The sequence below is a fragment of the Stenotrophomonas maltophilia genome (genome assembly GCF_001676385.1).
Taxonomy (GTDB): domain Bacteria; phylum Pseudomonadota; class Gammaproteobacteria; order Xanthomonadales; family Xanthomonadaceae; genus Stenotrophomonas; species Stenotrophomonas maltophilia_J.
On record NZ_LYVJ01000003.1, the window covers coordinates 1 to 226,431 of the forward strand.

Here is a 226,431-nt window from a genome sequence, read left to right on the forward strand (position 1 = left end):
GCCGCCACCGCCTACAATATCGGCCCCGCTCCGCTGCTGATCCCGCCCCCATGACTGCTGATCTGTTGCCCGTCCGCCGGGCCCTCCTCTCCGTTTCCGACAAGACCGGCCTGGTCGAGCTGGCCACTGCGCTGGCGGCACGCGGCGTGGAGCTGCTGTCCACCGGCGGCACCGCCAGGGCGATCCGCGATGCGGGCCTGGCCGTGAAGGACGTGGCCGAGGTCACCGGCTTCCCGGAAATGATGGATGGCCGGGTCAAGACCCTGCACCCGATGGTGCACGGCGGCCTGCTGGGCCGCTCGGGCGTCGATGATGCGGTGATGGCCGAGCACGGCATCGGCGCCATCGACCTGCTGGTGCTGAACCTGTATCCGTTCGAATCGGTCACCGCCAAGGCCGACTGCACCCTGGCCGACGCGGTCGAGAACATCGATATCGGCGGCCCGGCGATGCTGCGGTCGGCGGCCAAGAACTTCGCCCGCGTGGCGGTGGCCACCGATCCGTCGCAGTACGCCGAACTGCTGGCTTCGCTGGACGCCAACGGCGGCCAGCTGTCGGCCGCCACCCGCTTCGCGTTCTCGGTGGCCGCGTTCAACCGCGTCGCCCAGTACGACGCCGCGATCAGCAACTACCTGTCGGCGGTCACCGCCACCGACACGGCCGTGCCAGTCCGTGCCGAGTACCCGGCGCAGATGAATTCCACCTTCGTGAAGGTGATGGACCTGCGCTACGGCGAGAACCCGCACCAGAGCGGCGCGTTCTACCGCGACCTGTACCCGGTGCCGGGCACCCTGGCCACGTTCCAGCAGCTGCAGGGCAAGGAACTGAGCTACAACAATCTGGCCGACGCCGATGCCGCGTGGGAATGCGTCCGCCAGTTCGATGCGCCGGCCTGCGTCATCGTCAAGCATGCCAACCCGTGCGGCGTGGCCGTGGGTGCCGGCAACGGCGATGCCTACGAGCTGGCCTACGCCACCGACCCGACCAGCGCCTTCGGCGGCATCATCGCCTTCAACAAACCGCTGGACGCCGCCACCGCCAAGGTGATCCTGGACCGCCAGTTCGTGGAAGTGCTGATCGCCCCCGACTACGAGCCAGCCGCGCTGGAATACGCGCAGAAGAAGGCCAACGTACGCGTGCTGCGCATCCCGCACGGTGCTGGCCTGAACAACTTCGACAGCAAGCGCGTCGGCTCGGGCCTGCTGCTGCAGTCCTCGGACAACCGCGGCATGACCCGCGACGGACTGAAGGTGGTCAGCAAGCTGGCGCCGACCGACAAGCAGTTCACCGACCTGCTGTTCGCCTGGAAGGTCGCCAAGTTCGTGAAGTCCAACGCGATCGTCTATGCCAGGGACAACCGCACCATCGGCGTGGGCGCCGGCCAGATGAGCCGCGTGTACTCGGCGCGCATCGCCGGCATCAAGGCCGCCGATGCCAACCTGGTGGTGGAAGGTTCGGTGATGGCTTCCGATGCGTTCTTCCCGTTCCGCGACGGCATCGATGCCGCCGCTGCCGCTGGCATCAAGGCGGTCATCCAGCCGGGCGGTTCGATGCGCGATGCCGAAGTGATCGCCGCCGCCGACGAACATGGCCTGGCCATGGTATTCACCGGCGTGCGCCACTTCCGCCACTGATCCGCATCACCAAGCCGGGCCCTGCCCGGCTTTTCTTTTCCGTACCCGAGAACCCTGTCCCATGAAGATCCTCGTCATCGGCTCCGGCGGCCGCGAACACGCCCTGGCATGGAAGCTGGCCCAGTCCTCCCGTGTCACCGAAGTGATCGTCGCGCCCGGCAACGCCGGCACCGCCAGCGAAGACAAGTGCCGCAACGTGGCGGTGAAGGTGACCGATATCGACGGCCTGCTGGCGCTGGCCCAGGCTGAAGGCGTGGCGCTGACCGTGGTCGGCCCGGAAGTGCCGCTGGTGGCCGGCGTGGTCGACCGCTTCCGCGCCGCCGGCCTGCGTATCTTCGGGCCGACCGCTGCCGCCGCGCAGCTGGAAGGCAGCAAGGCCTACGCCAAGGACTTCCTGGCCCGCCACAACATCCCCACTGCGTACTACGCCGTGCACAGCGACGTGGACGCCGCGCTGGCCTACATCCGCGACAAGGGCGCACCGATCGTGGTCAAGGCCGATGGCCTTGCCGCCGGCAAGGGCGTGATCGTGGCAATGACCCTGGCCGAAGCCGAGGACGCCGTGCGTGACATGCTCTCGGGCAACGCCTTCGGCGATGCCGGCGCGCGCGTGGTGATCGAGGAGTTCCTCGACGGCGAGGAAGCCAGCTTCATTTCGATGGTGGATGGCGTGCATGCGCTGCCGATGGCCACCTCGCAGGACCACAAGCGCGTCGGCGACGGCGACACCGGCCCGAACACGGGTGGCATGGGCGCGTACTCGCCGGCCCCGGTGGTCACCCCGGAAGTACACGCCCGCGTGATGCGTGAGGTGGTGAACCCGACCGTGCAGGGCATGATCGCCGACGGCATCCCGTTCACCGGCTTCCTCTACGCCGGCCTGATGATCGATGCCAGCGGCGCACCGAAGGTGATCGAGTTCAACGTGCGCTTCGGCGATCCGGAAACCCAGCCGGTGATGCTGCGCCTGCAGTCGGACCTGGTCGAGCTGGTGGAAGCGGCCATTGATGGCCGCCTGGACCAGGTGGAAGCGCAATGGGACCCGCGCCCGTCGCTGGGCGTGGTGATGGCCGCCAGGCCGTACCCGGAAGCGCCGATCACCGGTGACGTGATTTCCGGCCTGGACGATGTGCCGGCCAGTGCCAAGGTATTCCACGCCGGCACGGCATTGGATGCGCAGGACCAGGTGGTCAGTGCAGGCGGTCGCGTGCTGTGCGTGGCGGCGCTGGGCGACAGCGTGCGCGATGCGCAGGCCAATGCCTATGCCGGCGTAGCCAAGGTCAACTGGGCGAACGAGTTCCACCGCAACGACATCGGCTGGCGCGCGATCGCGCGCGAGGGGTGAGGCACGCCCCGCTTCCATGCATGGCGTGGATTGAATACCACGGTAAAGCAAAGGCCCGGCATTGCCGGGCCTTTGCTTTACAGGACAGCTTCGAGGCCCTTCCGGTCGATCAGGTTAAGCAACTTCAGTGACGGTCCGCTGGGCTTCTTTTCGCCCTGCTCCCAGCTGCGTACGGTGGAAACGCTGGTATTGAGAACTCCCGCAAAGACCGACTGACTGAGCTGCAATGACGTACGCAGGGCACGTATCTGGGCACTGCTGTACTCAGGGACCGGCTCAAGGCAAAGCGCTTCGTAGCTGCTCAATCGACGTTTATCGATGAAGCCGTGTGCGTGCAGACTCACAGCGGCATCATGCACCGCTTCAAGAAGCGCACTTTTCGCGCGCCGTCGCTCAGGGGTCTTCGTCATGGCCGATCTCCTGTAGATCCCCGTACTCCACGGCACGATTCAACTGCGCCGTACTCATTTTCAGGAACTCCGATGCGTACAACTGCAGCGCATCGCGTTCCGCATTCGTGATCGCAGCACGCTCATTCTTCTCGTAGCCGAAAAGGAAGAACCAATGCCCGCCTCGCTGTGTGGCAACGATGATTCGAACGCTCCCACGCTTTCCTCGCCGCGGCAAGGCAACGCGCTTCTTGAAGATTCCGCCGCCAAGATCAGCATCCACCAGACCCGCCTCCATTTCACGTACCGACCGGTACAGCGCAGCGTCGGACAGGGTGGTCCTGCGCATGCTGCGATTGAAACTGCGTGTGCGGAAGACCCGTGGCATGATCATACCGTGCCACTGAGTGGTACGGAGTGAACATCAGCATCCAGCACATGATCCGGTCGGCGCAATCACCGTCCTGGCGTCAGAATAGAGCCACGCCATGCGCAGCCAGGCCCCACAAACGAAAAAGGCCCGGCACTGCTGCCGAGCCTTTCACAATTGCGACGCCATCCCGCCTTACGCGGTGAACAGCGCCTTCATCTTCTTCAGCGCGTTCGCCTCGACCTGGCGGATGCGCTCGGCCGACACGCCGTACTCGTCAGCCAGTTCCTGCAGGGTCACCTTGCTGTCCGCATCCAGCCAGCGGCGGCGGATGATGTCGCGCGAACGGGCGTCCAGCTCGGCCAGGCCTTCGCGCAGCAGCTGCATCTGGTTGTCCTCGCTGTCCGCGCGTTCGTAGGCCATCGACGGGTCTTCATCGTCTGCCACCAGGAATGCGGCCGGCGAAGGCGGCGCGTGCTCGTTGTCCTCATCGGCCGGCGCATCGAAACCGATATCGCGGCCGGACAGGCGCGACTCCATTTCCATGACCTCGCGCTCGGACACGTTCAGGTCCTTGGCCACCGCGCTGACTTCGGCCGCGTTCATCCAGCCCAGGCGCGTCTTCGACTTGCGCAGGTTGAAGAACAGCTTGCGCTGCGCCTTGGTGGTGGCGACCTTCACGATGCGCCAGTTCTTCAGGATGAACTCGTGCATCTCGGCACGGATCCAGTGCACCGCGAAGGAAACCAGGCGCACGCCCATGTCCGGGTCGAAGCGCTTGACCGCCTTCATCAGGCCGATGTTGCCTTCCTGGATCAGGTCGCCCAGCGCGAGGCCGTAGCCGTTGTAGCCACGGGCCACGTGCACCACGAAACGCAGGTGCGAATGCACCAGCTCGCGTGCCGCGTCCAGATCGTTGTTGTCGCGGAAGCGACGGGCCAGGTCCTGTTCGTCATCGACCGACAGCACCGGGATCTGGTGCACGGCACCGATGTAGGCATCCAGCGAACCGAGCGCACTGGGAATCGGGAGATTGTTTGCCACAAGGGCAGTAGAGGTGTTCTGGCTCATGGGGCTCATCTTAGCAGTCCGGGATTTGGACTGCTAAAGGAAGAAAAAGTTCCAGCGTCCCATTGATGCAACACTGGTCCCAAACAGAAGCCTACCCTAGCGCGATTTGATGACAGGGGCGAGCACGCATTTCGGGATTCACAATCCCTTGAAATTCAACCAATTACCCGCCGAATGCGGCCCAATTCCGGTCAAGCGGAGCTGAACGGGCCGTTCCGACGGCCCATTCAGGCCCTGGGATGTTGTCCGGCGTTCAGTCCGGGTCACCTGCCGTCGATCAGAGTGCCGAACGCGGCGGCAGGGACCAGTCGATCGGGGCCTGGCCGCGACGCTGCAGGTACTCATTGGCCATCGAGAAATGCCGGCAGCCGAGGAAGCCCCGATGGGCCGACAGCGGCGACGGGTGCGGTGCCTTCAGCACGCGGTGGCGGCGGGTATCGATCACCTTGCCCTTCTGCTGCGCATAGGCGCCCCAGAGCATGAACACCAGGCCTTCGCGTTCGCGGTTGAGCACATCCACCACGTGGTCGGTGAAACCTTCCCAGCCACGGCCCTGATGGGCGCCGGCCCTGCCCTCTTCCACCGTCAGCACGGCATTGAGCAGCAGCACACCGCGCTGCGCCCACGGGATCAGGCAGCCGTGGTCCGGACGCGGGATACCGAGATCGCTCTCGATCTCCTTGTAGATGTTCAGCAGGGAGGGAGGCACCGGCACGCCCGGCGGCACCGAGAAGCTCAGCCCATGGGCCTGGCCGCGGCCGTGGTACGGGTCCTGGCCGAGGATCACCACCTTCACCTGCTCGAAGGGCGTGGCATCGAACGCAGCGAAGATCTGCGGGCCGGGCGGGAACACCGCCACACCACTGGCCTTGCGCTGGCGCAGGAAGCTGGACAACTCGCGCATCTGCGGTTGCAACAGGTAGTCGCCGACCTGTTGCTTCCAGCTGGGTTCCAGCTGGATCGTCGGGGCTTCCACTACTTCATCAATCATCGCACCACTTCATCGCATCAGGGGTCCATCGTTCAACCGGGCCAGGCGCAGCTGGAACAGCACCTTGGTGACCAGCAGCCGCTCTTCGATCGGCTTGAGCACCAGGTCATTGGCGCCGGACTGCAGCAGCCCGGTCTGGTTGTGCGGGTTGCCGTCGCCGGTCATCACCAGCACCGGCAGGCGGCGCTTGCCGTAGCCGAAGTCCACGCGCACCCGCTGCACCACGTCGCGGCCGCTGAGTTCGCCCTTCAGGGTGACGTCGGTCAGCACCAGGTCGATGCGGTGCCGGCTGCGGCCCAGCGACTCGGCGGTGAGCAGGGTGAACGCCTCTTCGGCGCTGACCACGTGCAGCACGTTCAACTGCTGGCGTTCCAGCATGCGCTTGGTGGCCTCGGCCACCACGCGGCTGTCCTCGATGTAAAGGATGGTCGCGCCGGGAATGGTCTGCGGCTGCACGTAGCCGCGGATGAAGGTCGCCAGCGCCTCATGGCCCAGCGCCTTGTCGAAGTAGTCAGTGACGTACTCGGTGAAGCGGCGCTGCTCCAAGTGCTGCTGGGCATCGCCGGAGACCACGATCACCGGCACATAGGCCTGGCCGGCCGCTTCGCGCACCATCCGCGCCAGCGCCAGGCCGTCGCCATCACGCAGGGTCAGCGAGGTCGTCACCAGGTCCACCGGGCCCTGTGCCAGCGCCTGCTGCGCGTCTTCGATGCTGTCGCAGCCGATCACCTCCACGCCCGGCAGGTCGCGCTGCAGGACGTCGGCGATCAGCTTGCGCACCAGCTTCGAGCCATCGACCACCATCACCCGCGTGGCGGGCCCCTCAAGGTGTTTCAGCGCTTGCGGTTGCATGCCGGTCTCAGGTGTCGGTCGGGCGGGTCTGGCGGAGGAAGTGGCCGGTCACCAGCCAGGCGCCGAGCCAGCCCAGCAGCAGCGTGCCAAGCAGGACCAGGCCGCCATGCAGCAGGTCCAGGCCGTGCAGCACGAACGGGCTGCCATAGCTGCGCGAGAGTTCGGCCAGCGGTGCGCGCAGGGCAGCACCGGCGGCGCCGATCAGGGCCAGCGCCACCGCGCCGGCGCCCAGGCCATACCACGCGCCGAGGTACAGGAACGGGCGGCGGATGAAGCCATCGCTGGCACCGAGCAGCTGCAGCACGCCGATCTCCTCGCGGCGGGCCTGGATGTCCAGGCGCACGGTGTTGCCAACCACCAGCGCGGCACCCGCACCGAGCAGCACCGACAGTACCTGCACCAGGCGCGCGCCGAAGGCCAGCCAGGCATCCAGGCGCTGCCGCCACAGCGCATCATGCTGCACCAGGTCGGCTTCCGGCAGGCTCTCCAGCGCGCGCGCCAGGCGCGCGTCGTCCTTGCCCTGGCCCGGCGTGATCACCAGCAGCGAGGGCAGCGGGTTGTCGTTGAGGGCGTCGATCGCCTCGCCGAGGCCGGCATCGCGCAGCTCCTGCAGGCCCTGCTCGGGCGTCTGCACCTTCACTTCAGCGACGTCGTCGCGGTCACGCAGCTGGCCGGCCAGGCGCAGCGCACCGGGGCCATCAACCGTGCCCTTCAGGAACACGTTGATGTCGCGTGACTGCTGCACGCTGCCGGCGAACTGCTTGAGGTTGTCCAGCGCGATCGACAGGCCCAGTGGCAGTGCCAGCGCCAGCGCCATGACCATCACCGTCAGCAGGGTCGCCCACGGCTTGCGGCAGGCGCGGCCGAGGCTGAACACCACGCTGTGCACGTGGTGCTGGAACCAGACGCCCATCCGCGACGGCGCGGCGGCTTCGCTGTTTTCGTTCTTCGCCATGGTCACTCCGCCAGGTCCTGCGGCGAGATGTCATCCACCAGCCTGCCGTGGTCGAGGATCAGCACGCGCTTGCGCATGCGGCGCAGCAGCGGCAGGTCGTGGCTGACCACCAGCACGCTGGTGCCGCGCGAGGGCAGTTCGGCGAACAGGGCCATGATCTCCGCCGCCAGGGTCGGGTCGAGGTTGCCGGTCGGTTCATCGGCCACCAGCAGCTTGGGCTCGCCGACGATGGCGCGGGCGATGCCGACGCGCTGCTGTTCGCCGGCCGACAGCTGCGAGGGTAATGCCCTCTCGCGGTGGCCCAGGCCCATCCGCTCCAGCACCGAGCGCACGCGCTTGCCGATATCGCCACGGCGGGTGCCGCGCAGGATCAGCGGCAGTGCCACGTTTTCGGCGATGGAGCGGTCCATCAGCAGGCGGTGGTCCTGGTAGACCGCACCGACCGCGCGGCGATGACGGGGTACATCGCCGCCGCGCACTTTCAGCAGGTTGCGCTCGTCGAACACCACCGCGCCGCGGCTGGGCCGCTCGTCCAGATGGATCAATTTGAGCAGGGTGCTCTTGCCGGCACCGGAATGACCGGTGACGAACAGCATCTCGCCCGGTGCGACCTCGAAGCTGACATCGATCAGCGCCTCGTGGCCACCGGCGTACTGTTTGCTGACATTGTCGAAACGCAGGACACTCATGCCCCGATTATGCAGGACCGGCGCGGCGTCGTGGAGACGGTGGGTGCCGACCGTTGGCCGGCACGCCCTTAAAGCCACCCGACCAACGGTCGGGTGCTACCCGCTGATCGGCAGCGCCGATCAGCTGCCCGACAGCATCCGGCGGATCTTGCGGCCGATGCGGGTCAGGAACGAATCACCGCTGTCGGCGGCGGTGCGCACCGGCTTGGCCACCACCTGCACCGGAGTCACCGGGCTGGCGCCGTTGCCGGAATGGGCCTGCACGCCCTCGGCGCCCTCGACCGGGCGGCCATGGCGGCGGCGGCGACGCTTGCGCGGCTTGCGCTCGCCGTCGACCACGCCTTCCGGCGTGCCTTCGGCACGGGGCGGGCGCGGCGGGCGCGGGGTCTGGGCGGCGGCGCCATCGGCACCGGCGACCGGCGCGGCAGCGCCCTGCTCGCCCTCCACGCGCGGCTTGCGCGGGCCACGCGGACGGCGTTCGCCGCTGCGCTCACCGTCGCGGCCACTGCGGCCACCACCACTGCCGGAGCGGCCACCACTGCGGCCCCCGCCGCGACGCTCTTCCTCGGCGGCACGGGCTTCGCGCGCTTCACGGAAGATCTGGCCGACGCTCTCGTTTTCTTCGCCCTCTTCGCCAGCGGCCGGGGCCGGACGTTCCGGGCGCGGCAGCGCGGTCAGCAGTTCCTTGGTGACCGGCTCGGACGGAATCTTCTGCTCGATGTAGGCCTCGATGTCCGGCAGGCTCATCGCGTAGCGTTCGCAGGCAAAGCTGATCGCATCGCCTTCCTCGCCCAGGCGGGCAGTACGGCCGATGCGGTGCACGTAGTCTTCGGCGTCGAACGGCAGGTCGTAGTTGTAGACGTACTTGATGCCATCGATGTGCAGGCCACGCGCGGCAACGTCGGTGGCCACCAGGATTTCCAGCTGGCCCTTCTGGAAGCGGTTGAGCAGGCTCTCGCGCTTCTTCTGCGGGACGTCGCCGGACAGCACCCCGACGCGGTAACCGGCCTTTTCCAGCGCGCGGGCGACGCGCTCGACGAACACCTTGGTATTGACGAACACCATGGTGCGGGCGCCTTCGCTGCGCGACAACAGGCCCAGCAGCAGCGGGATCTTCTCTTCGTCGGCCGGGAAGTACAGCTTCTGGCGCACGCGTGCTGCGGTCACGGTCTCGGCTTCGACCACCAGCTTCTGCGGTTCGTTCATGTGCTCGTAGGCCAGCTCCAGCACGCGGTGGCTGAGCGTGGCGCTGAACAGCAGGGTCTGCCGGGTGGTGCGTTCCGGCATGCGGCGCAGCAGGAAGCGGATGTCCTTGATGAAGCCGAGGTCGAACATGCGGTCGGCTTCATCCAGCACGCAGATCTCGCAGGCGTGCAGCGAGACGACCTTGTGCTGCTTCACGTAGTCGATCAGGCGGCCCGGGGTGGCGATGATCACGTCCACGCCCTGCTGCAGGATCTCGCGCTGCTTGTCGTAGTCGACGCCGCCGTAGACCAGCGCGAAGCGCAGGCCCAGGTCGGAACCGAACTTCACCGCATCCTTGTGGATCTGGATCGCCAGCTCGCGGGTCGGGGCGAGGATCAGCGCGCGCGGATCTTCCGGCTTGCGGTCGGCCAGGGCCGGCTTGCTCAGCAGGCGGTTCACGACAGCGACCAGGAATGCCAGGGTCTTGCCGGTGCCGGTCTGGGCCTGGCCGGCAACATCACCGCCGGCCAGCGCGACCGGCAGGGTCAGCGCCTGGATCGGGGTGCAGCGGGTGAATCCGGCTCCTTCCAGGCCGGCCTGCAGGGCCGGATGCAGCTCGAAGGAGGAAAAGGTCAAATCGGTCAGCGGTTTGTCGCTCATGAGTCCGTCTTGGTATGGCCACCGGCGCATGGGGCGGGCGGCACTGCATCGTCTAGGGGCACCGTCGCAAACTGCGGCCCCTGCGGCGGGTTGGCAGACTGGGACCCTTCGGTCCGCGCCGCACAATGCCCCAGTTTACCGCACTCGGGCGGGCAAACTGGAATGCCCCGTCTCAGACACCCAGGAGACGACCCGCCTTCACCCAGCCACACCGGACTTGAACGCCAGGGCAAAGCGCACTGGTTGTCGCCCACTGCCAGCCCCATCTCCTGGAAGACAGTGAAATCCGACACATACCAGGCTTCGAAGCGATCACGATACGCTGGGTTCCAGTCGGCGCCTGTCCCTGCCCCGCGATAGGGGTACACTGCCGGCCGTGAGCGTCCAGGCATCCCGCCGAACGCACCGCGGCAATGCGCCGCGAGGCAACGACGAGGGTCGCGCCACCGGGCATGGCCCAGTTCACCCACCTCCGGCATGGCCGGGTGCAATCCAAGACGAGAAACCAAGATGAGCGACAAGGTTGTACACGTCGGCGATGCCGACTTTGATAGCGCAGTGCTGAATTCCAAGGAGCCGGTGCTGGTCGATTTCTGGGCCGAGTGGTGTGGCCCGTGCAAGATGATCGCCCCGGCGCTGGACGAGCTGGCCGATGCGTACCAGGGCCGCGCCAAGATCGCCAAGGTCAACGTTGACCATAATCGCGCACTGGCTGCCAAGTACCACGTGCGTTCGATTCCGTACCTGGTCGTGTTCAAGGACGGCGAGAAGGTCGGCGAGCAGATCGGTGCGGTGGGCAAGGCCCAGCTGGCCGGCCTGCTGGACAAGGCCCTGGCCTGATCCCTCGATTCTCCGGCAGCCGCTGAGGGCGGCTGCCGGCGGGCGTACCGCGCCCATGATGAATGCCGTTCCCGGCGACCCTTGCATGGCGCCGCAGGCCGATGATAGTGTCGGCATATCCGGCCGCGTTCGCGTGCCGCACCCTCTGGACGCAGTTCCTTCCAGACCCATTCCCAACGTTCGCCGCCCCAGCCGGGCGCTCGCACCTTCAAGCGAGGAATAACGCTCTTGTCCGATAACACTTCCGAAACCGGCAGCGCCGATGCGCCCGCCGAAAAGCGTGTGCGCAAGCCCCGCGTGAGCAAGGCCGCCGCTCCGGCAGCCGCCGAAACCAGCGCCGCTCCGGCGCAGCCGACCCTGCCGCTGGCCGCCGCGCCCGAGGCGCCGGCGCCGGCAACCGCGCCTGCGCCGAGCGCGCCGGCCGCCGAGGCCCCCGCCAGCAGCAGCGGTGGCGAAGGTGGCGAAGGCCGCGAATCCGGCCAGGCACAGCAGCCTCACCGCCAGGGCGGCGGCCAGAACCAGGGCCAGAACCCCTACAACCAGAACGGCCAGCAGGGCCAGGGCCAGGGCAACCGCCGCGACCGCTTCCGCAACCGCCGTGACCGGGATCGTGATCGCAACAACCGCTTCCGCGACGATGGCATGCCCAACGATGGCGGCGAGCAGCAGCCGTTCGTGCCGCGCCCGCATGCCAACGTCCCCGAAGGCTTCCCGGTCTATTCGCTGAGCGATCTCAAGCGCATGCCGGCGCAGAAGCTGCTGGAAATCGCCGAGCAGCTGCAGATCTCCGAGGGCGTGGCCCGCGCCCGCAAGCAGGACGTGATCTTCGCCCTGCTGAAGGTACTGACCCGCCATGGTGACGGCGTCGCCGCCGACGGCGTGCTGGAAATCCTGCCGGACGGCTTCGGTTTCCTGCGCGCGGCCGAAGCCAGCTACCTGGCCGGCCCGGATGACACCTACATTTCGCCCAGCCAGATCCGCCGCTTCAACCTGCGCACCGGCGACCACATCTCCGGCCGCATCCGCTTCCCGAAGGACGGCGAGCGCTACTTCGCGCTGAACATCGTCGACACCATCAACGGCGAGCCGATCGAAGCGTCGAAGAACAAGGTGCTGTTCGAGAACCTGACCGCGCTGTTCCCGCGCCGCCGCTTCACCCTGGAGCGTGGCAACGGTTCGTCGGAAGACATCACCGGCCGCATCCTCGACCTGATGGCACCGCAGGGCAAGGGCCAGCGTTCGCTCATCGTGTCGCAGCCCAAGGCCGGCAAGACCATGATGATGCAGCAGGTCGCCACCGCCATCACCACCAATCATCCGGACGTGCACCTGATCGTGCTGCTGATCGACGAGCGCCCGGAAGAAGTGACCGAAATGCAGCGCACCGTGCGCGGCGAGGTCATCAGCTCGACCTTCGACGAGCCGGCCGCACGCCACGTGCAGGTGGCCGAAATGGTCATCGAGCGCGCCAAGCGCCTGGTCGAGCACAAGAAGGACGTGGTGATCCTGCTCGACTCGATTACCCGCCTGGCCCGCGCCTACAACAACGTGGTGCCGAGCTCGGGCAAGGTGCTGACCGGCGGCGTCGATGCCAACGCCCTGCACCGCCCGAAGCGCTTCTTCGGTGCCGCGCGCAACGTGGAGGAAGGCGGCAGCCTGACCATCATCGCCACCGCGCTGGTCGATACCGGCTCGAAGATGGACGAGGTGATCTACGAAGAATTCAAGGGCACCGGCAACAGCGAAGTGCACCTGAGCCGCCGCATTGCTGAAAAGCGCGTGTTCCCGGCCATCGACATCAACCGTTCCGGCACCCGCCGCGAAGACCTGCTGATCGAGCCGGAATTGCTGCAGAAGATCTGGATCCTGCGCAAGCTGCTGCATCCGATGGATGAAATGGCCGCGATGGAATTCCTGCTGGACAAGATGAAGAACACCAAGTCCAACGACGAGTTCTTCGGCTCGATGAAGCGGTAAGCCCTGGCACCGCATCGAAGGAAACCTGCCGCCCGCTGCGGCAGGTTTTTTTTTGCCTGCGGGGCGACCGGCTTCACTTTGCCGCTGTCGACTTTTGGCGATAATTCGCCCGACACCCTGCCCGGCCCCCGCGGGCCTGGCCATCGATTCCCGCTGTCGCCCCTTCCGGAGAACCGGTCGGGTCCAGCCTGCTGCCGGATCCGTCGACGCATGCGAACGCTGTCCCCCCGCCTCAACCTGGGCAAACTGATTCTCGCCCTGGCCCTGCTGAGCGCCATCATCGCCTTGGCCAACACCCTGCTGGCGAGTTATCGGGTGCAGCGTGACCAGCTGGTCGGCAATACCCTGGAGGCCAACCGCGTCTACGCCAGCAAGCTTGCCGAGACCACCCAGAATTTCCTGCTGGCCGCGCAGCAGGAGCTGGCCTACGCAGCCACCCGGCTGGGCCAGGGCGACCTTGACCCGGAACAGGCGCAGGACGAAGCCAGCCGCCTGCAACTGCAGACCAACAGCTTCAACTCCTCGCTGGTGGTGGATGCCGACGGCCTGGTGATCGCAACCTCACCGCAGACCCTGCAGCTGCAGGGCGAGATCCTCAACAGCACGGGCAACAATGCGGCCCTTGCGGCGCGCCAGCCGATGATCAGCGACCCCTACCAGTCAACGACCGGCAAGCTGCTGGTGTCGTTGTCCCACCCGATCTTCGATCGCCAGGGCCACTACCGCGGTTATGTCAGCGGCACCCTGTACCTGCGCCAGCGCAGTGCGCTGCATACGCTGCTGGGCAAGCACTACTACCGCGATGGTTCCTACCTGTACGTGGTTGATCGCCATGGCCGCCTGCTGTACCACGCCAACAGCCAGCGGGTGGGTGACTACGTCGTCGGCAACCCCGCCGTGAAAGCCGTGGTGCGCGGTGAGAGCGGCGCGCAACAGGTGCGCAACAATCTTGGCGTGTTGATGCTGTCCGGCTATGCGCCGGTACCAGCGACCGGCTGGGGCATCGTCGCCCAGCGCCCGACCGAGGCGACCCTGCAGCCACTGTCGCGACTGATGACCGCGGTGATCTGGAACGCGATCCCGATCGGCCTGCTGTCGCTGCTGGCCACATGGTGGTTCGCCCGCCGCATTTCGCTGCCGTTGTGGCAGCTCGCACGCAACGTGCAGGGAGGCGAGGACACCGGCAACGCGATCAACCACGTCAGCGGCATCCGCGCCTGGTATTTCGAGGTCGCCCAGCTCAAGCAGGCCGTGCTGCACAGCTTCAATGCACTGCAGGACCGCATCGGCACGCTCAACCGCGCCACCCGCACCGATCCGCTGACCGGCCTGCTCAACCGCCGAGGGCTGCAGCAGGCGCTGGACACCCTGCAGGTGCAGGGCATCCCGTTCGCGATCCTGGCGCTGGACATCGATCGGTTCAAATCGATCAACGATGGCCACGGCCATGACACCGGCGATGCCGCCATCGTCCACATCGCCGACCAGATGCGCCGTTACTCGCGCGACAGCGACATCCTCTGCCGCGCAGGCGGTGAGGAGTTCCTGTTGCTGCTGCCCGGCATCGGCGCTGATGCGGCACGCCAGGCCGGCGAACGCCTGCGCCAGCACATCGCCGATCATCCGTTCGAACCGGTCGGCACGATCACCGTATCCGTGGGCGTGGCCCACTTCCCGAGTTTCCACGTCGATGCCGAGCAGGCGCTGCGACTGGCCGACAAGGCCCTGTACATGGCCAAGGAACAGGGCCGCAACCGGGTAGTGGTCTACCCCTACGCCGACTGACGCGGAACCGGGCCACCCGGCCCCACGCCTGGAACACGCGTGGAATCAGCCCTGCTCCAGCGGGGTCAGCAGGCGCAGGCCACGCTTGGCACCGTCCACCATGTAGATGCCGCCCTCGGGCAGCAGGTCGCTGCCGGTCTGCGCGGCGTCATCGGAAACCCACGGCGCTCGCTGCTTCGGCCCCGGGATGAATGCCCGCCAGCGCCCATTGCGCTCGAACGCGGCATTGCGGTCGTCCGAGAGCGCATAGCTCACCGGCACGCGCACCGACCAGAATTCCTTGGCAACGTCCTCGCCGCTGGTCGGGGGATTGAAGGTCCACGTGCGGGCGCTCTTGATGCTGGCCTTGGCCAGCACATCGCGCAGCTTGGCCATGGTCCGCTCCGGCCCGGCCACGGTCATGTTCACCTGCTCGGCGATGGCATCGGCCACCGTGCCGTCACGGGCGACCTTGATGACCAGCATCACATCCCCCTGGCCCCCGATCCTGAACGCCTCATCCGGATAACGCGGCGGCTTCAGGTCCTTTGCAGTGACCGAATCGGTGGCCTTCGGGTCGTACTCGCTGAAATCCACGCTGCTCATGCTGACTTCGTAGTCGCCGTTGCCCGTGGACTTGCCACGCAGGCGCACCCGCAGCGGTGCCTGTACGGCAACGGCCTTGCCGTCGGCCCGTGTCGGCTCGAAGCGCCAAGGACGAATGGTGCGCTCAACAAAGTCGGCAACACCCGGGCTGATGTCCCCCTTCTGATCGAGCACCATGGCGCTGACCGTGCCCTCTGCGGTGACCTCGATCTTCCCGGTCAGGGTCATGCTCAATTCGGTGGTGGCACGCACTGCGCGCGTCGTCTGTGCGCTGGCCTCGCCCACAAACAGCGGAGCGCCGCTCGACACGGCCAGAACAAGGGCGAGAAACAGGGGGGAACGCATCATTGCCGGATCCTTGGTGATGGAGGACGAGCCTATCCCAGTCTCCACGCCGATGACAGTCCGTGTCAGGCCAACCGATGGATGCCCGCGTAGGGTGGGGTGTCCGGATAGTCGCCACGGGCGAAGCGTTCCTGCAGGCCCTGCCACCATGCCGGATCGAACAGATGCCGGAAGTGCTCGCGGACCGCGGCCAACTCACCGGCCGGCAGGCCCATGAACGGGCCGAAGCGCTCGGGAAACACATCGCGCGGCCCCACGTGGAACCACGGCTCATCAGCCATCGCTTCCTCCGGCGTACGTGGCTGTGGCCAGGCGCGGAAAACGCAGTCGCTGACCAGGCACAGCTCGTCATAGTCGTAGAACACGGCCCGACCGTGGCGCGACACGCCGAAGTTCTTCGGCAGCATGTCGCCTGGGAAGATGTTGTTGCGTGCCATGTCGGTGATCGCCTGGGCATAGTCCAATACCGCCGCACGCACCGCGTCCGCACCCTGCTCACGCAGGTACAGATTCAAGGGGCGGAAGCGGCGCTGCACATAGCACAATGCGACTTCCACCTCGTCACCATCGATGCGCACGCTCCGCCCGCACTGCTGCAGCAGCTCGTCCAGCAGCGCCGGCGCGAAACGATCACGCGGGAAGCGCAGGTAGCGGTAGGGCTGCGCGTCAAGCAGGCGACCGACACGGTCGAGGTTGAACACCAGCGCGTACTTTTCTTCCACCTGTTGCCGCGACATCGCCTTCGGCCAGGCAAAGCGGTCGCGGATCAGCTTGAATACCAGCGGGTAGCTGGGCAGGGTGAACACCGCCATGACCATGCCAGGCGTGCCTTCGGCCTGCACCAGCCGCTCCTGCGGGTGCTCGTTGAAGTGGCGGAAGAAGGTGCGGTAGCGCTCGGTCTTGCCCTGCTTGGCACGGCCAAGCACGGTGTAGATCTCGTCGATCGGCTTGCCCGGCAACAGGCTGCGCAGGAACACCACTGCGTCCCCTACCGTAGCCAGGTCGGCCTGGAAGTAACTGCGCGAAACCCCGAACAGGTGGGCAACATCGCGGCGCCGGGTCAGCACCGCATCGGCCCGCAGGCCGCGCTCGTCGTTGACCAGTGCGATCACGCAGGGCGAGAAGCGATGCTCGCCGAACACACGCCCCACCAGATAGGCACGACGCTCGCGGTAGAACACGGTGTCCAGCAGTTCGATGCTGCGCACCGGTGTATCGCCCCAATGCGCAAGGTCATCCTGCAGGCGCACTGCGATGGCCGCTGCGCAACGCAGCTGGTGCGCATAGGGAATGCCGAAGCGGTAATCGGCCAGGACCCGCTGCAGCGCCTCGACCGGCCGCGTCGGCGAGACCGCATAGGTGTGACGCGCCACGGGATGGGTGATCGCATCGGACGGCTCGACATCGAAGGCGATGAACTCCAGCGCCGGGTCCGCGCCGCGGGTGGCGAACAACCGTCGCGACAACGTGTTGTAGAAGGTCTTGTACAGCTCGGCGTCGATCAGCCCCTGCAGCAGTGCACTGTAGTGGACATGCACCTGCAGCCACAGCGCGCGCTCACCGATGGCTTCGCCGGCCAGGCGACGCAGTGCGTCCACCTGCTCGGCGATGCAAAGATCGTACAGGGCGATGCGCTCGACCGCGTCCTGGCGGGCACCGCCCCAGTCACGCTGCTCGAAGCGCTGCCGCGCACGCGCGGTGATCGCCGCGAAGCGGGCATGGTAATGCTCGAAGCCATCGCGGATGGCGCCCGCGATCCGCGGCGCCAATCCCGCAGCAATGTGAGGCTCGGACATGCACCGCTCACCGGAAGGGACCGGCTCCACCATACGCTGGCGTGGGGCGGCTTGTGTAGGGCCGGACCCCGCTGGGCCGCTTCCGGACTGCTGTACAGCCGAGGCCACGCTCGGCTGTACAGGCAGGAACAGCCGAGCATGGCTCAGCTCTACAACGCCTCGGCGGCTCAGATTGCCAGTTCGGCCTCCACGTCCTGCACCTTGCGTCGGGCCAGTGCCAGGTTGGACCGGCTACGATCCAGCACGAGGTAGAAGAACAGGCCCTTCTTCCTGGCAACCGGGCGCATGATGTGATACGCCTTGCCCAGCGAGATGAGGATGTCCTCGATGCTGTCGTTGAGGTTCAACGAAGCTGCGGTCTTCATCTTGGCGCGGATGACTTCGGTGTTGCCGGCGGCAGCCACTTCCATGTCCACCCCGGTACCGGCCTCGCCCAGCAACATGCCGCTTTCGTAGTCGACCAGCGCCACTGCCTGCGCGCCGTCGATATCCATCAGCGCGTTCAACGATTCATTCAATCCAGCCACGTCGCACCCCTTGTCGGTGTTGGTTCGAGCCCCTCGTTCCCCTGCGGCCGGGCTCACGATCCGCCGAGTTCGGCCAGGATCGCCTGGCCACATTCCCTGCTCTGCCACAGCACTTGGCCCATTACGCTGCGCGGGTCGCACGCCGCCATCAACAGCAGCGGTGCGCGCCCGTCGGCGTGGATGGCCAGCATCAGCACCTTGCCACCCATTGCTTCGAGCATCAGTGTCTGCAGATCCCCCAGTACCAGTTCGCGCCCGACCGCCGCTGCCAGGGCCAGCATCGCGCTGGTCATCGCCGCCAGCCGTTCACCGCGCCCTTCGGCGCCGGCACTGACCAGGGCGAAGCCATCAACGCTGGCCAGCACCACGGTACGTACGCCCTCAACCCGCTGCCGCAGGTCCTGCAGCAGCGGCTGCAGCCGTTCGCGCTGGCCTGCGTCGGGCAAGGCCGCCACCTGCCCATCAGCCATGCGCGGCCACCAGCGCGTGCGCTTCCATCTCACCCATCAGCACATCCATCAGCATCAGTCCCTGTTCGCGATCGCGTGCGTCCACCGCCAGCAACGGCAACGGTTGCTCGTCAAGGCAGGCACGCGCAGCCCAGCCATCCAGCACTGCATGCGGTACCTGGTCGAAATGGGTCACGGCCACCACCAGTGCCAGTGCCCGTGCATACGGCCGCAATACCCGCAGATAGGCCTCCAGGTCAGCGGCCACGTCAGCACGACGCGCATCCAGCAGCAGCACCACGCCGCGCGCGCCCTGCAGCAGGATCGGCCACAGGAAATCAAAGCGCTGCTGGCCAGGCGTTCCGTACAGCCGCAGGCGCTCACCATTGGGAAGGTCGATATCGGCATAGTCCAGCGCCACCGTGGTCGATGCCTTGTCGGCTCCGACGCGGTCACTGTTGGCAACATCGGTATCAATCACAACACCCGCTGCGATGCTGCGCACCAGGGTCGACTTGCCACTGCCCATTCCGCCCAGCACCACCACCTTGTGCTCACGCATTGCGTTCGCTCCCGCGCAGGTGGCGCCACAGCCGGGCCAGCAGGCCGCTGTCGTTGCCGGCGGTGCGCACGGTCAGCGCGGGCGCGGCCGGCGCTCCCTGCAGCTGCGCGTAGCCGCACAGATAGGCCGCGTGGATGAAATCGCGCACAGCCGCAGTGGGCAGATCAAGCAGCTCGGCACACTCCCCCACGGTACAGGCGCGCTTGAGCAACAGCGAACACAGGCGGAAGCCATCATGGTCGTGGCCCAGCACACGGAAATCGGGCCAGCGCAGCAGCTTCACCGAGGCGGTGCGCAGGCGCTCGTCCAGCGCCTGCCAATGACGGCTGTGCTGCGCCCATTGCCACAACAATGGCCGCAGCGGCTGCCGTGGCCGATCACCGGCCAGTGCCAGCAGCCGCGCAGGTGTCAGTGCATCCAGCTGCAGGCGATCGAACGCATCGGCCAACCGTTCCACCAGCCCCGTCGCCGGCTCCTGCATCAGGACCGCCTGGTCGTGTTCCAGGTCCATCAGCAGCAGGGGCTCGCCCGCATCACTGAGCAGGGCCTGCCCCTGGCGCAACGGCAGGCGTTCGCGCAGCAGGCGGGTAATTGCATGCGCGCCATCAGCCAGCCGGACCGGCGTGGCCGCCTGTACGACCGGAGGCTCGGGCGGCCGCTGCATGCCACGCAGCGCGCGACCGATGGCACCGTCATCCAGCACGGCCTGATGGTCATCACCGTCGCGCAGCTGGCCGCCGATGTCCTCGATCCAGCACCGCAGCCGCGGGCGTTGCTGGCGCATGCGCTGGGCCGCATTGCGCAGCGCCGGCGTATCGCGGATGACCAGAAGGTCGCAGTCGTCCAGGTTCTGGCTGCGCCGGATGTGGCCGTCCGGCAGTGCCGACACCAGCCGCAGCCGTTGCAGCAGTGCCTGCTCGCCCTGGATATCGGTTCCCACCACCAGCACACGCGCCATCCGTGCTCCCGTGCGGCCACCTCCCCGGTGACCTCCTGTCGCCAAGGCTAGGCCATCGTGAACAACGGCCGTCGTGATCGACTGCTCAGATTGATGGCTGTCGAAGATCTGCCCAGAGCGTTTCTGCGACAGCCATCGCGGGCAAGTTTCATGCCCCGTTGACGGCGTTCCGACGGCCGACGGATGTCACGGTTTCATCGCTCGGGGTCAGATCCCTCCTGCAGGGCAAAAGGGATCTGACCCCCAGAGCCAAAAAAGAAACCCGCGCCGGAGCGCGGGTTTCCGTGTCACAGCAGACCGAACGGTGATAATCAGCCGCGCAGCTGTTCCAGCGCGGCATTGAGGGTCGCGCTCGGGCGCATCGCCTTGCTGGCCTTGGCCAGGTCCGGACGATAGTAGCCGCCGATGTCCACAGCCTTGCCCTGCACCGCGATCAGTTCGTCGACGATCTTCTGCTCGTTGTCGGCCAGCGCCTTGGCCAGCGGTGCGAAGCGTGCCTTCAGGGCAGCGTCCTCGTCCTGCGCAGCCAGGGCCTGCGCCCAGTACAGCGCGATGTAGAAGTGGCTGCCACGGTTGTCGATGCCCCCCAGCTTGCGCGACGGCGACTTGTCGTTGTCGAGGAACTGGCCGTTGGCTTCGTCCAGCGCCTTGGCCAGCACACGGGCGGCGGCGTTGTCGTAGCGATTGCCCAGGTGCTCCAGCGACGCGGCAAGGGCGAGGAACTCACCCAGCGAATCCCAGCGCAGGTAGTCTTCTTCCACGAACTGCTGCACGTGCTTCGGGGCCGAACCACCGGCGCCGGTCTCGAACAGGCCGCCACCGGCCATCAGCGGCACGATCGACAGCATCTTGGCACTGGTGCCCAGTTCCATGATCGGGAACAGGTCGGTCAGGTAGTCGCGCAGCACGTTGCCGGTCACCGAGATGGTGTCCTCGCCCTTGCGGATGCGGCCCAGCGAGAACGCGGTGGCTTCCACCGGCGGCAGGATGCGGATGTCCAGGCCGGCGGTGTCGTGGTCCTTCAGGTACTGCTCGACCTTGGCAATGACCTGCGCGTCGTGGGCACGCGCGGCATCCAGCCAGAACACGGCCGGGGTATTGCTCAGGCGGGCGCGTTCGACGGCCAGCTTGACCCAGTCCTGGATCGGCGCGTCCTTGGTCTGGCACATGCGCCAGATGTCACCGGCTTCCACGGGGTGCTCGAACACCACGTTGCCAGCGTCATCGGTGACCTTGACCACGCCATCGGCGCCGATCTGGAACGTCTTGTCGTGCGAGCCGTACTCCTCGGCCTTCTGCGCCATCAGGCCGACGTTCGGCACCGAGCCCATCGTGGCCGGGTCGAAGGCACCATGCGCCTTGCAGTCGTCGATGACGGCCTGGTACACGCCGGCGTAGCAGCGATCCGGGATGACGGCCTTGGTGTCCTGCAGCTTGCCTTCGGCATTCCACATCTTGCCGGAATCGCGGATCATCGCCGGCATCGAGGCGTCAACGATCACGTCGCTGGGCACGTGCAGGTTGGTGATGCCCTTGTCGGAGTTGACCATGGCCAGGCCCGGGCGCTGCGCGTACTCGGCAGCCAGGTCGGCTTCGATGGCGGCGCGGGTGGCATCCGGCAGCGACGGCAGGCGCGCGACAAGGTCACCGATGCCGTTGTTGGCATCGAAACCGGCCTGCTTGATGGCATCGGCATGCTTGGCCAACACGTCCTTGTAGAACTCCTCGACGACGACGCCGAACATGATCGGGTCGGAGACCTTCATCATGGTCGCCTTCAGGTGCAGCGAGAACAGCACGCCCTGGACCTTGGCATCGGCGATCTGCTCGCCGATGAACGCGGCCAGTGCCTTGCGGCTCATCACTGCGGCGTCGACGATCTCGCCGGCCTTGACCGCGGTCTTTTCCTTCAGCACGACGGTGCTGCCGTCGTTGCCGTGCAGGATGATCTTCAGCGAACCGGCGTTGGCCAGGGTGGCCGACTTCTCGCTACCGTAGAAATCACCGGCGTCCATGTGCGCGACGTGCGACTTCGAATCCGACGCCCAGGCGCCCATGCGGTGCGGATGCTTGCGCGCGTAGTTCTTCACCGACAGCGGTGCGCGGCGGTCGGAGTTGCCTTCGCGCAGCACCGGGTTCACCGCGCTGCCCTTGACCTTGTCATAGCGCGCCTTGTAGTCGCGCTGCTGGTCGTCAGCCGGGCTTTCCGGGTAATCCGGCAGCGGATAGCCCTGGTCCTGCAGTTCCTTGATGGCGGCCTTCAGCTGCGGCACCGAAGCGGAAATGTTCGGCAGCTTGATGATGTTGGCATCCGGGGTGGTCGCCAGCTGGCCCAGCTCGGCCAGGTCATCGCTGACCTTCTGCGCGTCGCTGAGCAGTTCCGGGAATTGCGACAGGATGCGGCCGGACAGCGAGATGTCACGGGTTTCCACCACGATGCCAGCAGTGGCGGTGAAGGCATCGACGATCGGCAGCAGCGACTGGGTGGCCAGGAACGGGGCTTCGTCGGTCAGCGTGTAGAGGATCTTGGACATGGGGGACTTGGACTCTGTAGCAGTGCTCAGGGGAAGGCCGGCGCAAGCGCCGGGCCACGTGCAACCGTGCCGCGCGCAGGGTCGGACCCCGCGCTTTCCCCCGTCGCCGTCAGGGTGGGCGCGCGGCGGGGAAACCCCCGCATTGTCGCGTTTTCAGCCGCGCGGGGCAAAGCCATCCCATACGCGGCGGTACTGCAACGGTGTGTCCCCGCAGGGCGCAGGTCGCCGCCAGGAAGCCGCGCTCATGCGCCCTTAACCCTGGTTCCGCGTATATTCCGCGCGGAATGGACGAAACAGGATCGTCGTCATGTTGACACCCCGGCTGCCGTCAGCCGCAACGTTGTTCTTGGCCATGCTTGCATCAGGAGGATGCGCGATGTCTGACTCCGCCCACGCGGTTCCCGAAGCTTCCAGGACCCTGAAGATCGCTCCCCAGACACCGACCGGGAGGGTTTTCGAATGCGCCCGGAAACGCTTGGCGCAGCTCGGCGAGGAGGAGGCGCTCTGGGATCACAAGGTGACCCGGGAGGACATGCAGCACGGGGTGCTGGAAACGGGCAACTTCCCCGAAAACAACGTCAGCGGCTTCCGCCTGCACCTGCAGCACGACCCCGAATCCGGCTCGGTTTCGCTGCGCCTCCGGGGCGCTGGCGCCTACTTTGTCGACCAGGGGGTCGAGGCCGGCCTGAAGACGTTCGAAGAAGGCTTCACGCAGTGCCTGGCGACCCCCTGAGGGAACTTCGGGCACGGCGCAGGCCGTGGCAGGCCCGCGTAGACATCATCTAAGGAGAGGATGCATGCCAGACGGATATTCGATTGAAGCCCGGTCGCTGTCAGTGGCCGGTGTCGGCAGCCACGATTTCTGGGTCCTGCGCGATCCGCAGGGCAAGGCGCTGGCCGAATTGCATGGCCTGGCCACCGACCGCGAGACCCAGCGTGCCGTGCCGATCGGCACTGACGAGAAGAAGCACTCCCTGCGCGTGTGGCACTTTGCGCACGATAAGGAGTTCGCGGCCGAACACGGCATCAGGCCCACGGCCGAAAGTTACATCCAGGACGGGCAGCAGCACAGGACCGCGCTGACCGGAAGCAAGGAAGAAATACTCGGGCGCTGGAATGCGGCGGTGGCCGCCCAGGGCCAGCTCAACCAGTTGGACCTGGATTATCCGAACTATGGCTTCAAGGTGTTCGGGGAAACGGTGAACAGCAATTCCACGTATCGCACTCTCGGCGAAATCATGGGCGTGCCGGTCCGGGACTTCGGCGGAGTGCTCGAGCCAGGCATCGACAACCGCATGACGACGCCGGAGCAGATCGAGAAGCTGCGTGATCCGAAGTATCCGGTACTGTCCTCGAACACCGGGGACGTGCACCCGGCCCGGGGCGGCGTCGACGCCCTGCTTGCGGGCGCGCGCGACGGTGGTGGCGACAACTTGTCCACGGCAATGCGCGACCTGCTGGCCTCGCCGCAGGGGCAGGACTTCGCCGCCCGTGCGCAGCTCTCGGCCCAGCAGGCTGCCGAAACCGCGCGCCAGGCACCCGCCACCGCGCCGGACGCCCCCGCACGCGGCTGACAAAAAAGACGCAGCCTTGCGGCTGCGTCCATCGTGAGCCCTGCCGGGAGAGAGTCGGCAGGGCTTACTTGACCTCGAACTCCTGCGGCGTTCCAGCCGCCTTGCCATCGACGGTGACTTCGGCGCGGTATTTGCCGGCCGGCCAGCCCTTTGCATTCTTGAACGTGACGTTGGTGGTCTCCGCACCACTGGTATTCAGCGTAGCGCTCTGTTCGCCGGCCACCTGGCCATCCTGGAAGGTCAGTTTTGCGCCGACATTGGCATTGTTGGCGGCGCCGTCGGTCTTGACCGAGACGATGATGTCGTCCTTCGGAGCGAACAGGGCCGTCGGCGCGACGGACTTGTCAGCGGCGGCGGTCTTGCCCACGGTGACCGCGGAGACGCTGACCGCAGCGGTCTCGGTCATCGGCGGCGGTGCACCGGTCATCGGTGCCGGCGCCGCCGGTTCGGCCGGGGTGGTCGCGGCCGGAGCGGCATTGTTGTCAGTGGACTCTTCCTTCTTCTTGCAACCGACCAGGGCAACACTGCCCAGCAGGGCGGCGATGAGGGCGGTCTGGAGCGGGGTGGTCTTGATCATTCGGGGTTCCTCCCAGGGATTGTCGGACGGCGTGCGAGCGCCGGCTCACTTCGGCGGCAGTTTCAGGGTCTGGCCCGGAAAGATCTTGTCCGGGTCATCGAGTACATCGCGGTTGGCTTCGAAGATCTTCTTCCATGCATTGGCATCGCCCAGATGCTGCTTGGCGATCTTCGACAGCGAGTCCCCTTTCTGCACGGTGTAGGTGCCGCCGCCCACAACGTCGGCGGTACTGTCCACCGAAGCACTGACGCCGGAGAAGTCCGCCTTGGGCACCTGCTGGGCGGTACTGTCGACGCTGCTGCTGACGCCGGAGAAATCGGCCTTCTTCTCGGTACTCATCCACAACTCCCGTCTGCATGACTACGTGGCTCGCACGTTGACACGGCAGTTGTTAAATGGGGATGGTGCAGATGTGAAGCCGCCCCCGGGGGCGGCTGAACAATCGCGGGTACCCGGTAGTGCCGGCCGTTGGCCGGCTTGTCCTGAACGTGGGTTCCACGCAGGTGCCGGCCAGCGGCTGGCGCTACCTGATGTAATCGCCCGCGGCGCTTACTGGCGCAGTTCGCGGTAGGTCGCGGCCGGGGCGGCGATGCCCGGACTGGCACGCCAGGGGTTGATGTCCAGGCCCCCCCGGCGGGTGTAGCGGGCCTCTACTTCCAGCCACTGCGGCTGGCAGCGCGCGGACACCTCGCTGAAGATCCGCTCAACGCACTGCTCGTGGAACTCGGCATGCTCGCGGTAGCTGACCAGATAGCGCAGCAGGCCAGCACGATCGATCTTCGGCCCGCAGTAACGCAGGCTGATCGTGGCCCAGTCCGGCTGGCCGGTCACCGGGCAGTTGGACTTCAACAGTGCGGACACCAGCGTTTCCTCCACCACCTCACCTACATCGGCGGCGAGGAAGCCCGCCTGCGGCGGACCGTAGCAGTCGATCTCCACGTCCAGCCCATCGATGGATTCGCCCAGCGGCACCTCGCGCAGGCCCGGCAGGCCGAACTCGACCTGGACCGGCGCGCCGGCGCAGGCCGAAAGGTCGGCGACGATACGCGCACGCAGTGCCTCGGCGCTGTCGATGCGGGTGCTGTTGAGGGAATTGAGATACAGCTTGAACGACTTCGATTCGATCAGGCGCGGCGAGGTGCAGGGCACCTGCACGGTGGCCACGGCCACCTGCGGCTTGCCGCGCGGGTCGAGCCAGCTCAGTTCGAAGGCATGCCAGCGGTCGTGGCCGACGAACGGCAGCGCGGCGTCATCGAGGCCGATCTCGGCGCGGGCGCCGCTGCGGGGGATGGGAAACAGCAGGCCGGGATCGTACTGCGACGGGTAACTGACCTCGCGACCGAGGCTGGAATCCTGTGGGGTGTTCATGGGCTTCATTGTATCGCGGGCGGGGCGGGCCTTCGGCCGGGCCGGCCAACGGCGAAGCCCCTCCGCGGTGGTTCAGGCACGATCTCGGGGTCGGCCGGGAGGGTGGGTTGGCTAGGGGCCGCTGCAAGTACGTCCATGTAAGCTCGGTCGCCGCATCCATGCGGCTCACGCCCCCAGCCAACCCACCCTCCCGGCCACGGACAGTTTCCTGCACCACCACGGGAAAGATCAGAAAAATCAAGATCAAAAGCCGATCCTTCAGACGTCCATGACGTCTGCCGTGTCGACCAAGGTCGACACCTACCAACAGGCGCGTGAACCTGTCGGAGGTGGGGCGGTGTGGGCCTGCAGGACCGTTGGCGCCATGGATGGCGCCATCGAGCCCCCATGGACGGGTTTACGGCGTGTCCTGCAGGCCCACACCGCCCCGCCCAACCAACAGAAATTCAGCTCCCTTTTTGCCGTTGACGTTGCCGTTGATTCAAGCGGGTACAGGGCTGCAAGCCCTGCCGGAAACCCTCACCCCGCAGGCGTGCCGGCACCGTGCAGGTAATCCAGGCTCACCTGCAGCAGCGCCCTCAACCCGACATCCAGCGCCTTCTCATCCAGCAGGAACTTCGGCGAATGGTTGGCCGGCGCCGTCGCCGGGTCGATGCCCACGCTGGTGGAACCGACGAAGAAGAACATGCCCGGCACTTCCTTCGCGTACAGCGAGAAGTCCTCCGCGCCCATCTGCAGCGGCGGCTCGTATACGTTGTCCTTGCCCACTACCGCCTGCAGGCTCGGCAGCATCTTCGCGGTCAGCGCCGGGTCGTTCACCGTGGCCGGGTTGCCTTCCGACTCGTAGATGTCGGTCACCGCCTTCGCGCCATGCGCAGCCGCGGTGTGCTCGGCCACGTTGCGCAGGTCGGCGAAGATCTGCTGGCGCATGCCTTCGTCGAAGGTTCGGATGGTACCCACCATTTCCACTTCATCGGGAATGATGTTGTAGCGGATGCCACCGTTGATCGCGCCGAAGGTCAGCACTGCCGGCTGCTTGGACAGGTTGGCGCGGCGGCTGACGATGGTCTGCGCGGTACCCACCAGGTCGGCGGTGGCGACGATCGGATCAACACCGTTCCAGGGCGCCGAACCATGCGTCTGGCGGCCGATCACCTTGATGCCGAAACGGTCCGAGGCGGCCATCAACGGGCCGCCCCGCACGGCGATCTGCCCCGCCTGCACGCTGGAGAACACGTGCAGGCCGAACACTGCCTCGGGCTTGAAGCCGGCAAACAACCCCTCCTTCAGCATCAGCGCGGCCCCACCCTCTTCCGGTGGCGGTGCACCCTCCTCGGCCGGCTGGAAGATCAGCATCACCTGGCCCGGCAGGTCCTTCTTCATCGACACCAGCGCTTCGGCCACGCCCAGCAGGGTCGCGGTATGCGCGTCGTGGCCGCAGGCATGCATCACGCCCACGGTCTGCCCGCGGTACTGGTCGGTGGCCTTGGAGGCGAACGGCAGGCCGGTCTGCTCGGTCACCGGCAACGCGTCCATGTCCGCGCGCAGCGCGATCTTCGGACCGGGCCTGCCACCCTCGATGATCGCCACCACGCCGTGGTGGGCGATGCCCGTCTTCGGCTTCAGGCCCATCGCGCGCAGGTGCTTGGCGACTTCGGCCGAGGTCCGTGACTCGCGATTGGACAGTTCCGGGTGCTGGTGGAAGTCACGGCGCCATTCGATCACCCTGGCCTGCAATCGCTGGGCGGCGGCGCTCACTTCCGGGCGCTGCCCGTCCTGGGCGTGGGCAAGGGCCGGCAGGGCCAGCAGCAGGGCGGACAGCAGCAGCGAACGACGCATCATGGTCTCCACAACAAGGGGCTCCAGCTGAATGTAGGGCAACACTGCCGCCACGGGAACCTCTCCGCCTGGGTCGGGTCTTAGCGCCCGTCCCATCCGTCATGCAGGAAACGTGATGTGGCACAGGTATGCTTTGCGCATTGCCCCCGGCCCTGCCCGGTCCAGTCCTCTTGGAGTCCCTCGTAATGTCACGTGTTTGGAAGATCGTGCTGCTGGTCGTGGCGGTGCTGGTGCTGGCTGTGGTCGGCCTGCGCGTCGCCGGTGGAGGCAAGGACAAGGCTGGAAAACCCGCGGCGGGCGCGCGCCAGGGCGGCGAAGACCCGGATGCCGGTCCGGTGCCGGTGACCGTGGTCGATGCCATGCGCCAGGACGTGCCGGTCTATGCCAGCGCGCTGGGTACGGTGACCGCGATGAACACCGTCACCGTCAGTCCGCAGGTCGGCGGCCAGCTGATGAGCCTGAACTTCCGCGAGGGCCAGGAGGTCAAGAAGGGCGATGTGCTGGCGGTGATCGACCCGCGCACCGCGCAGGCGAGCTATGACCAGGCCGCAGCGGCCAAGCGCCAGAACGAAGCCCTGCTGGCTACCGCACGCGCCAACTACCAGCGCTCGAACGCACCGGAATATCGCCAGTACGTCGCCAAGACCGACCTGGATACACAACGAAACCAAGTGGCACAGTATGAAAGCGCGGTGGCGGCAAACGAAGCCAGCATGCGCTCGGCGCAGGTGCAGCTGCAGTACACAAAGGTCACTGCGCCGATTTCCGGCATCGCGGGCATCCGCGCGGTCGATGCCGGCAACGTGGCCAACGCCGGCACGGCACTGGTCACGCTGACCCAGATCCATCCGATCCACGTGCTGTTCAACCTGCCCGAGCGCCAGCTTGGCGACGTGCGCCAGGCGCAGGCCGCGGGCACGGTGCCGGTGGCTGCATTGGACCGCGCCGATTCGCACGTGCTGGCCGGCGACGGCAAGCTCGACGTGATCGACAACCTGATCAGTGCCGACAGCGGCACGTTCAAGGCACGCGCCGTGTTCGACAACACCGGCAACGGCCTGTGGCCCGGCCAGTTCGTCAACGTGCGCATGCAACTGCGCACGATCGCCGGCGGCGTGGTCATTCCCACCCAGGCCGTGCTGCGAGGCCCGGATGGTGAGTACGTCTACGTCGTGCAGGGCGACAGCACGGTGAAGATGCAGGCCGTGCGCAGCGGCGTGGAAGTGGGTGACAGCCAGGTGCAGATCGCCGAAGGCCTGAAGGGCGGCGAGCGGGTAGTCAGCGAAGGCCAGTTCCGCCTGAAGCCGGGCAGCAAGGTCACCGCGCTGAAGCCGGGCGAGACACCGGCCGCACCGACCGAGGCCGAACTGAAGGCGGCCGAGCAGAAGAACGCGGGCGGCGGTGGCCGTCGCGGTGGTGGCCCGCGCTGAGCGCAGGCTGCCGATTTCCCTCGCGCCGGCGAACCTGCCGGCGCCGACATTGAAGTGCCAGCAAGGATCAGTCCGTGGGCTTTTCGACGATCTTCATCCGCCGCCCGATCGCCACCTCGCTGTTGATGGCGGGCCTGTTGCTGCTCGGCATCCTCGGTTATCGCAAGCTGCCGGTGTCGGCGCTGCCTGAAATCGATGCACCCAGCCTGGTGGTCACCACCCAGTACCCGGGGGCCAACGCCACCACCATGGCCTCGCTGGTCACCACGCCACTGGAGCGCCAGTTCGGGCAGATCTCCGGGCTGGAGCTGATGACCTCCGACTCGTCGGCGGGGTTGTCGACGATCATCCTGCAGTTCTCGATGGACCGCGACATCGACATCGCCGCTCAGGACGTGCAGGCGGCGATCCGCCAGGCCACCCTGCCCTCGTCGCTGCCCTACCAGCCGGTCTACAACCGGGTGAATCCGGCCGACGCGGCCATCGTCACCCTGAAGCTGACCTCGGACACGCGCCCACTGCGGGAGGTCAACAACTATGCCGACTCGATCCTGGCCCAGCGCCTGTCGCAGGTGCAGGGCGTCGGCCTGGTCTCGATCGCAGGCAATGTGCGCCCGGCCGTGCGCATCCAGGTCAATCCGGCGCAGCTGTCGAACATGGGCCTGACCCTGGAAGAGCTGCGCAGCGCGCTGACCCAGGCCAACGTCAACGCGCCGAAGGGTTCGTTGAACGGCAAGACGCAGTCCTACAGCATCGGCACCAACGACCAGCTGGCCAGCGCCGCCGAGTACCGCGACACCATCATCAGCTACAACAATGGCCGCCCGGTGCGGTTGTCGGACGTGGCCGAGGTGGTTGATGGCGTGGAGAACGACCAGCTGGCGGCCTGGGCCGATGGCAAGCCGGCGGTGCTGCTGGAGGTGCGCCGCCAGCCCGGTGCCAACATCGTGCAGACGGTCGAGCGCATCCGCGCGATCCTGCCGCAGCTGCAGGGCGTGCTGCCGGCCGACGTGCACCTGGAAGTCTTCAACGACCGCACCGAGACCATCCGTGCGTCGGTGCATGAAGTGCAGTTCACCCTGATCCTCACCATCGGCCTGGTGGTGGCGGTGATCTTCGTGTTCCTGCGCCGGCTGTGGGCCACCATCATTCCCTCGGTGGCGGTGCCGCTGTCGCTGGCCGGCACCTTCGCGGTGATGGCGTTCGCCGGCATGTCGCTGGACAACCTTTCGCTGATGGCGCTGGTGGTCGCCACCGGCTTCGTGGTCGACGATGCGATCGTGATGATCGAGAACATCGTGCGCTACATCGAGCAGGGCAAGAGCGGCAAGGAAGCGGCCGAGATCGGTGCGCGCCAGATCGGCTTCACGGTGCTCTCACTGACCGTCTCGCTGGTGGCGGTGTTCCTGCCGCTGCTGCTGATGCCCGGCGTCACCGGCCGCCTGTTCCACGAGTTCGCCTGGGTACTGAGCATCGCCGTGGTGCTGTCGATGCTGATCTCGCTGACGCTGACCCCGATGATGTGCGCCTACCTGCTCAAGCCCGATGCCCTGCCCGAAGGCGAGGACGCGCATGAGCGCGCAGCGGCCGCCGGCAGGCAGAACCTGTGGACCCGCACCGTCGGCCTGTACGAACACAGCCTGGACTGGGTGCTGGGCCATCAGCGCCTGACCCTGGCCGTGGCCGGCGGCGCACTGGTGCTGACCGTGCTGCTGTACATCCTGATTCCCAAGGGCCTGCTGCCGGAACAGGACACCGGCCTGATCACCGGCGTGGTGCAGGCCGACCAGAACATCGCCTTCCCGCAGATGGAACAGCGGACCATGCAGGTCGCCGAAGCGCTGCGCCAGGATCCGGACGTGACCGGCGTGTCGGCCTTCATCGGTGCCGGCAGCATGAACCCCACGCTCAACCAGGGCCAGCTGTCGATCGTGTTGAAGGAACGCAGCCAGCGTGACGGGCTGGACGAGATCCTGCCGCGCCTGCAGAAGGCGGTGGCCGGCATTCCAGGCGTTGCGTTGTACCTGAAGCCGGTGCAGGACGTGACCCTGGATACCCGCGTGGCCGCCACCGAGTACCAGTACTCGCTGTCAGACGTGGATTCGGCGACGGTGGCGACCCAGGCCACGCGCCTGACCGAGGCACTGCGCAAGCGCCCGGAGCTGGCCGACGTCGACAACAACCTGTCCAACCAGGGCCGCGCGCTTGAACTGAACATCGACCGTGACAAGGCCAGCGTGCTGGGCGTGCCGATGCAGACCATCGATGACACGCTCTACGATGCATTCGGCCAGCGCCAGATCTCGACCATCTTCACCGAACTCAACCAGTACCGGGTGGTGCTGGAAGTGGCACCGGAATTCCGTACCAGCACTGCATTGATGGAACAGCTGGCGGTGGCGTCCAATGGCGCCGGCGCACTGACCGGCACCAACGCCACCAGCTTCGGCCAGGTCACCTCGTCGAACTCCTCGACCGCCACCGGCATCGGCGCGCAGAACACCGGCATCACCGTCGGCGCCGGCAACATCATCCCGCTGTCGGCACTGGCCGAAGGCAAGGTCAGCAGCGCGCCGCTGGTGGTCAGCCACCAGCAGCAGCTGCCGGCGGTGACGGTCTCGTTCAACGTGGCGCCGGGCTATTCGCTGTCCGAAGCCGTGCGCGCGATCCAGGAGACCAAGGACAGCCTGGACATGCCCGCCCACCTGCATGCCGAGTTCATCGGCAAGGCCGCCGAGTTCACCGGCAGCCAGACCGATGTGGTGTGGCTGCTGCTGGCCTCGCTGGTGGTGATCTACATCGTGCTGGGCGTGCTGTACGAGAGCTACATCCATCCGATCACGATCATCTCCACGCTGCCGCCGGCCGGTGTCGGCGCGCTGCTGGCGCTGATGCTGTGCGGGCTGAGCCTGTCGGTGGATGGCATCGTCGGCATCGTGCTGCTGATCGGCATCGTCAAGAAGAACGGCATCATGATGGTGGACTTCGCGATCGAGGCACGCCGCGCGGGTGCCAACGCGCACGAAGCGATCCGCCGCGCCTGCCTGCTGCGCTTCCGACCGATCATGATGACCACCGCCGCGGCCATGCTCGGCGCGCTGCCGCTGGCACTGGGCACCGGCATCGGCTCGGAACTGCGCCGCCCGCTGGGCATCGCCATCGTCGGTGGCCTGCTGCTGTCGCAGCTGGTGACGCTGTACACCACGCCGGTGATCTACCTGTACATGGAACGTTTCTCGGAGTGGCTGGCGCGCCGCCGCGAGCAGCGTGCGCTGCGCGATGGTTCGCTGCAGGAGCCGCAGGCATGATCCACGCCCCGCTGCCGTGGGCGGCCGCACGATGAACCTGTCCGGTCCCTTCATCCGCCGTCCGATCGGCACCGCCCTGCTGGCCATCGGCCTGTTCATGGTCGGCCTGATCTGCTACCTGCGCCTGGGCGTGTCGGCGCTGCCGAACATCGAGATCCCGGTGATCTTCGTGCACGCCAGCCAGTCCGGCGCGGATGCGGCGACCATGGCCTCCACGGTCACCGCGCCGCTGGAGCGCCACCTCGGCCAGCTGCCGGGCATCGACCGCATGCGTTCATCGAGCTCGGAAGGCAGCTCGCTGGTGTTCATGATCTTCCAGAGCGGCCGCGACATCGATTCGGCCGCACTGGACGTACAGACCGCGATCAACTCGGCGCAGGCTGACCTGCCCTCGGGCATGGGTTCGCCGATGTACCAGAAGGCAAACCCGAACGATGACCCGGTGATCGCCATCGCGCTGACCTCGCAGACGCAATCGGCAGACGAGCTGTACAACGTCGCCGATTCGCTGCTGGCACAACGCATCCGCCAGATCAGCGGCGTCGCTTCGGTCGATATCGCCGGTGCCTCGACGCCTGCGGTGCGCGTCGATGTCAACCTGCGCCTGATGAACGCCTTGGGCCTGACCGCCGATGACCTGCGCAATGCCGTGCGCGCGGCCAATGTCACCTCGCCCACCGGCTTCCTCAGCGACGGCAACACCACCACCGCGATCATCGCCAACGACTCGGTGGCACGCGCGGCCGACTTCGCCGACCTGGTAGTCAAGACCCAGGGCGATGGCCGGGTGATCCGCCTCAAGGACATCGCCAACGTCTACGATGGCCAGCAGGACGCCTACCAGGCCGCCTGGTTCGATCACAAGCCGGCGGTGGTGATGTACGTGTTCACTCGGGCCGGCGCCAACATCGTCGAGACGGTGGACCGGGTCAAGGCGCAGATCCCGGCCCTGCGCGACTACCTGCAGCCGGGCACCACGCTGACGCCCTACTTCGACCGCACTCCGACCATCCGCTCGTCGCTGCATGAAGTGCAGATCACGCTGCTGATCAGCCTGGCGATGGTGGTGCTGACCATGGCGCTGTTCCTGCGGCGGCTGGCGCCCACCCTGATCGCAGCCGTCACCGTGCCGCTGTCGCTGGCCGGTGCGGCGCTGGTGATGTACGTGATGGGCTTCACCCTGAACAACCTGAGCCTGCTGGCACTGGTGATCGCGATCGGCTTCGTGGTCGACGACGCGATCGTGGTGATCGAGAACATCATGCGCCACCTCGATGAGGGCATGCCGCGCATGCAGGCGGCACTGGCCGGTGCACGCGAGATCGGCTTCACGATCGTCTCGATCACCGCCTCGCTGGTGGCGGTATTCATTCCGCTGCTGTTCGCCAGCGGCATGATGGGCGCGTTCTTCCGCGAGTTCACCGTCACCCTGGTGGCGGCCATCGTGGTTTCGATGATCGTTTCGCTGACGCTGACCCCGGCGCTGTGCAGCCGCTTCCTCAGCGCCCACGACCACAAGGCGCCGCCGTCGCGCTTCGGCCGCTGGCTGGATGCCGGCCACGCGCGCATGCTGCGCCTTTACACCGTGTTCCTCGACTTCTCGCTGCGGCATGCGCTGCTGCTGTCGCTGACCCCACTGATCCTGATCGGCGTCACCATCTTCCTGTTCGGCGCAGTGAAGAAGGGCGCGTTCCCGCCACAGGACACCGGCCTGATCTGGGGCCGCGCCAATTCCAGCGCCACCGTCTCCTTCGAGGACATGGTGGCCCGCCAGCGCCGCATCACTGACATGCTGATGGCCGACCCGGCGGTGAAGACCGTGGGCGTGCGCCTGGGCAGCGGCCGCCAAGGGTCGAGTGCGCAGTTCAACATCGAACTGAAATCGCGCAAGGAAGGCCGCCGCGAAACCACCGCGCACGCGCTGGCCCGATTGAGCGCCAAGGCCGACCGCTACCCCGACCTGCAGCTGCGCCTGCGTGCGATCCAGGACCTGCCCAGCAACGATGGCGGCGGCGCCAGCCAGGGCGCGCAGTACCGCATCTCGCTGCAGGGCAACGACCTGGCCGCGTTGCAGGAATGGCTGCCCAGGCTGCAGGCGGAACTGAAGAAGAACCCGAAGCTGCGCGATGTCGGAACCGATGTCGACAATGCCGGCCTGCGCCAGAACATCCAGATCGACCGCGCCAAGGCTGCGCGCCTGGGTGTGTCGGTGGGTGCCATCGACGGTGCACTGTACGGTGCGTTCGGCCAGCGCCAGATCTCGACCATCTACTCCGACATCAACCAGTACAGCGTGGTGGTCAACGCGCTGCCCTCGCAGACGGCGACGCCAGCGGCACTGGATGAGGTGTACGTGCGCGCGCGCAACGGCGACATGGTGCCGATCACGGCGGTGGCCACCCAGGTACCGGGGCTGGCACCGTCGCAGATCACCCATGAGAACCAGTACACGACGATGGACCTGAGCTACAACCTGGCTCCGAACGTGAGCATGGGCGAAGCCAAGGCGATCATCGACGCCACCGTGGCCGGCATGCGCATGCCCGGTGACATCCGCCTGGCCGACGACGCGGGCTTCGGCTTCAACTCCGATCCCAGCGACATGCTGGTCCTGGTGTTCGCCGCGATCCTGACCGTGTACCTGGTACTGGGCATGCTCTACGAGAGCCTGATCCATCCGGTCACCATCCTGTCCACGCTGCCGGCGGCAGGCGTGGGTGCGTTGCTGGCGCTGTTCGGCACCAGCACCGAGCTGTCGGTGATCTCGATGATCGCGCTCGTGCTGTTGATCGGCATCGTCAAGAAGAACGCGATCATGATGATCGACTTCGCGCTGGTGGCACAGCGCGAGCACGGCCTGGCACCACGCGAGGCTGCGCGCGAGGCCAGCATCGTTCGATTCCGCCCGATCATGATGACCACGATGGTGGCGATCCTGGCCGCCGTGCCACTGGCGATCGGACTGGGCGAGGGTTCCGAACTGCGCCGCCCGCTGGGCATCGCGATGATCGGCGGCCTGTTGTTCTCGCAGAGCCTGACCCTGCTCAGCACGCCGGCGCTGTATGTGATCTTCTCCTGCCTGGCCGAACGTTGGCGCGCACGCCGCGCACGCAAGCGCGAAGCCAAGCTGCTCAAGCGCGCGCAGCGAGCCTAGCTTCGGTAGAGCCGGCCGCTGGCCGGCTTCCTCGTGCAGCGAATCTCCCGGCCAGCGGCCGGCACTACCGTGGGTACGGTTGGTGGGTGCGGACGGCTGGTCCGCACGCCTGCGGGTTTGACGCACCGCAACGAAAAGAGAACAATTCTCATCCAGCCATGGTCCTGCGCCCTGTAGCGGCGCCCCGCTGCCGGTTCCCGGCACGCCTGCGTGATCCCAGCCACTGCCCTTCCCTCACCCGTGGGCGGATGGCCTGTGGCCGTCCGTCGAGGACCATCATCGATGCTGCCTTCCCGTCTTCCCCGCCTGGCCCTGCTGGCCTCCGCCCTGTCCTCCGCCTGCGCTGCCCATGCCGAAGCGCCGGCCGTCAGCCGTAACCCCACCGATCTGGATGCGGTGAAGGTCACCGCCGAACGCGCCCATACCGACGCCGGCGCACTGGGCGACCGCGCCGCGCGCGACACTCCGTTCGCGATCACCGCCGTGGGCCGCGAGCAGATCGAACAACGCCAGGTGGTGTCACTGGGCGAGGCCTTCCTGCTCGATCCCTCGGTCAGCACCCAGGTCAGCGCCTATGCCAGTGGCTGGAGTTCGCCGATCCGCAATCGCGGTATCGAACTGAATTTCGACAGCTATCGCGTCAATGGCCTGCAGGTGTCTTCCTGGGGTACCGAATGGCCGCTGGAAGTGATGGAACAGGTCGATCTACTGAAAGGTCCGGGCGGATTCCTGTACGGCTTCGGTGCCCCCGGCGGCATCGTCAACTACATCACCAAGAAGCCCACCGACACGCCCACCTTCTCCACCCAGCTGGGCTGGCGCGAACGGGGCATCGTCAGCGGCGGCATCGACGTTGGCGGCCGCTTCGGCAACGAGCAGATGTTCGGCTACCGCTTCAACGCCTTCCAGGAGAAGGGCGAGACCTTCAATGGTGGCCGCGTTGACCGCAAGGTCGGTGCCCTGTCGCTGGATGCCCGGTTCGGTGACGCCCTGACCTGGACTGTGGACGGCGTGTTCCAGTCCCGCGATCTCAGCGGCGAAGCACCGCAGTACTACTTCCGTGGCCTGACATCGCTGCCGCGACCGATTGCCGGGGATACCGACAACGGCGTACCCGGCACCTACTACGACACCCGATCCAGCCTTCTGTCGACGGCGCTGAACTGGCAGATCAACAGCGACTGGAAAGCCAGCCTGAGTTACGGCGTCACCACCTCCTGGAACGACGTCAACAAGATCTTCGCCTACATCGATGCACCCAACGGCGACTACGACGTCAACGTTTACGAACTGGGGGGCAAGAACGAGTGGAAGCTGGCCCAGGCGATGCTGCAGGGCAGCTTCCGCACCGGCCGCCTGCGCCATCAAGTGGTGGCGGGCACCAGCCATCAGACCGGGCTGGGCTGGGACCGTCCCTACGAGTGGAACCTGATCGGCCGCGCCAACCTGTACCGGCACCACGCCATCCGCCACGACGCCGTCGGTTCACGGGTGATGACCCGAGGCGACGAGACCGTGCAGCAGGCGCTGTTCGCAAGCGATACCGTCGATCTCGGCAGCGGCTGGTCGGTACTGGCGGGTTGGCGCTACAACGACTACGAGACCAAGGGCCGCTACCACACCTACCCGGTCACACCGACCTATGCCGTGATGTTCAAGCCCAGCGAGGCGGTCACGCTGTATGCCAGCTACATCGAATCGCTGGAAGCGGGCAGCCGCGTGGGCAACGGCTACGTCAACGCGGGCGACGTGCTCGACCCGACCATCAGCAAGCAGTACGAGATCGGCGCGAAGGTCGAGGCGGCACGCTGGAATGCGAACCTGGCGGCGTTCCGGCTCGAGCGTGGCGCCAACATCGATGAACTCACCCCGGCCGGCAAGCGCCTGGTCCAGGACGGTATCACCCTGTACGAAGGCATCGAGGCCAGCGCTGACCTGCACCTGACCGATGCATTCGTGCTGGGCGGCGGCGTGGCCTGGCTCGACCCGACCTATGACAGGCTGTCCGCCGCCAGCGCATCGCAGGAAGGCAACCGCACTGCGGGCGCGGCACGCTGGAGCGGCGTGCTCCACGCCAACTATCAGCTGCCATGGGTGGATGGGCTGGAGACCTATGCCGTGCTGCGCCATTACGGCGACGTCTGGTACGACGCTGCCAACACCCTGAAGCTGCCCGGCTACACCTTGGTCAACGCGGGGGTGGGCTATCGGCTGCTGGCCTCCGGCCACCCGGTCATCCTGCGCGCCAGCGTCGAGAACCTGGCCAACCGCCGATACTGGTCGAATGCAGGCGTCGGCCTGCCGCGCACGCTCGCCCTGAGCGTGCGGTTCGACATGTAGCGCCCGGCAAACCGTAGTGTCGCCCGGCACTACGGGGTATTCCCGCGCGGGCTGTCCCCTTCACCCCGCACCCGCAATAATGGTGGGAGATCCCCCCACCGAGCCTGCATGACCGTCCGCGAATCCCGCCTCAGCCGCCTGTGGGCCCACGAAAAGGCCAGTTACGGCCTGCGGGTGTTGATCGCGCTGGCCACGGCCGTTGCCGTGTGCTGGCAGCTGGAGGCCCTCACCGCGTTGCCGGGTGTGTTCCTGGGCATCATCGCCAGCGCCATTGCCGAGACCGACGACAACTGGTGGGGCCGGGCCAAGGCGGTGCTGCTGTCGCTGTTGTGCTTCTGCATCGCTGCGGCCTCGGTGATCTGGCTGTTCCCGTGGCCATGGGTCTTCATCGCCGCCCTGTCGTTGTCCACCTTCGGCCTGACCCTGCTCGGTGCGCTCGGCGAGCGCTATGCCTCCATTGCCCAGGCCACGGTGACCCTGGCGATCTACACCATGATCGGGCTTGAGCAGCATGGCGCCAGCGACCTGCACAGCGCCCTGGAAGCGGTCAGCCACCTGCTGGCTGGAGCGGCCTGGTACGGCGTTCTGTCGATCCTGTGGGCCGCGCTGTTCGCCAACCGGCCGGTGCGCGAACGCGTAGCGCGGCTGTACCAGGAGCTGGGCCGTTACCTGCAGTTGAAGGCAGCGCTGTTCGAACCGGTTCGCGAGGCCGACCTGCAACGCCGCCAGCTCGACCTGGCCGAGCAGAACCGGCGCGTGGTCGGTGCGTTGAACGAAGCCAAGACTGCGATCCTGGCCCGCTTCGGCCGCTCCGGACGCCCCGGCGTGAACTCCGGCCTGTACCTGCGGCTGTACTACATGGCGCAGGATTTCCATGAGCGCGCCAGCTCCTCGCATTATCCCTACGGCGCGCTGGTCGATGCGTTCTTCCACAGCGACGTGCTGTACCGCTGCCAGCGCCTGCTCGACCTGCAGGGCCAGGCCTGTGCACGGCTGGGTGAAGCAATCCGCCTGCGCCGTCCCTTCGTGTATGGCGAAAGCAACCAGCAGGCCGGGCTCGACCTGGCCGACGCGCTCGCCTACCTGCGCGACCAGCAGCGGCCGCACTGGCAGCGCCTGCTCGGCTCGCTGGACCTGCTGGTGCACAACCTGCGCAGCATCGAGCGCCGCCTGCTGGACGCCGAACGCTCCGAGGCCAGCCTCGACAACGTCGATACCCGCCTGCGCGACAGCAATCCGCACACGCTGCGCGAGATGGGCGTCCGCCTGCGCCAGCAGCTCACGCCCGGCTCGGTGCTGTTCCGGCATGGCCTGCGCATGGCACTGGCACTGATCGCCGGCTTCGCCGCAGTCCGCCTGTTCCATGCGCAGAACGGCTCGTGGGTGCTGCTGACCATCGTGTTCGTGTGCCGCCCCAACTTCGGCGCCACCCGCCAGCGCCTGGCCCAACGCATCGTCGGCACCGTCGCCGGCCTGGTGCTGACCTGGGCGCTGCTGCAGCTGTTCCCGCAGTTGCACGTACAGCTGCTGATCGCGTTGCTGTCGGCGCTGCTGTTCTTTTTCACCCGCACCGACCGTTACCTGGTGGCGTCGGCGGCGATCACGGTAATGGCGCTGACCTGCTTCAACCTGATCGGCGATGGCTTCGTGCTGATCGTGCCGCGCATGGTCGACACGCTGCTGGGTTGTGCGATCGCCGCTGCGGCTGCGTTCCTGATCCTGCCCGACTGGCAGGGCCGCCAGCTGCATCTGGTGCTGGCGCGCGTGCTGGAGACCGCCGCGCGCTACCTGGATTCCGTGCTGGGCCAGTACCGCACCGGCATGCGCGACGACCTGGCCTACCGCATCGCCCGCCGCGACATGCACAATGCCGACGCCGCGCTGTCGACCGCGCTTTCCAACATGCTGCGCGAGCCCGGCCACGTGCGTCGCAACCTGGATGCCGGCTTCCATTTCCTGGCGCTGTCCAACACCCTGCTCGGCCATCTCTCGGCGCTGGGTGCGCATCGCGACCAGGTGGACAGCTTTGCCACCGATCCCCTGGCGCTCGCTGCCGGCGAACGCGTCCGCAAGGCGCTTCAGCAACTGGCTACGGCGCTGGCGGCGCGGCAGCGGGTAACCGAAGATGACAATGATGCCGACCGTGCGGTCGCGGCCGAGCTCGAGCAGATCGACGAGCCGATGCCGCCCAAGCTGCAATTGATCCGTACGCAGATGGCACTGGTACTGCGGATGCTGCCGAAGGTGCGGGCAGCGGCCAACGAAGCGGTGCTGGGTCTGGCCTGACCTCGGCAATGCCGGCGGCGCAACATCGTGTTGCATCCAGCGCGGCATTCCGATCACGCAAGCGCGCGGATACTGGATCCCCCTCCTGCTCCGGATTCCCCCATGAAGATCGAACTCGGCGGGCGCACCGCGCTGGTCACCGCCTCCACTGCCGGCATCGGACTGGCCATCGCACGGGGCCTGGCGGTCGCCGGTGCGCGCGTCATCCTCAACGGCCGCAGCAGCGACAGCATCGAGCGGGCACGCCAACGCGTGCTCGCCGCGGTACCGGGCGCCGACGTGCTCGGCGTCGCCGCCGACCTTTCCGATGCGGCCGGCATCGACACGCTGCTGGCTGGGCTGCCCAGGATCGACATCCTGGTCAACAACGCCGGCATCTTCGGCCCCGAAGACTTCTTCAAGACCGACGACGCGACCTGGGAACGCTACTGGCAGACCAACGTGATGTCCGGCGTGCGGCTGTCGCGGGCGCTGCTGCCTGCGATGGTGGATGCAGGCTGGGGCCGCGTGTTGTTCATCTCTTCCGAATCGGCACGCAACATTCCGGCCGACATGATCCATTACGGGGTCAGCAAGACCGCGCAGCTGGCGCTGTCGCGCGGCCTGGCCAAGCGCGTGGCCGGCAGTGGTGTCACCGTCAACGCGGTGCTTCCAGGGCCAACGCTCTCCGACGGTTTTGCTGCGATGTTCGAAGATGAACGCCAGCGCAGCGGCAAGCCGCTGGAGCAGATCGGCCGCGAGTTCGTGCTGGAGCATCGGCCGTCCTCGGTGATCCAGCGTACTGCCACGGTCGAGGAAGTGGCCAACATGGTGGTCTACCTGGCCTCGCCGCAGGCCTCGGCCACCTCCGGTGCCGCACTGCGGGTGGATGGCGGCGTGGTCGACGATATCGTCTGAGGCCCCCTGCAGTGTGCGGACCAACGGTCCGCACCCACGGCGATGGGGCTTCGGTAGATCCAGGCCATGCGTGGATGCACCCCACCGCAGTCCCGACGGATGGGCAGGAATGCTAGGCTGCGCCGGTCAAGGAGGCTCCATGTCCGGTCATAACCAGTTCGTCCTGCTGCGCCAGCGCCGTTTCCTGCCGTTCTTCGTCGTCCAGGCGCTGGGTGCGTTCAATGACAACGTGTACCGGCAGGCCATCATCAGCATGTTGTTGTTCATGGCCGTGCCGGAGGACGAGCTGGGACTGTACGCCACGCTGGCGCCGGCCATCTTCATCCTCCCGTACTTCCTGTTCTCGGCACTGGCCGGGCAGATCGCCGACAAGCTGGAGAAATCACGGCTGATCGTGATCACCACCACCATGGAGATCGTGATCATGTCGCTGGCGGCCACCGGTTTCCTCTTCCAGAGCCTGCCGGTGCTGCTGGTCGCACTGTTCTGTACCGGCATGCAGTCGACCCTGTTCGGCCCGGTGAAGTATTCGGTGCTGCCGTCGGTCCTCAAGCCCGAGGAACTGACCGGCGGCAATGGCCTGGTCGAGATGGGCACGTCGATGTCGATCCTGTCCGGCATGATCGTCGGCGGCCTGGTGTTCACCGTCGCCGGCAGCCACGGCACGGTGGTGGCCGCGTGCGCGGTCATTGCCCTGGCCATCTGCGGCAACATCGCCGCGCGGCTGATTCCCAGGGTCGATGCCGGTGACCCGAACCTGAAGATCAACTGGAACCCGCTGCCGGAATCACTGGCAGTGCTGCGCATGGCCCGCCAGCAGAAGGCGGTGCGCAATTCGATCCTGGGCGTGTCCTGGTTCTGGTTCTTCGGCACCGTGCTGACCTCGCAGCTGCCGGCCTACGCGGTGGCCAACCTCGGCGGCGAGCCCACCCTGTATATCTTCGCCCTGGCCTTGTTCTCGGTCGGCACCGGCATCGGCTCGCTGCTGTGCGAAAAGCTGTCTGCGCGCACGGTCGAGATCGGCCTCGTGCCACTGGGAGCGTTCGGCATGACCGCATTCCTGCTCGACCTGTACTTCGCCCGCAGCGGCGAGGCGGTAGCACACGGGCTGGACATCGGCCGGTTCCTCCAGCACCCCGGCAGCCCGCGCATCGTCATCGACCTGGTCGGCATCGGCCTGTTCACGGGCATCTTCGTGGTGCCGCTGTTTGCCTTGATCCAGAGCCGCACCCCCAAGGCGCAGATGTCGCGCGTGTTCGCCGCACTGAACATCCAGAACTCCGGATTCATTGTCGCTGCCGCCTTGATCAGCCTGGCAGCGCAGCGCCTTCTCGATCTGACCATTCCCCAACTGTTCCTGGCGCTGGCCATCGCCAACGCGCTGGTGGCGATCTACATCTTCACGATCGTCCCCGAATTCCTGATGCGCTTCCTCAGCTGGCTGATGGTGCGGACCCTGTACCGGTTGCGCCCGCACGGCATCGAGGCGAATGTGCCCGACGAGGGCGCTGCGCTGCTGGTCTGCAACCACGTCAGCTACATGGACGCCCTGATCCTGTCGGCGACGATCCCGCGCCCGGTGCGCTTCGTCATGTACTACAGGATCTTCAACATCCCGGTGATGCGCTGGATCTTCCGTACCGCCAAGGCGATCCCGATTGCCGGTGCACGCGAAGACCCGGCGCTGATGCAGCGCGCGTTCGACGAGATCGACGCTGCGCTGGCCGAGGGTGAGCTGGTGTGCATCTTCCCCGAGGGTGCGCTGACCCGCGACGGGCAGATGGCGCCGTTCAAGTCCGGCGTCGATAAGATCCTCGAACGACGGCCGGTGCCAGTGGTGCCGATGGCGCTGCGCGGCATGTGGTCGAGCATGTGGAGCCGGCGCGACAGCCGCCTCGGCCGCATGCGCGTACCGCGCCGCTTCCGCGCCACCGTGGAGGTGGTGGCCGCACCGGCGGTGGATGGCCGCACCACCCGCGCCCCGGTGCTGGAGGCCCAGGTGCGGGCCCTGCGTGGCGATCACGCCTGATCGGCCGCGCGGCCGCCGGTAACCCTTCCAGGCAACAGCCCCATTCCCCCTGCAGGCACGGCCTCTGTTTCCTTACAGGGGCCCGTCAAAAGCGCCCGGTCAATGGCCATACACGCCAGTATCTGACTGTAACCGCATACATGCAGCGCGGGTTGAGGTAGATTACGCACCCACAGGGGGGAGGTCCGGCCAATGCACCATGGCCGGCCACCGAGGAATGGAGTCTCGCTTTGAATCAACCACCACCGCTCAGCCGTCCGGTCTACATCCCCAACCATCTGGTCTGGGCGATCCTGACGACGCTGTTCTGCTGCCTGCCGCTGGGCGTGGTGTCGATCGTGTATGCCTCCCAGGTCGATGGCCGCCGCGCGGCGGGCGACCTGCCGGGGGCCTACAGCGCGTCGCGCAAGGCGGGCTGGTGGGCAGTGGCTTCGGCCGTGGCCCTCCCGGTCCTGTTGCTGTTGTGGTTCGGGCTGTTCGGCGGCTTGGCCGTACTGGGCGCTCTTTCCGAAACGTAATTCACCACTACCACCCATCAAGGAGCTTGAACCCATGAACACCGCTACTCCGCAGGTCCCGAACAATCTGGTCTGGGCGATCCTGAGCACCCTGTTCTGCTGCCTGCCGGCCGGCATCGTGTCGATCGTCTACGCCGCCCAGGTCAACGGCAAGCTGGCGGCTGGCGACATCGCCGGCGCGCAGGAATCCTCGGCGAAGGCCAAGAAGTGGGCCATCTGGTCGGCGATCGCGGCCGTCGTGGTCGGCGTGCTGTACGGCATCCTGATTGTCGCCGTGGGCGGCATGGGCGCCATGAGCGGCGGCAGCAGCTACTGATGCCCCTGGACGGATCCGGCGCCCGCGCCGGATCCGTTGCTGCATGTCCGCGCTTCCCGCCCGCTCCCGATTCGCCCGCTGGGCGCCGCTGCTGGCCTCTGCCGGCCTCGCCGCCGGTGCTGCGGCGGTGTTGCGCAACGTCAATCCGTATGCCGCCGGCAATCCCTTGCCGGGCTGTCCGCTGTACGCGCTGACCGGCCTGTACTGCCCGGGCTGCGGCAGCACGCGCTGCCTGTACTCCCTGGTCCATTTCGACCTGCCCGGCGCGATGGGGATGAACCCGTTGCTGGTCATCAGCCTGCCATTCCTGCTGCTGATGCTGCTGAACGTCGCCGGCATCCGTCCACGTGTGCTCGATCCGCTGATGCGGATACTGGCCAATCCCACGTTCTGGCTCTGGGTGCTTCCCGGCTATGCGCTGCTGCGCAACCTGCCGTGGGCGCCATTCACCGCGCTGGCACCGATCTAGGTTTCCAGCCGACGGCGCAGCCCCTCGTGGTGGGCGGCGTTTGAAGGCAGAAGCCTTGGGGTTGGCCGGGCGGGATGGGTTTGCGGGGGACGCCGTGAATCCGTCCGTGGAGGCTTGGCCGCGGCATCCATGCCGCGGACACCCCCGCAAACCCATCCCGCCCGGCCACGGACAGTTTCCGTGTGCGTCCACCACGGAAAAGAAAAAGAAGATCAAAAGCGGAAGCGGATCGCTTCGCTTCGCTCGCTCGGAGCCGAGCATGGCTCGGCTCTACAGAACATCCGTCATCGGGAATCCGTCGGGGGTGGGGCGGCGTGGGGCTGCAGGACCGTTGGCGCCATGGATGGCGCCATCGAGCCCCCAGGGACGGGTTTACGGCGTGTCCTGCAGCCCCACACCGCCCCGCCCAACCCTCAGCAACCCAGAGCCGCTTTGGCTTTGGCTTTGGCGTTCTCTTTGGCTTTGGCCTTTGCAGGTGCAGGGCTGCAAGCCCTGCAAAACAACTACGTCACCCAGCCTGCAATCACCAGCAGGGCGAGGACCGCCAGCCACAACAGCAGCATCCGCCACACCAGGCTCATCGCATCGCGCAGATCCGGCAGCCGCTGCCACACCGGCAGCAGCCCCGCCTCGGTGTAATCGTGCGCATCCTCGCGCAGTTCAGCGTTGACGCTGGCCCGCGCCACCGCCCCCAGGAACCCGATGCCATCGGCAAGGCGCTCGCCATGGGCCTGCCGCCAAGCCTTCCACGCCGTATCGAAGTTGCCGACCAATGCCATCGAGAACGCCATCAGCTGCGCGACCGGCCATTCGATCCAGCCCAGCAGTCGCTGCGCCAGCGCCAGCGGTTCCACCGGCACGCGCGCGCGCATCGGGCTTTCCGCCATCAGCGCCAACAGCCGGTAGCCCAGCGCACCTGCCGGGCCCAGCAGCAGGAACCAGAACAGCACCGCGAACCAGCGCCGGAGCGCATTGAGCGCGGTCGCTTCGACCAGCGATGGCACGTCCTCGCGCAGGCTGCCGCCGGCCGACTGCAGGTTGCGCACGGCCGCCTGCCGCGTCGCTGCATCATCGGCATCGATGATTGCTTCGATATCGCGGTCGAGGTCACGCGGCCCCCAGCACCAGGCCAGCACGGCCACGCCCAGCAACAGCGACGGCAGTCCGAACAGCACCCCGCGCAGCAGCCATGCCAGCAGTGCCATCAGCACCAGCGGCGGCAGCAGCGCCAGAACGACACCGGCCGGCCCCTGCCAAGCCTTGCCGCCACGCGCATCCAGCCAGCCCAGCCAGCGCCGGAAGCCCTCGAAACGGCGCAGCGATGCGGCAGCGGCCGGGGCCACATGGCCCAGAGCCAGTGCCACGAGCACGGCGGCCAGGGTGGTGAACATGGCGGGTCTCCCTACGAAACAGAACGCTCGGCGCCGCTACCTTACCGGTCATGGCGGTGTCCCAAGCGGTGAAACGGACTGTAACCCGAGGCGTGTTCAGGTGGTGGCAATACAGGGAAACCCCCATCCGGCGGGCGCCTGGGCTCAACCCGCCTGCTGGCGATACCAGTGTTCGATCAGGCCGCGCGAAATCGAGATCGGCGGCGACAGCCGGATACCCTGGCCATCGTCCTCCAGATCACGCGCCAATGCCGCGCCCACCTCTTCAGCACTGAACCAGCGCGCATCTTCCAGCTCGCCGTCCACGGTCGGCAGGTCGTCCTCGGCCTGGGCGCGGAAGCCTACCATCAGCGCACCGGGGAACGGCCACGGCTGTGAACCAAGGTATTGGCAGGCGGTGACCCGCACCTTGCTCTCCTCGTGCACTTCGCGTGCCACGGTCTGCTCGAAGGTCTCGCCGGGTTCGACGAAACCCGCCAGCACCGAGTAGCGCCGTGGCGCCCAGTTCGACTGGCGGCCGAGCAGCAGCCGGCCCTGGTTCTCCACCGCCACGATCACGGCCGGGTCGACCCGCGGATAGTGCTCAGTGGAGCACTGCGTGCAGCGGCCGACGAAGCCACCGCGGGCAAACGCCACGGTACTGCCACACACACCGCAGAAGCGGGTGCGCGAGTGCCAGTAGGACATCCCGCGGGCGTAACTGAAGGCGGTCGCGTCGGCCACCGGCCACAGCAGGGCGGCCTGGCGCAGGTCGAGGCGGCGTGGTGCAGTGACGGTGACGTTGGTGGCTTCGACCGAGAACCAGGCCTGTTCGCCTCGCAGGCCGAGGAAGATCGCGGCACCGGGGCCGCCCCCGATGTCGGCGCCGGTCAGCGCGAGCGGCTGGTCGTCATCGCCGGTGAAGGCGCTGCCATCCTGGTCGAGGACGAGAACGCGCGCATCCGGCCACAGACGCGCCAGTGCATCGGCATCTGCGCGCAGGGCATCGGCGCGCTCCAGCGGTTCGCCGACGAAGGCGAAACCGGAAAGCGGCGAAGGAGTCTTGAGCATCCGGCAAGCGTGCCGCCAATCGATGCGGGTGGCAAGCCACAGACTTTGCAGCAACCCGCTGTGAGTGTGGAGCTCGCACCACGCACCTTGTGGCGCGGGGGCAGGCCCCGCGCCGGGTTACATGCTGAAGCTGCTGCCGCAGCCGCAGGTGGTCTTCGCGTTCGGGTTGCGGATCACGAACTGGGCGCCGGTCAGGCTCTCGGTGTAATCCACTTCGGCGCCCATCAGGTACTGCAGGCTCAGTGGATCGACCAGCAGGGTCACGCCGCTGGTCTGTACCGCCAGATCATCCTCGGCCCGGTTCTCGTCGAACTCGAATCCGTACTGGAAACCCGAGCAGCCACCACCTTCGATATACACGCGCAGGGCCAGGTCGGGGTTGCCCTCTTCCTGGATCAGGGATTTGACCTTGGCGGCCGCCGACTCGGTGAAGTTCAGCGGGCGCTCCAGCGATTGGTAATCGGGCGCGGCGGCCGGAGTGGCGCCGGGCAGGGAGACTAGCGTGCTCATGGCGTCAGCATGGGGCCGCCGACGATGGCTTTCAAGCCATCGCCTCAGCCAGCTTGCGGCGCGTAGCGGTATCGTCCTTGCCGGCCGGGGCTTCTTGGCCGTCCGGGGCCGGCAGTGCCGCAACCGGGGCGCTGGCGTGGATCAGGCGGCCGTTCAACTGCGCGCCCGCATTCATCTCTACCACCTGGTAATGCACGTTGCCGTTGACCCGCGCGCTCGGGGTCAGCTCGACCTTCTCGGTGGCGTGCACATCGCCGTCCAGGCGGCCGCTGATGACCACCACCTGGGCGCGGATCTCGCCCTCGATGACGCCATGCTCGGCGACCGTCAGGGTCGCGGCGCTGGCGCCTTCGGTCGCGATCACCTTGCCGTGGATACGGCCTTCCACGTACAACCCCCCACTGAATTCCACGTCACCATGGATCACCACCTGATTGCCGATCAGGGCATCTACCACCAGTTGGCTCTCGCGGTTGGATCTGCTGCTTCCGAACATCTGCCTACTCCCCGTTGCTGGCCGGCGCACCGGCCTGTTTCCAGTCGAATACCTGGGTGGTGCCCCCCGCACCACTCCCCAATGTCACCCGCACGCGTTGCGGGGTGAAGTCAGCCGGCAGCATCACGCTGCCGGTGAGCTGCTGGAAGTACCGGAACGAGTAGTCCTGTCCCGGCACCTTGCTGCGCTGGTGCAGATCATCCCAGCTGATCGTGGCCAGCTTGCCGTCCTTCACGCCTTCCACGGTGAAACGCATCTGCCCCTGGCTGATGGCCCCGCGGTTGAGATTCTGGGTCAGCACGGCGGTGTACTGCCAGGTCCCGGCCGCTTCCGGGCTGAACTCGATCGAATGCGTATTCAAGCCCTTGCGCTGGCTGGTCGAACCGACCAGTCGCTCATAGAAGGCGACGTCGGCACGCAAGCCGGCGATTTCTTCGTCGCGTTCGGCCAGCGACGACTGTACTTCGGTGTTGGCGGCGCGGCTGATGCGATCGGAAGCTTCCAGCGTGGCCTGCTTCTGGCGCAGTTCGGTCACCTGCGCCTGCAGTACCTCGGCACGCTTCTCGGCAGCCTGCAGGCGCTGGCCCTGCGCATCGCGCGGCGTGGCCATCCAGCAGCCGCCCAGCGCCGCCAGCACCAGGCTGAGCAGCCAGATGCCGCCGATCACCAGCAGGCGGCGACGGTCGGTCGGCGGTTGCGGCGCGCCGGGCAGGCGGACCTGCACGCGCATGGGAGGACGGTTGTTCATGGGTGGTTTCCGGGGCATCGCGGGACGATGCCGGTACGGCCCCTGTGGCAAGCGACGGACTAGTGTATGCCAGGACGAGGGGTTTCCTGCGCCGTGGCTGGCCAGCGCCGGTGGCGTTCAGGCACGCCATCGCCGATAGTGTGGCCCCCTGCACAGTTCCGTCGCCGGAGCCCCGCCATGACCGAAGCCCACCTGTTCGTGATCGGCATCCTGCTGGCCTGGCTGGCCGGCATCCGTGTCTACCTCACCGTGTTCGGCGTCGGCCTGGCCGGCCTGCTCGGCTGGGTCGACCTGCCACCCGCACTGCAGGCCACGGAATCGTGGTGGGTGCTGGGCACCTCGGCGGCACTGGCGGTGACAGAGTTCTTCGCCGACAAGATTCCCGGCGTCGACTCGGCCTGGGACCTGGTGCAGACGCTGGCGCGCGTGCCTGCCGGTGCCTTCCTCGCCGCCGCCACGCTGTCGCCCGATGGCCAGCTGGGTACCGGCGCTCTCGCCGCCGGCGCCGGCGTCGCGCTGGCCAGCCATGGCCTGAAGGCGGGCACCCGTGCCCTGCTCAATACCTCGCCGGAACCCGCTAGCAACTGGATCGCTTCGGTCGCCGAAGACACCGTCGTGGTGGGTGGGCTGGCCCTGGCCCTGGCGCACCCGTGGATCGCACTGGGAGTGGTGCTGGCCTGCAGCCTGGCCGGCGCACTGCTGGTCTGGCTGGTCTGGCGCACCTTGTGGAAAGGCGTGCGCTGGCTGGCACGCGGTGCATCGGCGGCACCGCCGGGAGAGGCCGGCAGCGGTTGACCGCCGGGCTTGTCGCATAATGGACGCGAACACCAGGAGCACCGATGGCCGCATTCGAATCCCCCGCGGGCGCCCGCCCGGGACGCGCTGAAACCCCTCCGGCCGATCACTGGCAACGCTGGGCCCGTGACACGGCAGGTCCCGCCGTGATCCCATCCGCGGCGGCAAGCGGCGCGGCGCCGCCGCCCAACGGCGCACCGCCGCCGCTGCCCGGCCCGGTCGCTCTGGACGAAGCAGGCAACAACGAACAGGCCCCATCGCCGTCCGATTCGCCCTACCGTGTCCTGATCGTCGAGGATGATCGCGCCCAGGCCCTGTTCGCGCAGAGCGTGCTGCATGGCGCCGGCATGCAGGCGATCGTGCACGGCGACGCCGATGGCGCGCTGCAGGCGATCAGGGAACATCGTCCCGACCTGATCCTGATGGACCTGCACCTTCCCGGCCTGGACGGCATGCGCCTGACTGCGCTGATCCGCCAGCAGCCCGGCCTGCAGCTGCTGCCGATCGTGTTCCTCAGCGGCGACCCGGACCCGGAACGGCAGTTCGAAGTGCTCGACAGCGGGGCCGATGACTACCTCAGCAAGCCGATCCGCCCGCGCCACCTGATCGCGGCCGTGGCCAACCGGATCCGCCGTGCGCGTGCACAGGCCGCGACCCTGCCTGGCGCACCCGGCACTCCGGCCACCAGCAATCCGGAAACCGGCCTGCCCACGCGCCAGCACGTCCTGCAGCAGCTCGACACCGCACTTGCGCATCACGATCACGGCGGCGTGTTCTTCATCGAAGTCGCCAGCGCGCTGGGCCTGCGCGAACGTTATGGCTATGCCGCCTTCGAACGCCTGATGGTGCAGGCCGGGCAGCGTCTCGCCGAAGCCGGCCATCCGCACCTGCTGGCGCGCCTGAACGACAACAGCTTCCTGCTGCTGGCCCGCAATGCCGATGAAGACGGCCTGGAGGGTGTTGCCACGAGCCTGCGCGAGCAGCTGTCAGCGCGCGCCTTCGTGATCCGCGACGACGAATCCGTGCATCTGCGTGGCGTGGTCGGCTACGCGCCACTGTCGCCGGGCTTCGACGATGCCGGCAGCGCGCTGGAGGCGGTGGAGCGGACCACCCTGCAGGCGCGCCTGCTGAGTGCCGGCGTCGCCGGCCACGTGCACCGCCAGGCGGTCACCGGGCAGGAACACCTGGCCCTGCTGGAAGGGCAACTGGCGCTGGCCTACCAGCCGATCGTTGCCGTTACCGGCAGCAGTTCCGCGCAGTACCAGCTTCTGCTGCGCCTGCGCCAGAGCGATGGCACGGTCCTGTCGGCCGGCCAGGTCATCCCGGCGGCGGAAGCCGCAGGACGCATCGCCGACCTCGACCAGCAGGTGATGGACCATGCCCTGGGCCTGCTGGACCTGTACCGGCACGCGACCCCGCCCCTGAGCCTGTTCGTCTCGCAATCACTGCGCACCCTGCAGCGCGATGCCTTCGCCGACTGGCTGCTGGAATCGCTGCAGCAGCGCGACCTGCCCGGCAGTGCATTGGTGATCGATGTGCGGCTGCCGGATGCCTTGATCCACACGGTGCTGCTGCAGCAGTTCTGCCAGCGCATGGCCGGTGCCGGGGTTCGCTTCTGCCTGAGCCAGTTCGAGCCCAGTGGCGAATCCGATGCACTGCTGACCCAGCTGCCCTTGTCATTCGTGCGCATGGCCGCGCGTTTCTCCAGCACGCATTCCAGCCCGGCCACGCGCGAGGACCTGCGGAAAGTGATCGCACAGGCACACGCTGCGGGACTGCAGATCATCGGCCAGCAGATCGAGGATCCACAGGCAGCGGCAGCGATGTGGGTCGGTGGCGTCGACTATATCCAGGGAAACATGGTGCAGTCGGCCGGCAGCGACCTGAACTTCGACTTCCACAACGCGGTGCTCTGACATGCCACTGTGGGGCGCGCTGCTGGTGGCGCTTGCGGCAGCCGCCATCGCACTGCTGCCGATGGGCATTCGCCTGCGCGCCCGTGGCCGTGCGCTGGACGTGCTGCGGGACGAACGCAACAGGTTGGCCAGCGAGCGCGACCAGCTGCGCCTTACCAATGAACGCCAGGGCCAGCTCGAGCAGCAGTTGCTGCAGGCCAAGCAGGCCGCCGAGGCGGCCGCACTGGCCAAGGGCGAGTTCCTGGCCACGATGAGCCATGAGATCCGCACCCCGCTGAACGGCATCCTGCCGATGCTGGAGCTGATCGCGCGCGGCCCCCTGGGCGAGGACCAGCGGCAGATGCTGGCCACCGCCTCGGCCAGCTCGCAGCAGCTGCTGCGCATTGTCGACGACATCCTCGACTACTCGCGGCTGGAAGCACAGGCACTGGAGCTGGAGATCACCAGCTTCAACCTGCGCGAGCTGCTCGACGGCGTGGTGCAACTGATGCAGCGCGCCGCCGACTCCAAGGGCCTGACGCTGAGCCTGCAGCTGGACCCTGCGGTGCGCCTGCCGGTACGGGGTGATCCGGTGCGCCTGCGCCAGGTGCTGAGCAACCTGCTGGCCAACGCCATCAAGTTCACCGCCCGCGGCCAGGTACAGCTGCGCGTGCAGCGGCTGGGCGAAGGCGCGGCGCAGCATCAACTGCGCTTCGAGATCATCGACACCGGCATCGGCATCGACGAAGCGCTGCAGGCACGCCTGTTCCAGTCCTTCAGCCAGGCCGACGCTTCGACCACGCGGATCTATGGCGGGACCGGCCTGGGCCTGGCCATCTGCAAGCGCATCATCGATCTGATGCAGGGCCGTATCGGTGTCCAGTCCACGCCCGGCCACGGTGCCACCTTCTGGTTCGAGATTCCGCTGTTGAAGGTCCCTGGCGATCTGCCGGCAATGGCGCGCTCACCGGCCCCTCTGCTGCTGTTCAGTGCCGATGGCGCCCTGCACGCACGCGTCGGGCGCATCGCCGACCACCACGGCCTGCAGGTGCAGGCGCTGGAGCAGCTGGATGCGGTGGTCGAGCGCCTCCGCGCTGCGCCCCGCCCGGGACAGCCTGCGCCGGCGTGGCTGCTGGTCGATGCCCGTGCACGCCGCGGCGGCGAAGCCACACTGCAGCGCGTGCTGGCCGGACGGGGCGAGGACGACGCGCTGCAGGTGCTGTGGCTGCAGGACGACGCAGGTCCTCCGCGGCCGCACCAGCACGCGTTGCCGGCCCACTTCGATGATGCGGCACTGCACGCACTGCTGGCCGCACCGGTAACGCAGGCGCGCCCTGCCGCGCTGCTCGCCGACGCCGGAGACGGCCAACAGGCGGCTGCGCTGCCGCCGCTGAACCTGCGCGTGCTGCTGGTGGAGGACAACACCGTCAACCGGATGGTCGCCGATCACCTGTTGCGGGCGTTCAAGTGCGACGTACGCAACGCGGCCGATGGCGAACAGGCGCTGCTGGCCCTGCGCGAGGGCGGCCTGGACGTCGTGCTGATGGATTGCCAGATGCCGGTGCTGGACGGCTATGCAGCCACGCGCCAGTGGCGCGCGGAGGAAGCGGAAAGCGGGCGCGCGCGGCTGCCGGTCATCGCGATGACCGCCAATGCCATGGCCGGCGACCGCGAGCGCTGCCTGCAGGCCGGCATGGACGACTACCTGTCCAAGCCGATCACGCGCGCCACCCTTCATGCACTGCTGCAGCGCTGGGGTGGCAGGAACGCTGCATCACCTGGACAACCTTCTGTAGAGCCGGGCCATGCCCGGCTGACGGCCAATTCCGGTCGCGCTGCATCGGCCGAGCATGGCTCGGCTCTACAGAACCCGGAAAAGCAGGTGGCGCTACCGCCGCAACCGGTGCTCGACCGCGATGTGCTGGACGAACTGCACGCAGTGATCGGCGACACCGCCCTCCAGATCGTGGCGGTGTTCCTGGACGATGCTCCGGCAATGGTGCAGGAGTTGCAGCAGGCCGCGCAGAACGGCGATGAACCACGCATGCAGGCCGTTGCGCACAGCCTGAAGTCCTCAAGTGCGAACGTCGGCGCGTTGTCGCTCTCGGCGGTCGCGCGGCGCATCGAGCACGAAGCACGCAACGGCAGCCTGCAGCGCCCTGCGGTGGCCGTGGCACTGCTGGTTGCCGAATTCGCCCGCGCGCGCGTGGCACTGACCGGCTACCTGGCACAGCATCGCGCCGGCCTGGCCGGCTGACTTACTCTTCGAGCTTGCTCAGCAGGTACTTCGGCTCGCCAATGCGCTCGATGAGGTCAAGCTGGGTTTCCAGCCAGTCGATGTGTTCCTCCTCCGAATCGAGGATCTTCACGAACAACTGGCGGCTGACATAGTCCCCCACCGAATCGGCATAGGCCACGGCCTCGCGCAGCGTGACCACGCCCTCGCGCTCGAGCGACAGGTCGCACTGCAGGATTTCGGTCGGGTTTTCGCCGATGCGGAGCTTGCCCAGTGCCTGGAAGTTGGGCAGGCCCTCGAGGAACAGGATACGGTCGGCAAGCATGTCGGCATGCTTCATCTCGTCGATCGATTCCTTGTACTCGTGCTCGGCCAGTTCCTTGATGCCCCAGTTCTTCAGCATCTTGGCGTGCAGGAAGTACTGGTTGATCGCGGTGAGCTCGTTGTAGAGGACCTTGTTGAGGAATTCGATGACCCGGGTATCGCCCTTCATGGGATGCTCCTGCACGCTGAAAACGCAGGCACTTTAACGCCTCGCGCGCGTCGGTGAAGGAACGCGAATCGTGCGCATTGGCCTGCGCGGGCGCGGGTGAAGGAAACGAAAACGCGGCGTCACTGCACCGCGAAAGGCGGTCAGGCGACCTGCGCCAGTCCGAGCACCGGCAAGGGCAGGTCGTGGGTGGCACGTGCCTTGGCCAGCAGTTCGCCGGCCATGTCCAGGCAGGAACCGCAGGTGGCGCCGCAACCGGTACGCATGGTCAGTTCGGCCACCGAGCTGACCCCTTGGCTGGCGGCTTCGCGGATCTGGTGGTCGGTGACTCCGTTGCAGATGCAGACGTACACAGGCGCAAACCGGGCTGGCAGGCCAGGAGTGGCCTGGCCGCTATTCCAATGGAAACGAGAATGGTTGTCAATCATTGACCTGAATCATTCTCGATACCGTTCAGCCCGGTCAGCTGCCCGGGCCGTCGCCCTGCGCCTTTTTGGGCCAATAGCCCCGGGTCCGCGGGCGCTTGCGGGGGCGGTCATGGCCGGCGGTATGGCCCGGCATCCAGGCCTCGGCGGCGCTCTTGGGCATGGCGGTGACGCCCTGCCCGGCCACTCCGCGCGCCAGCGGCGCCAGGTGTCGCAGGGCACGTGCGTAGACGCCGCGCTTGAACATCACCACGTGTTCCACCGGATACCAGAAATCCACCCACCGCCAATGATCGAACTCGGGCGAGTCGGTGTGATCCAGGCGTACATGGGATTCATCGCCGGTCAGCCGCAGCAGGAACCAGACCTGCTTCTGACCGATGCAGACCTGCCGTTCATTGCGGCGGATGGCCCGTGCCGGCAGCTTGTAGCGCAGCCAGCCGGGGGTTGCCCCGAGCACTTCCACATGCTCGGGCAGCAGGCCGGTCTCTTCCTGCAGTTCACGATACATGGCCTCGACAGGCGTCTCGTCGGTGTTCATGCCACCCTGCGGGAACTGCCAGCCGTCCCGGCGCACGCGTCGTGCCCAGAACACCTGGCCATCCTGCCGCATCAGCACGATGCCGACGTTCGGTCGATAGCCGTCCGGATCGATCACGATGCGGACTCCTAAAAAATCTACTGGCTGGGACTATCCCACGCCGCCTGTCGACCCACAAGCACGGCACAAAAGTGTTGACAGGGGCGGTACACATCCGCAGAATAGCGGGCTCACCAAGGCTATGTAGCTCAGCCGGTTAGAGCACAGCACTCATAATGCTGGGGTCGGTGGTTCGAGTCCACCCATAGCCACCACATTGGAAATCAAGTTGTTTTTCAGCGTGAAGAGTGAGAAAATAGCGTCACCTACATTGCCCCGTCGCCAAGCGGTAAGGCACCTGACTCTGACTCAGGCATTCGGTGGTTCGAATCCATCCGGGGCAGCCAAATTAAAAGCAAAAGGCCAGATCGAAAGATCTGGCCTTTTGCTTTTAATTTGGTCGCGCATTCCACCTTATCCCCGCGCCTGTCGGCGCACCCCCTTGAACATCAAGGGGGCTCTCCTCCAGAGAGAGAGGCCCGGGGTCGGATCCTTTTCCAAAGGAAAGGGCTCTGACCCCACCCCTTCCGAGATGCGAAACCATGGGTAGTGCCGGCCGCTGGCCCGCAACCTCGAAACGCATGTCCCCGAAACGACAAAAGCCCGGCCGAAGCCGGGCTTTTGCTTTTCCAACCAGCGGGCCCCCGAGGGGACCCAGCCAGGCGCGGTGAATCAGCGCTTGGAGAACTGGGTGGCGCGGCGAGCCTTGTGCAGGCCAACCTTCTTGCGCTCGACTTCACGGGCGTCACGGGTCATGAAGCCGGCCTTGCGCAGCTCGGACTTCAGGCCTTCGTCGTACTCGACCAGGGCGCGGGCGATGCCCAGGCGGATCGCACCGGCCTGGCCGGTGGTGCCGCCGCCGGTGGCGGTGACCAGGATGTCGAAGCTTTCGGTGTTCTTGGTCAGCTCGAGCGGCTGGCGCACGATCATGCGCGCGGTCTCACGACCGAAGAACTCGTCCAGCGGACGGCCATTGACGGTGATGTTGCCCGAACCCTTGCGCAGGAACACGCGAGCGGTGGAGGACTTGCGGCGGCCAGTGCCGTAGTTTTGAGTGATAGCCATGATTAGATATCCAGAACCTGCGGCTGCTGTGCGGCGTGCGGATGCTCAGTGCCGGCGTAGACCTTGAGCTTGCGGTACATCTGGCGACCCAGCGGGCCCTTCGGCAGCATGCCCTTGACCGCGATCTCGATCACGCGCTCCGGGTGGCGCTCCAGCGCCTGGGCCAGGGATTCGGTCTTCAGGTTGCCGATGTAGCCGGTGAAACGGTGGTACATCTTGTCCTGCAGCTTCTTGCCGGTGACGGCAATCTTTTCTGCATTGATGACGACCAGGTAGTCGCCGGTATCAACGTGCGGGGTGTAGACCGGCTTGTGCTTGCCACGCAGACGGCGGGCCAGCTCGGTGGCGAGACGGCCCAGGGTCTTGCCCTCGGCGTCGACGAGGTACCAGTCGCGCTGGACGGTCTCGTTCTTGGCAGTGAAAGTGCTCATGAAGAACTCTAGGTTAGGTCGGGCTCATTGCGGCGAAGGGCTCGCCGGAACTCTGCCACGCGTTGTGAAAGGTAAAGCGCAAGAGGCGGGATTGTACGCAGGCCTGGCCGCCTTTGCAAGCCTGCCCGTCTCCGGGTTGGCACGGGGACGGGGCCGGGCGAGAATCGGGGGGTCCTTTGCTCCACCGCATGCCGCCATGACCGTGCTCCGCCAGATCACCCCGCTGGACCACCTGCTGACAGAGGCGCAACGCGCCCTGGACACGGTGTTCGGCAATCCGCCCGCGGCCCGTCCCTACCCCGCCGCAGGCACCGACGAGCCAGGCATGGACCGCACGGAGCGACGGCACGCGGCCGGGCTGATGCGGATCAACCATGTGGGCGAGGTCTGCGCGCAGGGACTGTACTTCGGTCAGGCCGCCGTGGCCCGTGACCCAGCCACGCGCGAGCACCTGCTGGAGGCGGCACAGGAGGAAACCGACCACCTGGCCTGGTGCGCGACGCGCCTGGGCGAACTGGACAGCCGCCCGAGCCTGTTCAACCCGCTGTGGTACGCCGGCAGCTATACCATCGGTACGCTGGCCGGGCTGCGCGGTGACGGCTGGAACCTCGGCTTCGTGGTCGAGACCGAGCGCCAGGTGGAGGCCCACCTGGACGAGCATCTGGTCGACCTGCCCGCCGGCGACCTGCGCAGCCGCGCGGTCATCCAGGTGATGAAGGAAGACGAGGCCCGCCATGCGGACCATGCCGAGCAGGCCGGTGCCCGCCGCCTGCCGTTCCCGATACCCGGCGCGATGGCGCTGGCCTCCAGGGTAATGAAGACCATCGCCTACCGCATTTGAAGCGGTCGCCCGCACCAACGGTACGGGCCTACCAGGAGGTGCGGGGGGGGGCCGACGGTGGGGCCCGACCGTTGGTCGGGCCATCAATCAGTTCGGCGAGACCAGCTTCAGGCCGATCACACCGGCCACGATCAGGCCCACGCAGGCCAGGCGGGCCGGCGAAGCGCTGTCGTTGAACAGGTAGATGCCCAGCACCGCTACGCCCATGGCGCCGATGCCGGTCCAGATCGCATAGGCCGTGCCGACCGGAATGCTCTTCATCGCCTGGCTCATGAGGTACAGGCTGATCAGGGCAGACACCACCGTGGCGACGGTGGGCAGGGGTTTGCTGAAGCCTTCGGAGTACTTCATTCCGAGGGCGAAGCCGATCTCGAACAGGCCGGCCAGCAGCAGGTAGATCCAGGGCATGGGTGGGGGCTCCTTACCTTTCTTGAAAAACGAAACAGCCCGGTGTTTTCACACCGGGCCGTGGGTCGGTACATCACCGTGGAACCGTATCGCGCTGGCGACGCAGGTTCCACAGGGCGGGTCGTCCCGCCTGGGTGGCGATGCCTGCGGGCACCGCGCACGGGGCTTACTCGGACAGGTTGCGGCCGTGGAACAGCTCTTCGATCTCGCGCTTGAGCAGCGCTTCGATCTTCATGCGTTCCTTGAACGACAGGTTCTTGGCCTTTTCCTCGAACAGGTACTGGTCCAGGTCGAAGTCCTTCAGGTGCATCTTCGTATGGAAGATGTTCTCCTGGTAGACGTTGACGTCGAACATCTCGTAACGCGACTTGATGTTCTTGGCCAGGAAGTTCTGGATCGAGTTGATCTTGTGGTCGATGAAGTGCTTCTTGCCCTTCACATCGCGGGTGAAGCCACGGACACGGTAGTCCATGATCACGATGTCCGACTCAAGGCTTTCGATCAGGTAATTCAGGGCCTTCAGCGGGGAAATGACGCCACAGGTCGCCACGTCGATGTCCGCGCGGAACGTCGCGATACCTTCCTGCGGATGGGTTTCCGGGTAGGTGTGGACGGTGATGTGGCTCTTGTCCATGTGCGCGACCACGGCGTCGGAGATCAGCTCCTTGCCGGCCAGCTTCTTGTCGATCACCGGCTCTTCGGAGATCAGGATGGTCACCGAGGCACCCTGCGGATCGTAGTCCTGGCGGGCCACGTTCAGGATGTTGGCGCCGATGATCTCGGCGACATCGGTCAAGATCTGAGTCAGCCTGTCGGCGTTGTACTCTTCATCGATGTATTCAATGTAACGCTGACGCTCCTCTTCGGTGCGCGCGTAACACACGTCATAGATGTTGAAGCTCAGCGCCTTGGTGAGGTTGTTGAAACCCTGCAGCCTCAGGCGAGGCAACGGCTTGACCACGGCGGTCGATTCCTGTGTAAGAAGGGAAAGGGGGAATTATGGGGCAAACTGCCCCCGGGGGGAACGTGAAGACGCAAGAGTTCTGGCACACTGTTTGCCCTTAACAATTGCGCTGGTTAAGCTCCGCCATCCACCCCGTGAATCCGTTCATGCGCAGAGGGAGCGCTCCTATCGTGTCAACCGTGCGCCTAGCTAGCAGTCCACTGGCCTTGGATATCGCCACAATCGATCGTTTCCTGGCGCACAGCCACCGGCGGCGATATCCCACCCGTACCGACGTCTTCCGACCCGGTGACCCGGCGGGAACCCTGTATTACGTCATCAGCGGCTCGGTTTCCATCATGGCCGAGGAAGATGATGATCGCGAGCTCGTGCTGGGCTACTTCGGTGCCGGCGAATTCGTCGGCGAGATGGGCCTGTTCGTTGAATCGGACCGCCGCGAAGTGATCCTGCGGACCCGTACCGCCTGCGAGCTGGCGGAGATCAGCTACGAGCGGCTGCACCAGCTGTTCCTCGGCCCGCTGTCGGCCGATGCCCCGCGCCTGCTGTATGCGCTGGGCCAGCAGATCTCCAAGCGCCTGCTCGATACCAGCCGCAAGGCCAGCCGCCTGGCGTTCCTGGATGTCACCGACCGGATCGTGCGCACCCTGCACGACCTGGCACAGGAGCCGGAAGCGATGAGCCATCCGCAGGGCAGCCAGTTGCGCGTCTCGCGCCAGGAGCTGGCCCGCCTGGTCGGCTGCTCGCGCGAGATGGCCGGCCGCGTGCTGAAGAAGCTGCAGACCGATGGCCTGCTGCACGCACGCGGCAAGACCGTGGTGCTGTACGGCACCCGTTGATTGCGAGGCAACCCAACGCTGCGGCCATCCTGATAGAGCCGAGCCCACGCTCGGCTGCGGTACGCCGAAGGCAGCCGAGCATGGGCTCGGCTCTACACGGCCCCTGCGCGGCCTGCTGGGCTAGGCTCGTCGCATGGAGCTGAGCAGCGAATTCTGGTGGTTCATTCTCATCGGCCTCGGCGCGCAGCTGGTCGACGGCGCGCTGGGCATGGCGTTCGGGCTGGTGTCTTCGTCGGTGATGCTGAGCATGGGCCTGCCACCGGCGCAGGTGAGCGCCAGCATTCACACCGCCGAAGTGTTCACCACTGGCGCCTCGGGCGTGTCGCACCTTGCAGCCGGAAATGTCGATAGGCGCCTGTTCCTGCGCCTGGCCCTGCCGGGTGCGCTCGGTGGCGCGCTGGGGGCGTACGTGCTCACCCAGGTTCCTGGCGAGATCATCCGGCCGCTGATCTATCTGTACCTGCTGGTGCTGGCCGTGGTCATCCTGGCCCGCGCGGCAGGCCGCTGGATGCCGCGGGGCGAAATCCGCCGGGTTCCGATGCTGGGCTTGTTCGCCGGGCTGCTCGACGCCAGTGGCGGCGGCGGCTGGGGCCCGATCGCCACCTCCACCCTGCTTGCCCGCGGTGGCCAGGCGCGCACCACCATCGGCACGGTCAGTGCCGCCGAGTTCGTGGTCACGCTCACGGTGTCGGCCACTTTCCTGCTGTCGACGGGCATGCAGCACCTGCAGATCGTGGCCGGCCTGCTGGTCGGCGGCATGATGGCGGCCCCGGTGGCCGCGATCCTGGTCAAGCGGGTGAAGGAGCGCTGGGTGCTGGTGGCCGTTGGCGTGCTGGTGCTGGGCATCAGCCTGTTCCAGATCGGGCATGCGGTGTACGGTCACCTGGGGCGCTGAGCGTTTGCCGGCCAGCGGCCGGCAGGTCCGTCATCGTGCGATGGGGTCAGAGCCCCTACGGGGATCTGACCCCGGGCTACGCCTTGTCGCCGCCCCGGTCCACGCAGCCCCAGTTGAGGATGCGGGTGCCGGCCGGCAGCACGCGGCGGAAGAACGCCACCCGGGCCGGCTTCGGGTTCACCACCACCGGCACCTTGGCGGCCAGCAGCAGCGGCAGGTCGGCGCTGCTGTCGGAGTACGCGATATCGATGTCGCCATAGCCACGCTCGCGCAGCATGCGCATCTTCTCTTCGTTGTGGCAGTGGCGTGTCGGGCCAACGCCGCCCAGCCGCGGGCCGACCTCGGTGCCGATCACCGGTACATCCTGGTGGGCGACGAAGGCCAGGATCGCGCGTGCCAGCTCCGGCGGTGCGCCGGTCGCGACCACCACGCGATCTCCCTTGGCGCGGTGCGCGGCGAACACTTCCAGCGCCTGCGGCAGCAGCTTTGCGCGCATCTGCGCCTCGTTGCGCAGCACGTAGGCGTCGATCACCTTGTTGAAATCACGTGCACGGTGCAGGCCGAAGCTGCCGATCCACACGTAGATCGAAATGCCCGCGCGCCGGGTCGGCAGCAGCGCCACCATCGGCCCGGCAATCGGCGTGACCAGCGCCGCCGCCAGCATGCGCAGCGGGTTGCGCTTGATCAGCGAGGCGAACAGGTGGGTGCCCGAATCACCGTCGTAGAGGGTGTGGTCGAAGTCGAAGACCACCAGCGGCGCGTCATCGCGCGGCGTCGGATAGTGCGTTGTCATGCCGCGAAGAATAGCTGACGCAGGCCCTCGCCCGGTTCTTCCACGCGCATGAAGGCCTCGCCGACCAGGAACGCGTGGATGCCGGCATCGCGCATCAGCGCCACGTCCTGCGGGCCGAGGATGCCGCTCTCGGTGACCAGCAGGCGGTCACGCGGCACCGCGGTCCGCATGTCCAGCGTGGTCTGCAGCGACACCTCGAAGGTGCGCAGGTTGCGGTTGTTGATGCCGATCATCGGTGCCGGCACCTGCAGCGCGCGCTCCAGTTCATCGATGTCGTGCACTTCCACCAGCACGTCCATGCCCAGCGACAGCGCCAGTTCGGACAGCGTGGCCAGCTGGGTGTCGTCCAGCGCGGCGACGATCAGCAGGATGCAGTCGGCCCCGAGCACGCGCGCCTCGTACACCTGGTAGGCGTCGATCACGAAGTCCTTGCGCAGTACCGGCAGCGTGCAGGCCTCGCGCGCCTGCTGCAGGTAGGCATCTGCGCCCTGGAAGAAGTCCACGTCGGTCAGCACCGACAGGCAGCTGGCCCCCCCGAATTCATAACTGACGGCGATGTCGGCCGGGCGGAAGTCCGGGCGGATCACGCCCTTGGACGGGCTGGCCTTCTTCACCTCGGCAATGACCGCCGGGTCCCCGTTGGCCACTGCCGCCTGCAACGCGCGCACGAAGCCACGCACCGGCGGGGCGCTGGCCACGGCGGCCTGCAGCTCTGCGAGCGGGCGCTGGGCGCGACGCTGGGCCACTTCTTCGGCCTTCCGGGCCAGGATCGTCTGCAGGATGTCGCTCATCGTCTTCGGTTCGGTGCGGGGGGCGGTGAGGACGGCCATTATCGGCCATCGACGGGGTCAGGCTGAACGGCGCGCTCAGGCAACCAGCACGCGGGTGGCTTCAACATACTGCTGCAGGCGCTGGCGGGCGCTGCCACTGGCGATGGCGGCACGGGCGCGGGCCAGGCCATCGCCGATGTCGCTGGCCACGCCGGCCACGTACAGGGCGGCGCCGGCATTCAACGCGACGATATCCAGCGCCGGGCCAGGCTCGCTGTCCAGTACCGCGCGCAGCATCGCGATGGACTGCTCCGGGCCGTCCACGCGCAGGTTGCGGCTGGCCGACATGGCGATGCCGAAGTCTTCCGGATGGATCTCGTACTCGCGCACCCTGCCATCGCGCAGTTCGCCCACCAGGGTGCCAGCGCCCAGCGAGATCTCGTCCATGTTGTCGCGGCCCCAGACCACCATGGCACGTTCGGTGCCCAGCTCGCGCAGCACGCGCGCCTGGATGCCCACCAGGTCGGGATGGAAGACGCCCATCAGCACCGACGGTGCGCTGGCCGGGTTGGTCAGCGGGCCGAGGATGTTGAAGATGGTGCGCACGCCCATCTCGCGCCGCACCGGTGCGACGACCTTCATCGATGGGTGATGGATCGGCGCGAACATGAAGCCGATACCGGTCCGTTCGATGGCCTGCGCTACCTGCTCCGGCTGCAGCTCGATCACCGCGCCCAGCGCTTCCAGTGCATCGGCGCTGCCCGACTTCGACGACACGCTGCGATTGCCATGCTTGGCCACGCGCGCGCCTGCGGCGGCGGCCACGAACATCGCGCAGGTGGAGATATTGAACGTGTGCGAACCATCACCACCGGTGCCGACGATATCGACCAGGTTCGTGGTGTCGGCCACCGGCACTGGCCGGGCGAATTCACGCATCACGGTGGCCGCCGCGGCGATCTCGTCCACGGTCTCCTTCTTCACGCGCAGGCCGGTGAGGATGGCCGCAGTCATCATCGGCGAGACATCGCCGCGCATGATCTGCCGCATCAGGTCGACCATTTCGTCGAAGAAGATCTCGCGGTGCTCGATGGTGCGATGCAAGGCTTCCTGGGGGGAGAAGCTCATGGGAATGCTCCTTGGATCAGGCTGCGGGGCGCTGCAGGAAATTGCGCAGCAGGGCGTGCCCGTGTTCGGTGAGGATGGATTCGGGATGGAACTGCACGCCTTCCACCGGGAACCGGCGGTGGCGCAGGCCCATGATCTCTTCGATCGAACCGTCGTCGTTCTCGGTCCAGGCGGTCACTTCCAGGCAGTCCGGCAGGCTGCTCTTGTCCACCACCAGCGAGTGGTAGCGCGTGGCCTGGTAGCGGTCGGGCAGGCCGGCGAACACGCCCTTGCCTTCATGGCGGATCGGCGACGTCTTGCCATGCATGATGTTGCCGGCGCGGATGACCGTGCCGCCGTAGACCTGGCCGATGCTCTGGTGGCCCAGGCACACGCCGAGGATCGGCGTGGTCGGGCCCAGGCGCTCGATCAGCGCCAGCGACACGCCCGCTTCGTTGGGCGTGCACGGGCCAGGCGAGATGACAATGCGTTCAGGCTTCTGCGCAGCGATCTCGTCCACGCTCATCGCGTCGTTGCGCACCACCTTCACCTCGGCGCCCAGCGTCTGCAGGTACTGCACGAGGTTGTAGGTGAAGCTGTCGTAGTTGTCGATCATCCACAACATGGTCAGGTTCCGTCGCTTATCAGGAAAATGGCGTACACGTTTTCGGTGTAGGTGATGGGGGCGGCTTCGATGGATTCGCCTGCCAGCCGCGAACCCGTGCCATCGAGCGTGGCAGGCGCCTGCGGAGCAGGGGGACTGGGCGGTACGACCTCATCGTCGCCGCCGGGCCATCGCCCGGCCTGCACCCCATAGGCGAAGCTCGGTGCCACATCGGAAATGCTGTAAAGGCCGGTGATCCGCGTGCCATAGGCCTTGGCCAGGCCCTGCGCGGACTGGCGGGTCTGGGCCGCCGCCTCGCCCTTGAGCTCGCGGCGCAGCGCCACTTCGCCCGAGTAGGCCGGGGCCAGGCTGTTGACCTGCACGTTCTCGTTGGCCTTCAGTGCACCCAGCAGGTCCTGCATGGCCTTTGCGCTGGCGAAGCTGGCGCGCAGCTGGCGCGATACACGGGTACCAACGAAGACCTGCCGGTTCTGCTCATAGCGCGTCGCCGGGCCGATCCGCAGGTTGTCCGCGCGCACGCTACCGTCGACCGCTTTGTGCTGCTTGAACAGCGCCAGCACGCGGGCGACGTTGTCCTGTACGCGGCGGCGCGCGGCGTCGGCATCCATGTCGGTCTCTTCGATGTTCAACTGCAGGCCGAACCGATCGGGCATCACCGTGCGGGTGCCCTGCCCCTTCACCAGCAGGTGCGGCTGCGAGGGGAGGGTGTTGGCCTGCGCCCACGCGGACGGGGCCATCGTGGCCAGCAGCGACGACCACAGCAATGCGCTCAGCAGCTTCATGCGGTACTCCTTGTCTTGGATGGGAACAGCGGAAGGTGCCGCGGCGCGGGCCACGGCACGGGAAACTTCACAGGCCCTTGGCGGCCTGGGCAACGGCGCGGAACAGCGCGCGGCCCTTGTTCATCGTCTCGTCCCATTCCTTGCCCGGGTCCGAGTCGTAGACGATGCCGGCGCCGGCCTGCACGTACAGGCGGCCATCCTTGATCACCGCGGTGCGGATCGCGATCGCGGTATCGGCATCGCCGTGCCAGCCGATGTAGCCGATGCTGCCGGCGTAGACGTTGCGCTTGATCGGTTCCAGTTCGCGGATCACTTCCAGCGCGCGGATCTTCGGTGCGCCACTGACGGTGCCGGCCGGGAAGGTCGCACGCAGCACGTCGGCATAGCTGAGTCCCGGCTGCAGCTGCCCGGTCACTTCGCTGACGATGTGCATCACGTGGCTGTAGCGTTCGATCACGAACTGCTCGCCCACTTCCACGGTGCCGGCCCTGGACACGCGGCCGGCGTCGTTGCGGCCGAGGTCGATCAGCATCAGGTGCTCGGCGCGTTCCTTCGGATCAGCCAGCAGTTCGGCTTCCAGCGCCAGGTCCTGCTCGACGGTGGCGCCGCGGGGGCGGGTACCAGCGATCGGTCGCACAGTGACTTCACCGTCCTGAAGGCGCACGAGGATTTCCGGCGAGGAACCGACCACCTGCAGGTCGCCGACATCCAGGAAGTACATGTACGGCGATGGATTCAGTGCACGCAGCGCGCGGTATACGTCCACCGGGCGCGCCTTGAACGGCACGCTCAGGCGCTGGCTGAGCACCACCTGGAAAATGTCACCGGCGCGGATGTATTCCTTGCTGCGCTGGACCGCATCGACGAAGCCTTCGCGGGTGAAACCGGAAACGAAATCGGATTCGTCCAGTACGTCGCTGTTGAGTGGCGCGGGATAGCCGGCACCGGGCGCGCGCAGCTTGGCGGTCAGTGCATCCAGGCGCGCCTGCGCCTGTTCGAAAGCGCCCCCGGTACGCGGGTCGGCGTGCACGATCAGGTACAGGCGGCCCTTGAGGTTGTCGAATACCGCCAGCTCATCGGAGTGCAGCAGCAGGATGTCCGGCGTGCCCAGCTCATCGCGGCCGGCCGGCGGCGCCAGGCGCGGTTCGATGTAACCGATGCACTCGAAACCGAACCAGCCGACCAGGCCACCGGTGAAGCCGGGCAGGCCGTCCAGCTTGGGCACCGAGTGGGCGCTGCGCAGCGCCTCGACTTCGGCGAACGGGTCGGCCACCTCGCGGGTTTCCACCACCTGGCCGTCTTCGCGCACGGTCAGCGTGTGGCCGTGGAAGGCGTACACGCGGCGCGCCGGCAGGCCGATGATCGAGTAGCGACCAAAGCGCTCGCCGCCTTCGACGGATTCAAACAGGTAGGTGTTGGGGCCGTCGGCGAGCTTCAGATAGACCGAGAGCGGCGTGTCCAGGTCGGACAGCACTTCACGGACGACGGGAATATGGGTGTGGCCTTCAGCGGCCTGCTGCTGAAACTGGGCGTGCGAGTTCAAGACGACTTTCCTTCCGGGACACAGCGTGATGGGGGCGGACGACGGCAACGGGCCACCATCGCCACCAACGGCGTGCGGAAGAAAGGGTATGCGGGGTCGTCAGGCTGGACACCCCTTGACTGTATCGCAGCTGAGGCGGGAGGGGAACCCTGGAAAACTGAACCACGGCACGGCCGGGGCCAGCCACGGGAACCGACGACGCGGACCGGTAGAGTCGACTGTTAGTCGACTTGCGCGCGTAGCGCGGGGTTTTACGCCGTCGGAACGAAAAGCAGTCGACTAACAGTCGACTCTACCTCCCCTTCCCAGCCAGCAACGGGCAGCCAGCCGGAAGATGCATCCGTACCCTGCCCGGCACGCATTCGATGCGGAAGCGGCGCGCCTGCACCGGCTCGCCATCCAGGTTGAGGATCAACGGATGCTCCGATTCGATCTGCAGCCACGGCAGTCGCGCGCGCGTGGCCAGCTGCTCCAGGGCGGCCTGGGTACCGGCCTTCAGCATCTGGCCGAGGGTCGCAGTGACTTCCCCCTCCAGCTCGGGAAGCACGGTCACGTCCAGCCGCCCATCATCGATCAGCGCCTGCGGGCACAACTGCTGGCCACCGCCGGCTTGGCGGCCGTTTCCGACACCCAGCGCAATGAAGCCGCCTTCCCATGTGAAATCCGGACCGGACAGCCGCGCGGTGATCGCTTCAATGCGACCAAGCTTGGCGATACCGGTGATTACGTAGGCCAGCCCGCCCAGCATCTTCTTCAAGCCGGCATCGGTCTCCACCGTCACCTGCGTACCGAAGCCACCGCTGGCCAGATTGGCGCACCACCACGGCGTGCCATCGGCGTCCACGCGCAGCAGATCGATGGCGCGCGGCGGCGCCTGCCCGATCAGTGCGAAGGCCTCCTTCGGTTCGGCCGGGATGCCGGCCGAGGTGGCAAAGTCGTTGGCCGTGCCCAAGGGGACCAGCGCCAGCGACGGCAGCGCCTCTGCCGGTTCCTCGCGGTGGGCCAGTGTTTCAGCCACCGCGCTGAGCGTGCCGTCGCCGCCCGCCGCGACAATCACGTCCACGCCATGATCGATCGCCTCGGCCACGTAGCGTTCGGCGTCGCCGTCTTCCCAGGTCACCCGCACGTCCAGCTGCATGCCCTGCCCGCGCCAGTGGCCGACAGCGTCGCGCAGTTCATCGTTGCCAGCGGATTTGCCGTTGAGGATCAGGCGCCAGCGCGGTGCGGTCATGGGCGGCTTCCGATGGGAGGCCCAACAGGCTAGCAACACACCGTTCGCCCATGGTGAATGTCACATGCCTGTCATTCAGACCCGTGAGAATGGGAGTCCATAGCAGGGACGACGGATGGAGGCAGGATCAGCCTCCCACGCATGCAGCGAAGCCACGCCCGTGATGGGCGTGGCTTTTTTTTGCCCGGCCGTAGATCCACGCCGTGCGTGGATGCACGTCATCTCACCCGTTGGCGAAATCGTGCAGCGCCTGGCCCTGCAGCCGGTACACCGTCCACTCGTCCTGCGGCTTCGCACCGGCAGCGGTGTAGAACTCGATGGCCGGTGTATTCCAGTCCAGCACCGACCACTCGAAGCGGCCGCAGCCTTCGGCCACGGCCTGCCGGGCGATGTATTTCAGCAACGCCTTGCCGGCCCCCATGCCGCGCCTTTCCTGGCTGACATACAGGTCTTCCAGGTAGATGCCCTTGCGGCCCAGCCAGGTCGAGTAGTTGTAGAAATACACGGCGTAACCGATGGCCTCGCCACCGGCTTCGCAGATCAGTGCACGTGCAGTGGCATCGGGCCCGAACAGGCTTTCGGCGATGCCGATCTCGTCGGTCTGCACCGAATGCTCGGCCTTCTCGTAGACGGCCAGCTCGCGGATGAAATGCAGGATCAGGCCTGCATCGTCCACGGTGGCCGGGCGGATGTTCAACACGGCCATCGTACTCATGGCTCAGCCTCGTGCCGCAGCGACGTTCGCGCGCATCTGCGCGATCACGTCCTGGTAGCGGGTCGTGGCATTGAAGATGGCCGAGCCGGCCACGAAGGTATCGGCGCCGGCGGCCGCGATTTCGCCGATGTTGTCGGCCTTCACGCCGCCGTCGATCTCCAGGCGGATGTCCTTGCCGCTGGCGTCGATCATCTTGCGCACCACCTTCAGCTTGTCCAGCGCCGAGGGGATGAAGGCCTGGCCGCCGAAGCCCGGGTTGACCGACATCAGCAGCACCAGGTCCAGGTCATCCAGCACCCAGTCGAGGATGTCCACCGGCGTGGCCGGATTGAGCACGATGCCCGGCTTGCAGCCCAGCGAGCGGATCAGCTGGATGGTGCGGTGCACGTGGCGGCTCGCTTCCGGGTGGAAGCTGATGTAGGTGGCACCGGCCTCGGCGAAGTCCGGAATGATGCGGTCCACCGGCTCGACCATCAGGTGCACGTCGATCGGCGCGGTCACGCCGTGCTTGCGCAGGGCCTGGCAGACCATCGGGCCGATGGTCAGGTTCGGCACGTAGTGGTTGTCCATCACGTCGAAATGGACCCAGTCGGCGCCGGCGGCGAGGACGTTGTCGACTTCCTCGCCGAGGCGGGCGAAGTTGGCGGACAGGATGGAAGGGGCGATGAGGCAGTGGGACATGGCCGGGCCTTGCAACGAGGGGAAAGGGGGGTCAGCGCTTGCGCAGGGTCTTGATGCGGTCGTAGGCGGCATTGATCCGCCGCGACTTCTGCTCGGCCTGCTGCTGCAGCTCGGGGGCGGCGCCGCCAAGCCGGTCGGGGTGGTACTGGGAGATCAGCCTGCGGTAGGCGCGCTCGATTTCCGCATCGGTAGCCTCGGAGGTCAGCCCCAGCTCCCGGTACGGATTCTCCTTGTTCAGGCGGAACCAGTCCGCGTCGAAGGCATGGCCGAGCAGCAGGCCGACCACCGCGCCGAACAGCGGATTGGGCCGGAACAGCAGGGCGCCGGCGATGAATCCGAGCAGTTTTCCGTACCAGCGCATGGCGCTCCGGGGTCGGCGGACGAAATGGATGCTCATTTTACGTCACAGCCGGCCCGGACCGCTTTACACTAGGCCGCCCGCTGACCAGTTGCGGGCCCGCCGGGTCCCCTGGGCAGCCGTCTCGACGAAGCCCCAGGAGTGCCCGTGCCAACCACGCTGTTGCAATCCGATCTCCCCGGCCTGCCCTTGCGCCACCGCGGCAAGGTGCGTGATGTGTTCGATATCCCGCGCGAGCGGCTGCCGGCCGGAACCCCTCCGGGCGAGTACCTGCTGATGGTCGCCACCGACCGCCTGTCGGCGTTCGACGTGGTCCTGCCCGATCCGATCCCCGGCAAGGGCGAGATGCTCTGCCAGGTCTCCAACTTCTGGTTCGCCAAGACCGCGCACCTGATGCCCAACCACCTGACCGGCATCGACGTGGCCAGCGTACTGCCCGAAGGCGTGGACTCGGCCCTGTACGCCAGGCGCGCGGTGGTCACCCGCAAGCTGAAGCCGGTGCCGGTGGAGGCGATCGCCCGCGGCTACCTGATCGGCAGCGGCTGGAAGGACTACCAGCGCACCGGCAAGGTCAGCGGCATCGACCTGCCCGATGGCCTGCGCCAGGCCGAGCAGCTGCCCGAGCCGATCTTCACCCCCTCGACCAAGGCCGCCGTCGGCGATCACGACGAGAACATCGACTTCGACGCGATGGTGAAGCAGGTCGGTGCCGAACTGGCCGAGCGCGTGCGTGACGCCACCCTGCGCATCTACAAGTTTGCCGCCGATTACGCCCGCGAACGCGGCATCATCCTGGCCGATACCAAGTTCGAGTTTGGAACCGACGCCGATGGCCGCCTGTACATCATGGACGAGATGCTGACGCCCGACTCCTCGCGCTACTGGCCGGCCGACGAATACGAAGTGGGCACCAGCCCGCCGAGCTACGACAAGCAGTTCGTGCGCGATTACCTGGAAACGCTGGACTGGGGCAAGACCGCTCCGGGCCCGAACATTCCGGCAGACATCATCGAGCGCACCCGCGCCAAGTACGCCGAGGCGCTGCAGCGCCTGGCGGGGATCAGCGTCGACTGATGTGCCCGCGCCCCGGCCGGAAAGGCCGGGGCGCGTTCGGTAGTGCCGGCCGCTGGCCGGCAACCTCGCGAACTCGGCTATGCTCTGGATGGCCGGCCAGCGGCCGGCACTACCGTTGTCCGAGGAAGCGACGCAGCATGCAGACCACCACCCAGCTTGCGCGGCCGATCGACCGCTATTTCGCCAGCTACTCCGACGACCACCGCAATGCCATCAACCAGCGCATCCACGTGGTGGCGGTGCCGGCGATCCTGTGGTCGGTGGTGGCCCTGCTGTGGTGCATTCCACCGCTGATCACCTGGTTCCAGTACGGCATCTGGTCGGCATTGGCGATGTTCAGTGCCTGGTGCTTCTACAACAAGCTGTCGCGCCCGCTCGGCATCGGCATGCTCATCCAGTTCTTCGTGTTCGGCTGCCTGTGCCGCCTGCTGGAGGCCGAGATCGGCCTGCACGCCCTGCGCTGGCTGGCAGCGGGGGTGTTCGTGGTCGCCTGGATCGCGCAGTTCATCGGCCACAAGTTCGAGGGCCGAAAGCCCAGCTTCCTGACCGACCTGACCTACCTGCTGATCGGCCCGGCCTGGGTGATGGCCAAGCTCTACCGCCAGCTCGATTGGCGCTACTGACCTGCCCTCGGCCGCCGCCGGCGGTCATTTCCTGAACGAGCGAATTCCGTCACCCACAGTCCACGACGGCCCTGCCAGCCTGCGCCGGTGATTCACTCCCCCGCGCCAAGCGACTGGCGACAGTCCCTGTGCGACAGGGCCTCCGGTCTGCCTTCGCGGGTTCAGAGCGGTCGCGGCGCCAGGCCAGATTGCCGCCGCGGACAGGGGTGCCGCAACGCAGAAAAAATGAATCAGTAGACGTTACCTGCAGTTGATCGCTGTTCGATGGGTTTCGGCGACATTTGGCCGCCTGTTATCCTCCCTGACCTGCTCGTGAATCATGGATTCCCTGCGTGCTCCCCAGCCTGCCCCTGCTGCTGGCCCTGCCGTTCCTGATGGCAGCGGCCGTTGCGGCCTTCCCCCGTAGCTCGCGCTCGACGGCTGCCTGGCTGGCGGCGCTGGCGCCGTTGGGCGGGTTGGCTTGCCTCGGCTGGCTGACCCCGGCGGTGCTCGAGGGCCAGGTGGTGCGCACGCTGGTGCCGTGGCTGCCGCAGATCGGCCTGGACTTCGCTCTGCGCCTGGACGGGCTGGCCTGGATGTTCGCCGGGCTGGTGCTGGGCATCGGCGCGCTGGTGGTGCTGTATGCGCGCTACTACCTGAGCCAGCAGGACAACGCGCACCGCTTCTACTGCTACCTGCTGCTGTTCATGGGCGCCATGCTCGGCATGGTGTTGTCGGGCAACCTGCTGTTGCTGATGATCTTCTGGGAAATGACCAGCATCAGCTCCTTCCTGCTGATCGGCTTCTGGTCGCATCGCCAGGATGCCCGCGAGGGCGCACGCATGGCGCTGGTGATCACCGGCGGCGGCGGCCTGGCCCTGCTCGGTGGCGTGCTGCTGATCGGCCGCATCGTCGGAAGTTTCGACCTGGACGTGGTGCTGGCTGCCGGCGCGCAGATCCGCGCCAGCGCCCTGTACCCGTACGCGCTGTTGCTGGTGCTGGCCGGCATCTTCACCAAGAGCGCGCAGTTCCCGTTCCACTTCTGGCTGCCGCACGCGATGGCGGCACCGACACCGGTCTCGGCCTACCTGCATTCGGCCACCATGGTGAAGGCCGGCGTGTTCCTGCTGGCGCGCCTGCATCCGGCGCTGGCCGGCAGCGACCTGTTCTTCTACACAGTCAGCGGCATCGGCGCGCTGACCCTGCTGATCGGTGCCTGGAATGCGATCTTCCAGCACGACCTGAAAGGCCTGCTGGCGTACTCGACGATCTCGCATCTGGGCCTGATCACGCTGCTGTTCGGCCTGTCCACGCCGATGGCGGTGGTGGCCGGCGTGTTCCACATCCTCAACCACGCCACCTTCAAGGCCTCGCTGTTCATGGCCGCCGGCATCATCGACCACGAGACCGGCACCCGTGACATGCGCAGGCTGGGCGGCCTGAGAAAGCTGATGCCGTTCACCAGCGCTCTGGCGATCATCGCCTCGCTGGCGATGGCCGGCATTCCGCTGCTCAACGGCTTCCTGTCCAAGGAAATGCTGTTCGCTGAAGCGATCACGGCCGGGGGCCCGGGAATCATGCGCACGGCGGTGTCGATTGCTGCGCTGCTGGCTGGCGTATTCGGCGTGGCGTACAGCCTGCGCTTCGTCCACGACACCTTCTTCGGCCCTGGCCCGCAAGGCCTGGATCGCGTACCGCACGAGCCGCCGCGCTGGATGAAGGTGCCGGTGGAACTGCTGGTGGTGATCTGCGTGGCGGTGGGCGTGGCGCCGGCACTGACGGTGGCACCGGTGCTGCATGCTGCCGCCGCCTCGATCCTCGGCACGGCCATGCCCGAATACAGCCTGGCCGTATGGCACGGCTTCAACCTGCCGCTGGCGATGAGCGCGGCTGGCGTGGTCGGCGGCGTGGCCCTGTACCTCGGCCTGCGCAAGCTGATCAACCTGCACGCCGTGACCAATGTCAGCACCGGCCGCAACGTGTTCCACGCGCAGCTGGATGCGGTGTCCGCGCTGGCGATGCGCCTGACCAACGGCATCGCCAACGGCAGCCTGCAGCGCATGCTGCTGGGCCTGGTGCTGGTGGCGATCGTGGTCGCCGCCGCGCCGTTCGTGGCCAATCCGGCGTCGCCGAACTGGACGAAACCACAGCCGATTCCGTTGCTGGGCTGGGCGCTGTGGCTGGTGATGATGGCCTGTGCGGTGGCTACCCTGCGCATCTACAAGCAGCGGTTGCTGGCGGTGCTGCTGGTCGGCGGGGTCGGCCTGATGGTAGCGCTGACCTTCGTGTTCCTGTCCGCGCCCGACCTGGCCCTGACCCAGCTGCTGGTGGAAATGGTGACTCTGGTGCTGATGCTGCTGGGCATGAACTACCTGCCCGCCCAGTCCGGGCCGGAGCGGCCGCGCTGGCGCAAGCGACGCGATGCGGTGGTTGCGATCATCGCCGGTGCCGGCCTCGGTGCATTGGCCTACACCGCGATGACCCTGCCGCCGAATACCATGGCGGGCGAACTGCTGGGCCGCGCGTTGCCCGAGGCGTACGGCCAGAACGTGGTCAATGTGATCCTGGTCGACTTCCGCGGCTTCGATACCTTCGGCGAGATCACCGTGTTCGGCATCGCCGCGCTGGTGGTGCACGCCCTGCTGCGGCGCACGCGGATGGCCCCGGAACAGATCATGCCGGGGCCGCCAATCAAGCTGCCGGTACCGGCCGACCTGGCGCAGATCATGTTCCCGCTGACCCTTACTGTGTCGATCTTCCTGTTCCTGCGCGGTCACAATGCGCCCGGCGGCGGCTTCATCGCCGGCCTGGTGCTGGCTGTACCACTGCTGATCCAGTACGTGATCCAGGGCACTGCCTCGGTCGAATCGCGCTTCGGCTTCGACTACATCCGCTGCATCGGCATGGGCCTGCTCATCGCACTGCTCAGCGGCAGCGCCTCGATGCTGTTCGGCGTGCCGTTCCTGACCAGCGGCCACCTCGACCTGCACCTGCCGCTGATCGGCGACGTGCCGCTGGCCAGCGCGATCGGCTTTGACATCGGCGTGTACCTGGTGGTGTTCGGCGGCGCCATGCTGATGCTGTCGATGATGGGCACGGTGAAGCCATCGCGCACCCGCACCGCCCGCAAGGGAGAGATCGACCTGCAACGCCGTTCGGCACGCACCGGGGAGATGCACTGATGGAACTGGCCCTGGCCACCGCGATCGGCGTGCTGACCGCCATCGGCATCTACCTGCTGCTGCGCGCGCGCAGCTTCGATGTGATCCTTGGCATGACCTTCCTGTCCTATGCCACCAACCTGTTGATCTTCGCCGGCGGCCGGGTGGTGCTGGGCAAGGCGCCGGTGCTGCAGGAAGGCGTGGACAGCCACCTTGGCAACTACACCGACCCGCTGCCGCAGGCGCTGGTGCTGACCGCAATCGTGATCGCCTTCGCGATGACTGCGGTCAGCATCGTGCTGGCCATGCGCAGCCGCAGCGACAACCACAGCGACCACGTGGACGCCCACGAGCCGGACGACGACCTGCAGGATGAGAGCGTGCCGCCGCGCCAGGGCGGGGACCGCGCATGAATCATCTGGTGATCCTGCCGATCCTGATTCCACTGGTCGGCGCCGCACTGTCGCTGTTCGTCGAGCATCGCCGCTATGGCCCCAGGGTGCAGCGCGCGGTGGCCTGGACCTCGCTGTCGGCGCTGGCGCTGGCGGTGGGACTGTTGTTCGCCTCCACCGCCGGTGGCGACATCAACGTCTACCTGCTCGGCGACTGGCCGTCGCGGCTGGGCATCGCGCTGGTGGCCGACCGGCTGTCGGCGTGGATGCTCTTGACCACCCTGCTGCTGGCCATTCCCTGCCTGATGCATGCGTGCTCGGGCTGGGACCGCCGCGCACCACACTTCCATGCGCTGTTCCAGTTCCAGCTGGTGGGCCTCAATGGTGCATTCCTGACCGGCGACATCTTCAACCTGTTCGTGTTCTTCGAGGTGATGCTGATCGCCTCCTACGGCCTGCTGCTCAGTGGCGGCCGCAGCCTGCGCATGCGCATCGGCCTGCACTACGTGGTGTTCAACGTCACCGCCTCGACCCTGTTCCTGATCGCACTGGGCCTGCTGTATGCCTCGCTGGGCTCGCTGAACATGGCCGAGCTGTCGCAGCGCATCGCCGACGTGCCACCGGCGCAGCTGGCCCTGGTGAAGGCGACGATGGGCCTGTTGCTGCTGGTGTTCTGCGCCAAGGCCGCACTGATGCCGCTGTACCTGTGGCTGCCGGAAGCCTACTCACGCGCACCGGCGGCGGTGGCCGCGCTGTTCGCGATCATGACCAAGGTCGGCCTGTACTCGGTGCTGCGCATCCAGATGCTGTGGTTCGGCGACGACGCCGGTGCGATGGCTGGCTATGGCCGCGACTGGCTGCTGTGGGCCGGCGTGGCGACGCTGGTGCTCGGTGGCCTCGGCGCGCTGGCCGCGACCCGCCTGCGCGTGCTGATCTCGTACCTGGTGATCGTCTCCGCGGCCACGCTGTTCATCGCCTTCTCGGTGGGCACGCCGCAGGTGCTGTCGGCCGGCCTGTACTACCTGCCGCACAGCAGCTTCGTTGCTGCCGCGCTGTTCCTCATCGCCGACCTGGTCCGCCGCCGCCGTGGCGGCGCCAGCGACCGCAAGGAAGTGGTCGCACCGATGCCGGGCAGGCAAACGCCGGCGGTGCTGTTCCTGGTCGGCGCGGTGTCGGTGGCCGGCCTGCCGCCGCTGTCCGGTTTCCTGGCCAAGGCCGCCCTGCTGGCCGGCATGCCGGCGCAGTACACCGGCCCGGTATGGACCGCAGTGCTGGCCAGCAGCCTGTTGGTGATCATGGGCCTGACCCGCGGTGGCATCCGCCTGTTCTGGCGCGTGCCGCCAGTTGATCCGGATGCACCGAAGCCGCGCAAGGCTCGCCTGCGCCGGGTCGAGCTGTATGCGGCCTGCCTCCTGCTCGCCTATGGCATCGGCATGACCCTGGCCGCGGCACCGCTGATGCGCTACACCGACGCCACCGCCGCACAGCTGCTGCATCCCAGCGAATACGTGCAGCAGCTGCGCGCGACCACGCCGGAGATCCGCCAGCCATGACCGCCCAGCATTCCCTGTTCCGTCGCCTCATTCCCTCGCCCGCGCTCAGCATCATGGTGGTGGCGTTCTGGCTGCTGATGTCCGACAGCTTCACCCTCGGCCAGTTCGTGCTGGGTCTGGCGCTGGGCGTGGTGGTGCCGCTGTTTGCCGCGCGCCTGGACCGCGAGTTCGCCCGCATCGGCACGCTGCGTCCGCTGCCCAGGCTGGTGTGCGTGACCCTGTGGGACATCCTGATGTCCAACATCCGCGTCGCCCTGCAGGTGCTGGGCCCGGAGAAGAACATCCACCCGGGCTTCATCTGGTTGCCGCTGGACATTGCCAACATCCACGGCATCGCCGCGCTGACCAGCATGATCACGCTGACGCCGGGCACGGTCTCGGCCGCGCTCAGCGACGACCGCAGATACCTGCTGGTGCATGTGCTCCACCTGGAAGATCCGCAGGACCTGATCGATACGATCAAGCGACGTTACGAAGCCCCGTTGATGGAGATCTTCCCATGACTGGATTCCAGATCATCCAGACCACGCTGGTGGTGTGCATGCACGTGGTCGGCCTGGCCATGCTGCTGGCCACCTGGCGCCTGCTGCGCGGCCCGACCGTGCCCGACCGCATCCTTGCCCTGGATACCCTGTCGGTGACCGCGATCGCCGAGCTGATGCTGTTCGGCATGTACCTCAACTCCGCGATCTACTTCGAGGCCGCACTGGTCATCGCCATGCTCGGTTTCGGCAGCACCGTGGTGCTGAGCAAGTTCGTGCTGCGCCGGGATATCGTCGAATGATCACCGCGATCCAGATCGGCCTGTCGATCCTGCTGCTGTTCGGATCCTTCTTCATCCTGGTCGGTGCACTGGGCCTGGTGAAGCTGTCCACGTTCTTCAAGCGCCTGCATGCACCAACCAAGGCCAGCACCCTGGGCGTGGGCTGCGTGCTGGTGTGCTCGGTGTGCTACCACATCTTCCTCGGCCAGGACCCGCAGCCGCGCGAGCTGCTGATCACCGTATTCCTGTTCATTACCGCGCCGATCAGCGCACACATGATGGCCAAGGCCGCGCTGTCACTGCTGATGGAAACCCGCCCCAGCCTGCCTGGAAACGAACGCGCTGCCGAAGAACAGCTGCCGCCGCCGGAACCGGTGCGGGAGGAAGAGCCCGCGCAGAATCGGTAACCCTGTGCCGGTGGGTGCCGACCGTGGGTCGACACGGCATGGGTGATCCACGCGTGGCGTGGATCTGCGGTAGAGCCAGGCCCGCGCTCGCCGTGGCACGAACAGCCGCCGAGCATGGGCTCGGCTCTACAGGATCGGTGCGCCGACCAGCAGCAGCTCCAGCACGAACCAGCCGCCGAACGCGACCAGCAGGATCACGCCTTCGCCCCGGCTGATCCTGAGATCGCCACGCAGCATCGGATACAGCACCAGCGCGAATGCCAGCAACGCGGGCAGCTCCAGGCGCACGAACGAGGCCGGCAACGCCAGCGGCTGCAGCAGCGCCATTGCGCCGACCACCAGCAGCAGGTTGACCACGCTGGAACCCAGCACGTGGCCAAGCACCATGTCGCCATGACCGCGACGCGCGGCCGCGATGGCGGCAGCGACCTCCGGCAGCGCGGTGCCGACTGCCACCGGCAGCAGGCCAACCAGCAACGGCGTCCAGCCCAGCGCGGTACCGAAGTCCGCTGCGGCATCGACCACCAGGCGCGCGCCCCAGTACAGGGCCAGCGCGGCGATCAGCACCCGCAGTATGTTCAGCGGCAGGCTGGTGCGGCTCAGTGCGGACTCGGCAATGGTGGCCTGCACCTCGGCGGCCTCGCCGCGGCCACGGCGCAGAAGCACCACCTGTACGATGATGAAGCCGGCCAGCAGCACGCCGCCCTCCCAGCGCACGAGACGGCCATCGAGGCCGAACAGGATCAGCAGCACACCGGCCGCCAGCAATGACCACCACAGCGCCGCCTGCAGGCGCGCGCGCAGCAGCAGTGGCGCAGCGATCGCCGCCACGGCCAGGGTCAGGCCCAGGTTGACCACACTGCTGCCCACGGCATTGCCCAGGGCCAGCTCAGGTTGGCCGACTGCCAACGCACGCGCGTTGACTGCCAGTTCCGGCAGCGAGGTGGCCATTCCGAGCAGCAGCAGCCCGGCGGTGAACGGGCGGGCCCCGAACCGCTGGGCGAGGCCGGACACGGCCTTGACGATGGAGTCCCCGCCCAGTGCCAGCAGCAGCAGGCCGAGCAGGAACCAGGCGATGGCAATGGCGATCATCGAGCACTCCCCAGCGGTCGTGGGCGATTCTACCCGGGTCCCGCGCGCAAGGCGGGGCCCTGGGTCAAGGATCAGGGATCAACCGCAGCCCTCCGCGTAGTCGACCTGGGGAGTATGGCCGACGCGCCATGCAGCGACCCGGCCGTCCGCCCCGAGCGCGAAGTCGAGTACCGCGCCGCCTTCCCGCGCCGGCCTCACGCGCAGGTGCTGGGCCTTTTCGTCGTACTTGTCCGGACCGACGTCGGCGCGCTCGGGATACAGCACCTGCAATTCCCCCAGGGTCATGCCGACCCTGCCGCCGCCCGGCGCGGTGATGGCGGCGCTGCGCACGTCGTAGCGCACCAGCTTGCGGCCTTCGATCATCAGGTAGGGATCCTGGGCATCCTGCGGCCGCAGGAAATAGCAGCCATCATTGCTGTCATCGGTGGGCAGCGGCTTGCCGCTGGCGTCGGTGCCGAGCCCCAGCAGCGGCGTGCCGAAGCCGCTGCGTACCGCGGCAATGCCGGCGCCCAGCTGCGCGCCGGCGAAGCCGTCCAGGCGCGCGGGGCTGTCACTGCGGGGATCATTGGCAGGGCGGGCCGCCAGATCGGGGTCGGTGGAGCGTGCCGGCCCGGTCGCCGAGGCCGTTTCCGCCGCGGTATCGCTGCCGCTGCCGGCCGCGCCTCGTTTGTCATCGCCGCCACTGCAGGCGGCAAGGGACAGCAGCAACAGGCCAGCAATCGGGAGGTGCTTCATCGGTGCGGTTCCGTGGCTTGAGGATGGCTGGACGCTAGCGCAGCGCGCGTGCAGGCGCTGCATTGTCATCGCCGTTTCATCGCCTTCGTTCAGGCTCGGCATGCACCGACCTGGCTGCCGCTTCCATGCAACCGCGCAAGACCGATCTCGCCCGAACCGCGCTTCAGGCCCATCATGCGCCACTGGACATGCGCCAGCGCCGGCTGCTGATCCTGTGTGACGGCCAGCGCACCGTTGCCGACCTGGTCGATCTGCTCGGCCAGGAGGCGCCGGCGATGGTCATCCAGTTGGTACGGGCGGGCTACCTGAGCACGGGGACACCAGCGCCTGGCCCCGCATCTCCCCCGGCCGCACCGATCGGGCGCCGCCGCTCCCTGGTGGCCGCGCGCGTCTACATGCTGGGCATCCTGGAAATGCAGCGCCACCCCCAGGCCGCCATGTTGTTCCGCGACCTGCAGCAGGCACGCGCGGAATGCGAAGTGCTGCAGCGTCTGCAGTCGGCGATGCGCTCGCTGCCCGCGCTGGCCTCGGAAGGCTACTGCCAGCGCGTGCGGCAACGCCTGCTGGAGGCCCTGCCGCTGGAGCATTGCCCAGCGTTCACTGAAGCCGCCTGAACGAAAAGGGGACGAAAAGGGGACGGAGGGGATTAAGTCGTTTCAAGCAAACCTGCGTTGATTGCGACTTAATCCCCTCCGTCCCCTTTTCCGGGTCAGCGGAAGTTGTTGCGCAGGCCGTTCCAGCACTGCTGGTAGTCGCCCTGGCGGTGGCTGGCGGCCAGCGCCTGCGCGGTCGGACGGATCACCGCACGGGTTTCGAACATGAAGGCCATCGTATCCGCGATCACGTCCGGCCTGGACAGATCGGCATGGGAGGCCTTGTCGAAGGTCGGCGCGTCCGGACCATGCCCGCTCATGCAGTTGTGCAGCGATGCGCCACCCGGCACGAAGCCTTCGGCCTTGGCATCGTAGGCGCCATGCACCAGGCCCATGAACTCGCTGGCGATGTTGCGATGGAACCACGGCGGGCGGAACGTGTTCTGCGCCACCAGCCAGCGCGGCGGGAAGATCGCGAAGTCCATGTTGCTGGTCCCCGGCGTGTCGCTGGGCGAATGCAGCACCAGGAAGATCGACGGATCGGGATGGTCGTAGCTGATCGAACCGAGGGTGTTGAAGCGACGCAGGTCATAGCGGTATGGCGCATAGTTGCCGTGCCAGGCCACCACGTCCAGCGGCGAATGGTCGATCGGCGCCCGCCACAGGCGGCCTTCGAACTTGGCGATCAGCTCGAAATCGCCATCGACGTCCTCGAATGCCGCATGCGGCGTCTCGAAGTCGCGCGGATTGGCCAGGCCGTTCGAGCCGATCGGGCCGAGGTCGGGCAGCTTCAGCAGCGCACCGTAGTTTTCGCAGAGGTAACCGCGGCTCGGGCCATCGGGCAGTTCGACGCGGAACCGCACGCCGCGCGGAATCACCGCGATCTGCTGCGGCTCGATCTCGATCACGCCCAGCTCGGTCAGCAGGCGCAGCGCGCCCAGCTGCGGCACGATCAGCATCTCGCCATCGGCGTTGTAGAAGTAGCGGCCGACCATGTCGCGGTTGGCGGCATACAGATGGATGCCGACGCCGGCATGCGCGTCGGGTGATCCATTGCCGCCCATCGTGTACAGGCCCTCGACGAAGTCGGTCGGCAACTCCGGCAGTGGCAGCGGGCTCCAGCGCAGCTGGTTCGGCGAGGCCGGCTGCGCGCCGAAATCGCACTGCAGCTGCGACTGCGCGAACGGGGTGAACTCGCCATGGGTCACCGCCGGACGGATCCGGTACAGCCAGCTGCGGCGATTGCTGCCGCGCGGCGCGGTGAAGGCGGTACCGGTCAACTGTTCGGCGTACAGGCCGTGGGCCACCTTCTGCGGTGAGTTCTGCCCGACCGGCAGCGCGCCGGCGACGGCCTCGCTGGCGAACTCGTTGCCGAAGCCGGACTGGTAGCCACGGGCGGTGATGGCGGGGGACATGGGGGCTCCTGAAAAACGGCAAGACCGGAACGGAAAGCAGCCGAGCATGGCTCGGCTCTACAGGCAAGCAGGCGCCGGGCGTGACCCGGCGCTGCCCAGGACCTTACAGCACGCCGCGGCGGATCTGGTCGCGCTCGATGCTTTCGAACAACGCGGTGAAATTGCCTTCGCCGAAGCCTTCGTTGCCCTTGCGCTGGATGATCTCGAAGAAAATCGGACCGATGCAGTTCTGGGTGAAGATCTGCAGCAGCTTGCGCTGATGGGTTTCCGGATCGGCGTCGATCAGGATCTTGTTCTTCGCCAGGCGCGCCACGTCCTCGCCGTGGTTCGGCACGCGCTGGTCGATCACCTCGAAGTAGGTGTCCGGCGTGTCGAGGAAGTCCACGCCCTGCGCGCGCATCGCTTCGACGGTCTCGTAGATGTTCTCGGTGAAGCAGGCGATGTGCTGGATGCCCTCACCCTTGTACGCGTCCAGGTACTCGTTGATCTGGCTCTTCGGGTCGGACGATTCGTTCAGCGGGATGCGCACGATGCCATCCGGTGCGGTCATCGCCTTGGACACCAGGCCGGTCTTCAGGCCCTTGATGTCGAAGTAGCGGATCTCGCGGAAGTTGAACAGGCGCTCGTAGTAATCCGACCACTGCTGCATGTTGCCGAAGTACAGGTTGTGGGTCAGGTGGTCGATGAAGGTCAGGCCGAAGCCCACCGGATGCGGGTCGGCACCGGCAATCGGTTCGTAGTCGCCGTCGTAGATGCTGCCGGCCGCGCCGTAGCGATCGACCAGGTACAGCATGCAGTCGCCGATGCCCTTGATCACCGGCGCGCCGACCGCCTTGCTGTCCGGCTTGAAGGCGATGGCTTCGGCGCCGTTGCCCAGCGCCGCCTGGTAGACCTCCTGGCCGGGCTTCCTGAAGCGGATGGCGAAACCGCAGGCGCACGGACCGTGCTTCTCGGCGAAGTCGGCGGCGAACGAATCGGGGTCTTCATTGACCAGGAAGTTGACGTCGCCCTGGCGATAGACGGTAATCGGACGCTGCTTGTGCCTGAGCACCGCGCTGAAACCCATCTTCCTGAAGTACGCGTGCAGCTCCTGGCCACGGCCGGCCGGGGCGGCGAACTCGACGAACTCGAAGCCGTCGATGCCCATCGGGTTCTCGAAGGTGGTGACCTGCATGCCGGGATTGGGATGCGAGGCGGTCGGGACTGCGGTATTCATGGCGTGGCTCCGAATCGGTACCGCATCGGTACAAACCAGGTGCGGGCAGGTAAGGACCCGGCGAGAATGCAGGGTCTGGACCCAACACTTATAGTTACACTTGAAACCACCAGCAAGGTGCACCGCAACATGAGCCCCGCCGATCCCGCTTCGACCCGCCTGCGTGCCTCGCACGTCCTGCTCGACCTGGAACAGTTCCTGCCGTACCGGCTGAGCGTGCTGTCCAACCGGGTGAGCGGCAACATCGCCAAGCTCTACGGTGATCGTTACGGCCTGGCAATTCCCGAGTGGCGGGTGATCACCATCCTGGCGCTGTACCCGGGTTCTTCGGCCAGCGAGGTCTCCGACCGCACGGCGATGGACAAGGTGGCAGTCAGCCGCGCCGTGGCCCGCCTGCTGGAGCGGGGTTTCATCAAGCGCGAGACCCACGGTGACGACCGCCGCCGCTCGGTGCTGGCACTCTCGGCCGCCGGCTTCGAGGTCTACGAGACCATCGCGCCGATGGTGATCGAGATCACCCGCAAGCTGATGTCGGTGCTGAGCGAGGAGGAGGAGCAGCTGCTGGAGAAGCTGATCCTGCGCCTGGCCGGCGAAGGCCTGGAGCGGATGGGCGAAGGGGTCTGACAAGAAAAAGGGGACGGAGGGGATTAAGCCGTAATCAGCACTCATGTGCTTGATGCGACTTAATCCCCTCCGTCCCCTTTTTTCAGCTCAGATGCTTGCGCCGCGCGTGGATCCACGGCACCGCCAGCGCGGCGATGGCGCCCCCGGCGAAGCCGAGCGAGGCAGCGACCGTGGCCGCTTCCACGGCCCCCGGCAGCGCCAGCGCCGCGGCCACCAGCAGCAGCGACGGCAGGCCGACGAAGGTGCCGAGGAAGAAGTGCCAGCGTGGCGACCAGGTATTGAGCTGCAGCAGGCTCACCGGCTGCCAGGCTTCAGACGCAGCGTCCTCGGCGATCTTCGCCACCGCCTTGGCCAGGTCCACTTCCGGCAGCGCGCGGCCCAGGCGTGCGGCGGAGAGCAGTTCGGCCACGGCCTCCACCGCTGGAAAGCTGGCCGGCCACGCCACCGGTGCCGGCACGCCGTAGGCGGTCAGCACCGGCACGCTCAGCCACGGCGCCACCAGCGGGCGCATGCGGCGGCGGCCATGCACGCACCAGATCTGCGGCTGGCCGTGCGCAGTGACGCTGTACAGCGCCAGTTCGTTGGCCGGTGGATAGCCCAGCATGGTCACCCGCGCCGCCAGGCTGTCCTGTCCCATCGCGCGCAGGAAGCCGGGGCGGCTGCGCCCCTCCTGCATCCACGCCAGGCCCAGCGCGCCCACCAGGTACGCCTCGGCAGCATCCTTGCTGCCAGCCGTGGCGCGCTCGTCACTGGCCAGGTACCAGGCCAGCGATTTCGGCTCGGCGACATCGTCCAGGCCCCAGCGGCTGTCGTCTCCCAGCACGTGGCGCACCGGCAGCCGCGCCGGGGCAGTCTCGCCACGTTCGCCTGTCTGCAGGAACGGCAGCACGCCCTGGATGAAGGTGGACAGTTCGATCGCGCGCACGCCATGGCCCTGCCACTCGGGCGGCAGCAGCCCCGCCAGCTGGCCCTCGGCGGCCAATCCATCGAGCCGCGACTTCTGCTCGACCAGCTTCTGCACGGCCCCCTTCAGCATCACGTTGTCGGGCAACGCGATCTGCGGCAGGCGGTGGCGCGGCGGTGCCAGCTCAACGGTGGCCTCGCCGGTACCGGCATCGTCCAGCAGGGCCTCCGGCGGCGGCAGGGTCACGCCCTCGCCTGCCCCGCCCCCGGCCAGGTCGCTGGCGGGTTCAGGTCGTTCGGCGTGGTCGCTGTGCATGGGCGTTCCGGTAGGTTGCATCGACGGGGTGTCGACTGAGGTCCTTGCCGGTAACGGCGTACATGCAGTGAAGTTGAGACGCCGATTCGAAGAGTGTGACGGCGCGCGCAGTAGATTCGCGCGGGCGTGGATGCACTTCTGTGCCGACCAACGGTCGGCACCCACCGGGGTTGGCGGCCAACGGTCGGCACCCACCGGGGTTGGCGGCCAGCGGTCGGCACCCTCCAGAGCATGCCGGCCAGCGGCCGGCACTCCCCTACTCCGGTTTGTCCGGTGCCCATTGCTTGAGGAAGGCGCTCACCCGTGCCGGCTGGAAGGCTTCGCCCTTGCGCAGTTCGCCGGTCGCCTGCGACACCAGCAGGCTGCCATCGGCGTCGAGCACCAGAAGACGCGGGTAATCGCGCTCCATCACCGGGAACTGTGCAAGGAAGGCGGTGTTGGGTTGCTCATCGCTGGCGTTGACCTTCATCCACACGTAGTGGGCATCGCGGAAGCGGCGCAGGTCGCCGTTGCCTTCCACGGTTTCGTCCAGCGCCCTGCAGCGATCGCAGGCCGCGTTGCCGACCTCGAGCAGGATGCGCTTCTTGCCCCGCTGGGCTTCCACCTTGGCAGTGGCCAGGTCATCGGCCGGGTTGCGGGCCGGGTCGAACTGCGCGCCGAGCCCGGCGATGGCGGCGATGTCGGCCGCCACCGGGGTGTTGCCCGAGGCCACCGGTTCGCTGGGATCAGCGACCGGTGGCTCGGTGGGCCGGGTATCCAGGGGCTGCGTGGGCTCGGCGGTGTCAGCCGGTGGCGGTTGGGAACAGGCACCGATCAGCGCCGCACAGACCACCACCACTGCACCACCGAGCTTGCTACGCATGCCTTCTACCCTCTCATCATTACTTGACGCCGTGCATCAGCTTGTTGATCAACGGGGCGATCAGGAACAGCAGCACGCCAGAACCGATCAGGGCCCAGAACCCGAAGGTATACCCCTTCAGGGCCGACCCGACCGTCATGCCGCCTTCACCACTGACCACGCCGGCGAAGATGCCCGACAGGTTGTTGCCGATGCCGGTGGACAGGAACCAGCCACCCATGCCGAAACCGACCAGGCGTACCGGGGCCAGCTTGGTCACCATCGACAGGCCGATCGGCGACAGGCACAGCTCACCCACGGACTGGATGACGTAGACCATGAACAGGGTCCAGAACGGAATCTTGCCGTCCACCACCATCTGCGACAGGGCGAACATCAGCAGGGCGAAGGCCGCACCGTTGAACAGCAGGCCCAGGCCGAACTTGCGCGGGATGGACGGATTGGCGCGGCCCATGGCCACCCAGATCCAGGCGATGACCGGCGCCAGGGTGATGATGGCCACCGAATTGACCGACTGGAACCATGCGGTCGGGAAGGTCCAGCTGCCGAACTGGCGGTTGACGATGTTCTCGGCCAGGAAGGTGAACGAGCTGCCGGCCTGTTCGAAGAACATCCAGAACATCACGTTGAAGGCGAAGATGATCAGCATGGCGATCACGCGGTCGCGCTGCACCTTGCCCTCGCGGATACCCTCGACCAGCAGCAGCACGGCCAGGGCGGTGAACATCGCGCCCAGGATCCAGGCCAGCGCGGTAGCGCCGGTGGCCAGCAGGAAGTAGGCCACCGGGATGGCGACCACGGCACCGGCCAGCACCATCACGATGCGACCGAAGCCTTCAGCGCCGGCCGGCGGTGCGCCGATGCCCTTCAGGCCGGCACGACCGATGTAGAACCACACCAGCGAGATCAGCATGCCCACGCCCGAAGCGATGAACACGACCTTGTAGGACGGCATCGCATCGGTACCGAACACCTTGCGGGCCAGGTACTCGGTCAGCACCGGGGCGATCATCGCGCCGATGTTGATGCCCATGTAGAAGATGGTGAAGCCCGAGTCACGGCGCTCGTCCTTCAGGCCGTACAGCTTGCCGACCATGGTCGAGATGTTGGGCTTGAACAGGCCGTTGCCGACGATGATCGTGGCCAGGCCGAGCTTGAACAGGTGTTCTTCGGGCAGCGAGATCATGAACAGGCCCGCGGCCATGATGATCGCGCCGACCAGGATCGAACGCTGGTAGCCCAGCACCCGGTCGGCCACGTACCCGCCGAAGATCGCGGCGGCGTACACCAGCGCGAGGTAGGCACCGTAGACGCGGCTGGCGTCGCCTTCGCCGGCGGCGTTGCCGTTGTAGAACTGGGCGACGATGTACAGCACCAACGCCCAGCGGATGCCGTAGAACGCAAAGCGCTCCCAGAACTCGGTCATGAACAGCATCCACAACGGGCGCGGGTGGCCCATCGTGGTCTTGAAGTCCGGCAGGGCCGGCTCTGGGGTGTTCGCAGTGGCGTTTACGCTCATGCGGATTTCCTGGTTCGGTGGATGACGAAGCACATCCAATGTGCAGTGAAGCAACGCGCGAGGATCACCGACTTGTGGCGTTCACGTCAAATACACGCCGTTTGAGGCAGGTGCCGGCCTGCTCGCTGAACTTGCATCTGAAACGATCCAGCCCGCGGCCGGGAATGAAGCTGAATGGGGGTCAATCCCGCGCGGCCGGGGGTGCGGCCTGCAGGCTGGTGCGTACCTGGAACAGCTCGGGGAAGAAGGTCAGCTCCAACGCCTGGCGCAGGAAGCCGACGCCGGACGAGCCGCCGGTACCGCGCTTGAACCCGATCACCCGCATCACCGTGCGCATGTGCCGGAAGCGCCACAGCTGGAAGGCGGTCTCGAGATCGACCAGGTCCTCGCACAGCGCGTACTCCCGCCAGTAACGGTCGGTGTCCTGGTAGATGCGTTCGAAGACCGGCTGCAGTGCGTCGTCCGCCACATGCGGCTGGGTCCAGTCATGGGCCTCGTAGACCGCCGGGACGGCATGGCCGAAACGGGCCAGGTACTTCAGGAACTCCTCGTACAGGCTCGGCGCCTCCAGCACGGTGCGCAGCTGCGCCTGCCCGGCCGGGTCGTGCTCGAACACCTGCAGCATCTGCGCGTTCTTGTTGCCCAGCAGGAACTCGATGTAGCGGTACTGCAGCGACTGGAAGCCCGAGGAAGGGCCGAGCACGTCGCGGAAGCCCATGTACTCGGACGGGGTGAGCGTTTCCAGCACCGACCACTGCTCGGTCAGCTGGCGCAGCACCTGCTTGCTGCGCGCCAGCACCTTGCGGCACTGCCACACTTCATCGCGCTGCAGGAAGCCGATCGCGGCACGCAGTTCGTGGCCGAGCAGCTTCAGCCACAGCTCCGAGGTCTGGTGCTGGATGATGAAAAGCATCTCGTCGTGGTGCGGCGGGTTGGACAGCGGCTGCTGCGCGCTGAGCAGCTGGTCCAGCCGCAGGTAGCCACCGTAGGTCAGCCGGCCCTGCAGGTCGGTGTGGATGCCGGCTTCGAGATCGCGTTGGTTGTTGTCGACGGACATGGAGTGGACCGGAACAGGGGCGGCAAGGGTAACGCGTTGCCGCCGCGCTGGCAGCCGTCCGGGGACGATACCCGGGTGTGCGGCCGGGCCGTGGAGCATCGGCCGATTCCCGGCCTGCGCGTGGAACCCTCCGGGGCGTTGTACTGGCGGTCAGCCAGAGGCGTATTCTGATGCTTTGCAGCAACGACTGAATACGTTGTTGTTATTGGCCCCCCACCCGCCGGCAGGGGTAAAAAGGGGAATCGGCGTGTTGCGGCGCAGGAAGGCTATTCCGTACGCGTTCCTTAACATGGCGATTCATATCATTTGTAACTTCTCTGTCGAAGGTGCAGTACGCAATGACGGTTGCCGCCGAATTCAAGATCGAATACCTGCAGTACCTGGACGCGGACGGCAAGCTCGTCCGCGATGACCTGCCCGCCTCGCTGCGCGATCCCAAGGTCCTGGTACCGCTGTTCAAGCAGATGCTGTACGTACGCACGTTCGACAGCAAATCCATCGCGCTGCAGCGCACCGGCAAGCTCGGCACCTATGCCGCCTGCCTGGGCCACGAGGCTGCGCACGTGGGCATCGGCGCGGCAATGCGCGAGGGTGACGTGTTCGCTCCGAGCTACCGCGAATACGGCGCCATGTTCATGCGCGGGGTGCGCCCGTACGATGTGCTGATGTACTGGGGCGGCGACGAGCGCGGCAACGACTTCACCGGCAACGCGGTGAAGGACTTCCCGTTCTGCGTGCCGATCTCCACCCAGTGCCTGCATGCGGCCGGCGCTGCTCTGAAGTTCAAGCTCAACAACGAACAGCAGATCGCGGTGGCGGTGTGCGGCGATGGCGGCAGCTCCAAGACCGACTTCTACGCCGCCCTCAATTCCGCCGGTGCCTACAAGCTCCCGCTGATCCTGTGCATCGTCAACAACGGCTGGGCCATCTCGGTGCCGCGCTCGGCGCAGACCGGTGCTGAAACCCTGGCCCAGAAGGGCCTGGCCGGGGGCCTGCATTGCCTGCAGGTGGACGGCAACGACCTGATCGCGGTGCTGGCCGCGATGGAACAGGCCCGCGAACGCGGCCTGGCCGGCGAAGGCGGCACCGTGCTGGAACTGATGACCTATCGCCTGTCCGACCACACCACCGCCGACGACGCGCGCCGCTACCGCGACGACGCCGAGGTGAAGGACGCCTGGACCCGTGAGCCGATGCTGCGCCTGCGCAAGTACCTCACCGCCCAGGGCGTGTGGAGCGAAGAAGAAGAAAAGGCCTGGGTGGAGCAGTGCGCCGCCAGGGTCGACGAGGAAGTGAACCAGTACCTCAACACCCCGGTGCAGCCGGTCGAGGCGATGTTCGACTACCTGTATGCCGATCCGCCGCCGGATCTGCTGGCCCAGCGCGCGGCTGCCATTGCCCTGGAGCAGCGCCATGGATGACATCAAGACGGGCGCTTCCGCTTCCCAGGCCAATGCCGCCGACAGTGCTGCTGTCGCCGGTGGAGACATCGCAATGACCGCTACCCCCATCACCCTGATCGAAGCCATCACCCAGGCGCTGGCCTGGGAGCTGGAACACGACCCGTCGGTGCTGGTGCTGGGCGAGGACGTGGGCGTCAACGGCGGCGTGTTCCGCGCCACCGCCGGCCTGCAGCAGCGCTTCGGTTCGCAGCGCATCCTCGACACCCCGCTGGATGAAACCACCATCGCCGGCCTCACCGTCGGCCTGGCCGCGCAGGGCATGAAGCCGGTGGCCGAAGCCCAGTTCGACGGCTTCGTCTACCCGATGGTCGACCACATCATCTGCCACGCCGCGCGCCTGCGTACCCGTACCCGTGGCCGCATGCACTGCCCGATGGTGCTGCGCGTGCCGTGGGGCGGTGGCATCCGCGCGCCGGAGCACCACAGCGAAGCCAACGAATCGATCTTCACCAACGTGCCGGGGCTGCGCGTGGTGCTGCCGTCCAGCCCGCAGCGTGCCTACGGCCTGCTGCTGGCCGCCATGCGCGATCCCGATCCGGTGATCTACATGGAGCCCAAGCGCATCTACCGCCAGTACAAGGAAGTGGTCGTCAACGATGGCGAGGCACTGCCGCTGGACGTGTGCTTCGTGCTGCGCGACGGCACCGACGTGACCCTGGTGGCCTGGGGTGCGCAGGTGAAGGAAGCGCTGGAAGCGGCCGACAAGCTGGCCGGCGAAGGCATCAGTGCCGAGGTCATCGACGTCGCCACGTTGCGTCCGCTGGACTTTGCCACCATCGCCGAGTCGGTGTCCAAGACCGGCCGCTGCGTGATCGTGCAGGAGGCCCCGAAGACCGCGGGCTTCGGCGCCGAGATCGCCGCGCGCCTGGCCGAGGAGTCGATGTACGACCTGCTGGCCCCGGTCGAGCGCGTGACCGGCTACGACACCCACATTCCGCTGTTCCGCCTGGAGATGAAGTACCTGCCGAGCGTTGAGCGGATCGTGACCGCGGCCAAGCGCGCGGTGGCGGCGGGCTGACATGCGGGCCCGCCTGCTGGCGGCTTACCGCAGCCAATATCCCAACCCGCTCCGGTTCCGTGCCGGCCAGATCGTCGAAGTCGGTGTACGTGACGAGGAATGGCCGGCCTTTGCCTGGGTACGCACCAACGATGGCCGCGCTGGATGGGCGCCCATCGCCTGGCTGCAGCTGCTGGACGAGGGTCGCGCCGAAGCGCTGCGCGACTACGACGCCCGCGAGCTGGATGTGGAAAGCGGTGAGATGGTGAAGCTGCATCACGAACACGGCGGATGGTGGTGGTCCGAGCGCGCCAATGGCGCGACGGGTTGGCTGCCGGCCCGCGAACTGGAACTGCTGGAAGAGAACTGCAAATGAGCCAGACCAAGAACTTCAACCTGCCCGACCTGGGCGAAGGCCTGCCGGACGCGACCATCGTGGAGTGGTTCGTCAAGGAAGGCGATGTGATCAAGCTGGACGAGCCGCTGGTCTCGATGGAAACCGCCAAGGCCGTGGTGGAAGTGCCCTCGCCGGTGTCCGGCAAGGTACTGAAGCTGTCCGGCGCGGCCGGTGACATCATCGCGACCGGCTCGGTGCTGGCCAGCTTCGAGATCGACCCGAGCCTGCCGCAGCGCGCCGATGGCCAGGACACCGGCCACGGCCATGGCCACGCCCCGGCACCGCCCGCAGCGGCACCGACCCCGCCCCCGCTGCCGAGTCCGGCAGCGGCCGCCGCCGAAGATGCCAAGGCCGAGCGCGATGACGCCGGTACCGTGGTCGGCGCGATGCAGAGCTCCAATGCCGTGCACACCGAACAGGCCCTGGCCGTCGGTGGCGTCAAGGCCGTGCCGGCCGTGCGTGCGATGGCGCGCAAGCTGGGCGTGGACCTGAGCCGCGTGTGTGCCACCGGCAGCGACGGCGCGGTGACCATGGCCGACGTCAAGCAGGCCGCCGCCGCCGGCACCGCCAAGCTTGGCGCCACTCCGGCGCCGGTTGCAGCCGCCGCGTATGCCGCGCCGGTGCAGGTGCCTGCCCCGGCGCAGAGCGAAACCCGCACCCCGCTGTCCGCCGCCGGCAAGCCGATGCGTACCCAGCCGCCGGGCGTGGTTGCCAAGGGCCAGCCGGAGCCGCTGAAGGGCGTACGCCGCAACATGGCGCGGGTGATGGCCGACGCACACAGCAAGGTCGTGCCGACCACGCTGAACGACGACGCCGACATCCACGCCTGGCTGCCGGGCAACGACGTCACCGCCCGCCTGGTGCGTGCCATCGTGGTTGCCGCGCAGAAGGTGCCGGCGATGAACGCCTGGTTCGATGGCGAAGCGCTGACCCGCACCCTGCACGCGCAAGTCGACATCGGCATCGCCGTGGACACCGACGACGGCCTGTTCGTGCCGGCGTTGCGCAATGCCGACATGCTGGATGCACGTGGCATCCGCGAAGGCGTCAACCGCCTGCGCGAGCAGGTGGAATCGCGTTCGATCGCCGCCTCGGAACTGAGTGGCTACACCATCTCGCTGTCCAACTTCGGCATGTTCGCCGGCCGCTACGCGACCCCGGTCGTGGTGCCGCCGTGCGTTGCCATCGTCGGTGCCGGCCGTGCCCGCCACCAGATGACCCCGGTGATGGGCGGCGTGGAAGCGCACAAGGTGATCCCGCTGTCGGTCACCTTCGACCACCGCGCAGCCACCGGCGGTGAAGCCGCCCGCTTCCTGCGCGCGCTGATGGATGATCTGGCGCTGGCGAACTGATCCACCGCCCAGGCCGGTAAATGCAAAAGGCTGCGATCCTCCGGGATCGCAGCCTTTTCTTCATCCGCGTGCCGGCTTCAGTGGCGCGCCTTGGCACGCCGGTAGGGCTTGTCGCCGCCACCGCGTGGGGTGCCGGCTTCAGGGTTGATGCACACGCGGCCATCGCAGATCGCCGCATCCGAAGCGTAGTACGCCTGCAGCACCGGCAACGCATCGTCGTAGCGCTGCAGCGCTTCCTTGCTGCTTGCCAATTCGCCGCGGTAATAGCCCAGCACCGCCCAGCCGACGATCAGCACCAGCACCAGCAGGCCACCGGCGGCGATGCTCCACATCCACAGCGTGGCGCCGGTACGCCGCAGGACCGTGGCAGCGGCGGCAAGATCGCGCCCGTACTGTGCGGTAACGGGTGCCACGGCGTCCTTCGCATCCGATGCGATGCGTGCACTGGCACCGCCCACGATGGCTTGAACCTTGCGGTTGAGTGCCTCCATGTCCGCCTGCAGCGATTGCACGCACTGGTCAAAGGTTGCCTGCATGCGCGTCTCGCGCTGCTCGAACCTGGACAGCATGGCGGCCTGCAGCCGCAGAGAGTTCTGAAGCGCCGCCAGCACGGCGGCGGGGTCCTGTTCGCCCACCCTGTCCGCTCCCCCCGGTGCGCCGTTCAGGCGTCCATGCTGCGTGCGTGCGGCTGATGGCGCTGTGCGGCGTCCGCGTTCTGGGCCTGCACCTGCACCTGCTCCTGGGCCGCCTGGCCCTGCTGCGCCAATGCGGCCACTTCCGGCGACTGTGCGATGTTCGCGGTGGCACGATTGAAGGCGGCATCGTCGCCGGCATACAAGGCACTGGCCATGCGGTCCAGTTCCGCATCCCCGGTGGAGAAGCCAGCATTGCCGCCCTGCCGTGGTGCCGCGCCGTCATTGGCGCTGATGCGCAACGGGCCCGAACCGGAATGCGACTTCGCGTCCGGGTCCAGCGGCACCGTCTTCTCGCCATCGCGCGGCGGCTGGATCCTGCGGTCGTCGCCGTCGTACCACTGCTTGCCATCGAACCAGTAGCCGCTGCGGTGCGAGCCAAGGCCGACATCCTGGTGCAGGTTCTCGCCGAAGTCCGGCGCGTCCACGGTCTTGCCGTCCTTGTCCTTGGGCAGCGATGGCGTGATGTCGGCCGCCTTCATCAACGTGCTGGTGACGCCGTTGCTGTTGTTGTAGAGCGGCGAATACTCCATCTGTGCATCGTTGATCTGCTGCCCGGCCGCCTTGGCCGCAGCGAGCTTCTTTTCCAGTTCCTGGTCGCTGCCCTGCCAGACCACCTGGCGTTCGTGGGTCTCGCCGGGGAGCGGCCAGTCGGGCGAGCGCTGCTCGCCCACCATCACCTTGCCCTCGGCATTGCGCTGCAGTGCCGGATCATCCAGCCGCGCCTGGTCCAGCGGCACCCGGGCATGGCTGCCATCGGCCTGGCGCCGGCTGACGAACTGCTGCGGCGGTTCATACGGCGCTGCATCCACCTGGATATGGCCGTAGTTGTCCGAGCCCAACAGGGTACTGCCGGCCAGGTTGGACAGCGCATTGCCTTCAGGCTGCGTATCGGGGCCGCCGCGAACCACCTGCTGGCTGCCATCGGAATGTTCGAACAGCAGGTAGGTATGCCGCCGCCCGGCCGCAACCGGGCTGGCCCCTACGATGATCTTCGCGTTGCCATCCGGCATGGCTCAATCTCCCAGATGGGCGGGCGTACGGGACACATCGAGGTGCTGCACGCGCACGCCGTCTTCCGATTCCAGCGTCACGATCCAGTGCACCGGCGTGGGCGGCGCGGTAACCCGCTGGTCTGCCGGCGGTGGCGGTGGCGTCTGCAGGCTGCAGTAGAAAGCGGCCTTGATGGTGGGCGCCTGCGGCTGCGACGGCTGGCAGTCAAAGCCTTTCGCACGCAGGTGCTGCACCGCCTCGGCCAGTACGCTGCCGGGGCCTGCCCACTGGACGAGCTGGGCCTTGCCCGCAGCCGTGGACTGCTGTTCGTGGAAACGGGACGCTTGCTGTCCGGTGTCATTCATGGCGGAACATCCTGTCGCAGATGTCAGAAGGAACAGGGAAACCAGAAGCGGGGCGACGGCGGACCGTGCCGCCCCGGGGACACGTATCCTGCCTCTGCCCCGGGCGCGCCCGGGACGGGGAAAGGTGGTAGCCACGCTGGAGTTGCCCCGCTGCAGTGTCGACGGGCAGAAGCTAGCATGGAACCCTCGGCGGAAACCGCAGAAAAATCCTAGAAACCTGTAGGAAAATCCCTCAACGTGACGTACGTACAGAAACCGGGTGCGGTTCCCTACCCTTCTGCTCAGTCGCGCGCCACCAAGCCTTCTGCACGGCTGTAGACGCGCAGGCGGTGGCCATCGGGATCGACACCGACGAAGGTATGACCGAATTCCAGCATCACCGGCGGCTGCAGGATCTGCACGCCGAGCGTACGCCACGCCTCGTGCATCTGCTGCACGGCGTCGGGGCTGGCGACCACCATCGCCAGTTCGGCCGCACCGGCCTGTGCGGACACCGGCGGCTGCACGTCATCGCGCTGCCACAGGCCGAGTGCGGCGCCATCGCCGAGCAGGAACAGGGCGAACCCGGGCGACTGCTCAATCGGTGGCGCGCCGAGAATGCCACTGTAGAAGGCGGCGCTGGCGGCGACGTCATTCACGTACTGCAGCAGGGTACTGGGCTTGAACATGGGGAAGCTCCGTTGTTGGGAGCCTCCATGGTGCTGCGGCCCTGCTGACAGATTCTGTCAGTAGAGTCGACTGTTAGTCGACTGCTCTCTTCCTTCAACCTGCCTAAACCCCGCGCTGCGCGCGATAGTCGACTAACAGTCGACTCTACCCCCGCTCCTGGCTGTTGCTGTGGTTATGAGCGATCCAGCCAGTCCGGCGCGATGCCCTGTGCCTTCTGCCAGCGCCGTAGCAGGGTGGCGCGCGGTACTCGATAATGCTCTTCCAGCACGCGCACCTGGCGGATACGGTCCAACCGGAAATGGCGGAAGTCCCCACGGCTCTCGCACCACGCTGCGAGCATCGGCACTTCGTCGAAGTAGCCCAGCGCGAACGGCCAGACGATGCGCTCGCTGCGCTGGCCGTGCGCATCCTCGTAGCCGAACTGCAGGCGTTGCTGCGAACCGACCGCCTCACGCACGGCCTGCAGGCGCGCGGACGGTACCTTGATGCCCGGGCGTGAGGGACCCACACGCAGGCCGCTGTCACGCAGCGCTTCGCGGCGCGCCGCAGGCAACACATGCGCGATGCGCGCCAAGGCATCACGGGCAGCCCCGGCCAGCGCCGGCTCGGTGCGCGCCGCGACCCAGCGCAGGCCCAGCACCAGTGCATCGATCTCGGCCGGTGGCAGGGTCATCGGTGGCAGGGTATCGCTCGGCGCCAGCTGGTAGCCGACGCCGGCCTCGCCACGCAGGTCGGCACCCTGCTCGCGCAACGTTTCGATGTCGCGGTACAGCGTACGCAGGCTGATCCCCAGCGCATCGGCCAGCACCTGCCCGGCCACCGGTCGTCGATGGCGGCGCAGCAGCTGCAGCAGCTGGGTCAGGCGCAGTGCACGCGACATCAGCCGACCAGTGCGCTCGATGCCACCACATGCTCGCCCGGCTGTGGGGCCAGCGCAGCCTCGACCAGCGCCTTGGCGATTTCACCGGCCGGATTGATCCGCCATGCCCGCGGAAGTACCGGCCCCAGCGCCCCGAGTACCGTCAACGCGAAACGCTCGCCGCGGCGCACCTCGTTGCGCTCGCCCCCGATCAGCCCTGGGCGGACCAGGGTCAACGAGGCGAAGCCCAACGCGCGCAGGTCACGCTCCAGCTCGCCCTTCACCCGGCTGTAGAAGACCGGCGACTGCGGATTGGCGCCGGCGGCGGAATTCAGCACATAGGCCCGTGCGCCTTGCGCCTGCGCCAGCCGGGCGAACGCCAACGGGTAGTCATGGTCGATTCGGTGGAAGGCCGCACGGCTGCCCGCCTGGGCAAGGGTGCTGCCGAGCGCGCAGATGACCGCATCCACGCGCGCCCACCCGGGCGAGGCGGGCAGCGCGTCGAACGCCAGCACCGGATTCTCCAGCTTGCCGAGGGTCAACGCCAGGGGGCGACGAGTAGGCGCCACCACGGCGCTGCAGCGCGGGTCGTCCAGCAACCTGGGCAGGGCCAGTCCACCGACCAGTCCGGTGGCTCCAAGCAACATCACGCGCATCCCCACCTCCACTGCGGCATCCTGTCGCCATCGTAGCCGTTCAAGCCGTCGGTGGCCGCGCCGATATGCTGGAACCAACCCCTGCCAGCCCCAGGATCTGCTTCATGACGGACCAGCCCGAACACCGCCCCGCATCCGGCACGGCCCTCGGGCCGCCGGCACGCGTGCGCGCGGTGGCCGGCGATGGGCAGGGTAACCGCGTGGTGCTGCAGGGCGGCGGTAGCGCGGCCCTGCAGCAGTTGTTCACGGGGGCCGACGCGCCGGAGCCACTGCTGGCAGCGTTTGCCAATGGCATGGCCACCCTGCCCGGAGAACTGGGCGACATGGGTGACCGCCTGCAATCGGCGCAGGCCAGCGCCGATTGGCCCCGTTACGGCCGTGCGATGCGGCAGCTGATCGACAAGTACATCCGTACCATCGAGCAGCATTCGCCGGATGGGCAACCGGAGAGCCTGCGCCTGTCCGAGCAGCTGCGGCTGCTGCTGGGCGGCGCAGTGGTGGCGCTGCTGCAGCACGACCCGGACCTGCGCGAACAGGCACAGGCGCTGGCCCTGCGCCTGCGCCAGTGGCAGCCGGGCACCGCGCTTGAGCCGATCGAACAGGGCGTGCGCGAGCTCGGCCATCAGGTCGGCGTGCGTGCCGAGAGCTGGCAGGAGCAGCAGGCCCTGCTGCTGGAACTGTTCGCACTGTTGCTGGAGAACGTCAGCGAGTTGCTGGATGACCGCAGCTGGCTGCAGGGCCAGATCGCAGCGGTGCGCCAGTTGCTGGACCGGCCATTGGCAGCCGAGGCGGTGGAGCGTACCCGCGCCGAACTGCGCGAGGTGATCTACAGGCAGGGCCTGCTTCGCCAGGGCATCGACGATTCGAAGGCAGCGATGCGCGGGCTGATGGGGGAGTTCATCGACCGCATGGACGGCATGGCCGCCAGCACCGGCGAGTACCACGACCGGATCAGCAGCTACGCATTGCAGTTGCGCGAAGCGCGCAGCATCGCCGATCTCAACCAACTGCTGCAGGAAGTGATGCGCGACACTGGCAAGGTGCAGCAGCAGGCCGCACAGGCCCGCGACCATCTGGCCAGTGCGCGGCAGGAAGTGGAGCGCGCAGAGCAGCGCATTGCCGAGCTGGAGCAGGAACTGCGCGCCGCCGGTCACCTGGCCCGCATCGATCCACTGACCCAGGCGCTGAACCGCCGCGGCCTGGACGAACTGCTGCAGCGCGAGCTGGCCCGTGCCGCACGCAACAACTCACCGCTGGGCGTGGCGGTGATCGACCTGGACGATTTCCACCAGACCAACGACACCCATGGCCATGCAGGCGGCGATGCAGTACTGCAGCACCTGGTGGCCGCGTGCAAGCTGCTGCTGCGCGCCACCGACGGTATCGCGCGGCTGGGCGGTGACGAGTTCGTGCTGGTACTGCCGGACACCCCGGGCGCCGACAGCATGGCCACAGTGCAGCGCCTGCAGCGATCACTGGCGCATCGCGTACTGACCGTGCAGGACCGGCGCATCCCGGTGCATTTCAGCGCCGGCCTGGCGCAGTGGCAGCCCGGCGATGACGCCGAGGCCCTGCTGCGGCGCGCGGATGAGGCGCTGTATGCAGCCAAGCGGCAGGGCAAGAACCGCGTGCAGGCAGGGTGAGGAACCAGCGTGCAGACGCTGTAGCGCCCGAGCCCATGCTCGGGCGGCGGCGCGCAGCGCCGTAGAGCAGCCGAGCGTGGGCTCGGCTCTACAAATCATTTCCCGCGCAGCTTCTGGAAACCGGTCACCGCTGCCAACACGATGGCACCCGCGATGATCCCGACCACCAGGTTGCCCACCGCATTGACCAGCCAACCCCACTGCCCTTCACCGCCCAGCGCCTGCACCGCGTGGTGCAGCGCCGGCACGTTGTGGACCAGGATGCCTCCACCGACCAGGAACATGGCGATGGTGCCCGCCACCGACAGGAACTTCATCAACCAGGGCGCAGAAGCAACCAGCCCGCGACCCAGCACCGCCAGGGCGCCCCCCTTGCGCGACAGGTACAGGCCGACGTCGTCGAGCTTGACGATACCCCCCACCAGTCCGTAGACGAACACGGTCATCGCCAGCGCGACCACGCTCAGGGTCAGGATCTGGTTGGTGAAGGCTGCGGTCGCGACCACCCCCAGGGTCAGCACGATGATCTCGGCCGAAAGGATGAAGTCGGTACGGATGGCGCCCTTCACCTTGTCCTTCTCCCACGCCACCATGTCCACCTGCGCATCGGCCAATGCCCTGCGGCGCTCGGCCTGATGCTGCGCATCCTCATCCGAAGAATGCAGGAAGCGGTGCGCCAGCTTCTCCACGCCCTCGAAGCACAGGTAGGCACCACCGATCATCATCAACGGAACGATCAGCGGCACGTTCCAGCCGCGGCTGTGCAGCCAAGCCTCCAGCGCGCTGATCGCCAGCGCCGCCGGCACCAGGATCACCTTGTTGACCAGCGATCCCTTGGCCACCGCCCACACCACCGGCAGCTCACGGTTGGCATTGACCCCGGTCACCTGCTGCGCGTTCAGTGCCAGATCGTCCCCCAGCACGCCCGCGGTCTTCTTCGCCGCGACCTTGGTCAGCACCGAAACGTCGTCAAGGAGCGAAGCAATATCGTCGAGCAGGGCAAACAGGCTGGCACCGGCCATGGGGCGTCCAAAGATGAATAAGGGAATGGACCGATTCTGACCGATCGGGCGTGGACTGCGGAAGACATCGGATTCACCGCGCGCCTACCCTGCTCCGGCCAGACTGGGGCAACCATCCCGATCCACCGTGCAGGGCCCGGTGCTGCAGGATGCCGCCTGCAAGGAGCGTCGCTTGAGCAATTCGCCCACCGCCACTGGCAATCCTCCGCTGGTCAAAGGCATGAACCGGCGCAGCCAGATCCTGCGCCTTCTGATGCGCTACCGCCATTCCGGCGTGTTCTCCGGAATGAACCTGGATGCCGCCGCCGGCCAGGTTGAAACACCGCCCGACGGCAATCCGGAGCAGTTTGTCAGCGACCTGGAGGCGCTGGGGCCCACGTTCGTCAAGCTGGGCCAGATGCTGTCCACGCGCCCGGACATGGTGCCGGTGGAGTTCGCCACCGCACTGGAGCGCATGCAGGAGCAGGTCGCGCCACTTCCGGTCGAGCGCATCCACGCCATCGTCGAACAGGAGCTGGGCGCAGGGGTAAACAAGCTGTTCGCTGCGTTCGATCCCGAACCACTGGGGTGTGCATCGATCGCGCAGGTGCATCGCGCGGTGCTGCATGATGGCCGGGAAGTCGCGGTGAAAGTACAGAAGCCCGAGGTGGCCGCCCAGTTGCGCTCGGACCTGGAGGTGCTGCGCAGTTTCGCGCTGGCGGCCGACCACCTGACCCAGGTGGGCCGCCGGGTGCGCCTGCGAGACTGGCTCAACGAGTTCGCCAAGACCCTGATGCAGGAGCTGGACTACCACGCCGAAGCCGAGAACCTGGCCCGCTTTGGTCGTCATCTCAGGCCGTTCCGCCGCTTGTGGGTACCGCAGCCGATCTGGGATTACAGCAGCCAGCGCGTGCTGACCATGGAGCTGGCGACCGGCGTCCGCGTGGATGCGATCTCCGGTGTACGCCGTACCGAGCAGGACATGGAGCCGTTGGCCGCGGCGTTGATCCGTGGCTACCTGGACCAGATCTTCGTGCATGGCGAGATCCATGCCGATCCCCACCCGGGCAACCTGCGGGTAATGCCCGATGGCCGCTTGGCGATCTTCGACCTGGGCATGGTCGCGCACATGCCGCCGCGCCTGCGCGAGCGCCTGCTGAAGATCCTGTTCGCCGCCGTCGATGGCCGAGGCGAGGAAGTGGCCGACGACCTGATCAGCATCAGCACGCGGCTGGAGGCCTTCGATGAAGAGCGCTACCTGCGCGAGACCGGCCAGCTGATCGCGCGCTACGCCGTCGGTGGCAGCTTCTCCGAAGGCCGCGTAGTGCTGGACATGGTTCGCACCGCCACCGCCTGTGGCCTGCGCACGCCGCCGGAGCTGAGCCTGGTGGGCAAGGCCCTGCTCAACCTGGAGACCGTATGCCGGCTGCTGGCACCGGAGCTGGATACGCGGCGCATCGTCGAGCGCCAGCTGCAGCACGTGATGCGCGCGCGGCTGAAGAAGTCGCTGTCGGCGGCCAACATCGCCAGCGAGGCGATGGAACTGCAGCAGCTGCTGCGCGATGGGCCGCGCAAGCTCTCGGACATCATGGCGCTGCTGGCCGAAAACCGCCTGCAGATGAAGGTGACCGGGCTGGAAGAGTCGCGGTTGATGGAGAACCTGCAGAAAATCGCCAACCGGGTGGCGGCCGGCATCATCAGCGCGGCGCTGATCATGGCGTCCTCGCTGATGATGAAGCTCGAGACGGGCTGGCATGTATTCGGCTATCCGGCCATTGCCCTGCTGCTGATGCTGATCGGCGTGGTGCTGGGCCTCGGGATCGTCATCAGTGCGCTGCTCTTTGATCGGCGCGCGCGCGCGCGCGAGGAGCGCGGGCATCGTTAGCGCGAAAATTCCGTATTCACGTGGTTTTTAATGCAATCCAACGATGCATTTCACGCCCGTTTTACCTCTTGATGGCGATGTCGCGCGCGACATTCCAACAAACATTTCAGTCAGGTTCGTGCATGCACTATCGGGTCATCGGCCTGTCATGTGGATGTGCTTGCGGCAGCGCCGGTCGGATGGACACGCGTCGGTACGACGTCCATCAACATCCCGTCGCTGCCGAAACTGCCTATGCTCTGGATACTGCTGTTGTCGTTGCTGCTGCTGTCCTGGTTGTTCCTCGCCTCCGGCAAGTGGGTGTGGTGGAAAGCCGCTTCATTCTCGCTGCTGCTGCTCACGCTCAGCGCGTGGTGGCTGATCGACAAGCTTTCCGGTGACGGTCTGAACGCCGCCACCCTGTACCACCTGGGTGCCGACATGGAAGGTGCCGGCATCGCCGACTTCAAGGGCTATATCGCCGGCTTCATCGTACTGGCGCTGGTCTCGCTGCTGCCGCTGTTTGCCACGCGGGTGAAGCGCTGGCGCCGGCCCGGCCATGGAGGTGCCTGGTTCGCCGGCTTCGCGGCGGTGTGGGTGGCCACGATCGTGATCAGCCCGCTGGCCCGCGATGGACAGCGCCTGTACCAACAACTGCGCCCGGTCGACTTCGCCCGCATCGCACCGGAGTACCAGGTACCGACGCGGCCGCTGCAACGCCCGCGCAACGTGGTCTGGATCTACGGCGAAAGCCTGGAGCGGACGTATCTGGACGAGAACGTATTTCCGGGCCTGATGCCGAACATCAACCGCCTGGCGACACGGGCACTGGATGTGCGCGGCCTGGCTTCGGCCGAAGGCAGCGGCTGGACCATCGCCGGCCTGGTGTCGTCGATGTGCGGCGTGCCGCTGACCACCTCGCAGGGTGACGAGAACAGCATGGACCGGATGGGCAGCTTCCTGCCCAAGGCCGTCTGCCTGGGTGACTACCTGAAGCAGCAGGGCTATACCAACCACTACCTGGGCGGTGCCAGCGGCCGTTTCGCCGGCAAGGGCCAGTTCCTGGCCAGCCACGGCTTCGACGAGGTGCACGACCTGGATTGGTTCAAGCAGCAGAAGAAGATCGGCCGCATGCACTACTCGCCGTGGGGCGTGCACGATGACGTGCTGCTGGATGCCGCCTACCAGCGCTTCGAACAACTCTCGCGCGCCGGTTCACCGTTCATGCTGACCACGCTGACCATGGATACCCACCACCCGGCAGGCCACCTGCCGGTAGCCTGCAAGGGCCAGCGGTACCAGAGCCGGTACGGCAACATCAGCATGCTCGACGCGCTCAAGTGCAGCGACCGCCTGATCTCGCAGCTGGTGCAGCGCATCCAGGCCAGCCCGTACGGCAAGGACACGCTGATCGTGATCGCCTCGGACCATCTGGCGATGCCCAACGACCTGACCCACATCCTGGCCCGGCAGAAGCGCGAGAACCTGCTGCTGTTCCTCGGCGATGGCATTGCGCCGCGCCAGCTCACGGTCGACGCCGGCACTACGCTGGATTCCGGCGCGACCCTGCTCAGCCTGCTCGATCCGGATCTGAAGACGATGGGCTTTGGCCGTTCGCTGATCGATGCGCAGCGCGCGCCCAGCGCCAGCGTCGCGGCCCAGCGCGAGGGTGGCCGCGACTACCCGCAGTACCTCGCCTTCGCCCGTTCGCTATGGCTGGGCGAACCCACCCGTGAGCTGAAGATCGATGCCGACGACCAGGTGGTGGTCGGCCTGCAGCACGTGCAGCCGCCGGTGCTGCTGGAGTACGACAAGGACTGGAGCCTGAAGTCGGTGTACCTGGAAAACACCTCGCGCCAGTTCGATGACGCCGATCCGGACAACACGCTGGCCTATGTTGATCGCTGCACCGCATTCGAGGATGGCTCGGCCGACGGTGACTGGTGCGCCCTGCTCGTCAACCGTGACAACGGAATCAAGCTGTACCGTGACAACGACCTGCGCGGCGGCATCGCCGTGGATGCCCCGCTGGATGCGTTCCAGGGCCCGCGCCCGAGCGTTCGCCAGGCGCACATGATCACCCAGAAGGGACGCCGTACCCGCGCCGGCCAGTACATGCTGCAGCTGGTGGCGAGCACGCGCCCCGATCGCGGCTTCTGGATCGAAGCGGTGTCCTCGCAGCGCAAAGTCGTCCTGGCGCAGCAGTGGGTGCAGCCCGATGCCGACGGCAGGATCAATGTGTCCTTCGGGTTGGACCACGAAGTGGATGACCTGGAGATCCGCGCGTGGTTGAACCATGCCGAGAAGCTGGCCGTGGATACCTTCGCGCTGGTGCCCTCGCGCAGCCGGCCGCGAGGATAGGGGTTCTTTGCAGGGCTGCGCCCTGCACCCGCGGAGCAACAGCCAGAGCAACAGCGTGCAATCCGTGGTTTGGCGGGGCGGTGTCGGAGTGCGGGGACGCCGCAAGTACGTCCCTGTAGGCTTGGCAGCCGCATCCATGCGGCTGACACCCCGCACTCCGACGCCGCCCCACCTCTGACAGATTTCTGCGGCTGTCGGTAGGTGTCGACCTTGGTCGACACAATCTGTCAGATATCGAAAATCAAGATGGGGTCAGATCCGTTTTCCTCCGGAAAACGGATCTGACCCCAAGAGCATTTCCGACAGATCGCGGGAAACTGTCGAAGGCGGGGTGGGTCCGGTCGCGGGAGTGTCCGCGGCATGGATGCCGCGGCCAAGCCCCCATGGGTGAGGGCGCTTTGCTTGCGAAGCACTGCTTCGCAAGCGCCCGAACGCACAGCCGCCAGCGGCTGGGCCGGCCTGGGGGTTTACGGCGTCTCCCGCAACCGGACCCAACCCGCCATCCCGCAGGAAATCAGCTGTTGCTGTTGCTGTTGCCGTTGCTCCGGCTCGTAGCGGGTGCAGGGCGCAGACCTGCAAAACAACCCTTACTCCTGCGGGTCGCGGGTGATGTGGATGTCGGTCGGGGTCGACAGCGGAATGCTCCGCTCGGCCAGGATCTGCAGCAGGCTGAAGTACAGGTCGCTGCGGGTGGCGTAGACCTGCCGCGGGCTGGCCACGTAAGCGAAGCTGTTGATGGTGATCTGGCCACCGGCAATGCTGTCGATGTAGACCGTCGGCGCCGGCTGCTTCAGCACGTTGGCATGCGCGGTGTACGCATCCAGCAACGCCTGGCGCAGGCCACCCACATCGGTGCTGGGCGGTACCGCGAACTGGATCTGGATGCGCCCCTGGTTGTTGCCCATCGTCATGTTGCGCACGGTCTTGGTGACCAGCTCGGAATTGGGCACGATCAATGTCGACTTGTCGCCCACCTGGATCTCGGTGGAGCGCAGACTGATGCGGCGGATGTCGCCTTCCTGGTCGCCCAGTTTCACCCAGTCACCGATCTTCACCGGCCGCTCGGCCAGCAGGATCAGGCCTGAGACGAAATTCTGGGTGATCACCTGCAGGCCGAAACCGATGCCGACCGACAGCGCGCTGACCAGCAATGCCAGCTTGCTCAGCTGCAGGCCCATCGCCGACAGCGCCCAGATCACCGCGATGATGATGCCGACGTAGCGGGCAACCGTGCTGACCGAATTGCGTGCGCCCAGGTCCAGCTCGGTCTTGGGCAGGTAGGTGTCGGTCAGCCAGCGCTGCACCAGCTGGGTCACACCCAGCCCGGCCAGCAGCACCAGCACGGCGAGCGCGATGCGCACCGGTTGCAGCGTCGTTCCGCCGATGGGAATGCCGCTGCTGAACAGCGAAGAGAAGCGCTCCACTACCGCACCGATGTTGCCGAAGGGCGCCACCAGCGCCAGCAGTGCAAGCAGCACGACAGCCGTGCGCAGCGCCGCCGACAGCAGCACGCCCGCCTGCTCCAACCGCGACACGCTCAGGCCGGTGCTGAGCAGGATGGTCTGGCCCACCTTGCTGTCGGCATTGAGCGCCCACGTGCTCAGGTCATCGACGAACTTGAACAGCAGCGTCGCCGCCAGTACTACGATGCTGCCGCCGATCAACTGCTGGTTCACGAACTTGGCGAGGTTGAGGTAGCCCAGCAACGTAGCAGCGATGGCCGCCACCACAGCGACGTTGCCCGCCACGCGAGCCAATACCAGCCAGCTGCTGCGGCGAACCGGCGTGGCCGCGCCCACGCCATCGGCCTGCGCCTCCAGCTTGGCCTCGGCTTCGGCGGTCTGCCGCCGATGCAGGCGCGCCAGGGTCACCAGCATGGCCATGATCAGGCCGAGATAGGTCAGGGCAATCAGGCCATCCAGCGCCACCGTGGTTACATCACTGGTGCGCGTGGCCTGGTCGAGAGCCACCAGCACCGTACTCAACCAGGCCAGCGCTGCAGCGCCCCAGGCGTACTTGCGCAGCTTCAGCGCGGCGGTGTCATCCAGGTTCAGCAAGCGCCACGAGGGCCGATGCGGCACCAGCATGCAGGCACTGAGCGCCGCGATGAATGCCGCGCGGAACGTAGCCGTCTCCAGCCCATCGGCCACCACCTGCAGGCGCGGTGCGATCGCATCGATGGCATCCAGCGCCGCCATCAGCACCACCACGGCATAGCCGGGCAGCAGCGTGCCGACCAGCAGCAGCCACATGGCCAGGCCGGAGCGGCGCAGGCGGCCGTCAGGCGCCCGATCCGAAGCCGCAAAGCGCCGCCCCAGCGCGCGCAGCCACAGCCGCAGCGGGAACATCATCACCAGCGCGGCCACCAGCCCCAGCAGCGGGGTGCCCCAGCCGTGGGTGCGGATGCCGGCGACCAGCGCATCGCGTCCCTGCCCGGCCAACGGCGCAACGCGCGCGATATCGATCGGCAGGCGCTCGGCCACCTTGCTCCACAACGCGGGCGACAGCGGCGAGGCAACCTTCTGGCCCAGTTCTTCGGTACGTTGCGCAGTGCGCTGCTGCTCGATATCGGTGGCCAGCTGCTGCGCGCGCACGGCGCTGGCCTTGGCCTGCGCCACCGATGCGGCCACGCCGTCGCGCTGCTTGGTGATGGTGCGCCGTTGCGCCGCTAGTTCGGGTGGCTCGGTCGTGCCTTGCGCAGGCGTGCCCAACTGCGCCAGCTGCTCGTTGAGGCGATCCAGCTGTGGCTGCAGTGCCTTTTCCAGCGCCTCGGCATCACGCCGCGCCTGCGAGGCATTCTCGGACAGCATCGCCAGCGTCTCGATGGCTTCCGCGTCGCCACGCTTGCGGTCGACATCCTTCAGCCGCGAATCGATGTCCGCCAGCTGCTGCTTCGGCGTGGGGTCCTCCTCCTGCGCCAGCACCGGCACGGACAGCAGGAAGGCGGTGCACAGCAATACGGCCCACCAGGGCCCCCGTGCACGGATCGATCGCAGGAAGGAAGACACGCCAGACACACCGTTTCGCGCGGACCACCGCGCCTGCGCGCGACTATACGGCACAGGCGGTCAAGGGCGGATGGGCGGCCCCGTCAGCGCCGAGCATCAATACTTCAGGCGCAGCTCTTCCACCGTCGGCTGCAGCAGCGCGTACCAGTCCTGGAACTCTTCCTCGGTGATTTCATCCGGCGCATACACCGCCACCGGGTGCCAGTCGTGGTCAGTCGGCAGCGGCTGGCGCGGGCCGGCACGCAGGCTGTAGCTCACGCCCTCGTAGTCGACCAGGTCATCGACCTGCGGCCACTGTTCACGCGCGAACGTGGATTCACTCTTCAACAGGATCACCTGGTACATCGGCCTCTCCACCTCGGTCGGAACGGGAAAAATGCGGCGCTGGCGGCAGGATACCGCCACGTTGGCGTCAACGCCCCCGTGCCGGAGCGACAGAACGTTCTGGACACGGCCGTCGCCCCGGCTTCACCCGCCCATGGCGAGCCCATCGGCATCGTGGAGGCCCACCCCTGCCACCACTGCCGATGACCGAGCACCCGCCGCTGAAGACCGTCGCCGACCTCAAGCTACCCCGTTACCTGGGCACCTGGTACGAGATCGCCCGCCTGCCGATGCGCCACGAGCCGGAAGGCTGCACCGATGTATCGGCGCACTACACCCTGCTCGACAACGGCAACGTCGGCGTCACCAACCGCTGCCGCATGGACGGCGAGATCGAAGAGGCCGCCGGCGAGGCCTGCGCCGTCGACAACGACAGCGCGCGCCTGGAGGTCAGCTTCCTGCCCAAGGGCCTGCGCTGGTTGCCGTTTGCCAAGGGCGACTACTGGGTGATCCAGATCGCCCCGGACTACAGCGTCTCCCTGGTCGGCAGCCCGGACCGCAGGTACCTGTGGCTGCTGGCACGCGAACCGCACATGGAGGCAACGGTGCAGGACCATTACCTGGCGGTCGCCCGCCTGCAGGGCTTCGATCTGTCCGGGCTGATCCAGACCCCGCATACCGGCAAGCGCACCGCCTGACCGCACCCGCGCATGGACCTGAAGAGCGGCTACCCCTGGTGGGCGATACGCAATGGCCTGATCCAGGCGTTTCCGCCGCTGGAACAGGATCTGCGCTGCGAGGTGCTGGTGGTCGGTGGCGGCATCACCGGTGCGCTGATTGCCGACGAGCTGTCCCACCATGGCCACGACGTGGCGCTGATCGAGCAGCGCGACATCGGCTGGGGCAGCACGGCCGCGAGCACCGCGCTGCTGCAGTACGAGATCGACACCCACCTGCTGGAACTGGCCCAGCGCCATGGCAAGGATGCTGCCGCCCTGGCGTACCGTGCCTGTGCCGATGCGATCCCGGCACTGGCTGAAGTCGCGCGTGGGCTGAAGGAGGTGGATTTCCGGCAGATGGACAGCCTGTACCTGGCGAGCCGGCGGCGCGACGTGCCGCGCCTGATGGCCGAAGGCGCTGCGCGCCGTGACATTGGACTGGATGCCCGCTGGCTGGGCCGCGAAGCGCTGCGCGAACGCTTCGGCGTGGATGCCGGTGGCGCCCTGCTGACCCGGCAGGCGGCGCGGGTCGATCCCTACGGCCTCACCTACGGCCTGCTCAGGCGGGTACGGCGCCGCGGCGGACAGGTGCATGACCGCACGGTGCTGCATACGCTCAAACCCAGCGCACGGAGCGTGACGGCGGTGACCGGGGCCGGTGCCTCGATACGCGCCCGCCACGTCGTACTGGCGATGGGCTACGCCAACCAGCGCTGGCTCGAGCAGCGTGTCGCGCGCAACCGCAGCAGCTATGCGTTCATCACCGATCCCCTGGATGCGCTCGTGCTGGGCCGGCTGCAGCGCACCATGGTGTGGGAAAGCGCCCGCCCCTACCTGTACCTGCGCGCCACGGGCGACCGCCGCCTGCTGGTGGGTGGCCTGGACGATGCCATCGACATCCCGGCGCGCCGAGACCGGCGCGTGCACGGCAAGGCGGACAGGCTGATGGAACAGCTGCTGCACTGGTTCCCGCAGCTGGATCCGGTGCCGGCGTTCTCGTGGGCCGGCACGTTCGCCGAGACCGCAGACGGCCTGCCGTTCTTTGGTGCGCACGGGCAATGGGGTCGGCGGGTGCACTTCGCCATGGCCTATGGCGGCAACGGCATCACTTACTCGATGATTGGCGCGCAGTTGCTGCGGGCCCGGATCGAGCGGCGGAAGCATGCGCTGGACGGGCTGTTCGGATTCGGGCGGTTGCCGTAGCGCCCGCCTCTTGTAGAGTCGAGCCCTGCTCGACTGCTTTTGCCGGATGCAGTCGAGCATGGCTCGACTCTACGGGGCGCCGACAGGCATCATTCAAGCAACCCCTGCTAGCGTCGGCCTGTACCGCCGCGTGTTGCGTGGCCACCTGCCTGCTGGAGCGCCGTGATGATCCGCCCCCTGACCCTGCTGCTGTGCCTGGCCCTGCCGGGAACCGTGCTGGCCCAGTCCGCCGCGGGTGCCACCGCACCGCAGGCGACCGGCCTGGACCTGACGCTGCCGCAGGCGCCGATGCGCTACCTCAACGACCCGGCCCTGCAGCAGGACCCTCCCGGCACCTATTACGGTGACAAGAGCGGCCCGCGCGTGCACGACGACGCCAGGATTGCCGACGTGACCGATGACAAGGTCAAGGTGTCAGGCAGCTTCACCACCGGCATCGGCTACTCGAAGAACGGTGGCAACAGCCATTACAACGCGGCCACGTTGAACCTGAGCAAGAACTACACCACCGATGAGGGCAAGACCCACGGGGTCAACGTCAACATCCATGTGAGCGAAGGCAAGGGCCCGGGCTTCTTCGGCCCGTACGGCGGCTATTACGGCCGCGGCCCGGGCTATTGGGACTACCCGCCGCCGTACGGCTGGTAAGCCAGCCCTGTAGAGCCGAGCCCATGCTCGGCTACGGTTGGCCGCAAAGCCGAGCATGGGCTCGGCTCTACAGAGGCCAACGTCAATCCAGCCAGCCCTCGCGCTCGCTGTGCAGGATGCGGCCGTCATAACCGCTCAGGCGCACCTCCACCTTCTGGTTGCGTGCATTGCGGGCTTCCAGCGACCACGTCGCGCCGTCACGTTCCAGCGAATGGATCTCACGCAGGCCATGGGCCTGCGCCCGTGCAAGCACCTGCTCGGCGGCCAGCAGCGCGCGGCCGCTGTGCTCATCGAAGATCTCGCCGGTCTTCGGATCCACGTAGACCTCGCTGAAGCGGCCATCGGCGCGGCTCACGTCGGCCTCCCACAGGCCGTCATCGCGTTCGATCTCGTGGATCTGGGTGTAACCGGCCTTGCGCAGGGTCTGTTCGACCTGGGCCATGCCCAGCGGTGCCGCCTGTACCGCCGGCGCGATGGCCAGCAGGGCGACAGTGGCGAGGATGAGCGACTTCAACATGGGGGTTCTCCTGATCGTGTTCGTGGCCGGACCATCCCGGCAACGCCACGATGCACCCCGTGGTTAACAACGCCTTAGCCGGCACTGTTAGCCGGCTGTTAGTCACCGCCGGCACACTCACGCCTGTTCCCACCGTCCTCCCTGCGCCCCCGCATGCTCTCCACCCTGCCCCTGCTGCTGGCCCTGGCCAACGCCCCGATCGCCGCCGCGCCCGTACAGGACCCGGCGCAGCAGGTCGCGCGCCGCGCCGTGCAGCAGGGCCGCTACGTGCCATTGGAAAGCGTGGTGCGCGATGCACTCAAGCGCTACCCGGGCCAGCTGCTGGAAGTGGAGCTGGACGACGGCGTCTACGAAGTGGAGATCCTGCGCGGCGACGGCGTGGTGGTGGAGCTGGACTATGATGCGCGCAGCGGAAAGCTGCTGAAGACGGAGCTCGACGACTGATGCGCATCCTGTTGGCCGAAGACGATGCCGCACTGGCGCAGCGCCTGGTGCCCCTGCTGGAACAGGCCGGCTATGTGGTGGAGTTGGTTGCCGATGGTCGCCAGGCCGAGGAGATCGGCCAGATCGAAGACCTGCAGGCGGCCATCGTCGACCTGGGCCTGCCCGGGCTGGACGGACTGAGCGTGATCGAGCGCTGGCGCGGCAATGGCCGCAGCTTTCCGGTGCTGGTGCTGACCGCACGCGGGCGCTGGCACGACAAGCTGGCCGGCTTCGACGCCGGGGCCGACGATTACCTCACCAAGCCGTTCCAGGCCGACGAACTGGTGCTGCGCCTGCGCGCCCTGATCCGCCGCAGCCATGGCCACGCCAGCCCGCGCCTGCACTGCGGTCCGCTGCAACTGGACGTCAACGCAGCCCGTTTCGAGCTGGATGGGCAACCGCTGTCGCTCAGTCCGCAGGAGTTCCGCCTGCTCAGCTACTTCATCCACCACAGCGGGCAGGTGATCGGCCGAGACCGGCTGGGTGAACAGGTATTCGACGGTGGCCATGACCCGGACTCCAACGCACTGGACGTGTTGCTGGGCCGGGTGCGCCGCAAGCTCGGCATCGAGCTGATCCAGACCGTGCGCGGCCAGGGCTGGCGGTTGGCCGCGCCATGAAGTGGCAACCCTCACTGCGGCGGCGCCTGCTGCTGGCCGGTGGCGTCGGCCTGCTGCTGGTCTCGCTGCTGGCCAGTGCCCTGCTCGGCGAGCTGTTCAAGCGCAGCGCGCGTGACCGCCTCGACCACGAACTGCAGCAGGACATGCTGACCCTGGTCGCGCAGATGGAAATGGGCACCGACGGCCAGCTGCTGCTGCGCCAGGAACCGAACGACGCCCGCTTCCAGCGCGTGTTCTCCGGCGCCTATTGGCAGATCGCCGCTGCCGATGGCCGCGTGCTGCTGCAGTCGCGCTCGCTGTGGGATGAAACCCTGCCAGTCACCGGTGCCGCGCCGGCCACGCGCAACCTGGCCGGGCCGCTGCAGCAATCCCTCCGCGCGCGCGTGCAGCAGGTGCGCCTGCCACGCGCCAGTGAGCCGTTCGTGGCCGTGGTTGCCACCGACCGCAGCGCGCTGGATGCGGATGTTGCCGCGTTCCGCAAGCGCACCGCCATCGCCCTGGGTGTACTGGTCGCGGCGTGGCTGGCGGTGCTGGCCAGCCAGGTGCAGTTCGGACTGCGCCCGCTGCATCGCCTGGGTGCGCAGCTGGAACGAGTGCGGCGTGGCGACGCGCAGCGCATCCAGACGCAGGAACTGGGCGCGGAAGTCGCGCCGCTGGGTGAAGAACTCAACGCGCTGCTGGACCACCAGCAGCGCATGGTCGCGCGGGCGCGCACCAGCGCGCAGGATCTGGCCCATGCGCTCAAGACCCCATTGAGCGTGCTGTCCACCGAGGTCGACGGCGACGGCGTGGACTGGAGGTCCACCGTGCGCGAGCAGAGCGCACGCATGCAGGCCAGCGTCGATCGCTACCTGGCCGCAGGGCTGGCCGCCGACCATCGCCAGCGCACCCACGTCGCGGTGGTCGCGCAGGCAATGTGCCGGTTGATGGCACGCGTGCATGGCGAACGTGGCATCACGTTCACGGCGGCGAACATTGATCCTGCGCTGCAGTTCGCCGGTGCCCGTGCGGACCTGGAGGAGATGCTGGGCAACCTGCTGGACAACGCCGGGCGCTGGGCCCGGCAGCAGGTCACGGTCGAAGCAGGCATCAGCGACGGCCGGCTGCGCATCGAGGTTCGCGACGACGGACCCGGGCTGGCTGCAGACGCCCTGGAACGGGTCACCCAGCGCGGTGTGCGACTGGATGAGCGCGAGGGCAGCAGTGGACTGGGGCTGGCGATCGTGGGCGATATCGCCGCCAGTTATGGCGGGCGCGTGGCGCTGGAGAATGCGCAGCCGGGCCTGCGCGCGACGGTGTGGTTGCCCACCGCGTCGCGGTAGAGCCGAGCCCATGCTCGGCTAGGGTTGGCCGCAAAGCCGAGCGTGGGCTCGGCTCTGCAACAGGTGCCCGAGCAACGGAGGCTCCCGCAGAACCGGGCCCGCGCTCAGCTCGGTCCGCCACCCGATCAGCGGTGGTGCATCCACCAGCAATCAATCGCGTCCAGCACGATGTGGATGATCAGCCCGATGCCCACCAGCCGCGTTTTCTTCGGCACGCACAGACCTGCATACACCGCAATCGCCGGTGCAGTGTGCAACGGATGGAAACCGATGCTGCAGCGGTTCGGTGCGTAGATCGGATCGGCCAGCAGATGATCCAGGTCGATGATCCAGCCCAGCAGCATCAGCAGCCAGGCCGAGGCGAAGCGCTTGCGCCAGAACAGCCATGCCAGCAGGGCTGGCACGGCGGCATGCAGGAACAGGTGGAAGATCGCGCGCGCGCTCATTGGCAACGGTAGCGCCGGGCAGGCCCGGCGCCGCCGGTCAGGCCAGCGGTTCGTCGGACAGGTAGGTGTAACCGGTCAGGCCGGCTTCCAGCGCGTCCGACAGTTCCTGCGCGCGTTCCGGCGGCAGCTGCGCCGCGGCCACGCGCTGCGCATAGGTGGCACGCAGTTCGTCCAGGCGATAGCCCACGTAATCCAGCATCACGTCGGTGGTGTCGCCGCGGCGCTGCTGGGTGATGGCATAGCCATCGGCGTCGGCCAGCACTTCAACCGCGTCGGTATCGCCGAACAGGTTGTGGATGTCGCCCAGGATTTCCTGGTAGGCACCGACCATGAAGAAGCCGATGCGGTAACTCTCGCCCGGATTCATCCTGTGCAGCGGCAGCGAACTGTCCAGGCTCTCGTTCTCGACATAGGTCTCCACCATGCCGTCGGAGTCGCAGGTCATGTCGGCGATGATGCCGCGGCGGTCGGGAACCTCGTCCAGGCGCTCGATCGGCACGATCGGGAACACCTGGTCGATCGCCCACACGTCCGGGATCGATTCGAACACGCTGAAGTTGACGAAGTACTTGTCGACCAGGCGCTCGTTCAGTTCGTCCAGCACCGGGCGGTGGCTCTTCTCGTCGTAGCTCAGGCGCGCACGCACGCCGTGGGCGATGGCGTAGAACAGGTCGTCGATGCGCGCACGCTGCGGCAGGTCGATCTGGCCCAGCGCGTAGCTGGCCAGGCCTTCGGCATGGAAATGCTGCGCCTCCTGGAACAGTTCCACCGCCGGGCGCACGTCCAGCTCGTCGTGGATCTCGCGCAGGTGGCGGATCGCTGCCGGCTCGTCGTCGTGCTGGTCCGGCACGCGGCCTTCCTGCGCTTCTTCCACTTCCGACACATTGGCGATCAGCACCGCGTGGTGCGCGGTCATTGCGCGGCCGCACTCGGTCACGATGCGCGGCGGGGTCAGGCCGAACTCTTCGCAGGCATTGGCCAGCGGCTGCACGATGTTGCTGGCGTAGGAATGCAGGCCGTAGTTGATCGAGCAGAAGCTGCGCGAACGGGTGCCTTCATAGTCCACGCCCAGGCCACCGCCCACGTCGACGTGGGTGATCTTCGCGCCCAGGCGCGACAGCTCCACGAAGTAGCGGGTGGCTTCGCGCATGCCGTTGGCGATGTCGCGCACGTTGGAGATCTGCGAGCCCATGTGGAAGTGCAGCAGGTTCAGGCAGTCGGCGTACTCGGTGTCACGCAGCGACTTCCACAGGTCCAGCAGCTGGCGCGGCGACAGGCCGAACTTGGCCTTGTCGCCACCGCTGTTCTGCCACTTGCCGGCACCCAGTGAGGCCAAGCGCATGCGCACGCCCAGGCCCGGCTTCACGTCCAGCGCCCTGGACTCTTCCAGCACCAGCTTCAGCTCGGACGGCTTCTCGATGACGATGAAGGTCTGCAGGCCCAGCTTGCGGCCGATCAGGGCCAAGCGGATGTACTCGCGGTCCTTGTAACCGTTGCAGACGATCAGGCCGCCCGGGCGCGACAGCGCCAGCACGGCCATCAGCTCGGGCTTGCTGCCCGCTTCCAGGCCGAAGCCCTCGCCGTGGTGGCTGGCCAGGGTGCCGGCCACGCCGCGGGTCTGGTTGACCTTGATCGGGTACACCGCGGTATAGCCACCGCTGTACTCCCAGTCCTGCTGGGCCTGGGCGAAGGCCGCCTGCAGCTTGCCCAGGCGCTGGCCGAGGATGTCCGGGAAGCGCACCAGCAGCGGCAGCTTGGCCCCGGCCGCGCGCGCCGCGTCCACCACCTTGGGCAGCGATACCACCGGGCCGTCCGCCCCGGTCGGTCTCACCACCATGTGCCCGGCCTGATCCACGTCGAAGTAACCGTCCGCCCAATGCGGGATCGAGTAGGTCTTGCGGGCTTGGTCGAGGGACCAATCGGTCATTTCAGTCGGCCTTGTTGGCAATAAAAGGGGGGGCATGATAACGCCTATATGCCCACAGGTTCGTTATCATGCGCGCCCGCGCCCGTGACAGGTTCCAACCTGAACGGGCCGATCCGTCCGGATGTGGCATCTGTGCCACGCGGCCCCGCCCGCCAGCCCGGCTCCACCCCTCCGAACAGGACTGTTTTCCCATGACTGACAGCAACAACTGGTACATCGAGCATTTCGAGCGCACCGGCTCGGCCATTGGCTACCGCATCACCGGCAAGCTGGACGAGGTGCAGTCGCCGTTCCAGAAGATCGAGATCTTCCAGACCACCGACTGGGGCAACCTGATGACCATCGACGGGGCCATCATGCTGACCAGCAAGGACAACTTCTTCTACCACGAGATGATCAGCCACCCGGTGCTGTTCACCCACGCCGCGCCCAAGCGCGTGGTGATCATCGGTGGCGGCGACTGCGGCACCCTGCGCGAAGTGCTCAAGCACACCGGCGTGGAGAGCGTGACCCAGTGCGATATCGACGAGCAGGTCACGGTGATGGCGCGCAAGCACTTCCCGGAACTGTGCGATTCCAACGACGACCCGCGCGCCGAGCTGCTGTTCGACGACGGCGTGGCCTACATGGCCAACTGCCCGGCCGGCAGCGTGGACGTGGTGATCGTCGATTCGACCGACCCGGTCGGCCCGGGTGAAGGCCTGTTCAACAAGGCCTTCTACGAAAGCTGCTTCAAGGCCTTGAAGGACGACGGCATCCTGGTGCAGCAGTCCGAGTCGCCGCTGATGCAGCTGGAACTGATCAACGAAATGCGCGCCGAGATGGGCAAGGCCGGCTTCGGTTCGTTCAAGACCCTGCCGTTCCCGCAGCCGTGCTACCCCACCGGCTGGTGGAGCGTGACCCTGGCGCGCAAGGGCGACAGCAGCTTCGATTTCCGCCAGGCCGACTCGGCCGCCAAGACCTTCAACACCCTGTACTACACCGCCGCGCTGCACACCGGCGTGCTGGTGACCCCGCCGTTCGTACAGGCGGCATTGAAGGGTTGATCCAAACAAAAACCCGCGCTGGCGACAGCGCGGGTTTTCTGCTTTCTGTAGAGCCGAGCCCACGCTCGGCTGCTCTTCGGACAGGTTGCGGTAAACCCAGCCGAGCATGGGCTCGGCTCTACAGTCAAAGCGCCCAGATGCCCGCAATCACCGCCACCACCAGGCCCCACTTGATCAGCTGGTAGGCCACCACGCTGCGCTCGCGCAGCGCCTTGGCCTTCAGGCGCACCTTGTACAGGCCGCCGAACGCCTTGTTGACGCCACCGGTCGGGTCTCCCGGCAGGTTCGGCGAAGCACCACCGGCCAGCAGCGTGGCGGCCACCGCGCGGTTGAACAGCCCCGGCAGCCCGAAGCGCAGCGGGCGGGCGATATCGCAGAAGAGGATGACGCGGTCCTGCTGCGTCTCGTTGTGCGCATGGTGGATGTAGGTCTCGTCGAACATCATCCACTCGCCGTCACGCCAGCTCTTCTTGATGCCGTCCACTTCGATGTAGCAGGCATCGTCGTTGGGCGTGGCCAGGCCCAGGTGCAGGCGCAGCGAACCGGCGAACGGATCACGGTGCGGGCGCAGCTCGCTGCCCGGCGGCAGCTGCGCGAACATCGCCGCACGCACATCGGGGATCGACTCGATCAGCGCCGTGGTCTTCGGGCACAGCGTCTTCGCCGACGGGTGCGACGGGCCGTACCACTTCAGGTAGAAGCGCTTCCAGCCACGGCGGAAGAACGAATTGAAGCCGGCGTCGTTGAACGTGCTGGAGGCAGCGATCTTCTGTGCGTCGCGCAGCGCCAGCGCCTCGTCGCGGATCATCTGCCAGTTCTGGCGCAGCGGCTCCAGCTGCGGGAATTCCTTGCCCGGGTCCAGGAACGGCGTGGTCGGCACCTTGGAGAACAGGTACATGACCACGTTGATCGGGGCCATGAAACTGGAATGGTCCAGCAGCTGGCGCGACCAGCGCGCGCGGACCTTGCCACGGAAGTGGATGTACAGCACGCAGGCCACGAACAGGGCTGCCAGGACAATCTTGATGATCAAAACAGTTTCCTCCAGCCGTGGCCGGAACGGGAATGGGGGCGGAGCAGGGCCATGCGGCCAGCACCGGTGGGCACGCGGCAGGACGGGGACGTGCCGATGGGTGCGGCCGCCGATGACGCGGTTGACAGCTTATGGTCGGCAGGGCGTGCACCCGGGTCAAGCCGGGCGTGCGCGATGTTCAGCGCTCCGCATATGAACGCGCGGTGGTGTCCGCCAAGTCTTTGATTTTCAACTCACAGCGGCGGAAGTGAGACATTATTGTCCGATCTCGCGCGACGAACTGTTCCAGCGACGACCCTGACATTTCTCCGACAAATCGTGGAATAGCGAACCGGCGAGTACTAAAATTAACGAAAGTTTCATTACCCCCTGCAACACCGGTTCGCTTGACGCCCAGCGCCGCCCACCGGGTCGTCCGAGGCCCCTCCATGAATACTTCCGCATCCCCCACCCCGTCCTGCGTCGATGATGCTGTGACGCCGCTGCTGCTCAAGCGCGGCGAACGTTTCCTGGCCCCCGATGTCTACCGCACCTGCCTGGACGGGCGCCCGGCGGTGGTGAAGGACTACTCCCGCTACCGCGGCACCCCGGTTTCCCTGATCGCCCGGCTGATGGTCCGCCGCGAAGCCCGCATGCTGCAGCGGCTGGGCGGATGGAAGCACGCCCCCGCGCTGCTCGGCACCCTGGGCGGACTGGCACTGGGCATGGAGTTCATTCCCGGCCAGACCCTGAGCACCGCGCAGGCCGTGGGCAATGAAGTGTTCGAGCAGCTGCAGCACGCACTTACCCGCCTGCACGCCGCCGGCATCACCCACAACGACCTGCATGGGACCAACGTGGTGGTCAGCGGTGGCGTGCCAGTACTGCTGGACTTCACCTCGGCCTGGCGCGCCCCGCGCTGGCTGCGCCGCAATCCGCTGAGCCGGCAGATGCGCCGCAGCGACATGAAGAACCTGCTGAAGATCCGCCAGCGCGTGACCGGCCAAGCCCCAAGCGCTGCACAGGCCGCCCTGGTGGCGGACCCGGGCTGGGTCGCGGCTGTGCGGCAGGGCTGGAAGCGGTTCTACACGTGGGCCAAGCGCCGGTAAGCGCCGCTCCGCTTCCTGTAGAGCCGAGCCCACGCTCGGCTGCTCTTCCTGGATGTCGCGCGAAATGCAGCCGAGCACGGGCTCGGCTCTACACAAACCGGGTTACAGCGCGTCCGCGTCCAGCTCGCCAGTACGAATACGCACCACACTGCCCAGGTCGTACACGAACACCTTGCCGTCCCCAATCTTGCCGGTGCCGGCGGCCTTCACGATGGCCTCAACCACCGCCTCCACCTGGTCATCGGTTACCGCCACTTCCAGCTTCACCTTCGGCAGGAAATCGACCACATACTCCGCGCCGCGGTACAGCTCGGTGTGGCCCTTCTGGCGACCAAAGCCCTTCACTTCCGTCACCGTGATCCCGGTGACCCCACGCTCGGCCAGCGCTTCGCGCACGTCGTCGAGCTTGAACGGCTTGATCACCGCCATGACCATCTTCATCGTCTATCTCCAGTCTTCCGGCGTGGAGGATAGCGCCTGAACGCGGCCCGTGCGAAGCCGCTGCCGCCTGTCCGGGCAGTGGGTGCCAGCAGTATCCTTGTGCCCGATCGGCCTGCCCGCGCCGGATGCACGGGCCCCCCCCCCACGGAGCACCCCATGATCGACCTGAACCAAATCGATGACCTCGCCCGTCGCCTCAGCGACCTGGTGCCGCCGGGCCTGCGCGAATCGCGCGAGGAACTGCAGGCCACCTTCAAGAGCGCGCTGCAGGCCGGCCTGGCCAAGCTCGACCTGGTCACCCGCGAGGAGTTCGAAGTGCAGCGCGCGGTGCTGCTGAAGACCCGCGAAAAGCTGGATGCGCTGGAAACCGCCGTGCGCGAGCTGGAAGGGCGCGGCACCGCAGAATGAAAAAAGGAGGCGCACCGCGCCTCCCGTTTACAGATTATTTCCCGGATGGGGCCTTGCAGCAAGGCCCACCGGGCGCCCTAGACTCGCCGGCCTGTCGATCCGGCAGCATAGAGAGGGGCAGCAGCGATGGCGCAGGACACCGAATGGACACCCGTTTCGCATGACACCTGCGACCAGGTCGCCGGGCCGTTCTATCACGGCACCCGCGCTGACCTGGCGGTGGGCGAGTTGCTGAGTGCAGGCTTCCGCTCCAACTATCGCGACAGTGTGGTGATGAACCACATCTACTTCACCACGATTGCCAAGGGCGCCGGGCTGGCTGCGGAGATGGCCCGGGGAGAAGGGCGACCGCGCGTGTATGTGGTGGAGCCGACCGGGCCGTTTGAAGACGATCCGAACGTGACCAACAAGAAGTTTCCCGGGAACCCGACGCGGTCGTATCGGAGTGCGGAGCCGTTGCGGGTGGTTGGGGAGATTGTGGAGTGGGAGCTCTACGACGCGGAGTTCGTTCGGCAGTTGAAGGCGTTTGTCGCTTCGGGAAGTGGGGAGATCATCAACTGATGACCTGCTGGCGTTGGGCGTTGCCCACTTCTTCATCGGCTTCATAGATATCCAGCCCGAGCTCGATGCCGCGCTCTCCCAGGGCGAGCAGGACGCGAGGCGAAAGCGAGACACCATCATTGCGGCTGCCCATGAAAAGACCGCAGAACAGGTCAGGTCGGAAGCGTGCCAGAGCCTGCCATACGGCGAGATCGCCGGTGAGCTGATCGAGGATCTCGAAGATCTGCGCTTCCAGATCTTCAGGCTCACGCCGAGCCGCACTGAGTCGCCAGCTTCCGGTCCTGGCAATGCGCACAGCGTCGGGTTGGATGCCTGTAAGCTGCTGGCCTTGTGATGCCCGGCAGTTGGCCTCGCGCCAAGCAAGGCAGTGATCTCGGCTGGAATGGGGTCATCCCCGAAGAACCGGAGGGTTACCAGGGAGTGATCGAATACGGTTATTGGATTTCAGTTGCGTGCGTTCTGTTGATGTTGGCTCTCGGCCATGAGCGGACTATTCCGTCTGAAGCGCTGACGCTATTTATGCGCCTTCATGTCCGACCTTAAGGTGACTGCGACATTCTCGAGACCTGCCGTTCCTTAAGCAACTGCCATATCCGTGAAGGGTTGTGGAGCTGAAGGCCTCCCATTCGGGCGAACCACGGGGACAGATACGCAGCACCTTGCGGTCAAAGGCGTGGGATGCAACAGTATCGGCACGCACGGTCGGATTATTCCGTCTAACAATCATGTTTCTAGAGGAGGTTCTGGTGCTCATTGAGGAAGCAAGGTTTCGCTTTGGCGCTGCCCAAGGGTCGGACCCACTGGTGTTGGACGAGCCTGCCGTTACCATCTTCGTCGGACCAAACAACTCGGGGAAGAGTATGGTTCTGCGCGAAATTGCCGAGTTATGCAGCAATGGAAATACACATCGTGCAATTCTTGATGGAATCAAGTTTCGCAAACACAGCACCGAAGAGATCGACGCGCTCCTTCAAGCCTGGACGGATCACAGGCGCAGCCCGGGAGAAGTGGATCACATTGATCACGTGTACCTAAAGTTTGGAGCTTGGCGGATGCAAGTCCACGCTCCAACTTTCCGCAACATTTTGCTCAATCCCGACGAGAACATAAATGAATTTGCTCGGAAGTATGCGGCCCGACATATGCTCATTCTCGATGGAGCAAACAGGATTGGTCTGATCGCAGAAAGGAGCAGAGGCGACCTGAAGGACCCGCAAAACACATTTGCCAGGATTCTAACGAACGACACCCGCCGACAGTTGCTACGAGACGTACTTTTCGATGCGTTCGGCCTTTATCTGGGCATGGACATTTCCGAGGGCGCATCAATCCAGTTACGATACGGGAGTACGCCACCACCCAATGAGCGCAGCGTAGAGGACGCCACGCTGGAATGGATGAGGAATGCTCGCCCCACTGATCAGTGGAGCGATGGAATGAAGGCCTTTACGGGCATGCTGCTGGAACTGCGCGCCGGCGACCCGAAAATCATGATCATCGACGAGCCCGAAGCCTTTCTGCACCCCACGCTGGCCTACAAACTTGGCCGCGAGATCGCCCACACTGCGAGCCAAGGCGACAAGCAGATTTTTGTATCAACCCATAGCAGCCAGTTCCTGATGGGCGCGATCCAGTCGGGAGTAAAGATCAATGTCGTCCGCCTGACTTATCAGCAAGGCAGTGCTACTGCTCGAATGCTATCGAATGACTACATCCGCGTCATGATGCAGGAGCCACTTTTGCGTTCTGCGAATGCTCTGTCGGGAGTATTCTACGAAGGCGTCGTGGTTACCGAAGCGGATGCGGACCGAGCCTTCTACCAAGAGATCAACGAGCGGCTTCTTGCAGAGGAGTCTGGACGAGGTGCGCCGAACACCCTCTTCCTCAATGCTAACGGAAAGGATTCAGTGAACAAGATAGTTGGACCGCTTAGGGTACTTGGGATACCCGTTGCGGTCATTCTTGACATCGACGCACTCAACACCGAGACCAACTTTCCAGTCCTCTTGGAAGCCACAAATTACCCGAAGCCTCACGAATCTATAAAAATAGAACGCGCAGGCGTCTGGTCAGATCTTATCTCAGACAACAAGAATCCCAAGTCAGCTGGTGGAATTTCCCTACTCAGTGGCACTGCGAAAGAAAAGGCCGAGAATCTTTTTGACCGCCTTGATCAGTATGGCCTGTTCGTTCTGAGGCATGGCGAAGTCGAGCATTGGCTGCCGGGATTGGCTGTTCCCAGAAGCAAAAGGTGGCTGCGCAACATCTTCGAGTCGCTGGGCAGCGACCCAAAAGCTCCCAACTATGTTCATCCCGATGACGACGATGTCTGGGCATATGTCGACAAGGTTGCCGCCTGGATCAAGGACAAGGCACGACGCGGCATTCCTCTTTGATGCCCAGTGCACGGAGGTGGACCACACGTTCCTTTGGTGGAAGTCACTCCTGAGCGGCTCCCATGCCGTTACCAACCGGTGACTGCGGGGTGGTCGATCCCCTGCTGATCTAGGGACTGATGGCGGGTCGTGATATTTTCTGAGGGCTCGTCAGGCGAACGAAAAAGTGGCGCCCCCCCCCCCGACGTCGCCTGAAATCGCAGAATGGCAGGTTTTCGGCTTTACCTCATAAGAATGTGACGAGATGAATGGATGTCGAAGGTCGAGAGCGGACCCTAGCATTTTCTTGCCGCGTTCTCTGGCCCCGCCGCGTCTGCTTTCGGCCAAAAGCGGACTCTCGCAGTGCCTCGAACAGGCCCAACCACGAATTTGCTTGGCCTAGAACGAAGTATCGGGCCGAACCCTACTTGAACATCTCCAACAGATCCCTGTCTTCGTGCCGCTGCTCCCACGTGGAGAGAAAACAGAAGCTCACACCACTTCGCATGGCAGCCTTCTGAAACCCTGCCAGTTCTTCCTTCGTGACCGGATACTCAACCGGATCAAAGTGCAGAATCCCCCACGGCTTGGCGAGAGAGAACCCAGGCAGGAGTTCCGAGAAGATCGCCTTGAGCTGGGGCTGGAGGGTAGAAAAGTCCTTGATAGGGCCCGCGCGATTGCCAAGGGCATGACACTGGCGACGGATGGTCCTGTCTCCACCGACCAAGCGCGCAATAAAGTGGTCCTGGTGCACTTGGACGTAGATCAGCTGGCGGCGAAAGATTCTCATCTTGCTCTCAACTCCGCACGCTCAATCATCGTCCAAGTGCAGCATACCCTTCCATCAATGCGCAGGCTGCGCCTTCAGCGCGCTTGAACCCCTTCGCGGCAGATACAACGCAACCAGGAACGGCCACAGCGAGTTGATCGATGAGAACACGCGCTGGGTCAACCCCCTGAACCCCTCCGGGTCCGCTCCCACCACGTTCAACCAGAGATAGACGATCCCCGCGACGCTCGCCGCAGCAGTCACGGCGTACGCCCTTCGGTTGGCAGACCACGCGCTCAATTCGATGTGCGACATCGCCGGTGCAATGATGTTTGCGATGCCAATGGTGTAGAAGCCGTGCATCGGATGGCCCATGGGCCAAAGCCCGTTGGTCAGCATGGAGATGCCAAAGATCATCCAGCAGATCGCGCCTAGGGCAATCCGGCGGCCGGACTCCCGCCATACCCCGATGGAAAACGCCATGAAGCCCACGCCGGAGCCGATGAGGGCGATCCTGGCGCAGATGCTTGCAAGCGTTGGCGCCTGCAGCAGCTCGCTGGCGTGCTGTGCAAGCGGGTTGTAGCCCGGCGCGAACACGGCGGCAACGCTGGTCCAGAACAGAAACCACGGAAGCGGGACCAGACCCGTAGACAGAAGAAGTCGATTGCGGCGTAGCACGTACAGTGATCCTTGTTTGGGCCTGCGCCAGTGGGTGGAATCGGTTCAAACGCCGCAGAACCTTCCTGCTCCGGGCAGGACAGCTCCGGATGACTACAGCGGTAGTCAGATTCTGCGCGACGCCCTAAGGGGTCAATAGGCGGAAAGTCACTCATGCCCCGCAAGCGATGCAGACAACATTCTCACCATTCTGGTCCCGCCTGAACTTCCACCATCTTTAGCTGTAAAGTCGACGTGTCCCATGCTCAGGTTTTCCATGCCCGCCGTCGACCAGAATCACATTGTCGGTGCACAGCACGAAGTGCAACGGCTTCTGGGCCATTGCATTCTGCGACTTCAGCAGTGCGAGCAGCTGATGAAGTCCATGCTCGCCTTTCAGAAGTTGTTCGGTACGCCGGAAACACTCCCAATGGCCTTGAACAAGCGCAAAGCAGAGGTCAGCGGCAAGACAATGGGGGGGCTGGTAGCTCAACTAACTGCCGAATGCGTGGTGAAAGAGGGCGGCGAAGCCCCTGGCGCCCCATCGGGTTACGACAGCGATTCAAGCTTCATCGCTCTGCACATGGGGCTAAATTTGCCAGAGCAATCCCACGCAACGCTGCAAGCCGACCTGCGCGAACTGGTGAACCTCAGGAACATGCTCGTTCACCACTTCATTCAGCAGCACGATATCCAGACTGTCGAGGGATGCCTAAAGGCACAGGCTGCACTCAGTCATTCCTACGCTCAGATCGAGCACCAGTTTCAACGGCTGCGTGCACTTGCGGCAGATGTTGCGCGGGGAGCGCAAGCCTTTGCGGATCTGGTTCAGTCACCCCAGTTCCATGATCTTCTGGTCAACGGCATCGCGCCTGATGGGCAGATCCATTGGCCGCTCACAGGCATTGTCAGCGCGCTGAGACAGGCCTTCCGGGAACGGGCGATCGACGGCTGGGTGAACCTGGACACAGCCGTTCGCTGGGTAGCAGAGCACCAACCGGAACAAACCCCCAAGAAGTATGGCTGTGCCCGATGGCGGCACGTCATTCATGAATCTCGTCAATTCGAACTGCGCCACTTCGCACACAACGGCCAGCTCGGGGCATGGTTCCGCGAGCGGCCAGATTCAACTGGCTAACGCCGCTGTTGTTAGTTGCAGAGATACGCTTTCTCCTACCAAGTGCTGTCGCATTTGCCGCTCCCTGCATCTCTGGCGGAAGGTTCTGACGACTCCGTTCCAGAAGTGCCGTTCCACCTAGCACGCCAAGGCTCTCGCCGTATCCGGGGCTATGCGACAATGCGAAAAGCGTCTCGGGTTTTGGCGGCATTGACCCCAACCCGTTGGCATTCCGAACAACAGCAGGTAATCGTTACTGCGCCACCGTGCATCGGTGGTCGGGACTCGAAAGCCCGTTTTGTTGGGAAGTAGTTTGCGCTTGCCAGCCGGCACCACCGCGCGTGGTGCCGGCTGGCAATCCGTCTGCCGGCTATGGCGGGCGGGGCGTGGGGGTCTTGTACCCGCCGGTTCCCAACATCCGGTTTTCGAGCCACGCTCTGCCCGCCACCTTTATCGGTGGCGGCTTCTGCCTGCATGCACGGAGCCCGCCATGACCACACCACACTCCCCGCCCCCGCGCCCGATCCAGGGAGCGCCCTCGGCCGCACCAGCCCTGGATCCCAACAGCCTCATCGCCATCCCGCACGCCATCGGCGCGGGTGCTGCCGCCGACGGACAGCCCTGGCCCGAGCGGCATCACCTGCGCAGCCGGCAGATGGCGTTGTCCGACGCCGACTGCGCGCTCACCGGCCAACGCATCGTGCAGGAGATCCTGCTGGCGGCCGAGCGCACGCGCCAGAACGGCGCGCCGGAGCAGTACGTGGGCGACCGGGTGATGGAGGGGCTGGTGATGGCCGATCTGGCGCTGACCGCCTTCATCCACGAGCGGATGCGACCCAAGGACTGAGCGCGTTCATGGCGCGGAGCTTTCTGCCGGTGTGCGGGGTGACGAATGAAGATGGACGGCCTTGCCGCTGCGGTGATGTGCATCGCGGTGATCGGCGCGATGTGGGTGGAGTGGCCCGAGCCCGTGGGCGACCAGGTGTGGGCTTACCAGAAGCTGCAGCCGGCCGATTACCGCCTGCTGCACAGTGATGCGCGCGGCTTTGTGACCGCGAAGGCCCACGAAGGCTTTGAACTGCACGCGCGCCATGCCAGCGCAACGTCCTTTGAGGTCCGATGCAAGGGCGTTGTGGTGATGGACGTGGAGAACGCGCCCTCGCGTGTACTGATCCGCATGCCTGCCGATGCACGATGGCGGGCGCCGGCTATCGAGCGTCTGCGCATCAGCTTCGAGCGGTGGCTGGATCTGCACCAGAGCCAGGGGCGATTGCTGGTGGAAAGTGCGGGGCCTTCGTGGGTTGAGGCGCGGTTTGGGCGCTTCAATGGGGCGATGCCTGATGAGCAGCGGTGTCTATCTGGGGCGCCGCACCGCGATTGACGAGAATCCCCCTGACCGGCCGTCCATAACACGACGCCACCCGACGTCCCCCCGTCCTGAGTTGCCCCGTACTGATCGATGAAGCGCTGATCTTATCGGTGGTTCGGAACTCCGAAGCGACGTCAGGGTCGGAGGCGATCAGCACCTCCAACCGGCAGTGGGATCCAGGCAACTACGCCGTACCAGTCTTGGGACATTCACGGCCGCCTCAACTTAGTCCGGCTTGCGCTCTTCACTTGAGAAAACGCCATTGCCTCGCTCGAGCAAGAACACCGACTCCGGAATAGCGCTATTGCCGATGTTCCTGACTCTAACGCCGATCACTCCCCTTTTTCTATCGAAGTAGAAGGAGTTGGCGTGGACGCCATCCCTTTCCACATCCACCTTCAGAACTTCGCGATCATCGGCCAGCATGGGAATGGAGAGGATCTCTACCACGGCGAAGGTAAACTGACCCTCCTTGTACCTGTCACCAACCTTCCCTCCATCAGGCACCTTGTAGAGCGCCATGAAGTCAACCTTAAGGCAGTCCGAGGAACCGCCAGTTTGACAAGGCTCAAGATTGCCGAACTCGTTGCCGTACCCAAAAAGACCTTTCTCACGAAGTATGGTCAACCTGGAATCGACCCCATTTGCTGAGTACCGCATATCTGGCGCGTAGTTTATGTATAGGACATCATCCGCCCTGGAAGGGATACTTACCACCATGGTGGCCAACGCAACTGCTGTGGCCAGTAGTCTCAGCTTCATCATCGCCCCTTCGGTCCTATCCTTACGTTCCGCGACGCGTACTCCATGATCAGGTTGAAGTATTCGCTCGCGTTTCACGGAAATCCCCCTCATCCAAGGCTCGGTCTTGCCAGACGGTTTCATACCCTCCGGCAGCTGGCTCTCAGCGCCCACAATCTGACCCGATAGATCGCCTCTCCGGATTCATTGCTCACACCCACGCGCAGACCGGACGACGAAGGGCAACCAATGAAAGAGAGGAACCCAGCCCACGGCGGAATCGACTTTCGCATACCCACTTCTCTGCGTCATAGCTGAGCAAGTCTTCTGCGCCCCCACCTTGGCGCGCATGGAGCCACTATATCGCCCTCCAACTTCGCTGTTGAACACGCCTTTCCAGAATCCCCCTAGCCACGCCACCAGCAATTCCCGATAGCCCCCGCAGAACAGCTGCCACAGCATCAAGCGCCCCTCTACAGGAAACCACACATGAGCCTGGCGCTGGTCCACAGCCGCGCCCGCGCCGGGGTCGATGCCCCGCTGGTGCGGGTGGAAGTGCATCTCTCTGGTGGCCTGCCTGCCACCCAGATTGTCGGACTGGCCGAGACCAGCGTGCGCGAATCGCGCGAGCGCGTGCGTGCCGCCCTGCTCTGCGCCCGCTTCGACTTTCCGCAGCGGCGCATCACACTCAACCTCGCGCCTGCCGACCTGCCCAAGGAAGGTGGGCGTTACGATCTGGCCATCGCGCTGGGCATTCTGGCGGCCAGTGGCCAGGTTGATCCGCAGTCGCTGCTGCAGTATGAGTTCCTGGGCGAGCTGGGCCTGACCGGTGAACTACGGCCGGTGGCGGGCGCGCTACCCGCTGCGATCGCGGCCGCTGAGGCCGGGCGCATCCTGGTGGTGCCGCCGGGCAATGCCGCCGAGGCGGCGCTGGCCGAGCACGCTGATGTGCGTGTAGCGCGCACGTTGCTGGAGTGCTGCGCCGGGCTGGGCAATCCGCGCCTGCTGCCACCCGTGGAGCGCGTGGATACGACACCGTTGCCACTGCCCGATCTGGCCGACGTGCGCGGGCAGGCGCATGCGCGGCGCGCGTTGGAGGTGGCCGCCGCCGGTGGGCACCATCTGTTGTTGATCGGTAGCCCTGGCTGTGGCAAGACGCTGCTGGCCTCGCGTCTGCCCAGCCTGTTGCCGGACACCGAGGAAGCTGAGGCCTTGCAACTGGCCGCGATTGCTTCGGTGAGCGGTGAGGGGCTGGACCCGCGGCGTTGGCGGCAACGGCCGTTCCGCTCTCCCCACCACAGTGCGAGTGCGGCGGCGCTGGTGGGCGGCGGCAATCCGCCCTGTCCCGGCGAGATCTCGCTGGCCCATCACGGCGTGCTGTTTCTGGACGAGCTTCCTGAGTGGAATCGCAGCGCACTGGAAACCCTGCGCGAGCCGCTGGAATCCGGCCACATCCGCATCGCCCGCGCGGCGCGCAGCGTGCAGTATCCCGCGCGATTCCAGCTGGTGGCTGCGATGAACCCCTGCCCATGCGGTTGGGCTGGCGACCGCAGCAACCGCTGCCTGTGCAGTGATGAGCGCATCAACCGCTACCGCGCACGCGTGTCCGGTCCGTTGCTGGACCGCATCGACCTGCATATCAGCGTTACGCGCATGGATGCGGTGGAACTACGGGAGAGCACGCCGCTGGGCGAGCCCAGCGCAGCGGTGCGTGCACGGGTGGAAGCCGCCCATGCCCGGCAGCAGGCGCGTGGTGGGCTCAATGCCCATCTGCCGCCGGTGGCGCTGCGGGCCTGTACCCGACTGAGCGAGGGCGATCAGGACATGCTTGAACAGGCCATCGAGCGCCTGCAGCTGTCCGCACGGGCAATGCACCGGATTCTGCGGGTGGCACGCACGATTGCCGATCTTGCCGGCAGTGATCGCATCGAGACCGCGCACCTGGCCGAGGCAATTGGCTACCGGCAGTTGGACCGGGGAGCATCCGCCGGCGGCGGCCGCTCGACGCCCGGACTGTAATGCCGGCCGCCAGAGCCCGGCCGATCACACCGACGCCACGCCTCGCCCCCATGGACGCCGGTAGTTACCGCCGAAACAGGGGTGCGGGGGTTGATTGACTCACACGAAATACTGTGGCGATACTGCGCCCGATGCGTTTGGGGAAGAGCGCATGCTGCAACAGCGAATACCCGGACGGAGCTCACTTACTCGAGCTCCTTGTGAATGCACGTCGTTTTGCTTGCCTTGGTTCCGCTGCCTTCGGCATTATGGGCCAGGGCCCCATGCGTCTTCAATGGAGTGATCATGCTTCTGCGGAGCTTTGCCCTCGTCGCTGTTTTGGTGCCCGCCGTGTGCACCGCCCAGGAGTTTCGTTATCCTTGGGAGGAGTACGACAAGCTGATCAAGCGGCAAGTCGATCTCACCACTATGGACGCCGGCTTGTTTGGCGACAGCGTGGACCTGTATTCCGGTGCGCTCGGATTTTCCGCCATCGACATGGTCCTGCCCGGCGTGGGTATACCAATCGAGGTATCCCGCACGATGTCGGTTGGCAACAGAGCCGATTACCGATACGACGACCTGCCCATGGCTGACTGGAATCTGGAATTGCCGCGCCTGTCCGGTGTATTTCTCGCCAGTACCGGCTGGGCCAGTCCCTGCAGCAACAATGGAACGGGTGCACCGCCCCCAGGCACCGTCGGCGGCCGCACGTTCCGCTCTTCCGACTATTGGCAGGGTAATCGTCTGATACTGCCCGGTCGTGGCAGCCAGGAAATGCTGGTGGCGGAGACCAACAACGTTCCCCGGCCTGCTGCGGGTGGTCCGTATCCATGGTTGACCCAGGACCTTACCTGGTTCTCCTGCAAGTCAGCGCGACAGAACAGTGCCGGCGAGGGCTTCATCGCGCACACGCCTGACGGTAGGCGCTACACATTCGACTGGGAGGCAGGCTTCTTCGAGCCGGCGGTAGCCTCATCCAATACACTGGCGACCATCACCGCACCGCGCCGTCGTGCCGAGCTGTATGCCACCCGGGTCGAGGATCGTTTTGGGAACTGGGTGACCTACCGTTACAACAATGCTGCCAATGCACCCGTGCGCCTGGAAGCAATCACTGCCAGCGATGGCAGGTCCGTGTCCATCAGTTATAACGCACAGGGGCACATCGAACATATCAGCAACGGAGTGCAGACGTGGCGGTACCGCTATACCTATCCCGCTGCGGGCATCGGCACTCTGGTCGGCGTCGATCTACCTGATGGGAGCAGCTGGTCGATCGACGCTTACGCTATGAGTCATCTTGAATTCCAATACGAGCGCTCCTCGGCCCCTGAGGACATTCTGAGAACTTGCGGATATCCCGGCCACATGGTCAACGAGCCCGGCGCAACGGCGCAGATCGTGCATCCTTCCGGTGCAGTGGGCCAATTCACCGTGGGCTATGGTCTGCGCGGCAGAAGCAATGTGCCCATGGTGTGCAACGGCTATTCCACACCCGACAACAATCCCAACGATGACGTTGCCCAGTATCCGCTGGCCTACCACAGCGCAGTGCTGCGCAAGAAGGTGCTTTCCGGCCCTGGAGTAGAACCCGCCGAATGGAACTACAGCTACGGCGGCACCATTTCTTGGGCACCGGGCACCGGTCCAACATGCACCAGTGGTGACTGTGCCGCAGCACGTTGCCTGGATGACAGCTGCGCGGGCACCGCCGTTACCACGGTCACCGAACCGGAAGGCCGTTGGATGAGGTACACCTACGGCAACAGCTATCGCTACAACGAAGGCAAGCTGCTCAGCGTAGAGCAGGGAGGCGGCCCTCAGCAGGTCCTGCAGATCACCCGGCAACGCTACCAGTGGCCACTGCCCGCAACGCAGTTCGCCACTCGCTTGGGCAGCACACAGCAGCCCCGGACTGCCGGCTATACGGCCGAGTACCTCCGGCCCGTCATTGAGACAACCATCTCGCGTGATGGCGTGACCTTCCGCAGCAGCCATACATCTCTGGATGGACATGGCCGACCTTTGACCACGGTGGCCAACAGCAGCTTGGGGTACCAGCGTACCGAAGCACTGCAGTATTACGATGACGCGAGCCGCTGGGTGCTCGGACAGATCGCGAGGCGCATCAATGCCGAGACCGGTGCGGAGATAGAACGCACCATCTTCGATGTGAACACCGCCTTGCCGGTGGAGCAGTACAGGTTCAACCAGCGCCAGATGCAACTGGTTTACTACACCGACGGTCAGGTCGAGAGCGTGACCGACGGCAACGGCAACATCACTATCGCCTCGAACTGGTTCCGTGGCATACCGCAGGTTATAGGCCATGCCGATGGCACTACCGAATCCGCAACCGTGGATCCACTTGGCCGCGTCACCCGCACCACCGATGAGAACGGCTTCAGCACTACCTATTCCTATGACGCGATGGGCCGTCTGTCCGGACAGACCTACCCGGAAGGCGATGTGGTGGCCTGGAATCCGGTTTCACGGATATTCGAGCGCGCGGGCGCAGAGTACGGCCTGCCAGCGGGTCACTGGCGTATGACCGAGACCGAGGGAAATCGACGCAGACGCGTGCATTTCGACGCATTCTGGCGACCAGTGCTGGAGGAAGAGCAGGATGTGGGCGATGCGCAGACAGCGACCCAGGTGGTGAAACGTTACGATCGGCTGGGTCGCAGGGTCTTCGTTTCCTACCCCACACGCGGCGTAGGCGATGTGCGTGGCTCGCTTGCAGGGATAACCACCCGCTATGACAGCCTGGACCGTGTCGTGCAGACTCTGCAGGATTCGGAACAGGGCGAATTGACAACGACCGTCAACTACCTCGCCGGCTTCCAACGCGAAACGATCAATCCACGTGGATTTTCTACCCGTGAGCAGTTCCAGGCGTGGGACACCCCGGACCAGAGCCTGCCCACCCGCATCGATGCACCGCAGGGCGTCTCCACGCTGATCACTCGGAACGTCTTCGGCAAACCCATCGAAATTTCCCGCTCCGGCCCGGACCGCTGAACAAGCGAAGAATGAGTGGCATGCACATGATTCTCCTGCGCCTTATCGTTCTCGCGTCGGTGCTAGTTGCCCCGCTGTCCAGAGCACAATCGAACCCCTACGTTAGCGTCAGCTTCGGCTCACCGGTCAACGGGGCTGTCTACCAGGCACCAGCTACGGTCACCGCCACGGCTTCGGCTTTTACCATTGATGATGGCGTGTACGTCAGCCAGCTGCAGATCCTGCAGGGCACCCAGGTGCTGGCGTCCACCAACCGCGACAGTACACTCAGCTACACACTGAGCAGCCTGGGACCAGGCAGCTACACGCTGCGTGCATCCGCTCGATCCAACCTCGGCGGCACCTCCAGCAAATCCGTGAGTTTCACCGTTGTCCAACCGGGAGATCGGCCGCCGGTGATCTCGCTCAATCCGGCCACTGGCCAGCCCTTCATCGGCCCGGCCCAAGTGAACCTGAGTGCCACGGCCAGTGACCCGGACGGCCAGGTCGTACGCGTGGACTACCATGCCAACGGCACCTTCATCGGCAGCAGTACAAGTGCTGGCTTCGGCCTCACCTGGGCCAATGTTGCACCGGGCAGCCATTCAGTGACCGGCACGGCCACAGACAACAATGGCAAGAGTACGACTTCCGCACCGATCACTGTGGTGGTGGAACAGTCGGTCATCCGCGGCAACATCGACGGCATTACACAGGACGCGAGCGGCAGGTATTTTCTCAGGGGCTGGGCATGCTCCAGTGGATACTCGGCGCCGATCTACGTGCACGTCTATGTCAATGGTTCTTATGGAACCGGATCTTTCTGGAAAGCACTGCCGGCCAACCAAGCCAGCGATCCCAGCGTGGCGGCCGCGTGCCAGAGCACGGGCGGCCAGCATCGCTTCAGCGTTGAGGTGGATGACGGCTTGCGTGCAAGCCATGCCAACCAGCTCGTCTACGTGCACGGTATATCTCCAGCCGGCGCAGAAAACGCCTTGTTGGCGAACTCAGGTTTGCATCGGGTGCCACCACCGCTGAATCTGTCACGGCGCTACGTGTATGACGCGCAACAGCGCCTGTGCAAGGTGATCGAACCGGAAACCGGTTCGACGGTGATGGAATATGACGCGTCCGGCAACTTGGTCTGGAGTGCCTCCGGCCTGAACCTTCCTGACCCAAATTCATGTGATCGCGCAGCCGCCGAAGCCAGCGGTAGCGTTGTCAGGCGCACTTATGACGCGCGCAACCGGCTGGCGCGCCTGACATTCCCTGATAGCTTGGGCAATCAGGTGTGGAGCTATACACCTGATGGCCTGCCATCGCAGGTGACCACTTCGAACGATGCTGGGTCACTGACCCACAACCACTACGCCTATAACAAGCGCCGCCTGTTGACAGCCGAACGCCTGGAGCAACCAGGTGTGTACGACGGCACAATCACGTACACCTACAGCGCCAATGGCCACGTAGCTGGTCAGGGTTGGCCCAGCGGATTGCTGGCTGATTACGCTCCGAATGCTCTCGGCCAGCCCACCGGTGTGGGAAGTTTTGCCAGCAATGTGCGCTATTTCCCAAATGGCGCCATCAGTCAGTTCACCTACGGCAATGGCATAGTTCATTCGCTGCGACAGAACACGCGGCAACTGCCGGCGCGCAGCACGGACGCAGGCGTTATCGACTTCGATATCCGCTACGACGCCAATGGCAATGTCAGCGATGTCTATGATGTAGCGCTCGGTGCTGACTACGACCGACACATGACCTATGACCATCTGGACCGCCTCGTATCTGCTGGTTCGAGCCACTTTGGCGGCGACCACTGGCATCGCTTCGGCTACGACGCATTGGATAACTTGCGGAGCTGGACGCTGGCCGGAGTCAAGGATCACCACTATTGGTACGATGCGAACAACCGGTTGACCAATGTGCGGGACAGCCTCGGCAACACGGTCACAGGCCTAGCCTATGACGTCCAGGGCAACCTAAAGGTCAAGAACGGCCAAGGGTATGCATTCGACCATGGCAACCGGCTGCGGGGCGTAGATGGCCTGGAGAGCTACCGATACGATGCTCATGGCCTGCGCATCCTCGCCCATGTGCCGGGCTCGGGCAACGTCTTGTCACAGTATGCCCAAGATGGACGCTTGGTTTTCCAGAGCGACGAGCGCCAAGGCGTTAACCGGGATTTCGTGCACCTTGGCGGCAGCCTGATCGCCAGACGCGAGCACAGGAACGGCATCGCTACCACAACCTACCTGCACACCGATGCGCTGGGCAGCCCCGTAGCCAGCACCGACCAGTCCGGACAAGTAAAGGAGCGGACGTACTACGAGCCTTTTGGCGCGGCCATCGGCAAGGTGGTGGATGGACCGGGGTACACCGGACATGTCATGGATGGCATCACTGGCTTGACGTACATGCAGCAGCGCTATTATGACCCGACTATCGGTAGGTTCTTAAGCGTTGATCCTGTCACGGCTTATGAAAAGCCGATGACGAACTTCAACCGATACATGTACGCCCTAAACAACCCCTACAAGTTCACTGATCCGGATGGACGTGATGTCGTCTTCTCGGTCGACCCGAATGGTGCGGGTGGCAATGGTCATACGAGCCTCTATTTCCAAGATGGGAAAGGCAATTGGTACCAGTACGACCAAGGCGCCGCTGGGGATGGCGGTTCGAGCGGGGATTACGGGTTTGTTTCAGGTCGTAGCACGCAGGCAGGCGTTAGCATCCAGCCTGTCGATTCAAAGGCTGTCCCGGCGGATGGGCTAAGGATTAGTACAACATCTAAGCAAGATGCAAAAATTGCCGATAGCGCTGTGAAGAGTGCAGACGCCCACAACTCTGGGAAGACCGAATACAACTTGTATAGCAACAACTGCACCGATGCCGCCGTGGATGTCGTCAATGGATCTGGCGCTGGAATTACCGTGTCAAACCCCGCTACTACGGTGAAGCCAAACTCGTGGATGTCTGAAGTGAAGAACGATAAAAACGCAGTCAAGATCGAAAACCCGGACAAAAAACGATGAAGAAGATAATTGGATCGGCACTTTTGGTTTCGCTTCTCGCCGGATGTCCGTCGGCTACTGCTCCCGCACAATCAATTCAGGTTGACGGTGCGACAGTCAACGCGAAACTTACTTCTGTGAGACCCTCCAAGCCTGATGGACAGGGTTCTCTGGTTTTTGGGACGCTTCAGATCATCGGCCAAGAAGAAATTGAGTCGGCCAACCTAGATTGCGTCGCCCTAAAGTGGGGCAATAGTCATAGTGAGCGGATTTACGTTGACAGTGTGACCAGTGTTTTGACCAATCCATTCCCTGCGAAGAACGGTCAGATATTTGTTAATGTGTATTGGGTTTTGCCGAATGCGACGCTAAGTGCGAGGGATTTGATTAGCGTACAAGTCGAGAAGGCCAATAAGCTCACTGGTTGCATCACTTACCTCTGAACGAAACATGGTAAGCGAGTCAAGCGCGTGGCAGAGGCATTAACCGGTCCCTAAGCACAAGGCCCGCAGCGATGCGGGCCTTGTCGCTTTTTGAAGTAAGGGGCGAAGAGGAAAGCGGGAAACTTTAATCTCGGGCCCGCACTTCCGCGAAGTGCTCTTAGGGGAGAGGCCATTCGTAGCACTAATGCAGCAGCGCTATTACGACCCCACCTGCGGGTGCCTCCTCTCCGTCCATCCGGTCACCGCCTACAGCAACGGCGATATGCGGTTCTTCAATCGCTATGCCTACGCCTTCAACAATCCCTATAAATTCACTGATCCAGATGGGCGATGCCCATTCTGCGAAACATTGAACTTAAGGAACCAATTGGTTAATTCAGCACAATGGATATCAGACAAAGCAAACGCCGTGTCAGAGAAATTGGATAAGGTTGATGTTCGGCTTGAGGCTGGCATTGCATTAGGCCCAGGCATTGAAGGGTCGGTCAGCCTTTTGCGTGGCGATGGAGAGATTGGCTTCATTCCAGTTGGTGAGGGTGCAGATATAAATATCTCCATCCAGCCTAAGGAAGGCTTTGAACTGAGCTTTTCGAATAGACCAGTTGATGCGCCGATTCAATTCAGTGGCGCCGGAGAAGTAAAGGGGGGCGCGATTCATCACGGCGGTGCTGAAGCTAAATTCAATCCTGGTGGCACGGTCGAAGTGACCCCAAAAGTAGGCGTTGGGGCGGGCGAATTGGCGAAATTATCGCCGACGATAAATTTTATCGATTGGAAGCCGCCCTTCGAGGATAAACAGCAGTGAGCAGCCGGGAGGCGTGACGTGGAAGCTAAAGTGATAATTGCAATTGGGGCGGCTTATGCGGGAATTTACTATTTGGCAGCGCGCCGCTTGTTGTTCCAATTGAGGGACATCGATCAAGATTACTTCAAATATCTAGGCGCTCGCGGCGGTGTCGGGTCGAGCAATTCATCAGCTGTGATTGCGCTGGTGCTTGATGGCGATGCGCCGAAAGAATTTTCGGCCTGCGAACATCAAGCGTCAACTTTTTGTAGTGCGAGCCATGCTGGCGCTGTCTCCGATTGTTCTAATTGCCATTTTCTTGTTGCTTTGAATCATTGATAAATAGCAGTAACGGTTCCAGGCTCACTTCCTTATGCCCATAACGACAAGGCCCGCATTGCGGGGCCTTGTCCGTTTTTTTTGGGTGGCGTGCGGCTACTGATGCGCCGCAATCACCAATCGATCAGTTGCGTAATGACGCGCTGCTTGACTGGCGACAACGCTTCGATCTGTTCAAGCTGCTGCCTGATCTTCTTCTGCGGCCCGCGCTGCTTCGGCGCGGCGGTTGGAGCCGGTGCCGCGTCCTGCGCGACCAGCGCATCGAACGTGGTCTCCGGGGTCTGCGCGATCACCGGCAGCAGCGACACCGGCACGCGCCGCCGTTCCTTCTCGAACGAGTTCATCTCGGCTACGACGCATTGGATAACCTGCGGAGCTGGACGCGGGCCGGAGTCAAGGATCACCACTATTGGTACGACGCGAACAACCGGTTGACCAATGTGCGGGACAGCCTCAGCAATACGGTCACAGGCCTAGCCTATGACGTCCAGGGCAACCTAGAGGTCAAGAACGGCCAAGGGTATGCATTCGACCATGGCAACCGGCTGCGGGGCGTAGATGGCCTGGAGAGCTACCGATACGATGCTCATGGCCTGCGCATCCTCGCCCATGTGCCGGGCTCGGGCAACGTCTTGTCACAGTATGCCCACGATGGACGCCTGCTTTTCCAGAGCGGCGAGCGCCAAGGCGTCAACCGGGATTTCGTGCAGCTTGGCGGCAGCCTGATCGCCCGGACCTGCGCCGAGTTGCGCTGGGCTGTCCAGCGCTTGATCTCTTCTTCCACCACTTCGCTCATCGGTGTCTCCTCTGGGGAAAGTAACACCTGAGCAGGAGATCAGTGGGCCATTACATGGACGAACGGGAAAACGTCATCGCCGCCAGCAAAAATGGGATGGGGCAGCAATGGCGCAGGCATGCAGGCGTTATTAGACCAAAACAGGGGCACCGGGCTTGGCCGACTCACGTGAGTACTTCGAACAGATGTCAGCAGTCATGCAGGCCACAGCGAGTACCCGTAGCGGTCACCGCGACAATCTGTCCGAGGCATCGGAAGCGCTGCTCGGTTGCGATTCGCCCGCTTCATTCGAGAAGACGCCACGCCCTCCATCCAGAAAGAACACCGACTCTGGGATAGCGCTGTTGTCAAAGTTCCTGACGCCCACGCCAATAACACCTTTGATCTTATCGAAATAGAACGAATTGGCACGCACTCTGCCCTTGGCCACATCCACCTTCAGGACTTCACGGCCATCGGCCAGCATTGGAATAGACACACCCCGAATCACTGTGAATGTGAATTCGCCCTCTTTGTACCTGTCGCCAATCTTCGCTCCATCCGGCAATCTGTAAAGCGCCATGAGGTCAAGCTTGAGACAGTTTGCGGAACCACCGGCCTGACAGGCCTCCAGCTTGCCGAACTCATTTCCATACCCGAACAGTCCCTTCTCACGCAGGATGACCAGCCTCGAATCCACCCCGTTTGCCGAGTACCGCATATCCGGCGCATAGTTTACGTACAGGACATCGTCCGCCCTGGCCATACCACTGGCCAGCGTGGGAATGAGCGCAACGGCCAGTGCAAAGCACTTCGCTTTTGTCATCGCAGTCTTCTCCAGACGATCCCAATGTTCTGCAACGCGTATTCCCTCTACCTGCCGAGGTACTCGCGCACCCTTCCCCTCGACCATCAGGACTGTTCCCAACATGACCTTGCCCTGGAGGACAACCTTTGCCGTCGCCTACCACGCCCGTGCCGAGTCGCAGGCCATGATAGCCAGCTTTGCTGGCATGACGTACATGCAGCAGCGACATGGTTTCCTGATGACGGGAAGGGGCAGCGGCAAGTTCAACTGCCCAACTGAAAGAGGGGAGCGCACAGGGAAACAGGCAAATTCAAAGCGGCAGGAGGCCGCCATGGATGCAAGGCTTGCCCTTCTGCTTATGGGTGTTCCTGTAGGGGCGGACCCATTTTCTGGCACGCAGGTTGATGGCCGACATTAAAGACAGTCGACTCCGAATACGCTGCATATGCCGGTGTTCGAGGCCGGATCGGGCGGGTGAATTCCGGGGCGGTCGGGCCAGGCTATTGGGTGATCGAGCGCCTCAGGATTTCCATGCGGTGCGACCAGGGTGAAGCTGATGTTGGAATCATGCTTGGCACCTTCCGCGCAGCCGCATGGCAATCTCCCAGCATCACGCTGCCGAATCCACCCGCCCCGCTTCGCCAGCAACGCCACCCGACGGCTGACCAGCGCGTGCAGCGCCGCCAGCTCTGACGCCCGGCCAGCCGTCATGTTGCCGCCGAACAGCACCCGCGACAGTGCCACCTCGTCACTATCCTGCGGGTGCTGCCAGCGATCGCGATACACCTTCTGGCACACCAGCCAGGCCAGCCGCAGCCCCCCACCGGGCAACGGACGGACCACGCGTTCGTAGACCTGCCAGAACTGGTATTCGCCCTGCAGGTCGATCGCCGGTGCCACGGACAGCGCCTGCCGGGGCCGTCGTGGGCCGGCGATGCCAAACAATTCGGTTGGCGGGGTGTGCTGTGCCATGCGAACAGAATGACCCAGCAACATTGTGGGAACCTTGCGTCGCTGCCGGGAGATCCCTGCCGGCCGCGCAAAGCTGGGTCTGGGGTCAGAGCCCTTTGCTGCGCAAAGAGATCTGACCCCGCCCCTCGGGTCCCGCTCCTCGTCGCCTCAGAACGCCATCGAGGTACTGAACATCAGCTGCCGTGGCGCGCTGCGCTGCAGGGTCTGGTAATCCCCCGAGAACGACGAGCCGGCGATGGTGGCGGTGCCGATGTTGTGGCGGTTGAACAGGTTGCTCACGTCCAGCCGCAGCTCCAGCCCCGGCACCGCGCTATCGGCACCGAAGCGGTAGGCGGCATAGGTGTTGACCTGCCAGAAGGTTGGCACGCGGATGTCGTTCTCGTAGGTGAAGGGCTGGCGCAGGTACGAGGTGCTGGTGGCACCAAAACGCCAGTCACCGAAGTGGGCGGACAGGTCGCTGACCAGCGAGATCTGCGGGTAACCCGGCTGGGCGTTGCCCTTGATCGGGTACACCGTGTCACCCACGACGAAATCACTGTCGTAGTACGAACGGGCCACGGCCACGCCCTGGTAGAACTGCAGGTGGTCGGTCAGGTCGGCGGTGATGCCAAGGTCGGCACCGATCACGTGCATCTTCGGCATCAGCCGCACGGTGTTGATCTGCGCGAACTGGGTGCCGATGGCGGCCGACAGCAGGCGGTTGCGGATGTCGTTGTAGAACACGTCGCCGGTGATCGTCAGCCGATCGAAACGATGCGAGGCGCCCACGGTGAGGTTCCAGTTCTTCTCCGGGCGCAGCGTGCCGGCCACGCGGTCGAACTCTTCCTGGTCGGTGATGGTCCACGCCGAGGCCGTGTAGCCGATGTTGCCGCGCTGGGCGACGCGGTAGCCGTTCATGGTGTTGGCCAGGTCGATGAAGGCATCGGTGGATTCAGTCGGGCTCCAGAACAGCGAGACGTGCGGCAGGAAGTTGCTCTTCGCGCGCAGCGTGCCGTTCACCGGCCGGTCCTTGGCATCACCGAGGCCGCCACCGCGGGTACGGAAGTCCACGGCCTTGAAGCCGATGCCCAGCTTCAGCGTGTTGCTCAGCGCGATGTCGTCCTGCAGGTAGATCTGGCGCGAGTGAGTCACCCAGCTCGATGCGTTGTCGGTCTTGAATGCGGGCCCATACACATCGAATGGGCCGGTGGCCTTCAGCGGCGGGCCCTCGCCCAGCAGCGGCTGCGGGTACCACTCGGTCTTCGCCGCGGCCTTGCTCTTCTCCTGCCAGAAGCCGGCGGTGAAGGTGTGCGCGCCGGCCTCGAACTGCAGGTTGAGCATGCCGCCCAGCCGGCTGAGGCGCGGCGTCTGCACCTGTTCGGAGAATGGCGCGCCGTTGGGCGACGGCACGGTTGGGTCGGTCAGCGTGGCCTGGGTGTGGCTGTTGGCGTTGTACAGCTGCACGTTGCCGCTCAGCGCGGGGCTGATCTGGAAGCGATGGTTCACCGAGGACACGCGATCGCGGGTAATCTGACCGGTGTCGTAGGGAATCAGTTCGGACAGCGCACCGCAGGTGTATGCACCACAGGACTTGTCGGCGTTCTCCGGCGAGGCCACGTACCAGGCCCACGCGTAATCCGGATAGAAGATGTCGGCTTTCCAGCCCAGCTTGCGGATCATGTCGAAGGAAATGTTGTTGTAGCCCCAGACCTTGGCCTTGCTGTCGGACAGGAACACGGTGACATCGCCCCAGGCGACGTCCTGCTGCAACTTGAGATCGCCGCGCAGGAAGTTCTGCGTGCCCTCGCCCTGGTACTTGTCGGCAGACACGCGCTGCAGGTCGACCAGCACTTTCGGGCCCTGCTCGCCGAGCTGGCCGCTCTGCCCGGATACCATGGTGACCAACGTGCTATTGCTGCCCACGCCCTGCTTCACGCGCAGGCTGGGCGTGTCCTGCAGGTCGCGCAGGCGGTATTCCAGGCTGCCGCCGTTGACGCTGCTGGAGAACACGCTGACCGGTGCGCCGCCAGGGCTGACCGTGATCGCGCCGATGCCATCGGGCACGCCCACGTTCACCACGCTGGTGCCGGTGAGCGAGAGGAAGCCGTTGTCGTTCAGCGGCACGCCTTCGAAGGTGATGCCCATTTCATTCATGCGGAAGCCGCGCACGAACAGGCTGGTGGCCGAGATATCCAGGCCCAGCCCATCGGTGGCAGTGTAGCTGGCGCCCGGTACCTGCTTCAGCATGGCCAGGCCGTTGCTGCCGGTGACCATCGCGTCCAGGTCTTCGGCCTTGATGATGTAGCGGTTGGGGCCGACCACCTGGGTCGGTGCCACGGCCGCACCGCGCGGTGTGGCGATAACCTGCAGGGCATTGAGCGTGGTGGGCGTGTCGAGCGCGGTGTCAGCCGATTCGGCGGCAAACGCAGGTGCGGTGATGGCGGCGATGATGGCCAGGGCGAGGCGCGTCGTGGGTGGCGTGTTCATGGGCAGATCCAGGTGCAGGGAGAGAGCGGCGCAGGCGCACGCCCAGCGCGTTGCAGCACCGGTGTCGGCGCCTTGGCTGGCGATGCGATTGCGTTGAGGGAGTGACGGCGCGGTGCGCGACGGTCAGCAGAGGAAGACGATCCTCTGCCTCAAAATTCGATGGAGTGATTTCGACGTGCGAAATTCTTGCATCGCACTGCCGCATCCGCCATTGCACCGTGGTACAGCGCGGCTATACGCAGGTATCGTCCTGTCCGGTATCTTCAGATACCCGATTCCGGATTGGCAGGAGCCTTGATGATCCGCTGGACCACCTGGAGAGTAATGGCCACCGTTGGCGTGACACTGCTTTCGTGCATGGAAACTGCGCAATCGCACGACAGAGTTGAAGTGCGTTCCCCACAGCGTCTGGATGCCCTGATCGACGCGCTGGTCACCACGCCGTCGCCGATCAGCCCGGCCCAGTTGCATGAGCTGGGCATCATCGCGCCGTTTTCCTTTGAGAAGGATGCAGGACCGCGCATCTACCGGTCACAGCCGATGCTGACCGCCGATGGCTATGCCATCGACAATGTGGAGTATCGCGTGATACGCGGCAAGGACGATGACATCCGCCTCCTGTTCGTCACGTTCGTGGATACGCCATGCTTCCCACTGGAGCGGTTGGCTAAGCGTTACACCCTGCAGCCATTCATCTATCCACCCAGCCATGGTGCGCCATTGATCGCGCGGAACCACGAGCAGCACCATTCGCTCACCGTAGGAGCGCAGGAGATCATCGTCCGCAGCCAGCGCGATGCTCCGCACTGCATGCTGGGCCTGAGGCGCTGAGCGCCGCTTGGTGCCTCAACGCAGTACGTAGGCCTCGATCGCGCGCGCCACGCCTTCGTCGGCATTGCTGGTGGTCTCGAACCGCGCGACCGCCTTCACCGCGTCGATGGCGTTACCCATCGCTACGCTGGTACCGGCGTATTGCAGCATGGTCAGGTCGTTCTCCTGGTCACCGATGGCCATCACGTTGGCGCGGTCGATGCCCAGGTGCTCGGCCAGCTTCTGCAGGCTCGGCCCCTTGCCTGCACGGTGGTCGAACACTTCCAGGAAGAACGGCGCGCTCTTCAGTACCGCGAAACGTTCGGTCAGCTCGCTGGGCAGGCGCGCGATGGCGGCATCCAGCACATCCGGCGCGTCGATCATCATCAACTTGATGAAGGACATCGACGGATCCATGTCTTCCACGCGGCGATACGACAGCGGCATGCGCGAGAGATGCGAGTCGGCCACGGTGTAGTAGCTGATGTCCTGGTTGGGCGTGTACATGCGCTGGCTGTCCAGCGCCTGGAAGTGCACGCCGAGTTCACGGGCCACCTGCTCGCAGAACAGGAAGTCGTCGAAGCTGAGCGGATACGCGACCACGGTTTCGCGGGTGCCGATGCGCTGCACCAGGCCGCCATTGCAGGCGATGCAGTAGTCGTCGTTGCCGTTGATGCCGAGCTCGTGCAGGTACGGCGCCAGGCCGGGGACGGGGCGGCCACTGGTCAGCACGATGTGCACGCCCATCGCGCGGGCCTGCGCGATGGCCTTCCTGGCCCGGGCGGTGAGCTGGTGGGATGGGTCCAGCAGCGTGCCATCCATGTCGATGGCGACCAGTTCGATGGTCGATTGCCTGCGGCCCATGTCCATTGCGTTCAACTCGTGCGGGGCACGCCAGTTTACCCCCTCATGCCCGGTTCACCTCTTTGCTTACGTTGGCCGGGATACTTCAGGGGCCTGTGCGTCCCCCACCGCAGGACGGCCCGTTGACCGCCCTTCCCTGGAGAACCTTGCGACGCATGACCTACCGTGCCCCCGAAACCGACGACAGCGCGCCCCTGGCCCAGCAGATCGAGCAGATGATCGACGAACTGCCCGGCGACCAGGTGCGCGTCGGCACCCTGCTCAGCGCGCTGGGCGATGAAGGCCTGTTGCTGATCGTGATCCTGCTCTCGGCCATCTTCATCATCCCGGTGTCGATTCCCGGGCTGAGCACCGTGTTTGGTGCCTCGATCCTGCTGATCGGCCTGAGCCGGGTGCGCAACCGCCCGCTGTGGGTGCCGCAGAAGCTGGCCCGTCGCGAGATCGCCACCGACAAGCTGAAGGCCAACCTCGGCCGTGCGCTGAAATGGGTGCACCGCATGGAGCGGCTTTCGCGGCCGATGCGGCTGGCGGTGATGGTGCGCTCGAAGAAGATGATGCGCCTGAACAACCTGATGCTGGTGTTCGCGACCCTGCTGCTGATGGCCCCGGCCGGGCCGATCCCCTTCAGCAACACGCTGCCCGCATTGGCGCTGATGTCCTTTGCGATTGGTTTCATCCAGCGCGATGGCGCGGCGGTGGCGGCCGGTTATGGCTTCGTGGTGGCCACGGTGGTGTATTTCGGCGTGCTGCTGAGCGGCGTGGGGTTTGCTGCGGAATCGGTGTTCAGCGGGTTCCGCAGCAGTACCGCGGAACTGTAGAGCCGAGCCCACGCTCGGCTGCTCTTCGTTCGGTGCACGGAGACCCGCGCGTAAGCCGAGCATGGGCTCGGCTCTACAGAACTACTTGGCCGACACCCGCCACACAACGTCGCCCACGTCGTCGGCCACCAGCAGCGCGCCTTCGGCATCCATGGCCATGCCCACCGGTGCGCCCATCAGCGTCTTCTCGTCCTTCGAGGCGAAGCCGCTGACCACGGTCTGCGGCCGTCCCGTCGGCTTGCCGTCCTTGAACGGTACGTAGACCACTTCATAGCCGCTCAACGGCGAGCGGTCCCAGCTGCCGTGCTCGCCGATGAAGGCACCGCCGTGGTACTGCGCCGGCAACGCCTGGCCGGTGTAGAACAGCAACCCCAGCGGCGCCACGTGCGAGCCGATGGCGTAGTCCGGCACGATCGCCTTGGCCACCAGGTCCGGCCGCTGCGGCTGCACGCGCTCGTCCACGTGCTGGCCGTAGTAGCTGTAGGGCCAGCCGTAGAAGCCATCTTCCTTCACCGAGGTGAGGTAATCGGGTACCAGGTCGGCACCGATCTCGTCGCGCTCGTTGGCCACGGCCCACAGCTGGCCGGTGCTCGGCTCCCAGTCCAGGCCGGTCGGGTTGCGGATGCCGGACGCGTAGATGCGGCTGCCGCGGGTGGCCACGTCCACTTCCAGCACCACCGCACGGCGGTATTCAACGGCCAGGCCGTTCTCGGTGATGTTGCTGTTGGAGCCGACGCCCACGTAGAGCTTGCTGCCATCGCGGCTGGCCAGCAGTTCCTTGGTCCAGTGATGGTTGATGGTGCTGGGCAGGTCGGTGAACTCGCGGCCCTTGTCGGACATGCGGGTTTCACCGGGCACGTAGTGGTACTGCATGATGTTGCCGGTGTTGGCCACGTACAGCGTGTCGCCGATCAGCTGGATGCCGAATGGCGAATGCAGGCCCTCGATGTAGACGTGCTGGGCCCAGGTGTTCGTGCCCGGCGTGCGGCGCAGCAGGGTGACCCGGTTGCCGCCCTTGCCGGCCTTGCCCGAGCGCGCTTTGACCTTTCCGGCAATCCACTGCTTGGGCGTGGTGACCGGTTCTTCGCCGGGGCCGTTGCCTTCCACCACCAGTACATCGCCATTGGGCAGGGTCAGCAGGCGCCGCGGATGCTGCAGGTTGGCGGCGATGCGTTCGATCTTCAGGCCCTCGGCCACCGTGGGGGTCTGTCCATCAGCCCAGCCGACGCCCTTGGGCACCTGCATCGGCGGCATCAGGAAGTTCTTAGGTGCCGGCAACGGCGGTTGTGCACCGGACTGGTCAGTGGGATGGTATTCGGCCTTGCCGGCGCAGGCCGACAGGGCGGCCAATGCCAAGGCGGCGACGGTAGGCAGGATGTGCTTAGCCATGACGACCTCCCTGCAGCGCCGGCGGCTGCAGTGACAGCAGGATCAGGCCCAGGGCGATCAGGGCCACGGTCAGCGCCGACAGGATCGTGCCTGGCACCGCGACGGCATACGCATCGCGGCTGTGCACGAAGGCGTTCCAGATGGCCAGCATCACAGCCACCAGGTTGAGGAAGAAGTCAATGCGGTCGATGCGGGTGGCCGTGCCGTTGCGGCGCCAGACTGCGAACAGGTTGATCAGGCGCGGCACGATGGCGATCAGCAGGCCGAACGTGATCAGCCAGGCGGCGGCCTTGCCCCACATCACCTCAGCGCTGTTGAGATAGATCGCGTCGAAGATCAGTGCGCCAACGAAGAAGCCGAAGGGTATCGGGTTCAACAGGCTGAACAGCGTGGTGCCGAGGCCACGATGGGCCTGGGCGAGCGGATTGACCATCGTCGTGCTCCGTGCGGAAGGGTGCACGGGCTGTAGTAGCACAGCGCGATGTGAGGGCGCGCGATGATGCCCGGCGGAACTGCCGCACCCACCGGTCAGCACCGCACTACGCGGGCTCGTCCTCGCGCACCTCGTGGAAGGGCAGCATTGTCTCGAAGCCGAATTCGTGTTCCATGCTGGTGCGGACCAGGCCACCGATGGCGTAGCGGCTGGTGTTGGCATGCACATCTATGCCATCGGGCCGCCACTCGGTGCGCAGATGCAGCGTCTCTGCGCGTCGCATGACGATCCGTTCCTCCTGCAGCAGTGCGCGACGGTGTTTCTTCATCAGCAGGCGCAGCGGTTTCACCGTGGTGATGCCGAATGCTGCCAGTTCGGGCAGCAACTCGGCGATATCGGCATCGTCGCCGTAGTCGTGGCTGCGCGTATGCACGGACAGCACCACCTTGCGGATGGCGGCGACCGAGAGCGGGGTCTGGTCCGCGCGCGCACGGCCGCGCTTCCGTTCGTTCTTCATGTGTGTGGTCATCAAGTAGTTCTCCCTGTTTCCCACGACTCAGATTCAACCGCGCGAAGATCGCGTGAAGATGTTTGTTTGCACTGTCATAACCAGACGTACTAAGTGTTTGTGACGCAATTGGCAGATATGCACATTGCGGGCGTGAAGAGGTAGGGGGTTCTTCGTTGTGTCGCGTTTGGCTCGTTGCGATGGGGCAGTTCCGCCCCGCCGTCCTGCCATGCCGATTCACAACAGAAGGATCCGTGTATGAAGCGACACACGCAACGCACCGCGCCACCGCGCTCCGCGCGCCTGGCCCTCGCCACTGCCCTGGTACTGGGCAGCCTGGCCGCCACCGCCCAGGCCCAACAGGCCGATCCACTGGCGGGGATCCAGTGGCACCTGCTCAACACCGGGCAGACGGTCCCGGCCGATACGCTGCCGGTGGCCGGCAACGATCTGAACGTAGACGGCCTGTTCCGCAATGGCATCCGCGGCCAGGGCGTCACCATCGGCATCGTCGATGATGGCCTGCAGATCGCGCATCCAGACCTGGCGGCCAACGTGGCGGCGGTGGCCGGCAAGAACTTCGCCAATGGTTCCAACAACCCGACGCCTTCCAATCCGGACGCCGACAACCACGGCACCATGGTGGGTGGCATCGCCGGTGCAGTGGGTGCCAACAACCTGGGTGTGCGCGGTGTGGCTCCGGCGGCAACGCTGAAAGGCTTCAACGTCCTGGCCTCCGACGCCCAGGGCAGCCAGCTGACCAACATCGAATACGCCTGGTGGGACGGTGCCGAGTCGGCCGACGTGCAGGTCTTCAACAACAGCTGGGGTGCAGGCCCGGGTAACCCGAACCTGCCGCTGGCCTTCAGCCAGAATGACGTCAGCTCCTACGAACAGGCGCTGTCGGGTACCCGTGGTGGCCGAGGCGGCATCTACGTGAAGTCGGCGGGCAACAACTTCAACAATGCCTCGATCAGCCGCACCCAGGATGTCTGCACCGCCGACACCAAGAACCGCGGCACTGGCTGCGTGCCGGCCGGCCGCGACCCGCGCAACAACCTGTTCAACGTGATCACGGTGGGCGCGGTGCGTGCCGATGGCGTGCGCTCGTCGTACTCGTCCACCGGCTCGGCGCTGTGGGTGTCGGCGTTTGGCGGCGAGTATGGCCTGCAGGCGCAGTATGCACCGGGACTGGTGGCACGCGCCTACGATCCGGCGATCGTCACCACTGACGTGACCGGTTGCGCACAGGGCAGCAATACCAATGCCAGCCGCGAGAACTCCCTGGACAGCAACCTGTCGGCGATCGACAGCACCTGCAACTACACCGCCAAGATGAACGGAACGTCGGCTTCGGCGCCGATGGTTTCCGGCGTGGCGGCACTGGTGCTGGAAGCCAATCCGAACCTGTCCTATCGCGATGTGAAGTACATCCTGGCCACTACCGCCACGCGCAACCACCCGAACCAGCCGGCGGTGACGCTGCCTGATGGCCGCACCCTGGTGCCGGGCTGGACCGTCAACGCCGCCAACCGTGCTTTCAGCAACTGGTACGGCTTCGGCGTGGTCAACGCCGCACGCGCAGTGCAGGTGGCCGAGACCTTCCAGCCGCTGGGTACGCTGGTGGATACCGGCTGGCGCAACACCACGCGCCGCGTAGCCATCGGCAATACCTCGGCCGCCGCTGCACGCCTGACCGTGCAGGTGGCCAACGGTGCGCGCAATGTCGAGTCGGTACAGCTCGGCTTCCGCGTCAGCCACACCAATACCCGCCAGCTGCAATTCGTGCTGGTGTCGCCCAGTGGCACCCGCAGCGTGGTGCAGCCAGCGTTCACCTCGATCGGCTCGGGCCTGCAGGGCACGGTGGCGATCCAGCGCAACTTCACCAACTGGGACCTGCTGTCCAGCAATGCCTTCCTGGATGAAACCGGCAATGGCACATGGACACTGGAAGTGACCGACATGGGGCAGGCCGCGAACGCTGCATCGCGTGGCAACCTCGAATTCTTCAAGATCCGCGTTCTGGGGCACTGATGATGAAGACGACCATTCTGTTGAGCACCCTCGCCTTCGCGGCGATGACATTCCCCGCCTGGGCACAGAGTTCTGGCCAGGCCCCCGCGGCCAGGACGTTGTCGACCGTGGACGCACAGGAACTGAAAGCCGCCGCCACTGGCCGCGCGTTCGATGTAGGCGGCACCCGCTTCCAGCTGGCCCCGACGGCCACCGTGCAGCAGGTCAAGGGCGGCCGGTTCCGGATCACCCAGGGCACCGACGCCACCGGCACCCGCAGCAAGCGCTCCACCGATGCCAGCAGCACCGGCACCGCGGCGCGCCTGGACGCCGGCGCCAGCAAGTTCGCCGCCGCCGTATCCAACGACGGTGCACCGGTGGTGGCGACCTCGCGGGTCAAGGTGTTCTTCACCGACGCGGCCTCGGCCCAGCGTGCGGCCACCGCCACCGGCGGTACCGTGGTGAAGGTATCCAGGGCTTCGGGCCGTGCGATTGTCGAGTACCCCTCGGTGAACGCGGCCCTGGATGCGACCACCCGACTGCTGTCGACCGCCGGGATCCGGGCGGCCGAGCCGGATGTGGTGCAGTGGGAAGAAACCAAGTAAGGCGTTGAGTGGTGCCCCCGGCCGGTTGGCTCTCCTGGCGGGCCGGGGGATTGGTGTCTATCGCGTGTCGACCGAGGTCGGCCCGTACCAGATCGACAGAGGTCAGGCCAACGCCGCGAGGGCCTGCACCAGCGCATCCATCTGCGCCGGCCGGGTGAACACCGAGGGCGTCACCCGCACGCAGGCACCGGAGTCCAACCCATCGCGATGGGTGGTGAACACGCGATGCTCGTCCAGCAGGCGCTTCTGCAACGCGATGTTGTCAGCCACGCTGGTGCGCCCGCGCAGGCGGAAGCTGGCCAATGCGCTGGCCAGCGCCGGGTCCGGCGAGGACAGCACTTCGATATGCGCCATCTGCCGCGCCGGCAGCGTCCAGCGCTCGCGCAGGTAGCGCAGGCGCGCCTGCTTGTTGGCCGCGCCGATACGCTGGTGCAGCGCGATCGCTTCCGGCAGCGCCAGATAAGCGGCGAAGTTGACCGTACCGGTGTGCACACGGCTGCCCACGCGGCCATCGTCGGTCTCGCCCATGTACGGGTCGAGGTCCGCAACGCGGCCCTTGCGCACATACATCGCGCCGACGCCGACCGGCGCACCGATCCACTTGTGCAGGTTGATGCCAACGAAATCGGCCTTGAGCTGCGGCACCGCGTAGTCGATCTGGCCAAACCCATGCGCGGCATCAACGATCACGTCGATGCCGCGTGCGCGCGCACGTTCGGCGATTTCGGCCACCGGCAGCACCAGCCCATGGCGATGACTGACCTGGGTCAGCAGCAGCAGCTTCAGGCGTGGCAGCCGTGCGAACGCGGCCTCGTAGGCCTGAAGGATCTGCGCATGGTCGGGCACTGCCGGCAGCGCGATGCGCTCGACCTGCACGCCGCGGCGCTGCTGCAGCCAGCGCATCGCGCCGATCATGCTGTCGTAGTCGATGTCGGCGTACAGCACCTGGTCGCCGGGCCGCAGGCGGTTGTAGCCGCCGATCAGCGCCAGCAGCGCTTCGGTGGCGCCACGGGTCAGTGCGACCTCGTCGGCGCCCACGCCCAGCAGTTCGGCCACCTGCCGCTGCACCGCCATGTACTGCGCCGGAAACTCACGACGGCCGTACCAGGCGTTGCCACGGTTCACTTCAGCGGTGTGGCGCTGGTAACTGGCCAGCGTCTGGCGGCCCATCGCACCCCAATAGCCGTTCTCCAGATGGTTCACTTCGTCGGTGACGTCGAAGTGGCTGGCCACGGCGGCCCAGTAGCTTTCATCACGGGCCAGCACGTCCGGCGCCACGGTCGTTGCGGGGATCTGCATGGGTGCAGCGTATCGCGCGGCAGCCGCAGCGGGCAGTGAAGGCAATGCGGCTGCAGCCGGCAGCAAGGTACCGGCACGCAGCAGGGAACGGCGGGCCGGATCCATCAGAAGCTCAGCCGGTACTGTGCGTACAGGTTGGCACCGTCGGTGTCGTACGGCGCGTTGCGCGAGTAGACCAGGCCGCGACTGGCCTGGAACGTGGCTTCGTCCGGATAGCGGTCGAATACGTTGTCGGCACCCACGCGCAGGCTGTGATGTTCGTTGATGCGATAGCCGACGGCCAGGTCGAGGAAGCTCATCGCGCCGAAGCGCTGGTAGATATCGCCCACTGCATTGCCGCTGGAATCGGTCCAGGCGCCGTAGTAGCGCATGCGTGCCATCAACGACCAGGCGCCGATGTCCCAGCTGCCGGTCAGGCTGCCCTTGTGCTCGGGCAGGCGATCCTCGAACAGCACGCGCTGGGTCTCGTTGGTGGCCACCGAGGTGCTGCCGTTGTCCACGCGGGTGCGGTTGTAGTTGTAGGCCAGGGTCAGCGTCATGCGGCCGGCGCCGAGGTCGCGCAGGTAGTTGCCGACCACGTCCACGCCGGTGGTGGTGGTATCGAAGTCGTTGGTGAAATAGTTCACCGAGGTATAGCCCAGCGGATTGGGAGTACCGGCCGGAATGGCGAAACTGGCAGACTGGCTGAAGCGGTCCGTGAGCTTGATCTGATAGATGTCCACCGAGCCGGACAGGCCCAGATCGTTGCGCCAGGTCAGGCCCAGTGAGGCGGTACGCGATTCTTCCGGCTTCAGCGGCCTGGCGCCGAGCAGCTGCGCCAGCGGATCGTTCGGCGACAGGCGGCCACTGGTGAAGATCTGCAGCGTGCGCGTGTCCAGGCCCTGGGTAGTGCTGGTGGTATTGAGCTGAGCGGGTGTCGGTGCACGGAAGCCGGTGGACACGGTGCCGCGCAGGGCCACGTCCGGAGTGATCGCAAAGCGCGCCGACAGCTTGCCGTTCAGCGTGCTGCCGAAGCTGGAGAAGTCCTCGTAGCGGCTGGCCCCACCGATGCTCCAGCGCTCGCCCAGCGGGATTTCCATGTCCACATAGGCGGCCTTGCTGCGCTGGCTCCACTGCCCGGCCTGGCTGGCCGAGAAGCCCGGCGCACCGTTGGAGTTGGCCTCCAGGCCCGCAGCCGCGCCCGGGCCCACCGCGTACGAGGCAGGATCACCGGCACGCACTCGGTAGGTCTCCTGGCGGAACTCGCCACCGAAGGCGACGTTGATCGGCTGGGACAGCGCGGCCACGTCCCATTCGTAGTTGAAGTCGGCGTTGGCGTTCTTCTCGGCCTGGGTCAGGCGGCCGAGATTGAACGCGGTAGGGCTGGCCGGGCCGAGCGAGGCATTGATCGAATTCTTCAGGCTGTAGTCGATGGCGTTGCGGCCATACGACGCGCTGACATCCCAGCGCAGTTTGGGCGTGATCTCGCCACGCAGCCCACCGACCAGCTGCAGGTCGTTCTGGACGTTGCCGTACTGTGGGCTGAAACCCACAGGGTAGAGCGAGCGCAGGTTCCAGCTGGGGAAGATGGCGGTGGTGCGATAGGCGCCGGTGGTGGTGTCCGGATTGCGCCAGTTGAAATCGCTGACGCCATCGCTGTGGCTGTACAGGCCGAAGGCATACAGCTCCAACGTGTCGCTGGCGTTGGCTTTCAGGTTGAAGCCGACGCGGCGGCTTTCCAGCTCCGGCTGGCCCCAGCGCTGCACCGGGTTGGGCACCTCCAGTTCCGGATGCGCGGCCTGGAAAGCGATGGCGTCCGGGCGCTGGCGGGTACGCGAGGTGGCATCGGAATTGGACGATTCGGCGAACAGCACCAGGCTGCCGTAGTCGCCCAGCGACCAGCCGGTACGCGCACTGAAATCGCGCGATGTGCCATCGCCCTGCGCATATTGCGAGTAGCCGGCGCTGATCTCGGTGCCGGCGCCGTCCTCCAGGATGATGTTGATGACGCCGGCGATGGCGTCCGAGCCGTACTGTGCCGACGCACCATCGCGCAGCACTTCGATGCGCTTGATCGCGCTGGTCGGAATCTGTGCCAGGTCGGCCGCCTGTGCACCACGGTTGCCGAGCAGCGCGCTGCGGTGGAAGCGGCGACCGTTGACCAGCACCAGGGTCTGGTCCGGCGACAGGCCACGCAGCGTTGCCGGTCGCACGAACACCTGGCCGTCCGCCATCGGCAGGCGCTGCACCACGAACGACGGTACCAGCTGCGCCAGCACATCCTTCAAGTCGGTCGACTCGACGGATCGGATGTCTTCCTTGGTGAACACGTCCACCGGCGCCAGCGTCTCGAACTGGGTGCGGTTGGAGGCGCGGGTGCCGGTGACCAGCATCGCGTCGAGCTGGGTGGGGACGGCGCGGCTGCCGCTGGTGGCATCGACCGCATCGGCCTCCGCTGCGATCGCGCCTCCTGCGCTGGCCATGGAAAGGGCGAGGAGGACGGAACGCGAAAGCTTCGAACGATGCACGGCAGGGCTCCGGGAGGACGCGACAGGGCCAGCGCCTGCAGCGGTGTGGCAGGCCCTGGACAAGGCGCGCAGTCTCTGCGCGATCTGTGAAGAAGGCATGACGTCAGTACGACAGCTTGATGCCGTGCAGGCGCAAGAACTGCTAAACGCCGCGCCCGCCAATCCGCTAATGTGCCGGCACTGGATTCGGGGAACGGCGGGATGAGCGCGGCAGGCAAGGCCTTGTGGTACATCGAAACCCACGCGGACCGGCCACTGGCGCTGGCCGATATTGCCGCCGCCGTGGGGCTGTCGCCGTTCCACCTGTCGCGCCTGTTCCAGGCCCGCACCGGTACGTCGGTGGTGCGCTACCTGCGCGGGCGCCGCCTGACCACCGCCGCGCAGCGGCTGGCCGACGGCGCCGGTGACATCCTGCAGGTGGCGCTGGGTGCCGGCTACACCACCCATGCCGCATTCACCCGTGCCTTCAGCGAACAGTTCGGGCAGACACCGGAACGGGTACGCGAACAGGGAACCGATGGGCTGACGCTGGTGCAGGCTATCCGCGTGGATGATGCGCCAGCGGCGTGCCGTGAGGCACCACGCCTGCTCGACACGCCCGCTTTCCAGGTAGTGGGCGTCGGCGCGCGGCATACCCGCGACAGCAGTGGTGCGATACCCGGTCAGTGGGCACGGCTCAACCGTGAGTGGCCGGCGCCTGCGCCGATCAGCTTCGGCGTCTGCTGCAACAGTGATGACGAAGGCGGCTTCGACTACATCGCCGCACTGCCGGCAAGCGCGGTGCCGAGCGTGCCTGCGCACTGGCAACGCGTGGACATTCCGGCGCGTCGCTACTTGGTCGCCTGGCACGACGGGCACATCTCGGCCATTCGCTCGACCTGGTTCTGGCTGCTGGATCATTATCTTCCTGCTTGCAACCTGGGCCTTGCCGATGCACCGGATCTGGAACGCTATGACGCCCGGTTCGATGAGCACACCGGCAACGGCGGCGTGGAGATCTGGCTGCCGGTGGAAGAACGTCCCCACTGACAAGGAGTTGAAGATGCGCATGACCGCTGCTGTGCTGGGAGGAGTGCTGCTGGCGTTCGCGAGCGTCGGCGCCGCCCGCGAAAGCGGCGTCGCCGGCGAGCGCCACGGCACGACGACGCTGGCCAGCGCCGCCGTGCGCGACGCTGGGCACCGCGACGCGCTGCGCTACACGGTCTGGTATCCGGCACAGGCCGGCAGCCGCGAAAGCGCGCTGACCGTCGGTCCACCCGACGCGCCGCTGTTCGACGTCGGCCGGTCGGCCAAGGATGCGCCGGTCGCGGGTGATCGCCTGCCGACCCTGCTGCTCTCGCATGGCAACGGCGGCAGCGCGCGCATGATGGGTTGGCTGGGCACGGCGCTGGCGCGGGCCGGATATCTGGTGATTGCGGTGGATCATCCAGGCAACAACGGCGTTGACACCATGACCCTGCCCGGCAGCCTTCTGACCTGGTTGCGCGCCGATGACCTGCGTGCCGCACTGGCGGCCGTGCAAGCTGATCCAGTGCTTGGCCCCCACGTCGATCCCGGCCGGCTGGGCGTGATCGGCTTCTCGGCCGGCGGCTACACCGCATTGCTGGCAGCCGGTGCGCGACCGGACCTGCAGCGATTGCGGGACTTCTGCACCGCACATCCGGATGACGGCGTCTGCCGGCCTCAACAGGAATCGGCAACACACACGATGGAGGTGCGTGTTGCCGCTGCGGCCTCACCCGCGTTGTCGCCGTGGATGTCCCACGCCAACGACGCACGCGCCATTCCCGGCGTGCGCGCCGTGTTCCTGCTGGCCCCGGCAATCGTGCAGGCGTTCCCGCCCGAACAGCTGTCCGCGGTGCGGCAGCCGGTCGCGGTCATGCTGGGCGAGGCGGACACGATTGCACCACCGCAGACCAATGGCGAGGCAGTGCAGGCATTGATTCCGCGCGCTGAGCTGAAGCGTATGCCAGGTGTGGGCCACTACGACTTCCTGGCGGCCTGTGCAGCAGCGGGTCTACGACAGCTGCCGGACCTGTGCGCGACCACCGCGCCAAAGGCGGACACCCACCGGCAGGCGGTGGAGGCCGCTGTGCACTTCTTCGGGCAGTCCCTGCGCTAGTGGCCGCCGGGCGAGGCCCGGCGCTACAGTAGGGGTGTCCAGGGAGGATCGATCATGCGCCTGCTGCACCTCACCCTGCCGGTGTCCGACGTCGCCGCCGTCGCCGCGTACTTCCGCGATGTGCTGCAGCAGCGCGTGGTCGCCAACCATGTCCATATCGGCTGGAGCACGATCGAGCTGCAACCGGCGGGTGACCGTCCGGTCGGCGGCGTGCACCTGGCCTTCAACGTACCGGACAACCGCTTTGCCGAGGCGATGGCGTGGCTGCGTGAGCGCACGCCGCTGCAGCGCAATCCTGAGGGGCTGGAGTACTTCGCACTGGAAAGCAGCTGGCAGTCACAGTCGGTGTACTTCACCGGCCCCGATGGCCTGATCCTGGAACTGATCGGTCGCAGGCGCTTGCCGGCCAGCGCGCGGCAGGGGGCCTTTCATGGCAACGAGCTGACCTGCCTGAGCGAGGTCGGCCTGCCCAGCCACGATGTCGATGCCGTGCGCGAACAGTCGGGGCAACGCTTCGGCCTGCAACCGATCAGCCCGCCTTCGCCGCAGTTCGCACCCATGGGCGACGATGAAGGCCTGCTGATCGTGGTCGACGCCGATCGCCGCTGGTTCCCGGAACAGAAGGACCTGCCCAATGCCCAGGGGCTGTTGCTGCGGATCGGCGACGTGGCTGGCCCGGGGGTTGTGGAGGACGCTGCGTTTGGCTGGCGGGTGCAGGCTGCCTGAACTACCAGCTCCCCGATGCGCCACCTCCGCCACTGCGGCCGCCGCCTCCGGACCAGCTGCTGGAGCTGCTCGACGACGAACTGCTCGATGACGAACTGGACGCGCTGCGTGCGCGGCGTGACGAAACCCGGCCACGTGCCCGCTCACCCGGCAGCATGGTGAACAACCACACGAAGTACAGCAGCACGCCACACACGCCGGACACGATCATTGCCAGCAACCGTGGATCGTCACCTTCGGCACCATGGATCGCCAGCAACACGCCCGCGGCATAGCCGAGGGTCAACAGCACCAGCACCGTCATGCGCACGACGAAGCTGCTGCGGTTCTTTTTCCAGCGCGTGCGGCAGGCCTGCAGCAGCAGGAACACCATCAGGGAGACAACACCCGCGGCAGCCTGCAGCAGCAGGTGCCGGGCCAGGCTCGGTGGCAGCTGGCCACGAAGCAGCGCCTGCACCAGGAAGGCCGCGCTGAGTACCAGCATGCCGAGCAGGACGATGCGCACCCCACGGCTGCGACGCCAGCACCAGCCGAGCAGGGCCGCCACCGGCACGCCCAGCGCGATTACGAAGCACAGGCCCGGCAGCAGGTAGCGGGGCAGCAGCAACGCCACGGACAGCGCGCCCGCGGCAACCACCCCTGTCAGCAGCATCGGACGCCCCCAGGCCGGCAAGGTCGGCCAGCTCGGCTTCGGCGCCGACGCATGGGCGGCCAGTGCCTTGCGCCGCTGCTCGCGACGGCTGCCGCTGAAATCCTCCTCGGTCTTCGCCGGCGGAAAGGGTGGCGGCGAGCGCCACAAGCCGGCCAGGAAGCCGGCAAGCAAGGTCAACGCTACCACCGAGTCTGCGCGCCGCCAGTCCGCAGGCAGCACGTTGCTGGCCGACGGCTCTTCCCAGGCGGGCAGGTCCTCGCCATCGATCAGCGCGACCACGACCTTCGTTCCATCCAGCAGGCCCTGGTCAAGGTCGCCCTCACGGAATCGCGGCACGATCGCCTTGTCGATGATGCGAGCGGCGTACGCGTCCGGTAGCGCACCCTCCAGGCCATAGCCGGTCTGGATGCGCACGCGCCGATCCTGCACCGCCACCAGCAACAGCACACCGTCGTCGACACCGGCGCGACCCAGCTGCCACTGGTCGAACACCCGCTGTGCGAAGGCCTCGATGCCCTCGTCGCCCACATGGTCGACCAGCAGGACCTGCAGCTGTGCACCGGTGCGTGCCTGCAGCTGGAGCGCCTGTGTGCGCAGGGTGGCGCGGGTTTCAGCGGACAGCACGTTGGCAGTGTCCACCACGGGATCGTCCAGCGCCGGGACCGGGGTCGCCGCCAGCGCCGCCATTGGCAGCAGGCACAGCAGCAACAACAGCCACGTCATGGCTGCAGTCCGCTGTCCTGCAGGCAGCATGCTCACGTACCCTTCCCTGCCTCGATGCACGCATGCAGCGCCTGCAGCTGTGCCACCATCTGGTTGAACACCTGCAGATCGGCGTCCACCAGGGCCGCCCAGTCAGGCGCGTGCCCCAGCAGTTGCGCCACCTGCTCGTTGGGCGCGCGGTCGAAGCCCTCCCCGAGCACGGCAAGATAGCGCGCACGGAACCCTTCGGGATCGCGCTGGTCCTGTACATACAGCTGCACGGCCAGCAGACCCGCAAACAGGTAGTTCACCAGATAGTTCGGGTCTTCATACATCAGGCGCTTGCCGATCCAGGTGTTGCGCAGCTGCGGGTAGCGCTCCGGTTGCTGGCCGAAGCGTGCGAGCACCCGACCGGTCAGCGCGTCCAGGTCATCGGCGGTGCCCAGCGTGCCGGCGGCAACGCCCTGGTAGATCGACCGCTCCAGCTGCGCTTCCTCGGAAGCGGTGAACAGCTGCAGCACCATGTCGTCCAGCAGCGATTTCAGGAAATAGGTCTTGGCACGCGGGTCCTGCGCCTGCTGGTACAGCTGGTCGCGGAAGCGCAGCTCATTGTAGATCGCGAACGCCTCGGTCAGCCACGGGCTGCCATTGCGCTGCAGCGGCGACGCGTGACCGCGCTGCATCCACTCGCTGTGGATGGCATGCCCGGCTTCATGCGCGATTTCGACATCGCTTTCCAGATCACCGCGACGCACGCCAACGAACAGCATTGCCGGCATCCCCGGAGCACTCACCGGGAACGCGTCCTGGCTGCGGTTACCGCGTTCGGTGGCCAGATCCATGCGCTGGTTGGCCGGATCGAGCAGCGCGCGCAGTTCGGCGACGTACGCCGGCCCCAGGTGCTGCATGGCGTCGGCGGCGTTGTCGCGCAGCTGCGCCAGCGTCAGCACCGGTGGCGTGTAGCCGGCATCGGGTACCGTGGTATCCCAGATCTGCGGCGCGTCGATACCGGATCGCGCAGCATGGCGCAGCAGCATGTCCTGGTAGGCGCGGCGGTCTCCCGCATGCTGCTCGATCGCTGCAAGCGTTGCATCCACTGCGGCGGTATCCAGACCCACGCGCTGGTAGCCCTGTGCCGGCGCCGAGCCATCGCCCTGCAGGCGCGCGGCGGCGTCATTCACCTGCACCAGCCCCAGCAGTACCGACGCCATCGGCTCACGGCGCGATTGCAGGCCTTGCCAGTAGCCCTTCCAGCCGGCCTCGCGCAGGGCGCGGTCGGGCTGCCGGGCCAGTGCCTGCCTGTCGCGCCCCGTGTCCCAGTGCCGGCCGCCGTGCTCGAGCTGCGGGTACTCGGCGCTGCGCAGGATCTGCCCACGCAGGCGCGCGAAGCTGTCCAGCGCCGGATCCGCCGGCGCCTCCACGGCCTTATCCAGCGCGGCGTTGGCCGGGGTGGCAGCCTCCTTCAATGCGCGTGCGCGCAGGAATCCATACGGCGCTGCCCACGCCGCATCTGCGGGCGCCTCGCGCAGTGCAGCACGACCGCTGCGAGCGATGCGGCTGCACAATCCCGTTATCTGGTCCAGTTCCTGTGCCGGACGATGATCACGTGCGTTGCGGGCGGCCTGCAGGTGCAGGTAGCTGTGATGGCGCAGGCACTGCGCCTCCAGCGCCTCGGCCTGGTGGAAGCGTTCCACGGGCGCGACGCCCGCAAGGTGCTGCAGGGCCTCTACCTGTTTGCCCAGCGTGCCGCGCGCTGCCTGCTCGGCGGCTGCGCTGACGAAGTAGGCGCGGTCATCGGCATGCACCGACTGTGCCTGGGCGCCGCTGAAGGGGGCTACCGCCAATACGACGACGGCGGCGGCGGTGGTGGTGCGCTTCCTGAAAGCCTGCATCGGCGTCTCCCTGCCTGAACCAGGGATCGAGCCTAGCAGCCACTGGCCCGCCGCGCCTGTGCCGGGTCGGGTTTCAGATCGACTCGTCCTCACGCTTGCAGCGCCACATGGGCTCCTCCCCAAATCCGATCCGGTCGCTCCAGGTTGCTGCGCACCCTACAATTCCGGCATTCCGCTTGTCCGAGAGTCCTCATGCATCGCCTCCTGCTCCTGATCGGCCTGCTGCTGCCCGCCCTGTGGCCGGCCATAGCGCTGGCCGTTGATGTCCAAGAGGGTGATCTGCTGTTCGTCACCGCCGGTCGCAGCGGCCTCAGTGCGGCCATCGACGATGCCACCGGCAAGCAGGGCGCACCCAGCTTCGATCACGTGGCCCTGGTCGCCGCTGCGCCAGAAGGCTGGGAGGTACTGCATGCCGACGAGAAGGGATCGCGCCGGCAGCCGTTGGCCGAGTTCCGCCAGGACGCCCGGGCCAAGCAGCGGCAGATCGTGCTTTATCGCCTGCGCGCGCCGCAGCAGGCGGCGATCAAGGATGCGGTCGCCGCTGCGCGGACGATGCTGGGCAAGCCGTACAACACCTCGTATGTGTTGAACGAGGACAGCTATTACTGCTCGGACTTCATCGAGCGTGCATTCCGTGCGCACCACGTGTTCGCACTGCAACCGATGAATTTCCGCAATCCCCAGACCGGGGAGATCGCCCAGCACTGGGTCGATCTTTACCGCAGCATGGGCATGGAAGTGCCACAGGATCAGCCCGGCACCAATCCGAACGACCTGTCGGCAGCACCGGTCCTGCATCGGATCGGCATGCTGGAATAAGCGAAGCCCCGCGCGAGGCGGGGCTTCAGGCACTACAGGAGGGGGACACCGAGCTCACTCTTCCTCGTCCTGCCCACCCTGCTGCTGGTTACGCTGGTTGCGCTGCTGCTGTTCCTGCTGCTGTTGCTGCTGCTGGTCACGACCACGTCCCTGCTGCTGATCCTGCTGGTTCTGCTGGCCCTGCTGGTTCTGGTTCTGCTGTGCCATGTCCGTTCTCCGAAAGCCACGCGCGGGATGCGGTGGACGGGCCCATCGTCTGCAGCGCCGGGTTAATCACGCGTTGGCATGCGGCTACACGAGTGTGTACGCGCGTGAATGAACGCGCAGGAGCCCTTGTGGCACAAGCCGCTGAAGGATTCATGCGGGCTCGGCATGTGCTCATGCCGTGGCCAATATTGGGCGCATTCATGGCGCTCGCCACCGGGAAGACGCGCTGAACGAGCGCTGGCTTCCCGGGTCGCGCAGGACGCCAACCTGCATTCAGGGCATCACCGGCGGCACATAGGCCAGGGTCATGCCCAGCAGCCACAGCAGGCCCAGCACCAGCGGGATGTGCACCAGCAGCTGGATGAAGGTGAAGCCGACGATGTCGCGTGCCTTCAGCCCCAGCACGCCCAGCAGCGGCAGCATCCAGAACGGATTGATCAGGTTCGGCAGCGCTTCGGCCGCGTTGTAGACCTGCACCGCCCAGCCCAGGTGCGCCTTCAGTTCGTTGGCGGCCTGCATCACGTACGGCGCCTCAATGATCCACTTGCCACCGCCGGACGGTACGAAGAAGCCCAGTACCGCTGAGTAGACGCCCATCACCAGTGCGAAGGTATCGGTGCTGGCCACGTGCACGAACAGGCTCGACAGCCGGTGCGCCAGGGTCTGCCCATCGCCGCCGGCTGCGTGGGTGAGGATCATCGCAATGCCACCATAGAGCGGGAACTGGATCAGCACGCCTGTGGTGCTCGGCACCGCCTTGGCCACCGCATTGAGGAAGCTGCGCGGGCGCCAGTGCAGCAGCAGGCCCAGCGAAATGAACAGGAAGTTGTAGGTATTGAGGTTGGCGATGGCGGTGACCACCGGCTTGCTGGCGAACTCGTTGAACAGCCAGCCGAAGGCCAGCAGCGAGAGCAGCACGGTCAGCAGCGGGCTGTACTCCAGCCATTCGCCCGGGCGCGTGCGTCGCTGCAGCGGCTCCGGCTCCGCCTGCGCGGCGCCGGGGAACTCCTCGGCGGTTCGGGCGCTGGCCGCTGCCGGCGCGGTCAGCCAGGCGATCAGCAGCGAGACCAGGATCAGCACTGCGGTCAGCGCGATCGACTGCCACAGGAAGATGGTTTCGGTGAACGGCAGCACGCCGGTGATCTCCACCAGTCCCGGCGGCATGCTGGCCGGGTTGGCCTGCAGCTGCGCGGCCGACGAACTCAATCCCATCGCCCACACGGCCCCCAGGCCGAGGTAGGCCGACGCGCCGGCAGCGCGGTAGTCCATGCGCAGTTCGGTACGACGGGCCAGCGCGCGCACCAGCAGGCCGCCGAACACCAGCGAGAAGCCCCAGCTGAGCAGCGAGGCCAGCATGCTGACCAGGCCCACGTACACCACCGCGCCACGACCGGTACGCGGGACCCGTGCCAGGAAGTCGATGAAGCGCGCGACCACCGGCGCGGTGGCCACGGCGTAGCCACCGATGACCACGAAGGCCATCTGCATGGTGAAGGGAATCAGGCTCCAGAAGCCGTCACCGAAGGCGCTGGCGGTCGCCTGCGGGGTCGAGCCGAAGCCCATCGCCGCCAATGCGACGATGACCACGCCCAGCACCGCGAACACGTACGCATCGGGGAACCATTTTTCCGCCCAGGCGGCCGAGCGCAGCGCAGCGCGCGCCATCCAGCCGTCCTGTCCTACTGCCGTCGAGGCCATCGCCTACCCTCCCAGGTTCGATGGCCCGATTCTGGGCGGTGGTGCGCGGGCTGTCAGCCACCTATTGGTCGTAGGTGGCGGGATACCCGGCGCTGCGCGCCGCCGCCCGAGCATGGGCCCGGGCGCTACGGATATCCGGTTTCGGGGTGGCCACCTGTAGAGCCGAGCCCACGCTCGGCTGCGCGGATCAACGCAGCGCCAGGTCCACGGCGATGCCGGCAAACAGCGCGGCGCCGACCCAGTTGTTGTGCAGGAACGCCCTGAAGCAGGGGCCGCGTTCGCGGTTGCGGCAGATCCAGAACTCGTACACCACCAGCGCGGTGGCCACGGCCACGCCGGCCAGGTAGCAGCCGCCCAACCCGCCGCGCACGCCGACCAGCGCCATCGTGGCCAGGAACAATGCATACAGCACGCCCTGGATGACCAGATCGAGGTCGCCGAACAGGATCGCGGTGGAGTGCGAACCCATCTTGAGGTCGTCCTCGCGGTCGACCATGGCGTACCAGGTGTCGTAGGCGGTGGACCACAGGATGTTGCCGGCATACAGCAGCCAGCCCAGCATCGGCACCTCGCCCTGCACGGCGGCGAACGCCATCGGGATGCCCCAGCCGAACGACATGCCCAGGTAGACCTGCGGCAGATGGGTGTAGCGCTTCAGGTACGGGTAGCTGGCGGCCAGGAACACGCCGATGAAGCTCAGGCCGATGGTCAGCCCGTTCATGGTCAGCACCAGGCCAAATGCCACCAGCATCAGTATGGCAAACAGGGCGAGCGCGGCGCGGCCGCTGATCGCACCGGTGGCCAGCGGACGCGCCTTGGTGCGCTCCACGTGCGGGTCGAGCCAGCGGTCGGCGTAGTCGTTGATGACGCAACCGGCCGAGCGGGTCAGCCACACGCCGGCGGTGAACACGAACAGCGTCCACAGCGGCGGCAGGCCGCCGGCAGCCAGCCACAACGCCCACCAGGTAGGCCACAGCAGCAGCAGCGTGCCGATCGGGCGATCAGCGCGCATCAGACTCCAGTAATGCCGCCAACGCGGCGTCGCCGGCGACTGCGGCGAAGTGAGGGGGGTATCAGCCATGGCGATAGGATACTCCTGCCCCTCCGGCAGGGCTTTGCCGGTGGGGGGAGATTTGTTCGGCGAAACTGGATAGAATGCCCCTCCCGCACCGCCTCATGGCGCTGCGATGCCCGCCCCGGCACCGGCCGGTGGCGCGGCGGTTCTACAACGCGCCCGTAGCTCAGCCGGATAGAGTAGTGGCTTCCGAAGCCATTGGTCGGGGGTTCGAATCCCTCCGGGCGCGCCATCTTCCTGTCGGCTACGGCCTGCCAATCACCGGGCAGATTGGCCCGCGCATGTCTCCGTTCTCAGTTTATGAGTCCCGCAGGGCGCAGAATGTGATTCCGTACTCCAGCTCCATTCGGATTGAGTAGACTCGGCGCCATGGGTATCGCCTTGCCAGCACAGGACAGCCTCGGCGTCGGTCTCTATTCCTACGCCGATGCTGCGCGCTTCATTGGCGGCAGTTCGTCGGAACTGCGCCGATGGCTGAAGGGCTACCAGGGTCGGAAGCACGGGAATCCGGAAGCCCGCCCTCCCCTGTGGAAGTCGCAATGGGCCGATTCAGAGATTGACGGCATTGGCTTTCGCGATCTGATCGAGCTGCGCTTCGTCCGCACATTCGTCGCATGTGGCGTGCCACTCAACCTGGTGCGGCGAACCATTGTCGAGCTGAACGAGCGGCTCGGTAAGGAGTACCCCTTCACCAGCACGAGCTTCAAGACCGATGGGCGCCGCATTTTCATGGAGCTCGTGGGCGACAGCGGCGATGCCGCACTGGTGGATGTGGTGAAGCGCCAGGACGTGATGCGCAAGGTCATCGCACCTTCGCTGCGTGACGGCATCGAACTGGGCATCGATGATCGTGCCGAACGATGGTTCCCACTGAAGGGATCCCGTGCGGTGGTATTTGATCCACAGCGCAGTTTTGGTCAGCCCATCCTTGCCGAATCGGGCGTTCCTACCATCGCCATTGTCGAGGCGCTGCGCGCCGAAGGTGGCGACGAGCGTCGCGTGGCCAGGCTGTATGACCTACCTCTGACTGCAGTGAAGAAAGCACTGCAGTTCGAGAATCGAGCCGCGCCTTGAAGGCGCAGATCGATGAGAATCTTCCGCCCGCGCTGGCCCGGGCCATCGACGCCATTGCAGGAATGGGCGAACACGAAGTCTTCCACGTAGGGAGTTCGTGAGACCCGGCACTACTGACCTGGAGCTTTTCGACGCGGCCATCCAGCGTGGCATCCGTGTACACGTTACCCAGGATGCTGTGCACGCAGCGTTGGGCCGGCCCCGATCGTGAACATGTGGAACAGGTACTTATGGTCCCGCGAACAGCAACGCCGCGCATGGCGCGGCGTTGCATTCAAACCAGTCGAGCATGGCTCGACTCTACAAAAGGCAGATCAGTACCTGCCATCGAACGCGAAGATCGGCTTGCGCTGCTTCCACGCGCCGGCGGTGAAGTCCGGGAACTCCAGCGTCTGGAAACCGTTGGCGATCGACTGCTCGCTCAGTGGCGTGATCGCACTCCAGGTCACCGCATCGTAGATGTCGATCGGCATCGGTGCCTTGGCCTTCAGCGCTTCAACGAAGGCGTGGATGACGAACCAGTCCATGCCGCCATGCCCTGCACTCGCGGCGGTGCCGGCGTTCTGTTTCCACAGCGGATGCTCGTATTCGTCCTGGTACTTCTTGAACTCTTCCCATTGGTGCGGCGGGCTGCGGCCTTCGATGTGGATCGAATGGTTCACGTCCATCCACAGGCCCTTGGTGCCCTGCACGCGGAAGCCCATCGAGTACGGGCGCGGCAGCGACGTGTCGTGCTGCAGCAGGATGGTCTCGCCGTTCTCGCAGGCCAGTGTGGTGGTGACGATGTCGCCCAGCTTGAACTTCACCTGGGTGCTGGGGTGGGTGGTGCCACCACTCTTGGCCACGGTGTATTCGTGCAGGCCACGCGCCTTGGTCGCGAAGGCGTTGATGTGGGTGAAGCGGTTGCCGCGGTTGATGCCGGTGTACATCGCGCATGGGCCAATGCCGTGGCTGGGATACAGCTCGCCGTTGCGCTGCACCGAATGCTCGGTGCGCCAGCGTGCTTCGCTCCAGCCCTTGGGGCCGAACTCCACGCCACTGTCGTAGGGCTGGTTCGGGTCGCCGGAATTGAACTTCACGCCGCGCAGGTCGTGCTGGTAGCCGGCCTGCAGGTGCACCAGCTCGCCGAACAGGCCCTGGCGCACCATCTGCAGCGCGGCCATCACGTCGCGGCGGTAGCAGACGTTTTCCAGCAGCATGTACGGCGTGCCGGTGCTCAGCTGGGTCTTCAGCACATCCCAGTGATCCTGCAGGGTGATGCCGGCCACCACTTCGCAGCCCACGGCCACGCCGGCCTGCATCGCGGCAATCGCCATCGGCGCGTGGTATTCCCACGGCGTGGCGATGATCACGCCATCGATGCCCTTCTGTTCCAGCAGGCGCTTCCACGCATTAGTGTCGCGGTCCTGGCCATAGGTCTTCGGTGCCGGCTTGCCGGCCTTGGCCACCATGTCCATGGCGCGGCCGAGCATGATCGGTTCGATGTCGCACAGCGCGATCACCTCGACGTCGTCGCGGCGCACGAGCTCCTTCAGCAGCACCAGGCCACGCATGCCGGTGCCGATCATGGCCAGGCGCACCTTGCGCCCGCGTGCCCATGCCGGGGTCTGTGGCAGCAGGCTGCTGGCGGCGACAGCGGCACTGGCCGCGATGAATTCCCTACGCTTCATGGCAGACATCTCTCCTCTTGGCGGCGTGCCGGCCAGGGCCGGCACGCCGGGTCACACGAACGGATTACTTGAACCGGTAGCCGATGGTCACACTGTAACCACGGCCGAAGATGGTCGCGTAGTCACTGGAGTCACCCAGGAAGCTGTTCGGATCGTAGAACGGCAGGCGGTTGAACAGGTTCTTGACGGTGAAGCTCAGGTTCCAGGCATCGTCCGGGCGCCAGGTGACACTGAGGTTGGCGGTCCACCACGACGGTGCGCCATCGCACTTGCTCTTCTCCAGCGCCAGGTAGCCGGCCGTGCAGGTCTCCTTGTTGTTGTCCAGCTCATCCACCTGGTCACGGGCCCACTTGGTGCCCCCCACGTAGTTGACGAACATGCTGGTGGTCACCTGCCTGTAGGTCCAGTCGGCATTGAGCGTGGCACGCAGGCGCGGGTTGTTGTAATAGCCCACCACGTCGCCGTAGTACCAGCCGTTTTCCTCATCCATGTAGTAGCGGTTGCGGTTGGCGATGGTGGCGGCCAAGCCGATGTTCAGCCCGCCCCAGTCACCCAGCGAGAAGCGGCTGCGTGCATCGATGTCGAAGCCGTCGACCAGTGTCTTGCCACGATTCTTGTACTGGCCGACCACGCTGGCGACGTTGCCCACGCTGTATCCAGGCAGCACGCCCGGGCAGTTCACGCCACTGGCTGGATCAGCGCACATCGCCGCCAGCTGGGCCAGGTTGGCGCGGTCGGCATCCGTGATCGGCGAGCGGGTAGAGGAGATGATGTCGGTGTCCTTGGTGAAATCCGGCGCGACGATCTCGTTGTCACGATAGATGAACCAGTAGTCGGCCGACACGGACAGCCAGCTTGCAGGTTCGTAGACGAAGCCCAAGGTTGCGATCTTCGCCTTCTCCGGCTTCAGGTCCTGGTTCGGCTGGGTCATGCGCGCAACGGTGCGGCTGCAATCGACGTTGAGCAGGCCCTTGCCCAGATCGACATCACCCGGGCGCTGCGACTTCAGCAACAGATTGGCGATGGCGTTGGTCTCGGCACACCGCACGTCATCGCGATAGCCGCCGAGCTGCGCGAACACGCCGCCGCTGCCCGACTCCGCCAGGCTGGGAGCGCGGAAGCCGGTGGAGTAGGTGCCCCGCAACATCAGCTGGTCGAAGGCCTGGTACTTGAATCCGACCTTCGGTGCGATATTGGCATTGAAGTTCGGATACTTGTCAACGCGCAATGCCGCATCCAGTTCCAGCTTTGCGGTAATCGGGGCAACGGTTTCGGCGAACAGCGCATAGGTGTTGCGTGCGCCGTCGAACCATGAGCCGCCCTGCTGGGTGATCAGGCCGGCGGCGGCATCCGGGTTGCCGGGGGTGTAGAAGGTTTCGCGGCTGGCATTGAAGCCGAACGCAGCGCGCATTTCACCCGCTGGCAACTGGAACAGCGGGCCTTCGATCTTGCCATCGAGGGTATGCAGGCGGGTCCAGGACTGGATGTCGAAGGTCGGGAACGCTTCACGGATCAGTGCCGCGTTGGCTTCGCTGATCTCACCGAACCGGTAGGCCGGATGGTCGGAGATGATCACGCGGCCGGTCCCCGGGTCGATGCTGTAGGGGCCAAAGGCCTTCTCGAAACCTTTCAGGTTCACGTTGACCGTCTGGTAGGTGGTCGAGTGGGTACCTGCGGTCGCGAAGGCCGTCTCCCAGTTCCAGTCGCCCACGCTGCCGCGCGCCCCGGTCAGTACACGGTAGCTCTTGTCCGTGTTGCGCTGGCCGAAATAGTTGGCGCCCGCGTCCTGCAGCAGGTACTGCAGGCCGACCACACCGCCCATCATTGCCTTCAGTTCGGGACTGGCGTGGTTGTACTCGTTGTTCGGCCCCAGGAACGGATACAGGAACTGATTGACCTGGGTACCGGTGTCGCGCGAGAACCAGCTGGTCGGGTTGCCGGTGGTGGTGTTGAAGGCGCGCGGGGTGCCACCGTTGGCGCGCAGGTCGATGTCGGTATAGGTCGCTTCGGCGAAGATCTCGGTGCTGTCACCGACCAGGAACGTGCCGTTGAGGTAGGCGGTGTTGCGCTCGGATTTCGCGCCGGCATCGATCTCGTTGTTCATCCAGGTTTCCCAGACGCAACGCGGACCGGCCGCTTCACTGGTCAGCACGTTCCTGCAGCCCGGCGCAGCTTCCTGCACGCGGCGGCCAGTGACCGGATCGAAGGCGAAGTAGCTGCCCGGGTTGAATTCGCCCGGCTTGCTGCCCACGCCCAGGCGCAGGTTGTTGAGGTAGTTCGGGTTGTTGACGTAGTACTGGTCCGGACGCTTGTCGTAGAAGTCGCTCAGCGGAATCGCGTCGCGGCGGTACATGTTCACCGCGCCGTAGATATTGAAGCGGTTCTCGGCCAGGTCGCCGAAACCGGCCGTGATGCTGGCCTGGCGCTCGCCGTATGAGTCGATACGCGAGGAGGTGTCATTGGTGAAGTTGATTTCCGCGCCCTGGAAGTTGCGCTTGGTGATCACGTTGATCACGCCAGCCACCGCGTCGGTGCCGTACACCGCCGAGGCGCCGTCGGTCAGCACCTCCATGCGCTCGATGGCGGCGGCCGGGATCGCGTCGATGTTGACGAACTGGGTCTGGAAGCCTGCCGGCGCGCCGTAGTACGACAGGCGGCGGCCGTTCAGCAGCACCAGCGTGCCCTGGGCACCGAGGCCACGCAGGTTGGCCTGCGAGGCACCGTCGGAACCGGTGAACAGCGAACGCGAATCCTGCTGTGCCGGGCGCGCGGCCGGCAGGTTGTCGAGAACCTGCAGCAGCGTGCGCGCGCCCATGTTCTGGATGTCCTGCTTACTGATCACCTGCACGGGCGACGCAGTTTCCACGTCGGTGCGGCGGATGTTGGAGCCGGTGACCTCGATGCGGGCCAGGTCGGTGGCGTCGCCCTTGCTCTCCTGGGCAACGGCGGGAACAGCGACCGACAGCAGCACGCCGGCGATGGCCAGCGACAGCGGAGCGATCGAAAGGCAGGGGGGGCGGTGGTGGCGTGCGGGCAACATCGGGGTTCTCTCCTGGCAGGGGTGCGGCGCAAAGAAGTGAGCGCGTGGGCGTTCAGCGGGCAAAACACTCCCGGGCCACGGCCACGGGGGCCGTAGTCGGAATGGGCGGGGGAGGAGCGGTGTTACGAGGGGGTCATGGGGCGACGATGCTGGCGGAGTCGCCCTCCTGGCCGATCAGCACGGCGTTGGCCCAATTGGCGCAGACCTGGGCGGGTTGGCTGCCCTGCGCACCCAGCGTGCGCAGGCTCAGGGTGGAAAGGCCACGGATGTCCAGCTCCGGCTTGACCACGCCGGGCGCCTTCACCAGGCCGCTGTCGTACAGCAGGCGGTTGTCGCCCCAAACCTGGAACTGCAGGCCACCGGCGCTGCGGCAGGCGTCGTCGATGCCGAGATCGGCGCGCAGCAGGCGCCAGCCACCCTGAAGGCGCAGATCGATGCGGCTGCTGGCGCCTACGCCCAGGCCACGACGGAACTGCAGGCCGTTCATGCGCATGCCCGCGTCGCCACGGAAGGACTGGTCGGTGCGCAGCTGGCTGGCCAGCGCGGCCGGCACCGGCAGCTCGGAGAGATAGCGCTGCCGGGCCGGTCGCTCCGGTTCCTGGTGTTCGAGGATGTGGAAGGTGGACAACGCGATCGGGCCGACGTCGCGCGGCTGCAGCGCATCGAACGCGCGGGCGCTGCCCTGGGCCGCAGTGACCATCGGGTCGGTGCTGGCGGCACCGTCGCCTTCCGGGTTCTGCACGCTCAGCACGCGGAAGCGCAGCAGGCGGCCGGCGTGGGCCGGGAAGCCAATGCGCTGCACGCCTTCCTTCAGCTGCAGGCGGCCACGCGCGATCGGCTCGCCCCACTCGCCGTTGCTGTCACCCAGGTACACCTCGTAATCGCGTACCTGGCCGTGCTTCCAGTTCTTGTCGTTGCGCGGCGCGATGTCGATGCCGTCGATCATCTTCCGTTCGCCGAAGCCGATGACCCATTCGTGGGCGCCGGTGCGCACGGCCTGGTTGCGCACGCTGCGGAACCAGGTGTTCGGATCGTCATCGAAGGCATTCTCCAGGGCATGGCCGGGTTCCTCGGCCGGGCGGTTGACCACCAGCAGGCTGTCGGCCGGCAGCTCGCGGCCCAGCACCGGTGCGGCCGGGTAGGCATCGTCGGCGCCCGCTGCGGCCACCGCGAAGTCCAGCTGCAGCTGCAGCGGCTGGCGGATGTCCTGGATGGCGGTGCGCACATGCAGGGTGCCGCGGCGGTCCCTGGCATCGAAGTACCAGCCTTCGCTGGCGCTGTTGAAGGCAGCGGCATCGGCCAGCGCGGGCAGCGCGCGGCCACCGGCCTGCACCGAACGCGGCGCCTGCCGGCTGAGTACGCGCAGGCCGTAGCGGCGCTGCGCCAGCTGGCCGGTGTACTGGCCCTGCACTGCATCGATCTGCACCTGCACCGGGCCACTGCCCTGCGCCGGCGCCTGCACGCGGATCTGCTGCGTGCTCGACTCACCGCGCTGGTAGCGGCGGGTGTTGCCATCGTCTTCGTACAGCGTGTACAGCGAGTCGCCCTGCGGGTACAGGTCGAAGGTCACTTCATCCAGCGGCTTCTCGCCGTCAAACAGCATCGACGGGTACATCGGCAGGATCGCACCGGCGCGCACGAACACCGGCAGCGTGGCCAGGTCCACCTGACGGTCGAGCTGGCGGCCATCGGCAGCGGCCTGCACGCGGCGGCCATCCCAGTAGTCGATCCAGCCGCCGGCCGGCAGGTGGATGTCGCGGCGCCAGCCACGGCTGGCGGCCTGGCTGCGGTACACCGGCGCGACCAGCAGGTCACGGCCGAGCAGGAACTGGTACTTGTAGGTCTCATCCTGCGCATGCGGATCGCGCGGGTGATCCCACATCAGGCCACGCACCGGCGGCGCGCCGGTCTGCGCGGCCTCGTGCACCAGCCCGTACATGTACGGGGTCAGGCGCATCTTCAATTTCAGGTAATCGCGGTTGATGCTGCGGTACGGCTCGTCGTACCACCACGGGTGCTTGCGCGCGTTCGACGACCAGCCGCTCATGCCCATCAGCACCGGGGTGAACGCCTTCCACTGCAGGTCGCGGGTGAAGGTCTCGGCACTGCCGCCGAAGATCGCGTCGACGTCGCCGCTGGCGTAGGCCATGCCGGACAGGCCCGAGCCGACCAGGGTCGGTACGTGCCAGCGGATGTAGTCCCAGCTGCTGCTCTGGTCACCGGTCCAGGCCACGGCGTAGCGCTGGATGCCGGCCCAGCCCATCACCGTCCACAGGAACGGGCGCGAATCGGAGTTGTCGAGGATGCCGTTGAACGCCTGGCGGTTGGCGTCCATCGCGAACTGGTAGCCCTTGCCGGTCCAGGCCACGTCCAGCTTCTGCACGCGGCTGCCGGCCTTGCCGACTTCCCAGGCGATCTTGTCGACGCCGTTCTCGGTCCACAGGCCGGTGCGGAAGCCGTAACCGGCCAGGCCCTTCACCGTTTCCGGCAGCTGCTTGTAGCCGCAGCCGTAGCCATCGTTGGGCAGGATCCAGCCACCGGGCATGTCGTTGGCGCGGTACTGCTTGGCCACGCTGTTGATCACATCGGGCGTGGTGCCGGTCGGGCCGTCGCTCCAGCCTTCGGGCACGGTGCCGGGCTTCCTGCTGTTGTCGCCGTCGTTGTAGCAATCGGCATCGCCGTAGGACAGCGCCCAGCGCGCGACCATGTTCGGGCGCCCGGTCAGCTGGGTGTAGCGTTCGATCAGCTTGGGCAGGCCCGCGCCGACGAAATAGTAGGCATCGAAGCGGTCTTCGCGGTGCAGCAGCGTCGCCTGGTCAGGCTCGCGCAGGTCGTAGCTGCCATTGCTCCAGGTATTGCGCAGCATGCCCCAGCCGCGGCTGCTCAGCAGCATCGGCGCCGGGCTGGGGCGGTCGCCCTCTTCCCAGCCGCCGGAATAGGACACCTCCAGTTCGCGACCCTTGAACTGGTAGCGCCCGTTCTGCTGGCCACCGCCGAAGTAGCCTTCATCGGCCTGCGAAGACAGCACCTGCACGCTCTGCGTCGCATCCAGGTCCAGCGGCTGCAGTTCCTGCCACAGCGCGGTGGGTTGGCCGTTGTCCAGACGTTCCAGGCGCAGGCGCAGCGGCTGCCGCTGCACATGCAGGACCAGTGCGTCGGTACGCACGCGGATTTCCTGCGCGTCTTCCTCCAGCTGTGCCTGCACGTTCGCCTTGGGCTGCGGCAGCACGATCGGTGCGGCCTTGTCACCGGCGCCGGTCAGTTTGCCGTTGCGGCCGGCCTGCACGCGGATGATGTCGGTGGCCGGCAGTTCGATGCGGATGCGCGCGCCGTTGTCGGTCTGCAGGTCCCAGCCCTGCACGCCGTCGCGGCTGGCGCTGGCGCTGACCGACCGAAGGTTGCCGACCGGCTCGGCCCGGGCCGTCATGGACGCCAGCATCAATGCAGGCAACAGGGCCAGCATCAGCGGCGAGCGACGAACGCAGTTTTCCACGCGGACTCCCAACCCGTTCACCGGGCGTTTCGAAAGCGATTGGGCCGACTCTAGGGCAGCGATTCGAAAGATGTCAACAAATTGAAAGGAAAAAGGAAGATATATTCTGGTTAAACGAAAGTTGGTGCGTCGCAATACTTTGTGTAACCGCTTGCAGCCCCCCGTTAAGCGTTGTGCGATACCGCATTTCGCCGGTCCTTTCGTTTTGTGGCGCCGGAACGCCGGAGAAAGGACCAGGCTCGTTTTCTTTCTTTTTACTTTCGCTATTTGACATTTCGAAAGAAAACGCAGATGGTGCGCTGGCCCAACTGGAACCTCCGAATGGACGTCACCCTGCTTTCCGATGTGTCCGCCTGGCAGCGCCGGGGCGGAGCCGATACCGCTACCGAGATCGCCCAGCAGCCTGCGCTGTGGGACACCCTCGCCGACGACCTGTCAGGTGCCCGCGACCGCCTGCAGGCCTTCCTCGGCGACAGTCTCAACGACCCCAACCAACGCGTGCTGTTCACCGGCGCCGGCAGCTCCGGCTTCATCGCCGAGATGGTGGCCGACGCGATCAATGCGCAGTGGCCGGCCGAGGTGCGCGTGGTGCACACCACCAGCCTGCTGACCCACCCGGCGCTGTACCTGCAGCGCGACCGCCCGACCCTGCTGGTCTCGTTCGGCCGCAGTGGTTCCAGCCCGGAAAGCGTGGCAGCGGTGGACCGCGTGCGCAGCGATGTGGATGACGCGCGCTTCCTTGACATCACCTGCAACGCCGATGGCGAACTGGCCCGTCGTGGCGCCGGCCGTGCCGATACCTGCACCCTGCTGATGCCGTCGGCCAGCTGCGACCGCGCTTTCGCCATGACCAGCAGCCTGACCTGCATGCTGCTGGCCGCACTGACCGTGTTCGATCATTCGCCGTGGGAGGCGCGCGTGGCGCGCCTGAAGCAGATCGCCGCGCTGGCCCGCGAAGGCCAGGCGCAGTGGGATGCACCTGTCGCCGCACTCGCGCAGCGCCCCTTCAACCGCGTAATCTACCTGGGCAGTGGCCCGCTGGAAGCCCTGGCGCGTGAGTGTGCGTTGAAGGTGCTGGAGCTGACTGCCGGCCGCGTGCTGGCCCTGGCCAACACGCCGCTGGGCTTCCGTCATGGCCCGAAGTCGACGCTGGATGGCAACACCCTGGTGGTAGTGCTGCGCAGCGCGCAGCCACTGGCCCGCCGCTACGAACAGGACCTGCTGGAAGAACTTCGCCGCGACGGCGTGGCCGGCCAGGTGCTGGCGATCGGCCCGCATTCGGACATCGGCGCCGATGACGACTACACCCTCACCGTACCGCCGCTGGAAGATCCGTGGCTGGCGCCGGTGTGGCTGGGCTTCGCGCAGCTGTTCGCGCTGCAGCGCTCGGCCACGCTGGGCCTGACCCCGGACAACCCGTTCCCGGACGGCACCGTCAACCGCGTCGTCAAGGGCGTCACCATCCACCATGGCTGAGCTGATCGCCCACGCCTGCTACGGCATCGACATCGGCGGCACCAAGATCGAGCTGGTGGCGTGCGATGCGGCGATGCAGGTCACCTGGCGCCGCCGCGTGGCCACCCCGCAAGGCGACTACGGCAGCTTCCTGCAGGCGGTGGTGGCGCTGGTGGCCGAGGCCGACGCCGCACTTGGGCGCAGCGATGCGGCCATCGGCATCGCCCTGCCCGGCGTGCGTGACCGCCGCAGCGGCCGCCAGCTCAGCGCGAATGTGCCCGCACTGACCGGCCAATGCGTGGCGCAGGATCTGCAGGCGCGCCTGCCGCGCCCGCTGCATTTCGGCAACGACCTGCAGTGCTTTGCCCTGTCTGAAGCCCATGGCGGTGCCGCCGACGGCTACGCCAGCATGTTCGGTGCCATCCTCGGCACCGGCGCCGGTGGCGGTTTCTGCCTGCACGGCCGGCTGCTGTCCGGCTTCAATGGCCTGGCCGGCGAATGGGGCCACTGGAGCGTTCCCGGCCACCTGCTGCAGCGCCACGGCCTGCCGCTGCTGGACTGCGGCTGCGGCCTGCAGGGCTGCGTGGAGCGCTATGTCTCCGGCAGCGGTGTGGCCATGGTCGAACGTCACCTCGGTGGCAGCGCCGCCGATGCCAGCGCGGTGATTGCCCTGGCCGAGGCCGGCGATGCCCGCGCGCGCAAAGCGCTGGACATCCATCGCGACCTGCTCGGCCACAGCCTGGCCGCACTGGTGTTGGCGCTGGACCCGCACGTGATCGTGCTCGGCGGCGGCCTCTCGCAGTACGCGCCGCTGTACCAGCAGCTGCCGGCCGCCATCGCCACCCATCTGTTCAATGGCGTGCAGGTCCCCCCGATCGTGCCGCCACGGTTCGGCGATGCCGGTGGCGCACGTGGCGCTGCCCTGCTCGCCTGCCAGCCCTCGTTTTCCTGATTGACCGGAGCGTGACCATGTCCCCGTTGCAGACCCTGCTTGCTTCCCACCGCGCCGGCGCCAACGTCGGCCTGTACAGCGTCTGCTGCAGCAACGAGCAGGTGCTGCGCGCGGCCATGCACGTGGCGCTGGCGCATGGCACCGTGCTGCTGGTCGAGGCCACCTCCAACCAGGTCGACCAGTTCGGTGGCTACACCGGCATGACCCCGCCGCAGTACCGCGATTACGTGGGCGCGCTGGCCGATGAGGAAGGCTTCCCGCGCGAGCGGCTGGTCCTGGGCGGCGACCACCTTGGCCCGAATGCCTGGCAGAAGCGCCCGGCCGTCGAAGCGATGGCCCACGCGCGCGTGCTGATCGAAGCCTACGTCGCCGCCGGTTTCCACAAGATCCACCTCGATTGCAGCATGTCCTGCGCCGACGATCCGGTGCCGCTGCCCGATGCCATCGTCGCCGCACGCTCGGCCGAGCTGGCCGAGATCGCCGAGCGCACCGCCGCCGAACACGGCCTGCCGCCGCCGGTCTACGTGATCGGCACCGAAGTGCCGATCCCCGGTGGCGAAGCTTCCCTCGCCGACGGCCTGCAGGTGACCACGCCAGCCGCCGCCGCGCAGACCCTGGCCATCCATCGGCAGGCGTTCGATACGCCACAGCTGCGCGATGCGTGGCAGCGTGTGATCGCGATGGTGGTGCAGCCGGGCGTGGACTTCGACCACAGCAGCGTGCACGAATACGACGCGGCCGCCGCCCACGAACTGGCCGACTTCCTCGAGCAGCAGCCGCGCATCGTGTTCGAAGCGCATTCGACCGACTACCAGCGCGAAAGCGGCCTGCATGCGCTGGTGCGCGACCACTTCGCCATCCTCAAGGTCGGCCCGGCGGCTACCTTCGCCTATCGCGAAGCGTTGTTCGCGCTGGCGGCGATCGAAGCCGAACTGCTGCCGGCAGCGCAGTGCTCGCGCCTGCCGCAGGTGCTGGATGAGGTGATGGTGGCGCAGCCGAAGTACTGGCAGGCCTACTACCAGGGCGATGAGGCGGCACTGCGCCTGCTGCGCAGCTATTCCTTCAGCGACCGCTGCCGTTACTACTGGGGTGAGCCGGCGCTGGTGCAGGCGGTGCAGACCCTGTTCGCCAACCTGGAACAGTACGCGCCGCCGCTGGTGCTGCTCAGCCAGTACCTTCCGGAGCAGTACCGCGCGGTGCGCGAAGGCACCCTGGCCAACACCCCCACCGCACTGGTGCAGCACCGGATCGGCCTGTGCCTGGGCGAGTACGCCCGCGCCTGCAGCGCCAACCAGGCCGGAGCCCGCAGGCAGAACGCAAGTTCGGCTGCCGGCGTTCCTGCGAACGGCTAATCTCTACCTTTCCCTGCGAAACCGAGAATGGCCATGCGCAACACCCGCTCCCGCCGGCAACAGATCCTGCAGCTGCTGATCGAGCACGGCTCGGTGCAGGTCGCCGATCTGGTCGAGCGCTTCGGCGTATCGGCGGTGACGATCCGTGCCGACCTGACCCACTTCGAGTCGCAGGGCCTGGCCACCCGCACCCACGGCGGCGCCACCCTGGTGCGCACGCCGCCGCAGGAACAGGACATCCACGAGAAGGACGCACTGAACCTGCCGCTGAAGGAGTCGATCGGTGCGCGCTCCGCGCGGCTGGTGCGGCCGGGCGATAACATCATCATCGACTCGGGCTCGACGACGATGACCCTGGCCCGCCACCTGCGCGCCCATCGCGACGTGACGGTAATGACCAACGGCCTGAACATCGCCTGGGAACTGGCCAACGCGCCGGGCATCACCGTGCTGCTCACCGGTGGCCTGCTGCGCCAGCAGTCGCTCTCGCTGCAGGGCAGCCAGGCCGAAGCGAGCCTGAACTCCTACAGCTTCGATACCCTGTTCCTGGGCGTGGATGGCCTGGACCTGCAGTTTGGCCTGACCACCCACGATGAGGCCGAAGCCCGGCTCAACCACCGCATGGTCGAGCGCGCACGCCGCGTCGTGGTGCTGACCGACGCCTCCAAGTTCGGCCGCGTCAGCCTGCACCGCATCGCTCGCCTGGACCAGATCCACGCCATCATCACCGACGCCGGCATCGACGATGCGACCTGCGAGGGACTGCAGCGACTTGGCATCGAAGTGATCATCGCCGAGCCCGCCGCATGACCGACACCCGTTCCCTGCAAGGCCGCGTCCTTACCCCGCTGGGTTGGCGGCGCGGGCTCGTCCACTTCGATTCGCACGTGCGCCAGTTGCAGGTGGACGACCACAGCGGCGGCGATGACCCGCAGCTGCCGGTGATCCTGCCCGGCTTCATCGACCTGCATGTGCATGGCGCGGCCGGCGTGGACCTGATGCAGGGCGGCGACGTGGCACGCACCATCGCCCGCACGCATCTGCGCTTTGGGACCACCACGCTGCTGGCAACCACCATGACCGCCGGCCTGGACGAGATCGAGCATGCGCTGCGTGGCGTGGCCGCGGCGATGGACGCGCCCGATGCCGAGGCCGCCTGCATTGCCGGCGTGCACCTGGAAGGTCCGTTCATCAGCCCGCAGCGCCTGGGCGCGCAACCCAACCGCACGATCGAGGCCACGCTGGCGCTGGTGCAGCAGCTGCATGCGCTGGCGCCGATCCGGGTCATGACACTGGCGCCGGAGATCGGTGAGCACACCGCACTGATTCCCGCGCTTTCAGCGATGGGCATCCGCGTGCAGCTCGGCCACAGCGCCGGCACCTACGATGAAGGCGTGGCCGCACTGCGGGCCGGCGCGTCCGGCTTCACCCACCTGTTCAACGGCATGACCGGCGTCGATCACTATCGCCCGGGCATCGCGGCGGCGGCACTGGCACATGCGCAGTACGCCGAGATCATTCCCGACCTGCAGCACATCCACCCCGGCGTGATCCGGCTGGCCGCGCGCGCGATTCCGCGCCTGTACGCGGTGACCGACGCGACCGCCGCTACCGGCATGCCCGATGGCGAGTACGCCCTGGGCGAGCAGCGCGTGCACAAGTGTGGCGGTTGCGTGCGCCTGGCCACCGGTTCGCTGGCGGGCAGCGCGCTGACCATGGACCAGGCGCTGCGCAACCTGGTGCGCGTGGGCCTGGAGCTGGCCGACGCATCGCAGCGCGTGTCCACCTTCCCGGCCGACTACCTGGGCCTGGGCGATCGCGGCCGCATCGCGCCCGACGCCCGTGCCGACCTGGTGGTACTGGACGCCGAACTGCGCCTGCTGCAGGTGGTCATCGGTGGGCGCCTGGTCGATCTGACCTGACGCAAGCGATGCGGCCCGGATGCCGCGCGGGCTCCCTGTAGAGCCGAGCCATGCTCGGCTCACCGCGCGAAGCGCGGCATGGGGAACCTCGATATCGGAACGGAAAGCAGCCGAGCATGGCTCGGCTCTACAGAATGCACTCTGCGACGAACCGCCGCCGGGCCTGGCCCGGCGCTACCACAGGAACTGCCGATGACTGCAAGCACCGCCCCGCGCTGGCCCGTACGCTACCTGCTCTTCATCGGCGGCCTCGGTGGCCTGCTGTACGGCATCGACATCGGCATCATCGCCGGCGCCCTGCCTTATCTTGAAGCGACCGCCAGCCACGCTTGGCAGCTCAGCAGCCAGCAGCTCGGCTTCGTGGTGGCGGCAGTACTGCTGGGCAGCGTGCTGTCCTCGCTGTTCGCCGGCATGGTCGCCGACCTGATCGGCCGCCGCGGTGCGATGCTGCTGGCCGGCGTGCTGTTCACCGCCTCGATTCCGGTCATGGCACTGGCTTCCGGCTACACGCCACTGCTGCTGGGTCGCCTGCTGCAGGGCATCAGTGGCGGCCTGATCGGCGTCGTGATTCCGCTGTACCTGGCCGAAGTGCTCAGCCCCGAACGACGGGGGCGCGGCGCGGCCATGTTCCAGCTGCTGCTGACCGTTGGCCTGGTGCTGGCTGCCCTGATCGGCCTGTACCACGCGCATGCGGTGGATGCCGCCGCCGAAGCCGTGCGTTCGCTGCCGGTTGCGCAGCAGGCACAGGAACTGTTCACGGTGAAGGACCATGCCTGGCGCACCATCTTCTGGAGCTGCCTGGCGCCGGGCGTGCTGTTCTGCGCTGGCATTTTCTGGCTGTCCGAATCGCCGCGCTGGCTGGTGCGTCGCGGCCGCGTGGACGACGCGCGCCGCAGCCTGCAACGGGTGCTGCCTGCGACGCAGGTGGAAACCACGCTTGCGCAGATCCAGGCGCCGGAGTCGAGCGGCAGCGACGGCAGGCGCGACCCACTACTCAGCCGCCGCTACGTGGTGCCGTTCGTGCTCGCCTGCGTGGTGCTGGCCTGCACCCAGGCCACCGGCATCAACTCGGTGCTGGCCTACGCGGTGAACATCCTCAACCAGGCCGGCCTGTCCGGCTCGGTGGCCAACGGTGCCGACGTGGCGATCAAGCTGCTCAACGCGGTGATGACCGTGGTCGCGCTGCTGCTGGTCGACCGCAAGGGCCGCAAGTTCCTGCTGATGCTCGGCAGCGGCGGCATCTGCGTGGCCCTGCTGGCCGCTGCCACGTTGTTCTTCCAGGCCGAGCGCGGCCGTGCCGACGTGCAGCCGCAGCTGCAGGCGGCAGTCAGCGGTGACAACCTGCAGCTGGTGATGGATGAGGCGCAGTGGCAGCGCCTGGGCGGTGGCATCGACAGCGAAGGCCGGTCGATGCAGCTGACGGTGTCGTACGCTTACGGCGACTTCACCAATGTGCGTACCCTGCGCAGCGACAACCTGACCGACCGCGAGCTGCGCATCGAGCGCGCCGGGACCGTGCAGCCGGACAGCGTGATCGGTGCGTTCTTCCGTAGACTCCATCTGAACCCGTTCGCCGATCCGGCCGGTGCCGCACAGGCACCGCTGCGCATCGAACAGGCCCGCATTGGTCCGGTACCGCCGCCCGCGCACGGCTGGGCAGTAGCCGCCTGCATCCTGGTGTTCGTCGCCTTCTTCGCAGTCGGCCCCGGCGTGTGCGTGTGGCTGGCGCTATCGGAGCTGATGCCCAACCGCATCCGCTCCAATGGCATGAGCATCGCGCTGCTGATCAACCAGTTCGTGTCCACCACCATTGCCGCCCTCTTCCTGCCCACCGTGGGCCACCACGGCTACGCCAGCATGTTCCTGTTCTGGGCCGCGTGTACCTTCGTATTCTTCCTGGTGGCCGCATTCTGGTTGCCGGAGACCAAGGGCAGGTCCCTGGAAGAGATCGAGGCGCGGTTCGCCCGGTAGCGGTCGAGCGTGGTCGCCCTTCGCACGTCGCACGGGATTGTTGGGGCGCCCGTCATTGGCCCGTGATGTGCCTGGCCATCTCCTGCGCCTCGGCAATGCTCGGAAGCCCGCTCAGCATCATCGATTCACCAAACGGGCCTTTCACCGTCGCCACCATCAGCACGCGGCCATCCACGCTGATCGCCGCTCGCTGGCCCACCAGTGCTTCCGTGCCATCGTGGATGCGCTGGTGCGCTTCGGGCCGATAGCGGATCTGCAGGCCAGGCTGCTTGTCCTGGTCCAGCACGTAGCGCACATCGGCAATGTCGGCGCTGCCGGCAATCGGCGGCTCGCGCAGGGCCAGGGTTTCACCCTGCCACTGCACCGGCGTGCCCTTGCCGGCTGCGTCCACCGCGCTCAGGCGCACATCCACGCCCGGACGCGGCGGATGATCCTTGCCACCTGTCAGCGCATCGGGCAGGCCGCCCGGCGCGCATCCGGTCAGTGTCACTACCGCCCCCAGCAACAGCGAAAGCACCGTCCTCATTTCAGCTTCCGCAGCTTGAACGCCACCAGCACCTGCAGCAGCCCGTAGAGCAGGCTGCCGATGCCGATCCACAGCGTGGTCACCGCCACGCCTGCATACGGGTTGGCCGCGAACAGCAGGCCCAGCACCACTGCCAGCACGCCACTGAGAATCAGCAGCCACTCGCCCTGGATCTGCTTGCGCACGCGGATCGCGAACACGATTCGATAGATGCCGGCCACCAGCAGCCACGCCGCCAGGAACAGCACCAGCACGCTGGCGGTGGCCATCGGGTTGATCACCGCCAGGATGCCGAAGCCCAGCGAAGCGATGGCATACAACGCCAGCCAGCCACGCGAGGCACCACTGCCCCCACTGACCAGCGCGAACAGGCTGATGACGCCTTCGATGATGGCCATCACGCCCAGCGTCCAGGCCAATGCCATCGCCGCCGAGAGCGGCCAGCCAATGGCGATGATGCCGAAGCCGAGAGCGACCAGGCCATACAGCAGAAGGATCCACCAGCTACGGCCAACCGCCGACAGCAGGGGAGACAGGGGGGAATGCATGGCCACTCCTTCGATCCGGAACCGGCCCCATCCTAGCTGCCGGCGATGAAGGTGGCGATCACGGCACCCGCGCGCACACCCATACGCGTACCTCTTCTGCCCCCACCCAGCGCAGCGTCTCGGCGATCTCCATGACCGTGCTGCCGGTCGTCATCACATCATCGACCACGGTCAGCCGCGAAGGCACCGGCCCACGCACGTCGAACGCATCGAACAGGTTCTCCCGGCGCTGCTCGGCCGTACGTTCGGACTGTGGCGGGGTATGCCGCCGACGATACAGGCCCTGCCAGACCGGCATCGGCAGCAACCGGCACAGTTCCGCGGCCTGGTTGTAGCCGCGCTGGCGCAGGCGGCGGGCATGCAGCGGTACCGGCACCAGCGGCAGGCAGGTCCAGGGCGGCGGTGCGCGCTGCATCAACTGCGCCAGCAGGCGCCCGGCCGCGAGATCCTGGTGGAACTTGTAGCGCACCAGCAGCTGGTCGATCGGCGGCAGGTACAGCAGGCTGGCATGCGTAGCGATCTGCGGCGGCGCTTCATCGCGGCAGGTACCACAGACGATCAGTGCGTTGCCGGGCAGCGGCAGGGCGCATCGCAGGCACGCGCGACCGGACCAGGGCAGCTCTGCCAGGCAGGCCGGGCAGAGGTCCAGGCCGTCATGGCCAGGATCGTTGCATACCAGGCATCGCAAGGGGAGCAGGACGCCAAGCAGTGCGCGGGAGACACGGGTTGCAGAACGCAGGAGATCAATACGCATCCCACATGTTTGACGGCGCACCCCGCGTGCAGCCATCGGCGAAGCACCGATTGCAGTGTCGGAACTGCCCGCAGGTGCGGAGCGCGCCGCCCGTCAGGAAAGGCGTTCGCCCTGTCCAGGCCCCAGTGGCGCAACGGCGGGTACCATCAACAGCTCCGCCAACCCACGATAGATCGGCACCCGGCACACCAGCCCGGACACACCGCGCGCGAGCAGCACCGTGGCCAGGATCGGCAGCAGCAGATCGCCACTGTCGGTCAGCTCCAGCGAAATCACCGCCGAGGTCAGCGGCGCCTGGGTCACACCGGTCAGGTAGGCGCACATGCCCAGCAGCACGAACGCGCGTGGGTCCACGCCCGGCATCAGCACCGCCAGGTTGTGGCCGAGTCCCGCGCCGACCGCCAGCGCCGGCGAGAACAGGCCGCCGGGAATACCGGCCACGTACGACGCGAGGTTGGCCAGCAGCTTCATCAGCCCGAATTCGTGGCCGACCGTCGCCTGCCCCTGCACCAGGCTGCGTGCCTGTTCGTAGCCGGTGCCGAACGCGCCCTGGCCGAACGCCATCGCCAGCAGTACCACCACCAGACCGCAGCCTGCGGCCAGCAGAACCGGGTGCCGCTGCCGCAGTTGCCCGAGCCAGCGCGGGCGGCCCGCCGCACTGGCCAGCACCGCGCGCGCAAACAGGCCTCCCAGCAAGCCCGCCACACCGCCACACAGCAGGATTGCCAGCCAGCCCTGGCCCAGCGGCAGTCGCGCACTCACCTGGCCGAAGTAGGTGTAGTTGCCCAGCAGGCCCAGCGATACCACGCCGCCGACGATCACCGCGGTCAGCAGGGTGCCGGAGAAGCGATGCTCGAAGCGGCCGCTGAGCTCCTCGATGGCGAAGACGATGCCGGCCAGCGGCGTGTTGAACGCCGCGGCAATGCCCGCCGCACCACCTGCCAGCAGGAAGTGCGAAAGCTCGCGCGGGTCCTTGAAGTCGAACCAGCGGCCGAACAGGTACATCAGGCTGGCGCCCACATGCACCGTCGGGCCCTCACGCCCCACCGAGGCGCCGCCGAGCAGCGACAACGACGTCAACAACAGCTTGCCGGCCGAGACTGCGGGCGAAAGGTTGGTCCTGCGGAACGGCTCGTCCGGCTTTTCCAACGCAGCGATGACCTGCGGAATGCCGCTGCCCCGGGTGGGCTTCAGCACACCGGAGGTCAGCCAGGCCAGCAGCGCGAAGATGCCAGGCGTGAGCAGCAGGGCCCACCACGGCGAGTGCGAGGTGATGCGCTGGAACAGATGGAACGCCGCGTCGCTCGCCTTGGCGAACAGGATGGCCACCAGCGCCACGGCCACGGCGCCGCCCCAGAGCGCGGCGCGGCGGCGCCAGGCTTCGCTGAGGATCAGCGCGGTGATGCGGCCGCGGAGGCAGTAAAGATCGATCATGGGAAAGAGTCTGCGCGCCAGCACTTACGTTGTGCAGCAGGCAATGTGGCTGGACGCCTTGCAGCATGCGGTGAAATGCAATGCATGTGTCGGTGCTTGACTCACGAAGGATCTGTAAACCATTTCAAAATTACTATGGTTGACAGGCCTGCCACACCCACCCACACTGCCGCCCTCGCTCCACGCGTCCCCAAGGTTCCGCCATGGCTGCCTCCATCCGCCACGACTGGCAACACGACGAACTGCAGGCGCTGTTCGATCTGCCGTTCCCCGAACTGCTGTTCCGCGCTGCGGCGGTCCATCGCGAGCACTTCGACCCGTCGCGGGTGCAGGTGTCCACCCTGCTGTCGGTCAAGACCGGTGGCTGCCCGGAAGACTGCGCGTACTGCCCGCAGGCGCAGCGCTACAGCACCGGCGTGAACGCGCAGAAGCTGATGGATACCGACGCGGTGCTGGCCAAGGCTCGCCAGGCCAAGGCCGCTGGTGCCTCGCGTTTCTGCATGGGTGCGGCGTGGCGTTCACCGAAGGACCGCGACATCCCGAAGGTGGCGGCGATGATCGCCGGGGTGAAGGCACTGGGCCTGGAGACCTGCGCCACGCTGGGCATGCTCAGTGGCGAGCAGGCGCGCGCGCTGAAGGATGCGGGCCTGGACTACTACAACCACAACCTCGATACCGCACCGGACTACTACGATTCGATCATCCACACCCGCCAGTACCAGGACCGCCTGGACACGCTTGAGCACGTGCGCGATGCCGGCCTGAAGACCTGCTGCGGCGGCATCGTCGGCATGGGCGAGACGCGCGCACAGCGCGTCGGCCTGCTGCTGGCACTGGCCACGCTGCCGGCGCACCCTGATTCGGTGCCGATCAACAGGCTGGTGCAGGTGGCGGGCACGCCGCTGCATGGCAGTGCAGAGCTGGACCCGTTCGAGTTCGTGCGCATGATCGCGGTGGCGCGCATCGCCATGCCGCGCTCGATGGTGCGGCTGTCGGCGGGTCGCGAGGCGATGAGCGACGAACTGCAGGCGCTGTGCTTCCTGGCCGGTGCCAACTCGATCTTCTACGGCGACCGGCTGTTGACTACTGGCAACCCCGAGAGTGAGCGCGACCTGGCATTGTTCGCGCGGCTGGGATTGCAGCCGATGGCCGTGCAGGTGGACGCCGCCGGCCATGATCACGGTGGCACCGTGCACGCCGACATCGGCGCCGATGCGTCCGGCTGTGGCTGCGCTCACGCGGCCTGAGACGGGGTACAGGCACGCGTCGCGGCAACGCGCTACCCTAGCCGCCCCGTCGCCGCATTCAGCCGCCATGGCCCGCCCCGACCTGACCGCCCGCCTAAACGCCCAACGCGCCCTGCGCGATGCCCAAGGCCGCCGCCGCGCGCGACGCACGGTCAGCCGGCGTGACGGTGTGCGCCTGGAGGTGGACGGCCAGTGGCTGACCGGCTTCTGCAGCAACGACTACCTGGGCCTGGCCCAGCAGTTCAGCGTGGTCAATGCACTGCAGGATGCGGCTGCGCGCGAAGGCGCCGGTGCCGGCGCCTCGCACCTGGTGTGCGGCCACCATGCCCTGCACGACACGCTGGAGCGCGAAGTGGCCGAATGGCTGGGCTACCCGCGTGCGCTGCTGTTCGGCAGTGGCTTTGCCGCCAACCTGGCGGTGCAGCAGGCGCTGCTGAGCGAAGAACACGATGTCTGCGTGCAGGACAAGCTCAACCACGCCAGCCTGCTCGATGCGACGCGGCTGGCCGGTGCACGCCTGCGCCGCTATCCGCATCTGGACGCGGAAGGTGCGATGCGCCAGCTCAAGCACGCGCCCGACGGCGCGGCGATGCTGGCCACCGACGGCGTGTTCAGCATGGACGGCGATATCGCCCCGCTGCGTGCGTTGTCGCTGGTGGCTCGCCTGCAACAAGCGCTGTTCTACGTGGACGACGCGCACGGCGTCGGAGTGGTCGGCGATGGGCGGGGAGCCGTCGCCGCCGCCGGGCTGGGCGTGGACGATGTGCCGCTGCAGCTGGTCACGCTGGGCAAGGCGCTGGGTGGTTCCGGCGCGCTGGTGCTGGGCCGCGACGATCTGGTCGAGCACCTGGCCGAGACCGCGCGCCCCTACATCTACACGACCGCTGTGCCACCGGCGATGGCCGCCGCTGCACTGGAAGCGGTGCGCCTGGCGCGGCGTGACAACTGGCGCCGTTCGAAACTGACCGACCTGATCGCGCTGTTCCGCAGCGAAGCACGCCGCCACGGGCTGGACCTGATGGCCTCGGAAACGCCGATCCAGCCGCTGCTGTGTGGTGACGATCGACGCGCCGTGGCGATGTCCAGGGCGCTGGAACAGGCCGGTTGGCTGGTCGGCGCGATCCGTCCGCCCACCGTGCCCGAAGGCAAGGCACGCCTGCGCGTGACACTGTCCGCGCTGCATACGCCGGAACAGGTGCGTGGCCTGGTTGACGCGATCGCCAGCGCGCGCGATCGCGTGGACCTGGCGGTGCGCGACGCCGCGCCACCGCCGTTGCCTGTCTTTGCCTGAGCCTGCTGTCGTTTTCCCATGCATATCGATGTCACCGGCCAGGGGCCGGATCTGGTACTGATCCATGGCTGGGCCCTGCAGGGCGGCGTGTTCGCACCGTTGGTACAGCGCCTGGCCGATCGGTTCACCCTGCATCTGGTTGATCTGCCGGGCCATGGCCACAGCCGCGAGGACAGCACGCCGCTGCGCCTGCCGTTCGTGGTCAACGCCATTGCCGCGGCCACGCCGCCGGCGGTGTGGTGCGGCTGGTCGCTGGGGGGCCTGTTCGCGCTGCACGCGGCGGCGACGCTGCCCAAGGTACGCGGGCTGGCGATGATCGCGGCCACGCCACGCTTCGTGCGTGGCGAAGACTGGCCGCATGCAGTGGAACCGGCGGTGTTCGAGCAGTTCGGGCGCGAGCTGGCGACCGACTTCAGCGGCACCCTGGAACGTTTTCTTGCGCTGGACGTGATGGGCTCGGCGCACGCGCGCGGGGAGCTGCGCACGCTGCGCCAGCGCCTGGTCGAGCGCGGCGCGCCCACCGAACGCGCCCTGCTGGAAGGCCTGCGGCTGCTGGAAAGCACCGACCTGCGCGGGGCACTGCCGACGCTGGCCAGGCCCAGCCTGTGGATCGCCGGCCAGCGTGACCGGCTGGTGTCTCCGGCGGCGATGCAAGCCGCCGCCGCACTGGCCCCGGACGCGCAGGCGCTGGCCATCGCCCACGGCGGCCACGCGCCGTTCCTCGGCCATGCCGACGAGGTGGCCACCGCCCTGCAACACTTCGTTGCCGGCCTGTCACCGGCCGATGGCGGACAATGAGCCCCCTCCGAATTCCGCTGGATTGACGCATGGATCTGGGTATCAACGGCCGCTGGGCACTGGTCTGCGGCGCAAGCAAGGGGCTGGGCCTGGGCTGCGCGCGGGCGCTGGTGCGCGAAGGCGTCAACGTGGTGATCGTGGCCCGTGGCGAGGCTGCACTGCAGGTCGCCGCCGCAGAGCTGCGCGCCCTGCCCGGCGCCGCTGAGGTCCGCGCGGTCGCCACCGACGTCACCACCGAGGCCGGTCGTGCCATGGCGCTGGCCGCATGCCCGCAGGTGGATATCCTGGTCACCAACGCCGGTGGCCCGCCGCCGGGCGACTTCCGCAATTTCGAGCGTGACGACTGGATTGCCGCGCTGGACGCCAACATGCTGGCGCCGATTGCACTGATACGTGCCACCGTGGACGCGATGATCGAGCGCAGCTTCGGCCGCATCGTCAACATCACGTCTTCGGCGGTGAAAGCGCCGATCGATACCCTGGCGCTGTCCAACGGTGCGCGCAGCGGCCTGACCGGCTTCGTCGCCGGCCTGTCGCGCCGCACCGTCGCGCACAACGTCACCATCAACAACCTGCTGCCCGGTCAGTTCGACACCGACCGCCTGCGTGCCAACTTCGCCCACGCTGCGGGCAAGGGCGGCGATGCCGGCGAAGTGGCCGAGCGCCGCCGCCAGCAGATTCCCGCCGGCCGCTTCGGCACGGCGGACGAATTCGGCGCCGCCTGCGCCTTCCTGTGCAGTGCACAGGCCGGTTACCTCACCGGGCAGAACCTGCTGATCGACGGCGGCGCCTACCCTGGTACGTTCTGAGAGACTTTCGCAATGCCGTCCCACTTCGATGCCCGCCATGTCCGCCGCGCATTTGCCCGCGCCGCCAACAGCTACGACGCCGCCGCCGCCCTGCAGCGCGAGGTGCAGGCACGGCTGGTGGAGTCACTGGACTACCTGGAAGCACGCAGGCCCGAAGTGGTGTTGGACATCGGCGCCGGCACCGGCCACGCCAGTGCGCTGATGAAGAAGCGCTGGCCGAAGGCGCAGGTGATCGCGCTGGACGTGGCACTGCCGATGCTGGACCAGGCCAAGCGCCAGGCCGGCTGGTGGAAGCCGTTCCAGCGCCTGTGCGCCGATGCCGCCGCGCTGCCGCTGGCCGACAACAGCGTGGACGTGATCTTCAGCAACCTGTGCCTGCAGTGGCTGGACGACCTGCCGGCCGTGTTCGCCGGGTTCCGCCGCGTGCTCAAGCCCGGTGGCCTGCTGCTGTGCTCGACGTTCGGCCCCGAGACGCTGGTCGAACTCAACGAAGCCTTCGCCGTCGCCGACGATCGTCCGCACGTGAGCCGCTTCGCGCAGATCGCGCAGTTCGGCGATGCATTGATGATGGCCGGCTTCCGCGACCCGGTGCTCGACCGTGACCTGTTCACCCTCACCTACGACGACCTGCCCGCCCTGATGCGCGAGCTGCGGGCGATGGGTGCGACCAACGCCAGGGTGGACCGCCGCCACACGCTGACCGGGCGGGGCCGATTCACTGCGGCGGCGGCAGCCTACGAGCCGATGCGTCGCGCTGACGGCAAACTGCCCAGCAGCTGGGAGGTGATCTACGCCCATGCGTGGGCACCGGATCCCGGCGCCCCGATCCGCGAAGGCGGGCATGACGTGGCGTCGGTGCCGGTATCGGCGATTCCGATCCGGCGCAAGCAGACCTGACCCGGTAGTGCCACGCCGTACGCCAATCGCTCTGGCAGGTGCCGACCTTGGTCGGCACAGTGCCGGCAGAATCGCGATCTGACAGGTAGTGCCAACCAAGATTGGCACCCCAAACGGGCTTCCGCCTCAGGTGCTGGCCGGCGAACTCAGCGGCGGGCGCACGAGGTCGCGGTGGAAGAAGTAGATTTCCTGCACCAGGAAACGCCAGCTGGTGTGGAAGCTGCGGAAGCGCGTACTCGGCGTCGACGAGGCCAGCGCATCGATGCCCAGCGCCTTGCTCAGGCGCAGCGCGCGTGCCATGTGCAGCGGGTCACTGACGATGATCACCCGGTGCAGGCCGCGCTGGTCCATCAATCGCTTGGCTTCGACCAGGTTCTGCACGGTGTTGCGCGACGCCGTCTCGATCAGGATCGCCTCGTCCGGTACCCCATGCTTGATCGCATAGCGGCGCGCCACCTGCGATTCGGAGAAGCGCGCGCCGGTGCCGCCATAGCCGCCGGTGAAGATCAGCAGCGGCGCGTATCGGGCCTCGTACAGATCCAGGCCGTGGCGGATGCGCTCTTCGAATACCGGTGACGGCTTGGCGTCGTAGGCGGCGGCCCCGAGCACGATGATGGCGTCCGCCTTCGCCGCCTGATCGCGTTCACCGACCCAGACGATCCAGGCAATCACGCCCAGCAGCCAGATCACCAGCAGGACGGACAACCGCCACAGCCAGCCCAGCAGGCCGGTGCGAGGCCGGTGCCGGTCGCGGCTCATGGCGCGCCCCAGCGCAGCGCAGGCAGGTCGACATTGCCACCAGACAGCACCAGGCCCACGCGCAGGCCGGCGAAGCGCTGTGGCTGTGCCAGCACGGCAGCGAGCACGGTGGCCGACGACGGCTCGACCACCTGCTTGAGCACCTCCCACAGCAGGCGCATCGCCGCCATCGTCGCGGTGTCATCAACCACGATCACCTCGGCACCTGCCGCCTGCAGCAACGTGAAGTTCGGCGCACCGACCAGGGTACGCAGGCCATCGCAGATCGTGTCGGGGACGAATGCGCCCTGGCGCTCCCCTGCGGCCAGCGAGCGCGCCATGTCATCGGCACCGGCGGGCTCGGCAAGCACCAGCCGCGTCTGCGGGCTGGCATGCTGCAGGGCCAGCGCGGTGCCGCTGGCCAGGCCACCGCCGCCGACCGGCACGACCAGCACGTCGAACGGGCCGTCGCTGTGCAGCAGCTCCAGCGCGGCGGTGCCCTGCCCCGCCATCACCGCCGGGTCGGTGTATGGATGGACGAGAGTCGCGCCGGTATCGGCCTGCACTTTGGCGCAGGCGGCCTCACGATCGGCGGTGGTCGGCGGGCAGCGCCAGAGGGTGGCGCCATGGCGCGCGATGTTGGCCAGCTTGGCCGCCACCGCGCCTTCCGGCACCACCACGTGGCACGGAATGCCACGGGTCCGCGCGGCCAGCGCCAGCGCAGCACCATGGTTTCCGGAGGAGTGGGTGACCACGCCGGCATCGGCCCGGCCGGCCTCCAGCGACCACACGGCGTTGCAGGCGCCACGGAACTTGAATGCACCGCCGCGTTGCAGGTGCTCTGCCTTGAAGGCGAGTTGCGCGCCGGCCAGCGCATCAAGCGTGCGCGAGCGCAGCACCGGGGTCACGCTGGCATGCGGGGCGATCCTCGCAGCAGCAAGCAGGACGTCATCGGCACGGGGCAACAGTGAATCGCTCATGACGCAAGATTAACGTATGCCTCCGCGCTGGCGACCGGGGCACAGGTCATGCCAGCATGCGGGCCTACGTCTCCATTCATTCTGGGCAGCGGAGTTAAGGGCTGATTCAATGCCCGCGCACGAAGCTGGCCGCACACCCGTCCTCTGGGGGGACCCACCATGAAAACGCGCCTGTTGCTTGTCGGCGGCCTGCTGCTGGCCCTGTCCGGCTGCACCACCTACGACTACGTCGGCGGTGGTCGCAGTGGCGGCTACTACCACGGCGCACCGTCGGTGGAGTACCGCTATCCGGCCGGCGATCCCTACGGTTACGGCTACCCGTACTACGGCGGCTATGGCGGCTACTACGGTGGCTACGGCTACCCGTACTACTCGCGGCCGATCTATCGCCCGCCGCACAACCATCGCCCGCCGCCGCGCCCACCCGGCAATGGTGGCGAGAACCGTCCGCCGCCGCCGACGCGGCCGTCATCCAACGGCGGCTCGCCGTGGCGGAACATGGATTCGCTGCGTCGCCCGCCGCAGTCCAGCATGCCGCCTTCCGCGCCGCCACCGCAGGCCCGCCCTGCCCCGGCCCCGAGCGCGCCGAGGATGAATGGTTCCCCGTGGCGCAACATGGAACGTGCGACGCAGCGCACAGTTGAGCGCTGAAACGTCTTGCATTTCACACGGTTCAAGCCGCACTCTACGGGAATAGTGACGGCCCGCGTCACAAAGTGACAAAAGCGACAGGGGCCGCCGCAAAAAGCTCTACGTCGATATCCGACAGGAACATCTGGATCCCCCCTGTTCCGGCCCTGTCGGATGTCGGCACCTCTGAAGGCAGACGGCCCCGCATTGCGGGGCCGTTTGTTTTTCGGGTCGCCCCGGCGGTATCCACGCAGGGCGTGGATGGGGCCCTTTCCGATAGCTCCGAAAAAACAGGGCCGGACAGTCCCCCGACTGCCGGCCCTCTGCTCCCCCACCATGCGCCTGTACCGGCCCCTGTTCCAATTCCGGTCGCAAGCGCCAAAAGGCGCCAGCCACGGTGGGTGCTATTGGGTTATCTGCAAAAACCCTGCCAACTTTAGGGTTGATTTAGGCGCCGGTTCGCTGGCATCGGCGTCGCGGCCCCCGAATGGCGCTAAAATCGCCACCCCGGCGCCGCCAGCGGCTGCGCCCGTCTCCAGCTGAACAGTCTCCATGAACCCGTCCTTCCATCGTTACGACGTGATCGTCATCGGCGGTGGCCACGCCGGCACCGAAGCCGCCCTGGCCGCGGCCCGCACCGGCGTGCGCACCCTGCTGCTGACCCACAACATCGAAACGGTGGGCGCGATGAGCTGCAACCCGGCCATTGGCGGCATCGGCAAGGGCCACCTGGTCAAGGAGATCGACGCCCTCGGCGGTGCGATGGCGCACGCCGCCGACCGCGCCGGCATCCAATGGCGCACGCTCAACGCTTCCAAGGGCCCGGCGGTGCGCGCGACCCGCTGCCAGGCCGACCGCAACCTGTACCGCATGGCGATCCGCGCCATCGTCGAAAGCCAGGCCAACCTGACCGTGTTCCAGGCCGCCGTCGACGACCTGATCATCGAAGGCGACGCCGTGCGCGGGGTCATCACCCAGACCGGCCTGCGCTTCGACGCCGAGGCGGTGGTGCTGACCGCGGGCACCTTCCTGGCCGGCAAGATCCACGTCGGCCCGACCCAGTACGCCGCCGGCCGCATGGGTGATCCGCCGGCCACCACGCTGGCTGCGCGCCTGCGCGAGCGCCCGTTCCAGGTCGACCGCCTGAAGACCGGTACGCCACCGCGCATCGACGGCCGCTCGCTGGACTACAGCGTGATGGACGAGCAGCCCGGCGATTCGCCGCGCCCGGTGATGTCCTTCCTCGGCTCGGTGGACGAGCATCCGCAGCAGGTCAGCTGCTGGATCACCCACACCACCGGACAGACCCACCAGATCATCCGCGACGCGCTGCACCGCTCACCGCTGTACAGCGGCCAGATCGAAGGCATCGGCCCGCGCTACTGCCCGTCCATCGAAGACAAGGTGGTGCGCTTCGCCGAGAAGGCCAGCCACCAGATCTTCGTCGAACCCGAAGGGCTGGGCATCGTCGAGATCTATCCCAACGGCATTTCGACCTCGCTGCCGTTCGACGTGCAGCTGGAGATGGTGCGCAGCATCCGCGGCTTCGAGAACGCGCACATCACCCGCCCTGGCTATGCGATCGAATACGATTTCTTCGATCCGCGTGGATTGAAGGCCTCGCTGGAAACCAAGCTGGTCAACGGCTTGTTCTTCGCCGGCCAGATCAACGGCACCACCGGCTATGAAGAAGCCGCCGCGCAAGGCCTGCTGGCCGGCCTCAACGCCGCACGCCAGGTGCGCGGGCTGGACGGCTGGTGCCCGCGCCGCGACGAAGCCTACCTGGGCGTGCTGGTAGACGACCTGATCACGCACGGCACCAACGAGCCCTACCGCATGTTCACCAGCCGCGCCGAGTACCGCCTGCAGCTGCGCGAGGACAATGCCGACCAGCGCCTGACCCCGGCCGGCCGCGAGATGGGCCTGGTTGATGACCGCCGCTGGAGCGCATTCGAGGCCAAGCAGGCCGCCGTCGCCGCCGAGCGCGCGCGGCTTGGGGCACTGTGGGCGACCCCGGCCAACGCGCTGGGCCGCGAACTGCAGGAAACGCTGGGCGTGGCGGTCAGCCGCGAAACCAACGTGCTGGACCTGATCAAGCGCCCGGAACTGGATTACGCGCAGCTGATGCAGGTGCCGTCGCTGGGCCCGGCCGTGGCCGATGGCAAGGTGGCCGAGCAGGTGGAGATCGGCGTGAAGTACGCCGGCTACCTCGACCGCCAGCGCGAGGAGATCGAGCGTCAACAGCGTCATGAAGCCACGCCGATCGCCGAAGGTTTCGATTACGCGACGGTGCGCGGGCTTTCGGCCGAAGTGCTGCAGAAGCTGGAGCGCGTGCGGCCACAGACCATCGGCCAGGCGCAACGCATCCCGGGCATGACCCCGGCGGCGATCTCGCTGCTGCTGGTGCACCTGGAACGCGCACGCCGCGGCCGGGTGGCGTAAGGCGGTACTGGCCGTTTCGGGCGGGTACCGGCCCTGGCCCGGCGGAATCCACGAAGCACTTCCACACAGGCACGCCGTGCATCGTGGATGGTCGTTCGTGCGCTAAAGTCGGGCACACTCGCCACCAGGGAAATGTGCAGCATGGACGGTCTCCACCCGATCGCGCCGGACAAGCGCGCCGCCATCCTGGCCACTCTGGCCGGCATCGAGCGCACGCATGATGTGCGTGTGCTGCTGGCCTGCGAATCGGGCAGCCGTGGTTGGGGCTTTTCCTCGCCTGACAGCGACTACGACGCACGCTTCATCTACGTGCACCGCCAGCCGTGGTACCTGAGCGTGAACGAAGCCACCGGGCCCGGCGAAGCGCAGCGCGATGTCATCGAGCTGCCGATCGACGATGAGCTGGATGTCAGCGGCTGGGACCTGCGCAAAGCGCTACGCCTGGTTTCAAAATCCAACCCGACGCTGATCGAGTGGCTGCGCTCGCCGATCATCTACCAGCAGGATGCCGGTGCCGTGGCGCTGCTGAGGCAGGCTGCCGAGCATTTCTATTCGCCACTGGGCGCGTGGTGGCACTACTGCAACATGGCGCGCTCCAACCATCGCGGTTATCTGCGTGGTGATACGGTGCGCACCAAGAAATACCTGTACGTGCTTCGCCCGCTCCTGGCCTGCCAGTGGATCGAGCACGAGCGGACGCCGCCACCGATGGCGTTCGAGGACCTGCTGGAGCGCTCGCTGCCGCGCGGCCCCGTACGCGAGGCGGTCGATGCGTTGTTGGTGGTCAAGCGGGGCAGTGCCGAACTTGCCGCCGGGCCGCGCATCGCGGCCATCAGCGATTTCATCGATCATGAACTGGCGATCCGCGCCGCGGCGCCGCAGCTGCCGGCCGGCCATGGCGACGCGGCGTGGTTGGACGAACTGTTCCGGCGGATGCTGGCCACGCACGCGCCCGCATGATGGGCCGCGCCTGCGTCTGGTAGTGCCGGCCGCTGGCCGGCAACCGCAGAAATCCAGGTACGCCCATGAGGTTGCCGAGCGGCCGCCATTACCCTGCGGTAAGCACGTGGCGTGCAGGCCACGCAGGTATCATCGTCGCGAACGCCTTGATTTCCGGAGACACCGATGAACCCGCTGCGCCCCTTCCGCGACAAGATGCCCGTCCTCGGCGAGCGCGTGTACATCGATCCGGCCTGCACGGTCATCGGCGATGTAGAACTGGCCGACGACGTGTCGGTATGGCCGGGCACGATCATCCGGGGTGACGTCAACCATGTTCGAATCGGTGCACGCACCAACGTGCAGGATGGCACTATCATCCACGTCAGCCACCACAGCCCCTACAACAGGGCCGGCTACCCGACCCTGATCGGTGAGGGCGTGACCGTGGGCCATGGCTGCATCATCCACGCCTGCAGCATTGGCGATTACAGCCTGATCGGCATGGGTGCCTGCATCCTCGATGGTGCCCGTGTGGAGCGCCACGGCTTCGTCGGCGCCGGGGCGGTAGTCGGCCCGGGCAAGGTGGTGGGCGAAGGCGAGCTGTGGGTGGGCAACCCGGCACGCCCGGCACGCATGCTGAGCGACGGGGAGATCGAGTCGCTGCACTACTCGGCCGATCACTACGTCCGGCTGAAGGACGAATACCTGGGCTGAGCACCCGACGCCGCCACCCGGCTCTGCTAAAGTCTGGGCCCGACCAGGACCTGTCGAGACCCCCATGCCTGTGGTTGCCTGCCGGAGAGGACTCCGGCACCCACAACGAAGGCCATCACGCTGATGGCCGCACCGATGCTCGATACCTACCGTGAGGTGGTGACGCCGGAGGGCGTGCTGCTGCAGTTGCCGGCGGCCGGCCCGCTGCCGCGGGCGATGGCCTGGCTGGTCGACCTTGGCGTGCGCATCGCCGTGCTGGGGGTGCTGTCGTTCCCGCTGGCGCTGCTCGACTCATTCGGCTCTGGTCTCTATCTGGCGTTGATGTTCCTGGTCTACTGGGCCTATCCGATCATCTGTGAGGCGCTGTGGGGCCGTACCCTGGGCAAGCGCGCACTGGGCCTGCGCGTGCTGTCCCGCGACGGTGCGCCGGTCGGCTGGATGGCATCGATCACCCGCAACCTGCTGCGCACGGTGGACATGCTGCCGTTCGGCTACGCGCTGGGCCTGGTCAGCAGCCTGTTCGATCCGCATGGCCGCCGCCTCGGCGACCTGGTGGCAGGTACCGTGGTGGTGCATGCGCCAGTGCTGTACCTGCCGCCGCCGCCGACCATCGACAGCGTGCTGGTCCCACCCCAGCCCCTGCGCCCGGAGGAGCAGGCCGCGCTGATGGCCTTCGCCGAACGCGCGCCGCGGCTGTCGGCCGCGCGCCAGCAGGAGCTGGCCGGCATCGCCGAGCCGCTCACCGGCACCCATGGCCAAGTCGGCGTGCTGCGGTTGTATGCGATGGCCAACTGGTTGCTGGGGCGGCGATGAAGCAGGAACAGTTCGTCGCCCGCTATCAGCAGGAATGGCAGGAACTGGAGCAGTGGCTGCAGCGCCGCGCCGGCGCCTCGCGCCGCGCGCGCCGGCAGGCCAGCGGCCTGGCCCTGGACGACGATGCGTTTCCGCAACGCTACCGTCGCCTGTGCCAGCAACTGGCGCTGGCGCGCGAGCGCGGCTACAGCCCGCAACTGGTGCAACGCCTGCAGCAGCTCATGCAGCAGGGCCACAGCGTGCTGTACCGCACGCCGCCGACGCGCTGGCGCAGTGCGCTGGAGTTCCTGGTCGCCGACTTCCCGCTGCTGGTGCGCAGCCAGGCCCGCAGCATGTGGGTGGCTCTGGCGATGTTCGCGCTGCCGGCGGTGGCCTGCTTCGTGCTGGTGCAGGCCTACCCGGACCTGATCCACTCGCTGATGGACAACCGCCAGATCGCCGAAATGGAGCGAATGTACGATCCTGCGGCCGAACGCCTGGGACGCGACAGCGGCACCGATTGGATGATGTTCGGCCACTACATCATGAACAACATCAGCATCGCCCTGCGTACCTTCGCCAGCGGCCTGCTGGCCGGGCTCGGCACGCTGCTGGTGCTGCTGTTCAACGGCGTGACCATCGGCGCGGTCGCCGGCCACCTGCAGCATATCGGCCATGGCGATCCCTTCTGGCGCTTCGTGGTCGGCCACGGCGCGTTCGAACTGACCGCGATCGTGATCGCCGGCGGCGCCGGCCTGCAGCTGGGCATGCGGTTGCTGGCACCGGGCCGGCGCCGCCGCCGCGATGCGCTGGTCGAAGGCGGCCGCATCGGCGCCCGGCTGTGCCTGGGCGTAGCGTTCATGCTGCTGGTTGCAGCCTTCATCGAAGCCTTCTGGTCGTCGATTGGCGACATACCGGCGTGGGGCAAGTTCAGCGTGGCGGGCATGTTGTGGGCAGGCGTGCTGCTGTGGCTGTGGCGCGGTGGACGCGGGGGTGGCGATGCGCATTGATCGCCTGGACGTGGTGCTGCGCGCACGCAGCGGCTGGGAAGCGATGGAGCTGGGCAGTGCCCTGTCCCGCCGCCATGCGCGTGCCGTGTGGGGCAGCTGGCTGCTGGCCAGTGCGCCGCTGTTCGTGATCTTCAATGCGCTGGGCGCGTGGTTGGATGCGTTCGGCTGGGCCTGGCTGGCAATGTGGTGGTGCAAGCCGCTGTTCGAGCGTGCACCGCTGTACGTGCTGTCGCGCGGCATCTTCGGCGAACCAGTGGGTACGTGGGCCGCGCTGCGCGCGCAGCACAACTGGGGCAACGGGGGATTCTGGGGCTACCTGGGGTGGCGACGCTTCAGCGTGCTGCGCAGCCTGTGCCTGCCAGTCAACCTGTTGGAGGGCAATGCGCCGGCGCAGCGCGGTGCACGCCGCCGCGCAGTGGCGTCCGGTGCGGCGGGCGCGGCGATGGTGCTGACCGTGAGCTGCATGGCCTTCGAAGCGGTGCTGGTGGCCGGTGCGATCGGCGCAGTGTTCATGTTCATGCCGCTGGACCTGATGTCCGAGTCGTGGCGCGCCGCATGGGACATGATCGGCGAGGACACTCCAGCGTGGGTGCTGTTCGGCTTCAACCTGGCCTGCTGGCTGGCCTCGGTGCTGATCGGCCCGTTCTACGTCGGCGCCGGCTTCGGCCTGTACCTGAACCGGCGTACGCAGATGGAAGCGTGGGACGTCGAAATCGCGCTGCGCCGCCTGCGCGAGCGGCTGCTGCCGGCTGCATCGACGCTGGCGCTGCTGCTCTGCCTTGCCCTGCCGCTGGCCTCCGCGCCAGTGCGCGCGCAGGACGCGCAGGCAGCCGCTGAGCAGGCCCACGACGCCGAAGAGGACGAAGACAGTGCGGAGGAGCCGGCCACCGCGGCCAACGACCCCGCCAATACGCCGGCGATGATCTTCGGTGCAGCGCCGGTGGATACCGCCGGCTTCCGCCAGGCAGTGAACCGCGCCTATGAGGATCCGCTGCAGCGCCCGACCCGCCAGGTCACGCGCTGGAAGCCGATCGAACAGGCCGAGGAAGGGAAGAAGGAAGACAAGGCGCCGCAGAATGACGCCACCCACAAGAACGGGCGCAACACCCGCAAGACCGGCATCGCCTGGTTGGCGCGGCTGGCCGAATGGGGCCTGTGGGGCCTGCTCGGCATCCTGCTGCTGGTGCTGCTGCTGACCGCGCGATTGTGGCTGCCGTGGTTGCGCGGCAGTGGCCGACGCAAGGCTGAAGCGGCACCGGCGGTACGGGAGGAACAGGTCGAGCTGCCGGTGGTGCTGCCGCCCGACGTGGCCACCCAGGCCGGCCTGCTGTGGGACCAGGGCCGGCCGCGGCAGGCGCTGGCCCTGCTGTACCGCGCCAGCGTGCGCACCGTGGGCGAGCGCAGCGGCATCGCACTTCCACCCGGCGCCACCGAAGCGCAGTGCCTGCGTGCCTCGCGGCGCATGCCCGACGCGACCGACCGCGACCTGTTCGCGCGCATCGTGCGCATGTGGCAGTACGCCGCCTACGGCGGCCGCCTGCCCAGCCGCGGCGAGTTCGACGCGTTGGCTGCCACCCTGCGCCAACACTATGGGTGGCAGGCATGAGCCCGCGCCTGTTCTGGTCGCTGCTGCTGGGCGGGGTAGTGCTGTTCGGCGTCCCGCTGACCATCCTCTTTCTGCGCACGCACGAGCGGGTGACCGAGACCGTGCACCTGCCGCCACAGGGCGAGGCCGCCTACAACCCGTTGTACGTGCTGGGCCAGGCGCTGCGTGCCGACGGCGCCGAGGTGCAGTCGCGGCCACGGCTGGAGCTGACGCAGATGGCGTTGGGAGCGCACGACACGGTGGTGCTGCTGCAGGACAGCGGCGAACTGCCGGCGCCGGTGGCCAAGGCACTGCTGGATTGGGTCGAGGACGGCGGCCATCTGCTGGTACGCACGCCGCCACCGGCCGAAGACAACGCGGGCAGCACGCAGGGCCCGTTGCTGGACCAGTTGGGCGTGAACAGCCTGTTCCAGCGCAGTGACTGCCAGCCGTTCCACGTCGAGGACGATCCGGGCCACGTCGAATTCTGCAATGGTCGCCGCTTCACCCTCGGCTTCGCTGCGAGTGCGCAGGCCGAGCGGCGCTGGGGCGGTGATCGTGACCTGGTGTTCGCGCGCCTGCGCCATGGCCTGGGCAGGGTCAGCGTGCTGGCCGACATGGAATTCATGCGCGGCGAGGTGGACTCACCGGCGGCCCGCATGGCGGCCGCCAACGGCACGCCCAGCGACGGCCTGCATGATCGTTCCCACCGCGACCTGGCCCGTTACCTGCTTGACCCGAACTATGGCAAGGGAACGTTCTGGCTGGTCTATGCCAGCCGCCCGCCGTCGCTGTGGGCGCGCCTCTTCTACCAGGGCTGGCCGCTGTGGGCGCCCCTGCTGCTGGCCCTGCTGGGCTGGCTGTGGGCCCGCTCGCAGCGCTTCGGCAGCGTGCTGCCGTCACCGGTGCTGGAGCGCCGTTCGCTGCTGGAACACGTGCGCGCCAGTGGCGAACTGTTGCTGCGCTACGGCCACGGCACCCGCCTGTACGACGCGGTGCTCGCCCTGTTCCTGCACCGCCTGCGCCTGCGTGCGCCGGTCGCCGCCGCACTCGAGGGCCCGCCCCGCGACCAGGCCATTGCCGAACTGCTGCAATGGCCGCAGGGCCGCGTTGCCAGCGCGCTGACCCCGCCCCCCCCACACGATTCCTCCGCCCTGCGCGAGCGCATCCGCTTGCTGCTCCAGATGAGATCCCTGCTATGAGCGAAGTTCCCGAGCTGCCGGCGGCCACCAGTGCCCGCCTGATCGAACGCGTCGACGCCATCCGCGACGCCGTCGGCCACGCCTTCATCGGCCAGGCCGAGGTGCTGGACCAGATCCTGGTAGCCCTGCTGGCCGGTGGGCACGTCCTGATCGAGGGCGTGCCCGGGCTGGGCAAGACCCTGCTGGTACGTGCACTCGCGCAGGCCCTGGAGCTGGATTACGGCCGCGTGCAGTTCACCCCCGACCTGATGCCCAGCGACGTCAGTGGCCACGCGGTGTATGACCCGAAGAGCGAGAGCTTCAGGATCCGCCGCGGCCCGGTGTTCACCAACCTGCTGCTGGCCGACGAGATCAACCGCGCACCGGCCAAAACCCAGTCGGCACTGCTGGAAGTGATGCAGGAAGGCCAGGTGACCATCGAAGGCAAGGCCTTCACCCTGGCACCGCCGTTCATGGCGCTGGCCACGCAGAACCCGCTGGAGCAGGAAGGCACCTACCCGTTGCCGGAAGCACAACTGGACCGTTTCCTGCTGAAGGTGCTGATCGACTACCCGCAGCTGGAGGACGAGAAGCGCATGGTGACGGCGATCACCAGTGGCCGCGCCGCCAGCGATTTCGACCTGAGCCAGGTGCCGCGCGTGCTCGGCGCCGGCGAGTTGCTGGAACTGCAGCGCGCCACCGCCACGATTACCGTCGATGACGAAGTGATCGACTACGCGGTGCGGATCGTGGCCGCCACCCGGAAATGGCCGGGCATCGCGGTCGGCGCCGGCCCACGCGGCAGCATCGCGCTGGTGCGCGCCTCGCGCGCGCAGGCGGTTCTGGCCGGCCGCGACTTCGTCACTCCCGACGACGTGCGCGACATCGCCCGCCCGGCGCTGCGCCACCGCATCGCGCTGGCCCCGGAGCTGCAGATTGAAGGCCAGGACGCCGATGACGTGCTGGGCGCGCTGCTGGCCAAGGTGGAAGCACCGCGCCGATGAGGCCGGCCCCGCTGCTGCTGGTGCTGCTGCTGGCCTGGGCTGCCCTGGGCAGCCTGGTGCTGGGCGGATTGCTGCCGCACTGGAGCTGGGGACTGGCCGCAGCGGTCATCGCGCTGCCGGCCGTGTTCGACCTGTGGCGGCAGACGCGGCGTCCTTCGCCTCTGGTACAGCGTGAACTGCCCGAGGCGCTGGCGCTGGGCGTCCGCCGTGGGGCTGCACTGCGGCTTCAGGCGGACGCATCGATGACGGTGCAGGTATTTGATCGGGTGCCCGGTGGCTGGCCATTGGAATCGCTGCCGCAACGCGTGCAGCTGCAGGCCGGCCGCGCCTTTACCCTGCACTACCACCTGCAGCCACTGCAGCGCGGGCACTTCCGTTTCGACGGCGTGCACCTGCGCATGCGATCGCCGTGGCGGTTGTGGTGGCAGCAGCGCCTCCTGCCACCAGCGCAGGAAGTACGGGTCTACCCGAATTTCGTACCGCTCACCCGGTTCGCTCTGTTCAGTGCCGACCAGGCCTCGCGACTGGTCGGTGCGCACGTGAAGCGCCGCCGTGGCGAAGGCACCGACTTCCACCAGATGCGCGAGTACCGCGTGGGTGACAGCCTGCGCCAACTCGATTGGAAGGCCACTGCACGTGCCCGCAAGCTGATCTCGCGCGAGTACCAGGATGAGAAGAACCAGCAGCTGCTGCTGATGCTCGACAGCGGCCGGCGCATGCTGGCCAGCGAGGGCGGACTCTCGCATTTCGACCATGCGTTGAACGCCTCGCTGGTGGTGGCCTACCTGGCGCTGCGCCAGGGCGACGCCGCCGGGCTGTTCGCCGCCGGCGGCGAACGGCGCTGGGTGGCGCCACAGCGCGGCATGGGTACGGTGGAGCACCTGCTGCGCGCGAGCTACGACCTGCAGCCACGCGCAGTGGCCACCGATTACCTGGCCGCCGCCACCGAGGTCTCGCTGCGCCAGCGCCGGCGTGCGCTGGTGATGCTGGTCAGCAACGTGCGTGACGAGGACATCGAAGACCTGCTGGCGGCTGTGCGCCTGCTGCAGCAGCGCCACCTGGTGTGCGTGGCCAGCCTGCGCGAGCGCGAGCTGGATGCGGCGCTGGAAGGCGATGTGCAGACGCTGGACGAGGCGGCACGGGCCGGCGCCGCCGCGCTGTACCTGCAGCAGCGTGCAAAGGCGCATGAAGCGCTGCGCAGCGAGAAGGTGATGGTGCTGGACGTGACCGCCGACGCCCTGCCCGGCGCACTGGTGGAACGCTACCTGGCAGTGAAGCGCGAAGGGTTGCTCTGAGCCGAGCATGGGCTCGGCTCTAGGGAAGGCCTGATTCCTGTAGAGCCGAGCCCATGCTCGGCTGCCGTGTCAGCATTCGCCCCGCAGCAACCGCCGCTGCAACCGCTCCACCGCGCGCTGCAGCAACACCCGGTTGCGGGCCAGCTTCATCCACTGCGGCAGGCGCGAGAACATGGATCGAAGATGGCCGTGGTGCTCGCGCAGCGTCGCGCTCGCGTACTCGTGCAGCGCCTGCAGATGCTCAGCGTTGTAAGCCCAAAGCAGGCCCATGCGGGTCGATTCGGCCAGGCGCAGCGGCAGTCCGAAATGCGGATCGGCAGGCTCGGCGTCACGCAACGGACGCACCGAGACCGAAACATCGGTGCTGCGATCACACTGCGCGCATCGGGCGGGGAACGAGGCAGGCGCGGGCGTGCCGGCGGGAATCCGCCGACACACCTGCAGCCACTGATGCCCACAGAATCCACAGGGTTGGCGGCCCAGCACGCAGACAGCGCCCACCCAGTCGCCGCTGTCCAGCACAGCGCTGCAACCGGTGCAGCGGAAACGCGCGGTCCACCGATAAGGTTCCCAACGGGCGATCACCCAACCGGGGGTGTCACAGCGATGGCAGCAGACTGCGACACGGTCCGCGAAGGCCTGCAGGCTGCGCCCGTCATCGAAATGCCGACCCGGCACGGGCGTGGCACGCCCATGCCGGCCAGGCCAACGCCGCACCGCCATCAGACGTAGATCCGCGTCGGCGCCTCATCAATGATCGCATGCGGTACGAAGCGCGCGCTGTCGCGGGTGATCGCGCTGTCGTCCTCGCGGATGCCGATGCCGCAAGCATGATCGCCCACCACCCAGCTGCCGATCAGCGGGTAGCCGCCTTCGAAGCGGGCCAGCGGATGCGCGCGCTGGATGATCGCCGGGCCGTCGTAGGGGCCGTCGCTGCGCTGGGTGCTGCCATCGGCCAGGTGCATCTCGATGTTGGCGCCTTCGCGCGAGAACAGCGGCTTGCGCACCCAGCCCGAGGCCAGCGTGCTGCCGTCATCGAAGTGCGCTTCCAGCAGGTTCGGGTGGCCCACGTTGCGCTGCCACAGCAGCGGCAGGATGCCCTTGTTGCTCAGCACCGCCTTCCACGCCGGTTCCAGCAGCTGCACGCCCGAGCCGGGCAGCGCGCGGCCGAATTCCTCGGCCATCAGGTCTTCCAGCGGGTACAGCTTGAACAGCGTGCCGATCACCGAATCATCCAGCGCGGTGAAGCGGCCGTCCCCGGACAGGCCGATGTCCTCGATCGCGATGGCCTGGCCATGCAGGCCGGCCTGCGAGGCGCAGTCGCGCAGGTAGTCGACGGTGCCACGATCTTCTTCCGAGCTGCCCACGGCGCTGAAATACAGCGGCGGCGGCAGCTGGGCGGCCAGCTCGCCGAAGCGTTCGACCAACGCTTCGTGGATCGCGTTGAACTGGTCGGCGTGCTGCGGCAGGCGGCCGGCGTTGCGCTGGTCTTCCAGCCACTGCCACTGGAAGAAGCTGGCCTCGAACAGCGAGGTCGGCGTGTCGTAGTTCAGTTCGTACAGCTTGGCCGGGCCGGTGCCGTCGTAGGCCAGGTCCAGGCGGCCATAGAGATGTGGCTGGCGCTGGCGCCAGCTGTCGGCGATCCAGTCACGGTAATGCGGCGGAATCGCCAGCTGGTCCATCAACCGTTCGCTGCCGATGACATCGCCGACCAGGTCCAGCGCCATCTGGTGCAGCTCGGCGCTGGGGTCTTCGATGTCCTGTTCGATCTGGCGCAGGGTGAAGGCGTAGTACGCGCTTTCATCCCAGTACGGCTGGCCATCGATGGTGTGGAAGCGGAAGCCCGCTTCGTCCGCGCGTGCCCGCCACTGGGCACGCGCGGCAATCCGGATGCGCTGCATGGATCGATCAGCCGCCGTAACTGCCGCTGCTGCGGCGTGCGCTGGTGGTACCGAAACCACCGCGGCTGGCGGTGACCGCGCGGTTCGGCTCGCTGGTGACCGGGGCCAGGCCGGCCTTGCCGCTGCCGATGCCGCTGGCGGTGTTCAAGCCTCCGGTGCCACCCGGTGCCGCGCGCGCCCAACCGGCATTCTTGTCCTGGTAGGCCGGCGCCGACGTCGGCGCCTGCGGCGCCAGGCCGCCACGGTTGCCCAGCATCTGCGACATGAAGAAGCCCATCATCATCGGGCCGATGAACGAGGTCCCGGCCGAGGTGTGCTGCTGCACGCACTGTTCCGGCTTGTAGTCCTTCTCGCAGTCTTCCCGGCTGGCGTACTTCGGCGCCGCGTCGGCGGCCTGCTTCTGCGCTTCGGCGAAGGCATTGCGGCACGACGACGGATCACCGGTCGCCTCGGTGCAGGCCTCGACCGAGGTATACAGGCCTTCCTGCACCTTGACCTCCGGCTCCTTCTGGCAGGCGGTGAGCAGCAGCGGCGCAGCGCTCATCAGCAGCAGCGCGGTGGTGCGGGAACGTTTCATGGCCTCATGCCCTGTCGACGGATCAATGCCCCAATGATGCCAAATCCGGACCAGCAACCGGAATCGGCAAAGTGCGAAAGATGAACGGGCTTTCATTTTCGTCATTCCCCATCATCCGCGCATGACGTGGATCCACCGGTGTCCTGCCACCGGACCCACCCCGCCATCCCACGGAGCGCCCGCCTTTGACGTTGACGTGGACGTTGCCTCTGCGGGTGCCGGGCGCAGCCCGGCCGGACCACCACCGGTGGTTGCAGCAGCAACCGAAAAAATTGGCCATGATCGGGCGACCCCCACGTCGTACGGCCCGCCCGTTCCGCCCGCCATGCCCGAATACCGTTCCCGCACTTCCACCGCCGGCCGCAACATGGCCGGCGCCCGCGCCCTGTGGCGTGCCACCGGCATGAAAGACGGCGACTTCCACAAGCCGATCATCGCCATCGCCAACTCCTTCACCCAGTTCGTGCCCGGCCACGTGCACCTGAAGGATCTTGGCCAGCTGGTCGCGCGCGAGATCGAACAGGTCGGCGGTGTCGCCAAGGAATTCAACACCATCGCCGTGGACGACGGCATCGCGATGGGCCACGACGGCATGCTGTACTCGCTGCCCAGCCGCGAGATCATCGCCGACGCCGTGGAGTACATGGTCAACGCGCACTGTGCCGACGCGCTGGTGTGCATCAGCAACTGCGACAAGATCACGCCCGGCATGCTGATGGCCGCGCTGCGCCTGGACATCCCGGTGGTGTTCGTCTCCGGCGGGCCGATGGAAGCGGGCAAGACCAGGTTGTCCGAGCACAAGCTGGACCTGGTCGACGCAATGGTGGTGGCCGCCGATGACAGCGCCTCCGACGAGAAGGTGGCGGCGTTCGAGCGCAGCGCCTGCCCCACCTGCGGCTCCTGCTCGGGCATGTTCACCGCCAACTCGATGAACTGCCTGACCGAAGCGCTGGGCCTGTCGCTGCCCGGCAATGGCACCACGCTGGCCACCCACGCCGACCGCGAGGCGCTGTTCCGCCGCGCCGGCCGCCTGATCGTCGAGCTGTGCCATCGCTGGTACGGCGGCGAAGACCCGTCGGCGCTGCCGCGCGGCATCGCCACCCAGGCCGCGTTCGCCAACGCAATGACCCTGGACATCGCCATGGGCGGTTCCACCAATACCATCCTGCACCTGCTCGCTGCCGCGCAGGAAGCCGGCGTCGACTTCGACCTGACCCACATCGACGCGCTGTCGCGGCGCGTGCCGCAGCTGTGCAAGGTGGCACCGAACACGCCGAAGTACCACATCGAGGACGTGCACCGCGCTGGCGGCGTGTTCGGCATCCTCGGCGAACTGGACCGCGCCGGCCTGCTCGATACCTCGGTGCCGACCGTGCACAGCACCAGCCTGGCCGAAGCGCTGGAACGCTGGGACGTGGTGCGCAGCGACAACGACACCCTGCACACCTTCTTCAAGGCCGGCCCGGCTGGCATCCCCACCCAGGAGGCCTTCAGCCAGGCCACGCGCTGGCCGACGCTGGACCTGGACCGCGCCGAAGGCTGCATCCGTTCGCTGCCGCATGCATATTCGCTGGAAGGGGGCCTAGCCGTGCTGCGCGGCAACCTGGCCATGGATGGCTGCGTGGTCAAGACCGCCGGCGTGGACGAATCGATCCACGTGTTCGAAGGACCCGCGCGCGTCTATGAATGCCAGGACGCCGCCGTTGCCGGCATCCTCGCCGACGAGGTGCAGCCGGGCGAAGTGGTGGTGATCCGCTACGAAGGCCCGAAGGGTGGCCCCGGCATGCAGGAAATGCTGTACCCGACCAGCTACCTGAAATCGAAGGGGCTCGGCAAACAGTGCGCACTGCTTACCGACGGCCGCTTCTCCGGCGGCACCTCGGGCCTGTCGATCGGCCACGCCTCGCCGGAAGCCGCCAGTGGCGGCACGATCGGCCTGGTGGAGAACGGCGACCGCATCCGCATCGACATCCCGGCCCGCCGCATCGACCTGCTGCTGGACGAGGCGACGCTGGTACAGCGCCGCGCCGACGCCGATGCGCGTGGCTGGAAACCACGCGCGCCGCGCCCGCGCAAGGTCACCAGTGCGCTGAAGGCCTACGCCCTGCTCGCCACCAGCGCCGACAAGGGCGCCGTGCGCAACACCACCCTGCTCGGTGATTGATCCCTGTGCGGTAGTGCCGGCCGCCGGCCGGCATCTGCACACTGCGTCCCACATCATTGAGGTTGCCGGCCAGCAGCCGGCACTACCCGTCGTGATGCGTTATGTTGGTCAGGAGGTCACCGACAGGGAGGTTGAGATGATGTTGCTTTCCTTTGCACTGGCCGCTGCCATGGCCACGCCGGCAGAACCGCCAGAAGCGCCCGACTGCCGCTACGACCGTACAGCAATGCTGGCGATGGAGCCCGGTCGGTTCGATCAGGACCTGGCAGGTGGCTGGCGCACGCTGGCCGACCGTGGCTGTACCCGCGAGGCTGCCGATCTGCTGTCCGCCTACGGCGCACTGCCCAAGGCAGCAGGCAATGTCATCATCACGTGGCACGAGGGCCAGCTGCGCGCGGAGCTGGGGCAGACGGCACAGGCGATCATGCTGATGGAACGCAGCCACAAGCCGGTGAACGGAGGTGACCCGGGATACTGGAATGCCTATGTGGATGGCATGGTTGCGTTCCTGCGCGAGGACCGCAGCGCCCTTGAAAGGGCTCGTGCGAGGCTGCTCGCGATACCGACGCCCACCGCCATGGCGGAGAACATCAAGGACGGTCGCTACCACTTCACCACCGAGGGCGGGCAACAGGTGCAGATGCCGTGGCCGCCGAACCTGGACGTGCTTGATGGACTGCTGCGCTGCTTCGGCAAACCCTACGCGGAGGCCTATGGACCAGGGTGCCGGAACCCGGAAAGCAGGTGAGGTTCTCCGCCGGGCATGGCCCAGCGCTACCGGTGCGTCTCAGCCGATCACCCGCTTGAACGGCGGCAGCGCGTCGATGATGCGCTTGCCGTAGCGGCGGGTCAGCAGCCGCGAATCGAGGATGACCACGCGCCCGGTATCGGTGGAGGTGCGGATCAGGCGGCCGGCGAACTGGGTCAGCGTGCGCAGCGCATGCGGGATGGCGATCAGGTTGAAGGCGTTCAGCCCACGCCCTTCGAACCACTCGCTGAGGGTGGCGGTCTGTGGATCGGTAGGCACCGCGAACGGCACCTGGGTGATCACCACGGTGGTGCAGGCTTCGCCGGGCAGGTCGAGGCCTTCACCGAACGAGTTCAGGCCGAACAGCACCGAGCCTTCGCCCGCTTCGACGCGGCGCAGGTGTTCCTCGATCAGCCGGGTCTTGGACATCTCGCCCTGTACCAGCACCTGCTTGCGGCGCGCGGCCGGCATCAGACCGGCCACCTTCTCCATCTTCCAGCGCGAGGTGAAAAGCACCATCGAGCCCTTGGCCCAGTCCAGCTCGGTGTCCAGGTAGCGCGCCACCTCGCGGGGATGGCCTTCGCGGTCGTCGGGGGTGACCGGGAACTTCGGCACGATCAGCTCGGCCTGGTTGGGCAGGTCGAACGGTGATGACAGCGAGATCATCTCGGCCTCTTCGGGAATGCCGTTGTCGATCGCCAGCGACTGGAAGTCACCGCCGCCGGTCAGCGTCGCCGAGGTCATCACCACCGAATCCACTTCATCCCACAGCAGCTTGCGCAGCACGTGCGCAGCCGACACCGGCGAACCATGCAGCACCAGGTCGCCGTCGCGGGTGGCGGTGACCCAGCGTGCCATCGGCGGCGCGCCGTCCTTGTCCTCGCGGCGCCAGGCCTGCCACAGGTTGTACTGCTGCTCGATCATTTCCAGCGCCATGCCCAGGTTGCGCTGCAGGCGCTCGCGCGCGGCATCGTCCGGCTTGCCCTTGGCTACCTGTGCGGTGGCGGCATGCGCCCAGTTGTAGAGGCTGCGGGTATCGTCGGCCAGCGCCTCGATCGGTTCGCGCCAGGCCTCGGGCAGGCGGCCATTGGCCGCACGCCACATCGGCTCTTCGTCCGCCGGCGCCGGCATCCACACCCGCTCGATGTGGTCACGGAACGCGCGCAGCTGCTTGGCCACGTTGCTGGCCACCTCGATTGCTTCGTTCGGCAGCAGGTTGCCGAGACGGTCCTTGTCGACCGCGCGGTAGGCGCCAGCGATCAGGATCTGCAGGCGGCCGGTGCGCTTGGCCATTTCATCCAGCGCCAGGCTGGCCGCGCCCTGGTCGATCGCCACGCTGCCGATGTGGTGGCCTTCGTCCAGCACCAGCAGCATGTCCGACGGCGGTGCGATCAACGGCTGGCCGTTGTCGCTGTCGCCGATCGACAGCGCCGACAGCAGCAGCGCGTGGTTGGTCACCACGATCTGCGCATCGCGCACCGTATTGCGCGAACGCAGCACCGCGCACTGCGCCGAGTATGCACAGCGACGCCCGGCGCAGCCCGACGCCGGCGTGGTGATGCGGCTGCGCAGGCCCGGGCTGATGGTCTCCGGCGCGTTGTCGATATCGCCGTCCCAGGCGCCGCTGGTGAAGGCATCGGTGAGACGCTTGGCGATGTCCATCTCGATCGGCGCCAGTGGCCGGTCGAACAGCGGCGCCTCATCCTCGAACATGCCGCCCTGCGCACCTTCGCCGTGCGCCTCGGCAGCATTGCGCGTGCACAGGTAGCGGGTGCGGCCCTTGGCCAGCGCCACGGTCGCTTCCAGGCCGGTGGCCTTCAGGAAATTCGGAATATCCCGCTCGACCAGCTGCGACTGCAGTGCCACGGTGCCGGTGCTGATCACCAGCTTTTTCTTGCTGGCCAGCGCGATCGGCACACCCGCGGTGAGATAGCCCAGGCTCTTGCCGACGCCGGTCGGTGCCTCGACCACACCCACACCGCCACTCTTCGACAGCGCACGCGACACCACGCCGATCATCTGGCTCTGCGAGCGGCGGGTGGAGAAGCCGGGGGTATTGGCCTGCAGCGTCGTGTACGCCTTGCGGATCGCATCCTTCAAGGTGTCATCAAGCGTGCGCGGAGCGGCGACGGTTTCGGTCACGCCGGGAACTACCGTGGCTGGATCAGGCCGGTCATTGTCGCATGGCCGGCCAGGTTCGCCGCCGCTCGCTGCCTGAACAAGCCAGCGACGACGCCCGGCGGCCGGATGAACACGCCGGACGCTGCTGGCGACAGACCAGGGCCGTCACCCGGAAATCATTGCACCGCGTTGCCACGCAGCCGCAGCAGCCGCACCAGCGCCCACACCAGCAGCACCATGCCGACGGCCTCGACCATCGCCAGGGCGAAGCGCAGCACGCCCAGGATGGCGCTCATCTGCGACACCACGCTGAAGTCGCCGCGACCGAGCATCCACATCGGCAGGATGCTGGCCGCCATGCCACCCAGGCAGGCCAGCAGCAACAGCAGCAGGCCGACCAGCGCACCGGTGCGAGTGGCATCGCGCGGCGCGCCGACTACCCAGACCAGGCCGATGCACAGCGCGATCAGCACCGGCAGCCGCACGCCCACCAGGCTCAGTACGGTCGCCAGCAGGGTTGTGCCATCCATCGCTCAGTCCTCGCCGGCCAGTACGGCCGAGCCCTGGCGCAGCGACTGGTAGACCTCGTCGGTCTGCGGGCGCACACCGTGCCACTGCAGGAAGCTCTCCGCCGCCTGCTCGACCAGCATGCCCAGCCCGTCAACGGTATTGCGGCAGTCTGCCGCGCGCGCCCAGGCCAGGAAGGCGATGGCCGCCTCACCGTAGTTCAGGTCGACGGCGGTGGTCATTGAATTGACCAGCGACAGCGGCAGCTTGAACTCGACGTCGCGGTCGCGGCCGGCCGAAGTGGCGTTGACGATCAGTTCGAAATCGCCCAGGTCGCGCAGATCTTCCCAGTAGCGGCTGATCGCGCGGCCCGGTTCACCCATCGCGTCGATCAACTCGTCGGCGCGCTCCGGCGTGCGGTTGACCACCACCAGCTCAGTGATGCCGGCATCGAGCAGCGCCGGGGCAACGCTGCGCGCGGAGCCACCGGCGCCGATCAGCAGCACGCGCCGGCCGCGCAGGTCCAGGCCATGGCGGTCGGTCAGGTCGCGCACCAGGCCGATGCCATCGGTGGTGTCGCCGTGCCAGCGGTCACCCTTGCGCAGCAAGGTATTGACCGAGCCGGCGCGGCGCGCACGTGCGGTCAGCGTGACGCACGCCGAGAACGCCGCTTCCTTGTGCGGCGAGGTGACGTTGGCGCCGACGCCCCCTTCGGCGGCGAAGGCCTCCAGGCCCGCCAGGAACGCGTCCGGAGCCAGGTCGATCGCACGGTAATCCACCGCGATGCCTTCCTGGCGACCGAACGTCGCATGGATCTGCGGCGACTTCGAGTGGGCAACGGGGTGTCCGAAGACGGCGTAACGGTCGGTCATGGAATCCTCAGGCTGGCTAGACTGGTGCTCTTTCACGCACGGACCCGGATGATGCGCATCACCCCGCCCCTGCTGGTGCTTGTCGCCAGTCTACTCCCTGCCCCGGCGGCATTGGCGTTGAACGAGTACGGCATCGAAGGGATGGGCGTGGTCTCGACCCGCGCCGACGAGGGCCGCGCCACGATCAGCGCCGATGGCCAGCGCATCATCTTCGCCCGCCGCGGCGACGCCGGCTGGGGGCTGTGGCAGGCGCGGGTGGTCGACGGCCGCTGGCAGCACGCGCAGTCCTTGGCTGTAGGCGTGGCCGGTGAGGTGCGTGATCCCTATTTCAGCCGTGATGGCCGCTGGCTGCTGTTCGCGGCCGGCCGCGAGGGCAGACTGGCCTTGTATCGCGCCCCGCTGGCCGCCGATGGCCGGGTGGGCGATGCCCAGCCGCTGGCGGGTGACGGCGGCCGCCAGGAAGAGCGCGGGCCAGCCCTGAGCGTGGATGGCAAGCGGCTGTTGTTCGCCCGCCAGCAGGGCCGTGGCGCCGGCTGGGACCTGTTCGTGGCGACGCTGGATGCGCAGGGCATGCGTGGCCCGGCGACCGCACTGAGCGCGTTGAACAGCGCCGACGACGAAACCGACGGCGACTGGCTGGGCGATGACGGCGCCGTGGTGTTCAGCCGCGGCAACGGCGCCACCGCGCAGGTGTGGAGCAGCGGCTGCGGGTGGAGCGGCGCGGCACTGCAGCCGCTGGGGCTGTCGTTCAACCAGGCCGGCGGCTGGACCGGTGCGCCGGTGATCGACAACGCCAGGCCGGGCGAGATGATGGTCGCCAGCAGCGCGGCGAAGGCGCCCCGCGCCGGTGGCGTGGACGTGTACCGGCTGGCGGTACCGAAGGTGGTGGCGGTGCCGGGGTGCGTGCGGGGCGCGCGGTAACGGCAAACGCCAACCAAGGTTGGCGGCTACCAGGGCGATGGATGCGCCAGGTGCGTGCGGTAGATCCACGCCATCCGCGGATGATCGTTTGGTAGATGCCAACCTTGGCCGGCATGCGGGAAAGCGCGAACCAAGTTTGGCACCCACCCGGGCACGCGGTCAGCGCGACAACACCTTGGCGCGCTGCTGCTCGTACTCCATTTCGCTCAGCTGGCCGTTGTCCTTGCGCTGGTTCAGCGCGGCCAGCTCGGCCTGCACGCTGTCCGGCAGGGCCTGCTCACGGGCCACGTGGCGGGCGGCGGAGAGCTGCTCCGGCGGGCGTTTGCCAGCCCGCCAGGCCGCGATGAAGACCGCGACGATGATGGCGCCGAATACCAGGACGCCGGTGCCCCAGATCAGCCATTGCATCCATCCCAGTTCGGGTCCCATCGCGCAGTCCTCCGTCTATCGTGGCGCCATTGTCAGCGCTCGCGCAGCCACCGCGCCACCTGCGGCGCGAAATAGGTCAGCACGCCATCGGCGCCGGCGCGCTTGAAGCCCAGCAGCGACTCCATCACGCAGGCGCGCTCGTCCAGCCAGCCGTTGGCGAAGGCGGCCTTCATCATCGCGTACTCGCCACTCACCTGATAGGCGAAGGTTGGCACGCCGAACTTCTCCTTCACCCGGCGCACCAGGTCCAGGTACGGCATGCCCGGCTTGACCATCACCATGTCGGCGCCTTCTTCCAGGTCCAGCGCGATTTCGCGCAGGGCCTCGTCGCCGTTGGCCGGGTCCATCTGGTAGGTCTTCTTGTCCGCCTTGCCCAGGCTGGCCGCGCTCCCCACCGCATCACGGAACGGGCCGTAGAACGCCGAGGCATACTTGGCCGAGTAGGCCATGATGCGCACATTGATGTGGTGGTCGGCGTCCAGCGCACGGCGGATCGCACCGATGCGGCCGTCCATCATGTCCGACGGCGAGACGATATCGACGCCAGCCTCGGCGTGCGACACCGACTGCTTGACCAGTGCTTCGACGGTGATGTCGTTCAGCACGTAGCCCTTGTCGTCGATGATCCCGTCCTGGCCGTGGGTGGTGTAAGGGTCCAGCGCCACGTCGGTCATCACCCCCAGCTCCGGGAAGCGCGATTTCAGCGCGCGGATCGCACGCTGCGCCAGGCCGTCTTCGGCCCAGGCCGCCGACGCGTCCAGCGACTTCAGCGACGGATCGATGACCGGGAACAGGTCGATCACCGGAATGCCCAGCTCCAGCGCCTCTTCGGCCACTTTCAGCAGCTCTTCGATCGACAGCCGCTCCACGCCCGGCATCGACGGCACCGCGGTGCGGCCCGCCAGTTCGTGCACGAACACCGGATAGATCAGGTCGTCGGTGGTCAGCGTGTTCTCGCGCATCAGGCGGCGCGAGAACTCGTCGTGGCGCATGCGGCGCGGGCGGTACAGCGGATGGGACATGGCAGGCTCCGGGGAGTGGCTATTGCAGCAGGTAGCCCTGCGGCAGCAGGGGTTCGGGCAAGGGGCGTTCGCCGAGCGCGTCGAGCTGGTCGATCTCGATCGTGCGCACCAGCGCGTCCAGCGGCAGGTCGTTCGGCTCCAGGCCGAACGGGTCTTCCATTTCTTCGCCCAGCTGGTCCAGGCCGAAGAAGGCATAGGCCAGCACCGCCGACAGCACCGGCGTGCCCCAGCCCAGCGAACTGGCCAGGCCGAACGGCAGCAGCACGCAGAACATCCACGCACAGCGGTGCAGCAGCAGGGTGTAGGCAAACGGCAGCGGGGTGCTGAGGATCCGCTCGCAGCCGGCCTGGATTGACGACATCGCGTGCAGGCGCTGTTCGAGCTGGGTGTAGAGGATCGGATCAAGCTCACCGGCGCGCAGCATCGGGGCCAGCTCGGCGGCGATCATCGACAACAGTGCGTCCGGAACGTTCTCGCGTTGGCCCAGCAGTTCGCGCTGGCGCCTGTCCAGCCACGGCAAGGCCACCAGCGCGACGATCCGCCCACGCAGGCGCGCGGCCAGGGCGTGGGCGAAGGCAGTGGTGAGGTAGGCGATACGACGTCGCCGGTCGCCATCGTCGGCCAACAGCAGGTTCACCTGGCGGGCCAGCGAGCGCGATTCGTAGACCAGCTGGCCCCACAGCTTGCGGCCTTCCCACCAGCGCTCGTAGCAGGCGCTGTTGCGGAAGCTGAGGAAGATCGACAACACCAGGCCGAGCAGGGTGAACGGCGTGACCGAGACACGCTCGATGCCGATCGGGGGCGCCAGTTCCACCACCGCCGCCACCGCAATGGACAGGATCAGGATGGCCAGCACTTTCGGGGCGATCGCCGGAACGATCGAGCCACGCAGGATGTACAGCAGTTGCCAGCCGTGGGGACGGGGTCGGATGATCATCGGGCAGCCGCGCCAGGCGCGGGTTCACAGGCACGCGGGGGGCTCGCGCAGTCGTTCATTGTACGCCGCTGCCCCGACATGGGCGGCGTGCCTGCGACGCCTGGTCGCACCCGGCGCCCGGGCCTCAGATCACACCGCCGCCCAGGCCGAGGCGGAAGATGCCGACCACCACCACGATGCCGTTGAGGACCAGCCCGGCCCAGGCGCGGCCGCGCTTGCTGGGATGGGTGAACAGGATGCCCAGCGCGGCGATGATCGCGCCGACCGCAGCGAACGGAATCAGGAACCAGTTGCCCCAGCCCAGCAGCGGAATCAGCGCCAGGATCATCCACAACAGTGCCAGTACACCCCACAACAGACTGATCACGCCCATGCCGCCCTCCTGCCGTTGGTTCCTGGACCCACCATAGTCGTTCCTGTGGCTGCCGCCTACTGCCTTGGCGGGGCTGTCACCGGTGGCGTGCTAGCGTGTGGCCGTGCGTGCCGGGCGCGGGTGTTGGCGCCGATTCAGAGTGGCCCGCCGATGATCGCCTCCCGTCCTACAGGGGTCATGCCATGAACATGCGTTGGGCCGCGATGGCGGCCATCCTGCTGGCCGCCGCCGGCTGTGCCAGCACCTCGAAGGTGATGCTGGGCCGCGCCCGTGCGCCGATCGATCCAGCCCTGGTGCAGATCTATTCGACGCCCCCCGCCGGTTCCGAGGAAATCGCCCAGCTGGAGTCGGCGTCGGCCGTGGGCTTCGGCACCCAGGGCCAGACCGACGCCGCCGTGGCCCGCCTGAAGCGCGAGGCCGCTGCCTTGGGCGCCAATGGCGTGGTGCTGATGGGGGTGGGCAGCAGCGGTTCACCGGTGGGCATGTCGGTGGGTGCCGGCACGTTCGGCTCGCATGTCGGCGGCGGCGTCGGCATCGGTATTCCAACCACGCAGAAGCGCGCCGCCGGCGTGGCGATCTGGGTACCGAATCCGGAACCGCCGGCCCGGCTGCCGGCACAGGTGATCACGCCGCAACCGCAGCGGTGACCCGATAGATCCACGCCCTGCGTTACCCGGGGTCGGATCCCTTTCCACAGGAAAGGGATCCGACCCCGGCGCAGGCATCACTTGTACTTCGGCACGAACACCTTGTTCACTGCGTCGGCCAGCTGGTCCGGCGGCAGCAGGCCCTGGTCGAGCAGGAAGTTGTTGAACGCCAGGCGGTCGAACTTCGCGCCCAGTGCCAGCTCGGTCTGCATGCGCAGTTCCAGGATGCGGGTGTAGCCGTAGAAGTAGCTGCCGGCCTGGCCGGGCATGCGCACCATGTAACGGTCCAGTTCCTGGGTAGCCATCGCCTTGGACAGGCCGACCTGTTCCATCAGCACGCGTTCGCCATTGGCGCGGTCGGTCAGGCCGAGGTTGAGCATCGGGTCGAGCATCGCACGCGCGGCACGCAGCAGGCGGAACTGCAGGGCGATCATCTGTCCGTCCAACGGCTCGTACGGCACCATCTCGGCCTCGGCGTACAGTGCCCAGCCTTCCACGTTCACCGAATTGAACGCAAACATGGTGCGTGCCAGCGACACGCCGCGTTCCACCATCGCGGTGAACTGCAGTTCGTGGCCGGGACGGCCTTCATGCGCGCTCAGCGTCCACGCCGCCGCACCGAAGTTGAAATCGTCGTACTGCGCGCCCGGGCCCGCGGCCGGATTGCCCAGCGGCAGCACGAAGGTGCCCTGCTGCCCGGTATTGTTGACCAGCGGCGCCGGCAGGAAATGCGGGGCCGGGCTGGCCGCGCTCTCGGCGGCCGAACCCAGGCGCATCTGCATGGCGCGCTTGGGCACGTCGACGATGGCGTGCTCGCGGATCAGCGGATCGATCGCGTCGATCACCTTGCGGTAGTGGCCTTCCAGCTGGTCGTCGGCGATCTTGTCGGCCTTCAGCGCGCGGATCACCGCCACCGGATCGCTCGGGTCGGCCACCTTCAGGCCCTTGTCCTTTGCCACCAGCGGCGCCAGCTGCTGCATCGCAGAGCGGGTTTCCATGAACTCCAGCTGCGCGCGCTGCATCAGCAGCTTCGGATCGATGTCGATGCCGACCTGCTTGAGCTGGTAGGCGTACAGCGGCGCCGGCAGGCGGGCGTCGGTGCGTGCCTTCGGCAGCACTTCCCTGCGGGTCCAGGCGGCGTAGTCCTTCATCTGCCCGGCCAGGGCCTTCATCGCCTCATCGGCGCCGGCGATCTGGTACTTCCCCAGCAGCGACTCGATGCCGGTGATGTAGGTCTCGACATTGTCCAGCGACTGCTGCACTTCAATCTTCGTCGGCTGCAGCAGGCTGCTGTCCTTCAGCCGCTCCTCGTAGCGTTGGCGCGCCAGCGTGGTGAAAGCGGTGCCACCCGGCTGCAGGCCGGCGTAGGCCTTGAGGCGATCGACGGCCTTGGCCCGGCGCTCGGCCGGCACCTGGTCGGACAGCAGCAGGTTGAGGCCGCTGAACACCGTCTGCGGCGCATCGCTCCACGGCAGCAGGTACTTCTCGTTGAGCTCGCTGCCTTCGATGTTCTGGTTGGCAGCGTGGATCATGATCTCCAGGTCCTGGCGGACGTTGGGATCCTTCTCGGTGGCCAGCTTCGCTTTCAGTTCATCACGCGCCTTGGCCATCGCGGCGCGATAGCGCCTGCCGTTGTCGGGGCCGAGGTCGGCCACCTTGTCGTCATAGCCGGGCACGCCGAAGAAGCCGGTTTCCTCCGGCTGGAACGGGCCCTGGGCATCAAGCAGGATCTGCGCCAGCGCATTGCTGCGCGCCACCCAGGCCGGGCTGGCCGGGGTTGCGGCCTTGGCGGCGGGTGCGGCCAGCGCAGGCGGTGCGGACAGCAACGGGGCAGCGGTCAGGGCCAGGGCGACGGCCAATGCGATCGGCTTCATGGTGCACTCCAGGACAGGGTTGCCCGCACCCTACGCGCTCACGGCGGTGGCGACAATCGGCCGGAGGTCACAGCGCAGCGGTCAGTGGGCATTCGCCGCGATCACGGCAGGCCTGCAGCTCGCATTCCCGTGCGGCCTCGCCATCATCCAGCGCGGTCAGGTCGAACGTCTGCTTGTCCTCTCCCAGCACGTACATCACCGGGTAATCCCAGGCATCGTCACGGCGGGTGCCCTGCACGAACAGGCGTCCGCGCGCGCGCGGCCCTTCCAGGCCCACGGTGAGGCCGACGTCGCGTTGGCCATTGATCGCGGTCTGCATGCTGCCCAGCGGCAGCGATCCTGCCCGCAGCGGTTCGCCAAAGGCCGTCACCAGCTCGATGCTGCAACCCGCGCGGCGCAACGCTTCGCGCATCGGCGGGCTTTCGCGCGCAGCCTCGCCCCAGCGCAGCATGCTCCAGGCAGCCAGGCCGCCAGCCATGCCCAGCACCAGCACTACCGCCAGCGGCATCGCCCAGCGCCAGTGACGGCGCCACCAGCCTGCAGGCGCCGGGGCATGGGACGGAAGAGGGGGTGGCAGGGTCATCGGCGGGCTCCTTCCCGGCATGGCATCAGGGTTTCAGGCAGCGTCCCAGGAAGGCTTCGGCCACGCGGTAGCGATGCAGCGCGTCAGCGCCGGACAGGCCGTGCTTGGCACCCGGATACGTCATCAGTTCAAACGGCTGGCCCCGCTTCTGCAACGCGCTCATCAGGCTGGTCGAGTTGGTGAACAACACGTTGTCGTCGGCCATGCCATGGATCAGCAGCAATGGCGAGCGCAGGCCATCGACGTGGGTCAGCACGCGTGCTTCGCGATAGCCGGCCTCGTTGCGCCCCGGCAGGTCCATGTAGCGCTCGGTGTAGTGGCTGTCGTACAGGCCCCAGTCGGTCACAGGGGCGCCGGCCACGCCGCAGGCGTACTGGTTGGACGCCTTGGCCAGCAGCATCAGGGTCATGTAACCGCCGTTGGACCAGCCCTGCACGCCGATGCGCGCCGGGTCCACCCACGGCTGCTGCTTCAGCCAGGCCACGCCGCGCAGCTGGTCGGCCACTTCCACGGTGCCCTGCTTCCCGTACAGCGCGCCACCGAAGTCGCGACCGCGGCGCGGGGTACCGCGGTTGTCCAGCGAGAACACCACGTAGCCCTGCTGGGCCAGGTACTGGTTGAACAGATGGTCGCCACGGCCAGGCCAGCTGTCGGTGACGGTCTGGCTGGCCGGGCCACCATAGACATACACCGCCACCGGGTAGCGCTTGGACGGATCGAAGCCTGCCGGCTTGATCACGCTGTAGTTCAGCGGGGTCTTGCCGTCGGCGGCGGTCAGCGTGCCGAACTCGACCGGGCGCTGTGCATCGCGGTAGCGCGCATACGGGTGCTTGGGATCGGCCAGGTCGTTCTCGATCAGGGTGGCGATCTTTTCGCCGTTGGCGCGGAACAGCTCGATCTGCGGCGGCGTGGTGCTGTTGGACCAGCTGTCGACGTAGACGCTGGCATTGCGCGCGAAGCTGGCGCTGTGCATGCCCGGCGTCCTGGACAGGCGCTGCGGCTCGCCACCCTGCAGCGATACCGCATAGATCTGGCTTTCGCGCGACGTCTCGATGCCGGCACGGAAATAGGCCTTGCCGGCCTTCTCATCAACCGCCAGCAGCTCGTCCACCGGCCAGTTGCCGTGGGTCAGCGCGGTGGCCTTGCCCTTGCTGTCGATGCGGTACAGATGCTGGAACCCCGTGCGCTCGGAGGACCACAGCACGCTGCCGTCTTCAAGGAAGCGCAGGCTGTTGTGCAGCGGCACCCAGGTCGGGCTGGTCTCGTGCGCGAGCACGCGCTGGCGGTTGGAATCAAGCGCCACTTCCACCAGGTCCAGCTGCTTCTGGTCACGCGATTGGCGCTGGAAACTGAGGTGCTGCGGATCGCGCCAATCGACGCGGGCCAGATAGATGTCCTGTTCCTTGCCGAGGTCGACCCAACGCGGCTGCGCGTCCGCGGCCGGTGCGACCACGCCCAGCTGCACGCGCACATTGGCATCGCCGGCGGCCGGGTAACGCTGTTCGATCACATCGGTGCGGTCGGCATAGACCTCGTAACGCTTCTGCACCGGCACCGGTGCCTCGTCGATACGGGCGAAGGCGATGGCCGAGTCATCCGGTGCCCACCAGTAGCCGGTATGACGGTCCATTTCTTCATCGGCGACGAACTCGGCCACGCCGTTGCCGATGGTGGAGCTGCCGTCGCGGGTCAGCTGCAGCTGCGCGCCGCTGGCCAGGTCGATCACCCACAGGTTGCGGCCGCGGATGAAGCTGACGAAGCCGCCCTTGGGCGACAGCTTGGCATCGGTGGCGAAGCCTTCACCGTGGGTCAGCTGGCGCACGGCTGCCGCACCCTGCTGCTTGAGGTCGTACAGATAGAGTTCGCCGCCCAGCGGGAACAGCAGGCGCTGCGCGTCCGGCGACCACTGGTAATCGACGATGCCGGTCATCGCGGCGATGCGCTGGCGCTCGCGGCGAGCCTTCTCCTCATCGCTGAGGGTCTCGGTGCCGGGCAGCACCACCTTGGAATCGACCAGCATCCGGGTCTGGCCACTGCCGATGTCGTAGGTCCACAGATCCAGCTGGTTGCGGTCGCTGTCCTTGCCGCGCAGGAAGCTGACCTGCGAACCGTCCGGCGCCACCTTCGGCTTCATCAGGGTCGGGCCGGACAGCGGCAGTGGGCCGGTGATGGCTTCCAGGGTCAGCTTTTCGGCGTGGGCGGCGGTACTGGTGGCGAGCATGAGAGCGAGCGAAGCGAACAGGTGGCGCATGGAGGATCCCGGCAAACGGCAGGTCCGCCATCGCGCGTGGCGCGGGGCGGTCGTCCCCCCATCCTAACCAAGCCCGTGCGGGAAGGCAGCATGACCTTGTGCCCATAAGCAGTGCGGACAAGTGCCGACCAACGGTCGGCACCCACCTTCAGATGCCGGGGTCAGCGCTTGCCGAACAGGTGCTTGCGCTCTTCGTCGCTGAGCGGCTTGCCGGCGTTGGGGTTCACCTGCTGGCGCAGGGCGTAGGCGCGCTGGGTGGCCGGGCGTGCGGCAATCGCTTCATGCCAGCGCTTGAGGTTCGGGAACGCGGCGAAATCCACCGGCAGCTTGTCGTAGGCGCCGATCCACGGGTAACTGGCCATGTCGGCGATGGTGTAGTCGTCGCCGGCCAGGAAGGCATGCTGGGCCAGGCGCTTGTCCATCACCCCGTGCAGCCTGCGTACTTCGTTGTCGTAGCGCTCGATCGCGTATGGGATCTTCTCCGGGGCGTACACGTTGAAATGGCCCATCTGGCCGCTCATCGGGCCCAGGCCGGCCATCTGCCAGAACAGCCACTCCAGGGTGGTGACGCGGCCGCGCGGATCGCTGGGCAGGAAGCGGCCGGTCTTCTCGGCCAGGTACAGCAGGATCGCGCCGGACTCGAACACGCTCTGCGGCGCGCCACCATCGGCCGGGGCGTGGTCGACGATGGCCGGCATCTTGTTGTTGGGCGAGATGGCCAGGAATTCCGGCTTGAACTGGTCCCCCGAACCGATGTTGACCGGGTGGATGCGGTATTCCAGGCCGGCTTCTTCCAGCAGCAGGGTCACTTTGTGGCCGTTCGGGGTGGGCCAGTAATACAGGTCGATCATGGCGTCGGCTCGGGGCGCGGAAAGGAATCTGGAGTCTAGTGCGTGAGTTGGGTTGGCACCGTCATGGCGGGCCGGTAACCTCGCGGCTCCCCCGAAACGCACTGTCCTGCATGAGCCACAGTCCCCGTCCCCTGTCCCCGCTGTCCTCGCTGATCTTCGCCTCGCGCTGGCTGCAGCTGCCGCTGTACCTGGGCCTGATCCTTGCCCAGTGCGTCTACGTGTTCCTGTTCGGCAAGGAACTGTGGCACCTGCTGTCCCATTCGGTCTCGATGGGCGAACAGCAGATCATGCTGATCGTGCTGGGCCTGATCGACGTGGTGATGATCTCCAACCTGCTGGTGATGGTGATCGTCGGCGGCTACGAGACCTTCGTCTCGCGCCTGCGCCTGGAAGGCCACCCGGACCAGCCGGAGTGGCTCAGCCACGTCAACGCCAGCGTGCTGAAGGTGAAGCTGGCCATGGCGATCATCGGCATCTCCTCGATCCACCTGCTGAAGACCTTCATCGCCACCAGCGCGCTGAAGGGACTGCCGCTGTGCAAACCGGACCAATGGGCAGCGGCGGTGTCGTCGGCGTCGACCAGTTTCTACAACGCTGGCGTCGATACCTGCACGACCATGACCCAGGAAGGCGTGCTGTGGCAGACCATCATCCACTGCGTGTTCATCCTGTCGGCGATCGGCATCGCCTGGACCGACAAGCTGATGTCCAACGGCCACGGCAAGGCACACGACAAGGCACACGACCACTGAGGTCGCCGTTGCCCCACCCGGCCGCCGCCCCTTGTACGTGGCGGTGGCCGGGATGCTAGATTGCACCCTCGCCGTTGCCGGCGGTGGCGTCGGGAAACGCCACCCTGCCGTGCCCGGACCTCAGGTCCCGGCCATGCATATCAATGGTTTACGTCACGTCGTCTTCTAAAGGGGAGCAGGATGTCGCACGTCTCAACGATCACCGCCGCGCGCCGGTGGCTGCCGGTTGCCCTGGCACTGGCGCTGGCCGCCTGCTCCGGCAAGGAAGAATCCCCGGCGCCGGCCCCCACGCCCGCCGCTCCTGCAGCCGCTGCACCCGCCGCACCCGTGGTCGCGGCCAAGGTGCAGTCGATGGGCACCGAGCAGTTGCGTGAGTCGGCCACCCAGGCGCTGCGCGAGAACCGCATGTACGCTCCCGCCGGCGACAACGCCATCGAGTATTACCTCGCATTGCGCGACAAGACCCCGGACGACGCCTCGGTGAAGAGCGCGCTGACCGACCTGCTGCCCTACACCCTGATTGCCGCCGAGCAGCACCTGGGCCGCGAGGATTTCCCGGAAGCACAGCGCCTGGTCGCGCTGATCGAGAAGGTGGACGCCTCCGCGCCAGCCCTGCCGCGCCTGAGGGAGGGCCTGGCCAAGGGTGTCGAGAACGCGGCCAAGCGCACCGAGACGGACGCCGAGAAGGCGAAGAAGGACGCCGAAGACCGGGCCAGGCAGCAGGCGGAGCAACAGCGCCTGGCCGAGCAGCGCGCCAAGGAAGCCGAGGCGGCCAAGCAGATCGCCGCCCAGCAGGATGCCGCACGCCGCGACAACGAACGGCAGGAGGCCGAACGCCAGGCCGCCGCCCGCCGTGAGGCCGAGCAGAAGCAGCAGCAGGCGGCCGCCCAGCAGGCCAGCGCCGCGCGCCAGGCCGCCGCCTCCGCCACGCCGGCACTGCGTCCGGTCAGCACGCCGGCGCCGCGTTATCCAGGCGAGGCCCTGCGTTCGGGGACCTCGGGCGAAGTACTGGTGGAGATCACCGTCGGTACCGACGGCTCGGTGGTGAACGCCCGGGTGCTGCGCGCGACGCCGGGACGCGTCTTCGACCGTGAAGCCCTGAATGCCGTGAAGCGCTGGCGCTTCGAGCCAGTCAACGCACCGGTCACCACCCGTCGCACCCTGGTGTTCGCACCGGGCAGCAACTGACCGCATAAAAGGGGACGGAGGGGATTAAGTCGTTTCCGTCCCACCATGACCCCAGGGCCCGGCATGTCCGGGCCTTGTCCGTTCAGGCCACCCCATCGATCAGGCGCTGCAGGGCCGGATCGCGCGCCGCCAGCACCTGGAACAAGCCCAGCGCATGCAGGCCCGGCAGCAGCGCGCGCAGATCCGCTTCGGCAGTGGCACGCGTGGTGGCGTCGCTGGACGGATCCTGCCAGTCGCGAACGCTGGCAAGGAAGGCACCAACGCTGCCCTTGCGCACGGTGAGGCCGTTCACCTGCACGTCGTTCTGGTGGTCGGGAAGGATGTCCTGTGGCTGCATCGGGGCGGCTCGTGTTGGAATGGGCGCCCAGTGTGGCGCGCGCGGATCGGCGCTTCTGCCGTATAACTGCCAATGGATATGGCAGATCAGACACCGACCGGCTTGATTGATCCGGCATTGGCGGACGCCGAGGACGGCCCCACCGTGCTGGCCACCCAGCTGCGCGTGCCCGGAAGGCGCCGTACCGCGCGCCACCAGCACGCGCGCGGCCAGGTCCTGGGCGCCCACCGCGGCCTGCTGCGGATCGAGGTCGGAAATCTGCAGTGGCTGCTTCCCGCCGGTCACGTCGCCTGGATCCCCTCCGCGCTGCCCCATGCACTGGCGGCGGCAGATGGATTCGATGGCTGGAGCCTGTACTTCAGCGCCGAGGCCTGCCTGGATCTTCCCGCCCTGCCGCGTATTTTCCAGCCCAGTGCGCTGCTGCAGGCCGCGATCGCGCGCGCGCTGCACTGGCCACATCAGGCACTGGACGCCGCGCAGGCGCGCCTGGCCGGCGTAATCGCCGATGAGATCAGCGCCAGCACGCCCCTGCCGCTGGCCCTGCCACAACCGCAGGATCGGCGGTTGCGACGTATCGCGGCGGCGCTGGCACGTTCGCCGGACGACCTGCGCAGCATCGAAGCGTGGGCAGCCGCCAGCGGCCTGTCCAGCCGCAGCCTGGCCCGCCGTTGGCAGGCCGAAACAGGCACGACGCTGAGCCAGTGGCGGCAACGCCTGCGCGTGCTGCTGTCGCTGCCACGCCTGCTGGCTGGCGAACCGGTGCTCAGTGTCGCGCTGTCGATGGGCTACGACACGCCCAGTGCCTTCATCGCCGTGTTCAAGCGCGAGATGGGCGTGACGCCTGCGCGGTACGCAAAAGGGGACGGAGGGGATTAAGTCGCTTTTGACTCATCCGACACTCCTCCGCGGCATTACCTGATGTCCTGCTCCGCGGTGGCGATGCCAGGCTGGGGGCCCTTCAACCTCCGACTCCCATGCCCCGACAAGCGCGTCTGATGCTGGCCGGCCAGGCCTATCACGTGGTCCAGCGCGGTGTGAACAAAGGGGCGATCTTCGTCGACGATATCGATCGCCAACTGTTCCTGCATCTGTTGCACAGTGCGTTCCTCAAGCACCGCGTTGCACTGCATGCCTATGTACTGATGGACAACCACATTCACCTGCTGGCCACGCCCTCCACTCAGCAGGGGCTGGCCGACGCAATGCGCATGCACGGCAACAACTACGTGCAGGCGTTCAACCAGCGGCACGGACGCAGTGGGCCTCTGTGGCAGGGTCGCTTCCATTCCTCAATGATCGACAGCGACGCTTATCTTCTCAGCGTATACCGCTACATCGAACGCAACCCCGTTCGTGCCGGAATTGCTGTCAGTGCCGAAGATCATCCGTGGTCCAGCGTGCACGGCAACCTTCAGCGACGCGATGATCCGATGCTGACACAGCATCCTGCGTTCCAGGCGTTTGCAGGAACCGCTCAGCAAAGGACGACGTTGTATGCAGCGTTCCTGCGTGATGTCAATGCGTCCGCCGACCTGCCCGCGATCCGCAAGCACAGTCTCAGGCAGTGCCCAATGGGGGACGCTGCCTTCCTGCGGATGGTGGAGCACACGCTGGGGCGCCCCGTGGCGATGCGTAAACGAGGGCGTCCCCGCAAGGAGGGGACGGGAGAGCCAGAAACGACTTAATCCCCTCCGTCCCCTTTTTCGGTCAGCCGGAGATCGCCAGGCGTTCGTTGTGGTAGCGGCGCACGGCGGCGAACCACAGCACGGCGGCCAGGCCGAGGCTGGCGCCGAGATAGATCGCCCAGACTGCGGGGGCGATGGCCTCGTGGCGGATCACCTTCAGCAGCATCTGGTTCTGCGACAGGAACGGCACGGCGTACTGCCACATCTCGCTCTTCAGCGGATAGGCCACCAGTGCGTAGCCGGGCAGCATCGGCAGCAGCATCAGCCAGGTCATGTGGCTCTGCGCTTCCTTCATGCTCTTGGCCGCGGCCGACAGGAAGGTCAGCAGCGAGGTGCCGATCAGCAGCATCGGCAACATCACCAGCAGCATCTGCAGCATCGAGCCGACGTTCATGTTGAACTGGCGGCCGATGTTGCCGGGTGCGATCTGCGCGCTCACCTTGAACGCGACCAGAGTCAGCAGCAGCGACACGAAACCGACCACGCAGGCGGCGGCGATCTTGCCGCTGACGATGGCGCTGCGCGAGCCGGGCGTGGCCAGCAGGGGCTCCAGTGATTGCCGCTCGCGCTCGCCGGCGGTGGCGTCCATCACCAGGTAGGCGCCACCGATGAACGAGGTCAGGGTCAACAGTACCGGCAGCAGCATCGACAGGATCATGCCGCGCTTGGCCTCGGCGCTGGCCAGGTCCTGGCGCGCCACGTCCAGCGGGCGTGCCACCTGTGCATCGATGCCGCGCGCCATCAGGCGCAGTGCACCGACCTGGCCGTTGTAGGTGGCCAGTGCCGCCTCCAGGCGTGCGCTGGGTACTTCAGCAGCGCGACGCGTGCTGTCATTGATCACCTCCACCAGTGCCGGCTTGCCATCGGCCCAGTCCTTGCCGAAATCATCGCTGATGCGCAGCGCTACATCGATGTCCTGGGTGCGGATGGCCTCGGCCAGGTCCTTGGGTGCCGGTGCGGCATTGAGGCCCTGCGCGGCGAGGAAACGCACCAGGTTCGGCGCGTTCTCCGCGCCGATGGTCGGTATCTGCAGAGGCGCCTCGATCTGGGTGCGCACCCGGCTCTCGGCCAGCTTGCCCATGCCCAGCAGCAGCACCGGGTAGAGCAGCGGCCCGAACAGCAGGGTCAGCAGAAGGGTGCGGCGATCACGGGACAGGTCACGCAGTTCCTTGCGCATCACCGTCATCAGGGTCGACATCATGCTCATGCGTGCAGGCCCTCTTCGCTGCCGATCAGTTTCACGAACGCGTCTTCCAGGTTGGCCTCACCGGCCTGCGCGCGCAGTTCATCGGCGCTGCCGGCCGCCATCACCGTGCCCTTGGCGATGATCACGATGTGGTCACACAACGCACCCACTTCCTGCATGATGTGGCTGGACAGGATCACGCAGCGCCCCTCTTCGCGCAGGCCCAGCAGGAAGCGGCGCAGCGCGCGCGTGGTCATCACGTCCAGGCCGTTGGTCGGTTCGTCGAGGATGACATTGCGCGGGTCATGCACCAGTGCGCGGGCGATCGCGGTCTTGGTGCGCTGGCCCTGCGAGAAGCCATCGGTCTGGCGGTCGAGGATGTCGCCCATGTCCAGCGCGTGCGACAGCACTTCGATGCGTTCGCGGATGCGTTCGGCCGACAGGCCATGCAACTCGCCGAAATAGGCGATGTTCTCGCGCGCGGTGAGCCGCTTGTAGACGCCACGCGCATCGGGCAGCACACCGAGATGGCGGCGCACTTCCACCGGGTTGCGCGCCGCGTCGACGCCGTCGACGCTGATGCTGCCCTGGTCGGGCGCCATCAACGTGTACAGCATGCGCATGGTCGTGGTCTTGCCGGCGCCGTTGGGCCCGAGCAGGCCGGTGATGCGGCCATCTTCGGCGCGGAAGCCGACATTGGACACCGCCTGGATGCGGCCGGTGCGCGTATCGAAGGCCTTGTGCAGGTTTTCGGCGACGATCATGGTTCCCATCCGTTGAACGAGGTGAACGCCGGCACGTAGCTCAGCGTGTCCAGACAGCCGGCATCCAGCGCCTTGGCATCGGTCGTGTCGATGAACTGGCCGAGCAGGCGCGGCATGCAGCCGGCGGTCAGCGTGCCGTGGCCCTGGCCACGGGCGACCAGCGCACGGCCATTGGGCAGGCCCTTGAGCACCTGTTCGGCATAGCGCGGCGGGGTCACCGGGTCCAGCTCTCCGGACAGCAACAGTGCCGGCACGTCACTGCGCAGCGGCGCCGCATCGACCGTCGGCGCCGGCCGGTGCGGCCACACCGGGCAGGCGGCGAAGAACGCACGGGCGACCTCGTTGCCGAGCAGCCGCGCAGGGTCCTCGGCCGGCGCGTGGTAACGCGGTGCATCCTCGCTGCAGATCACCGACCACTGCATGCCGCGGTTGATCTGGAGATCCATGCTGCGGTTCGCACCGCGCGCCAGCGAGGCCAGCGGTGCATAGCGGCCATGTGCGGCTTCATCGAGAACCAGCGGCAGCAGCGAGGAATATTGGGGCACGTAGGAGAACGCGAACGCCAGGCCGACCACACTGTCCGGGGTCAGCACATCCTTCCGGCTTGCGTAAGTGCCCGGGTCACGGTACTCGACCGGGACCGGCGCACGGCGCAGGGTGTCGACCACGCTGCGCAGCTGCGCACGGGTATCGGTCGGAAAGCGCTTGCTGCAGGCGGCATCCTTGCGGCACTGCGCCGACTGCAGCGCGATCGCGTCCTCGAACGTCGTGGCGAAATCACCGCCCACCACCAGTTCATTCGGCACCACGCCATCGATGACGATGCTGCGCGTGTGCTGTGGATAGGCACCGGCATAGCGCTGGGCCACGCGGGTGCCGTAGGACCCGCCGACCAGGTTGATGCGCTCCACGCCCAACGCCTGGCGCACGGCGTCCAGGTCGGCGATGGCTTCGCCGGTGGTGTAGAAGCGCGCGTCGGCGCGCCCCTGCAGCGAAGCGGCGCAGCGCTGGGCATAGTCGCGCAGCGATGCTTCGGTAGGCGCGGCATCCTCGTCCATGGCCAGTTCCCTGCCATCCGCATCGAGGCAGCTGAGCGGGTTGGAGCCACCCGTACCCCGCTGGTCGACCAGGAAGATGTCGCGCTGCTTGCGCACCTGGCGCAGCGCGGTATCGACGATGACGGCCACCTCGCTGGCCGCCTGCCCCGGTCCGCCGGCCAGGAAGAACACCGGGTCGGGCTGGCCGGAACCGCTGCTGCCCGATTCCAGCCAGGCGATGCGCAGGTTGATCCTGCGGCCTCCGGGCCGTGCCCGGTCCTCGGGCACCTGCAGAGTGGCGCACTGCGCTTCGACGTTGGCGCTGGCGCCTTCGGTGGACAGCGTGCAGGGCTGGAAGTCGATCTTGCCGAAGCGGCGGCTGGGCGCATCGCTGGCGCTGCCGGCGCCCGCCGGCAGCGGCTGGCTGCAGCCGGCAAGCAACAGGCTGGCCAGCATCCCGGCCAGCGCGCGGTGGTGTCTTTGCATCGTGCTTGTTTCCCCTGGAGGACGTTCCTGTCGACCACGACGGGCTGCCGCGGAAGATGTGACCCAAATTACACGGGCAGGACGCCGGCGGCGATGGGTAACGGCGAGAAAATGCCCGCCGGCACGGCACGGCCGGGCGATAGCGGCGCTCGCCCCTGGCCCGATGCAGCACCATGCCGGCGGCG

The 226,431-nt window shown here is 66.7% G+C and carries 208 protein-coding genes, 3 tRNA genes and 1 pseudogene; 103 read left to right on the plus strand and 109 right to left on the minus strand.

Annotated elements, in window-relative coordinates:
• Window positions 1-50 precede the first annotated feature (50 nt).
• Both purH and purD read left to right on the plus strand, forming a co-directional pair.
• A complete protein-coding gene (purH, locus tag A9K58_RS04140; protein ID WP_065198149.1) occupies window positions 51-1,634 on the plus strand; it encodes a bifunctional phosphoribosylaminoimidazolecarboxamide formyltransferase/IMP cyclohydrolase in 1,584 nt (527 codons plus the stop codon).
• A 61-nt stretch (window positions 1,635-1,695) separates the two neighbouring features.
• Entirely contained in the window at window positions 1,696-2,979 is a 1,284-nt protein-coding gene (purD, locus tag A9K58_RS04145) for a phosphoribosylamine--glycine ligase (RefSeq protein ID WP_065198150.1), read from the plus strand.
• Between the two features lie 77 nt (window positions 2,980-3,056).
• On the opposite strand, the gene A9K58_RS04150 is transcribed toward purD, so the two are convergent.
• From A9K58_RS04150 to rhlB, 8 genes are all read right to left on the minus strand, one after another.
• Window positions 3,057-3,389, minus strand: a complete 333-nt coding sequence (locus A9K58_RS04150) for a helix-turn-helix domain-containing protein (protein WP_065198151.1) — start codon at window positions 3,387-3,389, stop codon at window positions 3,057-3,059.
• Complete coding sequence (locus A9K58_RS04155) at window positions 3,373-3,762, minus strand: type II toxin-antitoxin system RelE/ParE family toxin (RefSeq protein ID WP_081283968.1); 390 nt, start codon at window positions 3,760-3,762, stop codon at window positions 3,373-3,375. Before A9K58_RS04155 ends, A9K58_RS04150 begins: the two co-directional genes overlap by 17 nt.
• Window positions 3,763-3,933: 171 nt before the next feature.
• Window positions 3,934-4,809 carry an RNA polymerase sigma factor RpoH gene (gene rpoH, locus A9K58_RS04160; protein ID WP_065198152.1) on the minus strand — a complete coding sequence of 292 codons (876 nt, stop codon included), beginning with the start codon at window positions 4,807-4,809 and terminating at the stop codon, window positions 3,934-3,936.
• A gap of 277 nt (window positions 4,810-5,086) precedes the next feature.
• On the minus strand, window positions 5,087-5,800 hold the full coding sequence (gene ung, locus A9K58_RS04165) for a uracil-DNA glycosylase (protein WP_065198153.1): 714 nt from the start codon (window positions 5,798-5,800) through the stop codon (window positions 5,087-5,089).
• A 9-nt stretch (window positions 5,801-5,809) separates the two neighbouring features.
• The gene (locus A9K58_RS04170; protein ID WP_065198154.1) at window positions 5,810-6,652 is read right to left on the minus strand and encodes a response regulator; all 843 of its coding nucleotides are present in this window, start codon (window positions 6,650-6,652) and stop codon (window positions 5,810-5,812) included.
• A 7-nt stretch (window positions 6,653-6,659) separates the two neighbouring features.
• The gene (gene ftsX, locus A9K58_RS04175) at window positions 6,660-7,607 is read right to left on the minus strand and encodes a permease-like cell division protein FtsX (RefSeq protein WP_065198155.1); all 948 of its coding nucleotides are present in this window, start codon (window positions 7,605-7,607) and stop codon (window positions 6,660-6,662) included.
• A 2-nt stretch (window positions 7,608-7,609) separates the two neighbouring features.
• Window positions 7,610-8,296: a cell division ATP-binding protein FtsE gene (ftsE, locus tag A9K58_RS04180; RefSeq protein ID WP_065198156.1), complete on the minus strand. Its 687-nt coding sequence runs from the start codon at window positions 8,294-8,296 to the stop codon at window positions 7,610-7,612.
• Between the two features lie 120 nt (window positions 8,297-8,416).
• Window positions 8,417-10,141, minus strand: coding sequence for an ATP-dependent RNA helicase RhlB (rhlB, locus tag A9K58_RS04185; RefSeq protein ID WP_065198157.1), 1,725 nt, complete (start codon window positions 10,139-10,141; stop codon window positions 8,417-8,419).
• 510 nt (window positions 10,142-10,651) lie between these two features.
• On the opposite strand from rhlB, the gene trxA reads away from it, so the two are divergent.
• The 3 genes from trxA to A9K58_RS04200 all read left to right on the plus strand — a co-directional run bounded on the left by trxA (window position 10,652) and on the right by A9K58_RS04200 (window position 14,743).
• Complete coding sequence (trxA, locus tag A9K58_RS04190; protein WP_005411275.1) at window positions 10,652-10,981, plus strand: thioredoxin; 330 nt, start codon at window positions 10,652-10,654, stop codon at window positions 10,979-10,981.
• 228 nt (window positions 10,982-11,209) lie between these two features.
• Entirely contained in the window at window positions 11,210-12,958 is a 1,749-nt protein-coding gene (gene rho / locus A9K58_RS04195) for a transcription termination factor Rho (RefSeq protein WP_065198158.1), read from the plus strand.
• Between the two features lie 210 nt (window positions 12,959-13,168).
• Complete coding sequence (locus A9K58_RS04200) at window positions 13,169-14,743, plus strand: sensor domain-containing diguanylate cyclase (protein ID WP_065198159.1); 1,575 nt, start codon at window positions 13,169-13,171, stop codon at window positions 14,741-14,743.
• Window positions 14,744-14,788: 45 nt separating this feature from the next.
• On the opposite strand, the gene A9K58_RS04205 is transcribed toward A9K58_RS04200, so the two are convergent.
• The 7 genes from A9K58_RS04205 to A9K58_RS04235 all read right to left on the minus strand — a co-directional run bounded on the left by A9K58_RS04205 (window position 14,789) and on the right by A9K58_RS04235 (window position 22,499).
• On the minus strand, window positions 14,789-15,676 hold the full coding sequence (locus tag A9K58_RS04205; protein ID WP_065198160.1) for an energy transducer TonB: 888 nt from the start codon (window positions 15,674-15,676) through the stop codon (window positions 14,789-14,791).
• Between the two features lie 62 nt (window positions 15,677-15,738).
• A complete protein-coding gene (gene aceK / locus A9K58_RS04210; RefSeq protein ID WP_065198161.1) occupies window positions 15,739-17,469 on the minus strand; it encodes a bifunctional isocitrate dehydrogenase kinase/phosphatase in 1,731 nt (576 codons plus the stop codon).
• A gap of 167 nt (window positions 17,470-17,636) precedes the next feature.
• Window positions 17,637-17,996: a hypothetical protein gene (locus A9K58_RS04215; RefSeq protein ID WP_065198162.1), complete on the minus strand. Its 360-nt coding sequence runs from the start codon at window positions 17,994-17,996 to the stop codon at window positions 17,637-17,639.
• A gap of 53 nt (window positions 17,997-18,049) precedes the next feature.
• Window positions 18,050-18,466 (minus strand): roadblock/LC7 domain-containing protein, encoded by a 417-nt coding sequence (locus tag A9K58_RS04220; protein WP_065198163.1) that lies wholly within the window; start codon window positions 18,464-18,466, stop codon window positions 18,050-18,052.
• On the minus strand, window positions 18,459-19,007 hold the full coding sequence (locus A9K58_RS04225) for a GTP-binding protein (RefSeq protein WP_065198164.1): 549 nt from the start codon (window positions 19,005-19,007) through the stop codon (window positions 18,459-18,461). The genes A9K58_RS04220 and A9K58_RS04225 overlap by 8 nt, the downstream gene beginning before the upstream one ends.
• Window positions 19,000-19,965 (minus strand): hypothetical protein, encoded by a 966-nt coding sequence (locus A9K58_RS04230; RefSeq protein WP_065198165.1) that lies wholly within the window; start codon window positions 19,963-19,965, stop codon window positions 19,000-19,002. Before A9K58_RS04230 ends, A9K58_RS04225 begins: the two co-directional genes overlap by 8 nt.
• A gap of 311 nt (window positions 19,966-20,276) precedes the next feature.
• On the minus strand, window positions 20,277-22,499 hold the full coding sequence (locus tag A9K58_RS04235) for an NADP-dependent isocitrate dehydrogenase (RefSeq protein WP_065198166.1): 2,223 nt from the start codon (window positions 22,497-22,499) through the stop codon (window positions 20,277-20,279).
• A 376-nt stretch (window positions 22,500-22,875) separates the two neighbouring features.
• Here A9K58_RS04235 and A9K58_RS04240 point away from each other — a divergent pair, with 376 nt between their 5' ends.
• Window positions 22,876-23,232, plus strand: coding sequence for a hypothetical protein (locus A9K58_RS04240; RefSeq protein WP_081283969.1), 357 nt, complete (start codon window positions 22,876-22,878; stop codon window positions 23,230-23,232).
• A 64-nt stretch (window positions 23,233-23,296) separates the two neighbouring features.
• On the plus strand, window positions 23,297-24,073 hold the full coding sequence (locus A9K58_RS04245; RefSeq protein WP_065198168.1) for a hypothetical protein: 777 nt from the start codon (window positions 23,297-23,299) through the stop codon (window positions 24,071-24,073).
• 64 nt (window positions 24,074-24,137) lie between these two features.
• Here A9K58_RS04245 and A9K58_RS04250 read toward each other — a convergent pair whose 3' ends face one another.
• From A9K58_RS04250 to A9K58_RS04265, 4 genes are all read right to left on the minus strand, one after another.
• Window positions 24,138-24,650, minus strand: a complete 513-nt coding sequence (locus A9K58_RS04250; RefSeq protein ID WP_065198169.1) for a hypothetical protein — start codon at window positions 24,648-24,650, stop codon at window positions 24,138-24,140.
• Window positions 24,651-24,695: 45 nt separating this feature from the next.
• Window positions 24,696-24,989: a LysM peptidoglycan-binding domain-containing protein gene (locus A9K58_RS04255; protein WP_065198170.1), complete on the minus strand. Its 294-nt coding sequence runs from the start codon at window positions 24,987-24,989 to the stop codon at window positions 24,696-24,698.
• A gap of 210 nt (window positions 24,990-25,199) precedes the next feature.
• Complete coding sequence (gene queF / locus A9K58_RS04260) at window positions 25,200-26,018, minus strand: NADPH-dependent 7-cyano-7-deazaguanine reductase QueF (RefSeq protein WP_065198171.1); 819 nt, start codon at window positions 26,016-26,018, stop codon at window positions 25,200-25,202.
• Window positions 26,019-26,537: 519 nt separating this feature from the next.
• Window positions 26,538-27,857 (minus strand): M20 family metallopeptidase, encoded by a 1,320-nt coding sequence (locus A9K58_RS04265; RefSeq protein WP_065198442.1) that lies wholly within the window; start codon window positions 27,855-27,857, stop codon window positions 26,538-26,540.
• 185 nt (window positions 27,858-28,042) lie between these two features.
• On the opposite strand from A9K58_RS04265, the gene A9K58_RS04270 reads away from it, so the two are divergent.
• The 10 genes from A9K58_RS04270 to A9K58_RS04315 all read left to right on the plus strand — a co-directional run bounded on the left by A9K58_RS04270 (window position 28,043) and on the right by A9K58_RS04315 (window position 44,604).
• Entirely contained in the window at window positions 28,043-29,287 is a 1,245-nt protein-coding gene (locus A9K58_RS04270) for an efflux RND transporter periplasmic adaptor subunit (RefSeq protein WP_065198172.1), read from the plus strand.
• Window positions 29,288-29,361: 74 nt separating this feature from the next.
• Complete coding sequence (locus A9K58_RS04275; RefSeq protein WP_065198173.1) at window positions 29,362-32,595, plus strand: efflux RND transporter permease subunit; 3,234 nt, start codon at window positions 29,362-29,364, stop codon at window positions 32,593-32,595.
• Between the two features lie 31 nt (window positions 32,596-32,626).
• Window positions 32,627-35,749 (plus strand): efflux RND transporter permease subunit, encoded by a 3,123-nt coding sequence (locus tag A9K58_RS04280; protein WP_065198443.1) that lies wholly within the window; start codon window positions 32,627-32,629, stop codon window positions 35,747-35,749.
• Window positions 35,750-36,031: 282 nt separating this feature from the next.
• Complete coding sequence (locus A9K58_RS04285) at window positions 36,032-38,089, plus strand: TonB-dependent siderophore receptor (RefSeq protein WP_065198174.1); 2,058 nt, start codon at window positions 36,032-36,034, stop codon at window positions 38,087-38,089.
• A gap of 108 nt (window positions 38,090-38,197) precedes the next feature.
• Complete coding sequence (gene yccS / locus A9K58_RS04290; protein WP_065198175.1) at window positions 38,198-40,375, plus strand: YccS family putative transporter; 2,178 nt, start codon at window positions 38,198-38,200, stop codon at window positions 40,373-40,375.
• A gap of 102 nt (window positions 40,376-40,477) precedes the next feature.
• Window positions 40,478-41,272, plus strand: coding sequence for an SDR family NAD(P)-dependent oxidoreductase (locus A9K58_RS04295; RefSeq protein ID WP_065198176.1), 795 nt, complete (start codon window positions 40,478-40,480; stop codon window positions 41,270-41,272).
• A gap of 139 nt (window positions 41,273-41,411) precedes the next feature.
• Complete coding sequence (locus A9K58_RS04300; protein ID WP_065198177.1) at window positions 41,412-43,301, plus strand: MFS transporter; 1,890 nt, start codon at window positions 41,412-41,414, stop codon at window positions 43,299-43,301.
• A gap of 230 nt (window positions 43,302-43,531) precedes the next feature.
• Window positions 43,532-43,819, plus strand: coding sequence for a CD225/dispanin family protein (locus A9K58_RS04305; protein WP_065198178.1), 288 nt, complete (start codon window positions 43,532-43,534; stop codon window positions 43,817-43,819).
• A gap of 34 nt (window positions 43,820-43,853) precedes the next feature.
• Entirely contained in the window at window positions 43,854-44,135 is a 282-nt protein-coding gene (locus A9K58_RS04310) for a CD225/dispanin family protein (RefSeq protein ID WP_065198179.1), read from the plus strand.
• Window positions 44,136-44,178: 43 nt separating this feature from the next.
• The gene (locus A9K58_RS04315) at window positions 44,179-44,604 is read left to right on the plus strand and encodes a DUF2752 domain-containing protein (RefSeq protein WP_065198180.1); all 426 of its coding nucleotides are present in this window, start codon (window positions 44,179-44,181) and stop codon (window positions 44,602-44,604) included.
• A 503-nt stretch (window positions 44,605-45,107) separates the two neighbouring features.
• Here the strand turns inward: A9K58_RS04315 and ampE are convergent.
• The 5 genes from ampE to A9K58_RS04340 all read right to left on the minus strand — a co-directional run bounded on the left by ampE (window position 45,108) and on the right by A9K58_RS04340 (window position 48,799).
• Entirely contained in the window at window positions 45,108-45,995 is an 888-nt protein-coding gene (ampE, locus tag A9K58_RS04320) for a regulatory signaling modulator protein AmpE (RefSeq protein WP_065198181.1), read from the minus strand.
• Window positions 45,996-46,139: 144 nt separating this feature from the next.
• A complete protein-coding gene (gene nudC / locus A9K58_RS04325; RefSeq protein WP_065198182.1) occupies window positions 46,140-47,045 on the minus strand; it encodes an NAD(+) diphosphatase in 906 nt (301 codons plus the stop codon).
• A 117-nt stretch (window positions 47,046-47,162) separates the two neighbouring features.
• Window positions 47,163-47,555, minus strand: a complete 393-nt coding sequence (erpA, locus tag A9K58_RS04330; RefSeq protein ID WP_005411302.1) for an iron-sulfur cluster insertion protein ErpA — start codon at window positions 47,553-47,555, stop codon at window positions 47,163-47,165.
• Window positions 47,556-47,586: 31 nt separating this feature from the next.
• A complete protein-coding gene (locus tag A9K58_RS04335; RefSeq protein WP_065198183.1) occupies window positions 47,587-48,051 on the minus strand; it encodes a bactofilin family protein in 465 nt (154 codons plus the stop codon).
• A gap of 4 nt (window positions 48,052-48,055) precedes the next feature.
• A complete protein-coding gene (locus A9K58_RS04340; protein WP_065198184.1) occupies window positions 48,056-48,799 on the minus strand; it encodes a DUF6776 family protein in 744 nt (247 codons plus the stop codon).
• Window positions 48,800-48,976: 177 nt separating this feature from the next.
• Between A9K58_RS04340 and A9K58_RS04345 the strand changes: the two genes are divergently transcribed.
• From A9K58_RS04345 to A9K58_RS04355, 3 genes are read left to right on the plus strand one after another with little or no spacing between them, the layout of a single operon-like run.
• Window positions 48,977-49,594 (plus strand): DUF4126 domain-containing protein, encoded by a 618-nt coding sequence (locus A9K58_RS04345; RefSeq protein ID WP_065198185.1) that lies wholly within the window; start codon window positions 48,977-48,979, stop codon window positions 49,592-49,594.
• A gap of 44 nt (window positions 49,595-49,638) precedes the next feature.
• Window positions 49,639-51,510 carry an EAL domain-containing protein gene (locus A9K58_RS04350; RefSeq protein WP_065198186.1) on the plus strand — a complete coding sequence of 624 codons (1,872 nt, stop codon included), beginning with the start codon at window positions 49,639-49,641 and terminating at the stop codon, window positions 51,508-51,510.
• Between the two features lies 1 nt (window position 51,511).
• Window positions 51,512-53,746 carry an ATP-binding protein gene (locus A9K58_RS04355; protein WP_065198187.1) on the plus strand — a complete coding sequence of 745 codons (2,235 nt, stop codon included), beginning with the start codon at window positions 51,512-51,514 and terminating at the stop codon, window positions 53,744-53,746.
• Between the two features lies 1 nt (window position 53,747).
• Here A9K58_RS04355 and bfr read toward each other — a convergent pair whose 3' ends face one another.
• The 3 genes from bfr to A9K58_RS04370 form a co-directional block, all read right to left on the minus strand.
• On the minus strand, window positions 53,748-54,218 hold the full coding sequence (bfr, locus tag A9K58_RS04360; protein WP_065198188.1) for a bacterioferritin: 471 nt from the start codon (window positions 54,216-54,218) through the stop codon (window positions 53,748-53,750).
• Between the two features lie 140 nt (window positions 54,219-54,358).
• Window positions 54,359-54,568: a (2Fe-2S)-binding protein gene (locus A9K58_RS04365; protein ID WP_065198444.1), complete on the minus strand. Its 210-nt coding sequence runs from the start codon at window positions 54,566-54,568 to the stop codon at window positions 54,359-54,361.
• A gap of 109 nt (window positions 54,569-54,677) precedes the next feature.
• Complete coding sequence (locus A9K58_RS04370; RefSeq protein WP_065198189.1) at window positions 54,678-55,298, minus strand: RNA pyrophosphohydrolase; 621 nt, start codon at window positions 55,296-55,298, stop codon at window positions 54,678-54,680.
• Window positions 55,299-55,418: 120 nt separating this feature from the next.
• Between A9K58_RS04370 and A9K58_RS04375 the strand changes: the two genes are divergently transcribed.
• Window positions 55,419-55,495: transfer RNA gene (locus A9K58_RS04375), tRNA-Met, on the plus strand.
• A gap of 57 nt (window positions 55,496-55,552) precedes the next feature.
• A tRNA-Gln gene (locus A9K58_RS04380) sits at window positions 55,553-55,627 on the plus strand.
• Between the two features lie 325 nt (window positions 55,628-55,952).
• On the opposite strand, the gene rpsI is transcribed toward A9K58_RS04380, so the two are convergent.
• Window positions 55,953-56,345: a 30S ribosomal protein S9 gene (rpsI, locus tag A9K58_RS04385; protein WP_065198190.1), complete on the minus strand. Its 393-nt coding sequence runs from the start codon at window positions 56,343-56,345 to the stop codon at window positions 55,953-55,955.
• A gap of 2 nt (window positions 56,346-56,347) precedes the next feature.
• Window positions 56,348-56,776 carry a 50S ribosomal protein L13 gene (gene rplM / locus A9K58_RS04390; protein ID WP_005414692.1) on the minus strand — a complete coding sequence of 143 codons (429 nt, stop codon included), beginning with the start codon at window positions 56,774-56,776 and terminating at the stop codon, window positions 56,348-56,350.
• A gap of 196 nt (window positions 56,777-56,972) precedes the next feature.
• Here rplM and coq7 point away from each other — a divergent pair, with 196 nt between their 5' ends.
• Window positions 56,973-57,617, plus strand: coding sequence for a 2-polyprenyl-3-methyl-6-methoxy-1,4-benzoquinone monooxygenase (gene coq7, locus A9K58_RS04395; RefSeq protein WP_065198191.1), 645 nt, complete (start codon window positions 56,973-56,975; stop codon window positions 57,615-57,617).
• Between the two features lie 87 nt (window positions 57,618-57,704).
• Here coq7 and A9K58_RS04400 read toward each other — a convergent pair whose 3' ends face one another.
• Both A9K58_RS04400 and speD read right to left on the minus strand, forming a co-directional pair.
• Window positions 57,705-58,025, minus strand: a complete 321-nt coding sequence (locus A9K58_RS04400; protein ID WP_005419816.1) for a DMT family transporter — start codon at window positions 58,023-58,025, stop codon at window positions 57,705-57,707.
• 166 nt (window positions 58,026-58,191) lie between these two features.
• Window positions 58,192-58,986, minus strand: a complete 795-nt coding sequence (gene speD / locus A9K58_RS04405) for an adenosylmethionine decarboxylase (RefSeq protein WP_005411315.1) — start codon at window positions 58,984-58,986, stop codon at window positions 58,192-58,194.
• A 149-nt stretch (window positions 58,987-59,135) separates the two neighbouring features.
• Between speD and crp the strand changes: the two genes are divergently transcribed.
• Both crp and A9K58_RS04415 read left to right on the plus strand, forming a co-directional pair.
• Window positions 59,136-59,825: a cAMP-activated global transcriptional regulator CRP gene (crp, locus tag A9K58_RS04410; protein WP_010482649.1), complete on the plus strand. Its 690-nt coding sequence runs from the start codon at window positions 59,136-59,138 to the stop codon at window positions 59,823-59,825.
• 133 nt (window positions 59,826-59,958) lie between these two features.
• Window positions 59,959-60,720 (plus strand): sulfite exporter TauE/SafE family protein, encoded by a 762-nt coding sequence (locus A9K58_RS04415; RefSeq protein WP_065198192.1) that lies wholly within the window; start codon window positions 59,959-59,961, stop codon window positions 60,718-60,720.
• 76 nt (window positions 60,721-60,796) lie between these two features.
• Here the strand turns inward: A9K58_RS04415 and A9K58_RS04420 are convergent, their stop codons facing one another.
• From A9K58_RS04420 to A9K58_RS04465, 10 genes are all read right to left on the minus strand, one after another.
• Entirely contained in the window at window positions 60,797-61,513 is a 717-nt protein-coding gene (locus tag A9K58_RS04420; protein WP_065198193.1) for a haloacid dehalogenase-like hydrolase, read from the minus strand.
• Window positions 61,510-62,304 carry an indole-3-glycerol phosphate synthase TrpC gene (gene trpC, locus A9K58_RS04425; protein ID WP_065198445.1) on the minus strand — a complete coding sequence of 265 codons (795 nt, stop codon included), beginning with the start codon at window positions 62,302-62,304 and terminating at the stop codon, window positions 61,510-61,512. Before trpC ends, A9K58_RS04420 begins: the two co-directional genes overlap by 4 nt.
• A 75-nt stretch (window positions 62,305-62,379) precedes the next feature.
• Window positions 62,380-63,411 (minus strand): anthranilate phosphoribosyltransferase, encoded by a 1,032-nt coding sequence (gene trpD, locus A9K58_RS04430; RefSeq protein ID WP_065198194.1) that lies wholly within the window; start codon window positions 63,409-63,411, stop codon window positions 62,380-62,382.
• 16 nt (window positions 63,412-63,427) lie between these two features.
• Window positions 63,428-64,015, minus strand: coding sequence for an anthranilate synthase component II (locus tag A9K58_RS04435; protein WP_065198195.1), 588 nt, complete (start codon window positions 64,013-64,015; stop codon window positions 63,428-63,430).
• 2 nt (window positions 64,016-64,017) lie between these two features.
• Entirely contained in the window at window positions 64,018-64,797 is a 780-nt protein-coding gene (locus tag A9K58_RS04440) for an SIMPL domain-containing protein (protein WP_065198196.1), read from the minus strand.
• Window positions 64,798-64,864: 67 nt separating this feature from the next.
• On the minus strand, window positions 64,865-66,340 hold the full coding sequence (trpE, locus tag A9K58_RS04445) for an anthranilate synthase component I (protein ID WP_065198197.1): 1,476 nt from the start codon (window positions 66,338-66,340) through the stop codon (window positions 64,865-64,867).
• Between the two features lie 292 nt (window positions 66,341-66,632).
• Window positions 66,633-67,571, minus strand: a complete 939-nt coding sequence (gene yegS / locus A9K58_RS04450) for a lipid kinase YegS (RefSeq protein WP_065198198.1) — start codon at window positions 67,569-67,571, stop codon at window positions 66,633-66,635.
• Window positions 67,572-67,794: 223 nt separating this feature from the next.
• Window positions 67,795-68,277: a GNAT family N-acetyltransferase gene (locus A9K58_RS04455; protein ID WP_065198199.1), complete on the minus strand. Its 483-nt coding sequence runs from the start codon at window positions 68,275-68,277 to the stop codon at window positions 67,795-67,797.
• A gap of 12 nt (window positions 68,278-68,289) precedes the next feature.
• A complete protein-coding gene (gene rpe, locus A9K58_RS04460) occupies window positions 68,290-68,967 on the minus strand; it encodes a ribulose-phosphate 3-epimerase (RefSeq protein ID WP_065198200.1) in 678 nt (225 codons plus the stop codon).
• Window positions 68,968-68,998: 31 nt separating this feature from the next.
• Window positions 68,999-69,328 carry a J domain-containing protein gene (locus tag A9K58_RS04465; protein ID WP_065198201.1) on the minus strand — a complete coding sequence of 110 codons (330 nt, stop codon included), beginning with the start codon at window positions 69,326-69,328 and terminating at the stop codon, window positions 68,999-69,001.
• Window positions 69,329-69,472: 144 nt separating this feature from the next.
• Here A9K58_RS04465 and A9K58_RS04470 point away from each other — a divergent pair, with 144 nt between their 5' ends.
• From A9K58_RS04470 to A9K58_RS04505, 8 genes are all read left to right on the plus strand, one after another.
• Complete coding sequence (locus A9K58_RS04470) at window positions 69,473-70,399, plus strand: phosphoribosylaminoimidazolesuccinocarboxamide synthase (RefSeq protein WP_065198202.1); 927 nt, start codon at window positions 69,473-69,475, stop codon at window positions 70,397-70,399.
• A gap of 137 nt (window positions 70,400-70,536) precedes the next feature.
• Window positions 70,537-71,022, plus strand: coding sequence for an Mpo1 family 2-hydroxy fatty acid dioxygenase (locus A9K58_RS04475; RefSeq protein ID WP_065198203.1), 486 nt, complete (start codon window positions 70,537-70,539; stop codon window positions 71,020-71,022).
• A gap of 374 nt (window positions 71,023-71,396) precedes the next feature.
• On the plus strand, window positions 71,397-74,183 hold the full coding sequence (locus A9K58_RS04480) for a monovalent cation/H+ antiporter subunit A (RefSeq protein WP_231109254.1): 2,787 nt from the start codon (window positions 71,397-71,399) through the stop codon (window positions 74,181-74,183).
• The gene (locus tag A9K58_RS04485; RefSeq protein WP_065198205.1) at window positions 74,183-74,575 is read left to right on the plus strand and encodes a Na+/H+ antiporter subunit C; all 393 of its coding nucleotides are present in this window, start codon (window positions 74,183-74,185) and stop codon (window positions 74,573-74,575) included. The genes A9K58_RS04480 and A9K58_RS04485 overlap by 1 nt, the downstream gene beginning before the upstream one ends.
• Entirely contained in the window at window positions 74,572-76,107 is a 1,536-nt protein-coding gene (locus tag A9K58_RS04490; RefSeq protein ID WP_065198206.1) for a monovalent cation/H+ antiporter subunit D, read from the plus strand. Before A9K58_RS04485 ends, A9K58_RS04490 begins: the two co-directional genes overlap by 4 nt.
• Window positions 76,104-76,610: a Na+/H+ antiporter subunit E gene (locus A9K58_RS04495; RefSeq protein ID WP_065198207.1), complete on the plus strand. Its 507-nt coding sequence runs from the start codon at window positions 76,104-76,106 to the stop codon at window positions 76,608-76,610. The genes A9K58_RS04490 and A9K58_RS04495 overlap by 4 nt, the downstream gene beginning before the upstream one ends.
• Entirely contained in the window at window positions 76,607-76,891 is a 285-nt protein-coding gene (locus tag A9K58_RS04500) for a K+/H+ antiporter subunit F (RefSeq protein ID WP_006399171.1), read from the plus strand. Before A9K58_RS04495 ends, A9K58_RS04500 begins: the two co-directional genes overlap by 4 nt.
• On the plus strand, window positions 76,888-77,277 hold the full coding sequence (locus A9K58_RS04505) for a Na+/H+ antiporter subunit G (RefSeq protein WP_065198208.1): 390 nt from the start codon (window positions 76,888-76,890) through the stop codon (window positions 77,275-77,277). The genes A9K58_RS04500 and A9K58_RS04505 overlap by 4 nt, the downstream gene beginning before the upstream one ends.
• Window positions 77,278-77,403: 126 nt before the next feature.
• Here A9K58_RS04505 and A9K58_RS04510 read toward each other — a convergent pair whose 3' ends face one another.
• Together A9K58_RS04510 and A9K58_RS04515 are read right to left on the minus strand one after the other, a co-directional pair.
• Complete coding sequence (locus A9K58_RS04510) at window positions 77,404-78,369, minus strand: sodium:calcium antiporter (RefSeq protein WP_065198209.1); 966 nt, start codon at window positions 78,367-78,369, stop codon at window positions 77,404-77,406.
• 78 nt (window positions 78,370-78,447) lie between these two features.
• Window positions 78,448-79,104: a hypothetical protein gene (locus A9K58_RS04515; RefSeq protein WP_065198210.1), complete on the minus strand. Its 657-nt coding sequence runs from the start codon at window positions 79,102-79,104 to the stop codon at window positions 78,448-78,450.
• Window positions 79,105-79,229: 125 nt separating this feature from the next.
• On the opposite strand from A9K58_RS04515, the gene A9K58_RS04520 reads away from it, so the two are divergent.
• Window positions 79,230-79,718 carry a hypothetical protein gene (locus A9K58_RS04520; protein WP_065198211.1) on the plus strand — a complete coding sequence of 163 codons (489 nt, stop codon included), beginning with the start codon at window positions 79,230-79,232 and terminating at the stop codon, window positions 79,716-79,718.
• Between the two features lie 95 nt (window positions 79,719-79,813).
• Here A9K58_RS04520 and hmgA read toward each other — a convergent pair whose 3' ends face one another.
• On the minus strand, window positions 79,814-81,112 hold the full coding sequence (hmgA, locus tag A9K58_RS04525; RefSeq protein ID WP_065198212.1) for a homogentisate 1,2-dioxygenase: 1,299 nt from the start codon (window positions 81,110-81,112) through the stop codon (window positions 79,814-79,816).
• A gap of 103 nt (window positions 81,113-81,215) precedes the next feature.
• On the minus strand, window positions 81,216-82,328 hold the full coding sequence (gene hppD, locus A9K58_RS04530; RefSeq protein WP_196769152.1) for a 4-hydroxyphenylpyruvate dioxygenase: 1,113 nt from the start codon (window positions 82,326-82,328) through the stop codon (window positions 81,216-81,218).
• A gap of 129 nt (window positions 82,329-82,457) precedes the next feature.
• On the opposite strand from hppD, the gene A9K58_RS04535 reads away from it, so the two are divergent.
• A complete protein-coding gene (locus A9K58_RS04535) occupies window positions 82,458-82,952 on the plus strand; it encodes a MarR family winged helix-turn-helix transcriptional regulator (protein WP_065198213.1) in 495 nt (164 codons plus the stop codon).
• Between the two features lie 82 nt (window positions 82,953-83,034).
• On the opposite strand, the gene A9K58_RS04540 is transcribed toward A9K58_RS04535, so the two are convergent.
• The 4 genes from A9K58_RS04540 to A9K58_RS04555 all read right to left on the minus strand — a co-directional run bounded on the left by A9K58_RS04540 (window position 83,035) and on the right by A9K58_RS04555 (window position 87,609).
• Window positions 83,035-84,171, minus strand: a complete 1,137-nt coding sequence (locus A9K58_RS04540; protein ID WP_065198214.1) for a hypothetical protein — start codon at window positions 84,169-84,171, stop codon at window positions 83,035-83,037.
• 256 nt (window positions 84,172-84,427) lie between these two features.
• Entirely contained in the window at window positions 84,428-85,033 is a 606-nt protein-coding gene (locus tag A9K58_RS04545) for a thioredoxin family protein (RefSeq protein ID WP_065198215.1), read from the minus strand.
• Window positions 85,034-85,052: 19 nt separating this feature from the next.
• Window positions 85,053-86,552 carry a peptide MFS transporter gene (locus tag A9K58_RS04550; RefSeq protein ID WP_065198216.1) on the minus strand — a complete coding sequence of 500 codons (1,500 nt, stop codon included), beginning with the start codon at window positions 86,550-86,552 and terminating at the stop codon, window positions 85,053-85,055.
• Window positions 86,553-86,733: 181 nt separating this feature from the next.
• On the minus strand, window positions 86,734-87,609 hold the full coding sequence (locus A9K58_RS04555) for a tryptophan 2,3-dioxygenase (RefSeq protein ID WP_065198217.1): 876 nt from the start codon (window positions 87,607-87,609) through the stop codon (window positions 86,734-86,736).
• Between the two features lie 338 nt (window positions 87,610-87,947).
• Between A9K58_RS04555 and pdhA the strand changes: the two genes are divergently transcribed.
• Genes pdhA through A9K58_RS04575 form a run of 4 tightly spaced genes read left to right on the plus strand, consistent with a single transcriptional unit; the run spans window position 87,948 to window position 91,818 of the window.
• Window positions 87,948-89,030 carry a pyruvate dehydrogenase (acetyl-transferring) E1 component subunit alpha gene (gene pdhA / locus A9K58_RS04560; RefSeq protein WP_065198218.1) on the plus strand — a complete coding sequence of 361 codons (1,083 nt, stop codon included), beginning with the start codon at window positions 87,948-87,950 and terminating at the stop codon, window positions 89,028-89,030.
• Window positions 89,023-90,090, plus strand: a complete 1,068-nt coding sequence (locus A9K58_RS04565) for an alpha-ketoacid dehydrogenase subunit beta (RefSeq protein WP_065198219.1) — start codon at window positions 89,023-89,025, stop codon at window positions 90,088-90,090. The genes pdhA and A9K58_RS04565 overlap by 8 nt, the downstream gene beginning before the upstream one ends.
• A 1-nt stretch (window position 90,091) precedes the next feature.
• The gene (locus tag A9K58_RS04570) at window positions 90,092-90,445 is read left to right on the plus strand and encodes an SH3 domain-containing protein (RefSeq protein ID WP_065198220.1); all 354 of its coding nucleotides are present in this window, start codon (window positions 90,092-90,094) and stop codon (window positions 90,443-90,445) included.
• Window positions 90,442-91,818, plus strand: coding sequence for a dihydrolipoamide acetyltransferase family protein (locus A9K58_RS04575; protein ID WP_065198221.1), 1,377 nt, complete (start codon window positions 90,442-90,444; stop codon window positions 91,816-91,818). The genes A9K58_RS04570 and A9K58_RS04575 overlap by 4 nt, the downstream gene beginning before the upstream one ends.
• 77 nt (window positions 91,819-91,895) lie before the next feature.
• On the opposite strand, the gene A9K58_RS19400 is transcribed toward A9K58_RS04575, so the two are convergent.
• From A9K58_RS19400 to A9K58_RS04605, 6 genes are all read right to left on the minus strand, one after another.
• Entirely contained in the window at window positions 91,896-92,387 is a 492-nt protein-coding gene (locus tag A9K58_RS19400) for a hypothetical protein (RefSeq protein WP_231109248.1), read from the minus strand.
• A 92-nt stretch (window positions 92,388-92,479) separates the two neighbouring features.
• The gene (locus A9K58_RS19795; RefSeq protein ID WP_231109249.1) at window positions 92,480-93,523 is read right to left on the minus strand and encodes a hypothetical protein; all 1,044 of its coding nucleotides are present in this window, start codon (window positions 93,521-93,523) and stop codon (window positions 92,480-92,482) included.
• A 3-nt stretch (window positions 93,524-93,526) separates the two neighbouring features.
• Window positions 93,527-93,868, minus strand: a complete 342-nt coding sequence (locus A9K58_RS04590) for a hypothetical protein (protein ID WP_065198222.1) — start codon at window positions 93,866-93,868, stop codon at window positions 93,527-93,529.
• Between the two features lie 281 nt (window positions 93,869-94,149).
• On the minus strand, window positions 94,150-94,536 hold the full coding sequence (locus A9K58_RS04595) for a VOC family protein (protein WP_065198223.1): 387 nt from the start codon (window positions 94,534-94,536) through the stop codon (window positions 94,150-94,152).
• A gap of 173 nt (window positions 94,537-94,709) precedes the next feature.
• Window positions 94,710-95,417 (minus strand): helix-turn-helix transcriptional regulator, encoded by a 708-nt coding sequence (locus A9K58_RS04600; protein WP_065198224.1) that lies wholly within the window; start codon window positions 95,415-95,417, stop codon window positions 94,710-94,712.
• Entirely contained in the window at window positions 95,417-96,052 is a 636-nt protein-coding gene (locus tag A9K58_RS04605) for a Rossmann-fold NAD(P)-binding domain-containing protein (RefSeq protein WP_065198225.1), read from the minus strand. The genes A9K58_RS04600 and A9K58_RS04605 overlap by 1 nt, the downstream gene beginning before the upstream one ends.
• 104 nt (window positions 96,053-96,156) lie before the next feature.
• On the opposite strand from A9K58_RS04605, the gene A9K58_RS04610 reads away from it, so the two are divergent.
• The gene (locus A9K58_RS04610; RefSeq protein ID WP_065198226.1) at window positions 96,157-97,695 is read left to right on the plus strand and encodes a GGDEF domain-containing protein; all 1,539 of its coding nucleotides are present in this window, start codon (window positions 96,157-96,159) and stop codon (window positions 97,693-97,695) included.
• Between the two features lie 95 nt (window positions 97,696-97,790).
• On the opposite strand, the gene A9K58_RS04615 is transcribed toward A9K58_RS04610, so the two are convergent.
• Window positions 97,791-98,717 carry a DUF808 domain-containing protein gene (locus A9K58_RS04615; protein ID WP_065198227.1) on the minus strand — a complete coding sequence of 309 codons (927 nt, stop codon included), beginning with the start codon at window positions 98,715-98,717 and terminating at the stop codon, window positions 97,791-97,793.
• 208 nt (window positions 98,718-98,925) lie between these two features.
• On the opposite strand from A9K58_RS04615, the pseudogene A9K58_RS04620 reads away from it, so the two are divergent.
• Window positions 98,926-100,581, plus strand: a pseudogene (locus A9K58_RS04620) (ABC1 kinase family protein); the annotation flags it as partial.
• A 234-nt stretch (window positions 100,582-100,815) separates the two neighbouring features.
• A complete protein-coding gene (locus A9K58_RS04625) occupies window positions 100,816-102,921 on the plus strand; it encodes a phosphoglycerol transferase I (RefSeq protein ID WP_065198229.1) in 2,106 nt (701 codons plus the stop codon).
• A gap of 587 nt (window positions 102,922-103,508) precedes the next feature.
• On the opposite strand, the gene A9K58_RS04630 is transcribed toward A9K58_RS04625, so the two are convergent.
• Together A9K58_RS04630 and A9K58_RS04635 are read right to left on the minus strand one after the other, a co-directional pair.
• A complete protein-coding gene (locus A9K58_RS04630) occupies window positions 103,509-105,938 on the minus strand; it encodes a DUF3772 domain-containing protein (RefSeq protein WP_065198230.1) in 2,430 nt (809 codons plus the stop codon).
• Window positions 105,939-106,025: 87 nt separating this feature from the next.
• Window positions 106,026-106,274, minus strand: a complete 249-nt coding sequence (locus A9K58_RS04635) for a hypothetical protein (protein ID WP_065198231.1) — start codon at window positions 106,272-106,274, stop codon at window positions 106,026-106,028.
• A 182-nt stretch (window positions 106,275-106,456) separates the two neighbouring features.
• On the opposite strand from A9K58_RS04635, the gene A9K58_RS04640 reads away from it, so the two are divergent.
• From A9K58_RS04640 to A9K58_RS04650, 3 genes are all read left to right on the plus strand, one after another.
• Window positions 106,457-106,951 carry a lipocalin family protein gene (locus A9K58_RS04640; protein WP_065198232.1) on the plus strand — a complete coding sequence of 165 codons (495 nt, stop codon included), beginning with the start codon at window positions 106,457-106,459 and terminating at the stop codon, window positions 106,949-106,951.
• Window positions 106,952-106,963: 12 nt separating this feature from the next.
• Entirely contained in the window at window positions 106,964-108,175 is a 1,212-nt protein-coding gene (locus A9K58_RS04645) for an NAD(P)/FAD-dependent oxidoreductase (RefSeq protein ID WP_065198233.1), read from the plus strand.
• 165 nt (window positions 108,176-108,340) lie between these two features.
• A complete protein-coding gene (locus A9K58_RS04650) occupies window positions 108,341-108,823 on the plus strand; it encodes a hypothetical protein (protein WP_065198234.1) in 483 nt (160 codons plus the stop codon).
• 82 nt (window positions 108,824-108,905) lie between these two features.
• Here the strand turns inward: A9K58_RS04650 and A9K58_RS04655 are convergent, their stop codons facing one another.
• Window positions 108,906-109,340, minus strand: coding sequence for a PepSY domain-containing protein (locus tag A9K58_RS04655; protein ID WP_065198235.1), 435 nt, complete (start codon window positions 109,338-109,340; stop codon window positions 108,906-108,908).
• Between the two features lie 153 nt (window positions 109,341-109,493).
• Between A9K58_RS04655 and A9K58_RS04660 the strand changes: the two genes are divergently transcribed.
• From A9K58_RS04660 to A9K58_RS04670, 3 genes are read left to right on the plus strand one after another with little or no spacing between them, the layout of a single operon-like run.
• The gene (locus A9K58_RS04660) at window positions 109,494-109,784 is read left to right on the plus strand and encodes a PepSY domain-containing protein (RefSeq protein WP_065198236.1); all 291 of its coding nucleotides are present in this window, start codon (window positions 109,494-109,496) and stop codon (window positions 109,782-109,784) included.
• Window positions 109,784-110,443 (plus strand): response regulator transcription factor, encoded by a 660-nt coding sequence (locus A9K58_RS04665; RefSeq protein WP_065198237.1) that lies wholly within the window; start codon window positions 109,784-109,786, stop codon window positions 110,441-110,443. The genes A9K58_RS04660 and A9K58_RS04665 overlap by 1 nt, the downstream gene beginning before the upstream one ends.
• A complete protein-coding gene (locus A9K58_RS04670; RefSeq protein ID WP_065198238.1) occupies window positions 110,440-111,765 on the plus strand; it encodes a sensor histidine kinase in 1,326 nt (441 codons plus the stop codon). Before A9K58_RS04665 ends, A9K58_RS04670 begins: the two co-directional genes overlap by 4 nt.
• A 125-nt stretch (window positions 111,766-111,890) precedes the next feature.
• Here the strand turns inward: A9K58_RS04670 and A9K58_RS04675 are convergent, their stop codons facing one another.
• Together A9K58_RS04675 and speA are read right to left on the minus strand one after the other, a co-directional pair.
• Window positions 111,891-112,211: a DUF6122 family protein gene (locus A9K58_RS04675; RefSeq protein ID WP_049417052.1), complete on the minus strand. Its 321-nt coding sequence runs from the start codon at window positions 112,209-112,211 to the stop codon at window positions 111,891-111,893.
• A 37-nt stretch (window positions 112,212-112,248) separates the two neighbouring features.
• Window positions 112,249-114,138, minus strand: coding sequence for an arginine decarboxylase (gene speA / locus A9K58_RS04680; RefSeq protein WP_065198239.1), 1,890 nt, complete (start codon window positions 114,136-114,138; stop codon window positions 112,249-112,251).
• Window positions 114,139-114,329: 191 nt separating this feature from the next.
• On the opposite strand from speA, the gene speE reads away from it, so the two are divergent.
• Entirely contained in the window at window positions 114,330-115,184 is an 855-nt protein-coding gene (gene speE, locus A9K58_RS04685; protein ID WP_065198240.1) for a polyamine aminopropyltransferase, read from the plus strand.
• Window positions 115,185-115,308: 124 nt separating this feature from the next.
• On the opposite strand, the gene A9K58_RS04690 is transcribed toward speE, so the two are convergent.
• The gene (locus tag A9K58_RS04690) at window positions 115,309-116,214 is read right to left on the minus strand and encodes an aspartyl/asparaginyl beta-hydroxylase domain-containing protein (protein WP_065198449.1); all 906 of its coding nucleotides are present in this window, start codon (window positions 116,212-116,214) and stop codon (window positions 115,309-115,311) included.
• 431 nt (window positions 116,215-116,645) lie between these two features.
• Between A9K58_RS04690 and A9K58_RS04695 the strand changes: the two genes are divergently transcribed.
• Entirely contained in the window at window positions 116,646-117,305 is a 660-nt protein-coding gene (locus tag A9K58_RS04695) for an RIO1 family regulatory kinase/ATPase domain-containing protein (protein WP_065198241.1), read from the plus strand.
• A 102-nt stretch (window positions 117,306-117,407) separates the two neighbouring features.
• On the opposite strand, the gene A9K58_RS04700 is transcribed toward A9K58_RS04695, so the two are convergent.
• Window positions 117,408-117,746 carry a P-II family nitrogen regulator gene (locus A9K58_RS04700; RefSeq protein WP_005411374.1) on the minus strand — a complete coding sequence of 113 codons (339 nt, stop codon included), beginning with the start codon at window positions 117,744-117,746 and terminating at the stop codon, window positions 117,408-117,410.
• Between the two features lie 156 nt (window positions 117,747-117,902).
• Between A9K58_RS04700 and ubiK the strand changes: the two genes are divergently transcribed.
• Window positions 117,903-118,154 carry a ubiquinone biosynthesis accessory factor UbiK gene (gene ubiK, locus A9K58_RS04705; RefSeq protein WP_012512353.1) on the plus strand — a complete coding sequence of 84 codons (252 nt, stop codon included), beginning with the start codon at window positions 117,903-117,905 and terminating at the stop codon, window positions 118,152-118,154.
• 126 nt (window positions 118,155-118,280) lie between these two features.
• Window positions 118,281-118,715 carry an NAD(+)--rifampin ADP-ribosyltransferase gene (gene arr / locus A9K58_RS04710; RefSeq protein ID WP_065198242.1) on the plus strand — a complete coding sequence of 145 codons (435 nt, stop codon included), beginning with the start codon at window positions 118,281-118,283 and terminating at the stop codon, window positions 118,713-118,715.
• On the opposite strand, the gene A9K58_RS18930 is transcribed toward arr, so the two are convergent.
• On the minus strand, window positions 118,708-119,010 hold the full coding sequence (locus A9K58_RS18930) for a DUF4279 domain-containing protein (protein WP_081283971.1): 303 nt from the start codon (window positions 119,008-119,010) through the stop codon (window positions 118,708-118,710). The two genes, arr and A9K58_RS18930, sit on opposite strands and share 8 nt — an antisense overlap.
• A gap of 451 nt (window positions 119,011-119,461) precedes the next feature.
• On the opposite strand from A9K58_RS18930, the gene A9K58_RS04720 reads away from it, so the two are divergent.
• Window positions 119,462-121,111, plus strand: coding sequence for an ATP-dependent nuclease (locus A9K58_RS04720; protein ID WP_196769153.1), 1,650 nt, complete (start codon window positions 119,462-119,464; stop codon window positions 121,109-121,111).
• 403 nt (window positions 121,112-121,514) lie between these two features.
• Here A9K58_RS04720 and A9K58_RS04725 read toward each other — a convergent pair whose 3' ends face one another.
• Together A9K58_RS04725 and A9K58_RS04730 are read right to left on the minus strand one after the other, a co-directional pair.
• Window positions 121,515-121,880: a hypothetical protein gene (locus tag A9K58_RS04725; protein WP_065198245.1), complete on the minus strand. Its 366-nt coding sequence runs from the start codon at window positions 121,878-121,880 to the stop codon at window positions 121,515-121,517.
• A gap of 54 nt (window positions 121,881-121,934) precedes the next feature.
• Window positions 121,935-122,537: a DUF998 domain-containing protein gene (locus A9K58_RS04730; protein WP_065198246.1), complete on the minus strand. Its 603-nt coding sequence runs from the start codon at window positions 122,535-122,537 to the stop codon at window positions 121,935-121,937.
• Between the two features lie 256 nt (window positions 122,538-122,793).
• Between A9K58_RS04730 and A9K58_RS04735 the strand changes: the two genes are divergently transcribed.
• The 3 genes from A9K58_RS04735 to A9K58_RS04745 all read left to right on the plus strand — a co-directional run bounded on the left by A9K58_RS04735 (window position 122,794) and on the right by A9K58_RS04745 (window position 125,014).
• Window positions 122,794-123,654, plus strand: a complete 861-nt coding sequence (locus A9K58_RS04735; RefSeq protein WP_081283983.1) for an OST-HTH/LOTUS domain-containing protein — start codon at window positions 122,794-122,796, stop codon at window positions 123,652-123,654.
• Window positions 123,655-124,123: 469 nt separating this feature from the next.
• On the plus strand, window positions 124,124-124,480 hold the full coding sequence (locus tag A9K58_RS04740) for a hypothetical protein (protein ID WP_065198247.1): 357 nt from the start codon (window positions 124,124-124,126) through the stop codon (window positions 124,478-124,480).
• Between the two features lie 45 nt (window positions 124,481-124,525).
• A complete protein-coding gene (locus tag A9K58_RS04745; protein ID WP_065198248.1) occupies window positions 124,526-125,014 on the plus strand; it encodes a cold-shock protein in 489 nt (162 codons plus the stop codon).
• A 213-nt stretch (window positions 125,015-125,227) separates the two neighbouring features.
• Here A9K58_RS04745 and A9K58_RS04750 read toward each other — a convergent pair whose 3' ends face one another.
• Window positions 125,228-125,857: a hypothetical protein gene (locus tag A9K58_RS04750; protein ID WP_155760431.1), complete on the minus strand. Its 630-nt coding sequence runs from the start codon at window positions 125,855-125,857 to the stop codon at window positions 125,228-125,230.
• 375 nt (window positions 125,858-126,232) lie between these two features.
• Between A9K58_RS04750 and A9K58_RS04755 the strand changes: the two genes are divergently transcribed.
• From A9K58_RS04755 to A9K58_RS19415, 6 genes are all read left to right on the plus strand, one after another.
• Window positions 126,233-127,762 carry a YifB family Mg chelatase-like AAA ATPase gene (locus tag A9K58_RS04755; RefSeq protein WP_065198250.1) on the plus strand — a complete coding sequence of 510 codons (1,530 nt, stop codon included), beginning with the start codon at window positions 126,233-126,235 and terminating at the stop codon, window positions 127,760-127,762.
• 285 nt (window positions 127,763-128,047) lie between these two features.
• Window positions 128,048-130,765 (plus strand): RHS repeat domain-containing protein, encoded by a 2,718-nt coding sequence (locus A9K58_RS04760; RefSeq protein WP_065198251.1) that lies wholly within the window; start codon window positions 128,048-128,050, stop codon window positions 130,763-130,765.
• Between the two features lie 20 nt (window positions 130,766-130,785).
• Window positions 130,786-133,782, plus strand: coding sequence for an RHS repeat domain-containing protein (locus A9K58_RS19800; RefSeq protein ID WP_065198252.1), 2,997 nt, complete (start codon window positions 130,786-130,788; stop codon window positions 133,780-133,782).
• Window positions 133,779-134,204 carry a hypothetical protein gene (locus tag A9K58_RS19410; protein ID WP_155760432.1) on the plus strand — a complete coding sequence of 142 codons (426 nt, stop codon included), beginning with the start codon at window positions 133,779-133,781 and terminating at the stop codon, window positions 134,202-134,204. Before A9K58_RS19800 ends, A9K58_RS19410 begins: the two co-directional genes overlap by 4 nt.
• A 184-nt stretch (window positions 134,205-134,388) precedes the next feature.
• Window positions 134,389-135,009 (plus strand): RHS repeat domain-containing protein, encoded by a 621-nt coding sequence (locus A9K58_RS18935; protein WP_081283972.1) that lies wholly within the window; start codon window positions 134,389-134,391, stop codon window positions 135,007-135,009.
• An 18-nt stretch (window positions 135,010-135,027) separates the two neighbouring features.
• Window positions 135,028-135,327, plus strand: coding sequence for a hypothetical protein (locus A9K58_RS19415; RefSeq protein WP_155760433.1), 300 nt, complete (start codon window positions 135,028-135,030; stop codon window positions 135,325-135,327).
• A gap of 113 nt (window positions 135,328-135,440) precedes the next feature.
• On the opposite strand, the gene A9K58_RS19665 is transcribed toward A9K58_RS19415, so the two are convergent.
• Window positions 135,441-135,671 (minus strand): hypothetical protein, encoded by a 231-nt coding sequence (locus A9K58_RS19665; RefSeq protein ID WP_065198253.1) that lies wholly within the window; start codon window positions 135,669-135,671, stop codon window positions 135,441-135,443.
• 15 nt (window positions 135,672-135,686) lie between these two features.
• Here A9K58_RS19665 and A9K58_RS19670 point away from each other — a divergent pair, with 15 nt between their 5' ends.
• Window positions 135,687-136,154 (plus strand): hypothetical protein, encoded by a 468-nt coding sequence (locus A9K58_RS19670; RefSeq protein ID WP_196769154.1) that lies wholly within the window; start codon window positions 135,687-135,689, stop codon window positions 136,152-136,154.
• Between the two features lie 195 nt (window positions 136,155-136,349).
• On the opposite strand, the gene A9K58_RS04780 is transcribed toward A9K58_RS19670, so the two are convergent.
• Window positions 136,350-136,928, minus strand: coding sequence for a hypothetical protein (locus A9K58_RS04780; protein ID WP_065198255.1), 579 nt, complete (start codon window positions 136,926-136,928; stop codon window positions 136,350-136,352).
• A 103-nt stretch (window positions 136,929-137,031) separates the two neighbouring features.
• Between A9K58_RS04780 and A9K58_RS04785 the strand changes: the two genes are divergently transcribed.
• Window positions 137,032-137,328 carry a hypothetical protein gene (locus A9K58_RS04785; RefSeq protein ID WP_065198256.1) on the plus strand — a complete coding sequence of 99 codons (297 nt, stop codon included), beginning with the start codon at window positions 137,032-137,034 and terminating at the stop codon, window positions 137,326-137,328.
• Here A9K58_RS04785 and A9K58_RS20165 read toward each other — a convergent pair.
• Window positions 137,325-137,906, minus strand: a complete 582-nt coding sequence (locus A9K58_RS20165; protein WP_231109250.1) for a hypothetical protein — start codon at window positions 137,904-137,906, stop codon at window positions 137,325-137,327. The two genes, A9K58_RS04785 and A9K58_RS20165, sit on opposite strands and share 4 nt — an antisense overlap.
• Before the next feature lie 123 nt (window positions 137,907-138,029).
• Window positions 138,030-140,348 (minus strand): TonB-dependent receptor, encoded by a 2,319-nt coding sequence (locus A9K58_RS04795; protein WP_065198257.1) that lies wholly within the window; start codon window positions 140,346-140,348, stop codon window positions 138,030-138,032.
• Window positions 140,349-140,645: 297 nt separating this feature from the next.
• Here A9K58_RS04795 and A9K58_RS04800 point away from each other — a divergent pair, with 297 nt between their 5' ends.
• On the plus strand, window positions 140,646-141,179 hold the full coding sequence (locus A9K58_RS04800; protein WP_231109251.1) for a hypothetical protein: 534 nt from the start codon (window positions 140,646-140,648) through the stop codon (window positions 141,177-141,179).
• A gap of 15 nt (window positions 141,180-141,194) precedes the next feature.
• Here A9K58_RS04800 and yidA read toward each other — a convergent pair whose 3' ends face one another.
• Window positions 141,195-142,028 (minus strand): sugar-phosphatase, encoded by an 834-nt coding sequence (yidA, locus tag A9K58_RS04805; RefSeq protein WP_065198258.1) that lies wholly within the window; start codon window positions 142,026-142,028, stop codon window positions 141,195-141,197.
• A gap of 149 nt (window positions 142,029-142,177) precedes the next feature.
• On the opposite strand from yidA, the gene A9K58_RS04810 reads away from it, so the two are divergent.
• Window positions 142,178-142,840 carry an exopolysaccharide biosynthesis protein gene (locus A9K58_RS04810; protein WP_065198259.1) on the plus strand — a complete coding sequence of 221 codons (663 nt, stop codon included), beginning with the start codon at window positions 142,178-142,180 and terminating at the stop codon, window positions 142,838-142,840.
• Between the two features lie 81 nt (window positions 142,841-142,921).
• Here A9K58_RS04810 and A9K58_RS04815 read toward each other — a convergent pair whose 3' ends face one another.
• The 3 genes from A9K58_RS04815 to A9K58_RS04825 form a co-directional block, all read right to left on the minus strand.
• On the minus strand, window positions 142,922-144,229 hold the full coding sequence (locus tag A9K58_RS04815; RefSeq protein ID WP_065198260.1) for a PQQ-dependent sugar dehydrogenase: 1,308 nt from the start codon (window positions 144,227-144,229) through the stop codon (window positions 142,922-142,924).
• Entirely contained in the window at window positions 144,222-144,662 is a 441-nt protein-coding gene (locus A9K58_RS04820; protein WP_065198261.1) for a DUF2231 domain-containing protein, read from the minus strand. The genes A9K58_RS04815 and A9K58_RS04820 overlap by 8 nt, the downstream gene beginning before the upstream one ends.
• Before the next feature lie 106 nt (window positions 144,663-144,768).
• A complete protein-coding gene (locus tag A9K58_RS04825; RefSeq protein ID WP_231109252.1) occupies window positions 144,769-145,179 on the minus strand; it encodes a hypothetical protein in 411 nt (136 codons plus the stop codon).
• Window positions 145,180-145,428: 249 nt separating this feature from the next.
• On the opposite strand from A9K58_RS04825, the gene A9K58_RS04830 reads away from it, so the two are divergent.
• Both A9K58_RS04830 and A9K58_RS04835 read left to right on the plus strand, forming a co-directional pair.
• The gene (locus A9K58_RS04830; protein WP_065198263.1) at window positions 145,429-147,204 is read left to right on the plus strand and encodes a S8 family serine peptidase; all 1,776 of its coding nucleotides are present in this window, start codon (window positions 145,429-145,431) and stop codon (window positions 147,202-147,204) included.
• Window positions 147,204-147,788, plus strand: a complete 585-nt coding sequence (locus A9K58_RS04835) for a S8 family serine peptidase (RefSeq protein ID WP_065198264.1) — start codon at window positions 147,204-147,206, stop codon at window positions 147,786-147,788. The genes A9K58_RS04830 and A9K58_RS04835 overlap by 1 nt, the downstream gene beginning before the upstream one ends.
• 102 nt (window positions 147,789-147,890) lie before the next feature.
• Here A9K58_RS04835 and A9K58_RS04840 read toward each other — a convergent pair whose 3' ends face one another.
• Together A9K58_RS04840 and A9K58_RS04845 are read right to left on the minus strand one after the other, a co-directional pair.
• Window positions 147,891-149,192, minus strand: coding sequence for an aminotransferase class V-fold PLP-dependent enzyme (locus A9K58_RS04840; RefSeq protein WP_065198265.1), 1,302 nt, complete (start codon window positions 149,190-149,192; stop codon window positions 147,891-147,893).
• Complete coding sequence (locus tag A9K58_RS04845) at window positions 149,192-151,594, minus strand: TonB-dependent receptor plug domain-containing protein (protein WP_081283974.1); 2,403 nt, start codon at window positions 151,592-151,594, stop codon at window positions 149,192-149,194. The genes A9K58_RS04840 and A9K58_RS04845 overlap by 1 nt, the downstream gene beginning before the upstream one ends.
• A gap of 201 nt (window positions 151,595-151,795) precedes the next feature.
• Here A9K58_RS04845 and A9K58_RS04850 point away from each other — a divergent pair, with 201 nt between their 5' ends.
• The 3 genes from A9K58_RS04850 to A9K58_RS04860 are packed head-to-tail and all read left to right on the plus strand — an operon-like array spanning window position 151,796 to window position 154,442.
• On the plus strand, window positions 151,796-152,623 hold the full coding sequence (locus tag A9K58_RS04850; RefSeq protein WP_065198267.1) for an AraC family transcriptional regulator: 828 nt from the start codon (window positions 151,796-151,798) through the stop codon (window positions 152,621-152,623).
• Between the two features lie 13 nt (window positions 152,624-152,636).
• Window positions 152,637-153,716 (plus strand): alpha/beta hydrolase family protein, encoded by a 1,080-nt coding sequence (locus A9K58_RS04855; RefSeq protein WP_065198268.1) that lies wholly within the window; start codon window positions 152,637-152,639, stop codon window positions 153,714-153,716.
• A gap of 54 nt (window positions 153,717-153,770) precedes the next feature.
• Complete coding sequence (locus tag A9K58_RS04860; RefSeq protein WP_065198269.1) at window positions 153,771-154,442, plus strand: VOC family protein; 672 nt, start codon at window positions 153,771-153,773, stop codon at window positions 154,440-154,442.
• A gap of 1 nt (window position 154,443) precedes the next feature.
• On the opposite strand, the gene A9K58_RS04865 is transcribed toward A9K58_RS04860, so the two are convergent.
• The gene (locus A9K58_RS04865) at window positions 154,444-155,817 is read right to left on the minus strand and encodes a TPM domain-containing protein (protein ID WP_155760434.1); all 1,374 of its coding nucleotides are present in this window, start codon (window positions 155,815-155,817) and stop codon (window positions 154,444-154,446) included.
• Between the two features lie 32 nt (window positions 155,818-155,849).
• Window positions 155,850-157,688 carry a M3 family metallopeptidase gene (locus A9K58_RS04870; RefSeq protein WP_065198271.1) on the minus strand — a complete coding sequence of 613 codons (1,839 nt, stop codon included), beginning with the start codon at window positions 157,686-157,688 and terminating at the stop codon, window positions 155,850-155,852.
• A 192-nt stretch (window positions 157,689-157,880) separates the two neighbouring features.
• On the opposite strand from A9K58_RS04870, the gene A9K58_RS04875 reads away from it, so the two are divergent.
• The gene (locus A9K58_RS04875) at window positions 157,881-158,507 is read left to right on the plus strand and encodes a YiiX/YebB-like N1pC/P60 family cysteine hydrolase (protein ID WP_065198272.1); all 627 of its coding nucleotides are present in this window, start codon (window positions 157,881-157,883) and stop codon (window positions 158,505-158,507) included.
• A gap of 54 nt (window positions 158,508-158,561) precedes the next feature.
• On the opposite strand, the gene A9K58_RS19675 is transcribed toward A9K58_RS04875, so the two are convergent.
• The 3 genes from A9K58_RS19675 to ubiA form a co-directional block, all read right to left on the minus strand.
• Window positions 158,562-158,714, minus strand: a complete 153-nt coding sequence (locus tag A9K58_RS19675; RefSeq protein ID WP_196769155.1) for a hypothetical protein — start codon at window positions 158,712-158,714, stop codon at window positions 158,562-158,564.
• A gap of 273 nt (window positions 158,715-158,987) precedes the next feature.
• A complete protein-coding gene (locus A9K58_RS04880) occupies window positions 158,988-160,412 on the minus strand; it encodes a short-chain fatty acid transporter (RefSeq protein ID WP_196769156.1) in 1,425 nt (474 codons plus the stop codon).
• Between the two features lie 187 nt (window positions 160,413-160,599).
• Entirely contained in the window at window positions 160,600-161,493 is an 894-nt protein-coding gene (gene ubiA, locus A9K58_RS04885; RefSeq protein WP_065198274.1) for a 4-hydroxybenzoate octaprenyltransferase, read from the minus strand.
• A gap of 149 nt (window positions 161,494-161,642) precedes the next feature.
• Between ubiA and A9K58_RS04890 the strand changes: the two genes are divergently transcribed.
• Window positions 161,643-161,719 (plus strand) — tRNA-Arg (locus tag A9K58_RS04890).
• 137 nt (window positions 161,720-161,856) lie between these two features.
• Complete coding sequence (locus tag A9K58_RS04895; protein ID WP_065198275.1) at window positions 161,857-162,561, plus strand: DUF433 domain-containing protein; 705 nt, start codon at window positions 161,857-161,859, stop codon at window positions 162,559-162,561.
• A gap of 314 nt (window positions 162,562-162,875) precedes the next feature.
• On the opposite strand, the gene A9K58_RS04900 is transcribed toward A9K58_RS04895, so the two are convergent.
• From A9K58_RS04900 to A9K58_RS04910, 3 genes are all read right to left on the minus strand, one after another.
• The gene (locus tag A9K58_RS04900; RefSeq protein WP_065198276.1) at window positions 162,876-164,231 is read right to left on the minus strand and encodes a Gfo/Idh/MocA family protein; all 1,356 of its coding nucleotides are present in this window, start codon (window positions 164,229-164,231) and stop codon (window positions 162,876-162,878) included.
• A gap of 64 nt (window positions 164,232-164,295) precedes the next feature.
• Complete coding sequence (locus tag A9K58_RS04905; protein WP_065198277.1) at window positions 164,296-167,271, minus strand: TonB-dependent receptor domain-containing protein; 2,976 nt, start codon at window positions 167,269-167,271, stop codon at window positions 164,296-164,298.
• A gap of 133 nt (window positions 167,272-167,404) precedes the next feature.
• Window positions 167,405-170,764, minus strand: a complete 3,360-nt coding sequence (locus A9K58_RS04910; RefSeq protein WP_065198278.1) for a TIM-barrel domain-containing protein — start codon at window positions 170,762-170,764, stop codon at window positions 167,405-167,407.
• A 321-nt stretch (window positions 170,765-171,085) separates the two neighbouring features.
• On the opposite strand from A9K58_RS04910, the gene A9K58_RS04915 reads away from it, so the two are divergent.
• The 6 genes from A9K58_RS04915 to A9K58_RS04940 all read left to right on the plus strand — a co-directional run bounded on the left by A9K58_RS04915 (window position 171,086) and on the right by A9K58_RS04940 (window position 178,416).
• Window positions 171,086-172,240, plus strand: coding sequence for an SIS domain-containing protein (locus A9K58_RS04915; protein WP_065198279.1), 1,155 nt, complete (start codon window positions 171,086-171,088; stop codon window positions 172,238-172,240).
• The gene (locus A9K58_RS04920; protein WP_065198280.1) at window positions 172,233-173,171 is read left to right on the plus strand and encodes an ROK family protein; all 939 of its coding nucleotides are present in this window, start codon (window positions 172,233-172,235) and stop codon (window positions 173,169-173,171) included. Before A9K58_RS04915 ends, A9K58_RS04920 begins: the two co-directional genes overlap by 8 nt.
• Window positions 173,172-173,188: 17 nt before the next feature.
• Window positions 173,189-174,523 (plus strand): D-tagatose-bisphosphate aldolase, class II, non-catalytic subunit, encoded by a 1,335-nt coding sequence (locus tag A9K58_RS04925; protein WP_065198281.1) that lies wholly within the window; start codon window positions 173,189-173,191, stop codon window positions 174,521-174,523.
• 33 nt (window positions 174,524-174,556) lie between these two features.
• Window positions 174,557-175,333, plus strand: coding sequence for a DeoR family transcriptional regulator (locus A9K58_RS04930; RefSeq protein ID WP_065198452.1), 777 nt, complete (start codon window positions 174,557-174,559; stop codon window positions 175,331-175,333).
• On the plus strand, window positions 175,330-176,445 hold the full coding sequence (locus tag A9K58_RS04935) for an N-acetylglucosamine-6-phosphate deacetylase (protein WP_065198282.1): 1,116 nt from the start codon (window positions 175,330-175,332) through the stop codon (window positions 176,443-176,445). The genes A9K58_RS04930 and A9K58_RS04935 overlap by 4 nt, the downstream gene beginning before the upstream one ends.
• Before the next feature lie 192 nt (window positions 176,446-176,637).
• Complete coding sequence (locus A9K58_RS04940; protein WP_065198283.1) at window positions 176,638-178,416, plus strand: MFS transporter; 1,779 nt, start codon at window positions 176,638-176,640, stop codon at window positions 178,414-178,416.
• Between the two features lie 52 nt (window positions 178,417-178,468).
• Here A9K58_RS04940 and A9K58_RS04945 read toward each other — a convergent pair whose 3' ends face one another.
• The 4 genes from A9K58_RS04945 to A9K58_RS04960 form a co-directional block, all read right to left on the minus strand.
• Window positions 178,469-178,942: a SecDF P1 head subdomain-containing protein gene (locus A9K58_RS04945; protein WP_065198284.1), complete on the minus strand. Its 474-nt coding sequence runs from the start codon at window positions 178,940-178,942 to the stop codon at window positions 178,469-178,471.
• Complete coding sequence (locus A9K58_RS04950) at window positions 178,939-179,490, minus strand: HdeD family acid-resistance protein (protein ID WP_065198285.1); 552 nt, start codon at window positions 179,488-179,490, stop codon at window positions 178,939-178,941. The genes A9K58_RS04945 and A9K58_RS04950 overlap by 4 nt, the downstream gene beginning before the upstream one ends.
• 58 nt (window positions 179,491-179,548) lie before the next feature.
• Window positions 179,549-180,244, minus strand: a complete 696-nt coding sequence (locus tag A9K58_RS04955) for a ComF family protein (RefSeq protein WP_065198286.1) — start codon at window positions 180,242-180,244, stop codon at window positions 179,549-179,551.
• Window positions 180,245-180,337: 93 nt separating this feature from the next.
• Window positions 180,338-181,678, minus strand: a complete 1,341-nt coding sequence (locus A9K58_RS04960) for a chloride channel protein (RefSeq protein WP_065198287.1) — start codon at window positions 181,676-181,678, stop codon at window positions 180,338-180,340.
• Window positions 181,679-181,881: 203 nt separating this feature from the next.
• Here A9K58_RS04960 and bioB point away from each other — a divergent pair, with 203 nt between their 5' ends.
• The 5 genes from bioB to bioC all read left to right on the plus strand — a co-directional run bounded on the left by bioB (window position 181,882) and on the right by bioC (window position 186,720).
• Window positions 181,882-182,925, plus strand: coding sequence for a biotin synthase BioB (gene bioB, locus A9K58_RS04965; protein WP_065198288.1), 1,044 nt, complete (start codon window positions 181,882-181,884; stop codon window positions 182,923-182,925).
• Between the two features lie 67 nt (window positions 182,926-182,992).
• Complete coding sequence (bioF, locus tag A9K58_RS04970; RefSeq protein WP_065198289.1) at window positions 182,993-184,216, plus strand: 8-amino-7-oxononanoate synthase; 1,224 nt, start codon at window positions 182,993-182,995, stop codon at window positions 184,214-184,216.
• Window positions 184,217-184,234: 18 nt separating this feature from the next.
• Window positions 184,235-185,014 carry a pimeloyl-ACP methyl ester esterase BioH gene (gene bioH / locus A9K58_RS04975; protein WP_065198290.1) on the plus strand — a complete coding sequence of 260 codons (780 nt, stop codon included), beginning with the start codon at window positions 184,235-184,237 and terminating at the stop codon, window positions 185,012-185,014.
• A 29-nt stretch (window positions 185,015-185,043) separates the two neighbouring features.
• Window positions 185,044-185,823 (plus strand): SDR family oxidoreductase, encoded by a 780-nt coding sequence (locus A9K58_RS04980; RefSeq protein ID WP_065198291.1) that lies wholly within the window; start codon window positions 185,044-185,046, stop codon window positions 185,821-185,823.
• A gap of 12 nt (window positions 185,824-185,835) precedes the next feature.
• Window positions 185,836-186,720 (plus strand): malonyl-ACP O-methyltransferase BioC, encoded by an 885-nt coding sequence (gene bioC, locus A9K58_RS04985; RefSeq protein WP_065198292.1) that lies wholly within the window; start codon window positions 185,836-185,838, stop codon window positions 186,718-186,720.
• A 126-nt stretch (window positions 186,721-186,846) separates the two neighbouring features.
• Here the strand turns inward: bioC and A9K58_RS04990 are convergent, their stop codons facing one another.
• Window positions 186,847-187,491, minus strand: coding sequence for a YdcF family protein (locus tag A9K58_RS04990; protein ID WP_065198453.1), 645 nt, complete (start codon window positions 187,489-187,491; stop codon window positions 186,847-186,849).
• The gene (locus tag A9K58_RS04995) at window positions 187,476-188,438 is read right to left on the minus strand and encodes a pyridoxal-phosphate dependent enzyme (protein WP_065198293.1); all 963 of its coding nucleotides are present in this window, start codon (window positions 188,436-188,438) and stop codon (window positions 187,476-187,478) included. The genes A9K58_RS04990 and A9K58_RS04995 overlap by 16 nt, the downstream gene beginning before the upstream one ends.
• A 159-nt stretch (window positions 188,439-188,597) precedes the next feature.
• On the opposite strand from A9K58_RS04995, the gene A9K58_RS05000 reads away from it, so the two are divergent.
• From A9K58_RS05000 to A9K58_RS05045, 10 genes are all read left to right on the plus strand, one after another.
• Complete coding sequence (locus A9K58_RS05000; protein WP_065198294.1) at window positions 188,598-189,089, plus strand: hypothetical protein; 492 nt, start codon at window positions 188,598-188,600, stop codon at window positions 189,087-189,089.
• A gap of 531 nt (window positions 189,090-189,620) precedes the next feature.
• On the plus strand, window positions 189,621-191,510 hold the full coding sequence (gene mnmG, locus A9K58_RS05005) for a tRNA uridine-5-carboxymethylaminomethyl(34) synthesis enzyme MnmG (RefSeq protein WP_065198295.1): 1,890 nt from the start codon (window positions 189,621-189,623) through the stop codon (window positions 191,508-191,510).
• Between the two features lie 141 nt (window positions 191,511-191,651).
• Window positions 191,652-192,470, plus strand: a complete 819-nt coding sequence (locus A9K58_RS05010; protein WP_065198296.1) for a nucleotidyltransferase domain-containing protein — start codon at window positions 191,652-191,654, stop codon at window positions 192,468-192,470.
• Between the two features lie 165 nt (window positions 192,471-192,635).
• A complete protein-coding gene (locus tag A9K58_RS05015; protein ID WP_065198297.1) occupies window positions 192,636-193,166 on the plus strand; it encodes a gamma carbonic anhydrase family protein in 531 nt (176 codons plus the stop codon).
• Window positions 193,167-193,289: 123 nt separating this feature from the next.
• Window positions 193,290-193,979, plus strand: a complete 690-nt coding sequence (locus A9K58_RS05020) for an RDD family protein (protein WP_065198298.1) — start codon at window positions 193,290-193,292, stop codon at window positions 193,977-193,979.
• Window positions 193,976-194,968: a stage II sporulation protein M gene (locus A9K58_RS05025; protein ID WP_065198299.1), complete on the plus strand. Its 993-nt coding sequence runs from the start codon at window positions 193,976-193,978 to the stop codon at window positions 194,966-194,968. The genes A9K58_RS05020 and A9K58_RS05025 overlap by 4 nt, the downstream gene beginning before the upstream one ends.
• The gene (locus A9K58_RS05030) at window positions 194,958-196,574 is read left to right on the plus strand and encodes a DUF4129 domain-containing protein (protein WP_065198454.1); all 1,617 of its coding nucleotides are present in this window, start codon (window positions 194,958-194,960) and stop codon (window positions 196,572-196,574) included. The genes A9K58_RS05025 and A9K58_RS05030 overlap by 11 nt, the downstream gene beginning before the upstream one ends.
• Window positions 196,571-197,755: a DUF4350 domain-containing protein gene (locus tag A9K58_RS05035; protein ID WP_065198300.1), complete on the plus strand. Its 1,185-nt coding sequence runs from the start codon at window positions 196,571-196,573 to the stop codon at window positions 197,753-197,755. Before A9K58_RS05030 ends, A9K58_RS05035 begins: the two co-directional genes overlap by 4 nt.
• Window positions 197,752-198,738, plus strand: a complete 987-nt coding sequence (locus A9K58_RS05040; RefSeq protein ID WP_065198301.1) for an AAA family ATPase — start codon at window positions 197,752-197,754, stop codon at window positions 198,736-198,738. Before A9K58_RS05035 ends, A9K58_RS05040 begins: the two co-directional genes overlap by 4 nt.
• A complete protein-coding gene (locus A9K58_RS05045) occupies window positions 198,735-200,033 on the plus strand; it encodes a DUF58 domain-containing protein (RefSeq protein WP_065198302.1) in 1,299 nt (432 codons plus the stop codon). The genes A9K58_RS05040 and A9K58_RS05045 overlap by 4 nt, the downstream gene beginning before the upstream one ends.
• Before the next feature lie 69 nt (window positions 200,034-200,102).
• Here A9K58_RS05045 and A9K58_RS05050 read toward each other — a convergent pair whose 3' ends face one another.
• The 3 genes from A9K58_RS05050 to A9K58_RS05060 are packed head-to-tail and all read right to left on the minus strand — an operon-like array spanning window position 200,103 to window position 202,511.
• A complete protein-coding gene (locus A9K58_RS05050) occupies window positions 200,103-200,756 on the minus strand; it encodes a hypothetical protein (protein ID WP_065198303.1) in 654 nt (217 codons plus the stop codon).
• Complete coding sequence (locus tag A9K58_RS05055; RefSeq protein WP_065198304.1) at window positions 200,756-201,934, minus strand: glutathionylspermidine synthase family protein; 1,179 nt, start codon at window positions 201,932-201,934, stop codon at window positions 200,756-200,758. Before A9K58_RS05055 ends, A9K58_RS05050 begins: the two co-directional genes overlap by 1 nt.
• A gap of 7 nt (window positions 201,935-201,941) precedes the next feature.
• Window positions 201,942-202,511: a DUF1190 domain-containing protein gene (locus A9K58_RS05060; protein ID WP_065198305.1), complete on the minus strand. Its 570-nt coding sequence runs from the start codon at window positions 202,509-202,511 to the stop codon at window positions 201,942-201,944.
• A 325-nt stretch (window positions 202,512-202,836) separates the two neighbouring features.
• Between A9K58_RS05060 and ilvD the strand changes: the two genes are divergently transcribed.
• Both ilvD and A9K58_RS05070 read left to right on the plus strand, forming a co-directional pair.
• Window positions 202,837-204,675 (plus strand): dihydroxy-acid dehydratase, encoded by a 1,839-nt coding sequence (gene ilvD / locus A9K58_RS05065; protein WP_065198306.1) that lies wholly within the window; start codon window positions 202,837-202,839, stop codon window positions 204,673-204,675.
• A gap of 136 nt (window positions 204,676-204,811) precedes the next feature.
• Window positions 204,812-205,423 (plus strand): hypothetical protein, encoded by a 612-nt coding sequence (locus A9K58_RS05070; RefSeq protein ID WP_065198455.1) that lies wholly within the window; start codon window positions 204,812-204,814, stop codon window positions 205,421-205,423.
• Window positions 205,424-205,462: 39 nt separating this feature from the next.
• Here the strand turns inward: A9K58_RS05070 and dinG are convergent, their stop codons facing one another.
• The 3 genes from dinG to aroE form a co-directional block, all read right to left on the minus strand.
• Window positions 205,463-207,565: an ATP-dependent DNA helicase DinG gene (dinG, locus tag A9K58_RS05075; RefSeq protein ID WP_065198307.1), complete on the minus strand. Its 2,103-nt coding sequence runs from the start codon at window positions 207,563-207,565 to the stop codon at window positions 205,463-205,465.
• A 155-nt stretch (window positions 207,566-207,720) separates the two neighbouring features.
• Window positions 207,721-208,074: a hypothetical protein gene (locus A9K58_RS05080; RefSeq protein ID WP_065198308.1), complete on the minus strand. Its 354-nt coding sequence runs from the start codon at window positions 208,072-208,074 to the stop codon at window positions 207,721-207,723.
• 3 nt (window positions 208,075-208,077) lie between these two features.
• Window positions 208,078-208,923, minus strand: coding sequence for a shikimate dehydrogenase (gene aroE / locus A9K58_RS05085; RefSeq protein ID WP_065198309.1), 846 nt, complete (start codon window positions 208,921-208,923; stop codon window positions 208,078-208,080).
• A 48-nt stretch (window positions 208,924-208,971) separates the two neighbouring features.
• On the opposite strand from aroE, the gene A9K58_RS05090 reads away from it, so the two are divergent.
• Window positions 208,972-209,844, plus strand: coding sequence for a TolB-like translocation protein (locus A9K58_RS05090; RefSeq protein WP_065198310.1), 873 nt, complete (start codon window positions 208,972-208,974; stop codon window positions 209,842-209,844).
• A 159-nt stretch (window positions 209,845-210,003) separates the two neighbouring features.
• Here the strand turns inward: A9K58_RS05090 and A9K58_RS05095 are convergent, their stop codons facing one another.
• The 4 genes from A9K58_RS05095 to A9K58_RS05110 all read right to left on the minus strand — a co-directional run bounded on the left by A9K58_RS05095 (window position 210,004) and on the right by A9K58_RS05110 (window position 212,605).
• Entirely contained in the window at window positions 210,004-210,273 is a 270-nt protein-coding gene (locus A9K58_RS05095) for a hypothetical protein (protein WP_065198311.1), read from the minus strand.
• A gap of 32 nt (window positions 210,274-210,305) precedes the next feature.
• Window positions 210,306-211,295, minus strand: coding sequence for a porphobilinogen synthase (hemB, locus tag A9K58_RS05100; RefSeq protein WP_065198312.1), 990 nt, complete (start codon window positions 211,293-211,295; stop codon window positions 210,306-210,308).
• A gap of 19 nt (window positions 211,296-211,314) precedes the next feature.
• Complete coding sequence (locus A9K58_RS05105) at window positions 211,315-212,232, minus strand: bestrophin family protein (RefSeq protein WP_065198313.1); 918 nt, start codon at window positions 212,230-212,232, stop codon at window positions 211,315-211,317.
• Window positions 212,233-212,356: 124 nt separating this feature from the next.
• Window positions 212,357-212,605 (minus strand): hypothetical protein, encoded by a 249-nt coding sequence (locus A9K58_RS05110; RefSeq protein ID WP_065198314.1) that lies wholly within the window; start codon window positions 212,603-212,605, stop codon window positions 212,357-212,359.
• Window positions 212,606-212,787: 182 nt separating this feature from the next.
• Here A9K58_RS05110 and A9K58_RS05115 point away from each other — a divergent pair, with 182 nt between their 5' ends.
• On the plus strand, window positions 212,788-213,252 hold the full coding sequence (locus tag A9K58_RS05115; RefSeq protein ID WP_065198315.1) for a hypothetical protein: 465 nt from the start codon (window positions 212,788-212,790) through the stop codon (window positions 213,250-213,252).
• A 77-nt stretch (window positions 213,253-213,329) separates the two neighbouring features.
• Here the strand turns inward: A9K58_RS05115 and A9K58_RS05120 are convergent, their stop codons facing one another.
• The 4 genes from A9K58_RS05120 to A9K58_RS05135 form a co-directional block, all read right to left on the minus strand.
• Window positions 213,330-215,126: a DUF885 domain-containing protein gene (locus tag A9K58_RS05120; protein WP_065198316.1), complete on the minus strand. Its 1,797-nt coding sequence runs from the start codon at window positions 215,124-215,126 to the stop codon at window positions 213,330-213,332.
• Window positions 215,127-215,193: 67 nt separating this feature from the next.
• The gene (locus A9K58_RS05125; protein WP_065198317.1) at window positions 215,194-215,709 is read right to left on the minus strand and encodes a cytochrome c oxidase assembly factor Coa1 family protein; all 516 of its coding nucleotides are present in this window, start codon (window positions 215,707-215,709) and stop codon (window positions 215,194-215,196) included.
• A 25-nt stretch (window positions 215,710-215,734) separates the two neighbouring features.
• The gene (locus A9K58_RS05130; protein ID WP_065198318.1) at window positions 215,735-217,960 is read right to left on the minus strand and encodes a S9 family peptidase; all 2,226 of its coding nucleotides are present in this window, start codon (window positions 217,958-217,960) and stop codon (window positions 215,735-215,737) included.
• A 161-nt stretch (window positions 217,961-218,121) separates the two neighbouring features.
• Complete coding sequence (locus tag A9K58_RS05135) at window positions 218,122-218,811, minus strand: glutathione binding-like protein (RefSeq protein ID WP_065198319.1); 690 nt, start codon at window positions 218,809-218,811, stop codon at window positions 218,122-218,124.
• Window positions 218,812-218,921: 110 nt separating this feature from the next.
• On the opposite strand from A9K58_RS05135, the gene A9K58_RS05140 reads away from it, so the two are divergent.
• Together A9K58_RS05140 and A9K58_RS05145 are read left to right on the plus strand one after the other, a co-directional pair.
• A complete protein-coding gene (locus A9K58_RS05140; RefSeq protein ID WP_065198320.1) occupies window positions 218,922-219,563 on the plus strand; it encodes a TIGR00645 family protein in 642 nt (213 codons plus the stop codon).
• 180 nt (window positions 219,564-219,743) lie between these two features.
• Complete coding sequence (locus tag A9K58_RS05145) at window positions 219,744-220,751, plus strand: energy transducer TonB (RefSeq protein WP_065198321.1); 1,008 nt, start codon at window positions 219,744-219,746, stop codon at window positions 220,749-220,751.
• 82 nt (window positions 220,752-220,833) lie between these two features.
• On the opposite strand, the gene A9K58_RS05150 is transcribed toward A9K58_RS05145, so the two are convergent.
• Window positions 220,834-221,088, minus strand: a complete 255-nt coding sequence (locus A9K58_RS05150; RefSeq protein ID WP_065198322.1) for a hypothetical protein — start codon at window positions 221,086-221,088, stop codon at window positions 220,834-220,836.
• Window positions 221,089-221,166: 78 nt separating this feature from the next.
• On the opposite strand from A9K58_RS05150, the gene A9K58_RS05155 reads away from it, so the two are divergent.
• Both A9K58_RS05155 and A9K58_RS05160 read left to right on the plus strand, forming a co-directional pair.
• Window positions 221,167-221,964 (plus strand): AraC family transcriptional regulator, encoded by a 798-nt coding sequence (locus tag A9K58_RS05155; RefSeq protein ID WP_065198323.1) that lies wholly within the window; start codon window positions 221,167-221,169, stop codon window positions 221,962-221,964.
• 98 nt (window positions 221,965-222,062) lie between these two features.
• A complete protein-coding gene (locus A9K58_RS05160) occupies window positions 222,063-222,773 on the plus strand; it encodes a transposase (RefSeq protein WP_065198324.1) in 711 nt (236 codons plus the stop codon).
• A gap of 22 nt (window positions 222,774-222,795) precedes the next feature.
• On the opposite strand, the gene A9K58_RS05165 is transcribed toward A9K58_RS05160, so the two are convergent.
• Genes A9K58_RS05165 through A9K58_RS05175 form a run of 3 tightly spaced genes read right to left on the minus strand, consistent with a single transcriptional unit; the run spans window position 222,796 to window position 226,246 of the window.
• Window positions 222,796-223,980: an ABC transporter permease gene (locus A9K58_RS05165; RefSeq protein ID WP_065198325.1), complete on the minus strand. Its 1,185-nt coding sequence runs from the start codon at window positions 223,978-223,980 to the stop codon at window positions 222,796-222,798.
• A complete protein-coding gene (locus A9K58_RS05170; protein ID WP_065198326.1) occupies window positions 223,977-224,723 on the minus strand; it encodes an ABC transporter ATP-binding protein in 747 nt (248 codons plus the stop codon). Before A9K58_RS05170 ends, A9K58_RS05165 begins: the two co-directional genes overlap by 4 nt.
• Window positions 224,720-226,246 carry an alpha/beta fold hydrolase gene (locus A9K58_RS05175; protein WP_065198327.1) on the minus strand — a complete coding sequence of 509 codons (1,527 nt, stop codon included), beginning with the start codon at window positions 226,244-226,246 and terminating at the stop codon, window positions 224,720-224,722. Before A9K58_RS05175 ends, A9K58_RS05170 begins: the two co-directional genes overlap by 4 nt.
• Between the last annotated feature and the right edge of the window lie 185 nt (window positions 226,247-226,431).

Coding starts and splice junctions, on each gene's coding strand:
- A9K58_RS04515 (WP_065198210.1), bottom strand. CDS start 79,104: ATGAAGCACCTCCCGATTGCTGGCCTGTTGCTGCTGTCCCTTGCCGCC.
- A9K58_RS04220 (WP_065198163.1), bottom strand. CDS start 18,466: ATGGCTGATGGGCAGGTGGCGGCCTTGCCCGACGCAGGCCAGCGCGAA.
- A9K58_RS04600 (WP_065198224.1), bottom strand. CDS start 95,417: ATGTCGCGTGCACTGCGCCTGACCCAGCTGCTGCAGCTGCTGCGCCGC.
- A9K58_RS04725 (WP_065198245.1), bottom strand. CDS start 121,880: ATGAGAATCTTTCGCCGCCAGCTGATCTACGTCCAAGTGCACCAGGAC.
- A9K58_RS04315 (WP_065198180.1), top strand. CDS start 44,179: ATGTCCGCGCTTCCCGCCCGCTCCCGATTCGCCCGCTGGGCGCCGCTG.
- A9K58_RS04825 (WP_231109252.1), bottom strand. CDS start 145,179: ATGAAGAACGAACGGAAGCGCGGCCGTGCGCGCGCGGACCAGACCCCG.
- ung (WP_065198153.1), bottom strand. CDS start 5,800: ATGATTGATGAAGTAGTGGAAGCCCCGACGATCCAGCTGGAACCCAGC.
- A9K58_RS19665 (WP_065198253.1), bottom strand. CDS start 135,671: ATGAACTCGTTCGAGAAGGAACGGCGGCGCGTGCCGGTGTCGCTGCTG.
- A9K58_RS04465 (WP_065198201.1), bottom strand. CDS start 69,328: ATGCGCTGGTACGGAAAACTGCTCGGATTCATCGCCGGCGCCCTGCTG.
- A9K58_RS04235 (WP_065198166.1), bottom strand. CDS start 22,499: ATGTCCAAGATCCTCTACACGCTGACCGACGAAGCCCCGTTCCTGGCC.
- A9K58_RS04520 (WP_065198211.1), top strand. CDS start 79,230: ATGCAACCGCGCAAGACCGATCTCGCCCGAACCGCGCTTCAGGCCCAT.
- ilvD (WP_065198306.1), top strand. CDS start 202,837: ATGCCCGAATACCGTTCCCGCACTTCCACCGCCGGCCGCAACATGGCC.
- A9K58_RS19400 (WP_231109248.1), bottom strand. CDS start 92,387: ATGCTGTCCAGGTTCGAGCAGCGCGAGACGCGCATGCAGGCAACCTTT.
- A9K58_RS04535 (WP_065198213.1), top strand. CDS start 82,458: ATGAGCCCCGCCGATCCCGCTTCGACCCGCCTGCGTGCCTCGCACGTC.
- purH (WP_065198149.1), top strand. CDS start 51: ATGACTGCTGATCTGTTGCCCGTCCGCCGGGCCCTCCTCTCCGTTTCC.
- A9K58_RS04480 (WP_231109254.1), top strand. CDS start 71,397: ATGGCAGCGGCCGTTGCGGCCTTCCCCCGTAGCTCGCGCTCGACGGCT.
- A9K58_RS19675 (WP_196769155.1), bottom strand. CDS start 158,714: ATGGCACAGCAGAACCAGAACCAGCAGGGCCAGCAGAACCAGCAGGAT.
- A9K58_RS05055 (WP_065198304.1), bottom strand. CDS start 201,934: ATGCAGCGCATCCGGATTGCCGCGCGTGCCCAGTGGCGGGCACGCGCG.
- A9K58_RS04865 (WP_155760434.1), bottom strand. CDS start 155,817: ATGACGTGGCTGTTGTTGCTGCTGTGCCTGCTGCCAATGGCGGCGCTG.
- rhlB (WP_065198157.1), bottom strand. CDS start 10,141: ATGAGCGACAAACCGCTGACCGATTTGACCTTTTCCTCCTTCGAGCTG.
- A9K58_RS04300 (WP_065198177.1), top strand. CDS start 41,412: ATGTCCGGTCATAACCAGTTCGTCCTGCTGCGCCAGCGCCGTTTCCTG.
- erpA (WP_005411302.1), bottom strand. CDS start 47,555: ATGAGCACGCTAGTCTCCCTGCCCGGCGCCACTCCGGCCGCCGCGCCC.
- A9K58_RS04895 (WP_065198275.1), top strand. CDS start 161,857: ATGGGTATCGCCTTGCCAGCACAGGACAGCCTCGGCGTCGGTCTCTAT.
- rpoH (WP_065198152.1), bottom strand. CDS start 4,809: ATGAGCCAGAACACCTCTACTGCCCTTGTGGCAAACAATCTCCCGATT.
- nudC (WP_065198182.1), bottom strand. CDS start 47,045: ATGCTCAAGACTCCTTCGCCGCTTTCCGGTTTCGCCTTCGTCGGCGAA.
- A9K58_RS04875 (WP_065198272.1), top strand. CDS start 157,881: ATGCATCGCCTCCTGCTCCTGATCGGCCTGCTGCTGCCCGCCCTGTGG.
- A9K58_RS04675 (WP_049417052.1), bottom strand. CDS start 112,211: ATGAGCGCGCGCGCGATCTTCCACCTGTTCCTGCATGCCGCCGTGCCA.
- A9K58_RS05150 (WP_065198322.1), bottom strand. CDS start 221,088: ATGCAGCCACAGGACATCCTTCCCGACCACCAGAACGACGTGCAGGTG.
- A9K58_RS05050 (WP_065198303.1), bottom strand. CDS start 200,756: ATGGCGGTGCGGCGTTGGCCTGGCCGGCATGGGCGTGCCACGCCCGTG.
- mnmG (WP_065198295.1), top strand. CDS start 189,621: ATGAACCCGTCCTTCCATCGTTACGACGTGATCGTCATCGGCGGTGGC.
- A9K58_RS04550 (WP_065198216.1), bottom strand. CDS start 86,552: ATGAGCGTAAACGCCACTGCGAACACCCCAGAGCCGGCCCTGCCGGAC.
- A9K58_RS04545 (WP_065198215.1), bottom strand. CDS start 85,033: ATGCGTAGCAAGCTCGGTGGTGCAGTGGTGGTGGTCTGTGCGGCGCTG.
- A9K58_RS05080 (WP_065198308.1), bottom strand. CDS start 208,074: ATGGATGGCACAACCCTGCTGGCGACCGTACTGAGCCTGGTGGGCGTG.
- A9K58_RS04415 (WP_065198192.1), top strand. CDS start 59,959: ATGGAGCTGAGCAGCGAATTCTGGTGGTTCATTCTCATCGGCCTCGGC.
- A9K58_RS04615 (WP_065198227.1), bottom strand. CDS start 98,717: ATGGCCGGTGCCAGCCTGTTTGCCCTGCTCGACGATATTGCTTCGCTC.
- bioH (WP_065198290.1), top strand. CDS start 184,235: ATGCATATCGATGTCACCGGCCAGGGGCCGGATCTGGTACTGATCCAT.
- A9K58_RS04880 (WP_196769156.1), bottom strand. CDS start 160,412: ATGGCCTCGACGGCAGTAGGACAGGACGGCTGGATGGCGCGCGCTGCG.
- A9K58_RS20165 (WP_231109250.1), bottom strand. CDS start 137,906: ATGTTGCTGGGTCATTCTGTTCGCATGGCACAGCACACCCCGCCAACC.
- trpD (WP_065198194.1), bottom strand. CDS start 63,411: ATGAGCTTCTCCCCCCAGGAAGCCTTGCATCGCACCATCGAGCACCGC.
- A9K58_RS04900 (WP_065198276.1), bottom strand. CDS start 164,231: ATGAAGCGTAGGGAATTCATCGCGGCCAGTGCCGCTGTCGCCGCCAGC.
- A9K58_RS04750 (WP_155760431.1), bottom strand. CDS start 125,857: ATGAGGGGGATTTCCGTGAAACGCGAGCGAATACTTCAACCTGATCAT.
- A9K58_RS04760 (WP_065198251.1), top strand. CDS start 128,048: ATGCTTCTGCGGAGCTTTGCCCTCGTCGCTGTTTTGGTGCCCGCCGTG.
- A9K58_RS04610 (WP_065198226.1), top strand. CDS start 96,157: ATGACGGACCAGCCCGAACACCGCCCCGCATCCGGCACGGCCCTCGGG.
- A9K58_RS04960 (WP_065198287.1), bottom strand. CDS start 181,678: ATGATCGATCTTTACTGCCTCCGCGGCCGCATCACCGCGCTGATCCTC.
- speE (WP_065198240.1), top strand. CDS start 114,330: ATGACTGACAGCAACAACTGGTACATCGAGCATTTCGAGCGCACCGGC.
- A9K58_RS04400 (WP_005419816.1), bottom strand. CDS start 58,025: ATGCCCTGGATCTACCTGCTGCTGGCCGGCCTGTTCGAGATCGGCTTC.
- A9K58_RS05070 (WP_065198455.1), top strand. CDS start 204,812: ATGATGTTGCTTTCCTTTGCACTGGCCGCTGCCATGGCCACGCCGGCA.
- A9K58_RS04700 (WP_005411374.1), bottom strand. CDS start 117,746: ATGAAGATGGTCATGGCGGTGATCAAGCCGTTCAAGCTCGACGACGTG.
- A9K58_RS04915 (WP_065198279.1), top strand. CDS start 171,086: ATGGACGTCACCCTGCTTTCCGATGTGTCCGCCTGGCAGCGCCGGGGC.
- hmgA (WP_065198212.1), bottom strand. CDS start 81,112: ATGTCCCCCGCCATCACCGCCCGTGGCTACCAGTCCGGCTTCGGCAAC.
- A9K58_RS18935 (WP_081283972.1), top strand. CDS start 134,389: ATGCAGCAGCGCTATTACGACCCCACCTGCGGGTGCCTCCTCTCCGTC.
- ubiK (WP_012512353.1), top strand. CDS start 117,903: ATGATCGACCTGAACCAAATCGATGACCTCGCCCGTCGCCTCAGCGAC.
- A9K58_RS05140 (WP_065198320.1), top strand. CDS start 218,922: ATGAGCCACAGTCCCCGTCCCCTGTCCCCGCTGTCCTCGCTGATCTTC.
- A9K58_RS04795 (WP_065198257.1), bottom strand. CDS start 140,348: ATGAACACGCCACCCACGACGCGCCTCGCCCTGGCCATCATCGCCGCC.
- A9K58_RS04285 (WP_065198174.1), top strand. CDS start 36,032: ATGCTGCCTTCCCGTCTTCCCCGCCTGGCCCTGCTGGCCTCCGCCCTG.
- A9K58_RS05155 (WP_065198323.1), top strand. CDS start 221,167: ATGGCAGATCAGACACCGACCGGCTTGATTGATCCGGCATTGGCGGAC.
- A9K58_RS04995 (WP_065198293.1), bottom strand. CDS start 188,438: ATGAGCGATTCACTGTTGCCCCGTGCCGATGACGTCCTGCTTGCTGCT.
- A9K58_RS04605 (WP_065198225.1), bottom strand. CDS start 96,052: ATGCGCGTGATGTTGCTTGGAGCCACCGGACTGGTCGGTGGACTGGCC.
- A9K58_RS04440 (WP_065198196.1), bottom strand. CDS start 64,797: ATGAAGCTGCTGAGCGCATTGCTGTGGTCGTCGCTGCTGGCCACGATG.
- crp (WP_010482649.1), top strand. CDS start 59,136: ATGCGCAGAGGGAGCGCTCCTATCGTGTCAACCGTGCGCCTAGCTAGC.
- yegS (WP_065198198.1), bottom strand. CDS start 67,571: ATGACCGCACCGCGCTGGCGCCTGATCCTCAACGGCAAATCCGCTGGC.
- A9K58_RS05015 (WP_065198297.1), top strand. CDS start 192,636: ATGAACCCGCTGCGCCCCTTCCGCGACAAGATGCCCGTCCTCGGCGAG.
- A9K58_RS05105 (WP_065198313.1), bottom strand. CDS start 212,232: ATGATCATCCGACCCCGTCCCCACGGCTGGCAACTGCTGTACATCCTG.
- A9K58_RS05160 (WP_065198324.1), top strand. CDS start 222,063: ATGCCCCGACAAGCGCGTCTGATGCTGGCCGGCCAGGCCTATCACGTG.
- A9K58_RS04840 (WP_065198265.1), bottom strand. CDS start 149,192: ATGGATCCGGCCCGCCGTTCCCTGCTGCGTGCCGGTACCTTGCTGCCG.
- A9K58_RS04255 (WP_065198170.1), bottom strand. CDS start 24,989: ATGAGTACCGAGAAGAAGGCCGATTTCTCCGGCGTCAGCAGCAGCGTC.
- A9K58_RS04565 (WP_065198219.1), top strand. CDS start 89,023: ATGGATGACATCAAGACGGGCGCTTCCGCTTCCCAGGCCAATGCCGCC.
- ftsE (WP_065198156.1), bottom strand. CDS start 8,296: ATGAGTGTCCTGCGTTTCGACAATGTCAGCAAACAGTACGCCGGTGGC.
- A9K58_RS05170 (WP_065198326.1), bottom strand. CDS start 224,723: ATGATCGTCGCCGAAAACCTGCACAAGGCCTTCGATACGCGCACCGGC.
- A9K58_RS04945 (WP_065198284.1), bottom strand. CDS start 178,942: ATGAGGACGGTGCTTTCGCTGTTGCTGGGGGCGGTAGTGACACTGACC.
- A9K58_RS05145 (WP_065198321.1), top strand. CDS start 219,744: ATGTCGCACGTCTCAACGATCACCGCCGCGCGCCGGTGGCTGCCGGTT.
- hppD (WP_196769152.1), bottom strand. CDS start 82,328: ATGAATACCGCAGTCCCGACCGCCTCGCATCCCAATCCCGGCATGCAG.
- A9K58_RS04855 (WP_065198268.1), top strand. CDS start 152,637: ATGCGCATGACCGCTGCTGTGCTGGGAGGAGTGCTGCTGGCGTTCGCG.
- A9K58_RS04200 (WP_065198159.1), top strand. CDS start 13,169: ATGCGAACGCTGTCCCCCCGCCTCAACCTGGGCAAACTGATTCTCGCC.
- A9K58_RS04955 (WP_065198286.1), bottom strand. CDS start 180,244: ATGCGTATTGATCTCCTGCGTTCTGCAACCCGTGTCTCCCGCGCACTG.
- A9K58_RS05030 (WP_065198454.1), top strand. CDS start 194,958: ATGCGCATTGATCGCCTGGACGTGGTGCTGCGCGCACGCAGCGGCTGG.
- A9K58_RS04850 (WP_065198267.1), top strand. CDS start 151,796: ATGAGCGCGGCAGGCAAGGCCTTGTGGTACATCGAAACCCACGCGGAC.
- A9K58_RS05045 (WP_065198302.1), top strand. CDS start 198,735: ATGAGGCCGGCCCCGCTGCTGCTGGTGCTGCTGCTGGCCTGGGCTGCC.
- A9K58_RS05165 (WP_065198325.1), bottom strand. CDS start 223,980: ATGAGCATGATGTCGACCCTGATGACGGTGATGCGCAAGGAACTGCGT.
- ftsX (WP_065198155.1), bottom strand. CDS start 7,607: ATGGCGAAGAACGAAAACAGCGAAGCCGCCGCGCCGTCGCGGATGGGC.
- bioB (WP_065198288.1), top strand. CDS start 181,882: ATGGCTGCCTCCATCCGCCACGACTGGCAACACGACGAACTGCAGGCG.
- rplM (WP_005414692.1), bottom strand. CDS start 56,776: ATGAGCACTTTCACTGCCAAGAACGAGACCGTCCAGCGCGACTGGTAC.
- A9K58_RS05110 (WP_065198314.1), bottom strand. CDS start 212,605: ATGGGCGTGATCAGTCTGTTGTGGGGTGTACTGGCACTGTTGTGGATG.
- bioC (WP_065198292.1), top strand. CDS start 185,836: ATGCCGTCCCACTTCGATGCCCGCCATGTCCGCCGCGCATTTGCCCGC.
- purD (WP_065198150.1), top strand. CDS start 1,696: ATGAAGATCCTCGTCATCGGCTCCGGCGGCCGCGAACACGCCCTGGCA.
- A9K58_RS04835 (WP_065198264.1), top strand. CDS start 147,204: ATGATGAAGACGACCATTCTGTTGAGCACCCTCGCCTTCGCGGCGATG.
- A9K58_RS04815 (WP_065198260.1), bottom strand. CDS start 144,229: ATGGCTAAGCACATCCTGCCTACCGTCGCCGCCTTGGCATTGGCCGCC.
- A9K58_RS04830 (WP_065198263.1), top strand. CDS start 145,429: ATGAAGCGACACACGCAACGCACCGCGCCACCGCGCTCCGCGCGCCTG.
- ampE (WP_065198181.1), bottom strand. CDS start 45,995: ATGTTCACCACCCTGGCCGCCGTGCTCGTGGCACTGGCTCTGGGCCAT.
- A9K58_RS04350 (WP_065198186.1), top strand. CDS start 49,639: ATGGCCGCATTCGAATCCCCCGCGGGCGCCCGCCCGGGACGCGCTGAA.
- A9K58_RS04930 (WP_065198452.1), top strand. CDS start 174,557: ATGCGCAACACCCGCTCCCGCCGGCAACAGATCCTGCAGCTGCTGATC.
- A9K58_RS04695 (WP_065198241.1), top strand. CDS start 116,646: ATGAATACTTCCGCATCCCCCACCCCGTCCTGCGTCGATGATGCTGTG.
- A9K58_RS04310 (WP_065198179.1), top strand. CDS start 43,854: ATGAACACCGCTACTCCGCAGGTCCCGAACAATCTGGTCTGGGCGATC.
- A9K58_RS04510 (WP_065198209.1), bottom strand. CDS start 78,369: ATGATCGCCATTGCCATCGCCTGGTTCCTGCTCGGCCTGCTGCTGCTG.
- A9K58_RS04665 (WP_065198237.1), top strand. CDS start 109,784: ATGCGCATCCTGTTGGCCGAAGACGATGCCGCACTGGCGCAGCGCCTG.
- A9K58_RS04155 (WP_081283968.1), bottom strand. CDS start 3,762: ATGATCATGCCACGGGTCTTCCGCACACGCAGTTTCAATCGCAGCATG.
- A9K58_RS04735 (WP_081283983.1), top strand. CDS start 122,794: ATGCCCGCCGTCGACCAGAATCACATTGTCGGTGCACAGCACGAAGTG.
- A9K58_RS05060 (WP_065198305.1), bottom strand. CDS start 202,511: ATGAAACGTTCCCGCACCACCGCGCTGCTGCTGATGAGCGCTGCGCCG.
- A9K58_RS05115 (WP_065198315.1), top strand. CDS start 212,788: ATGAACATGCGTTGGGCCGCGATGGCGGCCATCCTGCTGGCCGCCGCC.
- aceK (WP_065198161.1), bottom strand. CDS start 17,469: ATGTCCGAGCCTCACATTGCTGCGGGATTGGCGCCGCGGATCGCGGGC.
- A9K58_RS04540 (WP_065198214.1), bottom strand. CDS start 84,171: ATGCACAGCGACCACGCCGAACGACCTGAACCCGCCAGCGACCTGGCC.
- A9K58_RS05130 (WP_065198318.1), bottom strand. CDS start 217,960: ATGCGCCACCTGTTCGCTTCGCTCGCTCTCATGCTCGCCACCAGTACC.
- A9K58_RS04740 (WP_065198247.1), top strand. CDS start 124,124: ATGACCACACCACACTCCCCGCCCCCGCGCCCGATCCAGGGAGCGCCC.
- A9K58_RS04870 (WP_065198271.1), bottom strand. CDS start 157,688: ATGCAGGCTTTCAGGAAGCGCACCACCACCGCCGCCGCCGTCGTCGTA.
- A9K58_RS04240 (WP_081283969.1), top strand. CDS start 22,876: ATGTCTGACTCCGCCCACGCGGTTCCCGAAGCTTCCAGGACCCTGAAG.
- A9K58_RS05025 (WP_065198299.1), top strand. CDS start 193,976: ATGAAGCAGGAACAGTTCGTCGCCCGCTATCAGCAGGAATGGCAGGAA.
- A9K58_RS04250 (WP_065198169.1), bottom strand. CDS start 24,650: ATGATCAAGACCACCCCGCTCCAGACCGCCCTCATCGCCGCCCTGCTG.
- A9K58_RS04295 (WP_065198176.1), top strand. CDS start 40,478: ATGAAGATCGAACTCGGCGGGCGCACCGCGCTGGTCACCGCCTCCACT.
- pdhA (WP_065198218.1), top strand. CDS start 87,948: ATGACGGTTGCCGCCGAATTCAAGATCGAATACCTGCAGTACCTGGAC.
- A9K58_RS04640 (WP_065198232.1), top strand. CDS start 106,457: ATGACCGAGCACCCGCCGCTGAAGACCGTCGCCGACCTCAAGCTACCC.
- A9K58_RS04335 (WP_065198183.1), bottom strand. CDS start 48,051: ATGTTCGGAAGCAGCAGATCCAACCGCGAGAGCCAACTGGTGGTAGAT.
- bfr (WP_065198188.1), bottom strand. CDS start 54,218: ATGAAGGGCGATACCCGGGTCATCGAATTCCTCAACAAGGTCCTCTAC.
- rpsI (WP_065198190.1), bottom strand. CDS start 56,345: ATGGCTATCACTCAAAACTACGGCACTGGCCGCCGCAAGTCCTCCACC.
- A9K58_RS04150 (WP_065198151.1), bottom strand. CDS start 3,389: ATGACGAAGACCCCTGAGCGACGGCGCGCGAAAAGTGCGCTTCTTGAA.
- A9K58_RS04420 (WP_065198193.1), bottom strand. CDS start 61,513: ATGACAACGCACTATCCGACGCCGCGCGATGACGCGCCGCTGGTGGTC.
- A9K58_RS04495 (WP_065198207.1), top strand. CDS start 76,104: ATGACCGCCCAGCATTCCCTGTTCCGTCGCCTCATTCCCTCGCCCGCG.
- A9K58_RS04265 (WP_065198442.1), bottom strand. CDS start 27,857: ATGCGTCGTTCGCTGCTGCTGTCCGCCCTGCTGCTGGCCCTGCCGGCC.
- bioF (WP_065198289.1), top strand. CDS start 182,993: ATGGCCCGCCCCGACCTGACCGCCCGCCTAAACGCCCAACGCGCCCTG.
- A9K58_RS05125 (WP_065198317.1), bottom strand. CDS start 215,709: ATGACCCTGCCACCCCCTCTTCCGTCCCATGCCCCGGCGCCTGCAGGC.
- rpe (WP_065198200.1), bottom strand. CDS start 68,967: ATGTCCCACTGCCTCATCGCCCCTTCCATCCTGTCCGCCAACTTCGCC.
- A9K58_RS04595 (WP_065198223.1), bottom strand. CDS start 94,536: ATGTTCAAGCCCAGTACCCTGCTGCAGTACGTGAATGACGTCGCCGCC.
- A9K58_RS05010 (WP_065198296.1), top strand. CDS start 191,652: ATGGACGGTCTCCACCCGATCGCGCCGGACAAGCGCGCCGCCATCCTG.
- A9K58_RS04925 (WP_065198281.1), top strand. CDS start 173,189: ATGTCCCCGTTGCAGACCCTGCTTGCTTCCCACCGCGCCGGCGCCAAC.
- yidA (WP_065198258.1), bottom strand. CDS start 142,028: ATGGACATGGGCCGCAGGCAATCGACCATCGAACTGGTCGCCATCGAC.
- A9K58_RS04920 (WP_065198280.1), top strand. CDS start 172,233: ATGGCTGAGCTGATCGCCCACGCCTGCTACGGCATCGACATCGGCGGC.
- A9K58_RS05000 (WP_065198294.1), top strand. CDS start 188,598: ATGAAAACGCGCCTGTTGCTTGTCGGCGGCCTGCTGCTGGCCCTGTCC.
- A9K58_RS04340 (WP_065198184.1), bottom strand. CDS start 48,799: ATGAACAACCGTCCTCCCATGCGCGTGCAGGTCCGCCTGCCCGGCGCG.
- A9K58_RS04575 (WP_065198221.1), top strand. CDS start 90,442: ATGAGCCAGACCAAGAACTTCAACCTGCCCGACCTGGGCGAAGGCCTG.
- coq7 (WP_065198191.1), top strand. CDS start 56,973: ATGACCGTGCTCCGCCAGATCACCCCGCTGGACCACCTGCTGACAGAG.
- A9K58_RS04505 (WP_065198208.1), top strand. CDS start 76,888: ATGATCACCGCGATCCAGATCGGCCTGTCGATCCTGCTGCTGTTCGGA.
- A9K58_RS04820 (WP_065198261.1), bottom strand. CDS start 144,662: ATGGTCAATCCGCTCGCCCAGGCCCATCGTGGCCTCGGCACCACGCTG.
- A9K58_RS04800 (WP_231109251.1), top strand. CDS start 140,646: ATGATCCGCTGGACCACCTGGAGAGTAATGGCCACCGTTGGCGTGACA.
- A9K58_RS04980 (WP_065198291.1), top strand. CDS start 185,044: ATGGATCTGGGTATCAACGGCCGCTGGGCACTGGTCTGCGGCGCAAGC.
- A9K58_RS04570 (WP_065198220.1), top strand. CDS start 90,092: ATGCGGGCCCGCCTGCTGGCGGCTTACCGCAGCCAATATCCCAACCCG.
- A9K58_RS04205 (WP_065198160.1), bottom strand. CDS start 15,676: ATGATGCGTTCCCCCCTGTTTCTCGCCCTTGTTCTGGCCGTGTCGAGC.
- A9K58_RS04355 (WP_065198187.1), top strand. CDS start 51,512: ATGCCACTGTGGGGCGCGCTGCTGGTGGCGCTTGCGGCAGCCGCCATC.
- A9K58_RS04500 (WP_006399171.1), top strand. CDS start 76,607: ATGACTGGATTCCAGATCATCCAGACCACGCTGGTGGTGTGCATGCAC.
- A9K58_RS05035 (WP_065198300.1), top strand. CDS start 196,571: ATGAGCCCGCGCCTGTTCTGGTCGCTGCTGCTGGGCGGGGTAGTGCTG.
- A9K58_RS19410 (WP_155760432.1), top strand. CDS start 133,779: ATGAAGAAGATAATTGGATCGGCACTTTTGGTTTCGCTTCTCGCCGGA.
- yccS (WP_065198175.1), top strand. CDS start 38,198: ATGACCGTCCGCGAATCCCGCCTCAGCCGCCTGTGGGCCCACGAAAAG.
- A9K58_RS04225 (WP_065198164.1), bottom strand. CDS start 19,007: ATGCGTGAGCACAAGGTGGTGGTGCTGGGCGGAATGGGCAGTGGCAAG.
- A9K58_RS04270 (WP_065198172.1), top strand. CDS start 28,043: ATGTCACGTGTTTGGAAGATCGTGCTGCTGGTCGTGGCGGTGCTGGTG.
- A9K58_RS04485 (WP_065198205.1), top strand. CDS start 74,183: ATGGAACTGGCCCTGGCCACCGCGATCGGCGTGCTGACCGCCATCGGC.
- arr (WP_065198242.1), top strand. CDS start 118,281: ATGGCGCAGGACACCGAATGGACACCCGTTTCGCATGACACCTGCGAC.
- A9K58_RS05175 (WP_065198327.1), bottom strand. CDS start 226,246: ATGCAAAGACACCACCGCGCGCTGGCCGGGATGCTGGCCAGCCTGTTG.
- A9K58_RS04660 (WP_065198236.1), top strand. CDS start 109,494: ATGCTCTCCACCCTGCCCCTGCTGCTGGCCCTGGCCAACGCCCCGATC.
- A9K58_RS04230 (WP_065198165.1), bottom strand. CDS start 19,965: ATGGCGCGTGTGCTGGTGGTGGGAACCGATATCCAGGGCGAGCAGGCA.
- A9K58_RS04635 (WP_065198231.1), bottom strand. CDS start 106,274: ATGTACCAGGTGATCCTGTTGAAGAGTGAATCCACGTTCGCGCGTGAA.
- A9K58_RS04940 (WP_065198283.1), top strand. CDS start 176,638: ATGACTGCAAGCACCGCCCCGCGCTGGCCCGTACGCTACCTGCTCTTC.
- A9K58_RS05020 (WP_065198298.1), top strand. CDS start 193,290: ATGGCCGCACCGATGCTCGATACCTACCGTGAGGTGGTGACGCCGGAG.
- queF (WP_065198171.1), bottom strand. CDS start 26,018: ATGAACACCCCACAGGATTCCAGCCTCGGTCGCGAGGTCAGTTACCCG.
- A9K58_RS04625 (WP_065198229.1), top strand. CDS start 100,816: ATGCTCTGGATACTGCTGTTGTCGTTGCTGCTGCTGTCCTGGTTGTTC.
- A9K58_RS19795 (WP_231109249.1), bottom strand. CDS start 93,523: ATGCCGGATGGCAACGCGAAGATCATCGTAGGGGCCAGCCCGGTTGCG.
- A9K58_RS04245 (WP_065198168.1), top strand. CDS start 23,297: ATGCCAGACGGATATTCGATTGAAGCCCGGTCGCTGTCAGTGGCCGGT.
- A9K58_RS04555 (WP_065198217.1), bottom strand. CDS start 87,609: ATGTCCGTCGACAACAACCAACGCGATCTCGAAGCCGGCATCCACACC.
- A9K58_RS04935 (WP_065198282.1), top strand. CDS start 175,330: ATGACCGACACCCGTTCCCTGCAAGGCCGCGTCCTTACCCCGCTGGGT.
- A9K58_RS04345 (WP_065198185.1), top strand. CDS start 48,977: ATGACCGAAGCCCACCTGTTCGTGATCGGCATCCTGCTGGCCTGGCTG.
- A9K58_RS05095 (WP_065198311.1), bottom strand. CDS start 210,273: ATGGGACCCGAACTGGGATGGATGCAATGGCTGATCTGGGGCACCGGC.
- trxA (WP_005411275.1), top strand. CDS start 10,652: ATGAGCGACAAGGTTGTACACGTCGGCGATGCCGACTTTGATAGCGCA.
- A9K58_RS04780 (WP_065198255.1), bottom strand. CDS start 136,928: ATGACAAAAGCGAAGTGCTTTGCACTGGCCGTTGCGCTCATTCCCACG.
- A9K58_RS04860 (WP_065198269.1), top strand. CDS start 153,771: ATGCGCCTGCTGCACCTCACCCTGCCGGTGTCCGACGTCGCCGCCGTC.
- aroE (WP_065198309.1), bottom strand. CDS start 208,923: ATGACCGACCGTTACGCCGTCTTCGGACACCCCGTTGCCCACTCGAAG.
- A9K58_RS05040 (WP_065198301.1), top strand. CDS start 197,752: ATGAGCGAAGTTCCCGAGCTGCCGGCGGCCACCAGTGCCCGCCTGATC.
- hemB (WP_065198312.1), bottom strand. CDS start 211,295: ATGTCCCATCCGCTGTACCGCCCGCGCCGCATGCGCCACGACGAGTTC.
- A9K58_RS04905 (WP_065198277.1), bottom strand. CDS start 167,271: ATGTTGCCCGCACGCCACCACCGCCCCCCCTGCCTTTCGATCGCTCCG.
- A9K58_RS19800 (WP_065198252.1), top strand. CDS start 130,786: ATGCACATGATTCTCCTGCGCCTTATCGTTCTCGCGTCGGTGCTAGTT.
- A9K58_RS04475 (WP_065198203.1), top strand. CDS start 70,537: ATGCAGACCACCACCCAGCTTGCGCGGCCGATCGACCGCTATTTCGCC.
- A9K58_RS04490 (WP_065198206.1), top strand. CDS start 74,572: ATGAATCATCTGGTGATCCTGCCGATCCTGATTCCACTGGTCGGCGCC.
- A9K58_RS04170 (WP_065198154.1), bottom strand. CDS start 6,652: ATGCAACCGCAAGCGCTGAAACACCTTGAGGGGCCCGCCACGCGGGTG.
- A9K58_RS04645 (WP_065198233.1), top strand. CDS start 106,964: ATGGACCTGAAGAGCGGCTACCCCTGGTGGGCGATACGCAATGGCCTG.
- ubiA (WP_065198274.1), bottom strand. CDS start 161,493: ATGGCTGATACCCCCCTCACTTCGCCGCAGTCGCCGGCGACGCCGCGT.
- A9K58_RS04950 (WP_065198285.1), bottom strand. CDS start 179,490: ATGCATTCCCCCCTGTCTCCCCTGCTGTCGGCGGTTGGCCGTAGCTGG.
- trpC (WP_065198445.1), bottom strand. CDS start 62,304: ATGAGCGACATCCTGCAGACGATCCTGGCCCGGAAGGCCGAAGAAGTG.
- A9K58_RS04810 (WP_065198259.1), top strand. CDS start 142,178: ATGACCTACCGTGCCCCCGAAACCGACGACAGCGCGCCCCTGGCCCAG.
- A9K58_RS04455 (WP_065198199.1), bottom strand. CDS start 68,277: ATGGCCGTGTTGAACATCCGCCCGGCCACCGTGGACGATGCAGGCCTG.
- A9K58_RS04755 (WP_065198250.1), top strand. CDS start 126,233: ATGAGCCTGGCGCTGGTCCACAGCCGCGCCCGCGCCGGGGTCGATGCC.
- A9K58_RS04655 (WP_065198235.1), bottom strand. CDS start 109,340: ATGTTGAAGTCGCTCATCCTCGCCACTGTCGCCCTGCTGGCCATCGCG.
- A9K58_RS05135 (WP_065198319.1), bottom strand. CDS start 218,811: ATGATCGACCTGTATTACTGGCCCACCCCGAACGGCCACAAAGTGACC.
- A9K58_RS04670 (WP_065198238.1), top strand. CDS start 110,440: ATGAAGTGGCAACCCTCACTGCGGCGGCGCCTGCTGCTGGCCGGTGGC.
- A9K58_RS04280 (WP_065198443.1), top strand. CDS start 32,627: ATGAACCTGTCCGGTCCCTTCATCCGCCGTCCGATCGGCACCGCCCTG.
- A9K58_RS04435 (WP_065198195.1), bottom strand. CDS start 64,015: ATGTTGTGGATGATCGACAACTACGACAGCTTCACCTACAACCTCGTG.
- A9K58_RS04650 (WP_065198234.1), top strand. CDS start 108,341: ATGATCCGCCCCCTGACCCTGCTGCTGTGCCTGGCCCTGCCGGGAACC.
- A9K58_RS05090 (WP_065198310.1), top strand. CDS start 208,972: ATGATGCGCATCACCCCGCCCCTGCTGGTGCTTGTCGCCAGTCTACTC.
- A9K58_RS05120 (WP_065198316.1), bottom strand. CDS start 215,126: ATGAAGCCGATCGCATTGGCCGTCGCCCTGGCCCTGACCGCTGCCCCG.
- A9K58_RS04785 (WP_065198256.1), top strand. CDS start 137,032: ATGACCTTGCCCTGGAGGACAACCTTTGCCGTCGCCTACCACGCCCGT.
- A9K58_RS04590 (WP_065198222.1), bottom strand. CDS start 93,868: ATGAATGACACCGGACAGCAAGCGTCCCGTTTCCACGAACAGCAGTCC.
- speA (WP_065198239.1), bottom strand. CDS start 114,138: ATGACCGATTGGTCCCTCGACCAAGCCCGCAAGACCTACTCGATCCCG.
- A9K58_RS04745 (WP_065198248.1), top strand. CDS start 124,526: ATGAAGATGGACGGCCTTGCCGCTGCGGTGATGTGCATCGCGGTGATC.